The organism is Rhodococcus ruitaii, assembly GCF_055230935.1.
Genome location: NZ_JBUYWC010000009.1, coordinates 115,344 through 277,036, shown reverse-complemented (window position 1 = coordinate 277,036; position 161,693 = coordinate 115,344). Strand labels below are relative to the sequence as shown.

At 66.4% G+C, this 161,693-nt stretch carries 154 protein-coding genes, 4 pseudogenes and 2 riboswitches (1 of these 160 only partly in view); of the genes and pseudogenes, 70 read left to right on the top strand and 88 right to left on the bottom strand.

Annotated features, from left to right (window positions below; genetic code table 11):
- Window positions 1–299 (bottom strand): helix-turn-helix domain-containing protein (locus ACZI8W_RS14135; protein ID WP_463369114.1); only part of this gene is annotated, 299 nt, incomplete at its 3' end.
- Window positions 299–466, bottom strand: coding sequence for a recombinase family protein (locus ACZI8W_RS14130; protein WP_463369113.1), 168 nt, complete (start codon window positions 464–466; stop codon window positions 299–301). The genes ACZI8W_RS14135 and ACZI8W_RS14130, both read right to left, overlap by 1 nt.
- A 378-nt stretch (window positions 467–844) precedes the next feature.
- Between ACZI8W_RS14130 and ybaK the strand changes: the two genes are divergently transcribed.
- On the top strand, window positions 845–1,342 hold the full coding sequence (gene ybaK, locus ACZI8W_RS14125) for a Cys-tRNA(Pro) deacylase (RefSeq protein ID WP_463369112.1): 498 nt from the start codon (window positions 845–847) through the stop codon (window positions 1,340–1,342).
- 21 nt (window positions 1,343–1,363) lie between these two features.
- Here the strand turns inward: ybaK and ACZI8W_RS14120 are convergent, their stop codons facing one another.
- Window positions 1,364–2,110 carry an SOS response-associated peptidase gene (locus ACZI8W_RS14120; RefSeq protein WP_463369111.1) on the bottom strand — a complete coding sequence of 249 codons (747 nt, stop codon included), beginning with the start codon at window positions 2,108–2,110 and terminating at the stop codon, window positions 1,364–1,366.
- A gap of 79 nt (window positions 2,111–2,189) precedes the next feature.
- Here ACZI8W_RS14120 and aroA point away from each other — a divergent pair, with 79 nt between their 5' ends.
- Window positions 2,190–3,476, top strand: a complete 1,287-nt coding sequence (gene aroA / locus ACZI8W_RS14115; RefSeq protein WP_463369110.1) for a 3-phosphoshikimate 1-carboxyvinyltransferase — start codon at window positions 2,190–2,192, stop codon at window positions 3,474–3,476.
- Complete coding sequence (gene rsgA / locus ACZI8W_RS14110) at window positions 3,443–4,462, top strand: ribosome small subunit-dependent GTPase A (protein WP_463369109.1); 1,020 nt, start codon at window positions 3,443–3,445, stop codon at window positions 4,460–4,462. Before aroA ends, rsgA begins: the two co-directional genes overlap by 34 nt.
- A 68-nt stretch (window positions 4,463–4,530) precedes the next feature.
- Here the strand turns inward: rsgA and ACZI8W_RS14105 are convergent, their stop codons facing one another.
- The 6 genes from ACZI8W_RS14105 to ACZI8W_RS14080 all read right to left on the bottom strand — a co-directional run bounded on the left by ACZI8W_RS14105 (window position 4,531) and on the right by ACZI8W_RS14080 (window position 10,808).
- Window positions 4,531–5,766: a fatty acid desaturase family protein gene (locus ACZI8W_RS14105; protein ID WP_463369108.1), complete on the bottom strand. Its 1,236-nt coding sequence runs from the start codon at window positions 5,764–5,766 to the stop codon at window positions 4,531–4,533.
- A gap of 61 nt (window positions 5,767–5,827) precedes the next feature.
- Window positions 5,828–7,123, bottom strand: coding sequence for a fatty acid desaturase family protein (locus ACZI8W_RS14100; RefSeq protein ID WP_463369107.1), 1,296 nt, complete (start codon window positions 7,121–7,123; stop codon window positions 5,828–5,830).
- 63 nt (window positions 7,124–7,186) lie between these two features.
- Window positions 7,187–8,317 carry a ferredoxin reductase gene (locus ACZI8W_RS14095; RefSeq protein ID WP_463369106.1) on the bottom strand — a complete coding sequence of 377 codons (1,131 nt, stop codon included), beginning with the start codon at window positions 8,315–8,317 and terminating at the stop codon, window positions 7,187–7,189.
- A gap of 74 nt (window positions 8,318–8,391) precedes the next feature.
- A complete protein-coding gene (locus ACZI8W_RS14090; protein WP_463369105.1) occupies window positions 8,392–8,895 on the bottom strand; it encodes a DUF6912 family protein in 504 nt (167 codons plus the stop codon).
- A 3-nt stretch (window positions 8,896–8,898) separates the two neighbouring features.
- Window positions 8,899–10,311 carry a WS/DGAT/MGAT family O-acyltransferase gene (locus tag ACZI8W_RS14085; RefSeq protein WP_463369104.1) on the bottom strand — a complete coding sequence of 471 codons (1,413 nt, stop codon included), beginning with the start codon at window positions 10,309–10,311 and terminating at the stop codon, window positions 8,899–8,901.
- Window positions 10,308–10,808 carry an HAD-IA family hydrolase gene (locus tag ACZI8W_RS14080; protein ID WP_463369103.1) on the bottom strand — a complete coding sequence of 167 codons (501 nt, stop codon included), beginning with the start codon at window positions 10,806–10,808 and terminating at the stop codon, window positions 10,308–10,310. Before ACZI8W_RS14080 ends, ACZI8W_RS14085 begins: the two co-directional genes overlap by 4 nt.
- 275 nt (window positions 10,809–11,083) lie before the next feature.
- Here ACZI8W_RS14080 and ACZI8W_RS14075 point away from each other — a divergent pair, with 275 nt between their 5' ends.
- Window positions 11,084–11,446, top strand: coding sequence for an Rv3235 family protein (locus ACZI8W_RS14075; RefSeq protein ID WP_463369102.1), 363 nt, complete (start codon window positions 11,084–11,086; stop codon window positions 11,444–11,446).
- Window positions 11,447–11,467: 21 nt separating this feature from the next.
- Here the strand turns inward: ACZI8W_RS14075 and secA are convergent, their stop codons facing one another.
- The 12 genes from secA to ACZI8W_RS14015 form a co-directional block, all read right to left on the bottom strand.
- The gene (secA, locus tag ACZI8W_RS14070) at window positions 11,468–14,305 is read right to left on the bottom strand and encodes a preprotein translocase subunit SecA (RefSeq protein ID WP_463369130.1); all 2,838 of its coding nucleotides are present in this window, start codon (window positions 14,303–14,305) and stop codon (window positions 11,468–11,470) included.
- Between the two features lie 185 nt (window positions 14,306–14,490).
- On the bottom strand, window positions 14,491–15,147 hold the full coding sequence (gene hpf / locus ACZI8W_RS14065) for a ribosome hibernation-promoting factor, HPF/YfiA family (RefSeq protein ID WP_463369129.1): 657 nt from the start codon (window positions 15,145–15,147) through the stop codon (window positions 14,491–14,493).
- Window positions 15,148–15,375: 228 nt separating this feature from the next.
- On the bottom strand, window positions 15,376–16,020 hold the full coding sequence (locus ACZI8W_RS14060; protein WP_463369101.1) for a ComF family protein: 645 nt from the start codon (window positions 16,018–16,020) through the stop codon (window positions 15,376–15,378).
- Window positions 16,021–16,050: 30 nt separating this feature from the next.
- Entirely contained in the window at window positions 16,051–17,835 is a 1,785-nt protein-coding gene (gene lpqB, locus ACZI8W_RS14055) for an MtrAB system accessory lipoprotein LpqB (protein ID WP_463369100.1), read from the bottom strand.
- Window positions 17,832–19,586, bottom strand: coding sequence for an MtrAB system histidine kinase MtrB (gene mtrB / locus ACZI8W_RS14050; protein WP_463369128.1), 1,755 nt, complete (start codon window positions 19,584–19,586; stop codon window positions 17,832–17,834). Before mtrB ends, lpqB begins: the two co-directional genes overlap by 4 nt.
- Window positions 19,587–19,636: 50 nt before the next feature.
- Window positions 19,637–20,314, bottom strand: a complete 678-nt coding sequence (mtrA, locus tag ACZI8W_RS14045) for an MtrAB system response regulator MtrA (RefSeq protein ID WP_463369099.1) — start codon at window positions 20,312–20,314, stop codon at window positions 19,637–19,639.
- 5 nt (window positions 20,315–20,319) lie between these two features.
- The gene (locus ACZI8W_RS14040; protein WP_463369098.1) at window positions 20,320–20,985 is read right to left on the bottom strand and encodes a dTMP kinase; all 666 of its coding nucleotides are present in this window, start codon (window positions 20,983–20,985) and stop codon (window positions 20,320–20,322) included.
- A 28-nt stretch (window positions 20,986–21,013) separates the two neighbouring features.
- Window positions 21,014–22,483 carry an adenosylhomocysteinase gene (gene ahcY / locus ACZI8W_RS14035; protein ID WP_463369097.1) on the bottom strand — a complete coding sequence of 490 codons (1,470 nt, stop codon included), beginning with the start codon at window positions 22,481–22,483 and terminating at the stop codon, window positions 21,014–21,016.
- A gap of 186 nt (window positions 22,484–22,669) precedes the next feature.
- Window positions 22,670–23,914 carry a mannose-6-phosphate isomerase, class I gene (gene manA / locus ACZI8W_RS14030; RefSeq protein ID WP_463369096.1) on the bottom strand — a complete coding sequence of 415 codons (1,245 nt, stop codon included), beginning with the start codon at window positions 23,912–23,914 and terminating at the stop codon, window positions 22,670–22,672.
- Window positions 23,914–24,996 carry a tobH protein gene (locus tag ACZI8W_RS14025; RefSeq protein WP_463369095.1) on the bottom strand — a complete coding sequence of 361 codons (1,083 nt, stop codon included), beginning with the start codon at window positions 24,994–24,996 and terminating at the stop codon, window positions 23,914–23,916. The genes manA and ACZI8W_RS14025 overlap by 1 nt, the downstream gene beginning before the upstream one ends.
- A 93-nt stretch (window positions 24,997–25,089) precedes the next feature.
- Window positions 25,090–26,460, bottom strand: a complete 1,371-nt coding sequence (locus tag ACZI8W_RS14020; protein ID WP_463369094.1) for a phosphomannomutase/phosphoglucomutase — start codon at window positions 26,458–26,460, stop codon at window positions 25,090–25,092.
- A 77-nt stretch (window positions 26,461–26,537) separates the two neighbouring features.
- Window positions 26,538–26,933, bottom strand: coding sequence for a DUF3499 domain-containing protein (locus ACZI8W_RS14015; protein WP_463369093.1), 396 nt, complete (start codon window positions 26,931–26,933; stop codon window positions 26,538–26,540).
- Window positions 26,934–27,023: 90 nt separating this feature from the next.
- Here ACZI8W_RS14015 and ACZI8W_RS14010 point away from each other — a divergent pair, with 90 nt between their 5' ends.
- Window positions 27,024–27,521 carry a metallopeptidase family protein gene (locus ACZI8W_RS14010; protein WP_463369092.1) on the top strand — a complete coding sequence of 166 codons (498 nt, stop codon included), beginning with the start codon at window positions 27,024–27,026 and terminating at the stop codon, window positions 27,519–27,521.
- Between the two features lie 117 nt (window positions 27,522–27,638).
- Here the strand turns inward: ACZI8W_RS14010 and ACZI8W_RS14005 are convergent, their stop codons facing one another.
- Complete coding sequence (locus tag ACZI8W_RS14005; protein WP_199233150.1) at window positions 27,639–27,899, bottom strand: WhiB family transcriptional regulator; 261 nt, start codon at window positions 27,897–27,899, stop codon at window positions 27,639–27,641.
- A 344-nt stretch (window positions 27,900–28,243) separates the two neighbouring features.
- On the opposite strand from ACZI8W_RS14005, the gene cofD reads away from it, so the two are divergent.
- From cofD to ACZI8W_RS13990, 3 genes are read left to right on the top strand one after another with little or no spacing between them, the layout of a single operon-like run.
- On the top strand, window positions 28,244–29,233 hold the full coding sequence (gene cofD, locus ACZI8W_RS14000) for a 2-phospho-L-lactate transferase (RefSeq protein ID WP_463369091.1): 990 nt from the start codon (window positions 28,244–28,246) through the stop codon (window positions 29,231–29,233).
- On the top strand, window positions 29,233–30,612 hold the full coding sequence (locus tag ACZI8W_RS13995; RefSeq protein WP_463369127.1) for a coenzyme F420-0:L-glutamate ligase: 1,380 nt from the start codon (window positions 29,233–29,235) through the stop codon (window positions 30,610–30,612). Before cofD ends, ACZI8W_RS13995 begins: the two co-directional genes overlap by 1 nt.
- A 2-nt stretch (window positions 30,613–30,614) precedes the next feature.
- Window positions 30,615–31,166 (top strand): NUDIX hydrolase, encoded by a 552-nt coding sequence (locus tag ACZI8W_RS13990; RefSeq protein WP_463369090.1) that lies wholly within the window; start codon window positions 30,615–30,617, stop codon window positions 31,164–31,166.
- A 157-nt stretch (window positions 31,167–31,323) separates the two neighbouring features.
- Here ACZI8W_RS13990 and manB read toward each other — a convergent pair whose 3' ends face one another.
- The 3 genes from manB to rfbD are packed head-to-tail and all read right to left on the bottom strand — an operon-like array spanning window position 31,324 to window position 34,249.
- Entirely contained in the window at window positions 31,324–32,409 is a 1,086-nt protein-coding gene (manB, locus tag ACZI8W_RS13985; protein WP_463369089.1) for a mannose-1-phosphate guanylyltransferase, read from the bottom strand.
- Window positions 32,406–33,323, bottom strand: coding sequence for a glycosyltransferase family 2 protein (locus ACZI8W_RS13980; protein WP_463369088.1), 918 nt, complete (start codon window positions 33,321–33,323; stop codon window positions 32,406–32,408). Before ACZI8W_RS13980 ends, manB begins: the two co-directional genes overlap by 4 nt.
- 59 nt (window positions 33,324–33,382) lie before the next feature.
- Complete coding sequence (rfbD, locus tag ACZI8W_RS13975) at window positions 33,383–34,249, bottom strand: dTDP-4-dehydrorhamnose reductase (RefSeq protein WP_463369087.1); 867 nt, start codon at window positions 34,247–34,249, stop codon at window positions 33,383–33,385.
- Between the two features lie 236 nt (window positions 34,250–34,485).
- On the opposite strand from rfbD, the gene ACZI8W_RS13970 reads away from it, so the two are divergent.
- The 3 genes from ACZI8W_RS13970 to ACZI8W_RS13960 are packed head-to-tail and all read left to right on the top strand — an operon-like array spanning window position 34,486 to window position 37,414.
- Window positions 34,486–36,006 (top strand): LCP family protein, encoded by a 1,521-nt coding sequence (locus ACZI8W_RS13970; protein ID WP_463369086.1) that lies wholly within the window; start codon window positions 34,486–34,488, stop codon window positions 36,004–36,006.
- Window positions 36,007–36,041: 35 nt separating this feature from the next.
- Window positions 36,042–36,746, top strand: coding sequence for a TIGR03089 family protein (locus ACZI8W_RS13965; RefSeq protein ID WP_463369085.1), 705 nt, complete (start codon window positions 36,042–36,044; stop codon window positions 36,744–36,746).
- A 56-nt stretch (window positions 36,747–36,802) separates the two neighbouring features.
- Entirely contained in the window at window positions 36,803–37,414 is a 612-nt protein-coding gene (locus ACZI8W_RS13960; protein ID WP_463369084.1) for an AAA family ATPase, read from the top strand.
- Window positions 37,415–37,438: 24 nt separating this feature from the next.
- Here ACZI8W_RS13960 and ACZI8W_RS13955 read toward each other — a convergent pair whose 3' ends face one another.
- A complete protein-coding gene (locus ACZI8W_RS13955; protein ID WP_463369083.1) occupies window positions 37,439–37,843 on the bottom strand; it encodes a hypothetical protein in 405 nt (134 codons plus the stop codon).
- 50 nt (window positions 37,844–37,893) lie between these two features.
- Window positions 37,894–39,336: an MFS transporter gene (locus ACZI8W_RS13950; protein ID WP_463369082.1), complete on the bottom strand. Its 1,443-nt coding sequence runs from the start codon at window positions 39,334–39,336 to the stop codon at window positions 37,894–37,896.
- A gap of 146 nt (window positions 39,337–39,482) precedes the next feature.
- Between ACZI8W_RS13950 and ACZI8W_RS13945 the strand changes: the two genes are divergently transcribed.
- The gene (locus ACZI8W_RS13945; RefSeq protein WP_463369081.1) at window positions 39,483–39,962 is read left to right on the top strand and encodes a MarR family winged helix-turn-helix transcriptional regulator; all 480 of its coding nucleotides are present in this window, start codon (window positions 39,483–39,485) and stop codon (window positions 39,960–39,962) included.
- A 5-nt stretch (window positions 39,963–39,967) separates the two neighbouring features.
- On the opposite strand, the gene ACZI8W_RS13940 is transcribed toward ACZI8W_RS13945, so the two are convergent.
- The 6 genes from ACZI8W_RS13940 to ACZI8W_RS13915 form a co-directional block, all read right to left on the bottom strand.
- On the bottom strand, window positions 39,968–42,418 hold the full coding sequence (locus ACZI8W_RS13940) for an FtsX-like permease family protein (RefSeq protein ID WP_463369079.1): 2,451 nt from the start codon (window positions 42,416–42,418) through the stop codon (window positions 39,968–39,970).
- Complete coding sequence (locus ACZI8W_RS13935) at window positions 42,415–43,203, bottom strand: ABC transporter ATP-binding protein (protein ID WP_463369078.1); 789 nt, start codon at window positions 43,201–43,203, stop codon at window positions 42,415–42,417. Before ACZI8W_RS13935 ends, ACZI8W_RS13940 begins: the two co-directional genes overlap by 4 nt.
- 113 nt (window positions 43,204–43,316) lie before the next feature.
- Window positions 43,317–44,030 (bottom strand): response regulator transcription factor, encoded by a 714-nt coding sequence (locus tag ACZI8W_RS13930; RefSeq protein ID WP_463369126.1) that lies wholly within the window; start codon window positions 44,028–44,030, stop codon window positions 43,317–43,319.
- Window position 44,031: 1 nt separating this feature from the next.
- Complete coding sequence (locus ACZI8W_RS13925; RefSeq protein WP_463369077.1) at window positions 44,032–45,210, bottom strand: sensor histidine kinase; 1,179 nt, start codon at window positions 45,208–45,210, stop codon at window positions 44,032–44,034.
- 11 nt (window positions 45,211–45,221) lie between these two features.
- The gene (gene purE, locus ACZI8W_RS13920) at window positions 45,222–45,734 is read right to left on the bottom strand and encodes a 5-(carboxyamino)imidazole ribonucleotide mutase (protein ID WP_463369076.1); all 513 of its coding nucleotides are present in this window, start codon (window positions 45,732–45,734) and stop codon (window positions 45,222–45,224) included.
- Window positions 45,731–47,002 carry a 5-(carboxyamino)imidazole ribonucleotide synthase gene (locus ACZI8W_RS13915; RefSeq protein WP_463369075.1) on the bottom strand — a complete coding sequence of 424 codons (1,272 nt, stop codon included), beginning with the start codon at window positions 47,000–47,002 and terminating at the stop codon, window positions 45,731–45,733. The genes purE and ACZI8W_RS13915 overlap by 4 nt, the downstream gene beginning before the upstream one ends.
- Before the next feature lie 232 nt (window positions 47,003–47,234).
- On the opposite strand from ACZI8W_RS13915, the gene ACZI8W_RS13910 reads away from it, so the two are divergent.
- On the top strand, window positions 47,235–47,720 hold the full coding sequence (locus ACZI8W_RS13910) for a GtrA family protein (protein ID WP_463369125.1): 486 nt from the start codon (window positions 47,235–47,237) through the stop codon (window positions 47,718–47,720).
- Window positions 47,721–47,730: 10 nt separating this feature from the next.
- On the opposite strand, the gene ACZI8W_RS13905 is transcribed toward ACZI8W_RS13910, so the two are convergent.
- The 4 genes from ACZI8W_RS13905 to ACZI8W_RS13890 are packed head-to-tail and all read right to left on the bottom strand — an operon-like array spanning window position 47,731 to window position 51,249.
- A complete protein-coding gene (locus tag ACZI8W_RS13905; RefSeq protein WP_463369074.1) occupies window positions 47,731–49,056 on the bottom strand; it encodes a sensor histidine kinase in 1,326 nt (441 codons plus the stop codon).
- 15 nt (window positions 49,057–49,071) lie between these two features.
- The gene (locus tag ACZI8W_RS13900) at window positions 49,072–49,755 is read right to left on the bottom strand and encodes a response regulator transcription factor (protein WP_463369073.1); all 684 of its coding nucleotides are present in this window, start codon (window positions 49,753–49,755) and stop codon (window positions 49,072–49,074) included.
- A gap of 46 nt (window positions 49,756–49,801) precedes the next feature.
- Window positions 49,802–50,362, bottom strand: coding sequence for a PH domain-containing protein (locus tag ACZI8W_RS13895; protein WP_463369072.1), 561 nt, complete (start codon window positions 50,360–50,362; stop codon window positions 49,802–49,804).
- A 23-nt stretch (window positions 50,363–50,385) separates the two neighbouring features.
- On the bottom strand, window positions 50,386–51,249 hold the full coding sequence (locus tag ACZI8W_RS13890) for a biotin--[acetyl-CoA-carboxylase] ligase (RefSeq protein ID WP_463369071.1): 864 nt from the start codon (window positions 51,247–51,249) through the stop codon (window positions 50,386–50,388).
- Window positions 51,250–51,365: 116 nt separating this feature from the next.
- On the opposite strand from ACZI8W_RS13890, the gene ACZI8W_RS13885 reads away from it, so the two are divergent.
- From ACZI8W_RS13885 to ACZI8W_RS13870, 4 genes are all read left to right on the top strand, one after another.
- The gene (locus tag ACZI8W_RS13885; RefSeq protein ID WP_463369070.1) at window positions 51,366–53,006 is read left to right on the top strand and encodes an acyl-CoA carboxylase subunit beta; all 1,641 of its coding nucleotides are present in this window, start codon (window positions 51,366–51,368) and stop codon (window positions 53,004–53,006) included.
- Window positions 53,003–53,320 carry an acyl-CoA carboxylase subunit epsilon gene (locus ACZI8W_RS13880; RefSeq protein WP_463369069.1) on the top strand — a complete coding sequence of 106 codons (318 nt, stop codon included), beginning with the start codon at window positions 53,003–53,005 and terminating at the stop codon, window positions 53,318–53,320. The genes ACZI8W_RS13885 and ACZI8W_RS13880 overlap by 4 nt, the downstream gene beginning before the upstream one ends.
- 3 nt (window positions 53,321–53,323) lie before the next feature.
- Window positions 53,324–53,986, top strand: a complete 663-nt coding sequence (locus tag ACZI8W_RS13875; protein ID WP_463369068.1) for a Maf family protein — start codon at window positions 53,324–53,326, stop codon at window positions 53,984–53,986.
- 74 nt (window positions 53,987–54,060) lie between these two features.
- On the top strand, window positions 54,061–54,588 hold the full coding sequence (locus tag ACZI8W_RS13870) for a VOC family protein (protein ID WP_463369067.1): 528 nt from the start codon (window positions 54,061–54,063) through the stop codon (window positions 54,586–54,588).
- 10 nt (window positions 54,589–54,598) lie between these two features.
- Here the strand turns inward: ACZI8W_RS13870 and ACZI8W_RS13865 are convergent, their stop codons facing one another.
- Complete coding sequence (locus tag ACZI8W_RS13865) at window positions 54,599–54,991, bottom strand: group III truncated hemoglobin (protein ID WP_463369066.1); 393 nt, start codon at window positions 54,989–54,991, stop codon at window positions 54,599–54,601.
- Between the two features lie 62 nt (window positions 54,992–55,053).
- Between ACZI8W_RS13865 and ACZI8W_RS13860 the strand changes: the two genes are divergently transcribed.
- From ACZI8W_RS13860 to ACZI8W_RS13835, 6 genes are all read left to right on the top strand, one after another.
- A complete protein-coding gene (locus ACZI8W_RS13860; RefSeq protein WP_463369065.1) occupies window positions 55,054–55,947 on the top strand; it encodes a sulfurtransferase in 894 nt (297 codons plus the stop codon).
- Window positions 55,944–56,357, top strand: a complete 414-nt coding sequence (locus tag ACZI8W_RS13855; RefSeq protein ID WP_463369064.1) for a SufE family protein — start codon at window positions 55,944–55,946, stop codon at window positions 56,355–56,357. The genes ACZI8W_RS13860 and ACZI8W_RS13855 overlap by 4 nt, the downstream gene beginning before the upstream one ends.
- A 6-nt stretch (window positions 56,358–56,363) precedes the next feature.
- On the top strand, window positions 56,364–57,824 hold the full coding sequence (locus ACZI8W_RS13850) for a condensation domain-containing protein (protein WP_463369063.1): 1,461 nt from the start codon (window positions 56,364–56,366) through the stop codon (window positions 57,822–57,824).
- Between the two features lie 120 nt (window positions 57,825–57,944).
- Window positions 57,945–59,753, top strand: coding sequence for an acetyl/propionyl/methylcrotonyl-CoA carboxylase subunit alpha (locus tag ACZI8W_RS13845; protein WP_463369062.1), 1,809 nt, complete (start codon window positions 57,945–57,947; stop codon window positions 59,751–59,753).
- 119 nt (window positions 59,754–59,872) lie between these two features.
- Window positions 59,873–60,130 carry a hypothetical protein gene (locus tag ACZI8W_RS13840; RefSeq protein ID WP_463369061.1) on the top strand — a complete coding sequence of 86 codons (258 nt, stop codon included), beginning with the start codon at window positions 59,873–59,875 and terminating at the stop codon, window positions 60,128–60,130.
- A 48-nt stretch (window positions 60,131–60,178) separates the two neighbouring features.
- Window positions 60,179–60,553: a DUF1707 SHOCT-like domain-containing protein gene (locus ACZI8W_RS13835; RefSeq protein WP_463369060.1), complete on the top strand. Its 375-nt coding sequence runs from the start codon at window positions 60,179–60,181 to the stop codon at window positions 60,551–60,553.
- A gap of 3 nt (window positions 60,554–60,556) precedes the next feature.
- Here the strand turns inward: ACZI8W_RS13835 and ACZI8W_RS13830 are convergent, their stop codons facing one another.
- Complete coding sequence (locus tag ACZI8W_RS13830) at window positions 60,557–61,993, bottom strand: FAD-dependent oxidoreductase (protein WP_463369059.1); 1,437 nt, start codon at window positions 61,991–61,993, stop codon at window positions 60,557–60,559.
- Between the two features lie 178 nt (window positions 61,994–62,171).
- On the opposite strand from ACZI8W_RS13830, the gene ACZI8W_RS13825 reads away from it, so the two are divergent.
- Entirely contained in the window at window positions 62,172–62,294 is a 123-nt protein-coding gene (locus tag ACZI8W_RS13825; protein WP_463369058.1) for a DUF1707 domain-containing protein, read from the top strand.
- Window positions 62,295–62,382: 88 nt separating this feature from the next.
- Window positions 62,383–62,679 (top strand): VanZ family protein, encoded by a 297-nt coding sequence (locus tag ACZI8W_RS13820; RefSeq protein WP_463369123.1) that lies wholly within the window; start codon window positions 62,383–62,385, stop codon window positions 62,677–62,679.
- A 20-nt stretch (window positions 62,680–62,699) separates the two neighbouring features.
- Here the strand turns inward: ACZI8W_RS13820 and ACZI8W_RS13815 are convergent, their stop codons facing one another.
- Window positions 62,700–63,548, bottom strand: coding sequence for a tyrosine-protein phosphatase (locus ACZI8W_RS13815; protein ID WP_463369057.1), 849 nt, complete (start codon window positions 63,546–63,548; stop codon window positions 62,700–62,702).
- A gap of 143 nt (window positions 63,549–63,691) precedes the next feature.
- Window positions 63,692–63,988, bottom strand: coding sequence for a tail fiber domain-containing protein (locus ACZI8W_RS13810; protein ID WP_463369056.1), 297 nt, complete (start codon window positions 63,986–63,988; stop codon window positions 63,692–63,694).
- A 440-nt stretch (window positions 63,989–64,428) separates the two neighbouring features.
- Between ACZI8W_RS13810 and ACZI8W_RS13805 the strand changes: the two genes are divergently transcribed.
- Together ACZI8W_RS13805 and ACZI8W_RS13800 are read left to right on the top strand one after the other, a co-directional pair.
- Complete coding sequence (locus tag ACZI8W_RS13805; protein WP_463369055.1) at window positions 64,429–66,246, top strand: sensor histidine kinase; 1,818 nt, start codon at window positions 64,429–64,431, stop codon at window positions 66,244–66,246.
- A 72-nt stretch (window positions 66,247–66,318) separates the two neighbouring features.
- On the top strand, window positions 66,319–67,923 hold the full coding sequence (locus ACZI8W_RS13800; protein WP_463369054.1) for a protein kinase domain-containing protein: 1,605 nt from the start codon (window positions 66,319–66,321) through the stop codon (window positions 67,921–67,923).
- Between the two features lie 12 nt (window positions 67,924–67,935).
- Here ACZI8W_RS13800 and lat read toward each other — a convergent pair whose 3' ends face one another.
- Window positions 67,936–69,273 carry an L-lysine 6-transaminase gene (gene lat / locus ACZI8W_RS13795; protein ID WP_463369053.1) on the bottom strand — a complete coding sequence of 446 codons (1,338 nt, stop codon included), beginning with the start codon at window positions 69,271–69,273 and terminating at the stop codon, window positions 67,936–67,938.
- Window positions 69,274–69,342: 69 nt separating this feature from the next.
- The gene (locus tag ACZI8W_RS13790) at window positions 69,343–69,792 is read right to left on the bottom strand and encodes an Lrp/AsnC family transcriptional regulator (RefSeq protein ID WP_463369052.1); all 450 of its coding nucleotides are present in this window, start codon (window positions 69,790–69,792) and stop codon (window positions 69,343–69,345) included.
- A 36-nt stretch (window positions 69,793–69,828) separates the two neighbouring features.
- Here ACZI8W_RS13790 and amaB point away from each other — a divergent pair, with 36 nt between their 5' ends.
- Window positions 69,829–71,334 (top strand): L-piperidine-6-carboxylate dehydrogenase, encoded by a 1,506-nt coding sequence (gene amaB / locus ACZI8W_RS13785; protein ID WP_463369051.1) that lies wholly within the window; start codon window positions 69,829–69,831, stop codon window positions 71,332–71,334.
- Between the two features lie 9 nt (window positions 71,335–71,343).
- On the opposite strand, the gene ACZI8W_RS13780 is transcribed toward amaB, so the two are convergent.
- Both ACZI8W_RS13780 and ACZI8W_RS13775 read right to left on the bottom strand, forming a co-directional pair.
- Window positions 71,344–71,784: a pyridoxamine 5'-phosphate oxidase family protein gene (locus ACZI8W_RS13780; RefSeq protein WP_463369050.1), complete on the bottom strand. Its 441-nt coding sequence runs from the start codon at window positions 71,782–71,784 to the stop codon at window positions 71,344–71,346.
- Window positions 71,781–72,158: a hypothetical protein gene (locus tag ACZI8W_RS13775; RefSeq protein ID WP_463369049.1), complete on the bottom strand. Its 378-nt coding sequence runs from the start codon at window positions 72,156–72,158 to the stop codon at window positions 71,781–71,783. Before ACZI8W_RS13775 ends, ACZI8W_RS13780 begins: the two co-directional genes overlap by 4 nt.
- A gap of 184 nt (window positions 72,159–72,342) precedes the next feature.
- Between ACZI8W_RS13775 and ACZI8W_RS13770 the strand changes: the two are divergent.
- The 7 genes and pseudogenes from ACZI8W_RS13770 to ACZI8W_RS13740 all read left to right on the top strand — a co-directional run.
- Window positions 72,343–72,567, top strand: a pseudogene (locus ACZI8W_RS13770) (aldehyde dehydrogenase family protein); the annotation flags it as partial.
- 270 nt (window positions 72,568–72,837) lie between these two features.
- A complete protein-coding gene (locus ACZI8W_RS13765) occupies window positions 72,838–73,074 on the top strand; it encodes a hypothetical protein (RefSeq protein ID WP_463369048.1) in 237 nt (78 codons plus the stop codon).
- A 91-nt stretch (window positions 73,075–73,165) separates the two neighbouring features.
- A complete protein-coding gene (locus tag ACZI8W_RS13760; RefSeq protein ID WP_463369047.1) occupies window positions 73,166–74,710 on the top strand; it encodes an AMP-binding protein in 1,545 nt (514 codons plus the stop codon).
- Window positions 74,707–75,472: pseudogene (locus ACZI8W_RS13755) on the top strand (FAD-binding oxidoreductase). The gene ACZI8W_RS13760 and the pseudogene ACZI8W_RS13755 overlap by 4 nt, the downstream one beginning before the upstream one ends.
- Before the next feature lie 89 nt (window positions 75,473–75,561).
- The gene (locus ACZI8W_RS13750; protein ID WP_463369122.1) at window positions 75,562–76,116 is read left to right on the top strand and encodes a hypothetical protein; all 555 of its coding nucleotides are present in this window, start codon (window positions 75,562–75,564) and stop codon (window positions 76,114–76,116) included.
- Window positions 76,117–76,167: 51 nt separating this feature from the next.
- Window positions 76,168–80,730 (top strand): ATP-dependent helicase, encoded by a 4,563-nt coding sequence (locus ACZI8W_RS13745; protein WP_463369046.1) that lies wholly within the window; start codon window positions 76,168–76,170, stop codon window positions 80,728–80,730.
- A gap of 1 nt (window position 80,731) precedes the next feature.
- Entirely contained in the window at window positions 80,732–81,544 is an 813-nt protein-coding gene (locus ACZI8W_RS13740; protein WP_463369045.1) for a DNA-formamidopyrimidine glycosylase family protein, read from the top strand.
- Here the strand turns inward: ACZI8W_RS13740 and ACZI8W_RS13735 are convergent.
- The gene (locus ACZI8W_RS13735; RefSeq protein ID WP_463369044.1) at window positions 81,511–82,140 is read right to left on the bottom strand and encodes a TetR/AcrR family transcriptional regulator; all 630 of its coding nucleotides are present in this window, start codon (window positions 82,138–82,140) and stop codon (window positions 81,511–81,513) included. The genes ACZI8W_RS13740 and ACZI8W_RS13735 overlap by 34 nt on opposite strands.
- Before the next feature lie 53 nt (window positions 82,141–82,193).
- Between ACZI8W_RS13735 and ACZI8W_RS13730 the strand changes: the two genes are divergently transcribed.
- Together ACZI8W_RS13730 and ACZI8W_RS13725 are read left to right on the top strand one after the other, a co-directional pair.
- A complete protein-coding gene (locus ACZI8W_RS13730; protein WP_463369043.1) occupies window positions 82,194–83,201 on the top strand; it encodes an oxygenase MpaB family protein in 1,008 nt (335 codons plus the stop codon).
- A 33-nt stretch (window positions 83,202–83,234) separates the two neighbouring features.
- On the top strand, window positions 83,235–83,771 hold the full coding sequence (locus tag ACZI8W_RS13725) for a hypothetical protein (RefSeq protein ID WP_463369042.1): 537 nt from the start codon (window positions 83,235–83,237) through the stop codon (window positions 83,769–83,771).
- Window positions 83,772–83,781: 10 nt separating this feature from the next.
- Here the strand turns inward: ACZI8W_RS13725 and ACZI8W_RS13720 are convergent, their stop codons facing one another.
- Window positions 83,782–85,512, bottom strand: a complete 1,731-nt coding sequence (locus ACZI8W_RS13720; RefSeq protein ID WP_463369041.1) for a glycerol-3-phosphate dehydrogenase/oxidase — start codon at window positions 85,510–85,512, stop codon at window positions 83,782–83,784.
- A 116-nt stretch (window positions 85,513–85,628) separates the two neighbouring features.
- Between ACZI8W_RS13720 and glpK the strand changes: the two genes are divergently transcribed.
- Window positions 85,629–87,161 (top strand): glycerol kinase GlpK, encoded by a 1,533-nt coding sequence (gene glpK, locus ACZI8W_RS13715; RefSeq protein ID WP_463369040.1) that lies wholly within the window; start codon window positions 85,629–85,631, stop codon window positions 87,159–87,161.
- Window positions 87,162–87,385: 224 nt separating this feature from the next.
- Here the strand turns inward: glpK and ACZI8W_RS13710 are convergent, their stop codons facing one another.
- A complete protein-coding gene (locus tag ACZI8W_RS13710) occupies window positions 87,386–88,264 on the bottom strand; it encodes an alpha/beta fold hydrolase (protein WP_463369039.1) in 879 nt (292 codons plus the stop codon).
- 329 nt (window positions 88,265–88,593) lie between these two features.
- Between ACZI8W_RS13710 and ACZI8W_RS13705 the strand changes: the two genes are divergently transcribed.
- On the top strand, window positions 88,594–89,046 hold the full coding sequence (locus ACZI8W_RS13705) for a MarR family winged helix-turn-helix transcriptional regulator (protein WP_463369038.1): 453 nt from the start codon (window positions 88,594–88,596) through the stop codon (window positions 89,044–89,046).
- A 123-nt stretch (window positions 89,047–89,169) separates the two neighbouring features.
- Here the strand turns inward: ACZI8W_RS13705 and ACZI8W_RS13700 are convergent, their stop codons facing one another.
- Window positions 89,170–89,580, bottom strand: coding sequence for a RidA family protein (locus ACZI8W_RS13700; protein ID WP_463369037.1), 411 nt, complete (start codon window positions 89,578–89,580; stop codon window positions 89,170–89,172).
- A gap of 80 nt (window positions 89,581–89,660) precedes the next feature.
- On the opposite strand from ACZI8W_RS13700, the gene ACZI8W_RS13695 reads away from it, so the two are divergent.
- Entirely contained in the window at window positions 89,661–90,044 is a 384-nt protein-coding gene (locus ACZI8W_RS13695; protein ID WP_463369036.1) for a winged helix-turn-helix transcriptional regulator, read from the top strand.
- Window positions 90,045–90,373: 329 nt separating this feature from the next.
- Entirely contained in the window at window positions 90,374–90,769 is a 396-nt protein-coding gene (locus ACZI8W_RS13690; RefSeq protein WP_463369035.1) for an SDR family oxidoreductase, read from the top strand.
- A gap of 3 nt (window positions 90,770–90,772) precedes the next feature.
- Here the strand turns inward: ACZI8W_RS13690 and ACZI8W_RS13685 are convergent.
- Window positions 90,773–91,222: pseudogene (locus tag ACZI8W_RS13685) on the bottom strand (SOS response-associated peptidase); the annotation flags it as partial.
- 104 nt (window positions 91,223–91,326) lie between these two features.
- Between ACZI8W_RS13685 and ACZI8W_RS13680 the strand changes: the two are divergent.
- Entirely contained in the window at window positions 91,327–92,139 is an 813-nt protein-coding gene (locus ACZI8W_RS13680; protein ID WP_463369034.1) for a tyrosine-type recombinase/integrase, read from the top strand.
- On the opposite strand, the gene ACZI8W_RS13675 is transcribed toward ACZI8W_RS13680, so the two are convergent.
- Both ACZI8W_RS13675 and ACZI8W_RS13670 read right to left on the bottom strand, forming a co-directional pair.
- Window positions 92,108–93,145, bottom strand: a complete 1,038-nt coding sequence (locus tag ACZI8W_RS13675; RefSeq protein ID WP_463369033.1) for a transposase — start codon at window positions 93,143–93,145, stop codon at window positions 92,108–92,110. The genes ACZI8W_RS13680 and ACZI8W_RS13675 overlap by 32 nt on opposite strands.
- Window positions 93,118–93,582 carry a hypothetical protein gene (locus ACZI8W_RS13670; RefSeq protein WP_463369032.1) on the bottom strand — a complete coding sequence of 155 codons (465 nt, stop codon included), beginning with the start codon at window positions 93,580–93,582 and terminating at the stop codon, window positions 93,118–93,120. Before ACZI8W_RS13670 ends, ACZI8W_RS13675 begins: the two co-directional genes overlap by 28 nt.
- A 63-nt stretch (window positions 93,583–93,645) precedes the next feature.
- On the opposite strand from ACZI8W_RS13670, the gene ACZI8W_RS13665 reads away from it, so the two are divergent.
- From ACZI8W_RS13665 to ACZI8W_RS13655, 3 genes are read left to right on the top strand one after another with little or no spacing between them, the layout of a single operon-like run.
- The gene (locus tag ACZI8W_RS13665; RefSeq protein WP_463369121.1) at window positions 93,646–94,017 is read left to right on the top strand and encodes a tyrosine-type recombinase/integrase; all 372 of its coding nucleotides are present in this window, start codon (window positions 93,646–93,648) and stop codon (window positions 94,015–94,017) included.
- Complete coding sequence (locus ACZI8W_RS13660) at window positions 94,014–96,512, top strand: tyrosine-type recombinase/integrase (protein WP_463369031.1); 2,499 nt, start codon at window positions 94,014–94,016, stop codon at window positions 96,510–96,512. Before ACZI8W_RS13665 ends, ACZI8W_RS13660 begins: the two co-directional genes overlap by 4 nt.
- A complete protein-coding gene (locus ACZI8W_RS13655; RefSeq protein WP_463369030.1) occupies window positions 96,509–97,102 on the top strand; it encodes a DUF6262 family protein in 594 nt (197 codons plus the stop codon). Before ACZI8W_RS13660 ends, ACZI8W_RS13655 begins: the two co-directional genes overlap by 4 nt.
- A 193-nt stretch (window positions 97,103–97,295) precedes the next feature.
- Here the strand turns inward: ACZI8W_RS13655 and ACZI8W_RS13650 are convergent, their stop codons facing one another.
- Window positions 97,296–98,759 (bottom strand): hypothetical protein, encoded by a 1,464-nt coding sequence (locus ACZI8W_RS13650; RefSeq protein WP_463369029.1) that lies wholly within the window; start codon window positions 98,757–98,759, stop codon window positions 97,296–97,298.
- A 209-nt stretch (window positions 98,760–98,968) separates the two neighbouring features.
- On the opposite strand from ACZI8W_RS13650, the gene ACZI8W_RS13645 reads away from it, so the two are divergent.
- Complete coding sequence (locus ACZI8W_RS13645; protein WP_463369028.1) at window positions 98,969–99,304, top strand: hypothetical protein; 336 nt, start codon at window positions 98,969–98,971, stop codon at window positions 99,302–99,304.
- A 17-nt stretch (window positions 99,305–99,321) separates the two neighbouring features.
- Here the strand turns inward: ACZI8W_RS13645 and ACZI8W_RS13640 are convergent, their stop codons facing one another.
- A complete protein-coding gene (locus ACZI8W_RS13640; RefSeq protein ID WP_463369027.1) occupies window positions 99,322–99,687 on the bottom strand; it encodes a hypothetical protein in 366 nt (121 codons plus the stop codon).
- Window positions 99,688–99,827: 140 nt separating this feature from the next.
- A riboswitch (ZMP/ZTP riboswitch) is annotated at window positions 99,828–99,907 on the top strand.
- A 23-nt stretch (window positions 99,908–99,930) separates the two neighbouring features.
- Between ACZI8W_RS13640 and ACZI8W_RS13635 the strand changes: the two genes are divergently transcribed.
- The 3 genes from ACZI8W_RS13635 to trpS (ACZI8W_RS13625) all read left to right on the top strand — a co-directional run bounded on the left by ACZI8W_RS13635 (window position 99,931) and on the right by trpS (ACZI8W_RS13625) (window position 102,664).
- Entirely contained in the window at window positions 99,931–100,779 is an 849-nt protein-coding gene (locus tag ACZI8W_RS13635) for a bifunctional 5,10-methylenetetrahydrofolate dehydrogenase/5,10-methenyltetrahydrofolate cyclohydrolase (protein WP_463369026.1), read from the top strand.
- A gap of 99 nt (window positions 100,780–100,878) precedes the next feature.
- On the top strand, window positions 100,879–101,406 hold the full coding sequence (locus ACZI8W_RS13630; protein WP_463369025.1) for a dihydrofolate reductase: 528 nt from the start codon (window positions 100,879–100,881) through the stop codon (window positions 101,404–101,406).
- A 217-nt stretch (window positions 101,407–101,623) separates the two neighbouring features.
- Window positions 101,624–102,664 (top strand): tryptophan--tRNA ligase, encoded by a 1,041-nt coding sequence (gene trpS / locus ACZI8W_RS13625; protein ID WP_463369024.1) that lies wholly within the window; start codon window positions 101,624–101,626, stop codon window positions 102,662–102,664.
- A 186-nt stretch (window positions 102,665–102,850) separates the two neighbouring features.
- Here trpS (ACZI8W_RS13625) and ACZI8W_RS13620 read toward each other — a convergent pair whose 3' ends face one another.
- From ACZI8W_RS13620 to ACZI8W_RS13610, 3 genes are all read right to left on the bottom strand, one after another.
- On the bottom strand, window positions 102,851–103,495 hold the full coding sequence (locus ACZI8W_RS13620; RefSeq protein ID WP_463369023.1) for a hypothetical protein: 645 nt from the start codon (window positions 103,493–103,495) through the stop codon (window positions 102,851–102,853).
- A 325-nt stretch (window positions 103,496–103,820) separates the two neighbouring features.
- Entirely contained in the window at window positions 103,821–104,405 is a 585-nt protein-coding gene (locus ACZI8W_RS13615) for a hypothetical protein (protein ID WP_463369022.1), read from the bottom strand.
- 55 nt (window positions 104,406–104,460) lie between these two features.
- On the bottom strand, window positions 104,461–104,886 hold the full coding sequence (locus ACZI8W_RS13610; RefSeq protein WP_463369021.1) for a hypothetical protein: 426 nt from the start codon (window positions 104,884–104,886) through the stop codon (window positions 104,461–104,463).
- A gap of 139 nt (window positions 104,887–105,025) precedes the next feature.
- Between ACZI8W_RS13610 and ACZI8W_RS13605 the strand changes: the two genes are divergently transcribed.
- Complete coding sequence (locus ACZI8W_RS13605; RefSeq protein WP_463369020.1) at window positions 105,026–106,096, top strand: hypothetical protein; 1,071 nt, start codon at window positions 105,026–105,028, stop codon at window positions 106,094–106,096.
- A 155-nt stretch (window positions 106,097–106,251) separates the two neighbouring features.
- Here ACZI8W_RS13605 and ACZI8W_RS13600 read toward each other — a convergent pair.
- From ACZI8W_RS13600 to ACZI8W_RS13580, 5 genes and pseudogenes are all read right to left on the bottom strand, one after another.
- Window positions 106,252–106,524, bottom strand: a pseudogene (locus ACZI8W_RS13600) (SOS response-associated peptidase family protein); the annotation flags it as partial.
- Window positions 106,525–106,637: 113 nt separating this feature from the next.
- The gene (locus tag ACZI8W_RS13595; RefSeq protein ID WP_463369019.1) at window positions 106,638–108,227 is read right to left on the bottom strand and encodes an ABC transporter substrate-binding protein; all 1,590 of its coding nucleotides are present in this window, start codon (window positions 108,225–108,227) and stop codon (window positions 106,638–106,640) included.
- A gap of 100 nt (window positions 108,228–108,327) precedes the next feature.
- Window positions 108,328–109,122 carry a MerR family transcriptional regulator gene (locus ACZI8W_RS13590; protein WP_463369018.1) on the bottom strand — a complete coding sequence of 265 codons (795 nt, stop codon included), beginning with the start codon at window positions 109,120–109,122 and terminating at the stop codon, window positions 108,328–108,330.
- Entirely contained in the window at window positions 109,119–109,538 is a 420-nt protein-coding gene (locus tag ACZI8W_RS13585) for a VOC family protein (RefSeq protein WP_463369017.1), read from the bottom strand. The genes ACZI8W_RS13590 and ACZI8W_RS13585 overlap by 4 nt, the downstream gene beginning before the upstream one ends.
- Before the next feature lie 74 nt (window positions 109,539–109,612).
- Window positions 109,613–111,010 carry an NAD(P)H-quinone dehydrogenase gene (locus tag ACZI8W_RS13580; protein WP_463369016.1) on the bottom strand — a complete coding sequence of 466 codons (1,398 nt, stop codon included), beginning with the start codon at window positions 111,008–111,010 and terminating at the stop codon, window positions 109,613–109,615.
- Between the two features lie 198 nt (window positions 111,011–111,208).
- Here ACZI8W_RS13580 and ACZI8W_RS13575 point away from each other — a divergent pair, with 198 nt between their 5' ends.
- Complete coding sequence (locus tag ACZI8W_RS13575) at window positions 111,209–111,679, top strand: gamma-glutamylcyclotransferase family protein (protein WP_463369015.1); 471 nt, start codon at window positions 111,209–111,211, stop codon at window positions 111,677–111,679.
- 272 nt (window positions 111,680–111,951) lie between these two features.
- On the opposite strand, the gene ACZI8W_RS13570 is transcribed toward ACZI8W_RS13575, so the two are convergent.
- From ACZI8W_RS13570 to ACZI8W_RS13540, 7 genes are all read right to left on the bottom strand, one after another.
- Window positions 111,952–113,058 carry a glycosyltransferase family 4 protein gene (locus ACZI8W_RS13570; protein ID WP_463369014.1) on the bottom strand — a complete coding sequence of 369 codons (1,107 nt, stop codon included), beginning with the start codon at window positions 113,056–113,058 and terminating at the stop codon, window positions 111,952–111,954.
- Window positions 113,055–114,272: a glycosyltransferase 87 family protein gene (locus tag ACZI8W_RS13565; RefSeq protein WP_463369012.1), complete on the bottom strand. Its 1,218-nt coding sequence runs from the start codon at window positions 114,270–114,272 to the stop codon at window positions 113,055–113,057. The genes ACZI8W_RS13570 and ACZI8W_RS13565 overlap by 4 nt, the downstream gene beginning before the upstream one ends.
- 86 nt (window positions 114,273–114,358) lie before the next feature.
- Window positions 114,359–115,012: a response regulator transcription factor gene (locus tag ACZI8W_RS13560; RefSeq protein ID WP_463369011.1), complete on the bottom strand. Its 654-nt coding sequence runs from the start codon at window positions 115,010–115,012 to the stop codon at window positions 114,359–114,361.
- A complete protein-coding gene (locus tag ACZI8W_RS13555; protein ID WP_463369010.1) occupies window positions 115,009–116,292 on the bottom strand; it encodes a sensor histidine kinase in 1,284 nt (427 codons plus the stop codon). Before ACZI8W_RS13555 ends, ACZI8W_RS13560 begins: the two co-directional genes overlap by 4 nt.
- 88 nt (window positions 116,293–116,380) lie before the next feature.
- Entirely contained in the window at window positions 116,381–117,541 is a 1,161-nt protein-coding gene (locus ACZI8W_RS13550) for a M20 family metallopeptidase (protein WP_463369009.1), read from the bottom strand.
- Complete coding sequence (locus ACZI8W_RS13545; protein WP_463369008.1) at window positions 117,538–118,698, bottom strand: M20 family metallopeptidase; 1,161 nt, start codon at window positions 118,696–118,698, stop codon at window positions 117,538–117,540. Before ACZI8W_RS13545 ends, ACZI8W_RS13550 begins: the two co-directional genes overlap by 4 nt.
- Before the next feature lie 63 nt (window positions 118,699–118,761).
- Entirely contained in the window at window positions 118,762–119,460 is a 699-nt protein-coding gene (locus tag ACZI8W_RS13540) for an enoyl-CoA hydratase/isomerase family protein (RefSeq protein ID WP_463369007.1), read from the bottom strand.
- Between the two features lie 65 nt (window positions 119,461–119,525).
- Between ACZI8W_RS13540 and ACZI8W_RS13535 the strand changes: the two genes are divergently transcribed.
- Window positions 119,526–120,425: a purine-nucleoside phosphorylase gene (locus tag ACZI8W_RS13535; RefSeq protein ID WP_463369006.1), complete on the top strand. Its 900-nt coding sequence runs from the start codon at window positions 119,526–119,528 to the stop codon at window positions 120,423–120,425.
- On the top strand, window positions 120,422–121,918 hold the full coding sequence (locus ACZI8W_RS13530) for a phospho-sugar mutase (RefSeq protein WP_463369005.1): 1,497 nt from the start codon (window positions 120,422–120,424) through the stop codon (window positions 121,916–121,918). Before ACZI8W_RS13535 ends, ACZI8W_RS13530 begins: the two co-directional genes overlap by 4 nt.
- A 27-nt stretch (window positions 121,919–121,945) precedes the next feature.
- Here the strand turns inward: ACZI8W_RS13530 and ACZI8W_RS13525 are convergent, their stop codons facing one another.
- Both ACZI8W_RS13525 and upp read right to left on the bottom strand, forming a co-directional pair.
- Complete coding sequence (locus ACZI8W_RS13525) at window positions 121,946–122,641, bottom strand: MspA family porin (RefSeq protein WP_463369004.1); 696 nt, start codon at window positions 122,639–122,641, stop codon at window positions 121,946–121,948.
- A 181-nt stretch (window positions 122,642–122,822) separates the two neighbouring features.
- Window positions 122,823–123,446 (bottom strand): uracil phosphoribosyltransferase, encoded by a 624-nt coding sequence (upp, locus tag ACZI8W_RS13520; protein ID WP_463369003.1) that lies wholly within the window; start codon window positions 123,444–123,446, stop codon window positions 122,823–122,825.
- Window positions 123,447–123,536: 90 nt separating this feature from the next.
- Here upp and ACZI8W_RS13515 point away from each other — a divergent pair, with 90 nt between their 5' ends.
- From ACZI8W_RS13515 to ACZI8W_RS13495, 5 genes are all read left to right on the top strand, one after another.
- Window positions 123,537–123,896 carry a type VII secretion target gene (locus ACZI8W_RS13515; protein WP_463369002.1) on the top strand — a complete coding sequence of 120 codons (360 nt, stop codon included), beginning with the start codon at window positions 123,537–123,539 and terminating at the stop codon, window positions 123,894–123,896.
- On the top strand, window positions 123,893–124,912 hold the full coding sequence (locus ACZI8W_RS13510) for a C40 family peptidase (RefSeq protein WP_463369001.1): 1,020 nt from the start codon (window positions 123,893–123,895) through the stop codon (window positions 124,910–124,912). Before ACZI8W_RS13515 ends, ACZI8W_RS13510 begins: the two co-directional genes overlap by 4 nt.
- A 416-nt stretch (window positions 124,913–125,328) precedes the next feature.
- Window positions 125,329–125,667 (top strand): hypothetical protein, encoded by a 339-nt coding sequence (locus ACZI8W_RS13505; protein WP_463369000.1) that lies wholly within the window; start codon window positions 125,329–125,331, stop codon window positions 125,665–125,667.
- 59 nt (window positions 125,668–125,726) lie between these two features.
- Window positions 125,727–126,026, top strand: a complete 300-nt coding sequence (locus ACZI8W_RS13500) for a YbaB/EbfC family nucleoid-associated protein (protein WP_463368999.1) — start codon at window positions 125,727–125,729, stop codon at window positions 126,024–126,026.
- Between the two features lie 57 nt (window positions 126,027–126,083).
- The gene (locus tag ACZI8W_RS13495; RefSeq protein ID WP_463368998.1) at window positions 126,084–127,310 is read left to right on the top strand and encodes a primosomal protein; all 1,227 of its coding nucleotides are present in this window, start codon (window positions 126,084–126,086) and stop codon (window positions 127,308–127,310) included.
- 33 nt (window positions 127,311–127,343) lie between these two features.
- Here the strand turns inward: ACZI8W_RS13495 and ACZI8W_RS13490 are convergent, their stop codons facing one another.
- Genes ACZI8W_RS13490 through ACZI8W_RS13480 form a run of 3 tightly spaced genes read right to left on the bottom strand, consistent with a single transcriptional unit; the run spans window position 127,344 to window position 130,167 of the window.
- Window positions 127,344–128,453: an adenosine deaminase gene (locus ACZI8W_RS13490; RefSeq protein WP_463368997.1), complete on the bottom strand. Its 1,110-nt coding sequence runs from the start codon at window positions 128,451–128,453 to the stop codon at window positions 127,344–127,346.
- A gap of 18 nt (window positions 128,454–128,471) precedes the next feature.
- Complete coding sequence (locus ACZI8W_RS13485) at window positions 128,472–129,755, bottom strand: thymidine phosphorylase (protein ID WP_463368996.1); 1,284 nt, start codon at window positions 129,753–129,755, stop codon at window positions 128,472–128,474.
- Window positions 129,748–130,167, bottom strand: a complete 420-nt coding sequence (locus tag ACZI8W_RS13480) for a cytidine deaminase (RefSeq protein ID WP_463368995.1) — start codon at window positions 130,165–130,167, stop codon at window positions 129,748–129,750. The genes ACZI8W_RS13485 and ACZI8W_RS13480 overlap by 8 nt, the downstream gene beginning before the upstream one ends.
- Before the next feature lie 253 nt (window positions 130,168–130,420).
- On the opposite strand from ACZI8W_RS13480, the gene sdhC reads away from it, so the two are divergent.
- The 8 genes from sdhC to ACZI8W_RS13440 all read left to right on the top strand — a co-directional run bounded on the left by sdhC (window position 130,421) and on the right by ACZI8W_RS13440 (window position 141,964).
- Entirely contained in the window at window positions 130,421–130,828 is a 408-nt protein-coding gene (gene sdhC / locus ACZI8W_RS13475; RefSeq protein WP_463368994.1) for a succinate dehydrogenase, cytochrome b556 subunit, read from the top strand.
- A 1-nt stretch (window position 130,829) separates the two neighbouring features.
- On the top strand, window positions 130,830–131,270 hold the full coding sequence (locus ACZI8W_RS13470; RefSeq protein ID WP_463368993.1) for a succinate dehydrogenase hydrophobic membrane anchor subunit: 441 nt from the start codon (window positions 130,830–130,832) through the stop codon (window positions 131,268–131,270).
- Between the two features lie 15 nt (window positions 131,271–131,285).
- Window positions 131,286–133,037: a succinate dehydrogenase flavoprotein subunit gene (gene sdhA / locus ACZI8W_RS13465; protein ID WP_463368992.1), complete on the top strand. Its 1,752-nt coding sequence runs from the start codon at window positions 131,286–131,288 to the stop codon at window positions 133,035–133,037.
- Complete coding sequence (locus ACZI8W_RS13460; protein WP_463368991.1) at window positions 133,037–133,816, top strand: succinate dehydrogenase iron-sulfur subunit; 780 nt, start codon at window positions 133,037–133,039, stop codon at window positions 133,814–133,816. The genes sdhA and ACZI8W_RS13460 overlap by 1 nt, the downstream gene beginning before the upstream one ends.
- Window positions 133,817–134,038: 222 nt before the next feature.
- Window positions 134,039–136,003, top strand: coding sequence for a DNA-binding protein (locus ACZI8W_RS13455; protein ID WP_463368990.1), 1,965 nt, complete (start codon window positions 134,039–134,041; stop codon window positions 136,001–136,003).
- On the top strand, window positions 136,000–137,604 hold the full coding sequence (locus ACZI8W_RS13450; RefSeq protein WP_463368989.1) for a class I SAM-dependent DNA methyltransferase: 1,605 nt from the start codon (window positions 136,000–136,002) through the stop codon (window positions 137,602–137,604). The genes ACZI8W_RS13455 and ACZI8W_RS13450 overlap by 4 nt, the downstream gene beginning before the upstream one ends.
- Window positions 137,601–138,758, top strand: a complete 1,158-nt coding sequence (locus tag ACZI8W_RS13445; RefSeq protein WP_463368988.1) for a restriction endonuclease subunit S domain-containing protein — start codon at window positions 137,601–137,603, stop codon at window positions 138,756–138,758. Before ACZI8W_RS13450 ends, ACZI8W_RS13445 begins: the two co-directional genes overlap by 4 nt.
- 14 nt (window positions 138,759–138,772) lie before the next feature.
- Entirely contained in the window at window positions 138,773–141,964 is a 3,192-nt protein-coding gene (locus ACZI8W_RS13440; protein WP_463369120.1) for a type I restriction endonuclease subunit R, read from the top strand.
- Between the two features lie 12 nt (window positions 141,965–141,976).
- Here ACZI8W_RS13440 and ACZI8W_RS13435 read toward each other — a convergent pair whose 3' ends face one another.
- The 4 genes from ACZI8W_RS13435 to ACZI8W_RS13420 all read right to left on the bottom strand — a co-directional run bounded on the left by ACZI8W_RS13435 (window position 141,977) and on the right by ACZI8W_RS13420 (window position 146,110).
- Complete coding sequence (locus tag ACZI8W_RS13435; protein ID WP_463368987.1) at window positions 141,977–143,017, bottom strand: NAD(P)-dependent alcohol dehydrogenase; 1,041 nt, start codon at window positions 143,015–143,017, stop codon at window positions 141,977–141,979.
- 102 nt (window positions 143,018–143,119) lie between these two features.
- Entirely contained in the window at window positions 143,120–144,169 is a 1,050-nt protein-coding gene (gene yhjD, locus ACZI8W_RS13430) for an inner membrane protein YhjD (RefSeq protein ID WP_463368986.1), read from the bottom strand.
- 18 nt (window positions 144,170–144,187) lie between these two features.
- A complete protein-coding gene (gene trpS / locus ACZI8W_RS13425) occupies window positions 144,188–145,237 on the bottom strand; it encodes a tryptophan--tRNA ligase (protein ID WP_463368985.1) in 1,050 nt (349 codons plus the stop codon).
- 60 nt (window positions 145,238–145,297) lie between these two features.
- Window positions 145,298–146,110 (bottom strand): exodeoxyribonuclease III, encoded by an 813-nt coding sequence (locus ACZI8W_RS13420; RefSeq protein WP_463368984.1) that lies wholly within the window; start codon window positions 146,108–146,110, stop codon window positions 145,298–145,300.
- A 111-nt stretch (window positions 146,111–146,221) separates the two neighbouring features.
- A riboswitch (SAM riboswitch) is annotated at window positions 146,222–146,336 on the top strand.
- Window positions 146,337–146,371: 35 nt separating this feature from the next.
- Between ACZI8W_RS13420 and metX the strand changes: the two genes are divergently transcribed.
- Window positions 146,372–147,499 (top strand): homoserine O-acetyltransferase MetX, encoded by a 1,128-nt coding sequence (metX, locus tag ACZI8W_RS13415; protein ID WP_463368983.1) that lies wholly within the window; start codon window positions 146,372–146,374, stop codon window positions 147,497–147,499.
- Window positions 147,500–147,511: 12 nt separating this feature from the next.
- On the opposite strand, the gene ACZI8W_RS13410 is transcribed toward metX, so the two are convergent.
- A complete protein-coding gene (locus ACZI8W_RS13410; protein WP_463368982.1) occupies window positions 147,512–147,796 on the bottom strand; it encodes a DUF3017 domain-containing protein in 285 nt (94 codons plus the stop codon).
- Between the two features lie 12 nt (window positions 147,797–147,808).
- Window positions 147,809–148,663 (bottom strand): bifunctional methylenetetrahydrofolate dehydrogenase/methenyltetrahydrofolate cyclohydrolase, encoded by an 855-nt coding sequence (locus ACZI8W_RS13405; protein ID WP_463368981.1) that lies wholly within the window; start codon window positions 148,661–148,663, stop codon window positions 147,809–147,811.
- A gap of 85 nt (window positions 148,664–148,748) precedes the next feature.
- Between ACZI8W_RS13405 and ACZI8W_RS13400 the strand changes: the two genes are divergently transcribed.
- Window positions 148,749–149,213, top strand: coding sequence for a tRNA (cytidine(34)-2'-O)-methyltransferase (locus tag ACZI8W_RS13400; protein ID WP_463368980.1), 465 nt, complete (start codon window positions 148,749–148,751; stop codon window positions 149,211–149,213).
- 130 nt (window positions 149,214–149,343) lie between these two features.
- Here ACZI8W_RS13400 and ACZI8W_RS13395 read toward each other — a convergent pair whose 3' ends face one another.
- A complete protein-coding gene (locus ACZI8W_RS13395; protein ID WP_463368979.1) occupies window positions 149,344–150,159 on the bottom strand; it encodes an RsiV family protein in 816 nt (271 codons plus the stop codon).
- A gap of 61 nt (window positions 150,160–150,220) precedes the next feature.
- Window positions 150,221–150,844 carry a class I SAM-dependent methyltransferase gene (locus ACZI8W_RS13390; protein WP_463368978.1) on the bottom strand — a complete coding sequence of 208 codons (624 nt, stop codon included), beginning with the start codon at window positions 150,842–150,844 and terminating at the stop codon, window positions 150,221–150,223.
- Window positions 150,845–150,932: 88 nt separating this feature from the next.
- Between ACZI8W_RS13390 and ACZI8W_RS13385 the strand changes: the two genes are divergently transcribed.
- On the top strand, window positions 150,933–151,589 hold the full coding sequence (locus ACZI8W_RS13385; RefSeq protein WP_463368977.1) for a pentapeptide repeat-containing protein: 657 nt from the start codon (window positions 150,933–150,935) through the stop codon (window positions 151,587–151,589).
- A 126-nt stretch (window positions 151,590–151,715) separates the two neighbouring features.
- Here ACZI8W_RS13385 and ACZI8W_RS13380 read toward each other — a convergent pair whose 3' ends face one another.
- From ACZI8W_RS13380 to ACZI8W_RS13370, 3 genes are read right to left on the bottom strand one after another with little or no spacing between them, the layout of a single operon-like run.
- Complete coding sequence (locus tag ACZI8W_RS13380) at window positions 151,716–152,024, bottom strand: rhodanese-like domain-containing protein (RefSeq protein ID WP_463368976.1); 309 nt, start codon at window positions 152,022–152,024, stop codon at window positions 151,716–151,718.
- Window positions 152,017–152,895: a DUF4349 domain-containing protein gene (locus tag ACZI8W_RS13375; RefSeq protein WP_463368975.1), complete on the bottom strand. Its 879-nt coding sequence runs from the start codon at window positions 152,893–152,895 to the stop codon at window positions 152,017–152,019. Before ACZI8W_RS13375 ends, ACZI8W_RS13380 begins: the two co-directional genes overlap by 8 nt.
- Before the next feature lie 11 nt (window positions 152,896–152,906).
- A complete protein-coding gene (locus tag ACZI8W_RS13370; RefSeq protein ID WP_463368974.1) occupies window positions 152,907–156,152 on the bottom strand; it encodes an error-prone DNA polymerase in 3,246 nt (1,081 codons plus the stop codon).
- 142 nt (window positions 156,153–156,294) lie between these two features.
- Here ACZI8W_RS13370 and ACZI8W_RS13365 point away from each other — a divergent pair, with 142 nt between their 5' ends.
- Window positions 156,295–156,582: a DUF6191 domain-containing protein gene (locus tag ACZI8W_RS13365; RefSeq protein WP_463368973.1), complete on the top strand. Its 288-nt coding sequence runs from the start codon at window positions 156,295–156,297 to the stop codon at window positions 156,580–156,582.
- A gap of 33 nt (window positions 156,583–156,615) precedes the next feature.
- On the opposite strand, the gene ACZI8W_RS13360 is transcribed toward ACZI8W_RS13365, so the two are convergent.
- The 3 genes in view from ACZI8W_RS13360 to ACZI8W_RS13350 are tightly spaced (at most 16 nt apart) and all read right to left on the bottom strand, a layout consistent with a single transcriptional unit that may run on beyond the window.
- Window positions 156,616–159,945 (bottom strand): hypothetical protein, encoded by a 3,330-nt coding sequence (locus ACZI8W_RS13360; protein WP_463368972.1) that lies wholly within the window; start codon window positions 159,943–159,945, stop codon window positions 156,616–156,618.
- A complete protein-coding gene (locus ACZI8W_RS13355; RefSeq protein ID WP_463368971.1) occupies window positions 159,942–160,913 on the bottom strand; it encodes a hypothetical protein in 972 nt (323 codons plus the stop codon). Before ACZI8W_RS13355 ends, ACZI8W_RS13360 begins: the two co-directional genes overlap by 4 nt.
- 16 nt (window positions 160,914–160,929) lie before the next feature.
- Window positions 160,930–161,693, bottom strand: the 3' portion of a protein-coding gene (locus tag ACZI8W_RS13350) for an RNA-guided endonuclease InsQ/TnpB family protein (protein WP_463368970.1). Its footprint extends 385 nt past the window's final position; only the last 764 of its 1,149 coding nucleotides appear in the window; the start codon falls outside the window, past its right edge; it ends in the stop codon at window positions 160,930–160,932.

Here is a 161,693-nt window from a genome sequence, read left to right as displayed (position 1 = left end):
GCCTCCTTCGAGTTCTCGGCCCACCACGGCGCCACCACGTGTTTACGCACGTTCCACTGCTTACGCAACGCCGGTAGCGACCATCCCAACGACGGTGTCAACTCGTCCTCGGCGATACCGTAGGTGCGTTCGGCCTGCCGTTGATCCATCACCGCTTTCACCAACGCGAGCATCGTGTTGTGCGCCTTGCGGGCACCACCCGCGTGCGAGCGGAATGCCCGCACCTGGGTGGGTGTGGGGTCGAGCGCGTACCGGTAGGCCTGCGCGGTCCAGCCGTGCGGGATCTCGAACCTCGCCATCAGGAACTCGCCTCGACCGGGCCGTCCTGCGTGGTGACGGTGACCGTGCGCATCGCACGAGTGCGCGCACGGCGGTGGCCGTAGAGGCGACCCTGCGCCGGCAGGGAGGCGATCGGATGCTCGGCTCCGAGCCGGGCCCGGCGGTCGCGGTATGTCACGATGATCATGCTCGCAGCAGGGTCCGACACAGTCTCGGGTGTGCCCTGCGCGAGGTGTCCCGTCCACGCCGGACCCGACCTCGGTGAGCACCGGGATCGGGTCGGTTCGTGGTGGCCCACACCGTGAGCGTGGTTTCCTGGTGGTCCGGGTCGCTGCACCGAGGGTGCAGACCCGCGGGTGCATCACCGGGCCGGTGAGCTGGCACCGGTATCCGGGTCTGAGGGAACCTTCGGTAGGGGTCTGCGGGTGCGTGTCCCGGGTACGGCCCGCTCGGTTGGTGTCACGCGTCTTGGGGAATAGAGATTCGGTCATGTTTGTTCATATTTGTTCACAGAATGTCGAGCAGTTCGCAACCCCCTCGACCGCGCCCCACTTACAGTGATGCCATGGCTTCGACCTCCACGCCCGCGACGACACTGCTGACTCGCGAGAACGTGGCCTTCCGCGTGCACGAGTACGCCCACGACACTCGGGCCACCTCGTACGGCAGCGAGGCGGTGGATACCCTCGGTGAGCGTCTCGGCGTTGCACCTGCCCAGATCTTCAAGACTCTGGTGATCGTGCACTCCGACGGCTCCCTCGGGGTCGCAGTGATTCCCGTTCCCGAGACGCTGTCCCTGAAGGCCGTCGCGGCCGCACTGAACGGCGGAAAGGCCGCCATGGCCGAACGCACCGACGCCGAGCGCTCCACCGGGTATGTGCTCGGCGGAATCTCACCGCTCGGGCAGCGCAAGCGGCTGCGCACCGTCGTCGATTCCTCTGCCGTGAAGTGGGATCGCGTGTTGTGCAGCGCCGGGCGTCGCGGCCTCGAGGTCGAACTGGCGCCCGCCGATCTGATCCGGCTCACCGGTGCCGTGGTCGCTTCCGTTACCGCCGCCCACTGACGGCGGTCCGGCTGCGGCCGACTAGAGCAAAGTCGGCTGGTCGCTCTGACCGTCGTCGGGCGCCACCAGTTCCGGGCCCTTGTTCCGGACGCTGTTGACCTTGTCCGACACACGGCGGATCTCGATCCCGGCGACTGCCTCTGCGCTGGGCACGATCAGATCCGGATGCCCGAGGCTGTCGGGATCGAGCCAGGCGTCCCATCGTTCAGGCGGCATGATCAGGGGCATGCGGTGATGCACATTGCTCAACTGCGCAATCGAATCAGCAGTGAGAATAGTAGTACTGAGCAGCGGTGATACCTCAGAACTGCGCGGATCATGCCACACCGCCCACAGCCCTGCCAGGTAGATGCGCGACCCATCGCCCCGCGACATGAAGTACGGAACTTTGCGGGTCTTGCCGCCGGAAGCCGGTTCGGCCTGCCATTCGTACCACCCGTCCATCGGGACGAGGCAGCGCCGGTAGCGGAGCGACTGCGCAAACGACGGTTTGATCGCGACCGACTCTGATCGGGCATTGAACAGCGGTGCGTTCTTGCCGACCTCCGTCGCGAACGACGGCACCAGGCCCCAGCGCATACGCCGGATCCGACGCCGCGCCGCGCTGTCCGGAGCTTCGCGATCGTGCCGTGCCACCACAGTGAGCACACCGGTGGTGGGCGCCACGTTGTACTCGGGCACGATCTCGGCGTCGCCGGTCTCGTCGATCGCATCGAGTTCGGCTGCCAAGGTCGCCGGATCCGCCGTGGTCGCATACCTACCGCACATGCCACGAGTGTCGCAGCCATGCCCGACACCTCGCCATTTCACCGCACCGGACCATCCGCAGTCGGACGTCGGCAGGTCGATGGGCGAAGATGGTCGGGTGAGCCTGTGGAAAGCACCCCGAGCCGTGACCGCCATCGACGCGTCCGTGACGCTGCCCGGATCGAAGTCGATCACGAACCGCGCCCTGATCCTGGCTGCGCTGGCCGACGGGCCGTCGACGATCACCGGAGCTTTGCGCAGCCGCGACACCGACCTGATGATCGGTGCGCTGCGCGCCGTCGGCACCGCAATCACCGACCGCGAGGGCGGCACCACCCTCGACATCACCCCCGGCCGGTTGCATGGCGGCTCGGTCGAATGCGGCTTGGCGGGCACGGTCATGCGGTTCGTACCGCCGGTAGCAGCGCTCGCGACGGCCGACGTGCACTTCGACGGCGACGAGCAGGCACGGGTGCGCCCGATGGGCACCGTTCTCGACGCCCTCCGTAGTCTCGGCGCACGCATCGACGGCGACTCGCTGCCGTTCACCGTGCGGGGCAAGGGCGGGGTACGCGGCGGCACCGTCACGATCGACGCGTCCGGCTCGTCACAGTTCGTTTCCGGCCTGCTCCTGTCGGCGGCCGCATTCGACGAGGGTGTCGTCGTGCACCACGACGGCAAACCCGTACCGTCGATGCCGCACATCGACATGACCGTCGAGATGTTGCGTGCCGCAGGGATTTCCGTCGACACATCCGACGCGAACACGTGGCGAGTTTCGCCCGGCACGATCAAAGCACACGACGTGACGATCGAACCCGACCTGTCGAACGCCACACCGTTCCTCGCCGCCGCGGCGGTCACCGGCGGCACCGTCTCGGTGCCGCAGTGGCCCGCGACGACCACCCAGGCCGGGGACGCGATCCGCGGCATTCTCGAGCTCATGGGCGCCGACGTGTCGCTGACCGACGGCGTGCTCACGGTGCGCGGACCGGAGCGCCTCGTCGGCATCGACGTCGACCTGCGCGACGCGGGTGAACTGGCCCCGACGGTCGCGGCCGTCGCCGCACTCGCCTCCTCACCGACGATCCTGCGCGGGATCGCGCACCTGCGTGGCCACGAGACCGATCGGCTCTCCGCGCTCGCTGCCGAAATCACCGGTCTCGGTGGTGACGTCAGCGAGACAGACGACGGACTGCACATCCGGCCCGCGACACTGCACGGTGGAGTGTGGCGGTCCTACGCCGACCACCGGATGGCGACGGCGGGGGCGATCATCGGTCTCGCGATCGACGGGGTCGAGGTCGAGGACATCGGTACGACTGCCAAGACCTTGCCGGGATTCGACGTGCTGTGGGAATCGATGTTGACGGGAGCCCACTCCTGAAGCGGCGACAGTACGACGAATCCGATGTCCGGGTCCGCCCGGGCAGAGGATCACGACCGCGCACCAAGGATCGGCCGGCCCACCACGATGCACTGGACGGGATGGTCGTCTCTGTCGACCGGGGCCGCTGGGGGGTGGTGCTCGATGGCGACCCTGCGCGCGCCGTTACCACCATGCGAGCCCGGGAACTCGGCCGGACGCCGATCGTCGTCGGAGATCAGGTGGGCGTGGTCGGCGATCTGTCGGGACGGCCCGACACGCTCGCCCGCATCGTGCGTGTGGACGACCGCACCACCGTACTGCGACGCACCGCGGACGACACCGACCCGTACGAGCGGGTGGTGGTAGCCAACGCCTCACACCTGCTGATCGTGGTCGCGCTGGCCGACCCGCCACCGCGCACCGGCCTCGTCGAGCGCGCGCTGGTGGCCGCATACACGGGTGGTCTGACGCCGGTGCTGTGCCTGACGAAGAGCGACCTGGCCGATCCAGACGAGTTCGCCGCACATTTTGCAGATCTCGCTGTCCCGGTGGTGCTCGCCGGGCAGGACGACGGCCTCGCCGAGCTGACCGCACTGTTGCAGGGCCGTGTCACGGCGCTGATCGGCCATTCCGGGGTGGGCAAATCCACCTTGGTCAATCGGCTCGTCCCCGACGCCGAACGCGCCACCGGCGTCGTGTCCGGAGTGGGTAAAGGACGTCATACGTCCACGCAGTCCGTGGCACTGCCGCTCCCGGCCGGCGGTTGGGTGGTCGACACGCCCGGCATCCGGTCGTTCGGACTCGCGCACATCGAACCCGACGACGTCATCGGCGCATTCTCCGATCTCGCGGTCGCCGTCGAACAGTGTCCGCGCGGGTGCACCCATCTCGGCCCGCCCGCGGATCCCGAGTGCGCACTCGACAAGCTCGAAGGTCAGTCGTTGCGCCGGGCGATGACCGTACGAGACCTGCTCGCCGCACTGGCCACGAACGACACCTGGTAGGCCATACGTGCGCGAGCCCGGCCTCGCCGAAACGAAACCGGGCTCCCGAGTCTGTTCGCGACGTCCGGTCAGCGCATCCCGAGCACACGGCGGACGAAACCACGCTTACGGGTCTTCTCGATGGTGGTGGCCAGACCCAGCCTGCGCCCCGTGACCGGATCCACTTCGGCGGCCCCGCCGAAGCCGACCTCGGACGCGGTTTCCGGCGCTGCGTCACGCGTGTCCGTGAGGTATTTGTCGGGAAGCGACAGCTTGGCGATGGTTCGCCACGACTTCCAGTACTGCACCGCGAGCGGACCGGTCGTGTACGGCAGGTCGTACTTGTCGCACAGTTCGCGCACGCGCACCGCGATCTCGGCGTACCGATTCGACGGCAGATCCGGGTAGATGTGGTGCTCGATCTGGTAACTCAGATTGCCGGTCATGAAATCCATGACCTTGCCCCCCGAAATGTTCGCCGACCCCAGCATCTGTCGCAGATACCACTCGGCGTGGGTCTCGTTCTCGATATCGTTCTTGGTGAACTTCTCGGCACCGTCCGGGAAGTGGCCACAGAAAATCACGGCGTTGGTCCACAGGTTGCGGACGAAGTTGGCGGTGGCGTTGGCCTTGATCGTCGACTTCCACGCCTTCCCGGTGAGCGCCGGGTAGACAACGTAGTCGCGGAGGTTCTGCTTGCCGATCTTGGCGAGTACCTCCTTGCCACGGACCTTCGTCAGTTCGCGATCGTCACGGCCCTGGATGACCTTGCCGAGTTCGAGTAACTGAATCGCGATCCCGTACTGGAACAGGGAGGCGAGGAGCGCGTTGTAGGCGATGTTGCCGAGGTAGAACGGCTTCCAGCGCTGATCGCGTGTGACCCGGAGCAGACCGTATCCGACATCGTCGTCCATGCCCAGGATATTGGTGTACTTGTGGTGGTGGTAGTTGTGGGTGATCTTCCAGTGCGCTGACGGGTCGGCGTTGTCCCACTCCCAGCTCGCCGAGTGCACCTCCGGGTCGTTCATCCAATCCCACTGCCCGTGCATCACATTGTGCCCGAGCTCCATGTTCTCGATGATCTTCGACAGGGAGAGCATGGCCGTCCCGAGAATCCAGAGGGGGCGTTTCCGTGAACCGAGCAGGACGACGCGCCCTCCGATCTCGAGTCCACGCTGCAGCCGGATGGTGTTACGGACATAGCGGGCATCACGCTCACCGCGCGACTCTTCCACGTCGCGCCTGATCGCGTCGAGTTCGCGGCCGATCGCCTCGACGTCGGCCTCGGTGAGGTGCGCGTACTCCTTGACATCCGAAATCGCCATGCAGTTACCCTACCGTAGGTTACGGCTCCGTAGGTTGATGAGTTCGCCGCTGTGACCGGAATCACGAACGACTGGGCGCGAGCGTCTTCCCCTGTCGCACAGCAGCCTTCGCGCGACGTGCCGCTACTGCGTGCTCCGCATGTGCCCGCAGCGCGGTCAGCAGACCCCGTCGCCGGCCTGTGATCGGGTCTGTGGTGATGGTCGGCAACGCCACATTCGCACGCAGTTGCCGGAACTTGCGCTCGGACGATGTCTCGGGCGCGTCGTCGGATGTCGCCTTCAAGAACCTGTCCGGAAGTGCGAGCTTGTGAATCGTCCGCAGGGCGAGCCAGTACTGACGCCCCAACGATCCGGTCGTGTAGGGCAGATCGTATTTTGCGCACAACGCACGGACCCGGGCCGCGATCTCGGGGTACCGATTGCTCGGCAGATCCGGAAACAGGTGATGCTCGATCTGATAGCTCAGATTGCCGGTCAGGAATCCCACGATCTTGCCGCCCGAGATGTTCGCGCTACCGAGCAACTGACGCAGATACCACTGCGCGCGCGTCTCTCGTTCGAACTCGTCGGGAGTGAACTTCTCCGCACCGTCCGGGAAATGCCCGCAGAAGATCACCGCGTACGCCCAGATGTTGCGGACGAGGTTCGCCGTGAGATTCGCCTTCAGCGTCGACCGCCACGCGGGGCCCGTCACCGCAGGAAACAGCACGCAGTCCTTGAGAACCTGCTTGCCCGCCTTGAGGGCGAATTCCTTGTTTGGTCCCGAATTCCATTGCGTACTAGGAATACCGGCAAGGTCTTTCGTAGCCGACAGATCGTGCAGCGCGATACCCCACTCGAAGGTCGCGGCGAGAATCACGTTCGCCACCGGCTGCAGGAGGTTGATCGGACGCCATTTCTCGTCGCGGGTCATCCGGAGGATACCGAATCCGACGTCCTCATCCATCCCCACGATGTTCGTGTAGGTGTGGTGCGCGTAATTGTGGGCGCGCTTCCATTGTTCGGACGGGCCCGTCTGGTCCCACTCCCACGATGTCGAATGGATCTCGGGATCGTTCATCCAATCCCACTGCCCGTGCATCACGTTGTGCCCGAGCTCCATGTTCTCGATGATCTTCGACAGCGACAGCGCTGCGGCACCGAGAAGCCACCACGTCCGTTCTCGCGACCGGAACAGCGCCACACGCCCGACCACCTCGAGGGTCCGCTGCAACCGAATGGTGTTGTGGATGTACCGCGCATCACGCACACCGCGCGAACGCTCGATATCGTTTCGAATCGCGTCGAACTCGCGTCCGAGTGCTTCGACATCGGCGTCGGTCAGATGCGCGAATTCTCGAATATCGCTGATAGCCAACGGGGCCCTTCCCCCTGTGTTGAACGACGCTGTGGTGAACGACGCTGCATGGGAACGACGCGGTCAGGCGTCGAGCGTGCAGTCGCCTGCGGCCGCGGAGATGCAGGTCTGGACGCGCTCGCCCTCTGCATGCTCCTTGCCCGACCGGAGGTCGACGATGTGCCCTTTGTCCAACGGCACCACACAAGTCTGACAGATTCCCATGCGGCAGCCGAACGGCATGAGAGCACCGACACTCTCCCCCGCCTCGAGCAGAGTGGTTGCGCCGTCGATGGTGACCGTCTTGCCCGACTTCGCGAAAGTGACCGTACCGCCGGATCCCGACGTGTCGGCACGGGAGACCGCGAATCGCTCGAGGTGGAGCAACTCGTCGATACCCGCGTCCTTCCAATGGGCAGCGATATCGTCGAGCATCGCCTGAGGTCCGCACGCCCAGACGGTGCGCTCACGCCAGTCCGGGCACACCTCGTCGAGACTCGACAGGGCGAACTTGCCCTGTTCGCGCGTGAACCGCACGTGCGACCGGAACCGTTCGTGGGTCTCGTCGAACCCCTCCAGTTCGGAACGGAACATCACGCTGTCGCGGGTGGGTGCCGAGTGGACATGGACCACATCCGGGATCTCGGCACCGCGCTCGGTCGCACGACGGTCGAGCGTCCGGAGCATCGAGATGATCGGCGTGATGCCGCTGCCTGCTGTGAGGAAGAGGATCTTCGCGGGGGGCGGATCAGGAAGGACGAAGTCACCCTGCGGGGCCGCGAGCCGAATGACGGTTCCGGCCGGAACACCGCTGACCAGGTGACTGGAGAGGAAACCCTCGGGCATCGCTTTCACAGCGATCGAGATGAGTTTGTCGTTGCGAACCGGCGTGGAGGTCAGCGAATACGAACGCCAATGCCAGCGCCCTTCGATGTGCAGACCGATGCCGATGTACTGTCCCGGCTCGTACTCGAAGTCGAAACCCCAGCCCGGACGGATGACGATGGTGGCCGAGTCGGGCGTCTCCGAACGCACCGCGACGATGCGACCACGGAGCTCACGTGCGGACCAGAGCGGATTGACCAGATGAAGGTAGTCGTCGGGCAACAGCGGCGTGGTCACGCGTGCGACGGCACCACGCACCACATTGGACAGGGACCGCTCCGAAGACACGACATGGGCCGCCGGCTTCTCGATCCATTCCTTCAAACCCATCCGACACCTTCTCCTCGCTGATTCCTACGCCACCGTAGGTTAGCAGAAGTTACGGTGGCGTAGGTTACGAGACCTCAGAGAAGTTCGAGCAGGAACGGTAGCTCCTGAGCGGCGTACCACGCGAGTTCGTGGTCTTCGGCGTCGCCGAGCACGAATTCTGCTTCTTCGTCGCCGAGATCGGCCGCGTCGATCATCGCCACGGCACGCGCCACGTCGCTCTCGGCAGTACCGAGGTCGACGTGGACCGACGCGACAGCCGACATCGAGAGCGCCGCGTCGAGCCTCACCACCGCATCGTCGAGATCGGGTCGGGGTGTCGCACCGTCGACATCGGCCGCGATCACGACCCGCCTCGGTCCGAGGGTCCCGGCGTTGTCCTCTGACCCGAGCAATCGCAGTGAGGCTCGGGCCGCCTCCCCCATCGCGACCTCGGCCAGCTCGTCGTCGTCCCCTGCGGTGTATGCCTCACGCAGCGCAGCAGTGACGGCGAAGGCCGTCCCGCTCACGGCATCGATTTCTCCGTCGGCCACGAGCCGCTGCAACATCGCGAGCGTCGCCGGTACATAGACGCGCGTCACTTCTCACCTACTGGCATCCAACAACTCCTCGAGCGATTCGTGCAGTAATGATGCGAGGACATCCACGTCGGGCATGGCATCGCGGTCTGCATTCAAACCGTAGTAGATGTTGCCGTCGTACGATGTGAGGGCAACGCTGAGCGCCTGCGTCTTGAGCAACGGCGACACCGGATACATCGCCAGAACCCGTGCCCCCGCAAGATAGAGAGCGTGCTGCGGGCCGGGTGCGTTGGTGATCATGAGATTGAACATCCGCTGCGAGAATCCCGTCGCGACCCGGGCCCCCACCGCGTGCATCGTGGCGGGCGCGAAACCCGACAGCCGGATCATCGTCTGTGCGGCGATCCTGCGCCGCTGCCGCGAATAGGCTTCACCCGCGTGGGCGATGTGCGACAGGCGCACCACCGCATTCGGCTCACCGACCGGCAGATCCACCAGGAACGAGGACACCTCTCCCTGGGGGTGGACCTGGATGGTGTCGCTGTCACCGGCCGACCCCTCCGGCTCCTGCGTGTAGACCGACATCGGCACTATCGCGCGTACGGTGGTGGCCTCGGTGACCGGCTCCCCGCGGGACAACAGCCAGTAACGCAACGCACCCGCGATGACGGCGAGGACCACGTCGTTGATCGTGCAACCGTAGCGCGCACGAATCTTCCGATAGGGATCGAGGCCGGAGTGCACGACCGTGAACCGGCGGCTACGTGAGATCGGGGCATTCAACGGCGATTCCGGCGCGGACTGCGCGGCAGTGCGCGCGAGCCTGCCCACCACGTCGACCGTCTCCGAGACCGTCGACGCGAAATCATCGAGCGCCGTGCGCACCGCTGCCACTGCTTCACCGGGCCGCGCCACCAAGTCGGCGAGTGCACCCACCAGCAGCGCGGTGTCCGACGGCTCCTGCTCGGGCATCCAGAGTTCCTCGGGAACCTCGCGTGGCTCGGGGGTGCGGTCGAAGAGCACCTGCCCGATCTCGAGGGAATCCTCGCCGTCGACGAGCGAGGAGTGGGATTTGGTGAACAACGCGACCCGACCGTCGGCGAGGCCTTCGACGAGATACATCTCCCACAGTGGGCGTGTGCGATCGAGGGGACGGGAAACCAGACGCGCGATCAAGTCGAACAGTTGCTCGTCCGATCCTGGCCGGGGCAACGCCGAGCGTCGTACGTGATAGGTGATGTCGAAATCCTGATCGTCGACCCAGACCGGACGCGCCAGACCGAACGCTACTTCGCGAACCTTCTGCCGATATCTCGAGACTTCCGGAAGACGCTTCTCGACGAGCCGGACGACACTCTCGTACTCGAGTCCACCTTCCGGAGGTTCGAGGATGGCCAACGATCCGATGTGCATCGGAGTAGTGCTGGTCTCCAGGTAGTAGAACGATGCATCCTGCGCCGTCATGCGGTTCGTCATACCGAAGCGCCCCCCTCGATCCCGTCTGCATCGTCCGATGCTCCATCGACACTGAAGAGTACGGCCAACTCCGCCCTCGTTGCGCGCGCAACGTCGTGGTGGACACCGACCATCCCGACCGCGGCGGCGGCGCGCACGTTCACGACGAGATCGTCGACGAACACGCAGTGCGACGGTTCCAGAGCCAACCGTCGTGCGGCCAGGAGATAACTCCGTGAGTCGGGTTTCGCGACGCCGACGTCGCCGGACAGGATGACCTCGTCGACCATGCGGCCCGATCCGAGGTGACGCAGAGAACGCGCACCCGGCCCGGAACCACCGGGATCGTTACTCAGGATCGCCGTGCGCACGCCTTGGCGACGCAACTGGGCGACCATCGTCCACAGCGCGTCTGCCTCCGTACCCGGACCGGCAAGAACACCCCCGAAGTCCAAGATCAATCCACGCAGCACCGTTTCTCCCCTGTCCCCGACCGTGTCGCCGAGTCCCCTCCGCAACGATATGCCACGATAGGCCTGGTTCCGTCCTCTCCCGGAGCCCAACACCGACCGGCATTCGCCGGCCGGTTCCAGTCGACGCTCCGGGAGTTCTGCCAATGTCACGTCCACAGTCCGGCCGCTTCATCCAACCCGTTCCACACTTCGAACCCCCGGTTCAGGATCCCTGCACCGGCCATCGTCCGAGTGTCCTGCGCCGAACCACGCCGCACTCCGGTCGGTCCGGGCGAATCCGCACCCGTACCGCCGCGGATCGGCGTCGACCGCACCACTCAGTGGAACAACCGACGCAGGGTCACACCCTCAGCGTCGATCCGAGCGCGCGCCGATTCGCAGACCTCGCCGTGCGGCTCGTACTCGAAGTCGTAGACGGCCGCCGACCGGACGCCCAACTCTCGACGGTCCTCACCCCGGCGCTGGTCACGACCTTCAGTGCGGCGCGTCGTGCGCGAACCGAAGCGGACTCGGCCGTTGTGCTCCGCGCACGCCTGCAGACGATCGATGCCCGCACGGCAGAATTGTTCGGGTCGTATGCGCGCGGACATCGAGTGTTCGCGATGGCCGGACGAATGGTGCGCACACCGGCGCGCGGACACACCCGTCACGGCTGGGTCATCACTACCCTGTGGCTCGGCTGAACGGGATCACCCGAGACGCGATCAGCCCTGCCGATTCGTCTTGGCCTCCCTGCGGGCAGCGGCACGGCGTTCCCGGCGCGTCCCGCCCTGCTGGGGGGCTGCCCCCTCGTTCGGGCCGGCGCTCCGGGCGACGTGCGCGCGACCGTCCTCTGCCGGTCCGGTGTACGTGAGTCGACGCTCGGTTTCGTCGAGTCCCTTCGCTCGCAGCGCCGTCGGAGCGGGTTGCTGCCGGGGCACGGGTTGCTGCTGAGGCGCGCGTTGCTGCTGGGGTTGTAGCCGTTGAGGCTGCTGGGGCTGCTGGGGCTGCTGGGCAGGTTTGGCCATCGACGGTGCGTTGCGGGCAGCCGCAGCCGCGGACGCGGGGGTGACGGCAACTCCGCCTCCGGCTGCCTGCGCCTGGGTCGCGTTCGCCTCGACCTGCAGGTTGAACAGGAACCCGACCGACTCCTCCTTGAGGCCCTCGAGCATCCCCGTGAACATGTCGAAGCCTTCGCGCTGATACTCGACGAGGGGGTCGCGCTGAGCCATCGCCCGCAACCCGATGCCCTCCTTGAGGTAGTCCATCTCGTAGAGATGCTCGCGCCACTTGCGGTCGAGAACCGAAAGCAGCACCCGCCGCTCGAGTTCGCGCATCGCGTCGTCACCGGCAATGCCCTCGATCTCGGACTCGCGACGCGCGTATGCCTCGCGTGCGTCCTGCAACAGGATCTCGCGCAGCTCATTGCGGTCGAGATCCTCGTTCTCCGCAACGAGCTTCTTGTAGTCCACGGTGACGGGGTAGAGCGTCTTGAGCGCAGTCCACAGCTGCTCGAGGTCCCAGTCCTCGACGTAGCCCTCAGCAGCGGCGCCGTCGACGTACGCGGTGACGACATCCGTGAGCATGCGCTCAACCTGACCTTCGAGATCCTCGCCACGCAGAATCCGGCGACGCTCCTCGTAGATGACGGTGCGCTGCTGGTTCATCACCTCGTCGTACTTGAGGACATTCTTGCGGATCTCGTAGTTCTGCTGCTCGACCTGCGTCTGTGCGCTCTTGATGGCCTTCGACACCATCTTCGCCTCGATCGGGACGTCGTCCGGCAGGTTGAGCCGGGTCATGATCGATTCGAGTGCCGCGCCGTTGAAGCGCCGCATCAGCTCATCGCCGAGCGACAGGTAGAACCGGGACTCACCTGGATCGCCCTGACGACCGGAACGACCACGCAGCTGATTGTCGATACGTCGCGACTCGTGTCGCTCGGTGCCGAGGACGTACAGTCCGCCGGCTTCACGCACCCGCTCTGCGTCTGCCTTGACCTCGGCCTTGATCTGCTCGAGGGTCCGGTCCCACGCGGCCTCGTACTCCTCCGGCGTGGTGACCGGATCCAGACCACGCTTCCGCAACGCGATGTCGGCAAGGATGTCGGGGTTGCCGCCGAGCACCACGTCGGTGCCACGGCCCGCCATGTTGGTCGCCACAGTGACCGCACTCGCCCGGCCGGCCTCCGCGATGATCTGCGCTTCCTGCTCGTGGAACTTCGCGTTGAGGACGCTGTGCTGCACGCCCTTCTTGGTGAACTGCTTCGACAGGTACTCCGAACGTTCGACGCTGGTAGTACCGATCAGGACGGGCTGGCCGTTGCGGTGCCGCTCGACGACGTCATCCACCACGGCAGCGAACTTCGCTTCTTCGGACTTGTAGATGAGGTCGCCCTGGTCCACACGGATCATCGGGCGGTTGGTCGGGATCGGGATGACACCGAGGTCGTAGATCTGGTGGAGTTCGGCTGCTTCGGTCTCGGCTGTACCGGTCATGCCCGAGAGCTTGTCGTAGAGCCGGAAGTAGTTCTGCAGCGTGATGGTGGCGAGGGTCTGATTCTCTGCCTTGATCTCGACCTTTTCCTTGGCCTCGATCGCCTGGTGCATGCCCTCGTTGTAGCGGCGGCCGGACAGCACACGTCCGGTGAACTCGTCGACGATGACGACCTCTCCGTCGCGGACGATGTAGTCCTTGTCCTTGGTGTAGAGCTCTTTCGCCTTGATCGCGTTGTTGAGGTAGCTGACCAGCGGAGAGTTGGCCGCCTCGTACAGATTGTCGATACCGAGCTGATCTTCGACGAATTCGACGCCGGCCTCGTGCACACCGATGGTGCGCTTCTTGATGTCCACTTCGTAGTGGACATCGACCTTCAGCATCGGCACGATGCGCGCGAACTCCGCATACCACTTACTCGAGGCGTCGGCCGGACCCGAGATGATCAGCGGGGTACGGGCCTCGTCGATGAGGATCGAGTCGACCTCGTCGACGACAGCGAAATTGTGCCCGCGCTGCACCAGGTCGTCGAGTGAGTGCGTCATGTTGTCGCGCAGGTAGTCGAAACCGAACTCGTTGTTCGTGCCGTACGTGATGTCGGCCGCATATGCAGAGCGCCGCTGGGCCGGGGTGAGGCCGGAGAGGATCACGTCGGTGTCGAGACCGAGGAACCGGTGGACACGTCCCATCCACTCGGAGTCGCGCTTGGCGAGGTAGTCGTTGACAGTGACCACGTGGACGCCGTCACCGGTCAGAGCATTGAGGTAGGCCGGAAGAACACAGGTGAGGGTTTTGCCCTCACCGGTCTTCATCTCGGCGATATTGCCGAAGTGCAAGGCGGCACCACCCATGATCTGCACGGTGTAGTGCTTCTGGCCGATGACGCGGGACGACGCTTCCCGAGCCGTCGCGAACGCCTCCGGAAGCAGGTCATCGATAGTCTCGCCGTCCTGCAAACGACCACGGAACTCTGCGGTTTTGGCCTGCAGCTCCGCATCGGTCAGGCTTTCGAACTCCGGGGCGATGGATTCGACGTGCTCTGCGATGTGCTTGAGCCGCTTGAGCATGCGACCTTCACCGAATCGGAGCAGCTTCGTCAGCGACAGCACTGGTGTGTTCGTCCTCAATCTCGGGTACCTGCACGGACAATGAAATCCGGCCGAGGCCTTTCGGACCCCGGCCGGATTCCATGGTAGGCGTTCTCTCGAATGAACGGCGATAGCGACTACCTCACCGCCGTCTCAGACGGATGTCATCCGAGTCTGAGCAACCCGTAGTCGAACGCATGACGGCGGTATACCACCGATGGCTTGTCGGTCTCTTTGTCATGGAAGAGGTAGAAGTCGTGACCCACGAGTTCCATCTCGTACAACGCGTCGTCGACCGTCATCGGATCCGCCGTGTGTTCCTTCGTGCGGACGATCCGGCCGGGCCCTTCCGGCTCCGGTTCGTGTCTGTCGAGGCTCAGGTCCGGCGAGATCCCGAGAGAATCGTCTTGCGCGAGCTCTGCCGTTGCTTCTGCCACCGACACCGGGGTCTTGTCGCCGTAGGACACCTTGCGGCGATCCTTCGTCCGACGCAACCGAGATTCGAGCTTGGCGGTCACCGATTCGAACGCAGCGTAGAAGCTGTCGGCCGCAGCTTCCGCGCGGACGACGGGCCCTTTCCCTCGGGCGGTGATCTCGACCCTCTGACAACTCTTCATCTGGCGGCGGTTGCGTTCGTGCTGGAGTTCGACGTCGAACAGGAAGATCGTCGGGTCGAACCGTTCGAGCCGAGCCAGCTTCTCCGACACGTAGATCCGGAAATGATCTGGGACCTCGACGTTGCGGCCTTTCACCACGACGTCGGCGTTCACGGTCTGCGGAGCGGAGTCGCCTGCCTCGGCGACCACGTCGGTGGAATTCAAAGGGGTCGTCACTCGTACCTCCCGCGTACGGCCGGTGCAGCACGCGCACCGGCAGGATCGATGAGCGCCTTCGGCGCCCTGCCCGGAACAGGGAAGATCGAGTGTTTCTACCCGTCTACCTTGTTGTTTCCGGGTCTGAGGCCGACGGTAGTACGTAACCGGAAGGTGCGCCACTGTTCCGATCGAATTCACTTCTTCGGCACCCTGTCGCCTACCACACAGATGCCGTCAGGCACGTGCGATCACCAGAACTCCGGACGTCCGAAACCCCGCCTTTCGGAGCACTCGGACAGCCTCCGTCGTGGTCGCTCCGGTCGTGACGATGTCGTCGAGCACGAGCACGGGAAGTCCACGCGGCATCGACTCGGCACGAATCGAGATCCGTCCGGCGAGATTGGTCTGTCGTTGCGCCGCGGACAGCCCCACCGAGTCGCGCACCCCGGTACCCGTGACCAACATCGGATGCACGTGAAGCGACGGGTCGTGCATGGCCGCGCAGCGGGCCATCCGCGTGACCGGGTCGCCTCCTCGCGCACGCGCGACCCGGGCGCGGGTCGGGGCAGGCACCACGATGAGCGGCCCGTCAGGAAGCTCACCCCACCGTCGCACACGAGCGATTGCGACCGCTGCAGCCAGGCCGAGCGGTGTCGCGAGGTCGCGGCGACCACGCTCCTTGGCCGTGATGACAGCCCTGCGTCGAGCACCCGAGTACGTCCCGAGCGCCCACACCGGCACCCCCGGATCGACACGCACACGCACCTGCGCCGGTGGGTCGTTCAGCTCGCGGGCACAGTCACGGCACCACGGCACCCCCGGCGAGTCGCAGCCGCCGCAGCGGACCGGGAGCACGAGATCGAGCAACGTCGACAGCACCCGCACAGTGTGCCTACCCGGTACGACAGATCAGCCCGGTAATACCGGCACGGCGGTCAACCCGGCCAGGCCCGGAACCTCCCGCCAGTAACGATCTCCCGCGGGATCGCTGTTGTTGAGCTGGAACACCGCTCTCGTGTCGGCAACGTACTCGGTGGTTGTCGACGCCTCGACCGCGACGACCGGAGGTGTCAGGTTGCGACTCGGAAGCGCATCCATTCGTGACCCGTCGATTGCGATCTGAACGACCGGGATGTCGGACGCCGAGCGGGAGACCACGACGGTGTCGGCGGTACTCCAGTCCAACGAGAGTGCGGGGCCACCCAGGTCGAACGCGATCTCGCGTGGGCTCGTCAACGAGAACTCGCCGTTCGGGGTCTGCACCACGATCGCGATATAGACACGCCCGTCGACGATCATCGCGGCACGCACGCCGTCGCGTGACAGACGCAACTCGCTGATGCGGCCGCCGAGCGCGCGAATCGCTCCGGCTTCGACCCCCACCACCGTGACCCGGCCGCTCCCAGGTTCCCTGACTGCCCTCACAGCTGCAGTGCCGTTCACAACCGCCCACACGGAATTGCTGTCGGGCGCCCAAGACGGCCGCGTGATCGATTCCCCTTCGACCGCCGGCTCGGGTGATCCGTCGTTGTAGGCACCGACCACGAGTTCCGCAGCGGGTTCCGGTGCCGGCCGACCGGTATCGGCCACCGCCGCCAGAAGCGCACCGTCCCGTGACATCCCGACCGAGCGAAGGTTGTCGACCGATCCGAAGAAGCCCTGCACCGGGGTGACGCCGGTCTCTGCGACACTGACCAGACTGCCGCCGAGCAGAGCATGCAACCCGAGGGGCGTCCCCGAGGTCGCGAGGGGATTCATCGATGCCACATCTGCGGTGGTCCACCCGTTCGGATAGCGCTCGTCGAGCGGCTGCCCGTCGGCGAGCAGGACGTACGGTCCCGCGATCTCGGCGTTGGCCAAGGTCCAGATCACTTGGGCCGCCAGAAGTTCCCGAGCCGGTTCTGTCAGCGCCGCAAGTCCGCCGAAATCCAACCGGATCCCGCCCAGCCCCACACCGACCTGACCGGTCCGACCGTCCGCCTTGGTGATCGACCCGAGGATTCTTGCATCGGCCAGCTCGTTGTGGACCGCCGGGGCAAGCGAGGGTTTTGGACCTTCGACGAGAAGACCGATCAGCTGTGTCGCCGCCTGCTCGGGTGTTCCGGAGATCCATCGGGGATCGGGAACGACGGTGCTGCCGTCGGGTGTGGCGAAGTACAGCGACCGACGCTGATAGCTGTTGAGGAACCGGGGCTTGTCCATGATCACGCCCGGCGGCATCTGGTCGATCCGCCATTCGCCGTCGTCCCGGACCAGCGTGAACCTCGCCTCGAGATCACCGCTGTCGGCGCGGTAGAGGCCGCCTTCCTCGAGATGTCCGACGATGTTCGCGCGCACGACGTACGTCGCGCTGTCGTTGTCACGTTCGTCGGCCAGCACATCGACCTTGTCCACGATCGTGGCGCTGGCCGCATCGTCCCACCGACCCGACATCTCCGCTGTGAGGAATTGACGGGCGGCGACGTGGCGATTGGCGGGGTCGGTATTCGCCTGGAGGAAATCACGGAGGAGCAGGTCGGGTTCGCGTCCCGGTTCGGGCGCAGGGACCTCCGTCGTCGCGGGCCCCCGGTCGATCGTCCCGATGGCCTGGGGTGACGAGGAATCGGGGAGACTCGCACAACCCGACACCACCAATGCGAGCGCCGACAGCAAGACGATCACCGGGCCGAGGACACGTGAACGCGAGCGGCTCATGTCGCGGCTCCTTCGGATGGTGCGGGCTCGTTCGTTCCCGCGCTGCCGTTCGTGCCGGCCCCATGGGTCGGGCTGCTCTGTCCAGGTTGTGCGCTGTGGTCAGGAGCTGCGCTGTGGTCAGGAGCTGCCGCGTGCTCGACGACTCCGTTCTCGACTTCTGGCACGGCCGGGGGCGGCTTGCCCTGGACCGCATGAACCGCTGTGGGCACGAGCGGAAGCGGGCTCCGGCCCGCCTTACGCCCCCGAACGCGCGGCAGCGTCAACCGGAAGCTCGCGCCCCGGCCCTGTTCCCCCCAGGCCTCCAGTTTCCCGTTGTGCAGATTCGCGTCCTCGACGCTGATCGCCAGCCCCAAGCCGGTTCCACCCGAACGTCGCACCCGCGACGGGTCGGACCGCCAGAACCGGTTGAAGACGAGTTTCTCCTCACCCGGACGCAGACCGACACCTTGGTCGCGCACAACGAACGCGGCGGCATTGTCGTCGGCGCGCAATCGCAGCAGGATCGGTTTGCCCTCGCCGTGATCGATGGCGTTCGCGAGCAGATTGCGCAGGATCCGCTCGACGCGGCGCGGATCGACGTCCGCGTCGACGGCCTCGTCGGGCAGGTCCACGATCAATTCGGTGGCCGTCTCACGCGCGAGGTGACGGACCGTTCCGATCGCTGCCCGCGCGCACATGCGCAGGTCGAGTTGCTCGGACGCGAGTTCCGCGACCCCGGCGTCGTGGCGGCTGATCTCCAGCAGATCGTTCAGCAGCGACTCGAACCTGTCGAGTTCGGCGACCAGTAGCTCGGAGGCACGCTTGAGTGAGGGATCCAGTTCGTCGCTGCCGTCGTGAATGAGATCGGCAGCCATCCGGACCGTGGTCAGCGGCGTGCGGAGCTCATGACTGACGTCGGATGTGAACCGCTTCTGCAGATTTCCGTATTCTTCGAGCTGAGTGATCTGCCGCGACAGGCTCTCTGCCATCTCGTTGAAAGACATCGCCAAGCGCGCGATGTCGTCCTCACCGCGCACCGGCATGCGTTCCTTGAGCCGGCCGTCCGCAAAACGCACCGCGATACGCGATGCCGATCGAATGGGCAGAACAACCTGCCGGGCGACGATCATCGAGATCGCCGCCAGCAACACCAGGAGTACGCCGGCGCCGACGAGAAGAGTTCCGCGGACCAGCGCCAGCGTGTTCTCCTCACCGCCCAGGGGAAACACCAGATACAGCTCGAGAGTCGAGATGTCGGACTCGGTCGGACTGCCCACGATCAATGCCGGACCGGAATACCCGTCCGGGTCGTCGACCGTCGCGAATTGATACGCGATCTGATCGTTCTGGACGAACGCGCGCAGATTCTGCGGGATCTGATCGGCCGCACCGCTCGCCGTCGGCGCCCGCGGTCCGTCGCCGGGAACGATGAGCACCGGGTCGAAGGTACCGGCGACACCCGTGTCCTGTCCCGCATCGCTGCCCCTGTTGGTCAGGGTCGCGGCGGCGCCGTCGAGCCGGACGGTCAGCGAGCCGGAATCATCTGCTCCCGCCAGCTGAGCTTCGACCAGTGCGCGGGAGCGCTCCATCTCTTCGGTGGCCGCATCGATCTTGACTTCGAGGAGCCGGTCGGTGATCTGGCTCGTGAGGACGACGCCCAGCACGAGCATCACGATCAACGACAGAGTAAGGGTCGATGCGACGACCCTCAGCTGCAGTGATCGACGCCAAGTCTGCGCGAGCCCATGACTCAGCGTGCGTGACCACCTCAGCAGCGGCAGAGTTCTCCGTGTGATCCTCCGCCGCAGACGGTAACCACGGATCACGGCGGTCCGGCCTTGTAGCCGACCCCCCGGACAGTCAGCACGACCTCGGGGTTCTCGGGATCCTTCTCGACCTTCGCGCGCAGACGCTGCACGTGAACGTTCACCAGGCGGGTGTCAGCAGCATGCCGGTATCCCCACACCTGCTCGAGCAACACCTCACGGGTGAACACCTGCCGCGGCTTCCGCGCGAGTGCGACGAGGAGATCGAACTCGAGCGGGGTGAGAGAGACCTGCTCGTCTCCGCGGCTGACCTTGTGCGCGGGAACGTCGATCGAGATCTCGCCGATGGAGAGCATCTCGGCGGGTTCCTGCTCGGTCCGGCGCAGTCGTGCCCGCACCCGTGCGACGAGTTCTTTCGGCTTGAACGGCTTGACGATGTAATCGTCGGCACCCGATTCGAGGCCGAGAACCACATCGACGGTGTCCGACTTCGCCGTGAGCATCACGATGGGCACGCCCGAATCCGACCGGAGCACCCTGCACACGTCGATCCCGTTCATGCCCGGCAACATCAGATCGAGCAGGACGAGGTCGGGGCGGATCTCACGTACTGCCCCCAGAGCCTGAGTCCCGTCGCCCACCACGAACGGCTCGAACCCTTCACCACGCAGGACGATCGTGAGCATCTCTGCGAGAGCAGAATCGTCGTCGACAACCAGAATCCTCGGCTTCATGACCTCTATCGTGTCACTCCTTGACCGTTGTGAAGCAGATTTGAGATCTGAACGGCGAGTTGTTGCGGGTCGGAATCCGGTCCGGCCACAATCCACTCCGACGCCCACCGCTGCGCAGCGAGCCCGTCGTACACCGCACCGGTGCGCGCCTGCAGGTCGCCGTCACGCTCGTAGACATCACGATCGCGCGTGGAATCTGCGGCCTCCCGCGTGCGTGCGCGCTCGGCCGCGAGACTCACGGGGACCCGCAGCAGCACTTGCAGATCCGGAGTAGGAAGACCGAACCTGCCGAACTCGAGTTCGCGCACCCACTCGACGGACACCCCCGATGCCGACTCGTGGTGCCGCGCAGCGGTGTACGCGGCGTTCGACGCCACATAACGATCGAGCAGCACGATGTCGTTGTCGGCAAGGAGTTTTCGGATCGCGTCCGCCGCGTCACGACGATCCAACGCCCACAGCAGGGCCATCGCCTCGATGCTCGAGGCGGTGTCGCCGTGCCCGCCACGTAGTGCCTCGGCGCCCAGATCCGCGTGCACGGACTGCCCGTATCGCGGGAATGCGAGCGTTGCCACCGACGAACCACGCGCACGCCAAGCCTCGACGAGGCCGGCGGACAACGTCCGTTTGCCGGCTCCGTCGAGACCTTCGACGACGATCAGAACACCCATACGAATACGCGTCCCCGGGTTCTCGGTGTCAGTACCGGTAGTGCTCGGGCTTGTACGGGCCCTCGACGTCGACACCGATGTACTCGGCCTGATCCTTGGTCAGCTTGGTGAGCTCGCCACCGAGGGCCTCGACGTGGATCCGTGCCACCTTCTCGTCGAGATGTTTGGGCAGGCGGTAGACCTCGTTGTCGTACTCGTCGGGCTTCGTCCACAGTTCGACCTGCGCGATCACCTGGTTCGCGAAGGAGTTGGACATGACGAACGACGGGTGACCCGTGGCATTGCCGAGATTCAGCAGACGCCCCTCGGACAGCACGATGATCGTGTGCCCGTCGGCGAAACGGAACTCGTCGACCTGCGGCTTGATGTTGATCCGCGTGACATCGGCGGCACGTTCGAGCCCCGCCATGTCGATCTCGTTGTCGAAGTGACCGATGTTGCCCAGGATCGCCTGGTGCTTCATCGCCTTCATGTGCTCGAAGGTGATGATGTCCTTGTTGCCTGTCGAGGTGATCACGATGTCGGCCCGGCCGATGAAGCCCTCGACGGTGACGACGTCGAAGCCGTCCATCATCGCCTGCAGGGCGTTGATGGGGTCGACCTCGGTGACGGACACGCGTGCACCCTGGCCACGCAGCGCCTCGGCGCAGCCCTTACCGACGTCGCCGTAGCCACAGACCAACGCTGCCTTGCCGCCGATCAGGACGTCGGTGCCGCGGTTGATGCCATCGAGCAGCGAGTGGCGGGTTCCGTACTTGTTGTCGAACTTGCTCTTGGTGACCGAGTCGTTGACGTTGATCGCGGGGAACACCAGTTCACCCGCCGCCGACAGCTGGTAGAGCCGCAACACACCCGTCGTCGTCTCTTCGGTGACGCCTTTGACGGACTCGGCGATCGTCGACCACTTCTTCGAATCTGCTGCGAGCGACTCGCGGAGCAACTGCAGGAACACCTGGTACTCGGCGGAGTCCTGTTCTTCGTCCGTCGGCGGCACGACGCCCGCCTTCTCGAACTGGGCTCCCTTGAGGACGAGCATCGTGGCGTCACCACCGTCGTCGAGAATCATGTTGGCTGCCTGGCCGGGCCAGGTGAGCATCTGCTCGGCCGCCCACCAGTACTCCCCCAGGGTTTCCCCTTTCCAGGCGAAGACAGGCACACCCTTCGGCTCCGCGGGCGTGCCGTGCGGGCCCACGACCACGGCGGCCGCGGCATGGTCCTGCGTGGAGAAGATGTTGCACGACGCCCACCGGACCTCCGCGCCGAGCGACACAAGCGTCTCGATCAAGACCGCGGTCTGCACCGTCATGTGCAGCGAACCCGAGATCCGCGCACCTTTCAGGGGCTGGACCTCGGCGTACTCGCGGCGCAGCGCCATCAACCCGGGCATCTCGTGCTCGGCCAGGCGGATCTCTTTACGGCCGAACTCGGCCAGCGACAGATCGGCGACCTTGAAATCGAGCCCGTTGATCTGGTCGGCGACGAGCGTGTTGTCAGACACTGTGCGGATGCCTCTTCCTATCGGCAATCGGTGGATGCCCACCAGGCTATACAACACACGGCAGCACGACGCGCCCCAGCCCGGCTCTCAGGTGATCAGTCCGTCACGGTGAGCAACAGGTCTGCCCTTCTGCCTCGCCGTCGAGCGCGAACGCACGAGCGGTCCGTCCCTCCCGGACCTGTGCTGTCAGGCACTCACAAGTCCGCCCGATCCGGCCCCGAGACGAGCACGGAACACCTGCACATCGGCATCACCCGCACGAATCTCCTGCTTCGGATCGGATGCCGGAAGCCACACCGAGCGGCCCTGCCCCAACTCGATGCGCTCACCACCGCATTCGACCGTGGCCGAACCCGACGTGCACAGCAGGATCTGCGGCCCGCACGGCGCCAGCGACACGCTCTCGCCAGCATCGAGTTCGAGCCTCGACAGAGCGAACTCCGGAGCCGGCGTGCGATACCGCCATTCATGCGGACCCACCGGGTCCGCCTCGAGGATCGGAACCCCGGGCGCACCGAAATCGAGCACCCTCAACAGTTCCGGCACATCGACGTGTTTGGGAGTCAGGCCACCGCGCAGGACGTTGTCCGAGTTCGCCATGATCTCGATGCCCATCCCGTGCAGATAGGCGTGCAGGTTGCCCGCGTCGAGGTACAGGCCCTGCCCCGGTTCGAGGGTGATCCGGTTGAGCAACAACGACGCAAGCACACCCGCGTCACCGGGATAGATCTCGGCGAGCTGCAATGCGGTGCGCACCTCGGCGACGAATTCGCGGGGAGCGTCTCCGGTCGCGAGATACGTCACGCACCCGTCCAGGACACGCGGAACAAGCGCGGAGAGCGCCTGCGCCGGCAACGTGATCCAGGTGGTGAACAGGGCACGGAGTCCGTCGGAGTCCGGCTGGCCCGCAAGCAGGCCCACATAGGGTTCGAGCTCGGGCACACGGAGCGCCTCGAGCAACTCGACGGTGCGCGACGCAGCGCGGAATCCCGCGAGGGCCTCGAAGCGTGTCAACGCGACGACCAGTTCGGGCTTGTGATTCGGGTCGCGGTAATTGCGCACCGACGAGTCGAGCGGCACGCCCAACGACTCCTCGCGTGCGTAGCCCTCAACGGCCTGCGCGGCACTGGGATGCGCCTGCAGCGACAACGGTTCCTCTGCTGCGAGCAACTTCAACAGGAACGGCAACTTCGGGCCGAAGCGTTCGACGATGTCGGCACCCAGCTGCGCGGGCGGATCCTCGTCGAGCAGCTCGAGCAACGACACGGGCGCCTGACCGTCGTCGATCACCCGAGCCGGATCGGCCGGGTGCGCACCGAACCACAGCTCTGCCTCCGGATGATCGGACGGCACGTTCCTGCCGCACAACGTTGCAATGGCAGTGCGGGAGCCCCACGCGTAGGAGCGCACTGCACCTTCGAGACGGTCCACTACCGACCACCGGCCAGTCGCAGATAGGCCGCAGTCATTTCCAGTCGCGCGGTCAGCACCGCCACCTGCTCGAGCACAGGCGGTACCTCACGGGCCTCGAACTCCCCCACAACAGACACCAAGTCCATATCCGGTAGTGCCGCGGCTCGCCGTCGCGCGGCCGGTCGGTCCTCATCCGTACTGAGCACGAATACCCGGACCGGCGCGACCGGCGCGGGCCCGTCCAGTTCCTCGTCGTGGAAGAACGGATCGTAGGTGTCGGCGGCAGCGGTCGAATCGAGCAGACGATCTCGCGCCACCAGCGCGTCCGACAGGGCCGCGGCTGTGGCGATCACACCGGCAACCTGCAAGAGCGAATCCGTGGCGTGTCGTGCCAGGACCGCGGTGGCCGGCGACTCCCCCGCGACGACCACGCGCCTCGACAGCATCCGCACCGCCAGCGCCTTGGCCGGGTTCTCGAAGACCTCGTTCGACGGATGGTCGCGTGCAGACTCGGCGTCGACCGAATCGGCGATCATCCCGAGGTCGGGGAGCGCTCTCCCGAGCCGAGATGCCTCCAGCGATGCCAGCACCGCGCAGAACACAGCGAGATGTCGCGCGAACGCATAGGCCGTCGGGACATGTACGCGGGGCGCGAGCAACGCGGCACGGCCGGCCGACACCGAACGGACGGGACCTTCGTCGGGAGCATCCACCACGACCTCCGCGCTTCGCCGCAGCGCACCGGCGATGGACGCGGCGAGCGTCGGATCGCCCGCGTCGTTTCCGGCGACGACCACGACGTCGAGCGGACCCACCCATGGAGGTGTGGTGGGAGAGGCCACGAGGGGCACAGCACAGTGAGCCGAGAAGAGCGCGACCACGAGTTCCGCTGCGCGACCGGCCCGGACATCACCTCCGACGAGGACGACGCTGCGCGGGTGGATACCGTCCAGCCGGTCGCGCACATGCTCGTCCGCGGCAGCGACGCTCGCGCGAATCTGCGCGCCCCCCAGCGCGGCACTGCGCAGGATTCCGTCGACATCGGCCTCGATCAGGGCGCTCGCGTCATCGAAGTCGAACAGCGGCGAGGGAGCTGTCACGACCGTGTCCCCTTTCTCTCCTCGCAGATTCGAGTCTGCCCGACGCAACGTACGCGCCGGGTACCTCGATTATCGCTGCCATGAATACTTCCGTCACGCACGCACGACGGCCAGGATCTCCTCGACCAGCGCGTCGACCTCTGCACGGGTGGGAGCCTCCACATTGAGCCGCAGCAACGGCTCGGTGTTGGATGCGCGCAGATTGAACCACCGGTTGCCGGGGAGTTCGACGGTGACTCCGTCGAGCCGATCGACGGACCGGGCGCGGTCGGCGAATGCGGCCACCACCGCCTCGCTCCGTTCTGCCGCGTCGGCGACGGTGGAGTTGATCTCGCCCGACCCCTCGTACCGGTTGTACGACGCCATGAGATGGGACAGCGAGCCGTCGTGGTCTGCGAGCGCGGCAAGGACGTGCAGCGCGGCGAGCATGCCGGAGTCGGCGCCCCAGAAGTCGCGGAAGTAGTAGTGGGCGGAGTGCTCCCCGCCGAACACCGCACCGGTCTCAGCCATCTGCTGCTTGATGAACGAGTGCCCGACACGAGTGCGTACCGGTTTCCCGCCGAGCTCCGTGACCAGCTCCGGGACTACACGTGACGTGATCAGGTTGTGGATGATCGTGGCACCCGGTTCCTTGCCGAGTTCACGCTCTGCGACCAGAGCAGTCACCGCGGACGGCGTCACGGGTTCACCGCGCTCGTCGACGACGAAGCAACGGTCCGCGTCGCCGTCGAAGGCGAGGCCCACGTCGGCGCCGGACTCGACGACGAGTCGCTGCAGATCGACCAGATTCGCGGGATCGAGCGGGTTCGCTTCGTGGTTGGGGAAGTTGCCGTCCAGTTCGAAATACAACGGCACCAGATCGATCGGGAGCGAACCGAATGTGGCAGGGACGGTGTGTCCGCCCATCCCGTTGCCGGCGTCGACCGCCACCTTGAGTGGGCGCATCTGCGACAGGTCGACAAGTCCACGCACGAACGACGCGTACTGCTCGAGCACGTCCTGTTCGCCGATCGTGCCGGGAGCGCCGTCGTATGCCGGTACCCCTTCGATCACCTCGGCGGAGATCGTCGCGAGCCCGGTCTCCTGCCCAACCGGCTTCGCTCCGGCACGACACAGTTTGATGCCGTTGTACTGGGCCGGGTTGTGGCTTGCGGTGAACATCGCACCGGGGGCATCGAGGATGCCGGAGGCGAAGTACAGCTGATCAGTGGAGGCGAGGCCGATGAGCACCACATCGAGTCCCTGTGCGACGACGCCCTCGGCAAAAGCACTCGCCAGTGTCGGGGACGACTCTCGCATATCGTGCCCGATCACCACTCGGCGTGCGGCGCTGTCGTCCCGGACGAGACGCGCGAACGACGCACCGACCTCGCGGACGAACTCCTCGTCGATCTGCGCCCCCACCACGCCGCGAACGTCGTACGCCTTGATCACGGCTGCAACCGATTCGGCAGATCTCGCCACTGTTTCCGCTCCTGATCGTCGAACTGCACCGCGCCCTCCTCGTGGCGCAGATCCGCAATCAGCCTAGTGCGACGGAGTCAGCTCGTGGGATCGGGCAGCACCCGTAGGTGGCCTCGGCGGCCGGTACGTGCGGTCGACGGAACCGCCGCGCGCGGAGCGGCCTCGGCTTCGGCCGGATCCACTTCGGCACGCTCGCGTTCGCCCATGCCTGCCTCGCGTACCGCTTCGGCGAGGGCGGTGAGATCGTCCTCGTCCGGGGTCGCGGTGTCGAACGCCCCCTCGTATCGGACGAGTTCCCAGCCCTTCGGCGCGGTAATCCTCGATCCGTGTGTTTCGCACAGATCCCACGAGTGTGGCTCTGCGACCGTGGCCAAGGGCCCCACGACCGCGGTCGAGTCCGAATACACGTAGGTCAGCGTCGCAACAGCAGGGTTCTTGCACCCAGGCCGGCAGCATCGACGCAGTGATCTCACGCATCGGAGCGTAGCGTGTCGCCGGCCCCGGGACTAACCGGACACACCGGGGAGCATCCCTCCGTTTTCCTCTGTCGTAATGTCCACTACATGGCCCGAGCACGTCGCACCGCCCCTGTGTCGTCCCGCGCGGTGACGCGACGCGGTCGCGGAATCCGTGGACCGCTGTTTCCGCACGACCTGCCGGCGTGGAAATCGCAGGCCGAGAAATTCGATCTCCTTGTGCTCAGCGCGTTCGCACCGATCGACGCTCAGTGGCACAACCGCCTGACGAAACTCGACCTCGCGGTCGACGATGTTCCGAAGATTCGTGCGCGCGACCCCGACTCGGTGAACTGGCCCGACGAGGTCGTCGCTGATGGGCCGGTCCCATTGTCGAGGCTCGTTCCGGCCGGCATCGACCGGCGCGGCGCCGCCACTCGCGCCCGGATCGTGCTGTTCCGCCGGCCGCTCGAACTCCGCGCAGAGGATCCCGACGATCTCACCGATCTCGTTCACGACGTCCTCGTCCACCAGGTCGCGACCTACCTCGGCATCGAACCGGAGGTCGTCGATCCGGAACTCGGCGATCTCGGCGACGAGAACTGAGCTCGACACGACGAAGGCCGGGCGCTCGGCTTCCCGAGCACCCGGCCTTCGTCGCACATCGCGTCCGGACACGACTGGATCAAGCCCGTACTCCCCGTACCGGGCCGGACCCGCCCGTTAGACGATGCCGCGCTTGAGGCGCCGCCGTTCCCTTTCGGACAGCCCACCCCAGATTCCGAATCGTTCGTCGTGAGCAAGGGCATATTCGAGACACTCGTCACGAACCTCACACCCAAGGCAGATGCGCTTCGCTTCCCGCGTCGAACCACCCTTTTCGGGGAAGAACGCCTCCGGGTCGGTCTGTGCGCACAGTGCACGCTCCTGCCACTGCTCTTCGACGTCCGCCGAATCACCGAATCCTGTAATCAATTGCAGAATCGGTGTCTCGTTGTCGGAATCGTCGCAGACACTCTCGACTGCCGTATCGATCCGAGAGATCTCGAAAACTTCGCGCTCGTCGGCCATCCTCCGCCTCCTCACCTGCAGCGCCGCAACTTTCGCGGATCGGGATCTTTCTGCCACCCCCCGAATCTTGCTCGAATGCGACGTCGTCACAATCGATCCCGATCCGGAAACCCGGAATGACACATATGTGATTAGACACGCCGGGCGTGTCGCGGTCAAGCGGAACGGATTTTCTCGCTTACGATCGACGACTTTGCCATTTCTTGGTTTAGGACGGCGCTCGACGGGGTACCACGCGCACCGCATAGGCTGGCCCCGTGAATGTGACTGTATTGGTCGGAGGTGTCGGCGGTGCCCGTTTTCTCACAGGACTGCGGGATCTTCTCGGTATCGCACCGGGCTCGGACATCGAACCCGACGCCCCGCATCGGATCACCGCCGTCGTCAATGTGGGCGACGACGTCTGGATGCACGGACTTCGGGTCTGTCCCGATCTCGATACATGCATGTACACGCTCGGCGACGGAATCGACACCGAGCGCGGGTGGGGTCGCAGGGCCGAAACCTGGAACGCCAAGGAAGAACTCGCAGCATACGGAGCGGACCCGGACTGGTTCGGTCTCGGCGATCGCGACATCGCCACCCACCTGATCCGCACGCGCATGCTGCGCGCGGGATATCCGCTCTCCGCCGTCACCGAAGCGCTGTCCACGCGATGGAAGCCCGGCGTCACGTTGCTGCCGGTGTCCGACGACCGCAGCGAGACCCACGTCGTGATCACCGATCCCGCCGACGGCGGGCAGCGTGCTATCCACTTCGAGGAGTGGTGGGTACGTCACCGCGCACAGGTACCCACCCACAGCTTCGCCCACATCGGCGCCGACGACGCGAAGCCCGCACCGGGCGTCCTCGAGGCCATCGAGTCCGCAGACGCGGTCATTCTCGCTCCGTCGAACCCTGTCGTCAGCGTCGGTGCGGTCCTCGCCGTGCCGGGCATCCGGGGCGCCCTGCGGACGACGAAAGCGAAGATCGTCGGCCTCTCCCCCGTCGTCGGCGGTAAGCCACTGCGCGGCATGGCCGACGCGTGCCTCGACGTTATCGGAGTCGACACCACCGCGGAAGCCGTGGGCCGACACTACGGAGCGCGCACCGGCACCGGGATCCTCGACGGCTGGCTCGTGCATTCGACCGACGACGCCGACGTCCCCGGCGTTCAGGTCCGCAGCGTGCCCCTGCTCATGACCGATGTCGATGCGACCGCCGAAATGGGGCGTGCCGCACTGGAACTCGCTGGAGTACACTGGTGATTTCTGCAGACCGCGCAGACCGCGCAGCCGGCGCCCCCGTGCGCGACCACGCACCAGGCGGAGCCCTCGAAATACGGCCGGTCACCGGACTGCCGGAGTTCCGGCCCGGCGACGACATCGCAGCCGCCATCACGACTGCCGCGCCGTGGCTCGCCGACGGCGACATCCTGGTGGTCACCAGCAAGGTCCTGTCGAAAACCGAGGGCCGTATCGTTCCCTCACCCACCGACCCCGACGCGCGCGACGCCCTCCGGCGGCGCCTCGTCACACAGGAAGCGGTGCGGGTGCTCGCCCAGAAGGGCCGCACCCTGATCACCGAGAACAAACTCGGTATCGTGCAGGCCGCGTCGGGTATCGACGGCTCCAACGTCGACGGCGCGGAACTCGCATTGTTGCCCGAGAACCCCGATGCGAGCGCCGCCGCCCTACGCGCCCGCATCTCCGACCTACTCGGGGTCACCGTCGGTGTCGTGGTCACCGACACCATGGGTCGCGCGTGGCGTGTCGGCCAGACCGACGCCGCGATCGGTTCGGCCGGACTGCCGGTCCTCCACGGCTACGAGGGCTCTCACGACTCACAGGGCAACGAACTCATGGTCACCTCCGTCGCACTCGCCGACGAGATCGCGGCCGCGGGAGATCTCGTCAAGGGCAAACTGGGCGGAGTCCCGGTCGCGGTAGTGCGCGGCCTCGATCTACCCGACGACGGTTCCACCGCGCGCGCACTCGTCCGCGGCGGCGAAGACGACCTGTTCTGGCTCGGCACCGCCGAGGCGCTCGAGCGGGGCCGACGCGAAGCACTGCTGTTGCGCCGTTCGATACGCGAGTTCGCCTCCTCACCTGTCGATCCCGAAGACCTGCGCGACGCGGTCGCCGAGGCTCTCACCGCGCCGGCACCCCACCACACCCGCCCGGTCCGGTTCGTGTGGGTGCGCACCGAGCAGGTCCGCCGTCGACTCCTCGACCGGATGCGCGACCGCTGGGCCGACGATCTCGCGGGCGACGGACTCGAACCCGTCGCCGTCGAACGCCGTCTCGCACGCGGATCGATCCTCTACGACGCCCCCGAAGTACTGGTGCCCTTCTGGGTTCCCGACGGGGCCCACGCGTATCCGGACGCGCGCCGCACCGCCGCCGAAGCCACGATGTTCACCGTCGCCGCGGGTGCGGCCGTGCAGGGTCTACTCGTGGCACTCGCGACACGCGGCCTGGGTAGCTGCTGGATCGGCTCGACGATCTTCGCCCCCGACGTGGTGCGTGAGGAACTCGATCTCCCCGCCGACTGGTCGCCTCTCGGGGCGATCGCGGTGGGATATCCGAAAGACGAGCCGAAGCCTCGCGAGGCCGCGGATCCCGGCGATGCCCTGCGGGAGTTGTAATCGTGTCGGCCGATTCTCTGCACGCGTCCGCACTCGAGCGGCTCACCGCGTGGCGTACCGACTCGGGCGACGCAGAGTCGTTGCGGCACACGATGCTTGCATTCCTCGACGCTGCGCCCAACGGTTGTCTGCGGTCCCACGCCCCCGGGCACATCACCGCGTCGTCGCTCGTGCTCGACACCGAGCACCGTCATGTGCTGCTCACGCTGCATCCCCGGGTCGGCAGGTGGATCCAACTCGGTGGGCACTGCGAGGAAAGCGACGAGACAGTTGTCGATGCCGCGCTCCGCGAAGCCACCGAGGAGTCGGGCATCGACGAACTCACCATCGATCCGAACGTGCTCTCGGCGCATACGCACCCGATCACGTGCTCACTCGGTGTGCCGACGAGGCACCTCGATCTGAGGTTCCTCGTGACCGCACCGGCGGGTGCGATACCGGTGCGCAGCAGTGAGTCGACCGACCTGCAATGGTGGCCGGTCGACTCGTTGCCGAACGACGCCGAACACGAGACGATCGATCACCTCGTCCGGCTCGCGGCGGCACGGCGCTGATCGCCGCGTACCCGCCACCCCACCCACGGCACAAGGAACTCACGCGCCCACTTGGTTGCGTACACCGTTCGGGCGGAACGGATCGTCATCACCCACTCCCTCGGTGAACGAATCCCCCAGCGCTCCCTACTTCGTGTAGGTCACGGCGTTGTCGATCTCAGACATCGGTGCTGAACCGGATCCCTCCGTCCGGGATCTGGACGCCAGGCCACACCCGCGCACCACGCAGCAGTTCGCACCGCGCACCGATGTCGGCGCCATCGCCGATCACACCGTCACGGATCAACGCCCGTGGACCCACCCGCACGCCGAATCCGATGATCGTCCGTTCGATCACTGCACCGGCCTCGACCCGCGCGCCGTCGAAGATCACTGCGCCGTCGAGGCGGGCACCCGCACCGATCTCGGCGCCACGGCCCACCACCGTGCCACCGATGAGCAGCGCACCCGGCGCGACCGACGCACCGGGATGGACCAGCGACTCACCACGCTGCCCGGGCAGCGCCGGCGACGGGGCGATCCCGCGCACCAGATCCGCCGAACCTCGTACGAAGTCCTCCGGAGTGCCCATGTCACGCCAGTACGCGGCGTCGACGTGACCGAAGAGCTTCTTGCCTTCTGCCAGCAGCGCGGGGAACACCTCCCGCTCGACCGACACCGGACGCCCCTCGGGGATCGATTCGATGATCTCGCGGCGGAAGACGTAGCAGCCGGCGTTGATCTGGTCGGTCGGCGGATCCTGCGTCTTCTCGAGGAAGGCGGTGACGCGACCATCCGCATCTGTGGGCACACAACCGAACGCACGGGGATCACCCACACGGACGAGGTGCAAAGTGACATCGGCCTCGGTGCGGACGTGGGTGTCGAGCACCGCCCCGAGATCGGTGCCGCCGAGCACGTCCCCGTTGAATACCATGACGTTCTCTGCGCGTAGCTTCGGCAGCACGTTGCGGATGCCGCCGCCCGTCCCGAGCGGTTCGGTCTCGGTGACGTACTCGATCTCGAGACCGAGATCGGATCCGTCCGCGAAGTGTTCCTCGAATACCTCCGCCTTGAACGACGTGCCGAGCACCACGTGCTTGATACCCGCTTCGCGAATCCGGGCGAGCAGGTGTGTCAGGAAAGGCAGTCCCGCAGTGGGAAGCATCGGCTTCGGCGCCGACAGCGTCAGCGGGCGAAGCCTGGTTCCCTGCCCGCCGACCAGGATCACCGCGTCGGTATGCGGTGCGGCAGCACTTGTCATGATTTCCCCTGTTTCTGATCGAGATCGGTCCCCTCATGACCGACCTTGCCTGCATCGCGCTCGCGCACGGCCGACGCAACCGCCATCTTGGATCGCACCGCGAGGCCACCGCGCAGCACCCAGCGCAACGGTGCCTGCCACGGCTGCGGGTGCCGATCGGCCTGGAACCGGTACGCGCTCTCGTGATGCGCCGGAAGCATCAGTTCCGGGTGACGCCCCGCCGCGTGCCCCTTCGCGTGCGTGACTTCGGCGGCGGGGACATAGACGTTGTGCCATCCGGCGCGTCCGAGTCGATCACCGAGGTCGACGTCCTCCATGTACATGAAGTATCGGGAATCGAATCCGTCGACAGTGTCGAACGCGGCGCGACGAAGAAGCAGGCACGACCCGGAAAGCCATCCGACGGGCCGCTCACTGACGGCTTCGTTCTCCTGGCGGTAGCGCTGGGTCCACGGGTTGGTCGGCCACAAGGTTCCGAGCAGTGCGTGGCCGGCGCCGGACGACAACGTCGGCACCGTGCGTGCGGACGGATAGATGCTCCCGTCCGGTTCACGGATCAGTGGACCCAGCGACCCGGCACGCGGCCATCGCTGCGCGGCTTCGAGGAGGGTGTCCAGTGAGCCGGGACTCCACCGGACGTCGGGATTGGCGACCACCACGAATTCTGCCGACTCATCGATCTCGGCGACCGCACGGTTGACTGCGCCGCCGTAGCCGATGTTGCCACCGGTGTGCAGCAGGGTCACATTCGCGTGCTCCTGCGCGGCCGCTTCGGGCATGCCGTCGGTCGAGCCGTTGTCGGCCATGATCACCCGCGTGGGCAGCGACGTTGCCGTCGCGAGCGAAGTCAGAAAGTTCTCGAGGTGCTCGCCAGGCGAGTAGGTCACCGTCACCACGGCCAGCGTCGAATCCACGCGCGTCACCATAGCGGCCGAAGCCGTGTGCGACGAGTCACAGGCAGACTTCGTCGGGCTCACTCGGGCGCGTCCGCCGCACCGAGCGCTGCGTCCAACGCCTCCCGCCACGGCCGAAGCGGAGTGAGTCCGGCCGCCTTCCAGGCCTGCCCGTCCAGCACAGAATAGGCAGGACGGCGAGCCGGCCGGACGAACTCGTCGCTCGTGCAGGGCCGGACCCGCTCCGGATCGGCGCCGATACCGGTGAAGACTGCACGCGCGAACTCGTACCACGTGGCCACACCCGCATTCGTCGCGTGCAGAACTCCGCCCGGTACCGGGTCGGAGTCGGCGCGCGTGGCGAGTTCGAGTAGGCCTGCGGCGAGGTCACGCGCATAGGTGGGGCTCCCGACCTGGTCGTCGACGACACGCACGGTGTCGCGGTCGTGTTCGAGACGCCGCATCGTCGCGACGAAATCATGTCCGCCGCCGGTGTAGACCCACGCGGTCCGCACGATGTGCGCGGACGGCAGAGTCGCGACGACGGCCTGCTCACCGAGCAGCTTGGTCCGTCCGTACGCGCTACGTGGGCCGGTGGGCGCATCGACCCGGTACGGCTGTGTGGCATCACCGGCGAACACGTAGTCGGTGGAGACGTGGATGAGGGCTGCACCGACCTCGGAGCAGGCGCGGGCGAGCACGGCCGGACCGTGTCCGTTGACGGCCGCGGCCACGTCCTCGTCGGATTCGGCAGCATCGACGGCGGTGTATGCGGCGCAGTTGATCACTACGGACCCGGGCGTGACGGCGGCGGCCACCGATGCGTCGTCGGTGATGTCGACGTCCGCCGACCCTGCTCCACGAATCGGGATTCCGGACGCGGTCGCAAGGTCGATCACATGTCGGCCGAGCTGGCCGCGGGCCCCGGTCACAAGAACATTACGCACCTGGTCGAGTCTGGCACGCCGGTGTCGAACACGCCCGTCGAGGAATTCCACCAGTAACCTCATCGAGTACCCGGACGTCAGCCGAAGGAGGACCGCAGGTGCCGTCAGAGCCGCCCCGCCGCAGGACCAGGGCGCGCCCCCGCACGGGAGAGCGGCGTAGGACGCGTCCGACCGGCTCGTCGCCCCGGACCGCGCGAGAGGGCGGCAGCTCCCGGCGCCCCACCGGTGAACGCGCGATGCCCCAGGCCACGCAGGGAGTGTCGCGGGTGTTCACGGGCCGGCCGCGCCAGTTCGCCGCCGCGATCGCCGCCGGACTCGTCCTGATCGCCACCGGTGTGGGATGGCGCACCTACGATTCGTTCGCATCGTCGCTCGCATCGGTGGAGGGGTTGAGCCTCGGAGACGGTGCGGACGGCGCCCTGGACATCCTCCTGGTGGGTACCGACAGCCGCACAGACGCGCACGGCAACCCGCTCTCGCAACGCGAACTCGACACGCTGCGCGCCGGCGAAGAGGTCGCCAGCAACACCGACACCATCATCTTGATCCGGGTACCGAACGACGGAAGCTCCGCCACCGCCATCTCCATCCCCCGTGACACGTACGTCGAGGTACCGGACATCGGGATGTCCAAGATCAACGCTGCATACGGCGCAACGAAGGAACTCGCACGTGCCGACGCCGTCGAATCCGGTGCCGACGAGGCGAGTGCGGAGGACAGCTCCACGAAAGCGGGCCGGGACGCACTCATCGAGTCGGTCGCAGATCTGACCGGTGTCACGGTGGATCACTACGCCGAGGTCGGACTACTCGGATTCGTCCTGCTCACCGACGCTGTCGGTGGCGTCGACGTGTGTCTGAACGCCGCGGTGGACGAACCGATGTCGGGCGCTCATTTCACGGCCGGGGAACAGACCCTGCAGGGATCCGATGCACTCAGTTTCGTTCGCCAGCGCCACGACCTGCCTCGTGGCGATCTGGACCGGATCGTGCGTCAACAGGTGTTCATGGCTTCGCTGGTGCAGAAGGTTCTCAGCGCGAAGACGTTGAGCAATCCGGCGAAGGTAGCGCAGCTCACTGCTGCGGTGCAGCGCTCGGTGGTGCTCGACTCCGATTGGGACATCGTGCAACTCGCAACCCAGATGCAGGATCTGGCAGGCGGTGCCGTGCAGTTCTCGACAATTCCGGTGCAGGACATCAATGCGATGACCGATTACGGCGAGTCCGTCGTCCAGGTCGATCCCGATGAGGTGCGCGAACACATTGCCGGTCTGGTGGGTGAAGACCACGAGAGTCCGGAGACGCCCACCTCCAGCGACACGCCTGTCCCTGACGTCGACCCGTCGACCGTCACTGTGAATGTCTCGAACGCCGGCAGCGTGTCCGGCTTGGCATCGGAGGTGTCGCTGGCGATGAGCTCCGAGGGGTACCTCGAGGGTGTGGTCGGCAACTACGCGGGCGGCACGATGTCCTCGACCACCCTGTACGCCGACGACCCCGACTCCGACGAGGCACTCGCTGTCGCAGCGGCGCTCGGGGACGTCGACATCGAGTCCGACCCGAGTCTGCCGTCCGGAACCGTCGAGGTGGTCCTCGCCGACGACTACACCGGCCCGGGCTCGTCGTCCTACTCCGGATCATCCACGACGAACACGACTGCGCAATCCGATCTGATGCCCGCGGGTGAGTCGGCGACGCCGGCCCCCGCCGCGCCGCCCATCGACGCGGGTTCCGACGGACCGCGCTGCGTCAACTGATCTATCCCGAATCGACACCCGAGAACGAGGTTTCCGTGACCACCCTGACCGCCGCCCTGCTCGACCCGATTCTCGTGTCCGATCCCGCCGGTCCGCGCATCACCTGGTACGACGACGCGACCGGCGCCCGGATCGAACTGTCTGCGGTCACGCTCGCGAACTGGGCAGCCAAGACTGCCAACATGATCCGCGACGAGTTCGGACTGCTGCCCGGCGACCGGGTGTCGGTGCTGCTACCCGCGCACTGGCAGAGCGCTGCGGTCCTGCTCGGCGCGTGGTGGGCCGGTACCGAGGTGGTCCTCGACGCCGACCCCGACGCGGCTCTCGCGCTCGTGACCCCGGATCGCCTCGACGAGGTCGACGACGTCGCCGAGGTGGCGGCGTTGTCACTCGACGCATTCGGCCGCCCCGTGCCCGACCTCCCCCCGGGTGTCACCGACTACGCCACGAATGTGCGAGTGCACGGCGACCAGTTCCGCCCGTCCGGAGCCGCCGATGCGGCCCTGGGTGGCCGCGCGGTCACCGAGGTGCTCACCGCAGCGGCGGAGTCTGCGTCGAGGTCCGGCATCACCGGTACCGATCGGGTGTTGTCGAGCCGCACCTGGACTACCGACGATGAACTCGTCGACGGACTTCTCTCGGTGCTCGCCGTCGGTGCGTCGCTCGTCCAGGTGAGCAATCCCGACCCTGCCGCGATCGAACGTCGCGTCGAGAGCGAGAAGGTCACCGTGCGGCTGTAAAGCCCGTCGCGAGCGAGGATCACAGGCGTGGTGTCGGGGCGGCTACACTCGGCGCGATGCTCATCTGGATCAACGGTGCATTCGGTGCGGGAAAGACGCACACCGCGTTCGAGTTGCATCGGCGTGCCCCGCGCTCTCTCGTTGCTGACCCCGAACTCATCGGATTCGCGATCCACAAGATGCTTCCCGCACACGCACGTGGCGACTTCCAAGACCGACCTCAGTGGCGATCGACTGTCGTCGCTACGCTCGCCGATGCTGCAGCCGCTCACGATGGACCCGTCATCGTCCCGATGACGCTGGTGAACCCGGACTACTTCGACGAGATCATGACCGGATTGTCCGCCAAGGAAGTCGATGTCAGACACTTTTCTCTCCTCGCATCGCCCGACAACCTCCGACGCCGGCTGCGGACACGGAGCGGCTACTGGCTGGGCCGTGCCACCGGCCGGACTGAAAACTGGGCGATGCGTCAGATCCCCCGCTGCGTCACCGCACTCGCCACCGAACGGTTCGACGAACACGTCGATACCGACCGCCGCGACATCGACGAGGTTGTCGAGCATATCGCCGTACGCACGGGTCTGGATCTGGTTCATGGCCGACTGACTGCTGCCCGTTATCAACTCCGGCGCGCGGCTGTCGGCATCCGCCACATCAGAATCTGAGCAGCACCCGACCATCGTTGTGGGTCACCGCGGGGAATCGCGGGTCATCGCGCGATAACGCCCGTCCTCCAGCCCCGCTTCGATCTCGAACCTGTTCTTCGACCCGGGGTTGCGTAGTTCCTCCCACAGGTACCGCACTGCAAACCCGAGACCGTGTCGCGCCCACTGGTCGGCGTGGACGGCATCGGGGCGCAGCAGCCTGCGCGACGGTGGCGTGCGGGTGAGGAACACGCCCCCGACGGTGGTACCGCCCCGCGCGAACCCGCCGCACATCCCAGTGCACACGTACAGGCCGTGCTCATCGTCGAACGAGACCGTGCCACCCCACAATCTCCCCCACCACAGAACTGCGACGGTCAACGCTCGGATCGTCGGCACCCCACGGGCGGCACGCCGCGTGTGGCGGGCGGTACGGGATCTGTTCGGCATCCGTCCGACACTAGCGGCCGAGTTCCCGGCAATTGCGGTCACGACGAGCATCAGACCTTCACCGCTGCCGGTACGTCCACCCTCTCGGGCTTCCCGCGCTTCGCTGCCGGAATTGTCAGGGTGATGACCGCGGCTACCAACGCGACGCCGCATCCGATGAGCAGACCGACCTGGAAGCCCGATTCCGTCGGGATGCTGTAGTCACCCACCTGGACACTCATCTGCGCCAGCACGACACCGACGACAGCGGCCGAGATCGAGGTACCCATGGCGCGCATCAGGGCATTGACACTGTTGGCCGACGCCGTCTCGGACTGAGGTACCGCCCCCATGATCAGAGCCGGCATCGCACCGTAGGCGAATCCGACACCGGCACTGCAGATCGCCGCAACGATCATCAGGCCCCACGTCGAACCCATGAGCAGAAGCGAAGATCCGTAGCCGACCGCGATGATCACGCAACCGATGAACAGCGACACCTTGGGCCCGCGCGCCGACGACACTCGACCGGCAATCGGCGATACGGCCATCATCATGATGCCGCCGGGCGCCATCCACAGACCCATCGCCACCATCGACTGGCCCAGCCCGTATCCGGTGTCGGTGGGCAGCTGGAGCAGTTGCGGAATGATCAGCGACTGCGCGTACATGCCGAACCCGACGACGATCGAGGCCGCGTTGGTCAACAGCACGGTCGGGCGGGCCGCGATCCGCAGATCGACGAGCGGATCGGCGCGGCGCAGTTCCCACCAGCCCCAGGCTCCCAGCACGATCACTGCAACGACGAACAGCCCCAACGTCGTCGAACTGCCCCACCCCCAGTCGCCGCCCTTCGACACCGCGAGCAGCAGTGCCGTCAAGGCGATACCCAACCCGACGGCACCTACACCGTCGAAGCGCCCGTGACCGACGCTGCCCGCCCCTTCAGGCACCACCTTCCACAGCATGCCGAGCACGAGGGCACTGAGTGCCGCAGTTGCCCAGAACAGCACACGCCAACTCGTGTTCTCCGCGACAGCAGCCGCGATGGGGAGTCCGAGGGCGCCTCCGATACCCATCGATGCGCTCATCAGAGCGATCGACGAGTGAAGGCGTTCCGGTGGAAGTACGTCACGTAGCAGGCTGATACCCAGCGGGATGAGTCCCACCCCGAGCCCCTGCAGGCCCCGGCCGACGAGCATCGGCAGGAGCGACGACGACAACGCACACACCACGGCGCCCACGATCAGCGGGATCGTACAGATCAAGAGCATCCGGCGTTTGCCGTACATGTCGCCGAGTCGCCCGATGACCGGAGTCGCGACAGCGCCCGTCAGCAGTGTGACTGTGATGACCCATGAGGCGTTGGACGCGGTCGTGTTCAGCATCGCCGGGAGCTGGCCGATGAGGGGAATCACGAGCGTCTGGGTGAGGGCGCCGACGATTCCGGTGAACGCGAGCACCCCCACCAGCAGTGAGGGGCGCGCGTGGGGCGCCGTGACCGAACCGTGCATGAACGAACTCCGTAGTCGAGTAAAGAAAATCTCAAACCATCCGGTAATATGTATTGAACACATAATATGCATGACGCATATTTATGGGTCAACACCGAGTTCGCCCATACTGGGGAAACACGACCTAGGAGTGATGGGGCACACAGATGGACAAGCCGACGCATCTGATCGAGTACGAAATGATGCTCATCGGGCGGCATCTCAACTTCTTCGGTCCCCGCCGGCGCGATGCCGGACGCCTGGACCGCAGCGCCTACACGATGCTCAGCCGCCTCGCCACGCAAGGCCCGATGAGCATCGGACAGCTCAGTGAGGTCTTCGGGCTGGATGCATCCACGGTCAATCGCCAGACGGCCGCCCTCATCAAATCCGGTTTGGCCGAGCGAATCCCGGACCCGGACGGAGGCATCGCGCGCAAGTTCCAGGTCACCGAGACCGGCGCCCGCCGCCTCGACGAGGAACGCGCCCGAGCGATCGAGTCGCTCGAGCGCGTTCTGGTCGAGTGGGAGGCCGATGACGTGGCAACCTTCGCGCAGTATCTCGAACGGTTCAACACCGACATCGAGCGCATCTCCGGGTCAGCATGGGCGCGACACGCCGATGCCAGGCCCCCCACCGGCGACTGACGAGATCATTCGGCCATCGCGGCCACGGGCGACACCCGGCTCGCTCGCTGCGCCGGCACCAAGCAAGCGACGACGCCTGCACCACCACCCGCAACGACTATCCCTGCCAGCTGCAGCCAAGGCACCGCACCGAGCCCGACGTGGCTCGCACCGATGACCGACGCGGTGCCGGACGTCCCGAGCAGCAGACCGAGTGCGACACCCAGGACGGACGCGACTCCCGCAATGATCACCGCCTCACGCAACAGGAGGCTGCGCACTCCCGATCTGGCCAGCCCCACCGAACGGAGCGTCGCCGTTTCCCGTCGCCGTTCCAGAACCGACAGAGCCATGGTGTTGCCCACACCGATCAGCGCAATCACCACTGCTACCGAGAGGAGTCCGCCGACGATCAGCAGCATCGTGTCGAGGATCTTCTCGAGCATCTGCCGCATCTGCACCGCACCGACGACGTCACTGCCCGGCAATGTCTCCGAAGCGACCCGTGCAACCTCGTCGGTGACCGCGGCGAGACCCTCGTCGGCCAAACCGTCGTCCAGCTTGAGCCACACGGTGTCGGCCGTACCGGAACCACCGACTGCACGCAGATCGCTCATGCCGATCAGATCCGGCATACCGGCCTCGGTCGTGACGACCGTCAGCTCCCGTGTGCCGGCCTCACCCCCCACGCTGACGGCGTCACCGTTCTGCACGCTCAAGGTGTCCGCGAGCGACCGCTCGAGCACGATCGTCCCCGCATCGGGCAGCCGCAGGTCGGCGCGTATCGTCGATGCCGCGGACACCGGATCAATACCGAGCACCGTGAACGCGGTGCCCGACACGGTGACCTCCGCATCCACCACTCCGGTTCCGGCGTCGACACCGTCGATCGCCGTGAACCGTTCCACGACCCCAGCCGGCACCGCGTCCGAGGCAGCCGTGACAGCGACATCCACCGGGAGATTCTCGTCGATGACCCCCGGCGCACCAGCTTTCAAGGTGCCGATTCCCACCACGATCGTCGAGGTCAGGGTCACGCCGATCAGCAATGCTGTCGCCGTCGATGCCGTCCGCCGCGGATTCCGGCGAGCGTTGCCCGCGGCGAGGGCCGCGATCGGCCCACCCATTCGAGCAAACACTCCCCCGACGACGCCCACCGCCGCCGGTACGATCCGTCGCGAGGCGAGGACGACGCCGACGAACAGGAGCAGACCGCCGGGGCACGCGAGCAGGACATTCCGCGCCAGCGCGCCCACCACGAGCATCACTGCCCCGACGACGAGCGCCAGCAGCGCGCACACCCGGCGCACCCATGACTCACGCACCGGTTCCGGCTGCGCCTCGAGGGGATGCATCGCCGCGAGCGCGGACACCCGTGTCGCGGTGCGTGCGGCACCGTTCGCCGCGACCACGGTCACGACCGTGCCCACCACGAGTCCCAGGCCGACCGTCGTGAAGGTCACCGAGATCGACGTGAGCGGAACCGGGACGTCCATCGCACGAGCAGCTGCGACTACCCCGGCCGCGAGTCCGCACCCGACCAGGACACCGAGGACGGCGGATACGAAACCGACGACAAGCGCTTCACCGCGGACACTGCGACGCACCTGAGTCGCAGTGACACCGACGCATCGCATCAGCGCGAGTTCACGCGTCCGCGCAGCGAGCAGCACCGCGAACGTATTCGCGATGACCAGGCCCGCCACGATCATCGCGATCGCGGCGAAGCACAGCAGTACATTGCGCAGCAGGGCGATATCCCCGACGTACTCGTCGGCCACCTCGGTGGCACGCGACTGCCCCGACACGACCTCGGCGCCCGGCGCAGCGAGCAGCACCGAGTCGAGTACCGCGCGCTCGTCGCCCCCCGCAACGCGTACCTCCCACTCCGCGAGGTCGCCCGCCCACGCTCGCACCTGCGGAGCATCAGCGAACACGAGACCCGAGTCCACCGCGAGCGGTGAACCCTCGAGGTCGACGATGCCGACGACGTCGACCGACACCGGCGGTGCAGTACCGGAACCGGCTGCGACGGTCACCGTGTCGCCGACCACGTGCTCGGACGACGAGCCGACGAGAATCTCGCCGGTCTCCGCAGGCCATCGTCCTTCCGCAAGGTGCTGCCAGCGAAGCTCCTCGTCGGGCGCGATCGTCGTTGCGGTGCCGTATACGGAAGCGCCGTCCGCGTCGATGATCCGGATCGGACCGGTCACGTCCAGCGAGGTCGCCCGCACACCCGGCACGGCTGCGATCGACGAGGCCACGTCGTCCGGATCGGCATCCTCGGAATCACCGGGGAGCGCCACCTGTGCGACACCGTCGTATTGCGCCGCAGTCGATTTGGTGATCGACGAGTTCACGGTGTCGCCCAGCACAAGGGTCGTCACGACGAACGCAACCGCGACCAGCACGGCGAGTGCTGACGCGACATACCGTCCACGGTGGGCGCGTGCCTGCGCCAGAACGAGGTGTCTCATCGCGCGGCCACCACAGGTTTTCCGGGAGCACTCAGACGCCGCATCGCATCGATGACGGAATCCGTAGTGGGGCGATCCACTTCCCCGGCCTTCCGACCGTCGGCGAGCAGGACCACCCGGTCCGAATACGACGCCGCGACCGGATCATGCGTCACCATGACGACCGTCTGACCGGTCTCCCGCGCACTCGACCGCAGCATCGACAGCACCTCCGCTCCCGTCTGGGAGTCGAGGTTGCCGGTCGGCTCGTCGGCGAAGATGACGTCGGGCTGCGGCAGCAACGCACGCGCCACCGCGACACGCTGCTGTTGCCCACCGGACATCTCGTGTGGCCGGTGGTCGAGACGCTCGGTCAGGCCGAGACGGCCGGTCACCTCCTCGAACCACTCCGGAGACGGTCGCGTGCCGGCGAGGCGCATCGGCAACAAGGCGTTGTCGCGGGCAGTGAGCACCGGAAGCAGATTGAACGCCTGGAACACGAAACCGATACGGTCCCGGCGCAATGCGGTCAGAACTGCGTCAGAGGCGGTCGAGATCTCGACATCCTCTCGACGACCGTCACCGTGAAGAACCACACGGCCGGAATCGATACCGTCGAGACCTGCCAGGGAATGCATGAGGGTCGATTTCCCGGAACCGGACGGGCCCATGATCGCGGTGAACCGTCCCCGCTCGAACGCGACGGTGACACCGTCGAGCGCGCGCACCTCAGCATCACCGCGTCCGTAGACACGGACCACGTCGTGGGCGGAACAGGCCGGAACGAATGTACTTCTCGAAGTCATACATCGACGGTAGAAACGATGTGCCGCGCGAACATCGGAGCGCGGCTCGATCTTGTCCCCGTCGATTCGGCACCGTGGTACGACCGCTCTACGACACGGATCCGACCGCGGTCCTATTCACCCGTTCCGAGCAGTTCGTCGGGACGCACGAGACCGGCACGGAATGCGAAGAGCACCACCTGCACCCGATCCCGCGACCCGGTCTTCGCCAGAACCCTGCCCACGTGGGTCTTCACGGTTCCGGCCGACAGCACGAACCGATCGGCGATCTCGGTGTTGGTCAGCCCGTGCGCCATCGCGACGAGCACTTCGAGTTCACGAGGGGTCAGATCGTCCGGAACCTGGACCGAGGCACCGGAACTCGAGGGGCCCGTTTCCAGCAGCGGCGTGACGTGCTGCAGCAGACGACGCGTCGCGCGCGGAGCCATGACGGCGTCGCCCCGGTGCACCGTGCGCACCGCGTCGAGGAGGTCTTCGGGCTGCGCGTCCTTGAGGAGGAAGCCACTGGCGCCGGCGGCGATCGCCTGCACCACGTAGTCGTCGTTGTCGAACGTGGTGAGCACCACAACTTTCGGTGCGTCCGGTGCGCGCATCAGGATGCGGGTCGCCGAGATTCCGTCGACTCGCGGCATCTGGACGTCCATCAAGACCACGTCGGCGCGCACCCGTCCGAGTTCGGCAAGCGCCGCCTCGCCGTCGGATGCCTCGGCAACCACCTCGATGTCGGGTTGCGACTCGAGCACCATGCGGAAGCCCGCACGCACGAGTTGCTGATCGTCGACGAGAGCGATGCGGATGGGGTCGGCGGGTTCGATCACGGCCGCCAGCCTATGCCGGGACTTCGGCGCGGACACGATAGCCACCACCGTCGCGTGGCCCGGTGATCGCGCGACCGCCGTGCAGCCGGGCACGTTCTTCGATCCCCGTCAGTCCCTGCCCGCCTGGCCGAGCTTCCACGAGGGCGGCAGCGCCGCGTCCGTCGTCGTTGATTTCGACGACGAGTGTGTCGGCGCGCCAGTCGAGAGACACCTCGGTGTGTGCGCGAGGTCCCGCATGCTTGAGCACGTTGGTGAGGGACTCCTGCACTATCCGATAAGCAGACAGCGCGAGACCGTCGGAGACGTCGCGCGCGACTCCGGTGACGGTGAGTGTCGCTTCCAGACCGCTCGCACGCATCTGGTCGACGAGCGCGGGAATGTCGTCGATGCCCGGCGTGGTATTGAACTCGCGCGGGGAGTCCTCGCGAAGCACCGACAGCAGCGACCGCATGTCGGTCAACGCTCGCCGCCCCGTCTCGGCGATCGTGGTGAGCGCAGCCGCCGCAACACGGGGGTCCGCCGATGCGACGTAGCGGCCGCCGTCCGCCTGAGCGATGATCGCGGTGAGCGAATGCGCAACGATGTCGTGCATCTCCCGCGCAATGCGCGTCCGTTCCTGGGTGGCCGCGAGTTCGGCTTCCTTGAGTCGTTCGACCTCGAGTAACCGGTTGTGTTCGGTCAGCGCCTCGAGTTCACGCACGCGCAGACCGCGCATCCGGCCGAACGCCCACACTCCGATGAGAAACAGCGCCACCGTCGTCGCCGCCACCATCGCGTCGAGCAGGGTCCGCCCTTCGTACTGTCCGAAGAATCGGATCCCGGCGAGTACTCCCCCTGTCGCCGCAGCCACCAGTGCGACGTTGGCCCACAGGCGCGGCGCATACGCGGCCAGCGAAAACACCGCCACGGGCACCGCGACCGGCGCCACCGGCGATATGTCTGCGGACAGCGCAAGGTGGACGAATGCCGCGGTAGCCACGGTCGCACCGGCGAGCACCGGGCAGGTACGGCGCCACGCGAGTGGCACACTCAGCGCGGCAACGAGGACCGCGTCCGTCCACGCCAGATCCGAGGTCGCTACGACGAGCAACCCGAACGTCGTGACCAGGCCTGCGATGACCGAGTCGACGACGAGCACGCGGGCACGGCTCCACCGGTGCCAACGCTCGAGGATCGATGTGGTCCGCACGGATCACACCGTCAGCCGAGCAGCTTCTGCCGCAACGCCTCGTCCTTGTCGAGCACCATGCGCTCGAGCCCCGACTGGAACTGCTCCATCCGCTCACGCAACGCGGGATCCGACGCACCGAGGATGCGCGCGGCGAGCAGGCCGGCATTGCGAGCCCCACCGATCGACACCGTCGCGACGGGAACCCCCGCCGGCATCTGCACGATCGACAACAGCGAGTCCATCCCGTCGAGGTACTTCAGCGGAACAGGAACCCCGATCACCGGAAGCGGGGTCGCCGACGCCACCATTCCCGGCAGGTGTGCGGCGCCGCCTGCTCCGGCGATGATGACCTTGATCCCGCGACCCGCGGCGTCCTTCGCGTAGTCGAGCATCCGCTGCGGCGTCCGGTGCGCGGAGACGACACCGACCTCGAAACGGATACCGAACTCGGCGAGCGCCTCGGCGGCGGCCTCCATGATGGGCCAATCCGAGTCGCTGCCCATGATCAGGCCGACCTGTGCTGCCTGTGTGCCGTCCGTCACTGTGCTTCTCCCGTGTGTTCGTTCCAGCCGTCGGTCCACCGCGCGTGGGAAAGCCAGTGCGCGGCGCGCTCTGCGCGTTCCCGGACCGCGGCGACGTACTCTGCGTCGTCGAGTGTGCCGGACGGGTCGCCGAGCAGGTTGACGTGCCCGATCTTGCGGTCTTTGCGTTCGCCCTTGCCGTAGAGATGCACGCGCGCGTCGGGCATGCGGGCGAACAGATGATGCAGCCGCTCGTCCATGCTCATCGCCGGAGCATCCGGAGCGCCGAGAACATTCGCCATCACGACGACCGGGGCGAGGGGCGTCGTGTCGCCGAGCGGGTAGTCGAGCACCGCGCGCAGGTGCTGCTCGAACTGGCCTGTCCGCGCACCGTCCATTCCCCAGTGACCGGAATTGTGGGGGCGCATCGCGAGTTCGTTGACGATCAGCTCACCGGACTGCGTCTCGAACAGTTCGACGGCCATGACGCCCACCACCCCGAGCTCACCGGCGATCCGCAGCGCAAGCTGTTCGGCGGCGGATGCGACGTCGGCCGGCAGGTTCGGTGCCGGCGCGATCACGACGGCGCACTGTCCGTCGCGTTGCACGGTTTCCACCACCGGCCAGCTCGCACCTTGCCCGAACGGCGACCGCGCGACCATCGCCGACAGCTCCCGGCGCCACTCGATCTTCTCCTCCGCGAGCAGCGGCACACCGCGCGCGAGTTGCTCCGCGACGATGCGCTCGAGTTCGGTCTCGTCGTCGACGATCCACACCCCGCGGCCGTCGTACCCGCCGCGCGCGGCCTTGAGTACGAACGGCCATCCGAGATGGTCTCGCGCCGCGGTGAGGTAGCCGGTCGAGGTGATCTCCGCGAACTTCGGCATGGGCGCACCGAACGCCCCGAGCCGCTTGCGCATCGCGATCTTGTCCTGCGCGAAGATCAGGGCCTGAGGCGGAGGCAACACGGCGACGCCCTCACGCTGCAGCGCTTCGAGGTGCTCGGTGGGGACCCCCTCGTGGTCGAAGGTCACCGCGTGGGCACCGGTGGCGGCACGCCGCAGTGCGTCGAGATCGTCGTGACTGCCGAGGACGACGTCGGGGCTCACCTGAGCAGCAGGTTCGTCCTCGCTCCCGGCGAGCACCCGCAGGGTCTGTCCGAGCGCGATCGCGGCCTGATGCGTCATCCGCGCGAGCTGGCCCCCGCCGATCATCGTCACGACGGGCATCCCGGTCGTCAGTGCGCGGGGAGAGTCGGATCTGGGGCGCGAGTCAGGTCTGCCGGTCACAGCTGACAATGGTGTCACAGCGAGGAGTTGCCGATTGCCACGGCGCCCCATCGTCCCGCGTGTGGCGATCCGGTGAACATTTCGGGACGGAGGTTCCGATTCGTCACTTTCGTGTGATAAGTCTGAAAATTTTCATTGTGGTTCGTAGAACCGCTCCGCTTTTCGTAGACTCGGCCGAGTGTCCGTCGTCGATGATGCTCTGAGCCGCGTTCCCGCACCACTCCGGGAGCTGATGCTGCGTCACCGCGAACTCATCAAGTTTGCGATCGTCGGAGGTACGACGTTCCTGATCGACTTCGGGATCTTCTACACCTTGAAGTTGACGGTTCTCGCGGAGAAGCCGGTCACTGCCAAGATCATCGGTGGTGTGATCGCAGTGATCTGTTCGTACATTCTCAACCGCGAATGGTCGTTCCGGAACCGTGGCGGGCGGGAACGCGCGCACGAAGCGTTCCTGTTCTTCTTCATCAGCGGCATCGGGGTGGTGCTCAGCTTCATTCCGCTGTGGATCTCGAGTTACGTGCTCGAGTTGCGTGTACCCGAAGTCAGTCTCACCGTGGAGAACATCGCCGACTTCGTCAGCGCGTACATCATCGGAAATCTGCTGCAGATGTTCTTCCGGTTCTACTGTTTCAAGCGGTTCGTGTTCCCCGAGGAGACCGAACCGGATGTGCACACCGTGGGCGGACTGGACAGGCCGGACCTCGACCGGACCTGATCGCACTCACTCACCTCGGTTCCCGGACTCCGCCCACGCGCACCGATGTCCAATCGCGCGCCGCGCCGAGGAACATCGCGAACAACGCGGGTCTGCGCCGCTGCAGTTCGAGGCGCCCACCATCCGCTTCGGCGAGTGCGCGAGCGAGAGCGAGGCCGACACCGGTGGATCCTCGACCGGAGAATCCTCGTTCGAAGATGTGCGGTACGAGGTCGTCGCTGACGCCGACCCCTTCGTCACTGACTTCGACACACACCGTCGTGTCTCCCCGCGTCACAGAATCCCCCCGCATCGCAACCTGCCGAACGGCGACCGTGCACGTTCCTCCACCGTGGGCAAGCGCGTTGTCGACCAGGACCGCCACTGCTTCGCGAAGCCTCGAGGCAGTCACGGACGACCGCAGAGTCGGGTCACCTCGAAGCAGCAGTTCGCGGCCGGCCTCCTCGTACGGACCTCGCCAGTCTTCGACCACTCCGGCCAGTTCCCCCACCACCGACACCTCGGTACGCAGTTCGGCGCCACTGTTCCGCGACTGGCGCACCAGCCCGTCGACAGCTGCGGTGAGGCGATCGACCTGGGCCATTGCTGCCTCTGCTTCCTCGACCACCGACGGGTCCTCGTGTGTGGACAGTTCGTCGAGCCGCAGCCGGATCGCCGTCATGCGAGAGCGGAGCTGGTGGGAGACGTCACCGACCAGCGCGTGCTCACGCTGCAGCCGGCCCGAGATCTCCACTGCGGCCGAGTCGAGCACATCCGAAACCCGGTCGAGCTCGACGATGGAATGACGCTGGGGCACCGACTTGAAGTCACCCTCGGCGAGGCGGGCGGCGCGCGCCGCGACGTCTCGCAGTGGGAAGGCGAGCCGTCGGGCGGTGGTGACAGCGACCAGTGCACCCACTGCAACGGACAGCAGCACGAGGAACCCGACTGCGGCGAGCACCTGCCGTTGCAGCATGCGCATGCTTTCGGACGGCGCTTCGACGCGCAGTGACCCCGAGGTACCCATCGACAGGGATTCGACGAGGGGGTTCGCCGGGGCGAGGTCGCCGATGTCGAGGCGGGCCGCCTCGTTCTCGGGAGTGGGATACACGACGACCACCCGCCCTCCGTCGGGCACGAGCAGCCGCAACGAGGTGGTATCGAGTCCGCCGACCACGAGACCGTCGGTGCCCTCCTGCGCGATGATCTCGTCGGACATCCGCTCGAGCCGATCCCGAAGGTCTCGGCGGGTGGTGTCCTCCACGAACAGGTAGGCGGTGAAGGCCAGCGGGAGCCCGAGCAGAAGGGCGACGAGCAGCACCGCAGCCAGGACGGCATTGAGGATCCGCCTGCGCATCGCCGCGGCCCCCTACTAGTCGGTGTTCAGCCGGAAACCGACACCGCGCACCGTCGCGATGCGCCGTTCCCCCGCGGGTCCCTCGTCGCCGATCTTCCGGCGTAACCACGACATGTGCATGTCGAGTGTCTTCGAACCACGAAGGTCGGCGTCGCCCCACACCTCGGCGAGGATCGCGTCGCGTGAGACGACCTGACCGGCGTGTTCGAGCAGGACACGCAGGAGTTCGTATTCCTTGTTGGCGAGGGTGATCTCGGAGCCGTCCACGAGCACTCGTCGGGCCGCGCGTTCGAGGCGGATACCCGAGACCTCGACGACTTCGTCCGCATCACCGCCACCGCGGCGGCGCAGCAGTGCGCGTACCCGCGCCATCAGTTCGGCGAGCCGGAACGGTTTGCCGACATAGTCGTCGGCGCCGGCGTCGAGACCCACCACGAAGTCCACCTCGTCGGTGCGGGCGGTGAGCATCAGCACGGCCAGCTCGGAACGGTTGGCCCGGATCTGACGGCACACTTCGAGTCCGTCCATACCCGGTAGCCCGAGGTCGAGGATCAACAGCTCGTAGTTGCCGGAGAGCGCCTGTTCGAGCGCTCTGGGCCCGGTGGCCTCGATGGTCACCTCGTAGCCCTCCCGCCCGAGGGCACGAGACAGGGGCGCCGCAATGGCTTCATCGTCTTCCGCTAGCAGAACGGCAGTCACGCGCTCAGCCTACGGACCGACCGGGGAAGCCGGATCATCACGCCGATCACCACGCCTTGCGATGCCTTTCCTCGTCGGGGGCTCGCGCGGCGGAGCGGTCGACGGGCGAACCGTCCTGCACGTCGAACGCCGTCCGGTACAGCAATGTGTGGACCTTCTGGACGTCGGGAATGTTGTCGAACTCGAGTGGGTCGTCGGCGGCAGAGACCACGACGAGTGTGCCTGTGCGGAGCATCCGGTCGACGAGTCCGTGCCGGAACTGCACATTGCTGATCCGTCCCATCGGGATGTCGATGCCGGAATGGGTGATCACGCCCTGGCGCACGAGTACCCGCCGGTCGGTGACGATGAAGTGCGTGGTCAGCCACCGAACCAGCGGGACGAGACACCGCCACCCCACGAGAATCACCCACAACACCACGACCGCGATCAGGAGGACGGTGGATGCGCCACCGTCGAGGCGGGTCTGTGCGAGTCCTACGAGGTACCCGGCGACAGCCGTGGCGAGCAGGAAGACGATGACCGGAACGATCAGCATCTTCGCGTGCGGATGCCGGTGGAGCAACAGGTTCTCATCCGGCGCGAGCGCGTCCTCCGGGTATCCCATGCGCACCACGATGACACACCTGCCTACAGCGGCCGCAGGTGCGTGATGTCGCCTGCAGCGATCGCGACGGGCTCCCCCTCGCCGTCCGGCGCGATGACGATGCGCCCCTGCTCGTCGATGTCGACGGCAACCCCGTGCAGCTCCGTGTCGCCGGGCAGGATCGCGCGCACCCGCCGGCCGATGGTGCTGCACCGATCCCGGTACGCGTCGGCCGCGGCCGTGGGATCCCAGCCTTGCCGCTCCCACTGCCGGATGCGCTCACCGAACGAGGCGAGCAGAGCCTCCGCGAGCCTCGTGCGGTCGAGCTCGCGGGCACCGGCGAGCAGCAGCGACGTCGCCGTGGGCACCGGCAGTTCGTCCTCGGTGAGCGTGACATTGAGCCCGACACCCACGACGACCGTGGGCACCGGGGCCGTCGACGCGACCTCGACGAGGATGCCCGCGAGCTTACGGCCGTCGACGAGGACGTCGTTGGGCCACTTGAGCTCGGCTGGGACGCCGGTGACCTCGCGGACGGCGTCGACCGTCGCGATGCCGGTGAGCAGCGGAAGCCAACCGAGATCGGGTAGGGCGACACCCGGAAGTTTCAGCAGTACCGACACGATCACCTGAGCCCCGGGAATTCCGTTCCATGCGCGCGAGTGCCGTCCGCGACCCCCGTTCTGGTACTCGGCGAGCAGGACCCGACGGTCGCCGGATGTCGCTTCGGCGAGCAGGTCGGCGTTCGTGGAACCCGTCTCGTCGATGACATCGAGTCGTTCGTAGAACCCGGCTTCGTGGACACCGGCACTGCCCCCGACACCGTCGACCAGCACTTTCCGCAAACGCGACACATCGAGCGGCGCTCGCAGAGCGGGATCATTTCGCACTTCGGGGTTACGCGGCATGGATCCACCCTAAAGTGGGCGAAAACCGGTACTCGCCGGTAGCTTCAGTTCAATCATTCAACGCACACGGACCTCCGTGCGGCGGTGCAGATTGACGATCGCTAAGCTGACTGCCCATGACCACTGTCCAGGAGCCGTCCGCGCCCGAGGCGGCGAGTACGCCCGATATCCATACCACCGCCGGGAAGCTGGCAGACCTGCGCGAACGCCAGGCCAAGTCCCAGGCTCCGGTCGGTGAAGCAGCCATCGAGAAGGTCCACGCCAAAGGCAAGATGACCGCCCGCGAGCGCATCACCGCGCTCCTCGACGAAGGCTCGTTCGTCGAAATCGATGCGCTCGCCCGCCACCGCAGCACCAACTTCGGCCTCGCCGACAACCGTCCTGTCGGTGATGGCGTCGTCACCGGCTACGGCACCGTCGACGGACGCGACGTCTGCGTGTTCTCCCAGGACGCGACCGTCTTCGGCGGCAGCCTCGGTGAGGTCTACGGCGAGAAGATCGTCAAGGTCATGGACCTTGCGCTACGCACCGGCCGGCCGCTGATCGGCATCAACGAAGGGGCCGGCGCCCGTATCCAGGAAGGCGTCGTCTCGCTCGGCCTCTACGGCGAGATCTTCCACCGCAACGTGCAGGCCTCCGGCGTGATCCCCCAGATCTCGCTGATCATGGGCCCCGCCGCCGGTGGGCACGTCTACTCCCCCGCCCTGACCGACTTCGTGGTGATGGTCGACCAGACCAGCCAGATGTTCGTCACCGGCCCCGATGTCATCAAGACCGTCACCGGCGAAGACGTCACCATGGAAGACCTCGGAGGCGCCCACACCCACATGGTCAAATCGGGTGTCGCCCACTACGTCGGCAACGACGAGCAGGACGCCCTCGACTACGTCAAGGATCTGCTGTCCTACCTCCCGTCGAACAACCAGGCCGCGGCACCGCGCACGGTCCCGACAGATCCGATCGCCGGCTCCATCGAAGACTCGCTCACCGAGGAGGATCTCGAACTCGACACGATCATCCCGGATTCGGCGAACCAGCCGTACGACATGCACGAGGTCATCCGTCGCCTGCTCGACGACGACGAGTTCCTCGAGGTTCAGGCCGAGCGGGCCCAGAACGTCATCGTGGGCTTCGGGCGCGTCGACGGCCGCAGCGTCGGCATCGTTGCCAACCAGCCGACGCAGTTCGCGGGCTGCCTCGACATCGACGCCTCCGAGAAGGCCGCACGCTTCGTGCGCACCTGCGACGCGTTCAACGTTCCGATCGTGACGCTGGTCGACGTTCCGGGCTTCCTGCCCGGCACCGAGCAGGAGTACAACGGCATCATCCGCCGCGGCGCCAAACTCCTCTACGCCTACGGTGAGGCAACTGTCGGCAAGATCACCGTCATCACCCGCAAGGCCTACGGCGGCGCGTACGACGTGATGGGCTCGAAGCACATGGGCGCCGACGTCAACCTCGCGTGGCCGACCGCACAGATCGCCGTCATGGGTGCGTCGGGTGCTGTCGGGTTCGTCTACCGCGGCAAGCTCAAGGAGGCCGCTGCGAACGGTCAGGACGTCGACGCACTTCGCCTCGAGCTCCAGAACGAATACGAGGACACCCTCGTGAACCCGTACGTCGCAGCAGAGCGCGGCTACGTCGATGCTGTCATCCCGCCGTCGCACACCCGCGGCCAGATCGTGTCCGCGCTGCGACTGCTCGAACGCAAGATGGTCTCGCTCCCGCCGAAGAAGCATGGGAACATTCCGCTGTGACCGCGCTGACCGAGGAAACGATCATCACTGATGCAGAGCTGACCGCCGTGACCGCCGGCGCCTTCGAGGGCGCCGATACGTCGGTGACCGCAGACGCAGAGCCGGAAGCGACGTCCGAGGCACCCGCCATCCGGATCGTGAAGGGCAATCCGACCGATGCAGATGTCGCCGCGTTGGTCACGGTGCTCGCAGCCGCCGCTGCGGGTGGCGCACCCGAGGGCGACGGCAAGCCACCGGAAACATGGGGTGATCCCACCCGGATGCACCGCCAGTGGGCTCCGTTCTCGCCGTACTCGTACCCCATCCGCGGCTGATCGATGCCCCGGTTTGTTCTCGCCTCGGCGTCGCCGGCACGCTTGTCCGTGCTGCGCGGTGCCGGGGTCGAGCCACTCGTCCAGGTATCGGAAGTCGACGAGGACGCGGTCATCGCCGAGCTCGGACCCGATGCGGCACCCGACGTCGTGGTCACCACCTTGGCCCGCGCCAAGGCCGCCGACGTCCTGCGCACGCTCACTGCAGACGATCCCGCCCCCGGGGGACACGACGATCTCGTCGTGATCGGCTGCGATTCGATGCTGTTGTTCGACGGGAAACTCCAAGGCAAACCGGGCACTGTCGAGGTAGCCCGAGCGCGCTGGAAGCACATGTCCGGGCACAGCGCGGAGTTGCTCACCGGGCACAGCGTGCTACGCGCCCGCCGCGGGCAGGTCGTGGCGCAGGCCCACGACCATTCCGGCACGACGGTGCGCTTCGGCACGCCGTCCGACACCGATCTCGAGGCGTACCTCGCGACCGGTGAGGCGCTGCAGGTCGCCGGAGCCTTCACGCTCGACGGCCTCGGCGGCTGGTTCGTCGACGGCATCGAGGGCGATCCGTCGTCCGTGATCGGGATCGGTCTGCCGCTCGTCCGGCGACTCCTCACCGAGGTCGGGGTCTCCGTCGCCGACCTCTGGTCCTCGAATCCGCCGGCAACCGAGTGACCGCGCAGCGTCCGAAGGAGCTTCGAACGCCTCCTGCGATCGGTGTCGACATCCACTTCGGGAAGTAGGAACCCATGATCCGCCGACTCAACCACGCCGTGCTGTTCGTCTCCGATCTCGAACGCAGCCTTGCCTTCTACCGGGACATTCTCGGCTTTCGGCCCCTTCCGGGAGGGTTCCCCGGTGCGGCCTTCCTGCAGGCCGAGAACTCGGCGAACGATCACGACCTGGGCTTGTTCCAGAGCCAGAACGGGCCTGGAGAACGTCGACCGGGCGACATCGGCCTCTATCATCTGGCCTGGGAGACCGAGACTCTCGCAGATCTTGCGCGGATGGCCGAGCGGTTGCGGCACGCGGGTGCGCTCACCGGTGCAAGCAATCACGGATCCACGAAGGCTCTGTACGGACAGGATCCCGACGGTATCGAGTTCGAGGTGTGCTGGCTCGTCCCCGATGACCGAATCGAGGAGGAACTGGTACCGGGCATGCCGCCGACCAGGCCCCTCGACATTGCGGCGGAGATCGAGCGGTACGGTGCCGGAACTCCGAGCGGTCCTCGAACGGATCCGACTGTGTGGCAGAGGATCTTCGCAGGCAATTGACGGCCGGATGTCACAGAGCCGGTAAGGACCGTTCCAGCGACAACGCCATCGCCTCCGCCTTGCGCTTGGCCCGCTCGGCATTCACCCCGGTGAAGTGCGCGTCGATGTTGGCCGTCCACAGCTCGAGCCACCGCTCGAACCGCGCCGGCGACAGCCCATGATGCCGGTGCAGCGCGTGGTGCACCGGCAGGAAACTGCCGTCGTACCGGGTGGTACGGAACAGAATCTGCTCCCAGAAGCTGCCGACGACGATCAGGTGTTCGTCGAGGCCGGTGATCGCGAGCACCTCGAACACCGGCGCAAGGATCGGATCGGCGAGAGCACGTTCGTAGAACGTGCGCACCAGGAGGTCGATGTCGGTTCGACCGCACAGGTCACCGGCCGGAGCACCACGGGAGATCACGCCTGTCGAACCTACCGCCTAGAATCGACGACGCACCTGCCACCACTGCCTCAGGAGCCCCTGTGCCCGTCGCGCCCGACCCCACCACTTCCTTCGCTGCCTACGCAGACCCCGGCCGTCTGGTGTCCTCCGAGTGGCTGTCCGCTCACCTGGGCCACCCCGAGGTCAAAGTCGTCGAATCCGACGAGGATGTGCTCCTCTACGACGTCGGGCACATCCCCGGCGCAGTGAAGATCGACTGGCACCTCGACCTCAACGATCCCGTCACCCGCGACTACATCGACGGCGCCGCGTTCGCCGCGCTCATGGACCGCAAAGGAATTCGGCGCACCGACACGGTCGTGATCTACGGCGACAAGTCCAACTGGTGGGCTGCCTACGCACTGTGGGTGTTCACGCTGTTCGGCCACGAGGACGTCCGCCTCCTCGACGGCGGTCGCGACGCGTGGATCTCCGAGAACCGCGACACCACCCTCGATATCCCCGTCACCACCACGAGCGGCTACCCTGCCGTCGAGCGCAACGACTCCCCCATCCGGGCTTTCAAGGACGACGTGCTCGATCACCTGGGGAAGTGCCCGCTGGTGGATGTGCGGTCGCCGCAGGAGTACACCGGCGAACGCACGCACATGCCCGACTACCCGGAGGAAGGCGCACTCCGCGGCGGTCACATCCCCACCGCAGTGTCGATCCCGTGGGCGAAGGCCGCAGCACCGGACGGCCGCTTCCGTTCGCGCGCCGAGCTCGAGGAGATCTACGCGGGCATCAGCAAGGATGACGACGTCGTCGCATACTGCCGCATCGGTGAGCGGTCGAGTCACACCTGGTTCGTGCTGACCCACCTGCTCGGCTACCCGAACGTGCGGAACTACGACGGCTCATGGACAGAGTGGGGCAACGCCGTCCGCGTCCCGATCGCCAAGGGCGAGGAGCCGGGAACCGTTCCCGCGTCATGAGCATTCCCGCACCCCTCGCCGAGATCGTCGACGACTTCGCCGCCGTCGAGGGCCAGGACAAACTCCAGCTGCTTCTCGAGTTCAGTCGCGAACTGCCTCCGCTGCCGGCCGAACTCGAGGAAGCAGCGATGGAGCCCGTGCCCGAATGTCAATCGCCCCTGTTCCTTTCCGTCGATGCCACCGACCGGGCGCACGTGAAGCTGCATTTCAGTGCGCCCGCCGAGGCACCCACCACGCGGGGCTTCGCGTCGATCCTCCACCAGGGGCTCGACGGTCTCAGCGCGCAGGAGATCCTCGACGTTCCCGATGATTTCTACTCGGATCTCGGTCTTGCCAGTGCCGTCAGTCCCCTGCGGCTGCGCGGCATGAGCGCGATGCTCGCGCGCATCAAACGGCATCTGCGAGCCTGACGGGCAATGGAGTTCACGGAGCTTGCCGACTATTCGATCCCGGCGGGAACGTTGATCGAATGGTTGCCGTGCGCCGAGGAGGACGCATGGCGCCGGGACCCGCGCCCGGCGTCGTACATCCACGAGGCACACCTGCGCCGAACCGCGGGCACGCGGGCCGCCCCGGGGAGGGAAGCGTGGCTCGGCACAGCATTCGAGATCGCCGGACCGCTCGACATCGATGTCTTCGGTCGCGCCCTGCAACGATGGATCGACCGGCACGAACCCCTTCGTAGTCAGGCGACATTCGCCGTCGGCGACGATCCGGGCGGCGCTCTGATCCGCAGGACGGCCCCACCCGGCAGGGTCGCGGTGCGGCATATCCAGCACGATCCGGCCGACGCCACCATGATCCGCACGCAACTCCACGCGTTGTTCGACGACTACACGACGCCAGAATTGTGGCCCGCGTACGTCTTCGCGACGCTGGCCCCCGAGCCCGCCGCCCCGGACGTGCAGTCGGGTGCGGCGGAAGGGTCGGACGCCTTCACGGTGTTCTTCGGCTCGGATCACTCGATCATCGACGGCTATTCCATCGTGCTGGTCGCGCATGAGATCACAGCACTGTACGAGGAAGAGCGGACCGGCCGCCCGGCAGATCTGTTCCCCGTCGGCAGCTACATCGATTTCGGGGCCTCCGAGCGCGCCGATGCCAGCGACCTCGACGTCGATCACGAGGCCGTGCGGATCTGGCGCACGACGCTGCGGGAGAGCGGAGGCGAAATGCCGAAGTTCCCGCTTCCGATCGGTCGCCGCACCACCAAGACCTCGCCTCAGAAGCGTCTGTCCGAGCGCTGGTTCGACGGCTACGACGCGACCCGATTCGCGGAACGGTGTCGCGATGCCGACGCCGGGTTCTTCTCGGGGGTGCTGGCGTGTTTCGGTCAGGCCGCGTCGGACCTCGCCGGCGCCGATCACTTCCGCACTGTCGTTCCTTCTCATACCCGGACCGGACCGATGTGGGCCGGGTCCCTGGGATGGTTCGTGGGGCTCCGGCCGATCGACCTCGACCTCTTGGGCAACCCCGGTTTCGTCATCCTCGCGAACCGTGCGGCGCAGGAACTACGACGCACCCGCGCGAGTGCGCGCATTCCGTTCGACAGGGTCGGCGAACTGCTCGGCGTACCCATCCGCCCGCAGTTCCTCGTGTCCTACATGGACGTCCGGTTCGTACCCATGGCGGCGCAGTGGCCGGAAACGAATGCCCGTGCACTGCGCAGCCGCAGCTACACCCACGACGTCTACATCTGGATCAACCGGACACCCGAGGGCATCAACGTCTCCGCCAGATTCCCCGACAACTCCGAGGCGACCACGAATGTTCCCCACCTCCTGGAACGAGTACGCCTGTTGATGGACCGGCTCAACACGTCCGGACCGTGGGCACCCGACCTGGAGAACGAAGCATTTCCGGCTACTGGTCAGTAGCATTGTGCGTTCGAGTATGCGCCGTACTGTGTAGAGGCCATCCGGTTACATCGTCTATCCGATTGGCGCTTAGACTGCCGACGACGGAAATAACCTAACGATCGATCAACAGGAGGCTCCGTGCCCAGTCATGCCAGCGCGCAGATCTCGAAGGTGCTCGTCGCGAACCGCGGCGAGATCGCTGTGCGGGTCATCCGAGCCGCCAAGGATGCAGGCTACGGAAGTGTCGCGGTCTACGCCGAACCCGACGCAGACGCACAGTTCGTGAAGCTCGCAGACGAGGCGTTCGCCCTCGGTGGCCAGACCTCGGCCGAGTCCTACCTGGTGTTCGACAAGATTCTCGACGCCGCGGCCAAGTCCGGCGCCGACGCGATCCACCCCGGCTACGGCTTCCTCTCGGAGAATGCCGACTTCGCGCAGGCAGTGCTCGACGCAGGTCTGATCTGGATCGGCCCCTCGCCGCAGTCCATCCGCGACCTGGGCGACAAGGTCACCGCGCGACACATCGCCGAGCGCGCCAAGGCCCCGATGGCCGCCGGCACCAAAGACCCGGTCAAGAACGCGGACGAGGTCGTCGAGTTCGCCAAGCAGTACGGCGTACCCGTCGCGATCAAGGCCGCCTTCGGCGGTGGCGGTCGCGGCATGAAGGTCGCGCAGACCATCGAGGAGATCCCCGAACTGTTCGAGTCCGCCACCCGTGAGGCCATCGCCGCCTTCGGTCGCGGCGAGTGCTTCGTCGAGCAGTACCTCGACAAAGCCCGCCACGTCGAGGCCCAGGTCATCGCCGACCACCACGGCAATGTCATCGTGGCCGGCACGCGCGACTGCTCGCTGCAGCGTCGCTTCCAGAAACTCGTCGAAGAGGCCCCCGCGCCCTTCCTGACGGACGAGCAGCGCGGGCGCATCCACGCGTCCGCCAAAGCCATCTGCAAGGAAGCCGGCTACTACGGCGCAGGCACCGTCGAGTACCTGGTGCAGGGCGACACCGTCTCGTTCCTCGAGGTCAACACCCGCCTGCAGGTCGAGCACCCGGTCACCGAGGAGACCGCCGGCATCGACCTCGTTCGTCAGCAGTTCCGCATCGCCAACGGCGAGAAGCTCGAGCTCACCGAGGACCCGGCACCGCGTGGGCACTCCTTCGAGTTCCGTATCAACGGCGAAGACGCCGGCCGGGGCTTCATGCCTGCTCCCGGTCCGATCACCGTCTACAAGGAGCCGACAGGCCCCGGCGTGCGCGTCGACTCGGGTGTCGTCCAGGGTGATGTCATCGGCGGTCAGTTCGACTCGATGCTCGCCAAGCTGATCGTCACCGGCGAGAACCGCGAGCAGGCGCTGCAGCGGGCCGCACGCGCCCTCGCCGAGTTCGAGGTCGACGGCCTCGCCACGGTCATCCCGTTCCACCGCCACATCGTCGAGAACCCGGCGTTCCACGGCAGCGTCGACGACAACGGTGCCGAGAAGTTCGACGTCTACACCAAGTGGATCGAGAACGAGTGGGACAACACCATCGAGCCGTTCACCGGCGGCGGTGCAGCCGACGACGAGGACGAGACCCTGCCGCGTCAGAACGTCGTGGTCGAGGTCGGCGGTCGCCGCGTCGAGGTGTCGCTGCCCGGCCAGTTCTCGCTCAGCGGCAACGGCGGCGGTGCGGCAGGCACGATCCGCAAGAAGCCGAAGGCACGTAAGCGCGGCGGTGCCGGCGGCGGCAAGGCATCGGGCGATGCTGTGACGGCTCCGATGCAGGGTACCGTCGTCAAGGTCGCGGTCACCGAGGGCCAGGAAGTCGCCGAGGGCGACCTCATCGCGGTGCTCGAAGCCATGAAGATGGAGAATCCGGTCACCGCGCACAAGGCCGGTGTCGTGACCGGTCTGGCGGTCGAGCCGGGCGCCGCCATCACTCAGGGAACGGTCCTCACCGAACTGAAGTGATGGTGCACTGAGCGCTCACACTGAACGAAGTCGACGGTGCCCGATCCCCAGGGGTCGGGCACCCTCGCTTTTCGCACCACAACTTTGCCACCACAGCTACGCAGTTCGGAAGGCATTTGATGGACCCTGTCGAGATCAACGCCGGCAACTGGTACCTCCTCGCACGTGAGCTCGACGCGTGGACCGACGACAGCGCGTACAGCTGGTCGGTGTGCGAGTCGACGACCGCCGACGTGCAGGCCACCATCACGCTGCGGCCCGACGGTGCGCTGAGCGGGACCGCGATCGACGGCCACACCGACGCGCTGGACGCTGCCCGCTCCGCAGTCACGAGATTCGCCACGGGAGGGCTCGGGCTGACCGTGCGCGAAGTGTGAGCCAGACCGCACGCACACCGCCGCGCCGACTCCCATTACTCTGGGCATATGGCCGAACTGCCCGAAGTCCGAATCGGCACCGCGGAGCGCGAAGAGGCTATCGCGCTGCTCGGTGAACACTTTTCGGCCGGTCGCCTGTCTGTCGTCGAATTCGACGATCGAGTCGCGCTCGCGACACAGGCCGTCACTCGGGCCGATGTGGTTCCGCTGTTCTCCGATCTACCGACGGCGCCGTCGTTCCTGCACGAACCCGCATCTGGACACGTCGTGGCCGACCTGCTGACGCTGGTTCCGTTCGCGCTCGCGGCGCTGGTCATCATGGTGGCGGTCCGCCATCCGATTGCGATTCTCCTCGGATTGGTGGTCCTGGCGGTTGTCGTCAGACGCGGGTTGCGACTGATACGGGATCCCGGAGCCGGATGACCGTCAGGCCCTCGTTGCGGCGTCTCGTCCCGCAACGCGGCCGAACGCAAGGGCGTCACTGATGTGGAACCCGCCGTCCTTGCGCCAGCTGTAGGTGGAGCTGAGCTCGCCCGCAGCGTAGAGCCCCTCGACGATGTCCCCTCGGGTGTCGAGTACGCGCGCACGCCCGTCTCGTCGTGGCCCACCGTTGGTCCACCCCAGCAGCGGGGTGACCCTCAACGCATAGAACGGGCCCTGCACGACCGGTCCGAGCCTTTCCGGATCACGAGCGAAGTGGTCGTCGCGCCCGTGGGTGCATGCGGCGTTGTAGTGCTCGACGGTGTGCTCGAGTGTGGTCGCGTCCAGCCCGATCTTCGCGGCCAGCTCGGCAATCGACTCCGCGCGCACGATCAGGCCCTTCTCGATCTCCTCGCTGTTGTCGGCGCTCCAGCGCGAGCCGTTCATGAGAAGGTTCCATCCCACCGGCAGGGTGTCGGGTGTCGGGCTCAACGGGCCGGCAGTACGCATCTGCTCGTCGAAGATCAGGTGGAACGGTCGAAGCGGGAAGAGTTCGTACGCTCCTTCCCGGAGGGTATGTCCATGACACGGATCTGCGGTCTCGTCCAGGAAGCGCCGACCGTCGTCGCCCACCCACAGATAGTTGTGCGCATTCCACAGTGCGAGGTAGTGGCCGGCGCCGTCCGCGTCGCGAACCCCGGTGATGCTCATCATGTTTCCCATGTGCCAGAGATCGGCACCCACCGCTTGCGCCATCCGGTGGCCATCGCCGGTCGAGGCGGGTGACCCCCACAACACGTGATCCTCCACGCGCAGATAGTCCCGCACCATCGATGCGTCGGCCTGGAAGCCGCCGGTCGCGAGGACGACACCGCCACGTGCCCTGATACGTCGCGGACCGCTCGCGCTGTGCACTTCGACACCGGCGACCCCGTCGCCGTCGACGATCAGTCGCGTTGCCGGTGTGTCGAATCGGGTCTCGATGCCGCGTTCGGCCAATGCCGAAACCAGGAAGTCCTGGAGCAGACCATTGCCCATCCGGCCTTCGATGGTGTCCATGCCCGCATACGAGTCGCTTCCCTCGACGGACAGGTACTCGGGATCGGTGTGGTACTGACCGCTCATCGCGACGTCGGCGCCGAGTTTCTTCAACCACGTCGAGATTTCGGCTGTTTCGGTCGCCCAGGCGTCGACGACATCGTCGGCGACGGGGAACGGGCCGTTGAGCGCGCGGAGGAAGACCCGCGCCCGCTCCGGGTCACGATTGACCCACCATCCTCCGCCGGATACGCGGGTGTTCCCGCCTGCGCTGCCCTCATCGCACTTCTCGACCACGAGCACATCGGCTCCACCCTGCTTCGCTTCGAGGGCTGCGGCCGAGCCCGCAGCTCCCGACCCCACCACCACAACGTCGAATATTTCGTCGAATACTTCACCACTCACGTGCGCCCTCACTTCGCTACAGGATCGGAATTCCACCGCCAACGGGTGTGATGCGGATCATCACCCGCGCGAATCCGATACGCGCGCGGATTTCCCGTCCAACGGGAAGAGTTTCGCGACGGAAGTGAGCACGCGGCGCGATGCTCCGGTCTCCAGCACGGTGATCTACTCTCTGATGATGGACTCCCCCGACATCCGAATCGGCGACGCCGACCGGGCCGACGCGTTGAATGTGCTGGGCGGACATTCCGGCGATGGCTGCCTCGACCTGTCCGAGTTCACCGACCTGACCTGTGCCTGATTCGTCCCGGTACCGCAACTTTTCCTCGCGTCTCGGCGTCTGGTACCGCGTCGCCCCGTTGGCGCTCGCCACGATCACCATCACCGTCATGTTGCTGACGCCCGGCGGCACGGTTCCCAGCGGACCTCCCCATACCGACAAGGTCACGCACGCAGTGATGTTCGCAGTGCTGGCGTACTGCTCCCGACACGCACGCCTTTCGCCGGTCGTCACCGCGGCCTGGCTCGCGATCTACGGCATCGTCACCGAAGTCCTGCAGGCCACGATCGCGGTGCGGCGGTCCGGTTCGATCTGGGACTGGTGCGCCGATCTCGTGGGCATCGCGATCGGTCTGGCGATCGCCGCCGCTGTCGGTCGGCGAGTTCGTACCGGTCGGAGGCAGTAGTACCCGTCGGACGCAGTAGGCTACCTGCCTGATTCACCGGGTGGGGCGTTCTCGGTGTCGACCATCCGGGTACGCAATGCCTGCAGGGTGTCGTCGTCGAGCCCGAGTCCCGACGCGAAGTACTCGTCGATCGTGCCGTAGCGACGCAGCGCCTCGTCGACGGCACCCTCGAGGTAGGTGCGCTGGACCCCGAGCAGGGGGAGGAACAGAGCACGGTCTCCACCGGCCGCTTCGAAGCGAGTGAACATCTCCTCGAATTTCGGTAGCAACATCTCGTTCGTCAACATGTAGTCGTCGAAGACATCCTGCTCGGTCGCGCCTGCGAACATGAGCAGTGCCGCAGCGGCCCAACCCGTCCTGTCCTTACCTGCGGTGCAGTGGATGAGCGCCGGACCATCCTCGTGAGCGATACCCGTGTAGAGCTCGCGGTACGAGGCCGCCGCACTCGGCAACGTGATGAGCTCTCGGTAGGTGGCGAGCAGATGCTGCTCGGCACGCCCGTCCCCCAGGTGCGTCGCGGCGGCAACCGGGTCGGCGACCACATCGCCGAGGGATCCCGCGACCGAGCCCGTCGGACGATCGGCGAGCACATCGAGACCCACAAGTTTCGTTCCTTCCGGCAGTCGATCCGGACGCCGTTCGCGTTCCGCTGCCGTCCGAAGGTCGTACACGGCCGAAATCCGAAGCGAAGCGAGCACATCGATATCGGTGTCGGTGATGTCGGCCAGCGCTGTCGAGCGAAAGACCACACCGGTGCGGACTACACCACCGAACGAGCTGGCTCGGCCACCGATGTCTCGGAGGTTGACGAGCGAGGGAATTGCGAAGGCCTGCGCAACTTCGGCGGTGTTGTCCACGGCATCGGTCATGCCACACAAGTTACGCATGGTGGTGTGATTCGGCAGCACACCGTCCCGGAACCTGGTCCGGGCTTCCCGCGAGCACGATCGCTTCCCGCAGCAGCAATTGCACGCGCGGGAAGCGAGGGAGGTCGCGGGAGCGAACGTCCCGGCTAATGGTCGATATCGTCGAGCTCCTTCTCGAGAATCACGACCCTGCGATAGAGAGCTTGAATCGCCGCCATGCAGACACCGTTGGCGTCGACGACACCGATTCGTCGCTCCGAGAACCCGAGCCCGAAGGCGGCAGCGAAATCCTGGGCCATGGGACCGAGATGACGGACCGAGTGGTGGTCGAACCCGTAGGTCCACACACTGAGCGGCAATTCACCCAGACGGACGAGAATGTCGTCGGTGCTGACCGGTGTCTGCGCTGGGATTCCGCGTCTGCGGGTAGTGACTGATCGCATCCACGCAACCGGGTGCCGGCTACGTGCTGAGATCCGAGCGCGTCGCCGTCCCCGGGCGGTGGAGATCCACCGCCCGGAGAGCTCGGGTAGCCCACCGGGACCGGAGGCTGAGAGTGCCACAGGTCTCCCCTCACTACCGCTCGAGCGTCTGGACGTCGTGCTTGATCGTCGCATCACTGAGCAGTGCCAACAGGGCGTTGATCGCGTTTACAATGATCACCAACATTTCTCACTCCTTGGTCGTGCGGTGCTTTCGCTACCGCGTCCTGTAGCCGGTGGATCCGGGTTACGACAACAACTTTCCGCCGACGAGCGCCACTGCGAATCCGTGCAGACCCCTTACTTTCTCCCCGCGCGGGTACGGCCTGCGTCTCCGTGCCTCCACGGTGGAGCCGCAGCCGACCGAGGAGGAGACTGGAACGGTTCGACGAGGAGGCTCGATGGGTCGCCGCGCATTTCTACTGCTGACCGCGTACAGCCTTGCGCTGGTTGCGGTGGTGGTGGCAGCCGTCGACTGGTCCGACGCCGCGCGACACGATCCGGCGCGGAGTCTGCTTCTCGGCCCACGCGAGTCGTTCGCCGCGGCGCAGGGCCCATACCTTCCGGTGTTCGGCCCAAGCGAGATGGCACTGTTCGCCGGCGCTGGCGTCGCATTCCTGGTGGCAGGCGCGGTCGCGTGGACATCTCGCCCACGCGACCTGACAGGCATGCTGCTCGTCGTCGCCGGTGCGCTGTGGCTGCTGGGTGGGTTGCGCCGGTCCGGTAATCCGGTCGCATTCACGATCGGGATCATCGCGACGAATCTGTACCTGCCCCTGTTGCTCCAGTCGGTCATCGGTTTTCCGACCGGACGATTGAATCAGCGCTGGGAACGATGGTTCGTCGGCGCGGCGTGGGTATTGGCGCTCCTGGGCGTGATGGCCGAGTGGCTGTACTTCGATCCGCGCGCCGTGGAATCGATGTATCCATCCACCTCGGCGAACCTTCTGCTGATCCACCACGACCCCGAACTCGCCGATGCGATTCAACTCACCGTCGGGGCGGGCGCCGTCCTACTCACGACGATCCTCGTCGGCGTGGTGGTGGTACGCCTCAAACGGGGCTCACCAGCGTATCGAGCTGGGTTCGCCCCGTTCGGAGTCGCATGCGCGATCGCCGGACTTCTCACCATCGCGATCCTCGTCACGGCGGTTCCCGGCCCTACCTACACCTGGATTCTGAATTTGCGTTATCCCGGTGCAGCGCTCTTTCCGCTGGCCGTGGCGATCGGGCTCGTCCGTTACCGGCTCACCCGTGCTGCAGTCACGGACGCGATGGTGGAGATCGGCGACATTCCGATCGACGTCGGCTTCGTCGATGCTCTTCGTCGTGCCGTACACGATCCGAGTCTCACCCTGTGGACCTACCAGGACGGCCTCTACCTCGATTCGGACGGAATTGCCCAGCCCCTTCCCCGACGCTCCCATACGCGAGGCTTCACCGTTCTCGAACACGAGGGAACACCCGTCGGGGCCCTTGTCTACGACACCACTTTGGAAGCCCAACCCGAATTGCTCGCCGCGGTGCGAACCGCGACAAGTCTTGCGCTCGACCACGATCGACTCCAACGAGCCCTCGAGGAGCAACTCGCCGAGGTGCGGCGATCTCGCGAACGCATCGTCGCAGCGGGCGATGTGCAACGACGCCGCCTCGAACGCAACCTGCACGACGGCGCCCAGCAACGACTGGTCGCGGCGTCGCTGCTGCTGCGTCGAGCGCAGCGAACCGACGACGACATGCAGATGCGTGCCCTCCTCGCCGACGGTGCCGCCGAGTTGAACGCCGCCCTGACCGAGCTACGCGACCTCGCGCGTGGTGTCTACCCACCGGTGCTGGCTGAGCGGGGTCTGGCCGTCGCATTGAACTCCCTGGCGGAACGAGCACCGATTCCAGTGCGCGTCGACGATCGTCTCGAGTCACGGTTGCCGAGCCATATCGAACTTGCCGCCTACCTCATCTCGTCCGAGGCGGTGACCAACGCCGCGAAACACTCGTCCGCGACCCTCGTGCGGATCGTGGTATGCCGCGCCGGCGACACACTGCACCTGACCATCGCCGACAACGGGTCCGGCGGTGCCAGGCGAGTTCCCGGTGGCGGATTGGATGGTCTGGCAGATCGCGCCGAAGCCCTCGGTGGCAGCCTGACCCTCGACAGCCCCACTGGAAGCGGCACGACTCTGACGGTCGCCCTGCAGCTCCGCGCGGACGCCGGCACCTGACCGAACAGCACTTCCGCACTACCGCTCCGAGCGGTTCAATGGAGGGAGGGTCATCGGCAGGAGGTGCAGGCGATGACGGTGAGCGGCGGACTCGAGCCCGGCTCGGTGTTTGCCGGATACAGGATCGAGAAGCTGATCGGCATGGGCGGTATGGGTGCCGTCTATCTGGCGGCGCATCCTCACCTACCCCGTACGGTCGCGCTGAAACTTCTCCATCCCGCCCTCACCGCCGACGAGTACGTCGCCACCCGGTTCGAACGCGAAGCCGCTCATGTGGCTCGTCTCGAGCACCCGAACATCGTGCAGATCTACGACCGCGGACGAATCGACGATCGCCTGTGGTTCACCATGCAGTACGTGCCCGGAACCACCGCCGCCGATCTGATCGTCGCCGGGACCACGCCGGTGGAACAAGCCTTGCATATCGTGACCGAAACCGGGAAGGCTCTCGATTACGCGCACCGCGCCGGCGTCCTCCACCGCGATGTGAAACCGGCCAACATCTTGATCGTGGAACCCGCCGGGCCCGGCGAAAGCGAGCGCATCCTGCTCACGGATTTCGGGATTGCGAAGGCTCTCGACGAACCGGGACGTCTCACGCGTACCGGGATGTTCGTCGCGAGCCTGCAGAACGCCGCACCGGAGCAGTTCGACACGACAGTGGCACTCGATGCTCGCGCCGACCTCTATTCGCTCGGGTGCACGTTCTATCACCTGATCACTGGTCGGCCGCCGTACCCGGGTGAGACGCTCCCGCAGTTGTGGCACGGACACGCCCAGAGTCCGATCCCGCGTCCGAGCGCACTGCGCTCCGATATCGGCCCGGCCATCGACGCCGTCGTCGCCCGGGTACTGGCGAAGAATCGGGAGGACCGGTACTCCACATGTCGTGAGTTCTCCGACGCTGTCCGGGCCGCGCTGGTCCACCACTCGGACGCACGGCTCGAACCCACCCAGGTATCGGTCTCACCGATCACATCTGTTGCACGCACCGGTCCCCGGCGCCGACGGAGTCGCCCACTCCGCGTCGTACTCGCCGACGACTCCGTACTTCTCCGGGAAGGGATCCGAAGCCTGCTCAACGATGAGGGTCTCGACGTGGTCGGCGAAGCAGACGATGCCGCCACCCTGCTCGACGCGGTGGCACGGACACGACCCGACATCGCCGTCGTCGATATCCGGATGCCGCCCACCCATACCGTCGAGGGCATCGACGCCGCACGGTCGATCCGGTCCGAATATCCCGAGACCGCAGTGCTGTTGCTGTCGCAGTACGTCGAATCCGAGTACGTGATGGACCTGCTGGCCACCGGCGCCGCGGGTGTGGGCTATCTGCTCAAGGATCGCGTCGGCGATATAGACGAGTTCGTGGACGCACTCCATCGTGTCGCCGACGGCGGGTCGGCCATCGATCCGGGTGTGGTGAGCCGTATGGTGTCGCGTCCGCATTCCGACTCCCGGCCGGTCGACGACCTGTCGACGCGGGAACGCGAGGTGCTCACGCTCATGGCCCAGGGCCGATCCAATCGCGCAATCGGAGCAACGCTGTTCCTCGGGGAACGCACGGTCGAGGCGCACATCCGCTCGATCTTCCTCAAGCTGGGTCTGCATCCGGAGCCAGAGGACCACCGTCGGGTGCTCGCTGTATTGCGACATCTCGAATCGAGCACATCGTGATCACCCCGCAGCTCAGACCGCGGCGGCCAGGACCCTGTCGAGCGCGGCAACCGCCTCGTCGAGTTCGGCACTGGTCACTGTGAGCGGCGGCCGGAAACGGATTCCGCGCTGCCCGGAACCGATCATGAGGACCTGCTCGTCGCGGTAGAGCCGGGCGAGAACGTCATCGCGAGCTTCTTGCGATGGCAGGGTGATCGCGCACATCAGTCCGCGACCTCGCGGTTCGGTGACGACCGGATGCCGCGTCGCGAGCTGCCGCAGCGCGGACAGCAGGTGCGCGCCGGTCGCTCGCGCGTTGTCGACCAGTCCATCGCGCTCGATCACTTCGAAGATGCGGCGGGCACGCACCATGTCGGTCAGATTGCCGCCCCACGTCGAGTTGAGCCGCGACGACACTGCGAACACGTTGTCCGGGATCTCGTCGAGACGCCCTCCGGCCATGATCCCGCACACCTGCGCCTTCTTGCCGAATGCAACGATGTCGGGCTCGATCCCCAGCTGCTGGTACGCCCACATGGTGCCGGTCATACCCACACCGGTCTGTACCTCGTCCACCACCAGCAATGCATCGTGCTCACGGCAGAGCGCCGCGATCTCCTGGAAGAACTCCGGCCGGAAGTGGTGATCGCCGCCCTCTCCCTGGATGGGCTCGGCAATGAAGCACGCGATGTCTCGGGGATGATCGGCGAACGCCGCACGCGCCTGTTCGAGTGCACGGTCCTCTGCCTCGACGACGTCACGTCCGTCCCTCAGGTACGGAGCGTCGATGCGCGGCCAGTCGAACTTCGGAAACCGATCTGTTTTGACGGGATCGGTGTTGGTCAGCGACATCGTGTATCCGGTGCGCCCGTGAAAGGCCTCGGTCAGGTGCAGCACCTTGCTCCCGAGCGCGGGATCGTGACCACGCGTTTCGTTCAGGCGACTCTTCCAGTCGAATGCGGCCTTGAGCGCGTTCTCGACAGCGAGGGCACCACCGTCGATGAAGAACAGATGCGGCAGTGCGGGGTCGCCGAGTACCCGCGCGAACGTGGCGACGAATTCGGCCATGCCCACGGTATAGATGTCGGAGTTGCTGGGCTTGTTGGCAGCCACCACAGCGAGTTCGTCACGGAGGGCCGGGTCGTCTGCCAAGTCGGGATGGTTCATTCCCAGTGCAGACGACGCGAAGAATCCGAACATGTCGAGATAGCAGGTGCGGTCGCGTCGGTCCACGAGTCGCACTCCCCGCGAACGTTCGAGGTCGAGGACGAGGGGAAACCCGTCTGCCAGCATGTGTGTTCCGAGGACGGCGTGTACCCGGTCGGGGGCCACGAGTTCCGCACCGTCCCGATCACGGAATGCAGTGCTCATATTCGCGAGAGTACGCGAACTTTTGCAGCTCATTGGTCGGTTCGATTGAAGATCTGGGCGTCGATGCGGTTACATTGCGTAAAATGTCTGCAGCACAACCGTACTGCGGGTGGCAACATTCGCGGTGGCACGGATCTCCTGGAGGAGATACTCGAGGTCGCGCGGCGTCGCAACACGCACAAGCAGGATATAGCTTTCGTCGCCCGCCACCGAATGACACGATTCGATTGCCTCGATGTGACGCAGACGTGCAGGCGCATCGTCGGGCTGGGACGGATCGAGAGGAGTGATCGCGACGAACGCCGACAGCATGAGGCCGAGCGCGTCCGGGTCCACTTTCGCGGTGTACCCGCGAATCACATTCCGGGACTCCAGCCTGCGCACCCGCGACTGGACTGCGGAAATCGACAGCCCGGCCTTCTCGGCAAGTACCGACAACGTGGCGCGGCCGTCCGCAACCAGTTCGCGCAACAACAACCTATCGATCTCGTCCAGCGATTCTTTCGAAGATTCCGGCACCAGCGCAGGTTAACCGAGCAACAAAGGACTACACCGATGAATGCCACGGACAGTTTCAGCAATCGCGCACGCATCGCAGCGGAGAAATGTGGTGCCACCCTGCCCGGTGGTGCGGGTGCACTGACGGTCACCACACCCATCGACGGCACGGAACTCGCACGTCTGGAACCACACACCGCCGCGCAGATCGACGACGCGATCGGTTCGGCCGCACAGGCTTTCGAGCGGTGGCGCGACGTCCCCGCACCCGTTCGGGGCAGGCTAGTCCGGCGGTTCGGCGACCTACTCGTCGAGCACCGGCACGATCTCGCCGAAATCGTCACGCTCGAAGCCGGCAAGATTCCTTCCGAGGCACTCGGTGAGGTGCAGGAAATGATCGATGTATGCGATTTCGCGGTCGGCCTGTCGCGGCAACTCTACGGGCGCACGATGCCGTCCGAGCGGCCCGGCCACCGCCTGATGGAGACGTGGCATCCCCTCGGTGTGGTCGGCGTGATCTCCGCATTCAACTTCCCGGTGGCGGTATGGTCGTGGAACACCACGATCGCACTGGTGTGCGGCGACCCGGTAGTGTGGAAACCCTCGGAAACCACACCGCTGACCGCCCTCGCGTGCGACGCGTTGCTCCGCCGCGCCGCCGCGGACGTCGATGCCCCCGCCGATCTGCATCATGTCCTGATAGGCGGCGCCACGGCCGGTGAAGCACTCGTCGACGATCCTCGGGTGGCCTTGGTCAGCGCGACCGGTTCGGTTCCGATGGGGCGGATCGTGGGGCCCCGCGTCGCCGCACGGTTCGGCCGCTGCCTGCTCGAACTCGGCGGCAACAACGCCGCGGTCGTCGCCCCGTCGGCAGACCTGGAGTTGACGGTGCGGGGTGTCGTGTTCGCTGCAGCAGGCACCGCCGGGCAGCGCTGCACTACGCTGCGCCGCCTGATCGTCCACCGCTCAATTGCCGACGATCTTGTGGCACGCCTCGCGTCCACGTATACCGGACTCCCGGTGGGAAACCCCTTCGACGAGGGCATTCTCGTGGGACCGCTGATCTCGCCACATGCCTACGACGCGATGCGCTCGGCTCTCGACCGCGCCGAACGCGACGGCGGCGTCGTTGTCGCGGGCGGCCGACCGGTGGAAGTACCGGGCGATGGCGTCTATGTCTCGCCCGCCCTCGTGCGCATGCCCACCCAGACCGAAGTGGTGCGTGAGGAGACGTTCGCGCCGATTCTCTACGTGCTCCCCTACGACGACTTCGACGAAGCGATCGCGCTGCACAACGGTGTTCCCCAAGGTTTGTCGTCATCGATCTTCACCTCCGATCAGCGCGAGGCCGAGCGGTTTCTGGCGCGCTCGGACTGCGGGATCACCAACGTCAACATCGGCACGTCGGGCGCCGAGATCGGTGGTGCATTCGGTGGAGAGAAGGAGACCGGCGGCGGCCGCGAGTCGGGCTCCGACTCGTGGAAGGCTTACATGCGCCGCGCCACCAACACCGTCAACTATTCGGACGAACTCCCCCTCGCGCAGGGCGTCGAGTTCGGGTGAGTGGACAGTTCAGGGACGAGACACCAATTCGGCTCCGACCGGATCGATCTCGATCGTGGCGCCGACGCTCTGCGCATAGTAAGCGTTGCGGAGCCGCCACCGTCTCGCATTCGCGAGCTCGGAGCTCCAACCACCCAGATAGTACTTGCGGGCGATCCGCACCAGCACCGGTGCCGAGGGCACGCCCTCGGTCACGATCGCCCGGCCGCGGATACGCAACTCGTACTCCCCTGCCCGATCGTCTGCGTCGAGCAGGAGAACTACGTCCGGGTCGGCGGCGACGTTGCGCGCAATCACGGTGTCGCGACCGGTGCCGAGATACAGCCGTCCCCGGTGGACGACGAACCACAGCGGCGTCATCACGGGTCTGCCCTTGGGAGACCGGGTCGCTACCCGCGCCACCGTCGTGCGGTCGAGGAACACCTGCGCCACCACATCGTCGGTCTTCATCCGCCCGTCTCCTCCTCGTGCAACGTCGAATAGTCCCATGCTGTCGCGCGACGAGGTTCGAATACGAACCACTGCAGGTCGGCACGCTCGCCCACCGGCGGTTGCGGTGCCGGTCGCAGCCGTCCACGCAGATTCACCGCGCGCAACTCGAACCAGTAGGCCCCGTCGTCGAGGATCACCGAGGCTCGATCGGGCACAGCCTGCCGGCCGAGTTCGGAATTGATGATGCCGACGTGAAGCTCCCCTGTGTCGACGACACGTGCGGGCATCGCCTGAACCACACCGTCCTGGTCGAACGCGACGGCGGCACGACCGTGTCGCACGAGATCCGGCGTGAGCGACGCGGGGTCGACCCGTTGCGTGATGCGCCCCATCGGGCTCCTCCTCCCTGCGGTGCCGCACCGGATCCGGATCGGGGGCCAGCACGAACACTGCGCTGCATATCGTTGCCGGGTAACGAGTTCCGAAAGACTACGAGATGTGTCGCCCACCGTACCTGCACAGGGACACTGCCGTCATACTCCCTGTCGCCGCCGGCTCGGACACGACATCGGAAGCGGCAACAACGCCGCGGTCGTCACCCCGTCGGCAGACCTGGAGTTGACGGTGCCGGGTGTCGTGTTCGCTGCAGCCGGCACCGCCGGGCAGCGCTGCACTACGCTGCGCCGCCTGATCGTCCACCGCTCAATTGCCGACGATCTTGTGGCACGCCTCGCGCCCGTGTATACCGGACTCCCGGTAGGAAACCCCTTCGACGAGGGCATTCTCGTGGGACCGCTGATCTCGCCCGCCCTCGTGCGCATGCCCACCCAGACCGAAGTGGTGCGTGAGGAGACGTTCGCGCCGATCCTCTGCGTGCTCTCCCACGACGACTTTCCCTCGCCGTTACGTCCGAACAACTATTGCATGACCATTCGATTACTCGAGCACGCAGCAGTGGCCACATCCTCATCACGATGTCGAGTTTTCGGCCTCTGCCACGTTATCTCGCTCTCGCTCGGCGCCTCACGCACTTATCATTGAACCTGATTCGGCATGGAGAGGATGTGTGCAATGACTGCAAATCCGATGGATCCGTACCGCACCGGTAAGGGAACGCCGCCGTTCACACTCGCCCCGCCGTCGCGTAAACCGGGTAAACAGAACCCGGCCGCATACGCGAACCCGGCTCCCAAAGTGTTTCCGGCCACGAGTGAAACGGCCGCCAGGGTGACGATGTTGATCATGTACGCGCTGATGACAATCACCATCGTCTTCATCGTCATGCACGAGGCAGACATCTTGATCTAGCGACCCACCCGACGACGTCGCGCATTCGGCCACCACACCGACCGGAACAGGAACTGTGGCACACGCCACATCCTGTGGTAGACCATGGTGCATGTACCCAGGTAACTTCGCCGCCACCACACCGGACAAGCCCGCCATCGTGCGACCGGCCACCGGCGAGTCACTCACCTACCGGCAACTCGACGAGAACTCGATCCGGCTCGCAAAGTACCTGCGGGGACTCGGACTGAAACCCGGCGACCACATCGCGCTCATCTCCGACAACGACCTGCGCGTGATGGAGGTGTATTGGGCAGCACTGCGCTCGGGCCTGTACATCACCGTCGTCAACTGGCACCTCACCGCGCCCGAGGCCGCCTACGTGGTCGGCGACTGCGGCGCGAAGGCCCTGATCGTCTCTGCTCCGGCCGCCGGCGCCGTGGACATGTCCGCCGACGCGTATCCGAACGTCGAACACCGCCTCGTGTACGGGGGAGAACTGCCCGGATTCGAGGATTACACGCAGGCCGTCGAGCGTTTCGACACCACACCTCTCGACGATCAGCCGCGCGGTCAGGACATGCTGTATTCCTCCGGTACCACCGGCCGCCCCAAGGGGATCAAACCGAAGTTGCCCGACGGACAGGTTCAGGACATCCCCGACCCCTACACGGCGGTGTTCGCCCCGATGTACGGATTCGACTCGGACACGGTGTACCTGTGCCCTGCACCGCTGTATCACGCTGCACCACTGCGCTTCTGCGGCACCATCCAGTCTGTGGGCGGAACCGTGATCCTCATGGACAGCTTCGATGCCGAACAGGCGCTCGCGCTGATCGACCGATACAAGGTTACCGCCAGTCAGTGGGTGCCGACCATGTTCGTGCGCATGCTCAAGCTTCCTGAGGAAAGCCGCGCGAAGTACGACGTGTCGAGCATGCAGGTCGCCATCCACGCGGCAGCTCCGTGCCCGCCCGAGATCAAGCGGGCGATGATCGAGTGGTGGGGCCCGGTGATCAACGAGTACTACGCCTCCACCGAAGGCTCCGGCGCGACCTTCATCAACTCCGAGCAGGCTCTTGCCCGGCCGGGTTCGGTCGGACACGACGGTGTGATGGGACACGTTCGCATCTGCGGGGAGGACGGTCGGGAACTGCCCACCGGGTCGATCGGGACCGTGTGGTGGGAACGCGACGAACGTCCGTTCGAGTACCACAACGATCCGGAGAAGACCGAGAAGGCAACGCATCCCGACCATCCGACGTGGACGACAAGCGGCGACATCGGGTATCTGGACGAGGACCGGTTCCTGTATCTCACCGATCGCGCGGCATTCATGATCATCTCGGGTGGTGTGAACATCTACCCGCAGGAATCCGAGAACGTCCTCACTCTGCACCCGAAGGTGTTCGATGTCGCGGTCATCGGAGTGCCGAACGAGGAGATGGGTGAAGAGGTCAAGGCGGTCGTGCAACTCGCCGAGGGTGTCGAGCCCGGGCCTGAAGTCGAGGAGGAACTGCTCGAGTACGTGCGGTCCAGGGTGTCGAAGTTCAAGGCTCCGCGCAGCATCGACTTCTCCGATGACCTGCCCCGCACCCCCACCGGCAAGCTCGTCAAGCACAAGCTGCGAGCCCGGTACGCTCCGGCGGTGTCGTGACGTCGTCCAGCGCGGATCCGAGCACCCTGGCCAGGCAACTCCCGGCCGGGGTGCTCGTCACCGATCCCGACATCCTCGCCGGCTACCGGCACGATCGCGCGTTCGACCCGGCCACACGCACCGCCGTCGCACAACCCGGTTTGCTCAATGCCGAGGTCAAGGCGGCCGCAGCCGACCACGGCCTGTGGTACCCGCCGGACCCGTCGTCGTTCGAGATCTGCTCCATCGGCGGCAACGCCGCGACCAACGCGGGCGGGCTGTGCTGCGTCAAGTACGGGGTGACATCCGACTATGTGCTCGGGCTCGAGGTGGTCCTCGCCGACGGCACCGCGGTACGACTCGGAGGACCCCGTGCGGCGGATGGCCATTCCCGCGGTCGAACAACTCGGCAGCCTCCTCCTCGAAGACGTGGGAGTGCCGTTGCCGATGCTCCCCGCACTCGTCGCGGGCGTGGCGGAGATCGCCCGCCTCAACGCAGTGACGGTCGCGGTGATCACGCATGCGGGAGACGGAAACACCCACCCGCTGATCGTCTACGACCCCGAGGACGAGAAGATGACGGAGCAAGCACACGCTGCCTTCGGTCAGATCATGGATCTCGCGATCGACCTCGGTGGCACCATCACCGGGGAGCACGGTGTGGGCAGGCTCGAGAAACCCTGGTTACCCGCTCAGGTGGGGCCCGACGTCATGGCGTTGACCCACCTGATCAAGAACGCCCTCGATCCCCGTTCGATCCTCAACCCAGGGGCTGTCCTGTGACGAAGAGCCAACCGACCGACCCCGCGACCAGCCCGATCCGCACCGCGATGCCGCCGTGGCAGAGAACACGCCATAATCGGGGCGTGAACATGCGTACGCCAGAGTCCGGTACCGATCTTCCGCTGCGCGATACCCGGTATCGGGAGCTCGAGCTCTACCCCGAGTTCGACTTCGTCACCGCCTGGTTGCGCGACTACGTCCGATCGACGATCGACAATGCACGCATCAGCGAGCGCGAGTACTGGTCTGTCGTGTGTCTGCCCTCCGTCGGTGCATCGGACGAAGGCCATCGCATGATCAGTGTCCACGCCGGCGACCAGGAAATTGCGTGCCTGTACGTCGACACCAGCATCCGCGAGGACAGGCAGGTGGGCGGCTTCGTCACCGTCGATACACGCGTCCTCGAGCGGTCGTGCGGCGCCGATATCGACCGGATCGCCGCGGGCTCTCCGGCACTGAGCGTGCACCGTAGCGGCGATCAGGTGTCGATCGGGTGGAGTGAGACGCCGGCGAGTCGCGAGCAGTTCGATGCGCTCCCGTGGCGGCCCGCGGCGCACGAACTCGTCCGCCGGTTGATGCGGAACGGCAGGAACTACTGGGCGGATGCGCACTGCCCGCAGCTCGCCATGTTCGCTCTGGAGTAGCGGCCCCGAGTAGTTCGCGAACCTGTCGGACCTCGGGTGCACCATGGAGTGGTGACCGACGTCCTCGCCCGTTTCTCCGCTCCCACCCGGGAGTGGTTCGACGGCGCTTTCGACGCACCCACATCCGCCCAGCTCGGCGCGTGGGATGCAATCTCGTCGGGTGCGCACACTCTCGTCGTCGCGCCCACCGGTTCGGGTAAGACGCTGTCTGCGTTCCTGTGGTCACTGGACAGGCTCGCTGCACGCCCTGAGGCAACCGATGCGCCACGCGAACACCGCACCCGGGTGCTTTACATCTCGCCCCTGAAAGCGCTCGGGGTCGACGTCGAACGCAATCTCCGGGCGCCTCTCGTCGGTATCACTCAGACCGCGAAACGGCTCGGCCTGATGCCCCCCGAGATCACCGTGGGTGTCCGCTCCGGCGACACCTCGCAGGCCGACCGCCGCAAGCTTGCCCGCACTCCCCCCGACATCCTCATCACTACCCCCGAGTCGCTGTTCCTCATGCTCACCTCGGCCACGCGCGAGAGCCTCGCCGGCATCGAATCGGTGATCGTCGACGAAGTGCACGCCGTCGCCGGAACCAAACGCGGCGCGCATCTCGCGCTGTCCCTCGAACGTCTCGACCTGCTGTTGCCGAAGCCTGCGCAGCGGATCGGGCTGTCCGCGACCGTGCGCCCGCACGAGGAGGTGGGGCGCTTCCTCGTCGGCGGCGCACCCATCCGGATCGTGGCCCCGCCCGCAGCCAAGACCTGGGACCTCACCGTCCAGGTTCCGGTCGCGGACATGACCGAGCTCGGAGTGTCCCATCCGAATGAGGACTCTGAATCGCCCACTCCCCAGGCAGGGTCGATCTGGCCGCACGTCGAAGAACAGATCGTCGATCTCGTCACCGCCCACCGTTCGACGATCGTGTTCGCGAACTCGCGGCGACTGTCCGAGCGGTTGACCGGCCGGCTCAACGAGATCTACACCGAACGCATCGGCAGCACCGTCGACCGCGAGTCCGCGCCGCCCGCGCTCCTGGGCGCATCCACCGAGGTGACCTACGGCGCCGAACCCGTTCTCGCCCGAGCCCACCACGGTTCGGTGAGCAAAGACCAACGGGCTCTCATCGAAGATGATCTGAAGTCGGGCCGGCTGCGCTGCGTCGTGGCGACGTCGAGTCTCGAACTCGGTATCGACATGGGCGCGGTGGATCTCGTCATCCAGGTCGAGGCCCCACCGTCCGTGGCGAGCGGGTTGCAGCGGGTGGGCCGGGCCGGGCACCAGGTCGGCGAGACGTCGCGCGGAGTGCTGTTCCCCAAGCACCGCACCGACCTGATCCACTGCGCCGTCACCGTGGAGCGGATGGTCGCCGGGCACATCGAGGCCCTGCAGGTCCCTGCGAACCCTCTCGATGTGCTCGCGCAGCAGACGGTGGCGGCAGCCGCGCTCGAACCGATCGATGTCGACGACTGGTTCGACACCGTCCGGCGGAGCGGGTCGTTTGCATCACTGTCGCGGAGCGTCTTCGAATCGGTGCTCGATCTGCTCTCGGGCCGCTACCCGTCCGACGAGTTCGCCGAGCTACGTCCCCGCGTGGTGTGGGACCGCACCGACTCCACGCTGTCGGGCCGGCCCGGAGCGCAACGTCTCGCCGTCACCTCCGGCGGGACCATCCCCGATCGTGGCCTGTTCACCGTGTACATGGTGGGCGAGAAGAACACCCGGGTCGGGGAACTCGACGAGGAGATGGTCTACGAGTCGCGAGTCGGCGACGTGTTCGCGCTCGGCGCGACCAGCTGGCGGATCGAGGAGATCACGTTCGACCGGGTGCTCGTGTCCCCCGCGTTCGGCCGCGCCGGGCGGCTGCCGTTCTGGCACGGAGACAACCAAGGGCGCCCCGCCGAGCTCGGCGCGGCGCTCGGCGCGTTCATCCGCGAGCTCGGCCATGCAGCGCCCGACGACGCCGCCTCGCGATGCCGGGCCGGCGGGCTCGACGACTACGCGACCGCGAATCTGATCGGCCTCCTCGACGAGCAACGCACCGCCACCGGCCACCTCCCCACCGACCGCACCCTGGTCGTCGAGCGTTTCCGCGACGAACTCGGCGACTGGCGTCTCGTCCTGCATTCCCCGTTCGGTCTGCGCGTCCACGCACCGTGGGCTCTCGCGGTCGGGGCGCGCCTGCTCGACCGGTTCGGTGTCGAGGCGCATCCATCGCCGTCCGACGACGGCATCATCGTCCGGCTGCCCGACACCGAGGACGACCCGCCGGGCGCCGCCATCTTCGTCTTCGACCACGACGAGATCGAGGATCTGGTCACCGAGCAGGTCGGTGGCTCGTCCCTGTTCGCATCCCGGTTCCGTGAATGTGCGGCGCGCGCGTTGCTGCTGCCGCGGCGCAACCCCGGTAAGCGGGCGCCGCTGTGGCAGCAGCGTCAGCGTTCCGCGCAACTGCTCGATGTGGCCCGACGGTACCCGAGTTTCCCGATCCTGCTCGAGACGGTGCGCGAATGCTTGCAGGACGTCTACGACCTTCCCGCGCTGCGTGCGCTTCTCGGCCGTGTCGCGCGGCGGCAGATCCGGCTCGTCGAGGTCGAGACCCCCACGGCGTCGCCGTTCGCGACCTCGCTGCTGTTCGACTACGTCGGGGCGTTCCTCTACGAGGGCGACAGTCCGCTCGCCGAGCGGCGCGCGGCGGCACTGTCCCTCGATTCGACGTTGCTCGCCGAGTTGCTCGGCCGGGTCGAGCTGCGCGAACTGCTCGACGCCGACGTGATCGATCAGGCCGAGCTCGAGTTGCAGCGACTGGTGCCGGAGCGGCGCGCTCGGGATGCGGAGGGCGTCGCGGATCTGCTGCGGCTGCTGGGGCCGCTCACCGACACCGAGCTGCGGGAACGCAGCACCGACGATCCGGGTTCGTGGCTCGCCGACCTGTCGGCGCAGCGACGCGTGCTGCACGTGTCGTACGCAGGCGAGAAATGGTGGGCAGCAATCGAAGACGCATCGCGTCTGCGCGACGCGCTCGGTGTGCCCTTGCCGATCGGCGTGCCCACGGCGTTCGTCGAACCGGTCGCGGATCCGCTCGGCGATCTCGTTGCCCGTCACGCCCGGACACACGGTCCGTTCACTTCCGAGGCGGTGGGGGCCCGCTTCGGTCTCGGTACTGCCGTCGTCGAATCCGTTCTGCAGCGGTTGGCCGACGAGAGGCGCGTCACCTCGGGTGAGTTCCGTCCCGGCGCCACCGGGCCCGAGTGGTGCGACAGTGAGGTCCTCCGCCGTCTGCGTCGACGGTCCTTGGCCGCGGCACGCCAGGAAGTCGAGCCGGTGAGCACCGCAACTCTCGGTCGGTTCCTGCCCGACTGGCATCATCTCGGACGGGGGCCGGGCGCGAGTGCGCTGTACGGTCTCGACGGTGTCGCGGCCGTCGCCGAGCAGATCGCGGGTGTCCCTATCCCTGCGAGCGCCCTCGAACCGCTGATTCTCGCGCCGCGAGTGCGCGATTACTCACCCGCGATGCTCGACGAGTTGACGTCGAACGGCGAGATCGTCTGGTCCGGTGCCGGCTCGATCTCGGGCAAGGACGGCTGGATCGCGCTGCACCCCGCCGACCTCGCTCCCGCCACGCTCGCGCCGGCCGACGACATCGAGACGACCGGTCTCCACCGGGCGATCCTCGAGTCCCTCTCGGGTGGAGGCGCATACTTCTTCAGGCAGCTCGGGGACGCGGTGAAAGCGCTCGAACCGGACGCCACCGACACGGCGCTGGCTGCAGCGATGTGGGATCTGGTGTGGAGCGGGCACCTCGCCGGCGACACACTCGCACCGCTGCGCGCCCTCATCGGCGACACGTCGCGCGCCACGCCCGCGCACCGCACACCGCGGAGGGCTCCCCGCGCCCGCATGTACCAGGCGCGTCCGGTCGTTCCGTCTCGCTCGGGGCCGCCTACGGTGGCCGGCCGCTGGTCGCTGCTGCCGGAGCGTGAGACCGATCCGACGGTGCGTGCCCACACCACCGCCGAGCTGTTCCTCGAGCGGTACGGGGTGGTGACCCGAGGTGCCGTGACGAGCGAATCCGTTGCGGGGGGGTTCGCGCTCATGTACAAGGTGCTCAGCCGATTCGAGGAAACAGGCCGGTGCCGGCGGGGGTATTTCGTCGATTCGCTCGGCGGAGCGCAGTTCTCGACCCCCGACGTGGTGGATCGGCTGCGCTCGTTCTCCGATTCTCTCGAAGGCCGCCACACCAGCACCGAGGCGGTGACGCTCGCCGCGTGCGATCCCGCCAACCCGTACGGTGCCGCACTCCCCTGGCCGAAAGCAGCGGCGGAGACCGCGAACACGTCGAAGCATCGGCCGGGACGGAAAGCCGGTGGCCTCGTGGTGCTGGTCGACGGCAGCCTCGTGGTGTTCGTCGAGCGCGGTGGCCGGACCTTACTCACCTTCTCCGACGATCCCGGCCGACTACGCATCGCGTTCGCATCGCTCGCCCACACCGTCAAGAACGGTGGCGTCGACAAGATCGTCGTCGAGAAGATCGACGGCGCTTCGATCCACGGTCATGCCCTCGCGGACCTGCTCGGCGAGGCCGGGTTCTCCGCGACACCACGCGGGTATCGGCTGAGGTCCTGACATGCCCGAAGGCGACACGGTGCTCCAGGCGGCAACACGGCTGCACGCGGCACTCGCAGGAAACATCCTGACCGAGAGCGATTTCCGGGTCCCGCGGTTCGCGACGACAGATCTCACCGGCGAGACAGTGGAGGAAGTCGCCGCGCGCGGAAAGCACATTCTGGTTCGCCTGCCACACCGCACTTTTCACTCGCACCTGATGATGGACGGGCAGTGGCACGTATATGAGCGCGGAAGCCGCTGGCGCAAGCCGGGTTTCCGGGCCCGTGCGGTACTCGGCACCGAACGGATGCAGGCGGTGGGATTCGACCTCGGCATCGTCGAAGTGCTCCCTCGCGAGAAGGAAACCGACGCGGTCGGGCACCTCGGACCGGACCTGCTCGGGCCCGACTGGGATCCGGTGCGTGCGGCCGGAAATCTCGCGCGTGAGCCGGACCGTCCGATCGGGCTTGCGCTGCTCGACCAGCGCATCATGGCCGGCGTGGGCAACGTCTACCGCAGCGAACTGTGTTTCCTGCGCGGAGTCGATCCCGCGACACCGGTACGAGAGGCCGGTGATCCGACCGCGTGGGCCGAACTCGCACACCGCGTATTGCACACCAACCGGAACAGGGCCGAAAGGGTCACGACCGGCGATCCGCGACGAGGACGCCAACTATGGGTGTACGGGCGCCGCGGCCAACCGTGTCGGCGTTGCGGACGGCGCATCGAATCGGGAGCCTTGGCCGATCCAGGCAGCCTCATGAACAGCCGCGCTGCGGCAGGTGCCGAACGCGTCGTCTACCGCTGCCCCGGCTGCCAGCCGCCGCGTTGAGCATCGTGCGCGGCGCGCTCGAGAAGCGCAACACAGTGGCGCACGAACGCCTCCCGCCCGACAGTGATTGCCCCGTCGAGATATCCCATGAACAGGCTGGTCAAGGCACCGACGAGCCCTACGGCCACCATGTTGCGGACGGCGTCGTCGCCGATCTCGGTGAGTTGGGCGCTGACGAGTGAGACGAACACCGGTGCGAGTTCGACGCCCCTCCCGCTGATCGCGGGTTCACGAAGCGGCGCGAGCAGAAGCACGCGACCCATCGCCGGTTCGTCGACCATCAGGGCCACGAAGGCCCGGACCGCCGCTTCCGCCCGGCGTGCACGCTCCGCCGAATCCACCGCTGTCACCAGTGCGTCGCGGGCGCGTTCGCCCACGAGTGCGTACACCTCCCGGACGAATGCGTCGCGGTCGGTGAAACTCTCGTAGAAATAGCGTTCGGTGAGTTCGGCGGCCCGGCACACCGCGCGCACATTCGCGACGGATCCGTCGGGGGCGCCGATGAGGGCGATCCCCGCGTCGAGGAGACGTTCCCTGCGGACACGCCGGCGTTCGTCGAGCCCGATTCCCGCCCAGCTTCGGCGCGTGGTGTCCACCGTGTGCAATTCCCGTCGTTGACTACCTGTCCACCGGATCCTAACCTGACAACATGCGTAGTCAGAGCTCTTCGCAGGACGCCGAGTCCCCCCGGCCCCTCGGGCCTGAGTCCCCCCGACCCCTCGGGCCTGAGTCCCCCCGACCCCTCGGGCCTGAGTCACTGACCTGGAAGTATTTCGGTGGATGGCGCGGGATGCTGTTCGGCCCGTGGGCCGGGTCGATGCAGAACATGCACCCCGGTCTCGGCGCCGGCGTCGAGGATCACTCGCAGTTCTTCGACGAGCGCTTCGAACGGCTCTACCGGTCGCTGTACCCGATCTACGGGGTCGTCTTCGACGGTGAACGCGCTCCCGAGACTGCCAGGCAGGTCCGCGGCTACCACAACACGATCAAGGGTGTCGACAAGTTGGGCCGCACGTACCACGCGCTCGACCCCGGCACCTTCTACTGGGCACACGCCACGTTCTTCTACAGCCTCGTGGTGTCCATCGAATGGTTCGAGGGGCCGCTCGCCCTCGAGCAGAAGCACCGGTTGTTCGACGAGCACGTCCAGTGGTACCGCCTCTACGGCATGCCGATGAAGTCGGTCCCTGAATCGTGGGAGGCGTTCATCGAGTACTGGGACGACATGTGCCACAACACCCTCGAAGACAACAAGGCCACCCGCGACGTTCTCGACCTGTCGAATCTCGACCGGCCGCCGTTCCTGCGCTGGTTCCCCGAATCGGTGTGGAAGGTCGTGCGCCCACCGGTCACCCTCGGATTCATCTGGCTCACGGTGGGCCTGTACGACCAGGCCGTGCGCGACCTCCTCGGATACAGCTGGAGCCCCCGCGAGGAGAAACTCCACCGATTGATCGGCCGGGCCATCGGACTCGGGAACCGGCTGGTGCCCTGGCGGTATCGCTACCACCCGCGCGCCCGCGCCGGTTGGGATCGCGCGGCCGGCCGCATCACGGCGGATGCGCCGCTCGTGCACACCCCCGCCCGGAACCTGCCGCCGATCGATCGTCGCGACTCTCCCATGCACTACAGCCCGAACCTTTCCGAACAACGCTGACATTTTCGCCCGGCGCATGCCACGCTGGTCGGTATGGGCTTCGACGCCAATGCGTTACTCCACGGGCCGTTGTTCTCCCGAGGCACGCCGCTCGACCGCACCAATGCCGCCAGCCGCATCAGCGCGTATGTCTACGGCAATGTGCTGGTTCTGGCTGTGCTCATCCCGATCGTCCCGGGACCGAACTACGTCGGAATCGCGATCGTCGTCGGCACCGCCCTGTCGACGTTCGTGGCACACGCCTTCGCTGAATCGGTAGGACACAGCGTCCGCCAGGGCAGCCACCTCACCGCCGCCGAACGGCGGGCGGAGGTGCGTGACTCGGTGCCGATCCTCACCTCCGCGGTGGTTCCGTGCGTCATCCTCGCCGTCGGATGGCTCGGCTGGATCGAGCCACGCACCGCTCAGTTGCTCGCGGAACTCGCGATGCTGGTGCGGATCGGCAGCATCGCGTTCGTGATCGGACGGCTCAACGGCGAGCGTCCCGGCACTCGACTGTTGATGACCGCGGCTGCGTTGACCCTGGTGGGGGCGACGGTCGTGGTGGTGAAGGTTCTACTCACGCACTGATCACGTCACGTCACTTCACGGGTACCGGTTCGAGGATCTCCGCACGAGCCTCGGGAGCCGCTGCGCGCAACGCATCAGCGGATTCGTCGTCGAGCCGGCTCTGCGAATCGATCTCGGCTTCGACCCGGGCCCGATACGTCTCGACCTCCCGGTCGGTCACCGCGTCGTCCCACCCGAGGATCGGCGCCACCAGATGCGCGACCTGTTCCGCGCAGTGCATGCCCCGGTGCGGATACTCGATCGAGATCCGGGTTCGGCGGGCAAGGATGTCCTCGAGATGCAGCGCACCTTCGGCAGCGGCCGCATAGACGGCCTCCACCTGGAGGTACAGCGGAGCGTCGGTGATCGGCTCGAGCAGTTCTGGCCGGTCCTGGGCGCATGCGAGCACGTCGTCGATGAGTGAGCCGTACCGGTCGAGGAGGTGCTTGACCCGGTACGGGTGGAGTCCGTGCTGCTCGGCGAGGTGCATCGTCTGATTGACCAAGGCAAAGTACCCGTCTGCCCCGAGGAGCGGCACCTTTTCGGTGATCGACGGCGCAATACGCGACGGAATGTCCTCGGCGGCGAGATCCACCGCGTCCTCGGCCATCACACGGTAGGTCGTGTACTTGCCACCGGCGATCGCCACCAGCCCGGGCGACACCCGCGCGACCGCATGTTCACGCGACAGTTTCGACGTCTCGTCGCTCTCCCCCGCCAGCAACGGGCGCAGGCCCGCGTAGACCCCGTCGATGTCGTCGTGGGTGATCGGGACGACGAGCACACGGTTGACGTGGTCGAGGATGTAGTCGATGTCGGCTTTCGTCGCGGCCGGGTGTGCCAGATCGAGGTTCCAGTCGGTGTCGGTGGTGCCGATGATCCAGTGGTTTCCCCACGGGATGACGAACAGCACCGACTTCTCGGTCCGCAGGATGATCGCCGAGTCGCTCACGATCCGGTCGCGCGGGACCACGATGTGCACGCCCTTCGACGCACGCACCCGGAACCGGCCGCGCTGGCGCGACAACGCCTGGATTTCGTCGGTCCACACCCCGGTCGCGTTGATGACCACGTGGGCGCGCACTTCGGTGACGGAGCCGTCTTCGCTGTCGCGTACCCGCACACCCGACACCCGGTCGGCTTCGCGCAGGAACCCGACGACCTGGGTCGAGGGTCGCACGACCGCACCGTACTGGGCCGCCGTCCGCGCGACCGTCATGGTGTGGCGGGCATCGTCGACGACCGTGTCGTAGTAGCGGATCCCGCCGACAAGCGAATTGCGTTTGAGCCCCGGCGCCATCCTCAGCGCACCCGAGCGCGTCAGGTGTTTCTGCGCGGGAACGGATTTCGCTCCGCCCATCCGGTCGTAGAGGAAGATCCCGGCCGCCATGTACGGCCGCTCCCATCCACGGTGAGTGAGCGGGAACAGGAACTTCAGCGGCTTGACCAGGTGCGGCGCGAGCGTCGACAGCGACAGCTCGCGTTCACGCAACGCCTCGCGGACCAGGCCGAACTCCAGTTGCTCGAGGTATCGCAGGCCCCCGTGGAACATTTTCGACGACCGGCTCGACGTGCCCGACGCGAAGTCACGTGCCTCGACGAGTGCCACGCGCAGGCCGCGGGTCGCGGCGTCGAGTGCGGCCCCCGCACCGACGACACCACCACCGATCACGACGACGTCGAACTGCTCGTCGCCGAGTCGTCGCCATGCGTCCTCGCGCTGCTGCGGACCGAGAATCTGTACACCTGATTGGTTGGTCACCGCACCGCTCCCTCAGTCGCCGACATGTCCTGCACAACGCTAGTAGGTTCGACCGCACAGTGCTGTGCCAGTGACCTTGCTGGGCCAGTGAACGCCTTCCGACCTCGAGGATCCCTGTGAAACAGAACGACACAGCGAGCCAGTACATCGCCGCGATCGACCAGGGCACTACGTCCAGCCGATGCATCATCTTCGACCACGACGGGCGTGTCGTGTCGGTTGCCCAGAAGGAACACCGGCAGATCTTCCCGCAGGCCGGCTGGGTCGAGCATGATCCCGAGGAACTGTGGCTCAACACTCGCGAGGTGGGTGCTGCAGCACTCGCGAAGGCAGATCTGCGCAGGAAGGACATCGCGGCGATTGGGATCACCAACCAGCGTGAGACCACGATCGTGTGGGATCGCGCCACCGGAGAGCCGGTCTACAACGCGATCGTGTGGCAGGACACCCGGACCGATCAGCTGGTGGAGCGACTGGCGGGAGACGCCGGGCCCGATCGGTATCGGGCCACCACGGGGTTGCCGTTGTCCACCTATTTCTCCGGCCCGAAGGTCCGCTGGATCCTCGACAATGTCGACGGCGCCCGGGAGAAGGCTGAGGCGGGCCACCTCGCGTTCGGCACGGTCGATACCTGGATCCTGTGGCACCTCACCGGTGGGGCCGGGCAGGACGGTAATCCGCCGGGCGTCCACGTCACGGACGTGACCAATGCGTCGCGCACGATGCTGATGGATCTCGAGACCCTGCAGTGGGACCCGAAGATCTGTGCGGATTTCGGGGTTCCGATGTCCATGCTGCCGGAGATTCGCAGTTCGTCGGAGGTGTACGGCCATGCACGCGAGCGTGGTCCGCTCGCCGGGGTTCCCGTTGCCGGCATCCTCGGCGACCAGCAGGCCGCCACCTTCGGGCAAGCGTGCCTGACTCCCGGCGAGGCCAAGAATACCTACGGCACAGGCAATTTCCTTCTCCTCAACACCGGGACGACGCCGGTGCACAGCACACACGGTCTGCTCACCACCGTGTGCTATCGCATCGGTGATGCCGACGCCGTGTACGCCCTGGAAGGGTCGATCGCGGTGACCGGATCGCTGGTGCAGTGGCTCCGGGACAATCTCGGCATCATCGACTCCGCGGCCGAGATCGAGACGCTCGCGTCGGCGGTACCCGACAACGGCGGCGCTTACATCGTTCCGGCGTTCTCCGGGCTTTTCGCGCCGCACTGGCGACCGGACGCCCGCGGCGTGATCGTGGGCCTCACCCGGTTCGTCGACAAGCGTCACCTGGCCCGGGCCGCTCTCGAGTCCACCGCATTCCAGACCCGAGAGGTGCTCGAAGCGATGCGCGCCGATTCTCGGGTGGAGCTGAGTACCCTCAAGGTCGACGGCGGCATGGTCGCGAACGAGTTGCTCATGCAGTTCCAGGCCGACATGCTCGCAGTTCCGGTGGTACGACCCGTCGTGGCGGAAACCACAGCGCTGGGGGCGGCCTACGCCGCGGGCCTCGCCGTCGGATACTGGAGTGGCGAGGAGGACATCCGGCGGAACTGGGCGGCCGGCAAGACGTGGGAACCGACCATGGCCGCGAGCGACCGTGAAAGTCTCTACGCCACATGGAACAGGGCGGTCGAGCGCACCTACGACTGGGCCTGATCCACCCCACCGGATAGTTTCCCTCGCCGTCACTTCGCGCAATCGGTCGTCCGACCTACTCGGGGATCTCCTCGTCCGCCTTCGTCCAGACGAACGGCTCGAGTCCTTGTTCCACGCATCGGCCCAACCGCGAATGGCGTGTTCGAGGATTGAACGCTGGTGTGGTGGCCGCGCTGGAGCAGTTCGCGGATGACATCCGCGCACCACCGTTCGACCCGATTCAATCAACGAAGTAGGAACTCGAGTGCGACACGCTCGAACGCTTCTTTGGCCTCGACCATCACCCAGTGGCCGCAGTTCGGGAAAATATGAAGTTCGGCGTTGGGTGCCAAGCGAAGTGGAACGAGCGGCATGTCGGGCGGGCACTGCCGGTCCTCGAGTCCCCAGGTGAACAGGGTCGGGCACTGAACCTTCCGCATCATCGACCAATACGGCGGTGCGTCAGATCTTTCGAGGGCCCGCTGTTGCGCGGCAGCTGCTTCGGACCCATACATCGCGGCAAGCGCCTTGTGGGAGGCAGAGTCCTGCGCGGCTTCCCACCGCTCGTCGATACGTTCCTCCGTGAGAACAGCAGGGTCGTAGACCATACAGTTGAGCCAACGCACCAGCTTCTCACGACTGGGGTGGTCAGCGAAGTCGCGCAGCAGTCGAGTGCCTTCACTCGGAGCCTGGCTGAAAATGTTCGATCCGACACCGCCGATCGTGATGAGTTTCGTAACTCGGTCGGGATGCTGCATCGCGACCTGGACGCCAACGACACCACCCATCGAATTTCCAACGATCGCAGCAGTTTCGATACCGACCGCATCCATGAACCGCGTCACCGACGCACCGGCTGTGAAAACTGGGTGGCCGTCCACCGGATCACTGACGCCGAACCCAGGAAACTCCAGCACGTAGCAATGGAACTGCTGCGCAAATGCGGCGAGGTTTCCCCGGTAGTTGCGCCATCCACTGACTCCGATACCTGAGCCGTGCAGCAGAAGCAGAGGTGGACCGTCGCCGGCCTCGTGATACCGCAGCACCCCTTCACTGGTAGCGATTTCCCTCTTGCTCTCCTCGTAGCCGAATTCCTCAGTTCGGGATTCGATCGTCGTGGACATACAACTCCTTCCCCCTGTAGCGACGAGCACGTCGTCGTGGCGCACCCAAGCTCCGTGGCGTGGGCATCCGCTGGCTTCACCTTCGGTCGAGCGACACGGCGAGCGTATCAACTAGTTGTCAATTATCAATAGAATTCCATACGAACTCTTGTTGATACTGTTCTGCTCGTGGCCGGGCATGGCCTCACGTTCAGACTTCGTGCCCGCCAGGTTGCGGCTGGCGATGGCTGCACTGAAGTCGCTTCCGGCGTGGGAGCTGATTGGCGCGAGCCCGAATGTGACAATGTTCTGATATATCGAAATACACGCAGATAGAGGAGGAGCGTTCGGTGACATTCCAGGCTGGCAACGACTCGCTATCCGAGGCGCTCGACAACCGACTCGGCACTCACATTCGGCGAATCGCACAGCTGATCATCGACGCGAAAGCTTCGGCACTGCGCCCACTCGACCTCACCGTGGCGCAGTACGCGACCCTTCTCTCGATCAGACACCTCGAACCGACCTCTGCAGCGCAACTCGCACGAACCGGGAAGGGCACCCCGCAGGCGACCGGCACGATGTTGTCCACCCTCGAAAGCAAGGGCATGATCAGCCGTCAACCGTCCCCGATGCACCAGAAACTTATCGAGGTGCGACTGACCGCACTGGGAGCGAAAACCATCGAGGAGGCCGACGACCGCGCTGAGCGCATCGAAGCCGAGCTGCGCGACGGCATCGGCGAGGAACTGTTCGACAGCGTCCTCAGAATCGAACAGATCGCGACGGACCTACTGCAGTAACTCCTCGCTGCAGTCTTCTCCCCACACATGCCACACAATGGACATGGCCGCGATGCAGCAGCTCAACGGATGTCAGCGCCCTCGTCCCGCTCACCCGAGCCCACGACACCCGCAGACGAGGGGTCAGTCCACAATGGCAGTTGCTTCGAGTTCGACGAGGACGTCCGGCTCGAACAGATACTCCACACCGATGAGGGAGGCCGGCGGCATCGGCGACTGCAGACCTATCTCCGCAGCAACCTGTTCGACCCCGGCCATGAACTCGTCGATCCTCTCGGGCTGCCAGCCGGTGACGTAGAAAGTCAGTCGTAGAACGTCGGCGAACGTCGCTCCCGCGCTGTTGAGCCCGGCTGCGGTATTGCGCAGCGCCTGGGCGACCTGCCCCGCCAGATCCCCCGGGGATACCGGGGTGCCGTCGGCGAGTCGCGCGATCTGCCCGGCGACGTGGACGTGCCGGGCCCCGGTTCCGACGGCGACGTGGTGATACGGGGTCAGGCGGGTCATGTTTTCGGGATTGAGATACCGGACGGTCATGGGTGCTCCTCGCACTCGATTGAATGAAGTATCTCATTGATACTTGATTACTTGAGGACACTTCAACGAGACTAGGTAGCGTGTGCGATACCACCGACACCGATCACGACGACCTCACTGTCACCCCTCCACATCGTGAACTTCTCGATCAGGTTCTCGACAAGTGGTCCTTGGCGGTACTCAACGAGCTGTGTAATCGACCGAGCCGTTTCAACGAACTGCGCCGCGCCATTCCCTCGGTCACTCAGAAGTCGTTGACCGCGACCCTGCGCCGCCTCGAACGCAACGGCATCATCGGTCGCGAATTGATCAGCTCCCGTCCCATCGCCGTCGAATACCGGATCACTCCACTCGGCAAGACTCTGCGCCACCCGGTCGACGTGCTCCTCTCCTGGGCCGATGCGCATCTGCCCGCGATCGCTGACGCTCGCGCCCTGTTCGACGCCGAGCACGACGGCATCTGATTCGATGGGGATGGAGGCAGGCGCCGACAGCGGTAGTGCTGGACACGGATACTCACCCGGTCGTCCCAGGGCACCTGCCCACGAGGCAGCTCTGCTCGCGAAGCTCGCCGAAATGCCTGAACCGGCTGTGGCCTGGCCGAGCGCGTGCACGCTATCGTGACCGCGCGCACCCTCCCTGGGCCCCGACGCTGTACTACGGCCAGCTCAGCTACGCGGGGAAGAAAAGGTGCTGATCGAGCAGGCCTCGAAGTGACCCGGCAGTTCTACGCCGCAGCATTCAACCCGCGGCGGCACCGAGTCGCCAGGTCAACACCTGAAGGAGAAGCGCGTTGTCGAACAAGATTGCCGTCACCACCCCGACCGGGCACGTCGGACGACACGTCGTGGCGATGCTGGCGCGCGCCGGGGTCCGGCCGCTGGTGCTCGCTCGCCGCCCCGAACGCCTCGACCCGGAGATCCGCGCCGAGGTCGACATCGTCACCGCCGCGACCGGCCACACCCTCGAGGTACAGCAGATCGAGGACCAGGCCATGCGTGAGATGCTCCGCGGGTTCGGTATGAACGATGCGCACGTCGAGGCACTCGTCGGCATGTCCACCGGCATCCGCGACGACTACGTCCCGGAACAGCCCCGGACCGTCCGGACCACGACGCCCACCACTCTCGCGTCATGGGCGTACGACATCCTGACGCCGCTGCTGTCGAGCAGCGACGCACCGAAGTAGTGCTCACCGATCCACCGGCCGCAGCAGATCCGGGGTGTTGTTGCGCGGCGAGTTCACCGCCGTACTCACCTCGAACAACTCCAGATGCGGTTCCGGGACCGAGTTCAGCAGCGCATCGACATCGTCACGGTCGGTCAGCCCTGGATCGAGCCACGGATCGATGAAGGTATCCGGCAGGATCACCGGCGACCGGTCGTGGATCTGGCCGGTCGCATCGGTCGCAGGCCGCGTGAGCACAGTGCACGTCCACAACCACCGGTCCGGATCATCTTCGGGCAGATCCGGATTCGGCCACAACTCATACAGGCCGGCCATCGACACCGGCCTGTCACCGTGCAGGAAGAACGGAATCTTCGTGCCGTCCTCGTTTTTCATCCACTCGAAATAGCCATCCGCAGGCAACACACAGCGCCGGCGGGCCGCAGCCGCCTTGAACGCCGGCTTGCTCGTTATCTGGATGTGGTGCCCAGGGTGAGGCATATTTGCTGGTCCAATGTTCTCTAGACGTTCCTGTTCACTATCCGGATCGTATCGGTGACCTTCGTTAGCTTGGCCACGTGCGATCGGAATTCGTAGCCGAACGGGCCATCACCCCCTCCGACGGCCAGATACGCTTCGTCGTTACCGACACCTCGTACCGCATCCATCCGGAGGCGTCGGCGTACCTCGCGGCGCTGAGATCTCTCGACAGGTCACCGAACACAGAACGGGTCTATGCGGGGCGCATTGCGGTGTTCCTGACCTACTGTTCGGTCAACGTAATTGACTGGAAGCGAATCGATCTCAGTACATTGTCGCGATTCCTCCGGTGGCTGACCACCCATCCAGTTGCTCCGCGCAGCGCGCGCTCCGCACCCCGCTACCGCAGTGCACGGACAGCGAACGCAGTGATGACGACGGTGTGCGAGTTCCTCCGGTTCGGCGCTTCCCACGGATGGGTCTCCCTGGATCTGGTGCAGAAGCTGTCGCATCGGATGGAGCTCGCCTACCTGCCTGGATACGACGGCCGCGAATCCGACGGCATGGTGACCGTTCAGGCCAAGACGTTAAAGCTGACGGAGGCTGCTAGCGAGACGGAGTGGTTGACCAGGGACCAGGTCGACGCCCTGATCGAGGCGGCGAAGTCCGGGCGTGACCGATTGCTGGTGACTCTGCTCGCCGTGACAGGCATCCGGATCGGTGAGGCGTTGGGATTGCGCCGAGAAGACGTCCATCTCTTGCCCTCCGGAGCTCAGGTGGGATGCCCCACGCAAGGTCCTCACATCCACATTCGTCGACGTCGCAACGCGAACGGTGCACTCGCGAAGTCTCGGTATCCCCGTTCGATTCCGGAAGTTGTCAACCTGTCTGAGACAGAACAGGTGTGTTGATTCCCGTCGGTTTCGGTAACGCCGCCACCGGCCGACGCCGGAACCGACGCGGATACTTCTCATGAATCCGGTCGAGCCGCTCCTGCCGGCGTCGGTGTTCCTCGGTGTCACTACCGAGAAACACCGACGCAGGCGTGTACCGACCCAACCCACTGTGCCGATGCTCGAGCGCATACCGAGTCAAGAACTCCTCGGTCCACCGCCGAGCATGATCGATATCGTCGAACCGATCCGGACACGTCAGGTCGTACTTGATGGTCTTGAACAGTGACTCGCTGAACGGATTGTCGTCACTGACCCGCGGACGCGAGAACGACGACACCACCCCCGCCCTACCAATAGCATCGAGCAAATCCCCCGACCGCATCGACGACCCGTTATCGGCGTGCAACACCGCCGGCGCCCCGAACGCGGTGAACGCCTCGGTGAACATCTCCACCGCCATGGTCTTGTCCTCGTGGTATTCGATGCGCCACGCCACCGGGAACCGTGAGTACACATCGATCGCCAGATACAGCTGATACCGATCCTGCGTGCGGGGCCCCTTGAGCATCGCGATGTCCCACGACCACAGATCCCCGGCCACGCTGGCATCGACGACCGGTCTGCGGCGCGATAGCGACGGTCCTCCGGTGCGGCTGCGGCGCCGGTCCCCGGTGAGTTTCTCGGCCCGAGCCACCCGATAGAACGTCACCTCCGAGCAGTCCACCAACCCGTCATCGAAAGCGCGCCAATATATTTGGCACACCGACAGATCCGCGTTCCTCTCGGCGAGGATCAACCCGACGATGGTGTCCTTCTCGGCCTGCGACAGCGCCGCCGGCTGCTGCCGCTGCCGATGCGGGATCGGCTCGGGAACCGGTCGATAGTGCCGATAGTGGTGGGCCCTGCGGTAGTAGCTCGACCGGGCGATCCCCAGCAGCGCGCACCCTGCGGTGACGGACATCCCCGCCTCGGCCAGTTCGGTGACGGTGTCGGTCAGGACAACGCCTTGCGCTCGAGCCACAGCGCGTACTCGCGTGCACTCATCAACGACGGCGGGATCTCGGTGCTGTCCTCCGTCGAGGTCTTGCTGATCCCCTGCAAGAGCTCGAAACCTTTTCCCAGGATCTCCACGGCGGCGTCGCTCTGGGCGACCTTCTCGCGCAGGCGTTCGTTCTCACGGCGGAGCTTGGCCAGCTCCGCGCGGTCTCGACTGTCCAATCTGTCCCTCGCTTTGTCTGCTGCGTCGACCATCGACTCCTGTAAGTGTCCCTCATCGCGGGCACGGATCCAGGCGCGGACGGTGGCGCTGGTGAGGTTGTTCTCGCGTAGCAGTCGGGATTTGGCGCCGCGTTCGGTGCAGGCGTCCCAGCGGCGGAGGAACTCGATTTTGTAGGCCATCGAGAACGCGCGGTGGCCTTGTTGGGTTCGTCCCACGGGGACGGTGATGAAGTCGGACATCTGTGTTGCTCCGTTCCCCGCGTTGGTTGTCAGGGTGTCTCATGATCATCCTGACAACCAACGATTCCCGCCCTCGACGACGTCACCACCCTGTACGCGGACTACCTGCACGAGCGATTCGCCGTCCCGGGCGCGTCGGATTCGGATTTCGTGTTCGTCAACCTCTACCGCGAGCCGATCGGAGCGGGCATGCAGTACGACAATGCGAAGACGATGTTCGACAGGCTATCGAAGAACGTCGGCTTCACCGCCCGCCCGCACATGCTGCGCCATTCCGCAGCCACCCGGTGGATCGACGCCGGTGTACCGCGCGATGTTGTCCAGCACCTACTCGGACACGTGTCCCCCGGTTCGATGGAGCGCTACCTTCATCCGACCGACGACGCGAAACGGGCCGCCATCGAGATGGTCGCGGCCGCGCAGGACAACTCATGACCACTGCTGGTGCTGGTGCCGCGATACTGAGCTTTCCCGGCCCGCAGGAGCCGGATTGGATCGCTTGGCTCAAGGAGCACACGAAAACGGACTGGCGCCCGGGCGAGTGGGACCACTCGGTGTGGCTGTGCACCGGTGACCCGACGAATCCGCAGACGACTTCCGAGGTGTGCCTGACGCTGCGCTGCGAGTCGGTGATCGACCATCGCGGTCTGTGCACCTCCTGTAGCCGTGCTCGCGCCCGTCTCGACATGACCGAGTCGGAGTTCATGCGCAGCCACGTTCCGAAGCGCCCTCGGAACCGGTACGGATCACGGCCGCCGCAGTGTTCGGTCCTCCACGGATCGAATCGATGCCCGCGGCACGCGACCTCACAGCAGTTGTGCAGCTTCCACTACGCCCATCTACGACGCGCACAACGAGCCGATCCCGCCCTTGACCGCGACAAATGGCTCGCCGCGAGCAACCTGCCGGAGGCGCCGCACCGCGAACATCAGATGTGTCTGGTGATGGGGTGCGTACGTCCTCCGCGGGCGACGAGCGGACTGTGCAGCAGTCACTACGTCAGCCACAAGACGCACGCCCGCAACGAACCGATCGAGTCGTGGGCCCGCACTCAAACACCTCACCTGGCAGTGAATCAGTTCACCCTCGGCCATCTCCCGGAGCAGTTGCGGTGGGAAATCCTCTACGCGGTCCAGCAGCGCGACGCCCGCCGCGGCCGGCTTGCACCGTCGACAATGCGCACGGTCATTCGCATTCTTGCGGATCTGCCGAGTCTGTCGGTTGTCGAGGAGGCAGACGTACTGGCGCTGGCTCGTCAGCAAAGCATGACGAGTGTGGCCTCGCATCTGATCGAGTTCGCCCGGTCACTGCGCACAGCACACGGCGCCCTGCTCGGTATTGCGCCGACCGATGGCCTCGTCTGGGATCTGGTCGCGGCCGGGCTGCGCCCGGAGCCCTCCGCCTACGGAGCACGACGCAAGATGGGTTCGATCGACTTCGGCTCGATCCCGGTCGAGTGGTTACGCGATCTCACCCTTACCTGGGCCCGAGCGGAACAACCGACCACCCGCGTCCTGGGAGAAACTGTCCGCTCCGCTGTCATCGCCGCCGGCGTGATGCGGCGCCGCAAGGACCTCGGCGCCGATCCGTCAGCATTGTCGCGAACAGACATGGACGACATCGTCGCGTCCTTCCGCGATCTACGCCGGCCCGATGGCGAACCGATGGGCGTGTATCGACAGCGCACCTTTGCCAGGCGCTTGTTCGATCTGATCGAGTACGGCCATCGCATCCGCACACCGAAGAGTCTCGATCCCAGCTTCAGCCGGCACAGCTTCCACATGATCCCGTTCACCGACGTCAAGGACGACGAGGCGGGACGGGCCCTACCCGCCCATGTCCTTCGGCAGCTCGATGACAATCTGGATTCCCTGGGTGCGGGTGTGCACTACGGCGACCTGACCGCCGAGCAGGTACGCCACATGTTCACCACCGCGTACATCATCGCCCGCGACACCGGACGCCGACCGCTCGAGGTGTGCTCACTACGCGTCGACTGCATCACCGGCATCGGGAAGAACGAACCGGTACTGCACTGGAACAACTACAAGACTGGTCGTTTCGGGCGCAAGCTACCCGTCACGACCGCGACCTCCGACACCATCGCCTCCTGGCAACGAGCGCGCGCCCAGATCACCACGGCGGACCGCAATTCCGACTACCTGTTTCCCGCCAAGACCGGTCTTGCCCAGATGCCGTTCCTGCGGCCGCACGGCTTCGCGACCACGATGCGACAGTGGGTCGATCAACTCGACCAACTCGATTCGGACGGAGTCGACGACAATGGCGACCTGGTGCCATTCGACCGATCCCTCGTCTACCCGTACGCACTTCGGCACTCCTACGCCCAACGCCACGCCGACGCCGGGGTCCCTGTCGACGTCCTGCGGGAACTGATGGATCACAAGAGCATCGCCACCACCACGCTGTACTACCGGATCACCAGCGACCGCAAGCGTGAGGCCATCGGCACGGTGGCGGTCCACTCGGTGGACCGATCAGGCCACATAACTCCCGTCGACTCCGCTTCCGACTACGAATTACGCTCCGTTGCAGTGCCATACGGGAACTGCATCGAACCATCCAACGTCAAGGCGGGTGGCAAGTCGTGTCCGGTGCGCTTCCAATGCGCCGGCTGCGGCTTCTACCGCTCCGACCCGTCCTACCTGCCCGCGATCGAAGAGCACCTCCACTCCCTTCGATCAGACAGGGAAACAGCACAGGCCATGAGCGTCGCCGGATTCGTCACCGCCAACCTCACGGCCCAGATCGACGCGTACTCCAGCGTCGTTGCCTCGATGACCGCGCACCTCGACGCGCTCGACCCGGACGAACGCGCCCGAATCGAGGAAGCATCCGAGGTGCTCCGACGATCACGAGCGAGAAATACGCGATTGCTACCGCTGCACGTCGTCGAGCCAACAACATGACGTCGCCGCGCCGCACCCCCACTGAGGTCCTCGTCGAAGCCCGGAAACGGTCCTCGGCTCGCAAACGAGCCCACGTCAAGGCCACAGTGGACGAGCTGGCGAAAGCCGGCACACCCGTGACCTTCGCGGCCGTCGCACGAGCTGCCGGTGTGTCCACATGGCTCGTGTACGCCGAGGGGGTCCGTGACTACATCGAGCAGGCACGTGCCACCCAGGCCACCGCTGGCGCAGGCGACGAGGCAATCGGTCGATCCACCAGCAAGGCTGGTGTCCTCGCCGACCTCGAACACATTCTCCAGGACAACCGCCGGCTTCGGATCGAGAACACCAACCTCAAACGCGCGGTCCACGAAAGCCTCGGCCGCCAACTCGACGACAAATCGAACCACCACCTACGCGCACGCATCGACGAACTCACCGCCGCCAACGCGAACCTCCAGCGCGAGAACGAACGCCGAGATGGAGAGTGCCAAGAACTGCGTGAAGCACTGCGCGGCGCGGAAGATGATCTGGCAGCCGCACGCACCAGCCTGCGACGAATGATCAAAGACCGCACTGACCATCTATCCGATCCGCCGACATCACAGTGAGCATCGATACAGGTAGCCGCCACTTCGATGAGATGAACGCGGTGATTGCTGGGCAGCCACGATCAGGAACTCGAAGGGGGCGAAGGGGCGAAGGGGGCGACGCTCGCTCGCATCGGGCGTCTCGCTATCACCCGTAGGAACGGAGCCCAGTCTCGTTGCCGCCGCCAGGGTGTGACGCACTCATATCGAGGATTCACGGCATGGAGGCGACATCGAGGACCATCCCCGACTTCTCGCGACGATCCGTGTACCCGAGTTCGGCGAGATACTCATTCGCGACAGACGCCGTGATGGTCTCCGCGCCGCGGTCCGCGAGCATATGCGTGATCCGGTGGACGAGTTGAGCAGTCACAGTATCCGAGGTACCGGGTACGGTCTCGAGCACATCCAGATGCGCGCTGACCTCGCTTGACCAGCGGGCCGCAGCATGCCCGACATACGGGCGACCGATCTCGTTGTTCGCGCCGGCCTGCACCCACACTGCCAGAACGCCGGTGCTCTTCCATTCGAGCGGACGGTCGATGTCGAGGCCGTCCCGGGCAAGCCACGCCCCCTGCATCGGGACCTCGCTGACCCAACACTCCTGACGGACCGGGGCGGTACACGGAGCAGAGATGTAGATGGTGTCGCCGTCGCGGCGTCGGGTACCGCGAACCAGCAGCCCCGTACAGAGCTCCTCGCGCCATCCCGCAATGATGGTGCCAGCGACGCTGGCGGGAGTGTGCAAGGGCAGACCGGCGAGCTCGTCGGCGGCCTGCGGTGGAAACATGGTCAAAGCGAAGGTGTTGGGGTTGCGCGCCCACCGGAAGTACACCACCGCGTGGTCGTGCTCGACGTGCAGTCGGACCGGACGGAACTGCTTGTCGATGCTGCCGCGGACCCGGATTCCGTTGCGCAGTGCGCGCACCGTCTCGGCCGCGGTGTCGGCGAGCTGGTCGACGGGCACGCCGGTGACGTCGAGTCGCCAGCCGCCGTCGGGTTCGGTGTCGGGATGGCGGATTCCATCGGTCGGGGCGTACGGGCCGACCCGGGCGATGTGGTCCAGTAGCGCCCTCGATTCCGGGACCGGATCGAGTTTGCGGGCGCCGATGACTTTCAGCCACACCCGGTTCCAGGCGATGTTGTCCGGGGCCAGCACAGGTGTGCCGTCCGAGGCGAGAAACACCACAAACAGAGGCTGGGTGTATGCCAAGTTGGTGCGCATGCGCCGGTCCACATCGGTCCGGCGGATCACTTCGTACGCATAGTCCGACCAGTGCCGGCCGAGCACCGCACGTGCCCATGCTTCGGCTTCGATGGCCGAGAATTCATGGACCAGGTCGGATCCAGCTGCCTGTCGGTCGGGGTACCGATCGGAATAGCCCTGCACATGGATCCGCACGCACACCGGCATCGTGTCCGCAGGGAAGGATCCCAGCTCGTCGGCGTCCTGATAGCTGTGGCTGACATGGATCCGCAGGTGCGGCGTCGTCAAGGACGCCCCTTCGACAGAGTGGGTGCCGAAAGGCGTCGGCCGACGATGTGGGGATTCTCCGGTGGCGGCGACGCGGCGGAGCAGTTCACGGTAGATCGCGATGGGTTCTGCGAACCGTGTGGTGAGCAGTTCGGTCATGGCGGCGCGGTCGGGTGCGCCACCGGACTCAGCAGGCGGAGTCATTCTTTCGACGAAGTGTCAGCATGAAACCCACAGTAACCCAGTTCTTCCTGGTCGCCCCAAAGCGGGCACCCATGCGATTTGTTCGTCGGCACAGATCGAGCGTCGAGACGGGCCTCTTCTGTGCTGATCAACCATCGTCCAACAGGACACGCCGAAGCCGAGGGTGGGGTTCGCGACCAAGACCGGCCGTCTCACCGCACACTGCATAGGTGACTGAAGATCACGGTCCGCTGACCGCCGCCTACCTCAACAAGGGCACGCCAGTGATGTATACCGGCCCGGACAATCCACGGCTGATCTCCCCGCATGCGGCATTCACCGTGTTACGCAAGGGACACCCCGGGCGAATCTTGGACCCCGACTGGCACCACATCCGTGTCGAATGGGTCCGGTTGGAAGACGAACCCATCAGCTACGGGGCAGGTTTTTCTCTCGAACGGACAGTGGATCAGCCCGATGGTTTTGTCCCCGGACTCGTCCGCATCAGCGAGTCCCAGTACGAAGACCTTGCCATTCACTTTCGAGCTGAAGCCGACCCGAAGTAAGCGGAACGCACAGATGTCTATTCACTCCACAGACCGCCGTGGGGTAGCTCGCCGAAACGATCGATCGGCCACGGAACCCGCTCGCCGTCGACCCGAAACTCCACAGTTCGTCGTGGCGGCTGCCTGCGGGGGCGGACGTCGACAGCGCGGAAGGAGTAGCCGTCCTGCCGCGCCGACTCCCAGTCGAAATCGACGGTTTCGCCAACGTGGAGGTTCGCGCTCTGCCCCCGGATCTGGATTGATTCCCCGCGGCCGAGGTCCGGAGGGGTGAGCGTCCAGATGTTGCTGAAATGCACCCAGCATCCAGTTGGGGTGTCCGAAGACTCGATCACGCCCCAATCCTCTTCACCGTGCCAGACGGACACGACACCGACACTCGTCATCCTGGAACCGTAGCCCGCCTGGCGACAGACATACCAAAGGCCGCGCGGGTGAACCGTCGCGTTGCCCGATCCTCAAACAGGACACGTCGCCGATGGCTTTTCCGGCGGTGCCGTAGCCACCGGTGAGTCGCGCAGCTACGCTTGCCTCGCACGACTGGCGCAGGTGGGCAACCACCGGGGAGTGCGAACAGAGCAGACATCGACCGCCTGGGTGTCCCTCGACTTCGATCGAGAGGACTGACCATGATTGCACGGGTTATCGACGGCCGCTCAGTGGCAGCGACGCTCCTGGACACCATTACTCGAGAGACGGCACAGTTCACCCAGATGCATGAACGGCGCCCGTGTCTGGCGACCGTGCTCGTCGGGGACGATCCGTCCTCCCACACCCACGTCCGAATGAAGCGCAACCGGTGCGCCAAGGTGGGCATGGAATCGCGGTACATCGAACTCCCGGCGGAAACCACCACCGCCGCACTCGTTGCAGAGATCGAGGCTCTGTCCGCAGACCCAACCGTCGACGGAATCCTGTTGCAGCACCCTGTCCCCGCTCAAATCGACGAACGCGCCGCGTTCGAGGCGATCGCACCAGCCAAGGACGTCGACGGCGTCACGATGCACAGCTTCGCGGCAATGGCTTTCAACGAGAAGGGGTTCCATTCCTGTACGCCGGGCGGGATCCTTCGCCTCCTCGACGCCTACAAGGTTCCCCTGGCCGGGCAGCACGCGGTCGTCGTCGGTCGCAGCCCGATCCTCGGAAAGCCCGTCGGGATGCTGCTCCTCGCTCGAGACGCGACCGTCACCTATTGCCACTCACGCACTCAAGACCTCGCCGAACACATTCGAGAGGCCGACATTGTCGTCGCTGCCGTCGGTCGACCCGAACTCGTCCGTGGTGAGTGGATCAAGGACGGCGCGGTGGTCGTCGACGCAGGCTACAACCCCGGCAACGTCGGGGATGTCGACTACGCCGGCGCAGCTCAGCGAGCCCGCCTCATCACACCAGTGCCCGGCGGGGTGGGGCCGATGACAATCGCAGTTCTTCTCGAGCAGACACTCACCGCGGCCAAGCGGGTCCGATCGTGCAGCTAGTAGGAAGGACCGGCTTGGCCGCGGTGTGTGGGTCTGCTCAAGGTGGGGTCACACAACTGACGGCAGTGGTGTCATCTAGGGACGGGAGTGGGCCGGGTCGTGGTGAAGCTGGTTGTGGCGTATGACGGCGAGCGTGGAATCGGCAGGGCGGGAACGATTCCGTGGGTGCTGCCGGGAGAGCAGGCGAGAATCGCTGCTATCACCAAGGAAACCACCGAGCCTGGGAAGCTGAACGCGCTGATCATGGGCAGCCGTACCTACTTCTCGTTGCCGCCAACCCGCCGGCCGCTGCCTGGTCGCCGCACGATCGTGGTCTCCACGCGCGACGAGTACCCGGCGGATGTGTGGGTGGCGCGGAGTCTGAGCGAGGCGGTCGCGATGGCGGATGCGTCGGATGAGATCGAGGACGTGATCGTGTTCGGTGGCGCGATGCTGTACAAGCAGGCTCTCGTAGACGACGTCGTCGACGAGTTGCTGGTGACGGTCGTGTCCGGCACGCATGGGTGTGACACATTCTTCCCGGAAATCCCGAGCGACTACGCGCTGTGTTCGACGACCTCGGCCCAGTACGGGCGGGAGTGGGCGGAGCACCAGGTTTACCAGCGTGACGTCGCCCGGCCGGGGTAGTGCGGATCTGGAATCAGATCTCGCGCCCGATCGGTTCCTGTTTGACGCGGTCAACGAGACGGATTGCTACCCTGGCCGAGTGATCGTGATCCGACAGGCATGGTGGTGGCTGCGCCGGCAGCCCGCCTAACCATGTCCGCGGGCTGTACGCAGCCCGCGATCATCCATTCGCTCTGATCGAGGTTCGTGCAGCCCCTGACCATTTCAGGAGCAGTGCATGACTTCCCTCGCCACCACCATCGACCGCAGCGATCTGCTGCGCGCCGATGTCGCCGACCACCCGAACCGATACCGGGTTCTTACCGGTGAACGCCCCACCGGCCCATTGCATCTGGGCCACTTCTTCGGGACCGTCGCCGAACGGGTCCGCCTGCACTACCTGGGCGTGGATACCTTCATCATCCTCGCGGACTACCAGGTCATCACCGACCGCGACGCGATCGGCCAGGTCCGCGACAACGTCCACAACGCGGTCCTGGACTACCTAGCCGCCGGGATCGACCCGGAGCGGGCCACGATCTTCACCCACTCCGCGGTGCCGGCCCTGAACCAGCTGCTGTTGCCGTTCCTGAGCTTGGTCACCGAGGCCGAGCTGCACCGAAACCCAACGGTCAAGGCCGAGCACGCCGCCTCGGGCCGGGCGCTCAGTGGTCTGCTGCTGACGTATCCGGTGCATCAGGCGGCGGACATCTTGTTCTGCAAGGGCAACCTGGTGCCGGTGGGGAAGGACAACTTGCCGCACGTGGAGCTGACGCGGGTGATCGCGCGGCGGTTCAACGACCGCTACGGGACGGTGTTTCCGGAGCCGCAGGCGCTGCTCACCTCGAGCCCGGAGGTGCCCGGGTTGGACGGGCGGAAGATGTCGAAGTCCTACGGCAACGCGATCACGTTGTCGATGACCGCCGATGAGACCGCCGCGGTGATCCGCAAGGCGCCGACGGACTCCACCCGCCGGATCACGTTCGACCCGGCCGCTCGTCCCGGAGTCTCAGCTCTGCTGACCACCGCGGCGCTGTGCACGGGCCGCGACGAGGACGAGATCGCCGACGAAGTCGGCGACGCCGGCGCCGGTGCGCTGAAGAAGTTCACCACCGCCGCGGTCAACGACTTCCTCGCCGCCCACCGTCGTCGGCGCGGTGAGCTGGCCCGCGATTCGGGCTTCGTCCGTGACGTCCTGAGCGTCGGCAACGGGCGTGCCAATGAGATTGCCGAGCAGACCCTCGGCGAAGTACGAACGGAGATGGGGACGTTCTACTGACCACAACTCGAACCGCCGTACGCGACGGCTGTCCTGTTTGACGATCGTCAAACAGGACACCGATCCGACTCGCTGGACGACAAGATCCATGTCGAGATGCAGCGAAGACCGAAAGAGAACGCAGTTGCAGGCTGACCGGGGAGTTCCCGCCGACCGTCGGTCTGGGTCAGCGCATCGAGCGGATCTTCAGCCTGCTTCGGTTCCTGGGGACACCGTAACGGTCCGCGGGTCTTCGTTCCTCCAGCCAAGGGTATGCGCGTGGTCGGTGATCGTCCGTTCGATCGCAGGACGATCGGCTGGCGAGGTTCGCCATGCTTCGCTGAGTGTTGCGATGGCGTCCAGGATGGTGACATCGCGGCCACTGTCAGGTGTGCGTGGCGTGGAGGAGCGCCCATCACCCCACATATATCCGCCGACAGCAGGGTGAACGAAGCCGTCGCTGATACGAGCCAACATCATCTTGCTGTACACCCGCACACCGGCGGCATAGATTCCATCCCCGTGATCTCCGCCAAGCTCGTGGAACAGCTCGTGTGCGAGCTGGTACTGGACCTCGGTGATGCGCCCTGATCCAGGCCTGAGTGGGTCCCCGGGCTTTCGCTGCCGGAACCGAGACACGATGTCGGCGACGGTTGCGGCGACATCGGGTGGAATCAACGGTGGTGGGCGATGCAGGTCGCCGCCGATCGCGGACAGAAACATCGTGCACGCGCGGGGAAATCGGGCCCAGTCCCCTTCGCCGCCGGCGACGATGGTCGCGTTGTACAGAAAGTCATCGAACACGTCGCGGTGCACCGGCGGCATCCGCCGCATCCTGTCCGCTTCCGCCACCGTCAATCCTCCGTAGAGGAATGACTCGAGCACCCTGCCTTCTACATCCGTAAGCTGCACATGCATACCCGCGTACTGGGGGAACCGACGGGCGACGCCGTCGGACGCGAGGTCACCGACCTCGAGTAAACAGTCTCGCTGCGGTGGGGCGCAATCACCGGCGGACTCGTGTCGGGTATGCCAACTCGAATCTCCGTGCAGTCCCGCAGTGCCGCGTGATTCCATGACCCCACGAGTCGAGGCTCGAACGCGCACGGGCCAAAGGGAATCGACCGGAAGCGCCGGACGGGTGATCATGCCTCGGTCTCGTCCCCCCGATGTTCGGCTACCCCCAATACGGCGGCTCGCACGCCGGGTCATCACGTACTACGTCGATACGCTGGTCGGCCACGATGCGATCAATAGCGTCCACGCTGGCCCCGATCGTCGCGAAGTGCGGGTCAACGTCGTTGGTGACGCACCAGGCACGGTCTGCCGGCCAGATGAAAGCGGGGTCGGGCGAGTTGCCATACGGCCACCGTGTGTGATCTGTACTGTCCCAGTCGGTGTAATCCGCCAGCGTGCCGCGGAACAACCAATAGACACGATTGGGAATCGCGAAGTTGGGTGCTGAGTGGATGGTGGTGGTGTCCCACCCCTCCCACATGCAGAAGTAGCACTCATCTGGTGTGGCTGTGTATCGAGACAGGGCGTCCAGTGCGACGCCGATCTGTTCCTTCTCCGACAACTCGCTCTGACCGAAATCGATGTGGCTCGCCTTCTGCCCGGGAAAGCTCGGATCGGGGATGAACCTCACCCTCGCATAACTCGGATATCCGAGCGGTCCGCGACCCGCCAGTCGGTACCACGGAGGTCCTTGCTCGACGAGCCAATCGGCAGCGGATGCGTCCTCGCACAGTTCGAAACTCACCCAGCCATTGTCTCCTTGGGCGGTCCGCGACCGGGCCGTCGCATCGGCGTTGTCATCACATCTGAATGGCCCAGATGTATGTTCGCGTCCCGTTGTTCGCTGACGGATCCCAACTCGCCTTCAACATCCCCTTCGGTGGCAGCCCCGCTTCGCAGTACATCCAGGTCGGCGACGGAGTGGGGCGATCCGGCGATGAGACGCCGTCGAAGCTGGCGGGCGTCGAGAAGTGGCAGGGCACCAACCCCGACTCGGCGCGCAGCGCCTCCGCCCGAGCGATCGAGTTCGACTCGACAACCAGGTACGCGGACGAGTCCGGGAACGAACTGAAGTACTCGGCGTACACGACGGTGTCACCCTCCGCCAATACCAGCCCCAGACCTATGGCCAGGCTTGTCGCGGATCGCTCCTCCGATCGTTCACGGACCAGCTCGTAGAGCGGCGGAACCCCGAACCACAACGCCACCGCGCCAACGAGTGCCACCACGCCAGCGATACCGGCCCACTGTCGCCGTGACGGTCTCCTGAACGCACTCATACGTCGATATGACCACACGCCGGGAGCCCGAAGCTCCATCTGATCGACCGGGACGACCAGCGGCGACCAATAGGGTGGTCAGGACATGACTACAGCAGAGGCACTGTTGGCCGGCCCGCGGGGACGTCGGATGCTGCTCGCCTTCACCGCGCAGGCCGAGCGAGACCGGCAGCCGGAGTTCCACGCAGACTCGTTCAACCACGCGGCGTTCCTGGCCTCGTACCACCTGGCGGCGGGTCGCCCTGGCGGGCCGGTGATGTTCGGTCCCGGCTCCGACGAGGCCCGGCGAACCGTCCTCACCCCAGCCGATGTGGCGGACCGCCTCTCCCTGGTACCGCTGCCCGAGGTCACGGCGGCCGCGCTACGTTCCGCCCTCACCAGCGCGGTCGATGCGGCGGCCTATTGGCAGCCCCCGGACGGCGACGACCTGCTCGCGGCCGCCGACCCCGTACGGCGCGAGCTTCGCCGCGTCGCCGAACACATCGCAGGTTCCCCGCATGCCCGGTGGTGGACGACTGCACTCGACCCAACCGACCAATGGATGGTCGACTGGGGCGGCACTCGCCGCGACGGGCCGGCTGGAGACTTGCTGCGCGACTATCGTGACGAGACCTCACAACAGGAAGAACGAGCGCAGCGTGATCCTGCGGGCGGGTACGGCTACTGGTGGTCCACCCCACCGACCCGCTCAACGACCCGGAGACTGTTCGACCGAACCCCTGCCGGAGTGTGGTTCGTCGAAGACGGACTGGGTTGGAAACGCGCCACCGGACATCGGGTGAACGTTCCCGCGGACACCCGCGTGTACGAGATCGACAGCGCACACGCGTGGGCACAGCTGTGTCGCGAGTTTCCTGTCGAAGTGACCGCGCAGAAACGACCCGACTGGCACCACGCCACCGGGCGGTGGGGACGCTGGGTGATCCCCGACTGGCCACGAGTAGCCGACAACTACGACAGCGTGCACCTCACACCCTCCGGCTACCTTGCCGCAGCGGGCACCGTGATCGATGTCGACACAGACATTGCGAGCGTCATCGCCGGATGGTCTCCGGACGAAACCTACTGGCTCACCGACACAGTCACCCGCGACGGCGACGCTCGAACCTGGGTACGCGACAACCACGGCCAGGAACCTGCCTGGGTCGAGGAATAACCGAACCGTCAACTATTCGGCCTCGCCCATGTACCAGAGCCGGTGCTGGGCCATCCCGCACGTCACAGAGAACGCGACTCAACACCGCGCGGGTCAACTTCCCAGGTCAGCGCCATACTCTGCGCAACCATCGGTACTTAGAGCCAGATAATGCTCGTGATCGTCTCCGACCGCGCGTTGATCATCCGCGACCCGATCTTCGGATCCTTCGCCCACGACGGCACCAACCCCCACTTGACCTGTGACGACACCATCCGCACTGGGGCAGCGTCCGGTTCGGAGCGCGGCGCGCGTTCGAGCACCACGTTCACCTGCTGCGTCGGGGCGATGTTGTACGACGGCGGCAACTCCTCCCCCACCGTCTCGACGGCGTCGTAGGCCGCGAGCAGATCGCCTCGGGTACTGGTACTTGCATAGCGTCCACACACGATCGGACCTCCCGTCGTCGCAGGTACACCACGAACGATAGCCGTGGCCACCGACGCGTCCGGCGACCCGGAGTGAGAACCCACCTACGACTGGACCTGATCCAGCTCACCGGCTAGCCGGTGAGCCACATGCCGTCGGGAATCGGTGCGCCGAGGCCGGACAGTCGGACCCCGTGCACATCGTCGCCGATGAGCACTGCAGGCGCGGGCCGGACATACCACGCACCGGGGATCAGCTCGGCCAGTCGTTCCTGCACGACGTCGTACGCCGCTGTGCGTTCGTCGACGGTGGTGCCGACACGACCGGCATCGAGCGCCGCGTCCAGATCAGGATCGTCGATTCCCACGATGTTGCCCATGGACGTCGAGTGGAAGCTCGACCAGAGGGAGTGATCCGGATCCTGAATGGTCACACCGTGGACCATCATGTCGAAGTCGCGTGTACCGAATCTCGCGAAGGCGGCGGGGAAGTCGAGCACCTCGACCTCGACCTCGACGTTGTCGAACGCTCTCAGCTGTGCCTGGGTAGTCTCCGCGACCGCCTTGTTCTCCACGGTCGGGAATGTCGTGAAGGTGAACGACACCGGCTTCCCCTCGGCCGCCAGCTCATCGAACAATTGCTGTGCAGTGTCGGCGTCGTGGCCGCCGAGCGGGATGTCGGAGTACCACGGCGAATCCTCCAGGAAGAGAGTGTCGGGAACGACGCCTTCGCCGTTGTAGACGGTCGCGTTCATCGCCTCCATATCCACCGCAAGCGACACCGCCCGCCGGGCGCGTGGATCATCGAAGGGAGCACGACGATGATTCATGCCGAGATACTGCCCGCCGCCCATCGGCACGACCTCGACCGCCGTTCCTGCGCCTTCTGCTGCAGCGAGAGTGCTCCAGTTGCTGTCGGAGGCCAGGTCGGCGCCACCGGTGGTGATCGCGTTGAACCGTTGTGTGGTGTCGGCAGACGTGCGGATCGTGAGTCCGTCCAGGTACGGCCGGGGCGCATCCCAGTAGTTCGGGTTCTTCTCGAGCTCGATGGCGTCCTGTCTGGACCAGTTCGCCAACGTGAAAGGGCCGGCACCGATCGGGTTCTCGTCGAACGCCGCGGCGTCCTGCTGCAACGCATCCGGGGATGCGATCCAGTTCATCGAGCTGACGATCACACTGTGCGCGTAGTTCGGGTTCGGTGCGACCAGCGTGACTTCGAGGGTCGTCGGGTCGAGCACCTCGGTCGCCGCGATCTGCGATGCCTCACCGATCGATCCCGACGCGGTGGCGGGGTCGCGCAACCGGTCCCAATTGAACTTGACTGCCTCGGCGTCGAGCGGGGTGCCGTCGGAGAACGTCAGGTCGGGTCGCAGTGACAGCACCATTGTGGCGCCGCCGTCGTCGCTCGAGAAGTCGGTGGCCAATCCGTATTCGATCTCGAGGGTGTCGACGTCGGTGGTCATCAATGTGCCGTACAACGCATTCCCCAGCAGGGACGAACCCGCATAGGTATTGCTCATCACCGCGGGGTCGAGCGTGCGCGGCTCACCCATCTGAATGACGGTCGCGACACCGCCCTCCACCGGTTCCCCGACCCCGGCCGGATCATTTTCTGCGCTACCGGAATCCGCCCCGCCGCACGCGCTCAGCAGCAGGGCGGAACATACCGCGACGGCTGCCGCATCGATGCTGCGTCTCCGCCATGACAGTCTTCCTCGAAGCATTGGCACCCTTCCCGGCATCCTCTTCTGGACGAGACCGAGACTACGTCATTACTGTAAGGCGCACCATAAGATTTACTGCGGGAATGTCGGACGCTTCGAGTCAGGGTGCGGACACGGGGTGCACGACCCTCGTGAGCATGTTCTCGGCGCCGACCTCTGCCGGATCAGTGAGGTAGTACTCGCGCACCGGGCCCACGGCCTCGACTCCGCGGGCCGCGAGGTCGGCGAACAGGGCGTGATAGGCGACCGGCAGGAGTGCCGCCGGTCCGGTGAAGTCCACGGCAGCGAAGAACCCGCCGGGCATGAGAACGGCGTCGGCACCGACATCGGCCGCAACCTCGATTCCTACCCCGAAGTCGACAGTTCCTTCGAGGACCACCGGGTACCGTCCGACCACCGGCGCATCCGTATCGGCGCCGAGCGCGGCAGCCTCCGCCAGGAGATTCTCGATCGAGGCGGCAACAGTGCCGTCGAGGTCGTCCGCGTCGGCGCTGCCTTCGCGCCACAGCACGACCTGCTCCTCGATGTGGCACAACCGAACGGGAAGTTCGGCTGCGGCACGCTCTTCGAGCGACACGACAAGAGCGAGCGAGCGCAACGCCTGCGCAGCCTCGTGCTCGATCCGGGCACGCTCGACGGCCAGCACATCCGCGCCGCGCGCCGGATCATCGACGATGCGCCGGATCGCGGCGATCGAGACCCCGGCCCGGCGAAGCAGCCCGATCCGCAGCGCCGTCGCGAGTTGAGCAGGCGCGTAGTACCGGTAGCCGGTGTGCGGATCGACCCGCCCGGGGGTCAGCAGGCCCTCACGGTCGTAGTAACGCAGGGCTTTCACGGTGAGTCGGCACGCCCGCGCGAACTCTCCGATGCTCATCCACGGCGTCGCGTCGGTCATGTCCTACCGGCATCCACTGTGAACGGAATCACCGTGATCACGTCGATCAGCAGACCGTCGGGGTCGACGGTCATGAAGTGCCGTTGCCCGAAGTCCTCGCTGCGCAGGCTCAGAACGATGGGCAGTTCTGCCGATTCCGCACAGGCGTGGACCGCGTCGACGTCGTCGACCTCGACGGAGACGAGGACGCCCGCGGGTGATCGGCGGAAGCCTTCCGGGATCGTCTCGTGGCCCTGTATGACGAGCCCGAGCTGCACCGATTCGGTGATCGGCGACTGCAGCTGTACGTACCAGTTGCTGTCGTACACGACAGCCAGACCCAGGAGGCCTGCGTAGAAGTCGCGGCTGCGGCGAATGTCCGCGACCGGGACGACGGGAAAGATGCTCTGCGGTGTAGATTGGCTCTGCGTTGTCATGCTTTCACCGTCGATCCTCCCCCGAGGGGAGAGTCAACTCCCGGTGCCGCCATTGCCGTCGTCGGCCTTTCGGCTCAGTCCAGATCGTCGTGCCGCATCAGCTGACGCGCAGCCTCGGTGACCGAACCGCTCAGCGAGGGGTACACCGAGAAGGTCTGCGCGAGATCGGTGACGTTGAGATTGTTCTGCACCGCCAGCGCGATCGGCAGGATGAGCTCGGATGCGTTGGGCGCGACGATCACACCGCCGATCACCACACCGGTGGCGGGGCGGCAGAATATCTTGACGAACCCACGGCGCAACCCGGACATCTTCGCGCGCGGGTTCGTGTTGAGCGGCAACATCACCGTGCGGGCGGGGATCTCCCCCTTGTCGATGGTGGCCTGACTGACACCGACCGCCGCGATCTCCGGGCGGGTGAACACCGCAGCCGCCACCGTCTTGAGCTTGATCGGGCTCACACCCTCGCCGAGTGCGTGGTACATCGCGATCCGTCCCTGCATCGCAGCGACGGAGGCGAGCGGCAAGAGCCCGGTGCAGTCGCCACCCGCGTAGATGCCGGGTACCGCCGTGCGCGACACGCGGTCGACGGGCAGGTAACCACCTCGGTCGAGTTCGAGGCCGACCTTCTCGAGTCCGAGGCCCTGGGTGTTCGGGACCGATCCGACGGTCATGAGCACATGGCTGCCTTCGACGACACGACCGTCCGCCAGCAGGACCCGAACACCGTTGTCGGTGCGTTCGACCGAGTCTGCGCGCGCGTGCTTGACCAGCGTCACTCCGCGTTCGGTGAGCACGTCTTCGAGTACGAGTGCGGCGTCCTCGTCCTCGTGCGGCAGGATACGGTCGCGACTCGACACCACGGTGACCTGAACTCCGACCTCGGTATACGCCGAGACGAACTCCGCGCCGGTGACACCGGAGCCGACCACGACGAGATGCTCGGGCAGCTTGTCGAGGTCGTAGAGCTGACGCCACGTCAGGATGCGTTCACCGTCGGGTACAGCGTTCGGAAGCACCCGAGGGCTCGCGCCGGTGGCGATGAGTACCACGTCGGCGTCGAGAACCTTCTCCTCCCCGGTGAACAGGGTCGCCTTGACCTTGTGTGCAGCCATGCCGATCTCGGGGTCGATCAGCTCTCCGTGTCCGGACAACAGCGTGATGCCCGCGGCTTCGAGCTTGGTACGGATATCTGCAGACTGGGCACGCGCCAGGCTCAGCACACGAGCGTGTACCTGCGGCAGGGAGACCGTCGTACGTTCGAGCGAGATTCCCAGGTCGGCGGCGCGTCGCATATCGGTCCGCACCCCGGTGGACGCGATGAAGGTCTTGGACGGGACGCAGTCGAACAGCACGCACGCGCCACCGATTCCGTCCGAATCGACCAGAGACACCGACGCGCCGTACTGCGCTGCCACGAGCGCAGCCTCGTATCCGGCAGGTCCGCCGCCGATGATGACAATCCGAGTCATTGTTCTCCTCTGTATCGATTCCGAATAAGGGTATCGGGTTGAACTCGGGCGTCCGCGGGGGTGTGCGAACGCCCGCGACAACGCTATGTCACGGCGGGGGCACTGTGCAGACGGACGTGCAACAGTGCAGACGACTCTGTCACCGACAGGCGGCGCCCGGCACGGTGCGATCGAGACCGAACCGTTAGCCTTGTGGACGTGCCGATCTACGCCGCCTACGGGTCCAACATGCATCCGGAGCAGATGCTGACGCGCTGCCCGCACTCACCGATGTCCGGCACCGGCTGGCTGCACGGGTGGCGGCTGACCTTCGCCGGAGCTGACATCGGCTGGGAAGGCGCGTTGGCGACGGTGGTGGAAGACACCGATTCCAAGGTGTTCGTTGTGCTGTACGACGTCCCCGAGGACGACGAGCGCAGCCTCGACCGCTGGGAGGGCGCCGAGCTCGGCTTCCACCGCAAGATCCGGGTGCGCATCGACACGGCCGACGGCCACACCCTGGCCTGGTTGTACGTCGTCGACGGATATGAAGGCGGACTTCCGTCTGCCCGCTACCTGGGTGTCATGGCCGATGCCGCAGAGATCGCCGGCGCTCCGTCCGATTATGTACTGAACCTGCGCACCCGCAACAGCCGCAATGTCGGTCCGGGGCGTCCTGACGCCTTCTGATCGGCCGCCCGCCGATCAACGCCTGCTGATCTACCGAGGCACCGACGCGCGTATGTTCCGGGACGCCGAAGTCCCCCGGGACATACAGCCGGAATCCCACTATCCGGCGGTCGGCGCATTCCCGTCGGGATCCGCATCGGGCGGGAACGTCCCGTTCACGTAGGGGTTGTACTCGATGGTGAACCGATCCTCCTGACGGCGCGACGACGGTGTCGTTCGTCGTCGCCCGCCATGCCGCTCAATTCCGCGCTGTTGCCGAGCGCGGCATGGGCTCACTCCAGGAGACCGGCGAGTGTCTTCCAGGTCTCGTCCCATGACCACCCCTGCGCCCACTCCCTCCCGGTGCTGCCCATTCGGGTCGCAACATCGGCGTCGTCGAGCAGCAGGAGCAAAGCCTTCGACAACTCCGCATCGTTCGCCGTCACCAAGCCTGTTGCACCCGCGCGGACGGTTTCCGGCGCACCACCCGAGTTGCCTGCAATGACCGGAAGTCCTGCCGCGGACGCCTCCAGGAACACGATGCCCAGACCTTCCTCCTCGAGCCCCGACCTGCGAGTTCGGCAGGGCATTGCGAAGATGTCGGATGCTGCGAGCACGGCGGGAATCCGAGAGTGAGGAAGACCACCGGCGAAGGTCACCACATCGGTTACTCCGAGTCGCCGCGCGAGCGCCTGCAGGTCACGACGGCGTGGCCCGTCGCCGACCAACACGAGACGGGTGCCCGGGTGGCGGTCGCGAATCATCGGCATGGCCCGGATCAAGGCGTCCTGTCCTTTTCTGCGCACGAGTCTCGCAACGCACACAATCACCGGTCCCCTGTGTGCCCGATCGGGACCGTGCCGTTTCGGTGCCGCGAACAGGCTGGGGTCGACACCCGGGGACAGCCGCGTGAAGCACGTTCGGACGGGTACGACAGACCGCAGCGCCGCCTCGGTGTGGTCGCTGATGTAGGTGAAGACATCCACACCGTGCGCCATGTGCCGCAACCATGCCCGGGTAGGCGGCAGTTTCGCCCACCAGGTTTCGTGCCCGTGGCTGGATGCGACGATGCGCTGCACACCGACCGCGCGGAGGGGGCGCGCAAGCGACGAGAGCGGCGCGGCAGCGGCGAACCAGACACGACCACACCCGTGCTCGACCGCGATCGACTGCACCGTCCGTGCCATACGCCGGGTGGGAAGAAGCATGCGCGAACGATCCCTGATCACCCGAAACGGCATCTGCGCATCGTGGTGGAAGGCACCCGGTTCCGCGGAGGTATAGACGATCACGTCAGCCGGATCGAAGCGGCGGACCATCTCGAACGCGAACGTTTCGATACCCCCCTGCCTGGGAGGAAAATCGTTGGTCACGACCAGGATGCGGTTCTGTGTGTTCACTGGGACGCCTCCATCCGGCCCGTGCGCGTCCTTGTCCCCGCGGAGCGACGGGTCGTTTCCAAGGCGGACACGGCTGCGGTTCCACCGAGTACCAGGGGATAGACGAAATACCCGAACCGCGAAGTGGGTGCGAGCAGGAAGAGAACCATGAGGCCGGCCGCGGCGAACGAGGCTGCTCGAACGAAGGAGTCCGGCGGATTCAGCACCAGCACCACGGCACCACAGACTCCTGCAACGGCCAGAACGGCCGAGGTGAGCGTCGCGCCGTACGGCACCAGACTCGTCAGTGCCCCACCGACGAGCGACTCTCCGGCCGGGGTCACGATATCCGTGCGTCCCAGAGGAAAGAGAAGTGTGTGCTCAACGAAGGCCTCCGGGTCAGTGAACGCCGGAATGTGGAACACGACCGTCAACGCCGCGCACGTTGCCCCTGCCCGCAGAGCCGTGCGGCCGTCGTATCGCGCACACATCAGGACGAGCGCGACCACGAGAACCGGGACCGCGAGCGGTTTGAGAGCGCAGGCGAAGGCGAACGACACCGCCGTCGTCACCACCCGACCTCGGGTCGCCGCCGCAAGACCGAGAAGTGCAGCGCCCACAACCGGAAGATCGACTCCTCCGACCGCCATGGCCAGGGCAACCACCGGCGACGCGATCAGAACCGTCAGCTGCATCCGGGAGGGTCGCGGGAGCGGCCGGGCCAGGACCATCGTCGAGGTCAACAGGACACACACAACGAAGAACAGTGCGAACAAGATCCGCGGATCACCGAGCGGGTTCTCCGGGAAAAGTTGTGAGGGTGCGCCGAAGAGCGTCATTGCTGGGCCGTACGGGTTGTACTCGGCGAGCACCGACGGGCCCGGACCGTAGGGGCTGCCCGTGGTGATCAGAGAAGCGGCCGACTCCGCGACCACCGACACCTCGAGCTGCGCGGTGCGTGTCGCGATCAGCACGGTTCCCGGCGCCACTACGGCGCCGATCACCGCAGACACCGCGGCCGGCGTGAGGCGCCGCCTAGCTGCAAGCGCAGCGGCCACCGCATATCCGGCGACTGCCCACAGAGCCCAGACGCGATGCGGATGCAACTGCGTCACTACCCCGTAGACGAGAACGACCACGGAAAAGGCCGCGTAGGTCAACGTCCATCGATAGGCGAACAGACCGGCCGAGACGAAACGTGCCCGGTCGTGAATGTGAGTGCGCTCGAGTAGCATGCGGAAAACGCTACGGACGCATGATCATCCGAACATCCCCTGCAGCAGCGATTTTCGGGGTAGCTCGGGCGAGCTACCCCGAGCGCTCAGGCCCGGCCCTGGACGTGCTCGAAGTAGAAGACGACCGCCTGAGTGCGGTCGCGCAGGCCCAGCTTCCCGAGGATTCGCCCGATGTGGGTTTTCACCGTTTCCTCCGCCACCGACAGCTCCGCCGCGATTTCCGGATTCGACATTCCGCGCGCCATCACCTGCAGGACTTCCCGTTCCCTCGGCGTCAACACCGACGCCCGACCGGATTCCACGACCGCAGTGCCCTTGCGCCTGGCGAATTCGGCGATCAGACGGGTGGTGACAGACGGTGCGAGCATCGACTCCCCCGCTGCGACGGTGCGCACACCGGTGATGAAATCCGACGCGGTCGACTGCTTCAGCAGAAACCCGCTGGCTCCGAGACTCAGCGCGTCGTAGACGTAGTCGTCGAGGTCGAAGGTGGTCAGCATCATCACTCTGGTGTGATTGTCCGGTCTGGTGAGTACCGCCTCTGCAGCGCGGATTCCGTCGAGCCTGGGCATCCGGATGTCGAGGACCACCACGTCGGGATCCAACGCTGCGACGAGCTCGACTGCCTCCGCGCCGTCCTCCGCAGATCCCACCACGTCGATGTCGCTCTGAGTGTTCAGCACCGCGGCAATTCCGTCGCGGACGAGCGCCTGGTCGTCGGCCACCACCACGCGAATCATCGCTCCTCCCTGAGACCGGCGTGTGCCACAGCACGATGGTCGAACTCGACATCGACGACGAACCGTCCATACTCGTCGGGGCCCGTCTCCACGGTCCCGCCGTACGCGGCGACCCGTTCGCGTATTCCGATGAGCCCGTGCCCTCCACCGTCGGACTGCGGGTGGCCGGGCACGATGGCGTTACCGACCGTGAGGCGCGAATGTCCCGCTCCGATCCGGATCTCGACGGCCACGCCGCTTCCTGCACCGTGCCGATGCGCATTGGTCAGCGCTTCCTGGAGGATGCGGTACATCGCGCACGAGATCTCCGTCGGTACCGTGTCCGGGCGCCCGAGTACGCGCAGGTCCACCTGCTGCCCCGACGAACCGCACCATCTCGCGACCAGGTCGTCGAGTCCGTCGAGTGTGGGGGTTTCCGATCCGCCCTCCGTTTCGGGGCCTCGGAGGACGTCGACGACCCTGCGCATCTCGGTCAACGCGGTCGCTGCCGCCGCGTGGATGTCGTCGAATGTGGAGTGGACACCGACCGGTAGTTCCGGATGTGTGAATGTCGCGGCCTGTGTCTGAACTGCGATCATCGACATATGGTGGGCAACCACGTCGTGCAGCTCCCGTGCGATACGGGTGCGCTCGCGCGCGATGGCTTCGCGGTGTTCCTGTTCACGGCGCAGCCCTCGTTCCACGACCAGATGTGTCTCGGCCGCGCGTAGTCGCCGAAAGACCGCGCCGGCAGCCACGATCCCCGTGGCGGCAACAGCGATCATCGCAACTGCATGCAGCGGCAGGCCGACCGTCCACATTGCGGGGAGGACTACCAGGATCAGCGACGTCGACGCCGCAGCCGACACCACCCGAAGCGGCCGGCCCGAGGCGAGTGCGACCAGTGCCATACCGGCCGAGATGCAACTTGCGACCGGCCATGGCACGACTTCGTCTTGGACCAGCCCCGAGACCGTGCCCGCAGCAAACCCGAAGGTCATCAGTTGCCAGGTCACCAGCGGGCTCGCGAACACGAACACCAGCGGAAGCACTTGCACCGCCCCGAGCAGGTAGGCGGCCACGACCCACGGCACCATGTCGGTCAGCTGTCCGACCGACGTGCCGAACAGCAGGGTCAGCAACAGCACTGCACCGGCGAGACCTGGTGTGCCGCTGCGCGGGCGCAGCGGGGCGTACGACGTCTCCGGTGTCCACGCTTCGACAACGGCCCGGACCTGACCCGAGGCGACATCCCGGACACGTGATGATGGGGCGGTCGCCCTCGATCTCGTATGGAGCACACCCGACACTAGGTCGAAGGTTCGTCGTCGGGCATCCCCCCGGAGAGCTATTTATCTTGCGGGAGAATCCGCACCGCCCGCGAAGGAGCTATCCGACCGCGCCGAGCGCAAGGTTGGTCAGTACCCGCACACCCACCGGGAGTGCCCGCTCGTCGAGATCGAACGTCGGCTGGTGGATGTCGAGCTCCGGCCCGACACCCGACCACACGCCCAGGCGACCCATCGCGCCCTGGATCTGCTCGAGATACCACGAGAAGTCTTCGCCACCACCGGATTGCGGGGTGTCGGACATCGCGTCGGGACCGGCCGCCCGGATTGCGTCCTCGAACATCCGCGCCGAGATCTCGTCGTTGACGACCGGGGGGACACCGCGACGGTAGTGCAGTTCGTAGCTCACCCCGGTGGGCGCGAGGAGCCCGTGCACGATCTCGCGGACCATCGGCTCGAGAAGTTCCCAGGTCTCGTGGTCGCCGGTGCGCACCGTCCCGGCCAGCATTCCGGTGCGCGGGATGGCATTCGGGGCCTTGCCCGCGCTGACGGCACCCCACACCATGACGGTGCCGGTGCGCGGATCGATGCGTCGGCTGAGCATGCCCGGGAGCCCGGTGATCACGGTGCCGAGTCCGTAGACGAGGTCGCCCGTCAGATGCGGACGCGAGGTGTGCCCACCGGGTGAATCGAGAACCAGTTCGATGGTGTCGGCGGCCGAGGTGATCGCCCCGACCCGCATCCCCACCTTGCCGACCTCGAGCCGCGGGTCGCAGTGCAACGCGAAGATGCGCGACACGCCGTCGAGCCCACCGGCCGCGACGACGTCGAGGGCACCGCCGGGCATCACTTCCTCGGCGGGCTGGAACACCAGCCGGACCCCGACGGGAAGGTCCGGGACCGATGCGAGCGCCAGAGCCGCGCCGAGCAGCACGGTGGTGTGGGCGTCGTGGCCGCACGCGTGCGACACACCGGGAACGGTCGACGAGAAATCGAGGCCCGTCATCTCCTGCAGCGGGAGGGCATCCATGTCGGCGCGCAGGGCGATGCGCGGCCCGTCCGTCGGCCCGAGATCGCAGATCAGACCGGTTCCACGGGGCAGAACCTTAGGTACGAGCCCGGCCGCGGTCAGCTTCGTTGCGACGAATTCGGTGGTGGCATACTCCTGCCGCGCCAATTCGGGGTTGGCGTGGATGCGGCGGCGCCACGCGACCAAGTCGCCGGCGTGCTCGTCGATCCACTTCTCCACGTATGGGTTCATCGGCGCCCGACCCGATCGAGTAGGCGGGCACGCTGGCCGGGGTCGCCGGCAGCACGGGCCGCGGTCGCGGCGAGTGCGCGGGCGCCGTCGAGGAGGGCGCGGTCGGCGGAATCGGTGACGCACGCGGACGCGAATGCTTCCTGATGTGTGACGGCGCCGCCCGAGTCGAGACCGATGACGGGGTGTATTCCTGGCACGACGTTCGTCACGTTTCCCATGTCGGTGCTGCCCAGCGGGCGGAACCCTTCCTCTTCGACGGGCAGCGGTGCGCGCCCGAGACCGATGATCTCTTCACGATATGCCTGCACCAGCCACGGATCCGGGGTGAGTTCCGTGTAGGTGGGCGACACCGTCCGGATGCGGTGGGTGCATCCGGCGGCGAGGGCGCCGGCTTCGAAACAGTGTCCGGCGCGTTCGCGGAGATCGTCGAGCAGGTCGGCGGTGGTCGCGCGCAGGTAGTAGAGCATCTCGGAGTGTCCGGGCACGATATTGGGTGCGGCTCCGCCGTCGCTGACGATGCCGTGGATCTGCTGTCCCGGAATCAGGTGTTGTCGCATGAGACCGACCGCTACCTGGGCAACGGTTGCCGCGTCGGCCGCGTTGCGCCCGTATTCGGGTGCCGCGGACGCATGCGCCTCCCGTCCGACATAGGAGACGGCGATGTCGGCAAGCGCGAGCGAGGTTGCGCCGGTGATGTCGAAGGGGCCCGGATGAACCATCAGGGCGGCGCCGACGCCGTCGAACTCGCCCCGCTCGAGCATGAGGACTTTGCCGCCGCCGGTTTCCTCGGCCGGAGTGCCGATCACGCGCACGGTGACGCCGAGTTCGTCCGCGAGCGCAGCCAACCCGATCCCGGCACCGACTGCCGAGGCGGCGATGATGTTGTGCCCGCATGCGTGCCCGATGCCGGGAAGCGCGTCGTATTCGGCGCAGAATGCGAGGACGAGTTCGCCGCTGCCGTAGCGGGCGTCGAATGCGGTGGGGAGGTCGGCGACGCCGGTGCGGACCTCGAACCCGGCGTCGCGGAGGACTTCGACGATCTTGGCGGCGCTGCGGTGTTCGTCGAACGCCAGTTCCGGCTCTGCGTGGATCGAATGCGACAGCGCGATCAAACTGTCTGAGGCAGTCTCGATCGCACTGTCGGATTCGGTCGTCACGGTGCCCAGTCTGTCATGCCGGACGGGCGGGTTCGACGAGGCCGCGCGATCCTGCCGGGATGGTCAGCCGAAGCGGAAGTTGGACTCGTCCGTCTTCGTCCGCAGCGCCTCGATCAGCGGCGCATGCAGGCCACGCTTGATTCCGCCCAGGTTGTTGCCGCGGGTCGACGTCAGTGCGGCGGCCGTCTCGACGGCAGCGGCGAGGACTCCATCGCCGTCCACGTGCTGCTCGGCGATACCGGCGGCGACTGCCTCGACGCCCCCGAACCGGCGTCCGGTGGTCATCGCGTCGACCGCGGTCTGGATGGGGAGGCGTTCCCGCATCAACGTGGACATCCCGACGGTGAACGGCATGTTCAGGTTCACCTCGGGCAGGCACCAGAAACCGCGATCGGCGCGCATCACCCGGAAGTCGTGGGTGAGGGCGAGCATCGCGCCCGCCCCGAAGGCGTGCCCCTGCACGGCCGCGACCGTCGGGGTCTGGAAGGTCAGGATCCGCACGAAGAGTTCGTGCACCGAGTCCAGGTAGGCGGGCAGGTCGGCCAGATTGCCGAAGATCCAGTCGGTGTCGAGTCCGTTACTCCAGAATTTCCCGGTTGCAGCGGTGACGAGCGCTGCCGGGCCTTCGTGCGCCTCGACCTCGTCGAGGTGGCGGTGCAACTCGGTGAGCAGGTCGGGATGGAAGCGGTTCTCGTTCACCTCTTCGCCTTGGCTGCCGAGGTACAGGACGAAGACGTCGCCGTCGCGTTCGAGATAAGGCATGACGACGACGATACCCCCATTCCTACTCATGAGTAACTTTCGGCTTGCCGCTAGGGTCTGACCTCATGGGAACAACACCCGAGATCGTCGATGCCGCCGCGGCGAAGGCCGCAGCCGATGTCACCGCCGCGGCGAAGGCCGCAGCCGATGTCACCGCCGCGGCGAAGGCCGCAGCCGATGTCACCGCCGCGGCGAAGGCCGCAGCCGATGTTGTCGCCGAACGCTCCGGAATCGCCGCGCACAGCATTGCCGTGGTGCTCGGTTCAGGCTGGCGCGCCGCCGTCGACCGCTTCGGCGAACCCGTCGCGAGCATCCCGATGAGTGACCTTCCGGGCTTTGCACCCCCCACCGCGGCGGGACATTCCGGCACCGTGAACTCGTTCACCGCGGGCGACAACACGGTGCTCGTCCTTGCCGGGCGTATCCACGCCTACGAGGGTCATGATCTGAGCCGGGTGGTTCATCCGGTACGCACGGCGGTCGCTGCGGGAGCGCGCACCCTGATCCTCACCAACGCCGCGGGGGGGATCGATCCCGAGTTCGGGGTGGGGCAACCCGTGCTCATCTCCGACCATCTCAACCTCACCGGCCGCTCGCCGCTGGTCGGCGCCCAGTTCGTCGACCTGGTCGACGCATACTCCCCCGAACTGCGCGCACTCGCCCGCGAGATCGACCCCACGCTGCGCGAGGGTGTCTACGCCGGACTGCCCGGGCCGCACTACGAAACACCCGCCGAGATCCGGATGCTGCGCGTCCTCGGCGCGGATCTCGTCGGGATGTCGACGGTGCACGAGACCATCGCCGCACGCGCAGCGGGCGCCCGCGTCCTCGGGGTGTCGCTGGTCACCAATGCGGCGGCAGGCATCACCGGCGAGCACCTCGACCATGAGGAGGTCCTCGCGGCGGGGCGAGAGGCCGCGACCCGCATGGGTGATCTGCTGCGCGATCTGGCGGCCAGGCTGTGACCCTCAGGTTCGGCACCGCGGGGCTGCGGGGGCCCGTCGGCGACGGACCGGACTGCATGAACGTCCCGACTGTCGTGCGCACGACCGCGGGCCTCGCGACCTGGCTGATCGAACAGGGGTGCCGCGGCGGCACGGTGGTGGTGGGGCGCGACGCGCGCATCGGGTCCGCGGAGTTCTTCGCAGCGACCACCGAGGTGCTCGCCGCGGCGGGATTCGACGTCGTCGCTCTCCCCCGCCCACTCCCGACTCCGGTGACCGCATTCGCGGTACGTGAACTGAATGCGGTTGCGGGAGTACAAATCACCGCCTCCCACAATCCCGCCTCCGACAACGGCTACAAGGTGTACCTCTCGGGTGGAGCCCAGATCGTCTCGCCCGCCGACAGCCAGATCGAGGCGGCGATCGACGACGCGCCGGAGGCCGGTGCGGTTCCTCGTGCGGCGGTAGCGACGTCGGGCGCCGGCCTCGTCGACCGTTACCTCGCGCGGGTGGCGTCATTGCCGCGGTCGCCGCATCGGGATCTGACGATCGCGTTGACGCCGCTGCACGGTGTCGGAGGCGAGACGGCGGTCGCCGCGCTGCATGCGGCCGGGTTCACCGATGTACACGTCGTCGCGACACAGTTCGAACCCGATCCCGCATTCCCGACGGTCACGTTCCCGAACCCGGAGGAACCGGGGGCCGTCGACGCCCTGCTCGAGCTTGCTGCCGACATCGGCGCCGACATCGCGATCGCGTTGGATCCGGATGCGGATCGCTGCGCGGTCGCGGTTCCCACCGCGGCCGGGTGGCGACTGCTTCGGGGTGACGAGACCGGTGTGCTGCTCGGTGATCGTATCCTCGAGTACGCGCCGGCCCGGTCGCTGGTGGCGACGACCATCGTCTCGTCGACCCTGCTCGGCACGCTGGCCGCCGCCCGCGGAGCCCGATTCGCCCGGACTCTCACCGGCTTCAAGTGGCTCACCCGCGCCGGTGAAGGTCTGGTCTACGCGTACGAGGAGGCGATCGGGCACTGCGTGGATCCCGAGGCCGTGCGGGACAAGGACGGGATCGGCACGGCCGTGGTGGTCGCCGACTACGCAGCCGAGCTGAAGGCGGCGGGTGGCACTCTCGTCGACGCACTCGACGCCCTGCACCGGGAGTTCGGGGTGCATGTGGGCGACCAGGTCTCGATCCGCGTCACCGATCCGGCGCAGATCGACTCGATCATGGCCGTCCTGCGGGCCGATCCGCCCTCCGAGCTGGCCTCGGAACCGGTGACCGCGACCGACCTCTCGGCCGATCCCGGGCCGTTGAGTACCGATGCACTCGTCTTCGAGGGTGCGACGGTCCGCGTGGTGGTCAGACCCTCGGGCACCGAGCCGAAGCTCAAGTGCTACCTCGAATCAGTGGCCCACGACGGTGACCGGGACGCGGCGACCGCGACGCTCGAGGCGCTGCGTCGCTGGGCACGGGATCTGCATGGCCGAGCAGGTGGGCCGACCCCCGAATAGACCGCGCACGCCGCCCTCCCGGCCGAGTCAGAGCCGGTGCGGCGCGCCGTACGTGATGACGACATCGTTGGACGACGTGACCGCTTTCGCGTAGGGCCGTAGCGTGACCGGGCCGAGCGCCCCGGACACCGAGCCGTGGATGCCCGCGAACCGCACTGTTGCAGCGTCACCGTCGAATTGATGATCCTCGACGATCGGCACATCGGTGATGCCGCCGGGTTGGAGTTCGACCTCGAGCTCCTGCTCCGGGACGATCGACGCGTCCCAGCCGTTTCCGGTACCGAGATCGACTCCCACCGCGAGGTCCGGGATGATCTCCACCCCGAGGTTCGCAGTGTTGTCCCCTCCGATGTTCAACCCCGGGGTGATGACGTGGGCGACGGCGCCGGGTAGCGCGGCCGGGTAGCCGATCTGGTATCCGACGGTCAGTTTCGTACCTGTCGCCTGCGCGGCCTCATATCCCGTGATGCGGACGGATGTTGTACCGTCCGCGAAGAATTCGACGCTGAGTGGCGAACTGTCGAGCGGTGGGTACCACTGGATCGAGGTATCGGCCTGCGTCACCTCGATCGCTCGGCCATCGTCGAGCGGGAGGATCCTGGAGTTGTCGACGTCGGCGGACGCCACGGCGGGGTTGGCGAGGACGGCGAGCGTCGACGCCGTACCCAGCGCGGCAATCCGGAGTGACGCTTTCAAACGGGTGTGAAAAAGGGTATCGCGCATCGTATTTCCCCGTTCCGCAGAGGTCGTTTCGGTCACAACGGGCGTTGCGAACAGGGTGCAGCGTATAGGGGCGGGGTCACTGACCACGGCGGAGTTGGTCTCCGTTCGATTACGGATCAGAGACGTTATTGCGTCACTCCAGCACCAAAAGTCCCATTAGTAACATACCCCTATGGGGTTTCTAACGTGGACCGAATTGGCGGTCCCCGGCGTCTCCCAGCCCCGGCACGATGTACTTCGCATCGTTGAGACCCTCGTCGATCGACGCGGTCACCAAACGAACCGGATGCCCCGACGCAGCGAGCGTCTCGACACCCTGCGGAGCCGCCACCACGCACACCGCGGTGATGTCGGTCGCCCCGCGCGACGCCAGCATGTCGAGCGTCTGCACCATCGAGCCACCCGTCGCGAGCATCGGATCGAGCACGAAGACCGGCAGTCCCGACAGGTCCTCGGGCAACGACTCCAGGTACGGCACCGGCTCGAAGGTCTTCTCGTCGCGGGCAAGCCCCACGAACCCGACCTGCGCCTGCGGGATCAGCGCGTGCGCCTGCTCGACCATGCCGAGCCCCGCACGCAGAACCGGGACGAGCAACGGCGGTTGCGTCAGCCGCACACCGGTCGTGACCGCCACGGGCGTGCGGACCTCGAATGTCTCGACCGGCGCTTCCCGCACCGCCTCGTAGATCAACATCTGGGTGAGCCGGCGCAACGCGTGCCGGAAAGCGGCATTGTCGCTGCCTTCGTCCCGCAGGATCGTGAGCAGGGAAGCAGCGAGCGGGTGATCGACCACGAGCGAGTCCATGAACCGAAGGATAGAACGACGGAACCGAAGGGCCGCGCGGTGCGTCGAACCAATGTGACACACATCCATCGGTGAACGAGGAGACGAGCGGTGCCCCACCCACAGACCGAACCTGGAGCATTTCAGGCCGACCCTGCCGTGATCGCGGAATTCGGCCGCGTCGCGACCGCGCTCGCAATGCAGCTCGACCAGGCCGCACTCCAGACCAGGAGGACCGACCCGACCGGTCTCGCATCTCTGCTCGGCCCGGTCGGCGCCGACTTCCTCGCGGCGTTCGCCACCGCATACGACGGACACTCCCGCGAACTGGACCGGATCCGCGAAGTCCTCTCGGGTATGGGCACGACGGCGACACTCACCGCGGCGGCCTACGAACACACCGAACGCGAGACGGTCACTGCCCTGCGCGGCACCGCCGACCCGCTCGAGGCCCCCGGAGGTGTCCAGTGATCACCGGGGTGGGGGCAGAGGCCCTCGTCGCGCCTCTGCACGATCTGCTCGGCACCTTCGGCTCCGACGTGCCGCCGGGTTCGGATCCGGGCAGCGACCTGCGCACCGGGTGCGCGATGGCAGAGGAAGCGCAGGCCACCTGCCGACACGCACTCGCGGAGCTCGCCTGGGGGTGGACAGGTACCGCTGCCGAAGCCGCGCTCGGCAGCGGCGAAAGGATACTGCGCGACACCATCGGTGCCGTCGATCAGGGGATCGAGCTCGCCACGAGCGTGCTCGACGCCACGATCACGGTAGTCACCGGAGCGGTCGAACTGAAGCGCATCATCGATTCGTTCGTCGCACTCGCCCAGCAGGCCGCGCCCGCACTGACCCTCCCACAGGGGCAGGTGATGCTGATCACCGCTGCGATCGAGCACATCTCCGAGGGCCTGGATGTGCTCACGCGCGTCGTGGGCGCACTCTCCGAACTCACCGCGACGGTCACCGCCCTGATTCCCGAGCCACCGATGGGCGCCCCGGCAGCGGACGCGGGCGGCATCGCGGCGCCCGCGCCCGGCAACCTGCCGACGGGATCCGGTGAGATCTCGGCGATGGGCGGCTCGGTACCCGACGCCGGGGGTGGGGTCGCGGTGACCTTGCCCGACGGCACCGTCGCGCATGCTCCGAACGCGACCGCCGCCGAAGCCGTTCGTCGCGCACTCGACCAACAGGGAACTCCGTATGTGTGGGGCGGCACCACCCCGGGTCGCGGACTCGACTGCAGCGGCCTGACCCAGTGGGCATACGGCGAGGCAGGTCTCGACATTCCGCGACTCGCACAGGAGCAGGACGTCGGAACGCCCGTCGACGCCGGGGCTCTAATGCCGGGCGATCTCGCGGTCTGGGACGGGCACGTCGCAATGGTCGTCGGTGGCGGGATGATGATCGAGGCAGGCGACCCCGTCGCCATGACCCCCATCCGCACCACGAACGGCCCGATGAGCTTCCAGGGCTTCTACAGGCCCACGGAATGACCACGAGTCCCGACCCCAACGCCACGTCTACTACTGGGCAGGCCAACAGCGCCGACCGGGAGAGGCCACTGGGTGGCCGCATCTCCGCGCTCGCCGAACAGCCGAAGTGCTTCTTTGCCGATCCGCTGTCGTGTCGTCTCGGCGATCACCCACCTCACTTGCCAGCAAGCAGTTACTTGCAGCATCACGTAGGTGCCGCATATGACGGTCGGTGTACGGAAATATCGGACACCAACCGTCATTTCGAACGTCTACTCGTCCTCGAGCCCCGCACTGGACGGTCGCGCGCGACCACCCCCACGTCGCGATACCGCTCCTGGAACCCGGCGAGGCGTTCTGCCAGCACGATCTTCTCTCGGTTCGAATCTCGCCCCCGCCGAGGGAACCGATGCGCCGCCCGGTGCGTCCAACCGTGTATGGACACCAACAACACGATCGCGGTGACGGCCACCGCGCAGAACGCTGCGGGCACCATCCGGGTCCGCGCCACCGACCAGGGCCTGCCGATCGATCTGCGTATCGACCCGCGAGAACTGCGGTTCGGGGCGGCGCAGCTCGCCGAGGCCATCGTGGCGCTGAATCGGCGTGCCGCGCTCGAAGCGGCGATTCTGCGGCGCGAGCAACTCGTCGCTCAGGGCGTCCACAGTGATGTCCTCGACCGGATGGGCATGCCCACCCGGGCCGACCTCCCCGACCTCGAACACGACGGTGCCGGTCACGGCGCGCGCCCGGCCTGGATGCAGCGACCCCTGTAGCTCATGCAGTTCCTGCGACCACGCACCCCGGCATCACCTCAACGAAAGGACGACAGGTCATGAGCGAACAGCAGGTCGAGGAGATCGTCGACCGCGTACGCACCCAACTCGGCGCGCTCGAACACGCACTCGGCGGACTCGGCACAGTCCGTGGTTCCGCAAGCAACGGGGATGGGAGCATCGTTGCTCACGTCGACGGCCGAGGCGCGCTGTCGGGCCTGGAACTGGCCGAATCGGTCACTCGGCGCGACGCGACCGAGCTGGGATCCGAGATTCTCGCGACCGTTCACGAGGCCGCGCGCCGTGCCGGCGCAGAACGCTCCCGGCTGTTTCACGACCTGCGGAGCGCACTCGGGTGATGCCTCTCTCGCCTCCCGCGCTATATCTTCGGCGCCGCAATGGTTAGGCTTCGCGCCATGGCTGGAGACATCGTCCCGATCGAACTCGGTCTCACCGACGGCGACCTCGTCACCTTGTGGGCGCCGAAATGGCGCGAAGGTGACGACGAGTGGGAGGCCTTCCTCGGCCACGGCGACGACCTGTACGGGTTCCCGTCGGTTGCGCATCTCGTTGCGTTCGTGCGCGCGAACACCGACAACGACCTCGTCGAGCATCCGGCGTGGCCGGTGGTGTCGAAGCTCGCCGCCGTCGAGTTCGAGCCCGACGAAGCGCACGCATTCGATCTGATCGGAGTTCCCGAGCTCGTGGCCGGCGACCTCGACCCGGTCTTCGTCTCCGAGCTCCAGGACACTTTCGACATCGTCAGCATCCTCGGTGATGTGTGCGAGCTCGAGGTGATCACCAAGTTCTTCGAACGCCCCGAGGTGGACACGGTGCTCCGGTACGGCGTCGCGGCGTTCGACGACCGTACCGGCTCGGACCTCTGGAACAAGCTCGGTGCCGCGGTCGACGCGAGCTGGGACGACGTGATCGACGCGCTCGACGCCGTCGTCACGACCCCCGGCACCGATGAGGCGGCGGTATCGGAGATCGAGTCGGAACTGGTTGCGGTGGACGAGAACGACGTCGAGGCGGACGACGCGGTCGACGATTCCGACGAGGACGAGTACGAGTACGTGGACGACGGGGTCGACGACGACTTCTGGGTGTCGGTGGGCATCGACCCGATCAAGATCATCAGTAGCGAGGGCACCTGGTTCACACTGCGGTGCTACCTCGACGACGACGCCGTGTTCCTCGGCTCCGAGGGCTCGATTCTCGTGTTCGGGTCCGAACGCGCGCTCGGTAGGTACCTCGCCGACAACCACGACCACGACCTGGCCCCGCTGGAGACGTACGAAACCATCCGGCACGCCGCGACGGACGGCTCACTCGAGGTCACGGTCACCGAGGACAACGTCTACGTGCTCACGGGCATTGCCGACGACATTGTCGAGGGCGTCACCGCGGTCGATCCCGAGCAGATGGAACTCGCCGTCGAACTGTTCACCGATGCCGCGAACTACGTCGGCGAGGACGCCACCGACGCGGCACTCGCCGCGTCGACCGAGCTGGGCTGGTTCGTCAACTACGTGATCGAACCGGATGCGAGCAGGCTCGCCCCGAGTGCCCCGTTCGATGCGGAATCCGTCGCGTGGCGCGACCTCGAGCGTGAGTTCGAGGCCCACCTGCGCAAGCTGTGAGGCGGTCCGCGCGGTCGAATACCGAGCCGGTATTCAGCCGAGGAGCACGGCGTATCCGGGCTTGATGACGTCGTCGATCAGGTCGAGGCGTTGATCGAACGGTAGGAACGCCGACTTCATCGCGTTGATGGTGAAACGCTCCAGATCCGACCACCCGTAGCCGAATGCCGCAACCAGGCGGGTCATTTCTCGCGTCATCGTGGTGTCGCTCATCAGCCGGTTGTCGGTGTTGACCGTCACCCGGAAGCGCAATCGGGCGAGCAGGTCGAAGGGGTGCTCCTCGATGGTCCGCACGGCACCGGTCTGCACATTGGAGCTGGGGCACAGCTCCAGCGGAATCCTCTTGTCCCGCACATAGTTCGCGAGTAACCCGAGGGTTGCTGTGCCGTCCGAGTGAACGGTGATGTCGTCGACGATGCGCACGCCGTGCCCGAGACGGTCGGTGCCGCAGAACGCGACCGCCTCGTGGATCGACGGCAACCCGAACGCCTCGCCGGCGTGAATGGTGAAGTGTGCGTTCGCAGCGCGCGTGTACTCGAATGCATCGAGGTGCCTGCTCGGCGGATTTCCGGCTTCGGCGCCCGCGATGTCGAACCCGACGACGCCGCGGTCACGGAACCGCACGGCCAGTTCGGCGATCTCCCGAGACCGTGCGGCGTGCCGCATCGCGGTGAGCAGGCACCCCACCCGAATGCGTCGCCCGCCCGCCGCCGCCACTTCCGACTCCCCCGCACGGAATCCTTCGAGGACATGCTCGACCACACGGTCGAGGCTCAGGCCGCGTTCGAGATGCTGCTCCGGCGCAAACCGGACCTCGGCGTAGACGACGCCGTCCTCTGCGAGGTCGATGGTGCATTCCCGCGCGGCCCGCTCGAGCCCCTCGGGGGTCTGCATCACGGCGACGGTGTGCTCGAAGGTCTCCAGGTAGCGCTCGAGCGATCCGCTGTCGGCGGAGTCGCGGAACCACGAGGCCAGCCCGTCGGCCGTATCGGCAGGCAACCGATGGCCGCACTCACCGGCGAGCTCGAGGATCGATCCGGGCCGCAGCCCGCCGTCCAGGTGGTCGTGCAGAACCACTTTCGGCGCAACCCGAAGTCGCGTCCCTCCCGGCTGCTCGTTCGTCTCCCGGACGGTAGTCGTCATATCCCGGACGGTAGTCGTCTACTCGGCGATCCGCTCGATGATCAGTGGGCCCCGTTCGGGCGGCTCGGTCCCGATCCGCACTCCGTCGCGCAAGGCCGTGAGCGCGCCGGGGAACGTCTCCGGCGTGTCGGTGTGGAGTGTCGCGATCGGCTGCCCGGCACGGACCGAATCGCCGAGCCTCACGTGCAGTTCGACACCCGCACCCGCCTGCACAGCGTTGCCCTGGCGCGTGCGCCCTGCCCCGAGCCGCCACGCGGAGAGCCCGACGGCCATGGCATCGAGACCGACGAGGACGCCGTCCGACTCGGCGTACACGGTCTCGGTGTGGCGAGAGGTGGGCAGCGGCGCAGCGGGGTCGCCGTCTTGGGCGGCGATCATCGCGCGCCAGCGATCCATCGCGGATCCGTCGCGCAGGCGGTCGGCGGGGTCGATGTCGTGGATGCCCGCGGCCGCGAGCATGTCGCGGGCGAGCGCCAAGGTCAGCTCGACGACGTCGTCGGGGCCGCCGCCCGCGAGCACCTCGAGCGCTTCGCCCACTTCGAGGGCGTTGCCTGCGGTGCGTCCGAGCGGGGTGTCCATGCGGGTGAGCAGGGCGGTGGTGGTCAGGCCGGCATCGGAGCCGAGTTCCACCATGATCCTGGCCAGTTCGCGGGCGTCACCGAGTTCCTTCATGAATGCCCCGCTGCCGACCTTCACGTCGAGAACGAGCGCCCCCGTGCCCTCGGCGATCTTCTTGCTCATGATCGAACTCGCGATCAGCGGGATCGATTCGACGGTGCCGGTCACATCGCGCAGCGCGTAGAGCTTCCGGTCGGCGGGAGCCAGGTCTGCACCGGCGGCACAGACGACGGCACCGACGGCGGGGTCGAGGAGGATCTCGGCCATCTCGGCGGCGCTCAGCTCGGCACGCCAGCCGGGAATCGATTCGAGTTTGTCGAGCGTGCCCCCGGTGTGTCCGAGTCCGCGGCCGGACAGCTGCGGCACCGCCACACCGCACGCGGCCACCAGCGGAGCGAGCGGCAGGGTGATCTTGTCGCCCACTCCCCCGGTGGAATGTTTGTCGACGGTGCGCAGCCCCAATCCGGTGAAGTCGAGCCGCCGGCCCGAGCCGATCATCGCCGCAGTCCAGCGCGAGGTCTCGGCCCGGCTCATTCCCCGGAAGTAGATGGCCATGGCGAGCGCGGACATCTGCTCGTCGGCGACGATTCCGTGAGTGAACGCTTGTATCACCCAGTCGATTTCGGATCCGGTGAGTTCGACGCCGTCGCGTTTGCTCCGGATGATCGAGGTGATCTCAGGCATGGCCACCACCGTCGGGGATGGCCGCGGCCAGATCCTCCGGGCCGAAGGCGTCGGGGAGCAGCTCCGACATCGGGCGGGCACCGGCGGCGGTATCGACGAGCAGGCCGGGGCCGCCGTGTTCGAGAAGGACCTGCCGGCACCGGCCACAGGGCATCAGTATCGCCCCGCGCGCGTCGCACACGGAGACCGCTCGCAGACGCCCCCCACCACCGGAGATCAAGTTACCGACGAGTACGCATTCGGCACAAAGACCCAAGCCGTGTGAGACATTTTCCACATTGCAGCCGCTCACAATCCGGCCGTCCACAGTGAGAGCAGCGGCCCCCACCGGAAACTTCGAGTAGGGCGCATAGGCATCCCCCATGGCCTCATGTGCTTTGGCGCGCAATAACTTCCAATCAACTTCCGGCACAATTCCACATCCTTCCATGGTGGCCTGCGCAACGATTCGATGCCCCCATCGCCCGCGATCACAGTTGGAAAGGCAAACCTAACTTATGATTTCACGCCGGTACGAATCAGCGGGGAGATTAGTTCCCCGCTTTGCGATGGGTTTAGAGTCATGCCAAGTCGGTTCAGGTTTCACGTCGGGCCAGGTACTGCGGATTTCCACAGGCGAGAGCGGCTCGACGCGCCCACCATTGACGTTGGAGGCACAGCACTCGATGAGCAGCACGACTGAAGCCGCCCCCGCACCTGCGGGGCGCACACGGTCGCTATACCGGGGGGACCCCGGCATGTGGTCCTGGGTACTACACCGGATCACCGGCGTGGCGACATTCTTCTTCCTATTCGTCCACGTTCTCGATACCGCACTCGTCCGGGTCAACCCCGAGACCTACGACGCGGTCATCGACACCTACAAGACCCCGATCGTCGGCCTGATGGAGCTCGGCCTGGTGGCCATGGTGCTCTACCACGCCCTCAACGGGTTGCGCGTCATGCTCATCGACTTCTGGGCCAAGGGCCCGAAGTACCAGCGCGTGATGCTCTGGACGATCCTGGCGATCTGGTTCGTGGTGATGATCCCCTCGAGCATTCGGATCTTCTACAACATGTTTGCGGGGCACTGACATGAGCGAAGCAAAATCACTGGGTACGACGTACGACCGCCCCGCCAGCCTCGACAACCCCCGCTCGCCTCGCAAGACCTCGAAGAACAACTTCGAACTCTACGCCTGGCTGTTCATGCGCCTGTCCGGCATCGCACTGTTCGTCCTCGTCCTCGGGCACCTGCTGATCATGCTGATGCTCGACGACGGCGTGCACCGCATCAACTTCGCCTTCGTCGCGGGTCGCTGGTCCAGCCCGTTCTGGCAGGTCTGGGACCTGTCGATGCTGTGGCTCGCGCAGCTGCACGGCGGCAACGGCCTGCGCACCGTCATCGCGGACTATGCACGCAAGGATTCCACCCGGTTCTGGCTCAACACGATCCTGGTCGTGTCGATGATCCTGATCACGGGTCTGGGTACCTACGTGCTCTTCACCTTCGATCCCAACATCGTTGCGAGCTAGGGGAGCCAAGACTTCATGCAGGAACATCGTTATGACGTGGTCATCGTCGGTGCAGGTGGCGCCGGAATGCGCGCCGCGATCGAAGCCGGCCCGCGGGCCCGCACCGCGGTTCTGACCAAGCTCTACCCCACCCGCAGCCACACCGGCGCCGCGCAGGGTGGCATGTGTGCCGCCCTCGCGAATGTCGAGGAAGACAACTGGGAGTGGCACACCTTCGACACCGTCAAGGGCGGCGACTACCTCGCCGACCAGGACGCCGTCGAGATCATGGCGAAAGAGGCCATCGACGCGGTCCTCGACCTCGAGAAGATGGGTCTGCCGTTCAACCGCACGCCCGAAGGCAAGATCGACCAGCGTCGATTCGGCGGTCACACTCGCGACCACGGCAAGGCTCCGGTCCGTCGCGCGTGTTACGCAGCCGACCGCACCGGTCACATGATCCTGCAGACGCTCTACCAGAACTGCGTCAAGCACGACGTCGAGTTCTTCAACGAGTTCTACGCGCTCGACATCGCCCTCACCGAGACCGAGAACGGCCCGGTCGCCACGGGTGTCATCGCCTACGAGATGTCCACCGGTGAGATCCACGTGTTCCACGCCAAGTCGATCGTGTTCGCCACCGGCGGGTCGGGTCGCATGTACAAGACGACGTCGAACGCCCACACCCTCACCGGTGACGGCATGGGCATCGTCTTCCGCAAGGGGCTCCCGCTCGAGGACATGGAGTTCCACCAGTTCCACCCGACGGGACTGGCGGGCCTCGGCATCCTCATCTCGGAGGCCGTCCGCGGCGAAGGCGGCATCCTCCGCAACGCCGACGGCGAGCGGTTCATGGAGCGGTACGCCCCCACCATCAAGGACCTCGCCCCCCGCGACATCGTTGCGCGTTCCATGGTGCTCGAGGTGCTCGAAGGCCGCGGTGCCGGACCGAACAAGGACTACGTCTACATCGACGTGACCCACCTCGGCGAGGACGTCCTCGAGGAGAAGCTCCCGGACATCACCGAGTTCGCGCGCACCTACCTGGGTGTCGACCCGGTCACCGAGCTCGTCCCCGTGTACCCCACCTGCCACTACGTCATGGGTGGTATTCCCACCACCATCGAGGGCAACGTGCTCCGCGACAACGACAACATCGTCCCGGGCCTGTACGCGGCCGGCGAATGTGCCTGTGTGTCCGTGCACGGCGCCAACCGTCTCGGCACCAACTCGCTGCTCGACATCAACGTGTTCGGCCGTCGCGCCGGCATCGCTGCTGCCGAGTACGCGAACACCCACGACCACGTGGACCTGCCGGAGACCCCCTCGAAGTACGTCGACGAGTGGCTCGACCGCATCCTGCATGCCGGCGGTAAGGAGCGCGTCGCCGACATCCGTCGCGATCTGCAGCAGTCGATGGACAACAACGCATCGGTCTTCCGCACCGAGGAGACGCTGACGCGGGCACTGGACCATGTCCACGCACTCAAGAAGCGCTACAAGGAGATCACGGTCCACGACAAAGGCAAGCGCTACAACAGCGATCTGCTCGAGGCCCTCGAGCTCGGCTTCCTGCTCGAAATGGCCGAGGTGACCGTCGTCGGTGCCCTCAACCGCAAGGAATCGCGCGGCGGTCACGCACGCGAGGACTACCCGGACCGGGACGACGCGAATTTCATGAAGCACACCATGGCGTACAAGGTGGGCGAGGAACTGATCTCCGACATCCGCCTGGACTACAAGCCGGTGGTCCAGACCCGGTACGAGCCCATGGAGCGTAAGTACTGATGACAACTCTCGAGAAGAACGACAGCGACGCCGCAACCGAGCTGCCTCCCGTGCCCGAGGGCGCGACGATGGTCACGCTCAAGATCGCCCGGTTCAACCCGGAGGACGACAAGGGCCAGCACTGGGATTCCTTCCAGGTTCCCGCGCTTCCCACCGACCGCATGCTCAACCTGCTGCTGTACGTGAAGGGCTACCTCGACGGCACCCTCACGTTCCGCCGCAGCTGTGCGCACGGTGTCTGCGGCTCCGACGCGATGCGCATCAACGGCGTCAACCGCCTGGCCTGCAAGATCCTGATGAAGGACATGCTGCCCAAGGACGGCAAGCCGGTCACCATCACGATCGAGCCGATCCGTGGTCTTCCGGTCGAGAAGGATCTCATCGTCGACATGGAACCGTTCTTCGACGCGTTCCGTGCCGTCAAGCCGTTCCTCATCGCGACCGGCAACGAGCCGACCCGCGAGCGCATCCAGTCGCAGCACGACCGCGCACGTTTCGACGACACCACCAAGTGCATCCTGTGCGCGTGCTGCACCACGTCGTGCCCGGTGTACTGGAGCGACGGCAGCTACTTCGGTCCCGCTGCCATCGTCAACGCGCACCGGTTCATCTTCGATTCGCGTGACGAGGGCGCCGCCGAGCGTCTCGACATCCTCAACGACAAGGAAGGTGTGTGGCGCTGCCGCACCACCTTCAACTGCACCGACGCGTGCCCCCGTGGCATCCAGGTGACGAAGGCGATCCAGGAAGTCAAGCGTGCGCTGTTGTTCGCGCGCTGACGGACGCCTGCTCTCTTCCCACGGTCGCCGCAGCACCTCTCGATGTGAGGTGCTGCGGCGACCGTGCCGTTTCCGGGCCTCGTACCCGTCTGCGTTCACGGACGTGCACTGCACTCTCATACTTTCGCGCAGACGATAAGCCGTATTATCAGTTGACCTCCGATGCCACCGAGTGCGGTGCGTTATGTTTCTTCCGGTTCGACGAGACACAGGAGGGAACCCGTGCAGACACTGACGATGCAGGGCATCGCCGATCTCGCCCAGGTCCGCCGTCCCGTGGTGTCGGTATGGCGCACGCGTTTCGCGGGCGCGGATCGCCCCTTCCCTTCCCCCGTCCTCGAACAGCCGCTCCGATTCGACGCCGACGAGGTCGCCCGCTGGCTCGAGGAGACCGGCCACGGCAACAACAGCGAGGCGCGCATCGAATCACCGCTGTACTCGTCCGCGATGGAGGCCGTGACCGCCGATCTCGACCGGGGCTCCGCGCTGCTGCTCCTGCATCAACTGTGCGGCGAACACCTCGGCGGCCTCGAACCGTTCGACGTGTTGCAGCTCGTCGAGACACATGACGTCGCCCCGATCCTCGACGCGGCCGGCGCCCTCGACGCGCTCGGTGACGACACGCTGCTGCAGGCCGTCGACACCCTGGCCGAGGCCGCGTTCTCCGGGGGTCGCGTGCTCGACCGTCTGGTCGCCGAGTTCACGGCCGCCGACGGTCTGTGGTGCCGCGAGGCATTCACCGCCGCCGGCAACGACCTGCTCGGCGGCATCTTCGCCGTGCTCCACCGCGCAGACCCGCGGGCAGTGGTGCCGCACGGGCACGGCGGATTGGTGCTCGCCGGGCTGCTCGTCGACCACCTCGACGAACACACCGACGTGGAATTCCGGTACCGGGAAGACGATTTCGGCGAGGTCTGCGATCGAGTCGCGTGGCGGCGGATCGCCGCGCGCGGCGTCCCGGTCGTCCACCACGACGCTGCGGACCCCCAGCCTCCCCCGCGCAGCGGCCTCCTGCACCTGATGCAATGCCAGGGAGTCGAGGACGACTCCCGCTTCTTCGCGCAGATCGCCGATGCACTGCTCGACGTCGGGGAGCGCGACGCGCTCGTCGTGGTCGGCCCGGCGCGCCTGATGACCGATCAGTACGTGGGCCGCGATCGTCGCGCACTGCTCGCCCCGTCCGATAAGTACACCGCTCCCCTGCGCTACGTCGCGCCACTGCCGAAGGGACTGAGCCGGTTCGGCGGACGGCGACGGCTGGCCCTGTGGGTGTTCGGTCGCCCGGGTTCGCAGTGGTCGGTGGTCGGCTCACATTCGGATGCCGTCCCCGGCCAGGTCGGCCGCGAGGCCATCGCCGCCGATGTGGCGGCCTCGCTGTCGCACGTCGGCAACATCCATGCGCACGCCTTTCGTTCCAGCACGCTCCTGGCATCGGATCGTCTGCTGCGCCAGTCGATGCTCACCACACCTGCGACGGCGTGGGTCTCGGTGGACGGTGGCGACCATCTGGCGCGCGTGTGGGAGCTCGATCGCGGCCTGCTCACCGGCGTGATGCTGTCCGCTACCGATGCCCGCCCGGCCCACATCGGCCTCGAGCAGGCGACGAAGGAACTCGGCAAGGATCTGCCGGGCGTGCGCATCCCGGACCGCGCCATCGGCGCCCCCGAAACAGGCTGGGCCACCGTCATCGGCCCCGACGAGGTCCGCAACCCCGCCCAGATCGGGACGCGGGGAATCGACCGCCTCGTGCTCGAGAACGTTGCGCCGCGGGCACGGCTCACCGAACCCGGCGACGTCGTCTATGTCGCGGCGGGCGGGCCTGCCGCGGTCGTCGACCGGCACGGTGGGCACGTGGTGGTGTCCCCCGCCCGCGTCTTCCGCTGCCTCGATGCCGAAAGCCACGACCGGCAGTTGGTGCCGGCTGTCGTCGCCGCCGACATCGCCGCGCAGCCGGGCACCGACCGGCGCACGTGGCGACTGCGGGCGGTGCCGGTCGATCGGGTGGCCGCCCTCGACGAGGTCACCCGGCGCACGCGGGAACGTCGCGCGCAGTTGCTCGACGAACTCCGCGACCTCGACGCCCTCGACACCGAACTCACCGACGCCCTGGCCGCCGGTGCCCTGTCCGTCCAGATAGCCCTGTCCGCCCAGATAGCCCCGTCCGACACAACGAAAGACGACGCATGACATCGAATTCGCAGCCCATGCTGTTGCCGTCCACACCGAAGGAACTCAAGGACACGCTGTGGAAGGCAGCCGACAAGCTTCGCGGTTCGATGGACGCGAGCCAGTACAAGGACGTCGTCCTCGGCCTCGTGTTCCTCAAGTACGTGTCGGATGCGTTCGAGGAGCGCCGCGACGCCATCCGCGCCGAACTCGCCGGGGAAGAAGAGTCCTACGTCGCCGAGACCCTCGAGGACGTCGACGAGTACGTCGGCAACGGCGTGTTCTGGGTGGCGCCGACCGCCCGCTGGAGCTTCATCGCGGCCAACGCGAAGGGCATCCCGGCGTCGGCCACCGACGATGCGCAGACCGTCGGCGACCTCATCGACGCGGCGATGCGCACCCTCTCCAAGGACAACGCGGCACTCGAGGGCACGCTGCCGACGCTGTTCGGGCGCGACAACGTCGATCAGCGCCGCCTCGGCGAGCTGGTGGATCTGTTCAACTCGGCCCGCTTCACCGGCGAGGGCGCCAGCAAGGCACGCGATCTGCTGGGCGAGGTGTACGAGTATTTCCTTGACAAGTTCGCCAAGGCCGAAGGCAAGCGCGGCGGCGAGTTCTACACGCCGCCGGTGCTGGTGCGCACCCTGGTGGAAATCCTCGAACCCCACGAGGGCCGCATCTACGATCCGTGCTGCGGGTCGGGTGGCATGTTCGTGCAGGCCGAGAAGTTCCTCGTCCGCCACAAGGAAGACCCGACCAACATCGCGGTCTACGGTCAGGAACTCAACGAACGCACGTGGCGGTTGGCGAAGATGAACCTCGCGATCCACGGCATCGATTCGCAGGGGCTGGGGTCGCGGTGGGGCGACACGTTCGCCCGCGACATCCACCCGGAGATGACCGCCGACTTCGTGATGGCGAATCCTCCGTTCAACATCAAGGATTGGGCGCGCAGCGAAGACGACAAGCGCTGGACGTACGGGGTGCCGCCGAAGCGCAACGCGAACTACGCGTGGATGCAGCACATCTTGAGCAAACTCAAGGTGCAGGGCGAGGCTGCGATCGTCATGGCGAACGGCACGATGGCCTCGAACACGGGCGGTGAGGGCGAGATTCGCCGCGCGATGCTCGAGGGCGATGTGGTGTCGTGTGTGATGGCGATGCCGTCCAATCTGTTCCGGTCGGTGGCGATCCCGGTGTGCGTGTGGTTCTTCGCGAAAGACAAGAGCAGCGGGTCGCGTGGGTCGGTGGATCGGCGCGGCGAGGTGTTGTTCATCGACGCCCGCGAGATGGGCCACATGATCGACCGCGTGGAGCGCACGCTGTCCGACAACGACATCGACACCATCGCCAACACCTTCCGCACGTGGCGGGGCCGCGACTCGGCGGTCGGTGAGTACGAGGATATTCCGGGCTTCTGCAAGAGCGCGACGCTCGACGAGATCAAGAAGGCCGGCTGGGCGGTGACGCCGGGGCGTTTCGTCGGTGCGCCCGAGGCTGCCGAGGACGACGAACCGATCGACGAGAAGATCACGCGGCTGACGAAGGAACTCACCGAGGCGTTGGACGAGTCCGCGCGGCTGGATGCTGTTGTGCGCGAGCAGATGGGGAGGTTGGCGTGAGCAGCATGAACGAAACATCGACAATTGACGAGTTGCTGGAGGTGGACGGGCTGTCATACGGCATCGTTCAGCCCGGGCCCCACACTCCTGGCGGCATTCCGATGCTTCGAGTAGCTGATCTTGATATGGACGCAGATCCCGCCCGAGTGATGTGCGTCGCACCTGAAATCGAAAGCAAGTTCGGCCGTACGCGTCTTACCGGAGGCGAGCTATTGCTGTCAGTCGTCGGAAGTCCCGGCCTGGCACGAGTTGCACCCGCAGAACTCGCCGGCTACAACGTTGCGAGGGCAATCGCGGTTCTTCGAATGCGGGATGTTGCATCTGAGTGGGTTGCGCTGACCTTCGCAGTTCCTCAGGTCAAGCGTCAAGTAGCGTCGCTACTGAATACCACCGTCCAAGCGACGCTAAACCTGGCTGATATACGGAACATTCGAATTCCCATGCCCGCACCTGACGTGCGACATAATATTCTGAGTGTGCTCGGGGCGCTGGACGACAAGATCGCCGCGAACCGGCGGGTGGTAGCGGCCGCGGATACTCTGCGCACCACGCTGTGGGAGAAACTGACCGGCAATTCGCCACAGGTGCCACTGTCCTCCCTCGCGCGTTTCGTCAACGGCAGGGCATTTACCAAAGATGCAACGGGCACGGGCCGAGTAGTAATCCGCATCGCGGAACTCAACTCTGGTCTCGGTGGCTCGACCGTCTACAACGACCTCGAAGTTCCGGATGATCACCTCGCATGTCCCGGCGACTTCTTGATGGCGTGGTCCGGATCGCTGACTACAGCCCGGTGGTTTCGCGACGAGGCAATCGTCAATCAGCACATATTCAAGGTGATTCCTGCCGAATCGAATCCCTTGTGGGCCGTCGCGTCCGCCGTCGACACCATGATGACAGAGTTCAAAGCGATTGCAGCCACGAAAGCAACAACGATGGGCCATATCCAGAGGCGGCACCTCGACGAACCCGTTCATTGGCCCGAACTCACCGATGTGCAACGAACCCTGGGCGACAGCCTGTGGACACGCGCACTATTCGCCGAACAGGAAAACGCACGCCTCGCCGCCACCCGCGACGAGCTCCTCCCCCTCCTCATGAGCGGAAGGATCACCGTCAAGGACGCCGAGAACCGCATCGAGGAGGCGCAGTGACCGCAGCCCACGTCATGGACGAAACTGCTTGGGAAAACTGGGTTCTCGATGCCCTTGCCGACCTCGAATGGCAACCGCTGCACGGCCCGTCCGTCGCACCCGGATCAGGTGAGCGGGAATCGTGGCACGACCTCCCACTGCGCGGCACACTAGACACCGCACTGCGCAACCTGAATCCCGGTGTGCCCGAGGAGTATCTGCAGCAGGCGGCGGCAGAAGTACTGACGCCCCGCTCGCAGGATGCGATCACCGAGAACTACCGGCTGCATCAGATCCTCATCGAGGGCTACCGCGGAATCACCTACATCGACGACGAAGGCCGCCAGGTCAATCCGACCATCCGGTTCTTCTCCGGCGACCCGGCCAAGAACCGGTACCACGCCGTCAATCAAGTCACCGTCCGCAGCCGCGAATACGAACGCCGCTTCGACGTCGTCCTCTACGTCAACGGCCTGCCGCTCGCCGTCGTCGAACTCAAACGGGCGGGCGCGAAGAACACCAGCACCGAAGGCGCGTTCAACCAGGTGCAGACCTATCTGCACGAGTTCCCGATGGCGTTCCGGTTCGCCGCTGTCGTCGTCGCAAGCGACGGTGTCACCGCGCGCTACGGCACACCGTTCACCCCCTGGCATCATTTCGCGCCGTGGAACGTCGACGACGACGGCGGCCCCGTCGACGCCGGCCAGCTGGGGCCCGACGGCCACGCCACCACCGAACTCGGCCTCATGCTGGACGGGCTGTTCAACGTCGAACGGTTCGGGCAGCTGCTGCGCGACTTCGTCGCGTTCGACGAGGACGCCCGCGGGCTGACCAAACGCATCGCCAAGCCCCACCAGTACTTCGCCGTCGCCAAGGCCATCTCCAGCACCGTCCGCGCCGTCGACAGCGACGGCCGCGCCGGCGTCGTGTGGCACACGCAGGGTTCCGGTAAGTCGATGGAGATGGAGCTCTACACCGCCAAGGTCATGCGGCATCCGCGGCTGGCGAACCCGACGATCGTCGTCATCACCGACCGCACCGAACTCGACACCCAACTGTTCGACGGGTTCCAGCGCAGCACACTGCTGCCGGAACGCCCCCAGCAGGTCGCGTCCCGGGAAGAGTTGCGGCAGCAGCTCAGCGACCGCCGCACCGGCGGAATCTACTTCACCACACTGCAGAAGTTCGGGTTGTCCAAGGACGAACGCGAAACGGGCGCAGACCATCCGATGCTGTCCGATCGCCGCAACATCATCGTCATGGCCGACGAAGCGCACCGCAGCCACTACGACGCCATCGACGGTTACGCCGCGCATCTGAAGAACGCCCTGCCGCACGCCACCCTCATCGCGTTCACCGGCACCCCCATCGCCGAAGGCGAGCGCGACACCCGCAAGGTGTTCGGCGACGACATCGACGTCTACGACCTGCACCGGGCCGTGCGTGACGGCGCGACGGTGCCGGTGTCGTTCGAGCCGCGACTGATCAAACTCGTCCGCATCGACGGACTCGACGACGACGACCTCGACGAGGCCGCCGAGCGGATCACCGAACAACTCGACGAAGCCGACAAGGAGCGCCTGCAGCGCAGTGTCGCGGTGCTCGACACCGTCTACGGTGCGCCGCAACGCCTCGAGGTGCTCGCCGACGACTTCGTCAAACACTGGGAGACCCGCCGCGACGCGATGCGCCCCTTCCTCGGCGGGCCCGGCAAAGCCATGATCGTGTGCGCCACCCGCGTGGTCGCAGCCCGGCTCTACGACGCGATCATCGCCCTACGCCCCGAGTGGCACGACGACGCCGACGACAAGGGAAAGATCAAGGTCGTCTACACCGCGAACCCGACCGACCCCGCGCAACTCAAGAAGCACATGCGTCGCCCCAGCGCCAACGCCGCGGTGAAGCAGCGGATGAAAGATCCCGCCGACGACCTCGAGATCGTCATCGTCAAAGACATGATGCTCACCGGGTTCGACGCCCCGGCGCTGCACACCCTGTACCTGGACCGCCCCCTCAAGGGTGCGCTGCTCATGCAGACCCTCGCCCGCGTCAACCGCACCTACCGCGGCAAGCAGGACGGCCTGCTCGTCGCCTACGCCCCGCTCGCCGACAATCTCACGAAGGCACTGCAGGAGTTCACCCGCGACACCGCCGCCACCGGTGAACGCGTCGTCGGGCAGACCGCCGAGGAAGCCGCGCAGATCGTCCACGACCTGCTCGCGTCGCTGTCCGAGCTCGTCGGCGACGAATGGAAGCGCATCTACAACAGCGACCCGAAGAAAGGCTGGGTCAACGCCGTGCTGTCGGTGACGACGGCGCTGCGCTCACCGCGCACACCGGGCAACACCGACCCGGACGATCCCGAAGCCCGGCCCCTCGCCGACCGGTACCGCAGCCAGTCCGCGAAGCTCGCCCGCGCGTGGGCGCTCGCGGCGGCCACCCCGGATCTCGAACGGGTGCGTTTCGACGTCCGCTTCCACGAGGAAGTCCGCACGTGGATGGCGAAACTCGATGCCCAGGAGCGGGTGTCGCGTGGTGAGCCGATCCCCGACGACATCGCGCGCAGGCTCGGCGACATCATCGTCACCTCCGCCGAATCCACCGGGGTCCTCGACATCTACCGCGAGGCCGGGCTCGAACGTCCCCGGCTCGATGCGCTCACACCGGAATGGCAGGCGCAGGCGTCGCACCCCAGCAAGGCGCAACTCGCCATCGAGGCCCTCAAGGCGAGCCTGCTCGAAGAGACCATCGCCGTCACCCGCGGCAACGAGGTGCGGCGCAAACTCTTCTCGCAGCGGATCAACGACCTGATGACCCGCTACACCAATCAGCAGCTCACGGCCGCCGAAGTCATCGCAGAACTCGTGGAGATGGCCAAGGAGATCGTCGCCGAGGCCGAACGCGGGAAGCGGTTCGATCCGCCACTCGAACACGACGAGCTGGCGTTCTTCGATGTGGTGGCGCAGAACGAGTCCGCGGTCGACGTCATGGGCGACGAGGTGCTCGCGAAGATCGCCCGCGATCTGGTCGCGACGATGCGCCGCGACACCCGCACCGACTGGACGGTGCGCGACGACGTCAAGGCCAAACTGCGGGCCAGCATCAAACGGCTGCTGCGGAAGTACAAGTACCCGCCCGATCAGCAGCCGGCCGCCATCGTCCAGGTGATGCAGCAGATGGAAGCGATGGCGCCGCGCTACGCCGAGGAGCAAGCGCGGAGGGACTGAGCCCGCCGCCGGTCAGCCGGGTACGACGACGCCGCGCCCCAGGATGCTGCCTCCCCGCAGCCTGCGGTATGCCTCGGGCGCGTCGTCGAGGGTGAAGGTCTCGGTGTGGATGTCGAGCTTCCCGTGGCGGGCGAGGTCGATCACGTCCATCAGTTCGCTGCGCGTGCCCCAGTACGGGGTCACCACCGATGCACCGAACGGGACGAGGAAGAACCCGACCTTCGCATGAGCACCGGCATGGATCCCGACGATGGAGATGTGCCCGTCGATGGCGACCACCTGCTGCGCCATGTCGATCGTGGATTGCGCTCCGACGAAGTCGAACACCACCGTCGCGCCCTTCCCGTCCGTGAGACCCCGGATCGTATCGGCGGCGCTCGCGTCGGACCGCACGGTGTCGTCGGCACCGACGGTGCGGGCCAGCGCCAGCCGCTCGTCGTCCACGTCGACGGCCACGATCTTCGCGGCGGTGATCGCCCGCAATATCTGGATGCCGACGTGACCGAGGCCGCCGACACCGACCACCACCGCCGTCGATCCCGGTCCGAGCAGCGGCAGAACCCGGTTGACGGCGTGGTACGGGGTGAGCCCGGCGTCGGTGAGCGGCGCCGCAGCGACCGGATCGAGATCGCCGATGGGCACCAGGTGACGCAGCGAATCGACGATCATGTACTCGGCCATCGAACCCGGTGAACCGAGCCCCGGCGGCGTGATACCCAACTCCGCGGCGCGCGCGCAGTAGTTCTCCCGGCCGCGCGCGCACGCGTGGCAGGTGCCGCAGCCCCACGGCCCGTACACCGCGACCGCGTCGCCGATCTCGATCCCGTCGACGCCGGCACCCAGCTCGGCGACGGTGCCGACCCCCTCGTGTCCCAGCGTGAGCGGCAGCCCGTAGCCGTACGATTCCTCGGGTTGATCCATGACGAAGATGTCGGAGTGGCACAGACCCGCCGCGGTCACCTTCAGCAGGATCTCGCCGGGTGCTGGCGTCGGGGTGGGAATCTCGACGACGGCCGGCTCGGCGCCGAGTGCGGTGTACTGAAGTGCTTTCATGGTGGCACCGTATGGCAGACACGGGTGCCGCCGTGCACTCCTCGTCGAATCGATACACACCGTTCACCACGCGGACGAATCCGTCGCACCTATCGGGAGTGCCTACCGATTGCGCCTACCGTTGCGGCGGAAGCGTGAACCCGCGAGCACACCGCCGATTACTCCGGCGCCGAGGAGAGCGAGACCACCGCGCACCCCTGGGCCTTCCTGAACCTGGACGCGTGGCGTGATCTTCGCGGGATCGGGCGGGGGAACATGCGCGAGCGCGAGGTTCGCCTTCGTCGATGCTGCAAATGCGGTGCAGAACAGCACGAGTTGTGCGGTGATGTTGCCGAAGACGAGGATGCCGAGGATCGGGCCGAACGCGACGCCCGCGGGACCTTGGAGGACTCGTTCCAGGTAGAGGGAACCGACCTGCTTGAGGATCTCGAAGCCGACGCCCGCCATCACCCCGGCAAGGATCGCGCTGCGGAACGTCACCGGTTCACGCGGCAGCCGGGCGATGACCCACGTGAACACCGCACTGGTGGCGGTGACCGCGATGAGGAGCGCCACGATACGCAGCAGCACGCCGACACCGACGATGTTCTCGATGTTCAGCAGTTCCACGATCCATCGCATCACCGGTCCGCTGCTGACCGCGGACAACCCCAACGACACGATCATCGCGAGACCCAGGCTGATCAGCGCGCCGCCGTCCTTGAGCTTGACGACGAAGAAGTTGCCGTTCGCGCGCGGGTTGTCCCACATCGCGGTGAGTGCATTGCGCAGGTTGGCCATCCAGCCCAGGCCGGCATACGACGCGGTGAGGAGCCCGATCACACCCACCGTGCCGCGAGAGTTGATCGCGGAATCGATGATGTCCTCGACGGTGGTGCCGAGTTCGCCGGGGATGTTCTCGGCGATCGCGTCGCTGATCTGCTGCAGCAGCTCCGGACGGCCGGCGAGCACGAAACCGGCAACGGAGAACGCGACCATGATGATCGGAACGATCGCGAGGACCGTGAAGTAGGTGAGCCCTGCAGCGTAGAAGGTGCCCCTCTTCTCCAGGTACCGCATACCGGACCGCACCAGGTGATCGAGCCACGGCCGGGCTGCTCGCTGCCGATCGAGGAAGCTCGGTTTCGTGTCGCCGTCCGGCTCACCGGCCATCTATGACTCCTTACGCGGTCAACTCCGGGGTAGGAATCCCACCTTGTCATAGACCTGGGCCAGTGTCCGGGAAGCCACCTCACGTGCCCGATCCGCACCGGCCGACAGAATCCGGAGCAGTTCCGCCTCGTCGGCGAGGTACTCGTCCACCTGCGTCCGCAACGGCGTCACGAACTCGGTGAGGACCTCTGCGGTATCGCTCTTGAGGTCGCCGTATCCCTTACCCTCGTACCCGGCGACGAGGTCGTCGATCGAACGGCCCGACAGCGCCGACTGGATGGTGAGCAGATTGCTCACCCCCGGCTTGTTCTCCTGGTCGAATCGGATCTCGCGGTCGTTGTCCGTCACCGCCGACTTGATCTTCTTCGCCGAGATCTTCGGATCGTCGAGCAGGTTGATCAGGCCGGCGTCGGTGGCCGCCGATTTGCTCATCTTCGACGTCGGGTCCTGCAGGTCGTAGATCTTGGCGGTGCCCTTGACGATCTGGGCCTCCGGGACGACGAAGGTCTTCCCGAAGCGCTTGTTGAAGCGCTGCGCGAGGTCGCGGGTGAGCTCGAGGTGCTGCCGCTGATCCTCACCGACCGGGACCTTGTGGGCGCGGTACAGCAGAATGTCCGCGGCCATGAGCACCGGGTAGGTGAACAGGCCGACGCTCGCGTGCTCGGCACCCTGCCTGGCGGATTTGTCCTTGAACTGTGTCATGCGGCTCGCTTCACCGAAACCGGTGAGGCAGTTGAGAACCCAGGACAGTTCGGCATGCTCGGGGACCTGGCTCTGCACGAACAGCACGGAGCGCTCCGGGTCGATCCCGATGGCCAGCAACTGCGCGGCGGCGACGAGGACCCGCCCGCGCAGTTCCTTCGGCTTCTGCGGCGCGGTGATGGCGTGCAGGTCGGGGATGAAGTAGAACGCATCGTTTTCGTCCTGGGCGGGAACCCACTGCTGCAACGCACCGAGGAAGTTGCCGAGGTGGAACGAATCCGACGTGGGCTGGATGCCCGAAAGCACCCGGGGCCGCGCGGCGGGGCGGGCATCCTGCACTGTGGCGTGCTGATCTGCAGTCGACATGACCTCGATAATTTCACGCCCCGGTTTCCGCGACCGAACGAGGTCGATCCGTGACCCCGCCTACTCGAACGTGACGGTCACCGGGGCGTGATCCGACCAGCGTTCGGCGTAGGTCGCGGCGCGTTCGACCCGGGCGTCGGCCGCACGGACGGCCAGGGCCGGTGTGACGAGGTGGTAGTCGATCCGCCAGCCGGCGTCGGTGTCGAATGCCTTGCCACGGTAGGACCACCAGGAGTAGGGGCCGGCGACGTCGCCGTGCAGGTCGCGCACGACATCGCGCCACCGACCGGTGGCGAGCAGCTCGGTCACCCAGGCGCGCTCGCCGGGCAGGAAGCCGGATTTGCGGACGTTGCCCTTCCAGTTCTTGATGTCGCGCTCGGTGTGGGCGATGTTCCAGTCGCCGCACACCACCATGTCGCGACCGGCCGAGACGACGTCGGATGCCCGCTCCCCCAGATACGCGGCGAAGCCCTTCATGAAGCGTTCCTTGTCGTCCTGCTTCGGGGTGTCCGCTTCTCCGGTCGGCAGATACAGGCTGCCGCACGTCACGTCGCCGAAATCCGCCTCGATGTAGCGGCCGGAGTCGGCATAGTCGTCGACATCGAAACCCACGCGCACGGCGTCTGCCGGTGTGCGCGACAGGATCGCGACACCCGCGCGCCCCTTGACGGACGACTCGGCTCCTTCGACGTGCCAGCCAGCGTCCAGCGCCGGCGCGATCGCAGTGTGGAACTGCTTCTCGCTCGCGCGCACTTCCTGAAGGCAGACGATGTCGGCGGAGGACGTCTCGAGCCACGCCAGCAGGCCCTTACCGGCCGCTGCGCGCACGCCGTTGACGTTCACGGTGGTGATGGTGAGGGGCACGCCGGACACGGTATCCGACGCCGCGGCCGGAGCCGGAACCGCGGGACGACCTTCTGGCGGCGCGGTACGGCCGAGAGCCGCCTATCGGGCCCTCCGGCCCAGCCGTTAGACTTCCGACGAGGTCATGAGTGCCAGCGCGAAGCCCCGGCTTGCTGGTCGGCAACCCTCCGGCCAGGGTGGGGTGCTCCGGGTGAAGACACGGTCGTCGGCGCACCGCAGACGACAAGCCGGCTCCTGGGAGGTTGACAAGCTGATGAAGGCGGTCCCATCGTGACAACAGGTACCAATCGTCGGCGGATTGCACTCCCGTCGGAAGACGGCCGGCTCGGCACAGTCGACATCGGCAGCATCACCCTCGAGAGCGGCGACACCCTCCCCGACGTCACCGTTGCCCTGCAGCGGTGGGGCGCGTTGTCGCCCGCCCGCGACAACGTCGTACTCGTCGAGCACGCCCTGACCGGCGACTCACACATCACCGGACCGGCCGGGCCGGATCACCCGTCACCGGGCTGGTGGTCCGGCATGGTCGGCCCCGGCGCCCCGATCGACACCGACCGGTGGTGCGTGGTGGCCACGAACGTCCTCGGCGGATGCCAGGGCAGCACCGGGCCGGGCAGCACCGCGCCCGACGGGAAACCGTGGGGTTCGCGATTCCCCCGGATCACCATCCGCGATCAGATCACCGCGGAAGCCGCGCTCCTCGATGCTCTCGGCATCGACACGCTGGCCGCCGTGACGGGCGGATCGATGGGCGGCATGCGCTCGCTCGAATGGATCATCACCCACCCGAACCGGGTGCGGGCGGCACTGGTCCTGGCGGTCGGTGCCCGCGCGACAGCCGATCAGATCGGTGTGCAGAGCACCCAGATCGCTGCCATCACGCAGGATCCCCACTGGCAGGGCGGCAACTACTACGCGAGTGGCAGCCGGCCGGAAGCGGGGCTGGGCATCGCCCGCCGCATGGCCCACCTGTCGTATCGCAGCGAGGAAGAACTCGACTCTCGGTTCGCGAATCTCCCTCAAGGAGACGAAGATCCGTGGGGCGACGGGCGCTACGCTGTGCAGAGCTATCTCGACCACCAGGCATCGAAGCTCGTCAAACGGTTCGACCCCGGCACGTATGTGGTGCTCAGCGACGCGATGAATCGGCACGACGTGGGACGCGGTCGCGGTGGCATCGAAGCTGCGTTGGCGGGCACGAATGTTCCGACGATCGTCGCGGGTGTCGATTCGGATCGCCTCTACCCGATCCGATTGCAGCAGGAGATCGCAGACGGTCTGCCGAAGTGCGACGGGCTGCGTGTCCTCGAGTCACGCGACGGACACGACGGCTTTCTCACCGAAGCCGATGCCGTGGCGAAGCTGCTCGTCGAGCTGATGGAACTGGCGGGCGGCTGAGAGCCGGATGCGTTATCCGGTGCCGAGCGGATCGATCGAGACTGCCAGCGTCACGATCGCACCGCCCATGGCAAGCATCGCAGCGACGTCGAAACGTTTGCCTCGCACCGCGAGCACTCCCACCTGATCCGAGTCGAGCGCCCACCTGAGGATCCCCGCAAGGATCATCGCACCGCCGAACACGAAAGCACCCCGGCGCCAGCGGTCGGCCAGCACAAGGACCACCGCGGCGGCGATCACCAGGGTGACCGCCAGCAGCGGCAGGTTCAGTCGTGTCAATCGCACCGAACTGTCCATCCGCTGGTCTGCTCAGAGACCGGCGTCGTGCTCGGCGCGTTCGACGACGTTCGTCAGCAGGAACGCGCGGGTGAGCGGTCCGACTCCGCCGGGGTTCGGGGAGAGGAACCCCGCGACGTCGCGGACGTCGTCGGCAACATCGCCGCGCAGGCCGTCGGCAGTGCGCGAGACGCCCACGTCGAGCACTGCCGCACCGGGCTTGACCATCTCGGCGGTGATGAGTCCGGGCACGCCCGCAGCGGCGACGATGATGTCGGCGCGCTTCACCTCGGCGGCGAGATCCTTGGTGCCGGTGTGGCACAGCGTCACGGTCGCGTTCTCGCTGCGGCGGGTCAGCAGCAGCCCGATCGGGCGGCCCACCGTCACACCGCGCCCGACGACCACCACGTGGGCGCCGTTGATCGGCACCTCGTAGCGGCGCAGCAGGTGAACGATGCCGCGCGGGGTGCACGGCAACGCCGCGTCCTTGCCGAGCACCAGGCGTCCGAGGTTGACGGGATGCAACCCGTCGGCGTCCTTGGCGGGGTCGATGCGCTCGAGGGCGGCGTTCTCGTCGAGGTGCTTGGGCAGCGGCAACTGCACGATGTACCCCGTGCAGGCGGGGTCGTCGTTGAGTTCGTCGATCGCCGCTTCGAGCTGCTCCTGGGTGATGTCGGCGGGGAGATCCTTACGGATCGAGGTGATCCCCACCTTGGCGCAGTCGTTGTGCTTGCCCCTCACGTACGTCGCCGACCCCGGATCGTCGCCGACGAGGATCGTGCCGAGGCCGGGCGTGATGCCCTTGTCCTTCAGCGCTGCCACACGGACCAGGAGGTCCTCGAAGATTTCGTCGCGGGTTGCTTTGCCGTCCAGGAGGGTCGCAGTCACGTGGTCCATTGTTCCAGGCGTCCGGTGACCCGCGTGTGGCGACCGGCCGGATGGGCTGTTCTGCTCTTCTGGCAAGCTTGTCGGAGTGTTCCGAGTGATGTTCCACGAACCTCGTATTCCACCCAATACCGGCAATGCGATCAGGTTGGTCGCCGCGACCGGCGCCGAACTGCACCTCGTGGAACCCCTCGGATTCGACCTGTCCGAACCGAAACTCCGTCGTGCCGGGCTCGACTACCACGATCTGGCCTACGTCACGGTGCACCCCGACCTGCCGGCCGCATGGGACGCGGTGAACGGGGCGCGGGTGTTCGCGTTCACCGCGCACGCCACCACATCCTTCACCGACATCGAGTACCGCCACGGCGATGTGTTGCTGTTCGGGCCGGAACCGACCGGACTGTCCGACGACGTGCTCGCCGACCCGCACATCACCGAGCGGGTGCGGATCCCGATGTTGCCCGGGCGCCGCTCGTTGAATCTGTCGAACGCCGCGGCGGTCGCCGCCTACGAGGCATGGCGCCAATTCGGGTTCGACGGCGCCGTCTGACCATTGACCCGCCCGACCTCCCGTTCCGAGCGAATGCACCGTGCGTCTCCTTCACTCGACCCGGTGTACCGTTCGCTCGGACAACGGGCGGCCGAGGTGAGGCCGTGGGGTGGGCCCCACGATTGAGTTGTCAGCTCTCGAGTACCGCGACGACGGCGGGATCGGCGACGTCGGTGAGCGCACTCCACGGCACGGTGACGGTGACGAGTCCGATAGCGTGCGGACCCACCTGGTAGTCCCCGAAGTGGATCTCGATGCCCTCGGGGGTGGGCAGCCAGTTCGCGAAATTCGATTCCGTCGGTTCGATACCGCTGCGTTCGAAGTCCGGGCCCGCCGCGGTACCGGGCAGCAGCAACGCCGACTGCTCGGACAGTCGTTGCAGCCCCGCCTGTAGATCGGGGAACACGTCGGACAACGTGACCGGCGTCGCGGTGTCGGTGTCCACGACAACCGTCGCCACGATCGGGCTGGGGTGCGCTCCGGGCGGATTCATGTTGTACGAAACGACGAGCAGTCCGGCGACGACACGGTCCCCGATCCGGGTGATCTCGTGCTGCCCCGTCGAGAGGGTGTACCGATCGGTGCCCGCCCTGTCGATCAGGTCTTGCAGGGCTGTGCGCATCGACTCGTTGAATTCGGCGACGGCCGCTGGGTCCCCTCCCGCGATCTGGGGAATCACCACGTCGTAGTCGACACGATCAGTTGCCCCGGACACCCGGAGCGACTCGGCCCGGTACGGTTCGACGCTCCCATCCGGCGCCGTCACCGACGTGGCCGCGGCGCCGGTGATCGTTCCGGAATCGGAATGCGGTACCGCCGCAGTGGTGACGACGAGGGAGGTGGCCGATTCGGCCGCGTCGCCGCCTCCTCCGCTGCACGCGCTCAGCGACACGGCGGTGGCCATGCACACTCCGGCAGCAACGATGCGCTTGCGACCGATCCTCATCGTCCACTCCTAACATGCCGCGCGTGAACCATCCCCCCGAATCCCGGAACCGGCGGCACGGTCAGCGGCGGCGCGCCACCAGATGGAATTCGGGAAACCGGTGCAGATCATCGCCGGGGCGGCTGACGGTCCGCCACATCTCGTCGAAACCGGCGTCCGCGAGAGCCGCGGACATCCGATCCGGGTGCCATCGCCACGCCGGCGACACCCGATGGTCGAACCCGACCACCTCACCTGCCGTGTCCGTGCCCTGCCCGGCGACCGCAACGAAGCAGCCCGCGGCCATGCGTCCGGCCCAACCGGCGAGTATCCCCGGGACCTCCGCGGGCGGTACGTGAATGAGGCTGAACCGCGCCAGGATGCCGACGATCCGCCGGCCACCGAGGTCCACGGCGTCCAGTCGCGCGTCGTCGTGGACGAAACTCAGTCCCGGGTGGTGTTTCTTCGCGAACCGGAGCATCTCCGCACTCGGATCGATACCGACCACATCCAGTCCGTGTGCGACCAGATCTGCTGTGATGTGCCCGATTCCGCAGCCCACGTCCAGCACGACACCGTCGATCGCCCGGCCGCGCACGAGATCGACGAACGCCCCGACGGCGTGCCGTTCCAGCGGCGTCAGGTACGGCTCCGGGAACGTCCGGTCGTACAGGTCGGCGAGGTCGTCGTATCCGGACCGGCTCATTCCCCTATCGTCGCACGGTGTAGACAGGAGGGAGGCTGCCCGCAGCGAACGGTGCAGCCGACGCACGAGCTCAGGAGCACACCACCGCATGGCCGATCACCTCACGCGGGCACCCCGAATCGATTCCCTGCGATCGGTCGAACTCGACGAACACGACGTGGAGTCCCTGGAACCGCACAGCACCTACGAGCGGATCCTCGTCGTCGACGCGGTAACGGGCGCGCTCGAGCTGCCCGGTTCCGTCCTCACCGAATCCGAATTGCGTGGCCTGACCATCGACGAACTCGACCTCGCCGACTCCCGGCTCGTCGACACACGGATCACACGTCTGCAGTCGCCCCGTGTCTCGGCTCCGCGCGGAACTCTCCACAACGTGCGGATCGAGGCGAGCCGGATCGGTGCAATGGATCTGGTCGACTCCGGTGTCCGTTCCCTCGCGGTCTCGGACAGCAAGCTGGGTCTGGCGAACCTGCGCGGCGCGACCCTGCGGGACGTGCTGTTCCGCGACTGCATCATCGACGAACTCGACATCGGCGAGGCGCGGCTGACCCGGGTCGCCTTCGAGGACTGCACCGTCGGCGATCTCGACGTCCACCACGCGCGCCTCGAACACGTCGATCTCCGCGGACTCCGCATCGGCGCGGTACGCAATCTCGACGGGCTCCGGGGCGCCACGATCACCGGCGACCAGGCGGTCGCGCTCACCGGCGCCTTCGCGGCGCACCTGGGTCTCAGGATCGGCTGACGCGCTCGGCCTCGAGATGTGTGCGCACACGCGCACCCATCGCCGCGCGCACATCGGGCCAGTCGTCCGAGGTGATCGCGAACAGCACCGCGCCGAGGCGGGCGGCCAGGTCGTGCGTACGGCGAGCTACGTGCCGCTCTCGACGGGGCGGCCCGAACGCTGCCAGCCGTCGGTGCCACCGGAGACGGAGACGGCGTTGACGCCTCGCCCGGACAGGTAGTCGGCGGCCTGCAGGCTGCGTCCACCCACCGCGCAGATGATGTACACGGTCTCGGCTGCAGGGATCTCCTCGACTCGTGCGACGAATTCGCTCAGCGGAATGTGTGTCACGCCCGGCACCCGCACCTGGACGTACTCGTCGAGTTCGCGCACGTCGATGACGGGCGCTCCCGCGGCGAGTGCGGTTTCCAGTGCAGCCAGATCGACCTCACGCATCGTTGTCGGTCCTCTCGTCGGGGGCTTCGCCGGGATTTCCGGCGGAAGACCGTCCCGATCGGGCGATCAACCGGACCACCAGGTAGATGATGCCGGCGCACACGATCAGGAACACCAACCACGGTAGCGCGACACCCGCTGCGACCACTGCGGCCCCCAGGGTCGTCCACAGGCTGTTCCAGCCTTCGACGATGCCGTCCCAGAAGCTGTCGCTGTCCGACGGCCGCTGCTGTGTGCTGATGTCGACGGTGAGCGTCGACAACTCGACCATGTCGGCCAGTTGCCGGCGCTGCGCTTCGAGGCTGTCGAGGTCGGCCTGCCGCTCGGCCAACGCGTTCTCCGCTTCGATGACGTCGGCGGTGTTGTCGGCCGTCTCGATGAGCGTCCGCAACCGGTCGACCGAGGCGCGGAGCGCACCGACACGGGCCTCGAGGTCGGTGTACTGCAGGGTGACGTCGTCGCGGCTCGTGGTCAGACTCGTGACGCGGCCGAGTTCGCGCACGTCGTCGATCACGGCGTCGAGCCTGTCCGCGGGCACCCGGACGGTGAGCACGCTGCTCACCTCGGGTCGTTCGGTGATCGAGTCGACGCGTCCGTCGGCGTCTTCCACGAGGGTGACCACCTGACGACCCGTCGCAACGGGATCACCGGCAGTGAGCATGATGCGCCCGGTCACGACCTCCTTGCGGTCGGGCGCTGCCTCCGAGGAGGGCGCCGAGGAACGAGCGCCATCGGTGAGCGCTGGCGCGGACTCCGACATCGCAGGCCCCGAGTCCCTCATGGACCCCGAGTCGCTGCCGCTTCCCTCGCCGCACGCAGCGACAACGAACGCAACCAGCGCGAGGAGCGCAATCATCAGCAGGCGTCTCATGGGGCGCGATGCTATCGAAAGTCGCGGGATTTCACCGATGTCCGAAGGTCCATCCGCTGCAGTCGGTCGGCCAGCACCGTCACCGCGCCGTCCGCGTTCTGAACTCGTCCGCGCACCAGCAACGCGGGGGCTGTGTGTGCCAGGGTCCGGTATCGCGCCCAGAGCCCCACCGAACACACCACATTCACCATGCCGGTCTCGTCCTCGAGGTTGAGGAAGGTGACGCCACCCGCGGTCGCGGGACGTTGCCGGTGAGTGACCGCACCACCGACGAGCACGCGGGTGCCATCGTCGATCCTCAGTAGTTGCGACGCCGGAATCACCCCCAGAGCGTCGAGTTGTTCTCGAAGGAACTGCGTCGGGTAACTGTCGGGCGACACCCCGGTGGACCACACGTCGGCGGCGGCGAGTTCGACGTCGCTCATGCCGGGCAATGCGGGGGTCGAGGCGGACGCGCCGATGCCGGGAAGCCGTCCGGGTCGCTGGGTCGACGCGGGACCGGCCGCCCACAGTGCCTCTCGCCTGCTGATACCGAAACCCGACAGGGCACCGGCCGTCGCGAGTGCTTCGGCCTGCGCCGCGGTCAGGTCGATGCGGGCGGTCAGGTCGAGCAGGGAGAGATACCGGCCGCGTGCCTGTCGTTCCTCGACGATCCGTTCGGCGAGGTCGTCGCCGATGTGTCGCACCGCACCGAGTCCGAGGCGCACCTCCTGACCTCGATTCTCGACGGTGGCGTGGGCCAGGCTCGCGTTGACGTCCGGTCCGTGCACCACGACCCCGTGCCGGCGGGCATCGGCCACCAGCGACTGGGGTGAGTAGAACCCCATCGGCTGCGCCCGCAGCAGACCCGCGCAGAACGCGGCGGGGTGATGCAACTTGAACCACGACGAGTAGAACACCAGCGACGCAAAACTCTGCGAATGACTTTCGGGGAAACCGAAATTCGCGAAAGCATACAGCTTCTCGTAGATGCGGTCGGCGACATCTCCGGTGAGTCCGTGTAGCTCACGCATGCCCCGATAGAAGCGGTCGCGCAGGCGTTCCATCTTCTCCGGGGATCTCTTCGACCCCATCGCGCGACGCAGCTGGTCGGCTTCCGCGGCGGTGAATCCGGCGACGTCGACGGCCATCTGCATCAACTGCTCCTGGAACAGCGGGATCCCGAGAGTACGTGCGAGCGACTTCTCGAGACTCGGATGGTCGTAGACGACGGGTTCGAGACCGTTGCGCCGACGGATGTACGGGTGCACGGAACCGCCCTGGATGGGCCCCGGACGGATCAATGCCACCTCGACGACGAGATCGTAGAAGTGTCTCGGTTTCAACCGTGGCAAGGTCGCCATCTGCGCGCGCGACTCCACCTGGAACACGCCGACGGAATCCGCGCGGCGCAGCATCTCGTAGACGGCGTCTTCCGACAGATCGAGCTGCGCGAGATCGACGTGGACAGCTTCGTGCTCGGCGACGAGGTCGATCATGTAGTGCAGCGCCGAGAGCATGCCGAGGCCGAGCAGGTCGAATTTGACGAGCCCGACGGCGGCGCAGTCGTCCTTGTCCCATTGCAGGACGGTGCGACCGGCCATGCGTGCCCACTCCACGGGAACGACGTCGGCGACGGGGCGGTCGCAGATCACCATTCCCCCCGAGTGGATGCCGAGGTGTCGCGGGAGGCCCTCGATCTGGGCTGCCAGCCGGAGTACCGGTTCGGGGATGTCGGTGTCGGCCGCGGCGTCGGGACTCACCCCGCCCCAGCGGCTGACCTGCTTGCTCCACGCGTCCTGCTGCCCTTGCGCATAGCCGAGCGCGCGCGCCATGTCGCGCACCGCGGATTTGCCGCGGTAGGTGATGACGTTGGCCACCTGCGCGGCATGCGTGCGTCCGTGTTTCGCGTAGACATACTGGATCGCTTCTTCGCGACGGTCGGATTCGATGTCGAGGTCGATGTCGGGCGGCCCGTCGCGTTCCGGCGACAGGAACCGCTCGAACAACAGACCGTTGCCGACGGGGTCGACGTTGGTGATACCGATTGCGTAGCACACGGCGGAATTGGCCGCGGATCCTCTTCCCTGACACAGGATGTCGTTGTTCTTGCAGAACTGCACGATATCGTGGACGACGAGGAAGTACCCCGGAAAACCCAGTTGCCCGATGACGGCAAGTTCGTGCTCGATCTGCCGGTAGGCCTCCCGGTAGCGGTCCGGTGGTCCGTATCGACGCAGTGCCCCGTCGTAGGTGAGTTCGCGCAACCACGTCTGTTCGGTGTGTCCGTCGGACACGTCGAACGGTGGCAGTTTCGGTGCGATGAGCCGCAGATCGAAGGCGCATTCGCGACCGAGTTCTGCAGCCGCCTGCACGACACCGGGGAACGCCGCGGACATATGCGCCATCTCAGCACCCGACCGCAGATGACCACCTCCGACCGGTGGGAGCCTGCCCGCGGCGCCGTCGAGACTCTGCCGGTCGGAGATCGCAGCCATGGCCATCGCCAGCCGTCGCCTGTTCGGGGCTGCGAAGTGCGCGGCCGTGCTCGCCACGCACGAAAGTCCATATCGCCGGGCATGTTCCGCCAGTACAGTATTGCGTTCGTGGTCGTCGGGTAGGCCGTGCCAGGTGAGTTCGACGGTGACGCGGTCGGCGCCGAAGCGGTCGACGAGGTCGCGCAGCGCGCGGTCGGCGCCGTCCGGGCCGTCGGCGGCGAGAGCTTGCCGCACATGCCCCCTGCGGCATCCGGTGAGGATCTGCCAGTGTTCGTCGGCGGCGTCGGTGAGTGCGTCGTAGTCGTAGCGGGGTGCGTTCTTCTCCCCTCCCGCCAGGTGCGCGGCGGCGATCTGTCGTGACAGCCGCCGATATCCTTCGTCACCCCTGGCGAGGACCAGCAGGTGGGCGTCGTCGAGGCTCAGTTCGGCCCCGAAGACGGTGCGCACATCGAGTTCACGCGCGGCTTCGGCGAACCGCACCACGCCGTAGAGACCGTCGTGGTCGGTGAGCGCAAGCGCGTCGAGACCGAGGCGGACAGCCTCCTCGACAAGTTCTTCCGGCGAGGAAGCGCCGTCGAGGAAACTGTATGCCGAGTGCGCGTGCAGTTCGGCGTACGGCACGACCGGCCCTACGGGCGGCCGGACCCGACCCTCGTAACCGGGCCTGGTCCGAGACCAGGCGGGGGCATCGTTACCGTCGCCGGGGTGCTTCGGAGCGGGGCGGCCGGACAGGACTCGCTCCATCTCCGACCAGGTCGGCGGACCGTTGTTCCATCCCATCTCCACCTCCGATCCGCACCCACAGAAGTGTATAGCACATGTGTTCGAATCCAACTCTGGATCTCTGCGCAGCGTCACAGGTGCACACAGATCGCACGGACGGACAGGGGACGATCGACGACGCACGGTCCATACTGGCCGCATGGACATCGCCGCGGGTATCGCTGCCGCTCTGCTCATCCTGTTTGCAATCGACCGCCTCGGCCTGTTCGCCGAACGACGCGGCTGGGTCTACTGGCGTAAACGCAAACCCACCGGCGCGGGCGCGGGCGTGTTCGGTGAGGTGCAGACGCTTCTCTCCCCGTCGTACCGGCACGTCGTCGACGAACAACAGCGACAGCAGACCTCCCGGCACGACCTTTCTGCGGGAGCTCCCCCGCTCGGTGTGGACCTCGAGCGCGGGACCGCAGTTCTGCGCCGCGATTCCTGATCGTGGCGCGGGTTCCGAACCCGGGGCAGAACACTACGGAATCGTGGTGGGCGCGAGTTCGACGACGAGGGCTCTCGCCTTCGTCAGCGCAGCCGACTTGCCGGGACGCTTCGCGAGCGATGCGAGTCCGGGCCACCTCGCCGCGTCTGCGGGAATCAGCCCGCGACGCCCGGCTTCACGAAGCAGCGGTGCGTACCGCAGAGCGACGTCGAGCACCCGGTTCAGCCAGCGCGGCAACACATTGTCGGCTCCGGCCGCGTGACGGATGGATTCGACCAGGATCGGCCATACCACCGGCAGCAGCGAGGCGTCAGATTCGAGAAGGCGCATCAGGCGCGCCGGGCTGACGTCGGGTTGAGCGAGCAGCGCCCGCATCGCGACGGTCACCGAACCGGACCCGATCAGTCCGCGCCGCAGGACCGACGTCACGGCGTACAGATCCGGGGTGTCGTGGCAGGCTCCTACCAGGACGACCGCGGTCATCGACGTGGTCAGCGGTGACACACCGTAACCATGAAGGGGACCGCTCGTTCCTCCCACCCAGTTGCGGTGTTCACCGACGATCATCACCGCCGACGCGCCATCCCACCGCAACCAGACCTGCCCCTGCCCATCCACCGGAGGCGTCTCACCGGTGTACTGCACGGCGGCGCACTGCCCTTCGTGTTCGAGGTCGTAGAACCAGCCCTTCTGCACGCGAAATCGGATACCTGGACGGTCCGGGAACCCGAGGTCGACAGCCAACTGTTTCGTCGATGCCGCCGGGTCGACCCAGGTAGCGGTGATCGTCGCACCGTCGTCCACGACCGGAGCGCACCCGGATTCGGGTATCCAGCATTCCTCGAAGTCGGGCACCTCCTGCTGCACTGCCTCTTCCACTGGTTCGCGGGTCGGTACCGGAAGCTTCTCCACGAGCGCGCGGGCAGCGACGACCGCGCGAGACGACCCGCCGCGCGCCGCGAGCGCCCGGACACCGGGCAGATCGAGCACGTCGGGGTCGGCGAATCCGGCGTTGATACCGGCCTCTGCCTCGGGTAGCCACCGGCCGAGTGCCTCCACGAGATCGGCGGTTCCCGCGAGGATCCGGGACGCATGGGCACTCACGGCGACCAGGTCGGCGATCACGGGCCACAACGCCGGCAGGAGCCCTTCGGCGACGAGGTCGTCAGCGGCGCGGGCGAGAGCAGCGAGACCCGCCGGTGCGGCAGACCAGTCGAGAAGGCCGATATCGGCGGTGCCGGGGCGCAGCAGACCACGTTCCCACGCTTCGACGATCGCGGTCGCACCGTCCGCGGCGGCGGCGCGGTGGAATCCGCGTTGCGCGCCGATCATGTTGATCGCCAGACCCGGCGTCAGTGGTGTCGCGCGCCGCGCGACCTGTCGGAGCCGCAACCCGGATGCCGCGGCATCGTCGTAACCGACCGAGAGTCCGGCCGCGTCACCCCATATCGGGAACGCTGCCGGGTCGATGCTCCGATACCCGTCGTCGGCAAGACGTCGCGGAAACTGCGCGAGGGCGCCGGGAATCCGGAGTTCTGCCGCGGCCCACCGTTTCCATTCCCGGTCGTACACCAGCGCAGGCTCGGCGAGGGGGTCGTCGAGGTACGCGGCGACGACCTGGCCAGCGGTGGCGGAGAGTATCTTTCCCGCCGGCAGCCGCACCGGCACGGTGAGCCGGCGAGCCTGCGCACGGTGCTCATCGGTGGCGAGGGCGACGTCGAGGCGGGTCAGGGCGGCGAGCAGATCGGCTTCCGCGGCCACCGAGTCCGTTTCCGCGTAGGCGTCCAGCCTGGCGAGAAGGTCGTCAGGGTGGATGCGCAGGTCCACCCACGACGGGGTGGACAGCAGCACGGGTACCGCACCGAGATGCCCGACGACGGCGCCCTCGCGGGCACGCAGCACATCCCACACGGCGTCCCGGTACCACGGATCGTCGCAACCGGAACCGAGCCGGTCCGCCAATGGGTTCTTCTCACCGCGCAGCCACGACCGGACCGCGGTGAGCCCGTCGATCCAGTTCTCCTTCACCCCGTCCAGTGCGGTGCGGGCAGCACCGGGATCGTCGCGCGCGAGGCGGTTGGCGAGCGCGAGAAACCGTTCGACGTCGACATCGACGATGCCGTCGCCGCGCCGGAGCAACCGCGCCGCGGCATCTGAGACCGTCTCCACGGTCGCCTCCCCCGGTTCGAATCGCGGCACCTGCCACACGTCGGGGGTGGGTTGCCACAATCCCCGCGCCGGCGGCGGTGTCGTGTCCGGTTCCGGTGCGTCGATGTCCCAGGCGGTCAGGAGTGCAGCACCGGCGCGGGCGAGCGCCCGATCACCGTCGGCGGCGCAACCGGCGACGAGTTCGGCGACCACCGCGACGGTGTCGCCGCCCGGGCGGGGTCGCGCAGCGGCGGCGGCGAGCACGACACGGCGTGCCTTCTTCGTCGGCGCGCTCAGCGCGACGGTGAGGACGTCGACCAGCAGCCCGTCGTCGACCCTCTCGATGAGCACGGGAGCGAGCGTCTCGACGGCGAACGGGTCGCCGAATGCCATCAACGACACCATCGCATCGGCACGGTCGACGAATACCGCCGGATCAACGACGAGGTCGCGGGTGAGTAACTGCAGCCACGCTTTCCGGTCCCCCGGGCGCTGCGCGGCATCGACTGCAGCGAAGGCGAGTTCGATGACCTCGCCGCGGTCGATCCACCCGCGTTCGAGTGCGGGCACCAGGGTCGCGAGGAACGGCCCCGTGGCGGGCAATCCGACTGCAACGGCCACGCGCGCGTGTTCGGAATAGCGTTCCGCCACAACGAATTCATCTATCCAGCCGCGCTCGGCGGGAAACAGTTCCCCCTGCCCGGTAAGAGCCCCGAGCGCGTACACCGCCCAGTCCTTCAGGTATTCGACATCCTGAGGAACGGGCAACCGGTGGCGGGCGACGAGCCGGACCGCGACGCCCGCGTGCACCGACGTCGAGTGCTCCCACGCGCGATGCGACGACTTACACACCGCGTCGATGAAGCGCCGCGCGAACTCCGGCCCACGCACCGCGAGGACCTCGGTGGCCAGTTCGTCGCCGACGTGGTGTGAGGACGGCATGATCTGCGCTGCGCGGCGCGCATCCACTCCGAGCCTGATCGCGAACAGCGCAAGCGCGGATTCGTCGACGTCGATCCGGCTGATCCACCCGTAGGCACGCTCCGAGATCCGGCCGAACTCGCTCCAGCTTCCCGAGCGCAGCCCGGCGAGCGCGACACGCCGCTGCTCGTCGGCGCCGAGTGGGAGTGTCGGGACATCGTGGAGATCGGCGTCGCGCCAACCGAGGTCGGTGAAGATATCGATGGCGGTACGGAGTTCGTCGCTGATGCTCACGCGGTGACCTTCCGGTGGATCTGTACGGCCAGGACGTGTCGGCACAGTCCGCGGCGGTCGCTGTGGCGCAAGTACCAGGTGCATGTGCACCGCTCGGTGTCGGTCACGCGGTGCTCCACGGTACCGGAGCTGCCCTGGCTGCGGACCGTCCACGCGGTCGGGCCGTTCTCCGAGACCGCACCTGCATCGACGAGAGCTCGGGCCGCAACGAGCCTCGGGTTGTCTGCGTCGACCCGGTCGGGATCATCGGGCAGTTCGCGGTGGAAGTACGCGTCGTCGTGCAGATCCCAGCCGACCCGTCCCGACGATGCGAGCACCGCGAGCGCGCGGCGCACCGCGTCCCGGTCCAGAGCGGCGTCGCGCGCGAGCCGGGGAATGTCGAGAACGGGCTCGAACGCGAGCAGTGCGGAGATCGTCTCGGCGTCGTCGCGGACCGTCGGCGACGCGAGTGCCGGCAGCAACGCGCCTTCGCCGGAGTGTCCACGCCACGTCTGCTCGGTCAGTCCGAGGACGAGCCGCGCCGACCCCAGCGTGAACTCGACCGCGACCGGCCCCGTTTCTCCGGCGCCCGGCCCGTACACCGTCACGCCCTGTACGTGCGGCAACAGTCGTTTCACGGCCGCGAGTCGGTGCAGGCCGTCGATGTGGACGGCGTTGCGGGAGGGTCGGGCCGTGAGCCGCACTCCCGAGGCGCCGGGGGTGAGCCAGCCGCTGCGTCCCGTCCCGGTGGCCGGAGGTACCGACGAGAGGAACTGGCGTGCGCCGGCGGCGTCGAGAGTGAAACTGCGCCGCAGTTCGCGGTGCAACTCGGCAACATTGCCGAATGCCCGCACCCACCGGTCGGGCATCGCCACGGGCCGTTCGACGTGTGTCCGTTGAGGGTCGGACACCTTGACGTCCTCCCGGTCGTGAACGACCGGGACTCCTACCGCAGCGCTACGCGCCACCTCGGTGGGTTCCTGTTTCACTGGGACCTACCTTCCGCTAGGCGGCAGGATTTACGGTCCCTCCGCAGGCGTTTCGCCTCTCCGCCCGTCCAGCGGCGAGGATATTTCGTGCAGCATTGCGATCGCGATCGTGGACCACACCGCACGCCGCGCACTGCCACCGGCGCACCGACAGCGGCTTCGGCCCATCGAGCACCCCACACACCGAACACAGTTGCGACGACGGAAACCACCGATCCACCTTCACGAACGTCCGCCCATACCGGGCAGCTTTCTCCTCCAACAACCGGATGAACACACCCCACCCGGCATCGTGCACCGACTTCGCCAACCGCGTCCGCGCCAACCCGGTGACACACAAATCCTCGACATACACCGCTTGGTTCTCGCGGATGATCGCCGTGGAGTGCGTGTGCGCCCAATCGGCGCGGGCATCGGCCACCCTCGCGTGCGCCTTGGCAACCCTGATTCGGGCTTTGGCCCGGTTCTTGCTGCCCTTCTCCTTTCGGGACAGGCTTTGCTGCGCCTTGCGGAGCCTGCGTTCGGCGCGGCGGAAGAACCTCGGAGACTCGATCACCTTCCCGTCCGAAAGCACCGCGAACGTCGTGAGCCCGAGGTCGATCCCCACCTCCGCATCGCACTCCGGCAACGGCACATCGGTGGTCTCCACCACAAACGACGCAAAATACCGGCCCGCCGCATCCTTGATGATCGACACCGACGAGGGCTCCGACGGCAACTCCCGCGACCAGGCGACCTTCAGCTCGCCGACCTTCGCGATATACAGCGTCCGGTTCGGGC

Excerpts from the sequence above, each read along its gene's own strand:
- ACZI8W_RS14130 (WP_463369113.1), bottom strand. The coding sequence starts at position 466 with ATGATCATCGTGACATACCGCGACCGCCGGGCCCGGCTCGGAGCCGAG.
- ybaK (WP_463369112.1), top strand. The coding sequence starts at position 845 with ATGGCTTCGACCTCCACGCCCGCGACGACACTGCTGACTCGCGAGAAC.
- ACZI8W_RS14120 (WP_463369111.1), bottom strand. The coding sequence starts at position 2,110 with ATGTGCGGTAGGTATGCGACCACGGCGGATCCGGCGACCTTGGCAGCC.
- aroA (WP_463369110.1), top strand. The coding sequence starts at position 2,190 with ATGGGCGAAGATGGTCGGGTGAGCCTGTGGAAAGCACCCCGAGCCGTG.
- ACZI8W_RS14105 (WP_463369108.1), bottom strand. The coding sequence starts at position 5,766 with ATGGCGATTTCGGATGTCAAGGAGTACGCGCACCTCACCGAGGCCGAC.
- ACZI8W_RS14095 (WP_463369106.1), bottom strand. The coding sequence starts at position 8,317 with ATGGGTTTGAAGGAATGGATCGAGAAGCCGGCGGCCCATGTCGTGTCT.
- ACZI8W_RS14085 (WP_463369104.1), bottom strand. The coding sequence starts at position 10,311 with ATGACGAACCGCATGACGGCGCAGGATGCATCGTTCTACTACCTGGAG.
- secA (WP_463369130.1), bottom strand. The coding sequence starts at position 14,305 with ATGCTCAAGCGGCTCAAGCACATCGCAGAGCACGTCGAATCCATCGCC.
- lpqB (WP_463369100.1), bottom strand. The coding sequence starts at position 17,835 with ATGAGCCGCTCGCGTTCACGTGTCCTCGGCCCGGTGATCGTCTTGCTG.
- mtrA (WP_463369099.1), bottom strand. The coding sequence starts at position 20,314 with ATGAAGCCGAGGATTCTGGTTGTCGACGACGATTCTGCTCTCGCAGAG.
- ACZI8W_RS14040 (WP_463369098.1), bottom strand. The coding sequence starts at position 20,985 with ATGGGTGTTCTGATCGTCGTCGAAGGTCTCGACGGAGCCGGCAAACGG.
- ACZI8W_RS14010 (WP_463369092.1), top strand. The coding sequence starts at position 27,024 with ATGGCCCGAGCACGTCGCACCGCCCCTGTGTCGTCCCGCGCGGTGACG.
- manB (WP_463369089.1), bottom strand. The coding sequence starts at position 32,409 with ATGACAAGTGCTGCCGCACCGCATACCGACGCGGTGATCCTGGTCGGC.
- ACZI8W_RS13970 (WP_463369086.1), top strand. The coding sequence starts at position 34,486 with ATGCCCCAGGCCACGCAGGGAGTGTCGCGGGTGTTCACGGGCCGGCCG.
- ACZI8W_RS13960 (WP_463369084.1), top strand. The coding sequence starts at position 36,803 with ATGCTCATCTGGATCAACGGTGCATTCGGTGCGGGAAAGACGCACACC.
- ACZI8W_RS13955 (WP_463369083.1), bottom strand. The coding sequence starts at position 37,843 with ATGCCGAACAGATCCCGTACCGCCCGCCACACGCGGCGTGCCGCCCGT.
- ACZI8W_RS13950 (WP_463369082.1), bottom strand. The coding sequence starts at position 39,336 with ATGCACGGTTCGGTCACGGCGCCCCACGCGCGCCCCTCACTGCTGGTG.
- ACZI8W_RS13945 (WP_463369081.1), top strand. The coding sequence starts at position 39,483 with ATGGACAAGCCGACGCATCTGATCGAGTACGAAATGATGCTCATCGGG.
- ACZI8W_RS13940 (WP_463369079.1), bottom strand. The coding sequence starts at position 42,418 with ATGAGACACCTCGTTCTGGCGCAGGCACGCGCCCACCGTGGACGGTAT.
- ACZI8W_RS13935 (WP_463369078.1), bottom strand. The coding sequence starts at position 43,203 with ATGACTTCGAGAAGTACATTCGTTCCGGCCTGTTCCGCCCACGACGTG.
- ACZI8W_RS13910 (WP_463369125.1), top strand. The coding sequence starts at position 47,235 with ATGCTGCGTCACCGCGAACTCATCAAGTTTGCGATCGTCGGAGGTACG.
- ACZI8W_RS13905 (WP_463369074.1), bottom strand. The coding sequence starts at position 49,056 with ATGCGCAGGCGGATCCTCAATGCCGTCCTGGCTGCGGTGCTGCTCGTC.
- ACZI8W_RS13895 (WP_463369072.1), bottom strand. The coding sequence starts at position 50,362 with ATGGGATACCCGGAGGACGCGCTCGCGCCGGATGAGAACCTGTTGCTC.
- ACZI8W_RS13890 (WP_463369071.1), bottom strand. The coding sequence starts at position 51,249 with ATGCCGCGTAACCCCGAAGTGCGAAATGATCCCGCTCTGCGAGCGCCG.
- ACZI8W_RS13885 (WP_463369070.1), top strand. The coding sequence starts at position 51,366 with ATGACCACTGTCCAGGAGCCGTCCGCGCCCGAGGCGGCGAGTACGCCC.
- ACZI8W_RS13875 (WP_463369068.1), top strand. The coding sequence starts at position 53,324 with ATGCCCCGGTTTGTTCTCGCCTCGGCGTCGCCGGCACGCTTGTCCGTG.
- ACZI8W_RS13870 (WP_463369067.1), top strand. The coding sequence starts at position 54,061 with ATGATCCGCCGACTCAACCACGCCGTGCTGTTCGTCTCCGATCTCGAA.
- ACZI8W_RS13855 (WP_463369064.1), top strand. The coding sequence starts at position 55,944 with ATGAGCATTCCCGCACCCCTCGCCGAGATCGTCGACGACTTCGCCGCC.
- ACZI8W_RS13850 (WP_463369063.1), top strand. The coding sequence starts at position 56,364 with ATGGAGTTCACGGAGCTTGCCGACTATTCGATCCCGGCGGGAACGTTG.
- ACZI8W_RS13840 (WP_463369061.1), top strand. The coding sequence starts at position 59,873 with ATGGACCCTGTCGAGATCAACGCCGGCAACTGGTACCTCCTCGCACGT.
- ACZI8W_RS13835 (WP_463369060.1), top strand. The coding sequence starts at position 60,179 with ATGGCCGAACTGCCCGAAGTCCGAATCGGCACCGCGGAGCGCGAAGAG.
- ACZI8W_RS13825 (WP_463369058.1), top strand. The coding sequence starts at position 62,172 with ATGGACTCCCCCGACATCCGAATCGGCGACGCCGACCGGGCCGACGCG.
- ACZI8W_RS13820 (WP_463369123.1), top strand. The coding sequence starts at position 62,383 with ATGTTGCTGACGCCCGGCGGCACGGTTCCCAGCGGACCTCCCCATACC.
- ACZI8W_RS13815 (WP_463369057.1), bottom strand. The coding sequence starts at position 63,548 with ATGACCGATGCCGTGGACAACACCGCCGAAGTTGCGCAGGCCTTCGCA.
- ACZI8W_RS13810 (WP_463369056.1), bottom strand. The coding sequence starts at position 63,988 with ATGCGATCAGTCACTACCCGCAGACGCGGAATCCCAGCGCAGACACCG.
- ACZI8W_RS13805 (WP_463369055.1), top strand. The coding sequence starts at position 64,429 with ATGGGTCGCCGCGCATTTCTACTGCTGACCGCGTACAGCCTTGCGCTG.
- ACZI8W_RS13800 (WP_463369054.1), top strand. The coding sequence starts at position 66,319 with ATGACGGTGAGCGGCGGACTCGAGCCCGGCTCGGTGTTTGCCGGATAC.
- lat (WP_463369053.1), bottom strand. The coding sequence starts at position 69,273 with ATGAGCACTGCATTCCGTGATCGGGACGGTGCGGAACTCGTGGCCCCC.
- amaB (WP_463369051.1), top strand. The coding sequence starts at position 69,829 with ATGAATGCCACGGACAGTTTCAGCAATCGCGCACGCATCGCAGCGGAG.
- ACZI8W_RS13780 (WP_463369050.1), bottom strand. The coding sequence starts at position 71,784 with ATGAAGACCGACGATGTGGTGGCGCAGGTGTTCCTCGACCGCACGACG.
- ACZI8W_RS13775 (WP_463369049.1), bottom strand. The coding sequence starts at position 72,158 with ATGGGGCGCATCACGCAACGGGTCGACCCCGCGTCGCTCACGCCGGAT.
- ACZI8W_RS13765 (WP_463369048.1), top strand. The coding sequence starts at position 72,838 with ATGACTGCAAATCCGATGGATCCGTACCGCACCGGTAAGGGAACGCCG.
- ACZI8W_RS13760 (WP_463369047.1), top strand. The coding sequence starts at position 73,166 with ATGTACCCAGGTAACTTCGCCGCCACCACACCGGACAAGCCCGCCATC.
- ACZI8W_RS13750 (WP_463369122.1), top strand. The coding sequence starts at position 75,562 with ATGCGTACGCCAGAGTCCGGTACCGATCTTCCGCTGCGCGATACCCGG.
- ACZI8W_RS13740 (WP_463369045.1), top strand. The coding sequence starts at position 80,732 with ATGCCCGAAGGCGACACGGTGCTCCAGGCGGCAACACGGCTGCACGCG.
- ACZI8W_RS13730 (WP_463369043.1), top strand. The coding sequence starts at position 82,194 with ATGCGTAGTCAGAGCTCTTCGCAGGACGCCGAGTCCCCCCGGCCCCTC.
- ACZI8W_RS13725 (WP_463369042.1), top strand. The coding sequence starts at position 83,235 with ATGGGCTTCGACGCCAATGCGTTACTCCACGGGCCGTTGTTCTCCCGA.
- ACZI8W_RS13710 (WP_463369039.1), bottom strand. The coding sequence starts at position 88,264 with ATGTCCACGACGATCGAATCCCGAACTGAGGAATTCGGCTACGAGGAG.
- ACZI8W_RS13700 (WP_463369037.1), bottom strand. The coding sequence starts at position 89,580 with ATGACCGTCCGGTATCTCAATCCCGAAAACATGACCCGCCTGACCCCG.
- ACZI8W_RS13670 (WP_463369032.1), bottom strand. The coding sequence starts at position 93,582 with ATGTCCGACTTCATCACCGTCCCCGTGGGACGAACCCAACAAGGCCAC.
- ACZI8W_RS13660 (WP_463369031.1), top strand. The coding sequence starts at position 94,014 with ATGACCACTGCTGGTGCTGGTGCCGCGATACTGAGCTTTCCCGGCCCG.
- ACZI8W_RS13655 (WP_463369030.1), top strand. The coding sequence starts at position 96,509 with ATGACGTCGCCGCGCCGCACCCCCACTGAGGTCCTCGTCGAAGCCCGG.
- ACZI8W_RS13650 (WP_463369029.1), bottom strand. The coding sequence starts at position 98,759 with ATGACTCCGCCTGCTGAGTCCGGTGGCGCACCCGACCGCGCCGCCATG.
- ACZI8W_RS13640 (WP_463369027.1), bottom strand. The coding sequence starts at position 99,687 with ATGACGAGTGTCGGTGTCGTGTCCGTCTGGCACGGTGAAGAGGATTGG.
- ACZI8W_RS13635 (WP_463369026.1), top strand. The coding sequence starts at position 99,931 with ATGATTGCACGGGTTATCGACGGCCGCTCAGTGGCAGCGACGCTCCTG.
- trpS (WP_463369024.1), top strand. The coding sequence starts at position 101,624 with ATGACTTCCCTCGCCACCACCATCGACCGCAGCGATCTGCTGCGCGCC.
- ACZI8W_RS13605 (WP_463369020.1), top strand. The coding sequence starts at position 105,026 with ATGACTACAGCAGAGGCACTGTTGGCCGGCCCGCGGGGACGTCGGATG.
- ACZI8W_RS13595 (WP_463369019.1), bottom strand. The coding sequence starts at position 108,227 with ATGCTTCGAGGAAGACTGTCATGGCGGAGACGCAGCATCGATGCGGCA.
- ACZI8W_RS13590 (WP_463369018.1), bottom strand. The coding sequence starts at position 109,122 with ATGACCGACGCGACGCCGTGGATGAGCATCGGAGAGTTCGCGCGGGCG.
- ACZI8W_RS13585 (WP_463369017.1), bottom strand. The coding sequence starts at position 109,538 with ATGACAACGCAGAGCCAATCTACACCGCAGAGCATCTTTCCCGTCGTC.
- ACZI8W_RS13580 (WP_463369016.1), bottom strand. The coding sequence starts at position 111,010 with ATGACTCGGATTGTCATCATCGGCGGCGGACCTGCCGGATACGAGGCT.
- ACZI8W_RS13565 (WP_463369012.1), bottom strand. The coding sequence starts at position 114,272 with ATGCTACTCGAGCGCACTCACATTCACGACCGGGCACGTTTCGTCTCG.
- ACZI8W_RS13560 (WP_463369011.1), bottom strand. The coding sequence starts at position 115,012 with ATGATTCGCGTGGTGGTGGCCGACGACCAGGCGCTCGTCCGCGACGGA.
- ACZI8W_RS13550 (WP_463369009.1), bottom strand. The coding sequence starts at position 117,541 with ATGAACCCATACGTGGAGAAGTGGATCGACGAGCACGCCGGCGACTTG.
- ACZI8W_RS13540 (WP_463369007.1), bottom strand. The coding sequence starts at position 119,460 with ATGCCTTATCTCGAACGCGACGGCGACGTCTTCGTCCTGTACCTCGGC.
- ACZI8W_RS13535 (WP_463369006.1), top strand. The coding sequence starts at position 119,526 with ATGGGAACAACACCCGAGATCGTCGATGCCGCCGCGGCGAAGGCCGCA.
- ACZI8W_RS13525 (WP_463369004.1), bottom strand. The coding sequence starts at position 122,641 with ATGCGCGATACCCTTTTTCACACCCGTTTGAAAGCGTCACTCCGGATT.
- upp (WP_463369003.1), bottom strand. The coding sequence starts at position 123,446 with ATGGACTCGCTCGTGGTCGATCACCCGCTCGCTGCTTCCCTGCTCACG.
- ACZI8W_RS13505 (WP_463369000.1), top strand. The coding sequence starts at position 125,329 with ATGGACACCAACAACACGATCGCGGTGACGGCCACCGCGCAGAACGCT.
- ACZI8W_RS13500 (WP_463368999.1), top strand. The coding sequence starts at position 125,727 with ATGAGCGAACAGCAGGTCGAGGAGATCGTCGACCGCGTACGCACCCAA.
- ACZI8W_RS13495 (WP_463368998.1), top strand. The coding sequence starts at position 126,084 with ATGGCTGGAGACATCGTCCCGATCGAACTCGGTCTCACCGACGGCGAC.
- ACZI8W_RS13490 (WP_463368997.1), bottom strand. The coding sequence starts at position 128,453 with ATGACGACTACCGTCCGGGAGACGAACGAGCAGCCGGGAGGGACGCGA.
- ACZI8W_RS13485 (WP_463368996.1), bottom strand. The coding sequence starts at position 129,755 with ATGCCTGAGATCACCTCGATCATCCGGAGCAAACGCGACGGCGTCGAA.
- sdhC (WP_463368994.1), top strand. The coding sequence starts at position 130,421 with ATGAGCAGCACGACTGAAGCCGCCCCCGCACCTGCGGGGCGCACACGG.
- ACZI8W_RS13470 (WP_463368993.1), top strand. The coding sequence starts at position 130,830 with ATGAGCGAAGCAAAATCACTGGGTACGACGTACGACCGCCCCGCCAGC.
- sdhA (WP_463368992.1), top strand. The coding sequence starts at position 131,286 with ATGCAGGAACATCGTTATGACGTGGTCATCGTCGGTGCAGGTGGCGCC.
- ACZI8W_RS13460 (WP_463368991.1), top strand. The coding sequence starts at position 133,037 with ATGACAACTCTCGAGAAGAACGACAGCGACGCCGCAACCGAGCTGCCT.
- ACZI8W_RS13450 (WP_463368989.1), top strand. The coding sequence starts at position 136,000 with ATGACATCGAATTCGCAGCCCATGCTGTTGCCGTCCACACCGAAGGAA.
- ACZI8W_RS13440 (WP_463369120.1), top strand. The coding sequence starts at position 138,773 with ATGGACGAAACTGCTTGGGAAAACTGGGTTCTCGATGCCCTTGCCGAC.
- ACZI8W_RS13435 (WP_463368987.1), bottom strand. The coding sequence starts at position 143,017 with ATGAAAGCACTTCAGTACACCGCACTCGGCGCCGAGCCGGCCGTCGTC.
- yhjD (WP_463368986.1), bottom strand. The coding sequence starts at position 144,169 with ATGGCCGGTGAGCCGGACGGCGACACGAAACCGAGCTTCCTCGATCGG.
- trpS (WP_463368985.1), bottom strand. The coding sequence starts at position 145,237 with ATGTCGACTGCAGATCAGCACGCCACAGTGCAGGATGCCCGCCCCGCC.
- ACZI8W_RS13410 (WP_463368982.1), bottom strand. The coding sequence starts at position 147,796 with ATGGACAGTTCGGTGCGATTGACACGACTGAACCTGCCGCTGCTGGCG.
- ACZI8W_RS13395 (WP_463368979.1), bottom strand. The coding sequence starts at position 150,159 with ATGAGGATCGGTCGCAAGCGCATCGTTGCTGCCGGAGTGTGCATGGCC.
- ACZI8W_RS13390 (WP_463368978.1), bottom strand. The coding sequence starts at position 150,844 with ATGAGCCGGTCCGGATACGACGACCTCGCCGACCTGTACGACCGGACG.
- ACZI8W_RS13385 (WP_463368977.1), top strand. The coding sequence starts at position 150,933 with ATGGCCGATCACCTCACGCGGGCACCCCGAATCGATTCCCTGCGATCG.
- ACZI8W_RS13380 (WP_463368976.1), bottom strand. The coding sequence starts at position 152,024 with ATGCGTGAGGTCGATCTGGCTGCACTGGAAACCGCACTCGCCGCGGGA.
- ACZI8W_RS13375 (WP_463368975.1), bottom strand. The coding sequence starts at position 152,895 with ATGAGACGCCTGCTGATGATTGCGCTCCTCGCGCTGGTTGCGTTCGTT.
- ACZI8W_RS13370 (WP_463368974.1), bottom strand. The coding sequence starts at position 156,152 with ATGGGATGGAACAACGGTCCGCCGACCTGGTCGGAGATGGAGCGAGTC.
- ACZI8W_RS13365 (WP_463368973.1), top strand. The coding sequence starts at position 156,295 with ATGGACATCGCCGCGGGTATCGCTGCCGCTCTGCTCATCCTGTTTGCA.